Source organism: Lysobacter sp. GQ73 (assembly GCF_059758755.1).
The window spans coordinates 170,761-399,429 of the sequence record NZ_JCAXEE010000002.1 but is presented as its reverse complement, the minus strand read 5'-3'; the positions used below and the strand labels follow the sequence as shown (position 1 = coordinate 399,429).

The following is a 228,669-nucleotide window of genomic DNA, read 5'->3' as shown; positions in this document are numbered from 1 at the left end:
GTCGGTCGCGAACTCCACCACGACCGCGATCTGTACCGGCGCCTGTCGCCGCTCAATCACGCCGACAAGATCGAGGCGCCGGTATTGTTGCTGCAGGGCGCGAACGACGAACGCTGCCCGCTCGGGCAGGCCGAGGAGCTGTTCGCCCAGTTGATCCGCGTCGGCAAGGCGCAGGCGCGCCTGGTGGTGTTCCCCGGCGGCAGCCATCACCTGTCGTCGACCGGTCGCCCCAGCCACCGTGTCGCCTATTACCGGCAGCTCGTCGACTGGCTTCAGTCGCATCGACGGGAACTGCCCGAACGAATCGAGTCCGCCGTGTCCTTCCCGGGCGGACATCCCGCGCGAGAACAAGCCGCTACCGCTGCCGCTACGGAGGCGGACGAATCGCGCACGCGCCGGCAGCAGGCGGCGCAGTAAGCCGGCGGACCCCGGCTTACGTCCGCACCATTTTTCCCAGCAACGGAGCCCACTCATGGCCGATATCCTCAACGTCCTCAAAGCCGAACACAACCAACTGCGCAAGCTGTTCAAGGAACTCGACGCCACCACCGATCGTGCGGTCAAGAAGCGCAAGAAGCTGCTCGAAGAGATCGAACTCAATCTGCTGCCGCATGCCAAATGGGAAGAGACGGTGTTCTATCCGGCTTTCGCCGAGCGCGCCAGCCACGCCGGTCTGAAGACCCATGCCGAAGCGGTCGAGGAGCATCGCGTGGTCGAGCAGATGGTGATCCCCGACGTGAAGGGCGCCGAGCTGGATTCGCGCAAGTTCGCCGGCAATGCCAAAGTGTTCGCCGACTTGATCGACCACCATGCCAAGGAGGAGGAAACCACGATGTTCGCCGAGGCGCGCAAGCTGTTCAGCGCGCAAGAGCGCACCCAGCTCGCCGAGGCGTACGCCGAATGGAAGCAGTCGCCGATGGCGGCCGCGCTGATGGCGGGCGAAAAGCTCAAGAGCACGATCAAGAGCGCGGTGAGAGGCTGATGTCCCCGATCGAGGACGGCCGGCGCCGGTCACGCGGAGCCAGGCCGTAAGGACGATACCGATGAACCGATCCAGCCCCAACTTCTGGCAACGCAACGGGCTCAGCCTGGTGCTGACGGCGATCTTCCTGGCCTGCCTGGCGGGCCAGGTCGTCACCGGCCACGCCGTATGGAATGAGGAGCTGCTGCGCGAAGGCGCGGCCCCGGTGGGCTGGCTGGCCTATCTGGGCAGCGGCCACTTCGTTTCGGCCACCTTCGAGAACTGGGAAAGCGAATTCCTGCAGATGGGCATGTACGTGCTGTTGACCGTGTACCTGCGCCAACGCGGTTCGGCCGAATCGCGGCCGTTCCACGAGGACGAGGAAACCATCGAGCCCGGGCCGACGCCCTGGCCGGTGCGCAAGGGCGGTTGGTGGGCGAAGCTTTACGCGTATTCGTTGACGTTGGGATTCCTGTTGCTGTTCGCGGCGTCGTTCTATCTGCACGCCGCGGGCAGTTGGCGTCACGAACTCGACGAACTGCGCCTGGCCGGGCAGGCGCCCATCGGATGGGCCGAGCACTTGGCGAGTCCGACCTTCTGGTTCGAGTCCCTGCAGAACTGGCAGAGCGAATTTCTCGCGGTGTTGTCGATCGTGGTGCTGTCGATCTTCCTGCGCCAGGACAAGTCGCCCGAATCCAAGCCGGTGGCGGCGCCGCACGGGCAGACCGGTGCATGAAGCGCGCCATCCGCGCACTGACGCGCTCGTTCTTCGCCCGCGATGCGCGCCAGGTGGCGCCGGAGCTGCTGAATAAATTGCTGGGCAGCAGCGACGGCCGGGTCGGGCGCATCGTCGAGGTCGAAGCCTATTGCGGTGCGGAGGACCCGGCCGCGCATTCCTTTCGCGGCCCGACCCCGCGCACCGCGGTGATGTTCGGCCCGCCCGGGTACGCCTATGTGTACTTCGTGTACGGCATGCATTGGGCGCTGAATGTGGTCTGCGGCGGCGCGCCTGGGCATGCGGTGCTGCTGCGGGCGGTCGCGCCGCTGCACGGGCTGGAGCGGATGCGCGCGGCGCGCGGGACCGAACGCGACCGCGACCTGGCCCGCGGCCCCGGTCGCCTTGCGCAGGCATTCGGCGTCAGCGGCGTGCACAACGGTTGCGACCTGACCCGGCTCGACGGGCCGCTATGGATCGGCCGCGACGGCGAACCGCCGCCTCAGACGCCCACCGTCAGCGGGCGCATCGGCCTCAGCAAGGCAGTCGAGCAGCCTTGGCGCTGGGCCGTCCCCGGCGACCCGAATGTCTCCCCGCTGCGCGCCAGGGCCAGGAACTTGCAGTAACCAGCAAAGAGGAACCAGAAACTAGTTACTAAGTCCTGGTTCCTAGTTCCCATTTTTCCCGGCTCCGGTCAGACCAGCGGCGGATCGGTCTCGCGCTGCCAGTGCCGGTGCGCGGCGATCGCCTCGACGAAGCGCGCGATGGCTTCGCCGGGGCGGGCGCCCTCGCCCAGGATCACGCCCGGGTCCTCGCTGCCGTCCGGCAGACGGGTGAACGCACCGGCGCCTTCGATCAAGGCGCTCGACGCACCCAGTGCCAGGATCGTCTTGCAGTGGCGGTATTGGTCCTTGATGTATTCGGCCGTGCGGCCGTCGGCCGCCAGTCGCTTCACAGCGTCCTGGCCGTCGGGCAGCACCAGGGCGTCGAACAGCACCGAGGGCTCGTTCTCGAGCGAGGCCTCGGCCTCGAACACGCTGCCGTCGGCGGCAGTGAAGCGACCCACCCGCGGGCCCACCAGGCGCGGTACCGCGCCGGCGCTGACCAGGGCGTCGCGCACCGACTTCAGCGAAGCTGCGTCGATACCGTCGGCGACGACGAAGGCGACCTTGCGAGTCTGGATGCCGAGCTCGCCCGGACGCGCCAGCAGCGACAGCGGCGGCGACTGCTTGACCTCGGCGCGCGGCGTGCGCGCGAGCGCGCGCGGCATCGGTTCGGGCACCTCGATGCCCAGGCCGGCGGCGACCCCGGCGGCGAGTTCGGGCGAGACGTTGGCGAGCATCGACACCACCCGCGCGCGTATCGCCGGCACCATGACCTTGCTGAGTTCGAAGCGGAACGCGGCGATGATATGCGCCTGTTCGACCGGACTCTGGCTGTGGAAGAACAGGGTCGCCTGGTTGTAGTGCTCGGCGAATTTTTCCGGCTTGGCGCGGACCTCGTCGGCGCGCACCGGCTCGGGAAAGGACACGAAACCCATCGTGCCGGCCTGGAACGGACAGCCGCCGCCGAGGCTGTTGGGTTCGTAGGACACGCGGCCGCGGTGGATCGCCTGGCGGTGGTAGCCGTCGCGCTGGTTGTTGTGCACCGGCGCGATCGGCGCGTTGATCGGGATCTCGTGGAAGTTCGGCCCGCCCAGGCGGATCAGCTGGGTGTCGACGTAGGAATGGATGCGCCCGGCCAGCAGCGGATCGTTGCTGAAGTCGATGCCGGGAACGACGTGCGCGGTGCAGAACGCCACCTGCTCGGTCTCGGCGAAGAAATTGTCGGGGTTGCGGTTCAGCACCATGCGCCCGACCGGGGTCAACGGCACCAGTTCCTCGGGAACGATCTTGGTCGCGTCGAGCACGTCGAAGCTGAACTTCGCCGCCTGTTCTTCGCTGAAGACCTGCAGCGCCAGTTCGTACTCGGGATAGGCGCCGGACTCGATCGCTTCCCACAGGTCGCGGCGATGGTAGTCGGGATCGCAGCCGGAGATCTTGACCGCTTCGTCCCAGGTCAGCGAGTGCGTGCCGAGCTTGGGCGTCCAGTGGAACTTGCAGAACACCGACTCGCCCTCGTCGTTGACCAGGCGGAAGGTGTGTACGCCGAAGCCCTGCATCATCCGGTAGCTGCGCGGGATCGCCCGGTCGGACATGTGCCACAGCAGCATGTGGGTCGATTCGGGCATCAGCGAGACGAAGTCCCAGAACGTGTCGTGGGCCGACGCGGCCTGCGGCATCGCGTGGTGCGGCTCGGGCTTGACCGCATGGACCAGGTCGGGGAACTTCATCGCGTCCTGGATGAAGAACACCGGCATGTTGTTGCCGACCAGGTCCCAGTTGCCCTCGTCGGTGTAGAACTTGACCGCGAAGCCGCGCACGTCGCGTGCGGTGTCCTTGGAGCCGCGTTCGCCGGCGACGGTCGAGAAGCGCACGAACACCGGGGTGATCTTGCCGCTTTCGGCGAACGGCGCGGCGCGGGTGAGCCGGCTCAGCGATTCGTAGCATTCGAAGAAGCCGTGCGCGCCCGAGCCGCGGGCATGGACGACGCGCTCGGGAATGCGCTCGTGATCGAAGTGGGTGATCTTCTCGCGCAGGATGAAATCCTTCAACAGCGCGGGGCCGCGCACGCCGGCCTTGAGCGAGTTCTGATTGTCGGAAATCGGGACGCCCTGGTTGGTGGTCAGCCGCTGCCCGGTCGGGTCGGTGCGCACGCGGTCCAGGTCGCCGACCGTCGGGTTGCCGCCGGCCGCGGCGCGGGTGCCGAGCTTGTCGCTGTCGTTGTTCTCGCTGAGGGTGCTGGCGCCGGCGCGCTCGTCGTCGGCTTCGGCGGTCGCGCCGGGCGGCGGCGCCAGTGCGTGGTCGCGGCCGTACTCGGGCGCCTTGTTGGGGTTGTGCGGAAACTGGGCCGCCAGTGCGTCGGCGGCCTGCATCTGGCCGGCCAGCGGCGACATCGGTGCGACCGCATCCTTGGCGCCGCCGCGCCCGCTCTTGCCGGTTCGGGACCGGTCCGCTGCGGAGGAGGAGGGCGTGGTCTTCTTCGGAGTGCGGGCCATGGCGGTCTCGACTGTGGGTATGACCTTGGACTCCGCAAGATCCGTGCCTGATTCCGAGCCCAGGTGCAGCATGACTCTGCGAGCGCCCCGGCGCGCGCGGCCGCATCGGCGCAGGCAATTAGTGCTGCACCGTGCACAAGTTTCATCGCCATGGTTCAGCCCATGGCGCGCGCAACGGTTCAGCCGCGTTCGGCGGCCGGCGGCCGGCGGCTCGGCTGGCCGATGTCGTTAACGCCGACGCGGCGCGGCGTTCGCCGCGGATTAACCGCGACTGCCGACACAATCGGTCGACGGCAAGAGGCAAGACAGAGGACGACGGACATGAGCGAGACTGGCGGGGTCGGCGATGCGCGCGATGCGTGCGAGGCAGCGATCAAGATCACCCGTTTCCGTCGTTGCGAGGAGGCGCGCAGCACCGGCCTCGACGAGCTGGACGGCGAGATCGCCGACGATGAGCTGGTCTGGGTGGAGATCGGCGGCGATGACGCCTCGGCGATCCGCCACGTCTGCACCGCGGTCGGGCTGTCGGAGGTCCTGACCGAGCGCATGGCCAGGGACTGGCGCCATCCGTGGGTGGATGCCGACGGCGACCAGTTCGCCTTATGCGCCTTCGTGGTCCATCACGCCGGCGAGCTGGAATTCAACGGTCGCCGGCTGATCATCGGCGCCGGCCGCAACGTGGTGATCACCCTGCATCCGGAGTCGGTCGAGTTTCTCGACGAATTGCGCGAACGCGAGGGCCGGCGTTCGCGCGTCGGCACCCTGAGCGCCGAAAGCTTCGTCGCCTCGTTGCTGGGCTGGCAACTGCAGAGTTATTTCCAGGCCGCGGCCGATTTCGAACGCAGCGTCGAGCGGCTCGAAGAGGCCGTGCTGCGAAGCCGCGGCAGCCGCGAGATGGAGCACATGCGCAACCTGCGCAAGGGCGCCTCGCGCATGCGCCGGATGCTGGCGCCGCACCGCGCGATATTCGCCGCGATCGCCCGGCCCGATTTCCGTCCCGACGCGGACGAGAACACGCAACGCCATTTCAAATCGCTTTATGCGCATTTCGAGCGTGCGATGGATATCGTGGAGAACGCGCGCGAGCTGGTCATCGGCAGTTTCGAGCTGTTCTCGAACCAGATCGCCTTGCAGACCAACGAGACCATGCGCGCGCTGACCTTCCTGACCGTGGTGATCGGCCTGCAGACGGTGATCGCCGGGGTGCTCGGCATGAACTTCGATGCGCCGTTCTTCAAGACCGAGGCCGTTGGCTTCTGGATCGCGATCGGCAGCATGGTGCTGGTGGGCGTGGCGGCGGCGGTGCTCGGGCGCCGGCGCAAATGGTTTTGAGCCGTGGCCGGCTGCACGATGCGCGAGTGCAGGGTCGAGCCGCGGTCCCGCGATGCCGGCCCGGCGTCGACGCGCCGCTAGCGGATCGCGGCCTAGAGTGAATGCAGAACCGCCGCAGGAGCCAGCCGATGTGCAGCCACGAAGTGGACCTTCAGCTTTGCGCTTTCGAAGCGGCCTTTCCGTTTCTCAGGGCTTCGTTGGAAAGCGAAGCGCTCGAACGCGAGGTCGCCAGTTTCCGTGCCGACTTGATGTCGCTCAGCGCCGGTCCCGCGGAGCGGCGCGAGATAGAGCAGCGCCTGCTTGCGGCGATGCACTCGGCCCGAGGGGCGCAGCCGGATCGGACCTGAGTCGGCGCTTCGTCGCCGCAGCCTGCGCGCGTCGTCGCCGGTTTCGCGCGCCGCGCCGACGGCGAGACGACGGCGCCCCGGTGAACCCGGATTGCGCCAGGGCCTCGCCGTTCACCCCATGGGGCCCTACTTGGGCGGCGCGACCTCCTGGCGATAGGTGCCGATCAGTTCGCCCTTGGCGATGACGTGGCCGCGCATCGCGTCGAGCAAGCGCTCGCGGTCGCTGCCGGGGGCGATGTCGAGCATCGTGTCCAGCGCCAACACCTGGAAATGGTAGCGATGCGGCGGGTCGCCCGGCGGCGGCCGCGGCCCGTAGTAACCGACCGAGCCGCGGCTGGTCCGGCCCTGCAGCACGCCTTCCGGCTCGGTCAGCCGCAGCTGTTCCTGCAGGCCCTCGGGCAGACTGGTCGTCGTAGGCGGCAGGTTCCAGGCCAGCCAGTGCACGTAAGGCTTGATCAGCGTCGCATCCGGGTCCTCCACGATCAGCGCATACGACTTGGCCGCGGGCACCGGGTCCCAGCGCAGCGGCGGCGACACGCCATCGGCGTACTCGCTGAAGCGCGGGTCCAGGGCGCCGTTGTGCTCGAACGCGGTGGAGGCGACTTGCAGTCGGCTCTGGGCCCGGCCTTGCGTCTGGGTCTGTTTGCGGCTCAGGCTCAACGGCACGCCGATACCGGCCCGGCTTTGCGCGCGCATCGCATCCGCGGGCGCGCGCAGCGCCTTGGCGTCGCGGGCGGATTTTGCCGAGCCATTTCGATACGCGATCCGATAGATCGCCCCGTTCGCGTCGTCGGACAGCAATAGCGCACCGTCGCTGGCCTGGGCCAGGCCCACCGGCCTGGCGATGTGGGTCTGGCCGTCGGCGGCGAGAAAGCCGCCGAGGAAAGGCTCGAACGCGACCGGAGCGCCGCGCTCGAAGCGCACCCGCACCACCTCGTAGCCCGAAGCCGGGCGCCGGTTCCAGGAGCCGCGCATCGCCACGAACGCGTTGCCGCGATAGGCCGGCGGATACATCGCGCCGGTGTAGAACAGCATCTGCATCGGCGCGGCGTGGGCGGTATAGCCCAGCGCCATCGGCTGGCTCATCGACCGCCATTGGGCCTTGTCGATACCGCCGGGCGGGGTGCTCTGCGGGTTGAGCCCGTCCTTGCCGTACACGTGCGGCCAACCGTACTGGCCGCCCTTGACGATGCGGTTGAGTTCCTCGGGCTGGACGTCGTTGCCGAGGAAATCGATGCCATGGTCCATGCCCCACAACTCGCCGGTGCCCGGGTGCCAGTCGAAGCCGATGGTGTTGCGCAGGCCGCTGGCGAAGATCGTGCGCTGCTTGCCGTCCGGCGACAACTGCAGCAGCGTGGCGTGCTCGGGGTTGGTTTCGTTGCAGGCGTTGCAGGACGAGCCCACCGACACGTACAGCATGCCGTCGGGGCCGAACGCCAGGGTGCGATTGGGATGCTGGCCGCCATCGGGCAGGTCGCCGACGAGCATGCGCAAGGGGCCGGGCCGGCCGTCGGGTTGCAGCTCGGCGCGGAAGATCTCCTTCACGGTGGCCAGGTACAGGGCATTGTCGTGGATGGCGATGCCATGCGCGCCGGGGCGATGGATCACCGCGACCGGCTCGCCGTCGGCGCGTCCGTCGCGGTCGGCGTCGCGCAACATCAGCACGTCGCCCTGCTCGCGGCGGGTCACGTAGACGGTGCCGTCGGGCGCGACGGCGAGCATGCGCGGGTTTTTCAGCCCGCTGGCGAACACTCCGACCTCGAAGCCGTCGGCGACGCGCAGCGCCGCGATCCGTTCGGCGGTCGCATCCACTTTGGCCGGCTTGAAGACTTCGGCCTGGACCGAGACCTGGGTCCCGTCGCCTTGTTGCGCCACGGCGAGCGGGGAGATCAGCACCGTGGCGATTGCAGCCAGCGTGGTTCTCATGCGCAAAGCCCTCGTATGGGTCGTAACGAGCTTCGGCGAGTGCGCGTTCAACCGGTGCGAAGCCGGCGCATGCGAAAGCGTGATTGCTTGCGCAGTACGGGCCGGCGCCGATATCGATTCCGTCGCCTGCGGCAGGATCTGCACGCAGCAGGCGCCGGCGCGGAAACTATTGCCGGAGCGATGCCGCCGAGCCGCTGTCGTGCAGCGCGATAAGCGCAGCGCTCAGGTCATCGCCGACGGAGCCTGGTAATCCAGCTCCACTGCACCCGCGCTGGTCAGCGGTCCGCGCAAAACGGTCGTGCTCCGGCGGTTCGGCATCGACCAGCACCAGGATCCGGCCGGCGGCGATCTCGTCGTCGAAACGCTGCCGGACCGGATCGGGCAGCGCCGAACCCATCAAGGCCGACGACCAAGTGCCGACGAGGGCGCCGACCGCACCGACCACCGCCGCGCCGGCCAGGGTGATGCCGAGCGGCGCGATCACGGTGGCGGCGAGGCCCGCCAACAGGCCGGTGGCGCCACCGATGCCGGCTCCGCGCAACGCCGCCGGAATCAGGTCGGTATCGGCTTCCTTGTGCCGGTTCGGGATGCTTTGCAGTTCGATATCGGAACGTGCGACCAGCGAGATGCAATCGTCGGAAACGCCGAGCGAATGCAGGGTGTCCACCGCCGCTTGCGCTTGCGGGAGGTCGCAGGTCCGATAGACGCGCCGCTGTCTGATCATCGTGGAGTACCGGTGAGGTGGTGCCGCCACGCTGCACCGGCCGGCGTTATCGCTTCGCGAAGGACGGCATGGGAGCTACGGCGAACGCCGTGCTGCGACTGGTACGAAACGAGCGGGCTGAACGGCCTGCACTCACCGCTTGCGCATTGATGCCCCGCCGACACCGCTTTAGCGAAATCTCCAAATCCGTTCTACCCGCGATTAATGCGCGTGGCGCTAGGTTTGCCTCGCCGGGATCCGCTCGGATTTCAGTCGTTTGACTGTGCGCACTCCCAGGTCGAGCAGGATGAGGACCGACGTCGCTACCGTGGCGACGCCGACCGTGGTGGAATGCGCGACGAAGCCGAGCAGCCCGAAGGCGATGGCGCCGAGGAAGTTAACGGCGTGGTGTCGAAAGGCGCCCTGAACCGATTGTATTCGTCCAGCGTCATGCTCAAGGCCCCGGTCCTTCGCGGTTCGACGGCCGAAACGATAGCAGCGTCGGCGACTTCCGGTCGGCGATGAAGGCGCGGCGGCCGCATACTGCTCCGGTCCAGGCGGCGCCTCGCATTCCCGGTGGGGCGGGCGTCGCGGGCGACGGCCGACATCAATCCCGAGTATCCATCTCAAGGAAAGCCATGCGTAAGCTGATTTGTGCGGCAGTACTGGCCTTGTTGGCCGTTGGCGGTGCGCAGGCGGAGCCGGTCGCGACCGAGATCGTCGTCAGGGCGAAAGCGCGCGACGGCAAGTTCATCGGCTCGTCGATCGGAGGCGCCTGGGTCCGGATCAAGGACGCGGACAGCGACAAGGTGTTGGCGGAAGGCCTGACCGAAGGCGGCACCGGCGACACCGAAACCATCATGAGTACGCCCAGAACCCGTTACGGTTCGATAGCGGACAATGCCGCCGCCTTCAAGGCCAGGCTGATGCTCGAGCGGCCGGTGTTCGCGACGGTCGAGGTGCTCGCGCCCTACATCAAGAAGCAGGCCCGGAGCCTGTCGCAGACGCAACTGTGGCTGGTCCCCGGAAAGCCCGTCGGCGGCGACGGTCTGATCGTCGAAGTGCCCGGCATGATCGTCGACATCCTCAGCCCCGGCACTCACCTGTACGCCCCGCTCAGCCAGGCGCCCTACGAGATCAAGGCGAACGTGGTGATGATGTGCGGCTGCATCCTCACCGAAGGCGGCACCTGGGACGGCAATCGCATGGAAGTGGCTGCGATCGTCGAGAAAGACGGGCGCCCGTTCAAGACCATTCCGCTGCAGATGCGCGCGACGATGAACACCTTCCAGGCGCTGTTCAAACCGGAAGCCCCCGGCAACTACCACATCACCGTGTATGCCTACGACCCGAGGACCGGCAACACCGGCGTCGACCGGACCAGCTTCGTGGTGACGAAATAAGCGCACGCTCGCGCGGCCGATCGCCTTGCGCCGGCCGCTGAAGACGGTGTTCTCGGTGCCGACCGAATAAATGCGGCCGCCTTATCCTGTGCTACGCCGCCGGCCGGTATCGAACCGGTGCCGGCGGCGTCGCGAAACAGCGATGAAAGCGGACGCCACGAGGTCGGTCCGCTCCGCCTCACCTCAACCGCGTCGGGCCGCTTCGATCGTGGCGATATCGATCTTGGTCATGTCCATCATCGCGTCGAATGCGCGCTTGGCGGCGGCCGGGTCGGGATCGGTGATCGCCTCGGTCAGCGCGCGCGGCGTGATCTGCCACGACAGGCCCCACTTGTCCTTGCACCAACCGCAGGCGCTGGTCTGGCCGCCGTTGTCGACGATCGCGTTCCACAGGCGGTCGGTCTCGGCCTGATCCTCGGTGGCGACCTGAAACGAAAAGGCCTCGTTGTGCTTGAACGCCGGCCCGCCGTTCAAGCCGAGGCAGGGAATGCCCATCACCGTGAACTCGACGGTCAGGACATCGCCCTGCTTGCCCGAGGGGAAGTCGCCGGGCGCGCGATGCACCGCGCCGACCGCGCTGTCGGGGAAGGTCTGCGCGTAGAACTTCGCGGCGTCGAGCGCGGCGTTGTCGTACCACAGGCAAATCGTGTTCTTGCTGGCCATTGCGAATCTCCGGTTGCAGCGGCGCACGTCGGGCCGCGGGGAAGTCGAACTGCATAGAAGTCTTGCAAGCCAAGCCAAGCCGCGCGGTGCCGGTGCGCCGGGCTCGTCGGCGGGGCGCGTGTCAGGGAACCCGAAATGAGGTCCGGACTGAGGGCCGTCCGGGGATCCTACTCCGCCAAAGCTGCATCCGCTGCCGCGCGCGCTTTCGGTCGGCCTCTACCGGTGCGGGATACCCGTTGCGCTGCAACGCCGGCCGAGCAGGCAGGCGTGAACTGGGCGGGACTGGACTGGACTGGATCGGACCGGATCGGATCGGACCGGACCGGACCGGCGCGGCACCGACCCATGGCCTCGCTCGCCGACCTGTCCTTTACCCTGTCGCCCTTCAAGGAGGAATGCGATGAAGCTTTACCATCGGATCAGTCTCGTCATCAGTCTGCTGTGCCTGGGCGCCTGGGTTTACGCTCACCTGGGCTACCGCTCGCCCGGAGCTCACGACGGCCAGGGCCCCGATCCGCTCGGCGTGATACGGTATCTGGCGATGTGGCTGGTGGGCGGTTTGCTGCTGCAATCGACCCTGGTGTCGACTTGGTTGGCGACCGGCGCCATCCGGAGCGGGTGCGCGAAGGCGTCCGGGGTTTGTGGATCCACGCCGCGGGGTGGGTGGTGCTGGGGTTCTGCGTCTGGCCCCGGCTGTCGCTGTAAGTCCGGCAAGAGCCCGATCGTGCCCATCAAGACCGCCTTCTCCACGGCATTCGTCGCGACCCTGCTTACCGCAGCCCTGGCCAACGCGCTGCCCTATCTGCTGACGCGTCGGGCCTATCAACGCGACGGCCAGGAAGTGGCCGGCTTTCCGTTGCCGTTCCGCAAGCTCGGCGGGGATTGCGGCGTATCGGCCTGCGACAGCTACGGCTTCCATGCCGCCCACTTCGCCGTCGACTTGGTGCTCGCGCTGGCCTGCGCCGCGCTCGCCGGATACATTGCGCTGCAATGGGGCAGGCGCAAAGCCCTTGACGGAACTCGCATGGCACCAACGGTCGAACCAGGAAATATTCTGCGGTGGTCCGCAGCGATCGCCGCAGCACTGGCGATGGGGGGCATCCTGGTCATGCAAGACGCCGAGCTGCCACGGATCGCCCCCGAGCCGGCTTGCGTGACGTTGCCGTCCAACCTGCGCAAGCTAGGTCCGGCGTTGCCGCCGAAAGAGAACGCTCGTGTTCGCGCCGATGCGCAGTGGGAGGCGCTCAAAGCCGGGATGCGTCCTGGAGACACCGTTCACGAGTTCGAGACTCGAGGGACCGGCGGCGTGCTCATGTTGCGGGGCGGTTGCGTCTTTGGGCAGGCCGTGGACTGGATACGCTGAGCCACTCGGTGGTGGCCGTATTGCGCTAGGCTTGCGACGATTTCAGGTAGCCAGGAAAACGATGTCCCTGCCCAGAATTTACGCCGACTTCAACGGACTCGTAGCTGGCGTCGAGAATCGGGAGCGAACCGCTGTCCCGCTCGACACCTTCGGCTCTCTGCAGGACTTGGCCAATGCCGGCATCGTGCTGCATGAAGGACTGCCTCTGGTCGTGTTCGATCGGTCCGACGAGGAGGAGGACCTCGAAGGTCACGGGACGGCGCAGTACGATCATGCGCGAAATCGGTGGGTGGTGGAGTTCGATGAGCTGGGCGTGAGATATGTGCCCGCTGGCGACAGGCGCCCGGTGGATCGTTTCATGTGCGTCGTCTGCCGCGAGGATCTGCCGCATCGGAGCCCATGCGGGTTTTTCTCCACCGACGCGGCCTGTCCGGCCTGTGGTGCGAAGGTGATGCTTCCGTTGGCCCCGCCCGAAGCGCCGGCGGCAAGGTAACCAAGCGGTCGGGCGCTGCGGAATGCGCGGCTTCCCCAGCGCGCCGTGGCCTCCGCGTTTGATCGCCACGCCCGCCGTGGTTCGATGCGACGCCGCAGCGTCGCATCGAGGACCGATTCCTGACGCCTGGAGTGCGGTCAGGCGAGTTGGTTGATCGTCGTCAGCGACAGGCCCTGAGTAGGGCTCGGTGCCTGCGACATCGGCACGCCTTCGCAGCGCGATTCGGCCGTACGCTCGGCGGCGGCCTCCGCGGCGCTCGCCGATGCGGCGGCCGACACCGCCGCGTCCTGGGCGCCTTCGTAGGCGGACAGTTGGGCATCGCTGCTGATCACGCCGCCGATCGCGTCCATGACGGCCTCCGCGGCCCGCTGCGCATCTTGCGCGGCCTGTTGCGCGGTCTCGGCGGCCTCCTTGGCCTTGGCTGGATCGTTGCAAGCCGCGGCTGCCGCCGCCGCGGCGTCGGCGGCCTTCTGCGCGGCCGTCGCAGCCTCCTGCGCAAGCTCGCTTACCTGCGCGTCGGTCTGCGCCTGACTGGCGGCGTTGGCATTGCCGGCGGCGTCGGAACCGCCGACGCCGGAAGCGCCGGATGTGGAGTCGACCATGGCGTACTCTCCTTGTAGAGTCGGAAACGATAAGGGCGCGACGCGCGACGATGCGACGCTGTGAGTCAAACCTAACGTCCCCGCCCGGGCCTCGGCACCTGGGGATAGCCCTAGATCGGTTGACTCAATCTGGCGATTCGTCGCCACCCGTTCGCGCGTGACGTCGATGACGTCGAGGCTTCGCGATTTCTTTACGAATGCCACCGCCAGACCGGCCAGCGCCGACGACGGAGCGCGCTCCCATCCTGGTGGCCGGCTACGGCTGCGATGCTTCCGACACGCGGCTTCGGCTCACGAATTCGGCGATCAGCTTTGCGCATTCGCCGGCATGGGTTTCGAGCAGGAAATGCGGGCCGTCGAGCACGTGCGCCTGCATGCGCGGCAGGTCCTGCAGCCAGGACAGGACTTCGGCGAGGTCGAAGAAGCTGTCGTGCCGTCCCCACAGCATCAGTGCGGGCGGCTGGTGGTCGCGCAGGTAGTGGGCGATCTCGTCGAATCGCTCGGTGTAGCGGCCGTAGTCGGCGAGCAGGGCCCGCTGCAGCGCGAGGTGGCCGGGCCGGCTCATGACGCGCCAGTCTTCGACCCAGTTGTCGGCGCCGATGCGCGCGGCGATGTCGTCCGGTATTCCGCCGATGTATTGGTCGCGCGTGCCTTCGAAACTGAGGTGGGTCGTGGCGCGCCGCTGGTTGTCTTCGGTGGGCGCTTCCCAGAAGGCGAGGGTGTCCTTCCACGAGGGGCCGAAGCCGCTGCGATGCGCGTTGGCGTTCTGGACGATCAGCCCCAGCACGCGGCGCGGATCGCGCATCGCCAGGTCCAGGGCGACCGGCGCGCCGAAATCGTGCACGTACAGATAGCGGTCGGCGACGCCGAGCCGGCCGAGCAGGTCTTCGATCAGATCGGCGAAGCGCGGGAAGCTCGGGTCGGGTATCAGGCCCGACCCTCCGAACCCGGGCAGGTCGGGCGCGACGACGAAGCAAGTCTCCGACAGGCGCGGAACGATGTTCCTGAAGCTGCGCGACGAACTCGGAAACCCGTGCAACAGCAGGACCGCCGGCTGCCCGCGATGGCCGGCCACGGTCGCCGACAGACGACAGCCTGCGATATCGAACTCGAGCGTGTCCATGGGGATGGACGCCATGCCGCTACTCCTGTCCCGAGGCGATGGGAGCAGGAGTCTAGGCCGGGACTCGTGTGGCCAGCGTAAAGCCAGGCCGTAAGCGAGGCTGCGTTCGCCTGTTCACGAGTCGCTGCCCTCGGGCAGTTTCGCGACCACCTTGATCTCGAACTGGAACCCGTACAGCCAGGTCACGCCGACCCCGGTCAGCGTGGGATGGGGCGCATCGCCCCAGTGTTCCTGCACCACTTGCCAGGCCGTATCGAAGGTCGACTCCGGATCGACCAGGAACACGGTCACGTCGATCACATCCTCGAAGCTGCAGCCGGCGGCCTGCAAGACCGCATTGAGATTGGCGAAGGCCAGCCGCACCTGCGCCTGAAGTCCGGGCTCGGGCGAGCCGTCCTCGCGGCTGCCGACCTGGCCGGAAACGAACAGCAAGCCGTTGGAACGAATCGCCGGCGAATAGCGATTGCGCTGGTACAGCGCCTGGCGTCCGGGGGGAAAGACCACGTCGCGCTTGCTCATGGGAACTCCAGTCAGGGGCGACCGCAGCCGCGTTCAACGAATGAGCTCACTCTAGGCGGGCGCGCCGGACGGATAAACCGGCGAATCCGGGCAACACTATTTGTAGAATCCGAACAATCCCGGGCGTCGCTGGAGCACTGATGGACCGTATCGATGCCATGCAGGCCTTCGTTCGCGTGGTCGACACCGGCAGCTTCACCAAGGCGGCCGAATCGCTGCAGATGAGCAAGGCCAGCCTCACTCAGTTGGTGCAACAGCTGGAAGCGCGCCTGCGGGTGAAGCTGTTGAACCGCACCACGCGCAAGGTCGCGGCGACCGCCGACGGCGCGGCTTACTACGAACGCGTGGTGCGCTTGCTGGCCGACATCGACGACGCCGAGACCGGCCTGTCCAGCGCCAGCGCATCGCCCAAGGGCAGGCTGCGCGTGGACGTGCCGAGCCCGCTGGCCAGCCTGATCCTGGTGCCGGCGCTGCCGGCGTTCCACGCGCAATACCCCGACATCCAGCTCGATCTCGGGGTGAGCGATCGCAGGGTCGACCTGATCGGCGAGAGCGTGGACTGCGTCGTGCGCGGCGGCGAACTCACCGACCAATCGTTGATGGCGCGGCATATCGGCGATCTCGCACTCGGCGTCTATGCCGCGCCGGCCTATCTGCAGAACGCCGGCGCGCCCGCGCATCCCAGGGACCTGGAGGACAGCCATCACCGCATCGTCGGCTTTCGCTGGGCGCGCACGGGCAAGGTGTTCCCGTACGCCATGCGCCGCAACGCGGAGCGGGTGAACGTGCTCGGCCGCTACGTGGTCGCGGTCGACGACGGCAACGCCTACCTCGCGGCGGGGCTGGCCGGAATGGGCGTGCTCTGGCTGCCGGACTACATGGCCGCGGCGCCGAGGGCGCGCGGCGAACTGCTGCCCTTGTTCGAGGATTGGCGCCTCGATCCGATGCCGCTGTACCTGGCGTTTCCACCGAACCGTCATGTCAGCGCCAAGCTGCGCATCTTCATCGACTGGGTCGCCGCGCTGATGCAGCGACACGCGCCGGTCCTTCCTCCCGGGCGTTAGCGCGACGCGGCGGCAATCGCCCGCGGCGCCCTCAGTCTTCCTGCCTGCCCACCAGGTCGGCGATGTAGTCGTCCAGCGTGGTGCTGCCGCGCAACGGATCGTCGGACAGGTCGAAGCCGTCTTCGATGCTGACCGCGGTCATTCGCGCATACGACTCGGCGGCGGCTTCGGAAAAGCCCATGCCGAGGAAGGCCTGCTTCCATTGATCGCGCGGGGCGACCTTCACCTTCACCGGCTGGCCGAGCGCTTTCGCGAAGGCCTCGGCGACATCGTTCGAGGAGTACAGGCGCGGGCCTTCGACGTAGCGCACGCCGGTGTCGTCGAGCGAGGACACCAGTCTCGCCGCAGCCACTACGCCGAGGTCGCGCGGCGCGACCATCGGAATGGCGAGGTCGGCGGGGAACAGGGTGGACAGTTCGCCGGTGCTGCGGATGCGGTCGAGCTGGCCGTCCCAGTTGCTCATGTAGTAGGCGGCGCGGTTGATCGCGGCCGGGATCGGCCCCGTTTGCAGGCCTTGTTCGAGTTCCCACAGGACGTTGAGGTCGCCGATGCGCTCGCCCGGCTGCGCACCGCCGGTGGATTCGGCGACCACTTTCTCCAGATCGCAATCCTCAAGCGCAGCCAGGATCTTGGCGACAGTGCGCCGTTCGACCGCATCGGTATCGGTGGAGGTGTCGGCGGGCGGGTTGAGCAGAAAGGCGCGCCGGCCCAAGCGCAGCGCCGAACGCAGGGACGCGACATCCTCGACGTCCGCCTCGGCGATGTCGGCGCCCTTGCGGCGCCACTCGTCGGCACGCTCCGCGGAGCGGGTCACGATGGTGACCGCTTCCCCGCGTGCGAGCAGGCTGTCGGCGGTCGCCGAGCCTACATGTCCGGTACCGCCCATGATCACGTACACGCAGTGTTCCTCCCTGGCGCCCGTGTGCCGGTGAGTGCGGCGGCCTTGCGACGGTCGCCGGTTGAGATATCGGGACGCTGTCGACCTGGCGCAGCTCTCGCCGGCCTGCGGCCGCCAGCCGAAGCGGTCAGTGCTTCTTCGATTCCGCCGGGCTTTCGGTGTGCATCACGCAACGCCACTGGTCGCCGACCTTGACCCAGGTCGAGGTGTCGTAGACGTCCATTTCGGTGGTCTTGCCTTCCATCTCCACTTTCTGGAGCACGCGATAGCTGGCGACCGCCACATCGTCCGTCGGCAGCAGCACGTCCATCGCCGAGATCTTGTAATCGAGCAGCTTGACTCGATCGTCGTTCGCCATCTTGGTATAGGTGGCATGGTCGAACTTATGCGCGCCGTGTCCGCTGACCATGAGCGCGGGCTCGGTCAGCATCTCGGTGGCCACTTGCGGCGATCCGTCGAGGATCGACTGCCAGAACGCTTTCTCCAGTCGCTCGATCTCGCCCTTCTGCTTCGACGTGCTCATGGCATTGCTCCCTAGTCGGCCTGGGAAGGCACAGGGATAAGGGCGAGTGCGTTATCCGGTCGTGAGAAGGGCGCCGTCGCCGTATAACAATTCGTTCCAGGCGCATTGCCGCCTGCAGGCTACGGATCATGAACGCGCCGGTACGGCGCCGCCAATGCCGTACGTCGTCACGTTTGCGGTTGGCCGAAGGGTCGAACGCCGCGTGCCGCGAATGCCCCGATGTCGGGCGGAGCGACCGCTAAGCCACCAGTCATGCGCCATGCATGACGGATGGAACTGGTGCGGCGGCTCGCGCCCGCGGATCTTCCGACGATCCGGGCGGGCGACCGCCGCAACCTTCAATGTCCATCGCAGGAGATCTCATGAAAGCCGGCATCTTGTTCCTGGCCTTGACCGGCCTGTCGATCGGCGGCGCCGTCGCGGCGCCGCCGGCCGCGCAGCGCGAGGCAGAGTCGTTGCGCTCCCGCCTCGTCGGCACCTGGCAAGTCGTGGAGGTGGTCGATACCGACCCTGCCGGAAAAGTGCAGCATCCGTACGGCGAGCGCCCCAGCGGCTACATCGTGTACGACCCGACCGGCCATCTGCATGTGCAACTCATGCGCACGCCGGCGACGCCGCCGTTCGCCGAAGGCGATCAGAAAGGCAGCGACCGCGAAGTCAGGGCCGCGTACGACGGCTACGTGGCCTACTACGGTACCTATCGGGTCGACGAAGCGCAGAGCAAGGTGATCCACCAGGTGCAGGGCAGCCTGATGCCGAGCTATACCGGCACCGACCAGCCTCGCCCGTTCAAGCTGGTCGGCGACGAGCTGATCATCGAAGGGGACACCGACGAAGGTCATTTCTACCGCCGGTTCCGCAGGGTCGAGTAGTCGCCCGCCGGCTCTGGCCGCTCCGACCTGCAGCGAACGCCACAGCGTCGGGGCAAGCCGAGCGCATGGCGAATCGTGATTGCCCATGCGCTTTCCGAGGGCGAGTGCCCTGCCGAGTGCTTGCACGGGGTGGAGCGCGCGCGAACCCAGGGCATCGACGGCCGATCGAGCGAGCAGACCTGAGGGCCCGCTCCCCTGGCCTCCGCCGGATCAGGCATCGGTGGCGCGCGACGCTCCGCCAGGCCGTCGCCGCTCGCATGCCTTGACTACGCTTGCCCGCCGGCGTTTCCACACCGAGACTGGGGCCGCCTTTCGGCCGAACCGGCCTCATGCCTGTCAGCGGAGAACGACCGATGCCCTTCAAGATCCGCCGGGTCATTCTGTTCGGCGACTGCGACCCGGGCGGGGTCGTGTACACGCCGCGTATCGCCCACTTCGTCGTCGAGGCCGGGCTCGAGTTTCTGTCGCATGCGCTCGGCGGGCCCGCGGCGAGGCGTTTGTTCGCGATGGGCATCCTGCCGCCGGCGCGGGCGCTGTCGGTCGAGTTTCTGCAGCCGATGGCCTGGGACGACGCGATCGATATCGAGGTTTCGGTCGAGAAGCTCGGACAGCAGTCCTTCACTCTCCTGGTCGGCGCATTCGATGCCGCCGGCGCCCCCACCTTCCGCGCCACGCTCACCCAGGTGACCGTCTCGCCGGAAACGCGCCGGCCGGTGCCGCTGCCGGCCGAGCTGAGGGCCGCGCTCGATCGAACGCGAACCGTCTGATCCGAGCGGGCGCGACGCGATCAGGGCCGGTTGTACGCCACCCAGCCCTTGAAGGTGAAGGCGGCGTAGAACAGCTCGACATCGACGAAGCCGGCCTGCTGCAGCAAGTCCAGGTCGTGTTCGGGCGACAGCGCCGGCAGTCGGCTGCCCATCGCGGCGACGGCATTGCCCGCATCTGCCAACGGCACGCCGGAGGCCGCTGCGAACGCCGCATAGCGATTGAGCCAGCGTGCCTTTCCGGCTTCGTCCTGGGGAAAGCTGTGGTGCGCCACGACCAGCGGCGCGCCGGGTTTCAGCCTCCGCCGGAGTTCGATCAAGGTCAGCAGGCGCTGTTGCGCGGGCAGAAAGTGCAGGGTCAGCAGGCAGGCGGCGCCGTCGAAAGGCCCCTCGGGCGCAGTGTCGATATAGCCCTCGATCAGCTCGGCGCGCGAGGCGAGCGGGCCAAGGGTGACGAGCGCGAGCTTCAGCATCTCGGCCGACGGGTCGACGCCGACGAAGCGCCACTGCGGCTGCGCTTCGGCGAACACCTTCAACTCCAGGCCGCCGCCGGCGCCGAGCACGAGCACCCGGCCGTCGCCGGGAACGCGCTCGGCCAAGAGCAAGGCGGCCATTTGCTGCAAGGCATGGAAGCCCGGCACCTGCCTGACCGGGCCGAGCGCATAGCGGGCGACCGCTTGAGGATCGGAAAAGGACGACAAGACAGCGCTCCCGCATGAAGGATGGCGCCTCATGCTACTGCAGGCGTCATTCCAAACGGCGCGGATGCGGGCCGGCGGCTTCGATGGCACGCGTCCCTTCTGGTCGCGCTGCAAAGCCGTCATAGTACGCCTCGAGGCGCCGGCCGGCTGCCTCGAGGCGGCAGCGGACGCGTATGCGACCAGCGATCGCGCAGCCGCCACGCGTAGCCGCGCGACGAAAACCCTGGATTTCATTGGAGAGTTTATGCGATGGATCGTTGTCTTTACCGCCGCCGCCGTGTTCGGCGGCTGCGCGACGACCCGCCCGCCGGCCGGGCTCAGCAGCCAGGCTCTGGCAGGCACCTGGCGCTGCGGGCCGGTCGCGGTGCACGACCCGAATTACGACCTGGTCGTCACCACCGAGACGATCAATCAGGCCGATGGCCGCTACACCGGCCTGAGCACCTCGGTGATCACCCAGCCCGGCAAGGCGCCCGTCGTGATCCGGGACCGGGCCTCGGGCACGTGGGCGCTCGAGGGCGACATCCTCGTGTCAAAGATAGAGCAGGCGACGTTCCTGTCGGCGTCCGATCCGTGGATCAGCCAGGAGCGCGGACAAAAGGTGCAGGACGACATGCTCAAGAAGAAGTCGGTGTACCGCTCGCGCATATTGGAATTCACCGCACGGACGCTGCGCATCGTTCCGGTGGACCCGGCCTACAAAGCGGCCGAGGTCGAGTCGCTCTGCAAGCGTATCTGACGCCGCCTATCCCTGGTTCGGCCCACGCCGGGCTCCGCCCGGCCTGAGCGGCCTTCGACCTTTGGGCTAATCGAAATCGTCGGGCGTTGCGCGCACGATGTCGCCATGCATCGTCGCGTTCGACGGGTGCGGCCGGGCCGGATCATCGAGGTCCGCCGGCGTCGAAATCCAAGTTCATGAGCCGCGCGCGTTCCGGCTGGCGCGGTGTCGGCCGAGCGAGCTGCGTGCGATCGAGTTTGCGTTAACGCGCGATTGATTCTCGATCAAGCATCCGCGCAACCGCAGTCGGCCTGTCGGTGTGACAATTATCACGAAAGCAGGTTCGCCGCCGTTCGCTCGAACAACGCGGTGCTACTTTGATCCGGTGCGGCAAGTGCGGCGGGCCCTCGCGTTTTTTTGCAGGCCGGCCGGGAATTCCTTGGGGGGAACACGATGAACGCTCGCTCGATGGAGGCCGCGCGGCGGCTGCCCACGCTTGCGGTGGTGGAAGACGACCGAACATTCAGAGAGGACGTGTTGTTGCCGGTGCTGGCTCATTCCGGGTTTTCCGTTTTCGGGATGGCGGGCGCGCTGGACCTGTACCGGTCGATGACGCTGCGCTCCTACGACCTGGTCCTGCTCGATGTCGGCTTGCCCGACGAGGACGGGGTCAGCATCGCGGCGCATCTGCGCAAGCTGTCGCCGCGCGTCGGGATCGTCATGTTGACCGGATACGATTCCGGCCCGGACCGGTTGCGCGGTCTGCGCGCCGGTGCGGACGCGTATCTGCCCAAGCCGGTGGACATGGAAGAGGTAGTGACGACCTTGCAGAATCTGGCGCGATGGGTGGTGCCGGAGACGAACGCCGCCGATACGCGCAGCAAGTGGCGCCTGGACGAAAAAGGCTGGTGCATCCTCACGCCGGGCGGCGTCGAGATCGAAATGAATCTGGCCGAGCGCCAGGTCATGGCGATGCTCGCCGCTGTGGCCGGCATTCCGGTGCAGCGCGAGACCCTGATCGCGAGCCTGGTCAAGAACGCCTACGACTTCGATCCGCACCGTCTGGAGATGCTGGTGCATCGCCTGCGCAAGAAATGCCAGCAGTTGGCGGAAGAAGAGCTTCCGTTGCGCGCCGTGCGCGGTGTCGGCTATGTGCTCAACTGGTAGTCGATGGCGCCGGCGCCCGGCCGGCGATGGAGCAGGCGCGGTGTGAGCGGTTTCGGGGCCCAGATGCGGTGGGTGCTGCGATGGCTGTTGCGGTCGATCGGGTCGGCGCTTGCCTTGTCCGCCCTGTGCGGCGCCGTTTCGGCGTCGTCGCTGATGCAGCCGCGCTATCGGGTCGGCGTGCACGCGTTCACCGGCGACGACGGCTTGCCGCAGGGCGGGGTGAATGCCGTGCTGCAGACCCGCGACGGCTATCTGTGGATCGGCAGCTTCGGCGGGCTGGCGCGTTTCGACGGCCTGAGCTCGAAAGTCTTCCGCGCCGATCCCTCGCTGTATGCGCCGGTGCCGAGGCTCGGCGCGCAAGCCGGGCCGGCGAGCGATCGCATCCTGGCGCTGCACGAAGACGAGCGGGGGCAATTGTGGATCGGCACCCAGGATGCCGGTTTGAGCGTGTACTGGCAGGGCACGTTCCGCCACCTGCCGGTATGCGGAGGTACCTGCCAGATCAACGCGATCATGCAGACGCCCGACCGGACCTTGTGGGTGCTCAGCAATGTCGGCCTGTTCACCCTCGACCCGTTGCGCCGGCAGCCGACCTGGATCGATTCGGAGCGTACCGGCCATACCCAGGCAGTGCGCGACCGCCACGGGCGCATCTACGTCGGCGGTGGAGAAGGCCTGTTCGTGCTGGACGGCGGACGACTGCGCCGCTTGCCGTTGCCGCCCGCGGACGGGTGGGTGCAGGTGTTGAAGACCAACGGCGACGACCTGCTGGTCGGCACCAATCGTGCGCTGTACCGCTATCGCCCCGGAACCGGGCACTGGCAGCCGTTGCACGTAGCGGGCCCCACCGCGGCCCTGCAGGACGCCGATGGCCGATGGTGGGTGGCGACGGCCTCCGGGCGCGTGTTGAGGGAAAACGCCAGCGGCGGCTGGCAAGAGATTCCGGAACTGTTCGGCCTGGGCATCGCCAGCCTGGCGCGCGACGACGAAGGCAATCTGTGGATGGGCAGCGGCAGCAAGGGGCTGTTGCGCGTGCGCAAGCCGGTGTTCGGACTGCTGCCCGCGCCGCTCGGCGGCGTCAACATGGCCGGCCGCGCGATTCTCGCCGATGGGCACGGCGGCCTGTGGCTGGGCTCGGCCTGCGGCGGGTTGCGTCACTGGCGCGGCGACGGCCGCGTGCTGCGGCAGCCGGTCCTGCGCAGCGCGGGCGACGAATGCATCACCAGCCTGGCCCCGGATCGCGATGATGCGCTCTGGGCCGGCACCGCGGAGGGCCTGTTGGTCCGCATCGCCGACGGCCGGCCGACGATCGCGGGGCGTTGGCCCGGTGGCGGCGCGATCAACGTCTGGCGACGCGACGACGCGCATTTGCTGCTCAGCTCGGGCCGTTCCCTGTTCGAACTGCGGATCGATGCGCAACGGCGTATCTCCGGACAGCGCCGCATCGAGGCGCTGCGCGACATGAGCCTCAATGCCATCGTGCCGTCGGCGCGCGGCGGCGACTGGTTCGTCGGCGACCGCGGCGTATGGCGCCTGCTCGGCGAGCGGGTGGTCGAACGCTGGACGCCGCGCGAGGGGCTGTCCTCGCGCTTCGCGCGCGCCGTGTACGAGGACCGCGCCACCGGCACGCTGTGGGTGGGTACCTACGGCGGCGGTCTGAACCGGATCCGCAACGGGCAAGTGCAGCGTTACGACAGCCGCAACGGCCTGTTCGACGATACCGTGTCGTGCATCCTGCCCGACGACCGCGGACGGCTATGGCTCGGCGGCAATCGCGGCATCAGCGTGCTGCCGATGCCGCGCGAGGCCGGCGCCAAGATCGAATCGATCGGCTATGCCGCCGGCGACGGCCTGATTCCGGCCGAGATCAACGGCGGCCATTCGACCGCATGCCATCGCGACCGCCAGGGCCGGTTGTGGTTTTCGCTGGTCGAGGGCTTCGCCGTCGTCGACCCCGGCGAGGTCCCGCCGACCGCGGCGGTGCCGCTGCGGGCGCGCATCGAGGAGGTGGCGGTCGGCGGACGCACGCAGAAGATCGCCGGGGCGTCCTTGTTCCTGGAGCCGTTCGCGCCGAGCCTGGAAATCCATTACACCGCCATCAACCTGAGCCGGCCGCGGCAGACCTACTTCCGCTTTCGCCTGCTCGGCTTCGATCGCGATTGGGTCGATGCCGGGCAGAACCGCAGCATCCTGTATCCGCTGATCCCGTGGGGCGAGCATCTGTTCGAAGTGCAGGCGCGCACCCAGGGCGGCGCCTGGTCGCCGGTGTCGGCGCGGCTGAAGATTCTCAACCAGCAGCCATGGTATCTGCGGCCGTGGGCCTTGATCCTGGCCACCGCGCTGGGCTTGCTGGTGCTGGTCGCCGCCACCCACATCGGCACCAGCCAGGACCGCGCGCCCGATTGAGCGCAGGTGCGTTGGCGTTGGCGCGGCGCTGACGATCAGGCGCCGGCGGCGCGGCGCGGCAGGGCGGGTTCCGCGGTGGCGGCCGGCGAGATCTCGCGATGGCCGGTCCTGGACGCGGCCGGCGCCGGGTCGCGGCCGGCCGCATCGCCAGGGCCGTCGTCGGCCTCCGCCAGCGGCAGACGAATGCGGATGCGGGTGCCTTCGCCGGGCGCGCTGTCGGCCTCGATAGCGCCGCCGTGATCGGCGACGAACCGGTGCACGGTGGCCATGCCGATCCCGGTGCCGCGGTCCTTGGGCTTGGTGGTGAAGAACGGCTCGAACAGGCGCGCGAGCACCTCCGGCGCCATGCCGATGCCGGTGTCCTCCAGCCGGATGCAGGCGCGATCGCCGTCGGCCTCGACCGACAGGCTGAAACGGCCGCCCTGCGGCATCGCATCGCAGGCGTTGCTGGCGACGTTCAACAGCGCCAGGACCAGCTCGTCGCGGTCGGCCCTGACCCGCAGGCCCGCCGCCGAGGTGTCCAGCGAGACCTGGATCGCGCGCGGGAACATCGGCAGGATCAGCGGCCGCACTTCTTCGATCGCCTCGGCGAGATCGAAGGTCGACAACTGCCGGGTGTGGGTGCGGCTGAAGCTGAGCAGGCGGCGGGTCAGGGTCGCGCCGCTGCGCGCGGCCTGGCGGATGCCCGGCAGCACCGCGTCGATGTCGCCGCGCCGGCCGACCGAGGTCGCATGGCCGAGGATCACGCCGAGGATGGCGTTGAAGTCGTGGGCGATGCCGGTGGAAAGCCGGCCGATGGTTTCCATCTTCTGCGTCTGCAACAGGCGCTCGTAAGCGCGCTCCTTCTCCTCCACCTGGCGCTTGAGTTCCAGGCACAGCGTATTGAGTTCCTCGCTGCGGCTGATCGCGCGCTGCGAGGACAGGATCAGGCGGTCCAGGATCGTCACCAGGACCAGGAAATTCATCCCCGACAGCAGCAGGTTGGTCGAGGCTTGCGAGGCCTGCATCGAATCGGTCGCCAGGCGCAGGTCGGTGCGGGCTCCGATCGCGAGCGCGGCGGCGTAGCCCAGCGCGGTCCACCAGGCCGCGGTCCGGCCCAGGAACAGTCCCGCCAGCAACAGCGGCAGCAGGTGGGTGATCTGCACGCCCGACTGCGAGCGCAACCCGTAGGCGTGGTAGCTCACCGTCATCAGGATCAGCCCGCCGACCACGGTCAGGCCGGTCGACAAACGGAACCGGCCGTGGCGCAGCAGATACAGGCAGGCCCAGGTGTAGCCGCTGACGATCAGCATCAGCCAGTGTTCGGTGGAGTTCGCCGGGTCCGGCGCGGCGGCGCAGGACGCGATCGCCATCAACAACGTGACCACCGCGACCACCGCGAGTATCGCCTGCAACGCCAGCGCGTTGCGCAGGTCGCGTGCCGCCCGGATCGGCAAGCGCCGCATCCAGCCGGTGAAGCCATGCCAGAGGGACGGTGAGTGTTCGCGAGCGGTCATCGGTAGCTGGATGCGAGAAAGGTGGACGGCCCGGGCGCTCGAACGGTACGACGGGTGAGTCGGCAGCCGTCGAAACCTCGGTAGCGGCGCCTCGATACGCTGCGCCCGCCCGACGCGATCAGGGCGATGCGGCGGGAAGGGGCGCGCGCCCGGATGGCGACCGCGGCCAGCCTAGCATCGCGGTTCGGCACGACGCGCGGCGCGCCCGGTTCCAGCGAGGATCTGCGACTGACATCACCGTTCACGGTGCCTCGGCGTGTCGCTGTGGCGGCCGATTTCTCACCGTCGGTGAGCATCCGGAACCGCGCCGATGGATGCCGTGGCGTATGGTCTGCGGCGCGCATCGAAAACCTCGCCCTGCGCGCTCGGGCCGATCGCATGCGCCGACGAACCCGCGATCGCAGTCGCCGCCCGCCGCTTGCTATCCCGCGACGCCGGCTCGCGCGCGAAGCGCGACCGACCGGCGCGGCGTCTTGCTGCTACCCGGCGAAAGGCAGGGCCCGGTGGCGCGCCGGTCGCGGCGCGAGCGCGGCGCCCAGGCGAATCGGTCGGCTGCGTCGCATGAAAACCGGTCGGTCGATCCGGTGCGGACGCGACGGAGATCGCGCTATGGCGCTTCACCCAGCAAGAACCGGCTGAAATTTTTCGTGAAGACTCGTGCGTGTATTCGCAGGACCCGATCACTAGTGTTTGGCACGCGACACACCTCCGGGTAACGCGGGCAAGCAGGCTTCGAAACGCGGCCGGACCGCGGCCGGATCGGAGCGGCGCATGCATCGCGCCGGCGGCGCACAGGAGGCAGTACGCGGAGGGATCGGGCAGCGGCTTCATTCGTCGCCAGGCGCGCGGCCACCGCGATCTTCGTACGACGCGATCGTCGACAGGACTTCATCCGGAACCGAACGGCGCCGCGGCCGACCGCGCGCCGGCCCCGCGATGCCTGCCGACGACTGCGCAGGCAACACCGCATCGGCTTCATCCCACGACCCATCGGATCGGCTCGCAACCGGGGAACGAGTAATGAATAAAATCTACAGCGTGGTATGGAGCCGGTCGCTCAAGCGGCTGGTGGTCGCCTCCGAACTGGCCGCGCCGCGCGGCCAAGCCGCCGGCGGAGCGAAGTCCGCGTATGCCGCGGGCGCCGTTTCCGCGGCTGCGACGGGAAGCTTGTGCGCCGGAATACTGGCGGCGCTGGCCGCGGTCGGCGCGATGGGCTGGACGTCCACCGCGCAGGCGCAGGCGGTGGACTGCAGCGGGCCGCCGTACAACTTCTACAACGGCACCGCCTCGTGCATGGGCTTCAGCTCGCGCGCGTCCGGGACCGGCGCCACCGCGCTGGGCTCGCTCGCGAACGCCGAGGTGCTAGGCGGGGTCGCGGTCGGTTATACCGCGCGCACCACCGCGCTGAACTCGATTTCGGTCGGGTTCGGGGCCTATTCCACCGGCGCCAATTCCCTCTACCTCGGCGCGCGCACCGCAGCCGGGACCGGCGCGCTGGGCGGCGGCTCGATCGCCATCGGCACCGACGTGACCTCCAACGCCGACGGCTCGATCGCCATCGGCACCGTGTCGCGTGCGACCGGAGTGGTCGCCATGTCCTTCGGCGACAACTCGACCGCGGCCGGACTGCGCAGCGTCGCCATGGGCTACTTCGCGAACGCCGCGGTGCTGGACACCATCGCCCAAGGCACCGGCGCCTTCGCCGGCGGCCAGAACGCCGTCGCGATCGGCTTCCAGTCGATCGCCTCCAATCTCAACTCGCTGTACCTGGGCTCGCGCACCGTCGCGGGCACCGGATCCACCGGCTTCGGCGCCATCGCCATCGGCACCGACGTCACCGCCTCTCAGCAGTACGCCATCGCGATGGGACGGCTGAGCGCGGCCACCGGCGTCGACTCGGCCGCGATCGGGCCGAGCGCGCGCGCCACCGCACTGAGTTCGCTCGCATTCGGCGCGCAGGCCAACGCCTCGGCGCAGACCGCGATCGCGGTCGGCCTGAATGCGGCCGCGTCGGGCATGGGCTCGATGGCGCTGGGCGGCGGCACGGTCGCCAACAACATCAATGCCGTCGCGCTCGGCGCCAGCGCCAGCGCCACCGGAGCCGGCGCGAGCGCCCTGGGCAACTTGTCCAGCGCCACCGGCGGCAACGCCACCGCGGTCGGCGTCAGCGCCACCGCGGGCGGCAACTACGCCTTCGCCACCGGCTGGGGCGCCAACGCCAGCGCGGACAACGCCATCGCCGCCGGCCGCAGTGCGACCGCCAATTCGGCCGACGCGGTCGCGATCGGCACCAATTCGACCGCCACCGGCGGCCGCGCTGTCGCGATCGGCGCCGGCAACTTCGCCAGCGGCAACGGCGCGGTGGCGATCGGCGATCCGAACACCGCCACCGGCAACGGCGCGATCGCGCAAGGCCTGGACAACACCGCGACCGGCAACGGCACGGTGGCGATGGGCAACACCAACATGGTCGGCGGCGGCGGCCAGGCGGTGGGCGTGGCCGGCGTCGCCGCGCAGGGCGCGGTCGGCATCGGCTTCCAGAACACCGTGGTCGGCCAGGGCAGCGTCGCCATCGGCCACACCAGCCGCGCGCTGGCGGCCGGCGCGGTGGCCTTCGGCGACAGCGCGGTGGCCAACAACGCGCGCGACGTGGCGCTGGGCTCGGGTTCGACGACGGCAGTCGCGGTCGCGACCCCGAACGCAACGATCGATGGGGTGACCTACAACTTCGCTGGCGTGGCCCCGACCAGCACGGTCAGCGTCGGCACGGCCGGCAACGAACGCACCTTGACCCACCTTGCGGCGGGACGGATCTCCGGCGCCTCGACCGATGCGATCAACGGCTCGCAACTGTACGCGACCAACCAGGCGATCGAGGCGGTGGCGACCACCGCCGGCGCCGGCTGGAACCTCAGCGCGCAAGGCGCCAACGCCAGCAACGTGGCGCCGGGCGAAGCCGTCGACCTGCGCAACAGCGACGGCAACATCGTGGTCTCGAAGAGCGCGGCCGACGATAACGTCAATTTCGACCTCGCCGACAACATCACCGTCGACAGCGTCACCGCCGGCAACACGCTGCTCAACAGCAACGGCCTGACCATCACCGGCGGCCCCAGCATCACCAGCACCGGGATCGATGCCGGCGGCCTGATCATCGGCAACGTCGCCCCGGGCGTGGCCGGCACCGATGCGGTCAACGTCAGCCAGCTGACCGATGCGACCAGCGCCGTGCGCACGCACTACTACAGCGTCAACGACAACGGCGCGATCGGCGGCAATTACAACAACGACGGCGCCTCAGGCATCAATGCCCTGGCCGCGGGCGTCGGCGCGGTGGCCGGCGCCGATGCGGCCACCGCGGTGGGCTTCGGCGCGACCGCCGCCGCCCAGGCCGGCGACGTCGCCCTGGGCTCGGGCTCGGTCAGCGACACCGTGGTGGCGACCGCCGGCGACAACATCGATGGCGTCGCCTACAGCTACGCCGGCATCGCGCCGACCAGCACGGTCAGCGTCGGCGCGGCCGGCGCCGAGCGCACCATCACCCACGTCGCGGCCGGACGAGTGTCGTCGGGTTCCACCGATGCGATCAACGGCTCGCAGTTGTTCGCGACCAACCAGGCGGTGGGCGCGCTCGGCGGCAACCTCGACCAACTCGGCAACAGCACCGCGGCCTCGCTCGGCGGCAGCTCGGTCTACAACCCGGTCACCCACACCGTGACCGCCGGGCTCGCGGTGGGCGGCAATACCTACAACAACGTGCAGGACGCGCTGACCCAGATCAACGACAGCGCGAGCGCCGGCTGGAACATCGCCGCCGGCGGCAACGGCGGCAACATCGGCCCGGGCGAAACCCTGACCGTGGCCGCCGGCAGCAACGCGACGGTCGCCTACGACGACGGCACCGGCACCCTGACCGTCGGCGTGGTGCCGGACCCGAGCTTCAACAGCGTGGTGGTCGGCAACACCACGATCACCACCAACGGCCTGACCATCGCCGGCGGCCCCAGCATCACCAACGTCGGCATCAATGCCGGCGGCACCACCATCACCAACGTGGCGGCCGCCATCAACGGCGGCGATGCGGTGAACCTGGACCAGCTGAACCAGGCGATCACCGCCGGCGCCACCCATTACTACAGCGTCAACGACGGCGGCGTCGCCGGCGGCAACTACGCCAACAACGGCGCCACCGCGGCCGGCGCCATCGCCTCGGGCGTCAACGCCAGCGCCACCGCCACCAATGCGGTGGCGATGGGCACCGGCGCCACCGCCGGCGACGCCAACAGCGTCGCGCTCGGCGCGGGCTCGACCACCGCCGCGGCGGTCGGCACCGCCAGCGCCACCATCGCCGGCACGACCTACAACTTCGCCGGCGCCGCGCCGGTCGGTACGGTCAGCGTCGGCGGCGTCGGCGCCGAACGCACCCTCACCAACGTCGCCGCGGGACGACTGTCGGAGACCTCGACCGACGCGGTCAACGGCTCGCAGCTGCACGCGACCAATCAGGCGGTCAACGCGCTCGACGGCCGGGTCACCAATGTCGAGGGCGACATCGCCAATCTGAGCGGGACCGTCAACGGGTTCGACGGCCGCATCACCCAGGTCGAAGGCAACGTCGCCAACCTGACCAACACCGTCAACAGCTTCGACGGCCGCATCACCGGCGTGCAGAACGGCTCCGACGGCATGTTCCAGGTCAGCCAGGAGGATGCGGTGGTCAAGCCGCGGCCCACCGGCGCCAACTCGTCGGCTGGCGGCGACGGCGCGGTCGCGAGCGGCAACAATGCGCTCGCGGTCGGCAACCAGAGCACGGCCAGCGCCAGCGGCAGCACCGCGATCGGCACCGGCGCGACCGCGATCCACGCCAACAGCGTCGCGCTCGGCACCGGGTCGGCCACCACGGTCGGCGCGCAGCGCGGCTACAACGCCGCCTACGTGGGCAGCAGCAACTCCAGCGGCGAGGTCAACATGGGCGGACGCACCCTGACCGGCGTGGCGCCCGGCATCGCCGGCACCGATGCGGTCAACGTCAGCCAGCTCAACGCCGGCGTCAACCACGCCGTCGATCAGTCCAAGGCTTATACCGACGCGCGCTTCGAGCAGTTCGACAACGACGTGTGGGCGCTGCGCAAGGACTTCCGCGCCGGCACTTCCTCGGCGATGGCGATGGCGGGCTTGCCGCAGGCCTATCTGCCGGGCAAGAGCATGCTCGCGGTGGCGGCCGGCGGTTATCAGGGCGAATACGGCATGGCGGTCGGCCTGTCCGGCATCACCGAGAACGGCCGCTGGGTCTACAAGGCCCAGGCCAGCGGCAACACCGCGCGCGACTGGGGCTTCTCGGTCGGCGCCGGCATCCAGTGGTGAGGCCGTGCGCGCTCCGCTTCCGGGCGGGGCGCGCCATCCGTGGGGCGAGCGGCCGAACGCCGCTTCGCCGCTGATCCGAAACGAATCAGAACGCTGTCCGGCAGCGCGGACCGATCCGCGCCCGACGATGGCCATCCGTCAAAGCGAGGAATCACCTATGCAAGCCAAACGGTTCGCTGGCGTCGCGATCGTCTGCAGCGTCGCGATGGGACTGCTGTCCGCATGCGGCACCCGCCATGTCAGCCGCGACATTTCCGCCGAGGGCGTACCCGGCGAGGTGGTGTTCCCGGCGCTCGATCGCGCGGTCCTCAAGGAGGGCACGTTTCCGAATCTGGACGATCTGCGCCAGGTCGCGCCGGGCGTCAGCAAGGAGCAGCTCTATCACCTGCTGGGGCGTCCGCACTTTCGCGAAGGCTATGCCGGCGTGCGCGAGTGGGACTACCTGTTTCACTTCCGCCGCGACGGCGGCGTGACCACCTGCCAGTACAAGATCGTGTTCGACCAGGACTATCTGGCGCGCAGCTTCTACTGGCTGCCGGAAGGTTGCGGCGATGTGCTGCGCGAGCCGCCCGCGGCGGTCCCGGCGCCGACGGCCGCGGCCACGCCGCGCCGTTTCAGCCTGTCCGCCGATACCTTGTTCGCGTTCGGCCGCGCCGGGGCCGACGACGTGCAGCCGGACGGCCGCGCCGAACTGGCGCGCGTCGCCAAGACCCTGCGCGAGGCCAAGGACCTGAGCAAGGTGCGGGTGATCGGGCATACCGACCGCATCGGCAGCGACTCGGCCAACCGCGCGTTGTCGCGCCAACGCGCCGAAACGGTGCGCCGGCTGCTGATCGACGAAGGCGTGCCGGCGCAGCGTATCTCCGCGGAAGGCCGCGGCGAGTCGGAGCCGGTGATCGACCACTGCGACGAGGCGCAGGGCCGCGCCGCCCTGATCGCCTGCCTGCAACCCAACCGTCGCGTCGAGATTTCGGCCGACCTGGAGCAGTAAACGGACGCGGCGGCCAGCGCCGTCGCACCGTTGCCGCCTCCGACCTGACGCACCGCAAAGATCGAGATCGACCCATGAAACGCTATTTGTTGACGATGGCCGTCGGCCTGCACCTGCTGTCCACGACCGCGCTCGCCCAGGCCCCGGCGCAAGCGCAGCGGCCGGCGCCGGCCGCGCAGGCGGCCGCCGCGCGCGACATCGACCCGAACACCCTGGCCAATACCGCCCTGCAACTGCTGCAGGCGATCGACCGCGACCAGGCCGGCGCGCTCTGGGACGCCTCGTCGAACGTGACCAAGCGCTCGGCCAAGCGCGAGGACTTCGTCGGCTACGTCGGCAGGACCCGCAAGCCGCTCGGCGCCGCCGGTTCGCGTAGCTGGATCAGCGTGCGGCGCGAAGTGATCGGCGAAGGCGCCCAAATGCCGCCGGGGCTGTACGCCAGCATCGAGTTCTCCAGCCAGTTCCAGGGCAAGCGGACCGCGAAGGAACTGATCTCGCTGCGCCGGGACGAAGACGGCCTGTGGCGGTTCTCGGGCTATGTGATCCAGTGATGGAATCTTTCGGGGCGCTTAGCGGCTGGTCGTGCGCCCTATACTCTGCTTCGCTTGAAACATCGCTCTTCGAGCGGATCAAGGCGCTACAGAAGCAGGCGCGAGCGCCGATGACGACATGGCCACAAGAACGGAGGCTCTGCAACAAGTACGCAGCCTGCTCGAAGCAGTGCCGGGCATAGCAACATCGAGCAGCGCCTTGGATCGGGAATGCGCGCGCATCACGGTATCGGTGTCCGGCGCGGCGGCGGTCGACACGCTCCGAAGACGCGCCCTGTCGGCGATTGCTCGCGTTTCTCCCTGGATAGAGCGACCCGCTGATGACGATGAGCTGCAGCAGGTGATCGTAGCGAGTATGTCTGCGCGCGACGGCCTGATCTGTGGAGAGTTGCAGATGCTGGGCGTCCGCCTCGCCTGGCATCTCCATACGGCTGGAATACTCGACGACGACAGCGCGAATGCTTTGCTCCGGCGGTGGAACGTCGCGCCCGTCGGTGCCTGACGGCGACTCCGGCTGGTTGCGGCCGCCGGAAGCCGCTGGACCCGCATAACCGCCGACCGCCATGCCGGAGCGGCTCAACGCGCGGCAACGCACCCCCCCTGAACGCCTGTCCAGGCGACGGCACGCATCATCATGAACCGGCTGAATCAAGCGCCGGCGCGGCCTTCAGGGCTCCGGGCCTGCCATCCCTGGCGGCTTGTCAAGCGGTGGGGCGTTTCCAATTACGTGTAAAATGGCGATCTTTTAGCCAGTAGTAATGATGGAAGCACCCCGACGGGCGACGGTACGTGGCCCGACGTTCATCCGCTCGCTCGCTCGCCTGACGGCTGCAGACCTTCCCCAGCCCACGCGATCGTTGTCGGATCAACTGAGTCTTTGGATCGATTGGACTCACGCGGTGGCGTTGTCCACTGCGCTCGACCGCCAGCCCGCGGCGGGCGTTCTCGACGAACGGACCCTGAGCAGCCTCGACGAGCACGAGTGCGCGCGCGTGCGCGGCGCCTTGGCCGAGGCCATCGCCGGCGACCGTGCGTTCTCGGCCCGGCCGAGAGGGCCCGGGCTGTCCGCGGCCGAGCAGGCGTTCGCCGAGGAAAGCCTGGAGTACCCGTTCTATCGCCAGCGTTACCTGGCGATGCAGCAGGGAATCGAGGCCGGCGTCGGCCGCTTGCGCGAGCGTCTGCGCGCGAGGCTGGCGCTGCGCAACGACGGCCTGGAACGGCTCGCGGCGGTGGATACGGTAATGGAGCGGGCGCTGAGCCGGCGCGAGCGGACCTTGTGGTCGGCCGGGCCGGTCCTGCTTGGCCAGCACTTCGAGCGTCTGCGCGAAACGGCACGGCCCAGTGCCGACGTGTCCAACTGCGAGGGATCGGCGTCCGAGGGGCCTGCCCGCGCAGGGCCGATCTCCGAAAGGCCGGTCTTCGACAGGCCGATCTCCGATCGACCGACGGCGGTTTCCGATGCCTGGCTGGAAGTGTTCCGCAACGACATGCGCACGGTGCTGCTCGCCGAGCTGGATGTTCGCCTACAACCTGCGCAGGGCCTGCTGGCCGCCCTCAGTACCGTTCCACATGGATAACATGTTCAGAAATTCGCTCTATTTCGCTGTCTTTCTCGCCGGTTTGCTGGCCGTGGTCTGGGTCGGCGCCGGCTATGTCGGTTCGAATGCGCTGGCGCTGTCGGTCGCCTTGTTGATCGCCGCCTGCTATGTCGCCGGCGGTCTCGAGCTGTACCGCTATCGGCAGGCCACCGCCACGCTCGCACATGCGGTCGCCGGCCTGTCGGCGCCGCCGTCCAGCCTCGGCGGCTGGATCGCGCAGTTGCATCCTTCGCTGCGCAACGCCGCGCGCTTGCGCGTCGAGGGCGAGCGCGCGGCCCTGCCGGCGCCGGCGCTGACGCCGTATCTGGTCGGCCTGCTGGTGTTGCTGGGCATGCTGGGCACCTTGCTCGGCATGATGACGACCCTGCGCGGCACCGGCATGGCGCTGGAAAGCGCGACCGACCTGCAGGCGATCCGCGACTCGATCGCCGCGCCGGTCACCGGCCTGGCGTTCGCGTTCGGCACCTCGATCGCGGGTGTCGCCGCCTCGGCGATGCTCGGCCTGTTGTCGGCACTGTGCCGGCGCGAACGCAGCGAAGCGGTGCAAGGCCTGGACCTCGCCATCGCGACCACCTTGCGCAGTCATTCGCAGGTGCATCAGCGCGAGGAAGCCTTCAGGCTGCTGCAACGCCAGACCGAGACGATGCCGGCTCTGGTCGATCGCCTGCAGGCGATGACGGCGGCGATCGAGCAGCACAGTCTGCTCGCGCACGAGCGCCAGCTCGCCGGCCAGGAGGCGTTCCATGCCAAGACCGAAACCGCGTATGCCCGCCTGGCGACCTCGATGGAGCAGGCGTTGAAGCAGAGCATCGACCAAAGCCTGCGCGCCAACAGCGCGGCGCTGCAGCCGGTCGTCGACACCGCGCTGGCGGCGATCGCGCGCGAGACCGCAGCGATGGCGGCGATCGAGCAACAGAGCCTGAGCGCGCACGAGCGGCAGCTCGCAGCGCAGGACGCCTTCCACGCCCGGACCGAAGCGGCCTATGCGCGCCTGGCGGCGTCGGTGGAGCAGTCGCTGAAGAACAGCATCGACGAAAGCCTGCGCGCCACGAGCACCGCGCTGAAGCCGGTCGTGGAAACCACGATGGCGGCGATCGCGCGCGAGACCGGCGCGCTGCACCGAAGCTTGACCCGCGAGACCGGCCTGCTGCACGAAACCGTGACCCGCGAGACCGGCGCGTTGCGCGAGAGCGTCGGCGATGCCGTGCAGAAGCAGGTGGACGGGTTGTCGACAGGCTTCGCCGCGGCCGCCGCCGCGGCCGCAGCCAGCTGGAACCAGGCGCTGGCCGAACAACGGCAATCCAATGAGGCTTTGATCGAAGACCTCGGCACCACCCTGCAAGGCTTCGGCAGCCGCTTCGACGAAGGCGCCGCCGGCCTGCTGGAACGCCTGTCGGCGCGCTTCGACGCCAGCACCGGCCAGGCCGCGGACGCCTGGAAGCAGGCCTTGTCGCAGCAGCTCAGCGCCAACGACGAGATGGCCACGCGCAATCAGCAGGCGCTGGTCGCCGCCGCGTCGGCGTTCGAGGGCCATGCCGCCTCGCTGGTCGGTGGCTTGCAGGACTCGCATGTGCAGCTGCAGGCGGCGCTCGAATCGCGCGATCAGCAGCGCCTGGCGGCCTGGGCCGAGCACTTCGGTGCGATGACCGCCGCCCTAGACGAGCGTTGGCGGCACACCGGCGAGCAGGTCGCGAGCCGGCAGCAGGAAATCTGCGACACGCTGGCGCGCACCGCGCAGGAGATTTCGACGCGGACCCAGGCCCAGGCCCGGGACACGATCGCCGAGATCGCGCGCCTGGTCGACGCCGCCGCGGAAGCGCCGAAAGCCGCGGCCGAAGTCGTCGCCGAGCTGCGCCAGAAACTGTCCGACAGCATGGTCCGCGACACCGCCATGCTGGACGAGCGCAATCGTCTGCTGGCGACCCTGGAAACCCTGCTCGACGCGGTCAACCATGCCTCCACCGAGCAACGCACCGCGGTCGACGCGCTGGTGGCGACCTCGGCGGATCTGCTCGATCGGGTCGGCACCCGCTTCACCGACCACATCGAGGCCGAGACCGGCAAGCTCGGCTCGGTCGGCGCGCAGATCGCCGCGGGCGCGGTCGAGGTGGCCAGCCTCGGCGATGCCTTCGGCGCGGCCGTGCAGCAGTTCGGCGAATCCAACGAGAAACTCGCCGATCGCCTGCACGGCATCGAAACCGCGCTCGACAAGTCGCTCGCGCGCAGCGACGAGCAACTGGCCTATTACGTGGCCCAGGCCAAGGAAGTCGTCGACCTGAGTATGCTCGCGCAGAAGCAGATCATCGACGACCTGCAGCAGCTCGCCGAGCGCCGGGCTTCGGTCGGAGCGCAGGCGGCATGAGCGCGGAGATCGACGGCGACGCCGAATCCGGCGCGCCGATCTGGGCCGCGTTCGGCGACCTGATGTCGGTGCTGGTCGGTGTGTTCGTGCTGATCCTGGTCGGGGTGATCGGCGTGCAACTGCAGCTTTCCAGCCAACTCGGCGAGGAAGTGAAGCAGCGCCGGCTCGAGGCGCAGCGCCGCAAGACCCTGGAGCAGGCGCTGGCGGTCCCGCTGGCGGCTGGCCGGGTGACCTTGATCAACGGCCGCATCGGCATCAGCGGCAGCGTGCTGTTCGCGCTGAACTCCGAACACCTGCAGCCGGAAGGCCGCGAACTGTTGAAGACCCTCGCCGGCCCGCTGTCGGACTACCTGCGATCGCGCGACGAGATCCTGATGGTGAGCGGCTTCACCGACGACCGCCAGGTGCGCGACGGCAACCGCCAGTTCGCCGACAACTGGGAACTGTCGGCGCGTCGGGCGCTGACCGTCACCCGCACCCTGATCGCCGAGGGCGTGCCTGCCTCGTCGGTGTTCGCCGCCGCGTTCGGTTCCGAGCAGCCGGTCAGTTCGAACGCGCGGGAAGAGGGGCGCGCCAAGAACCGGCGCGTGGAGATCGCGCCGATCCCCAAGCCGTCCAAGGCCGGTTGAACCGACGTGAGCGGTAATCCGACCCAGGCCCGGGCCCTGCTCGATGCATGGCGCACCCAGGGCGCCGACCGCATGAGCCCGGTGCGTTTTCATCGCATCGACGCACTGGCGCGACGGGCCGCCGCCCACGAGGGCGAAGTGCGGCGCCTGCTCGACGGGCGGCTGGCCGAACTGATTGGCGGCTACGCCGGCGACCTCGAACGCGCTGCCTCCCAAAACGAAGTTGCCGCTGCCGGGCCGGCCGGTGCCGGTGCCGGTGTCGGGCTGGGCGGGCTGGTCGACTACATCGCCTCGCAGGCCGCGCAGCGCGACGCCGCCGCGGGCCGCTTGGCCGCGCCGGCCGCGTTTCCGGAACTGGTCGCGCTCGCCGAGTTTCGCGCGCTGTGGTCGAAGCTCCGCATGGAGAGCCAGTTGCGGCAGTCGCTGGAGCAATCGTCGGACGATGCCGGCCCGCTCAATTCCGGCCGGCTCGTGCAGCGCTCGCTGACCCTGATGAGCGAACTGTCGCCGGGGTATCTGCAGCAATTCCTGTCCTACGTCGATACGTTGGCCTGGATCGAGTCGATCAACGACGGCGGCCTGCTGGCGCTGGACGACAGCGCGCGCGCCAGCAGCCCCGGCAAGCGGACTCGCGAGAAGCCGCGCAAGCGTCGCGAGTAAGCGCGCTGGCATCGCGTCAGGCTTGCGCCGATGTGGCCCGCGGCCCGACAGGGCAACTCGCGGCGTGGGCCGAGGTCGTGGATGCGCTGACACACCAATACCGGTGTCGTCCATCGGAGCGGGGTGCTCTCGCAGGGTAGGAGCGGCGCAAGGCGCGACATCGCTGTGATGGTTTCGCTGCGCCTCTCAAGCAAGATCAGGATCAAGATCAAACCCAAAGCTTCCGGCACTGAAGCGGCGGGTTACTTTCTTTTGACTGAAGCAACAAAAGAAAGGTAACCAAAAAAGTTGCTTTTCTTTGAATCAAGGGCCGGCACGAACGGTGCCGACGCGGTGATTTTTCATACGGGACATCCCTGTCCCGATGAAAAACGGCGCGCATCCCTGCGCGCCGCCCTTCGGGTCTTCTAGGGCCTTCGCGAGTCTCAGGCGACGCAAAGCCAAGGCCACGAGCAGGTATCGGATAGCGGCGACGCCGTCCCTGTAGGAGCGGCGTGAGCCGCGACCATGGGACGCGCAGAGATAGCGAGGCCGTCGCCGTTCGCCGAAGCGGCGTGCTTACGCCCGGTAGGAGCGGCGCAAGCCGCGACATCGCTGCGGCAGCCTCGCGGCGCACGCTTCAGTAAGGAGCTGGATCAAGATCAAACCCAAAGCTTCCGCCACTGAAGCGGCGGGTTACTTTCTTTTGTCTAAAGCAACAAAAGAAAGGTAACCAAAGAAGTTGCTTTGTTTTGAATCACAGGCCCGCACGAGCGGTGCTTGCGCAGGCATTTTTCATGCGGGACCTCCCTGTCCCGATAAAAAACGGCGCGCATCCCTGCGCGCCGCCCTTCGGGTCTTCTAGGGCCTTCGCGAGTCTCAGGCGACGCAAAGCCAAGGCCACGAGCAGGAAATCGGATAGCGGCGACGCCATCCCTGTAGGAGCGGTGTGAGCCGCGACCATGGGACGCGCAGAGATAGCGAGGCCGTCGCCGTTCGCCGAAGCGGCGTGCTTACGCCGGGTAGGAGCGGCGCAAGCCGCGACCGCGAATCTGCGGTTGGCGGCGCAGGTAGTCGAGGTCGCGCGGTCGCGGCTTACGCCGCTCCTACAGGACTTTCGGTCGGCCTCGCCGCAAGAGTGGGCGTCGCGGTCGCGACTTGCGTCGCTCCTACCCAGAGCCCAGAGCCCCAGAGCCCAGAGCCCCAGAGCCCAGAGCCCCAGAGCCCCTAGCGAGAGCCGCGCGAACGTGTCAAATCCAAGTCGATGAAGACTCAGGCCAAACGCAGAGCATTTACAGCAACGACGGCCGCACGGCCGCCGACGGCATCAGCTCAAGGCTGGGCCAATTCCACGAACCCCAGCATTTCGCCGGCGCGCGGCTGCAGGCGCACGACGCGCAGCGAACCGCTGTCGAGGCTCAGCTCGCCATCGCGGGCGATCTCGTGGCGGTCGACCTTGGCGGTCTCGACCACGTCGCGCGGGTGCAGCTTCGGCCAGGTCTCAATGATGACGTTGTCGCGGTCGAGGGCGACGATCCGCAGGGCCTGTTCGCCGATGACCAGTTCGCCCCCTTCGACCAGGATCAGCGACTTGGCCGCCGGGGCATCGATGCCCGGGGCGCTGAACTCGACCAGCGAGACATTGTCGCGCTGACCGTCGTTGGCGACGTCCTGCACGCGCAGGAAACCGCCGGCCACCGGGAACACGTCCGAACGCTTCAACTTGAGCTTGCCGAGCCAGCGCTTGTCTTCGCTCCATACGTCCAAGCGCACGTCCTGGCGGTCGAAGACGTTGACCAGACCGAGTCGCGTGGTGCTGTGCTTGGCGGTGCGGCCCTGGATGATCTGGATGCTGTCGCTCATGCTGGCTCCTGCCTTCTTGGCGGCGTGTGGATGCTGGTGCGCGTCGACGCGGGATAACAGCGCCAGACCCAGGATCGCGGCCGTGGCGGCCAGGAAAAGTCTGTTGTTCATCTGCGTGATCGCCTGGATGGGAACGGCCCGGGCATGTAAGCACCTGGCCCAGGAACGCGCAAGCCGCACGGATGTGCGGCTTGCGTGGGGTTCAGCGGCGGACGCTTACTTGGTCGGCGTTGAATTCACTTCGTGGTACAGCTTCTGGTAATCGCTGTACGGCATGTCGACATCGCTGTGGCCCCAGGGGTTGTCGAGCTTGATCCGGGTATTGCCGTCGGCGTCGGTGTAGACGTCCTCGACCCGGTAAGCGTGACCGCCGACCGCGCCGTAGTCGGCGGCCAGTTTCTTCTGCTCGTCGTTCCAGCCGTCCGAGCCGGCGGTCCAGGCGACCACCGCCTCACCGTTCTTCAGCTTGTCGCTGAGCTCGCCGGAGTCGTATTCGGACGGGCTCTCGGTGCTCGAATCGCGGCCGAGGATGGCCTCCTGCACGTCGGCCGGGTTCTCGCCGTCGTCGTAGGTCTTGTAGCCGCCGTCGGCGTATTGCGCGTAGGCCTTCTCGATAATCGCCGGCCACACTTCGCCCTGACCGTCCTTGCCCATGTCGCCGATGTCGGCGGCGTCGCCGTCGAACGGACCGGCCACGGTCACTTCCTTCTTTTCCCAGCCCGAGCCGATGCCGAGGAAGCCGCCGTCGTACTCGTTGAAGGTGACGGTGTAGGTGCCGTCGCCGTTGTCGCGGATCATGTTCTTGAGCACGTCCGGGTTCTGCGCCGCGATCGACTTGATCGTCGAGAGCACCGCGCAACTGCCGTAGCCGTCCTGGTTGACGTCGTTGGGATCGATGGCGTTGCTGTCGCCTTCGCCCTGCACGAACGGCGTTTCGGTGGCGTTGGCCTTGGAGGCTTTCTCGTGATCGATCTCGGCCGGCAGGTTGACCGGCTGATAGGCGTAGAAGTTGGCGTTGCTCAGTTCCATGAGGCGGCTCCGGGGGAAGCTGGCGAGGATTCCGGCGCAGGCTACGCAATCGGGCGGGCCCGCAAAACTAGGGCCGACCCCAGTAGGGATCGCCCCAGGGTGGGCTCGATCCACGATGAATGGCCGGGGAAAAGTGCGCTGCCCGGTTCCGCCGGGAATCGTCGTCGACTCCGCCCGACACCGCGCATCGGGCCCGGCGTAGAGCTGCTTCGTTGAGGGCGGCAGTCACTCGATCGGACCCGATACGTCCCCGTTTCCGCGTTCACCTGTTCAGAGACAGCGCCCACTCGGCGCCTGCGCGCGCCTTGGCCGGCCCGCGCCCGATTTTGCGTAATTGAGATCGTTCAGCCGTGGCCGGGGCCTGACCCGGGTCGCGGCGCGGGTGCCGCGGCGCCCTCGACCAGGAGAAGCGAGATGGGCTTTCGACTAGAGCAGAAGACCTTGAGCAGCGGCGAAACGGTGACCTTGGTGCACTGGGAAAACGAGTCGCCGACCAAGCATGGGGACACCCTGCAGAACCGGGCCTGGAAGGACAACGACACGCGCTCCAGCCTGGGTTTCTACGACTCGACTTCGGAGTACATGCACAACGACTGGGCGCTGCAGCACATGGCGCCGCAGGGCGTAACCGTGCCCGACGCCGGTTCGCTGATGCTGTACCACCATGCCGAAACCGATACCTGGCACAGCGCCGACGCGCTGGATATCGATCATGTCGATCAGTGGAAGGATCATTTCGGCACCCTGAAGGTGGCCAGCCATGCCGACGCGCACATGGCCTACAACGACACCAGCAACCTGCGCCTGCTGCCAGCCCCGGTCAACCGCGCACGCGAAGCCGCATTCCGCATCCTCGAGGAGCACGGCCCCGATTCGCCGGAATGGCAGGGTTGGGTCGAGAAGCGCTTCGGTTTCGATGCCGGCGCCGACCGCCCCGGGTTCGATCCCGACATCGACGGCGCCAAGCGCAAGAGCACGACGATGGAGCAGTCGTGGTCGGCCGCGGACGGCCGCAAGGGCCTGAGTTTCGACGCGGCCGTGCTGGGCAAGTGGTACGAGTCCAAGCTGGAGCAGTCGCATGTCGATACGGTGACCTTGAAGAGCCCGACCAGCGGCAAGATGATCCCGGTGCCGCTGTTCTATTGCGCGGCCTCCGGCCAACTGTGCACGCGCGATGCGCTGGACATCGATCACGAAATACCGTTCGAGCTGCTCGCCAAGAAGATGGAGGAGCACGGCGGGCCCAACGGACTGAGCAAGGCCGACGCGCTGGACGGCTATAACGAGACCAGCAACCTGCGTCTGGTCGGCCGCAGCGTCAACAGCTCGCACGAATTCGAGATGGACGAGGAGGGCAATTACCGCGATCAGGAAGAGCCCGAGCAACCGGGCGAGTTCGACGGCTTAATCGCCAGCGACGACGAGGACGAGGAGTTGTCGCCCGAAACGATCCGCGAGCTGCGAACCCTGGGCCGCAGCTACCGGGTGCCGGAGACCCGGGTGGACCAGCCGGGCCATCGCGACAATCCTCTGTACCAGCAAGCCTTGGGCTGCCTGGCCAATTCGGACGTGGGCCGCGGGATGAGCGAGCCCGAGTGCAGGAACGCTGCCGGCGCGCTCACCCTGGCGGCGAAGAACCACAATCTCGCCTCCATCGACATGGTGGCCACCGATACCCAGGACAAATCCAAGCTGTTCGCGATTCAGGGCGATCCGCGCGACAGCAACTACGTGTGGATTCCGGTCGAGGGCGCGAAGCAGCAGAGCCTGGAGCAGAGCACCGTGGGCCTGAACCAGTTGGCCTACCAGCGCGAGCAGCAGGCCCAGCAACAGACCCAGCAGCGGCCCCAGAATGCGATGACGATGTAGGGCTGACACGCGAACACAGGAGAGGCGCAGGCGTCTGCTGTGCCGCATACCGAGTGCACCCGTCACCCGTCACCCGTCGCACCGGGCGGGGTGCCGTGCTCGCTGAGCTGGTAGATGTAGGTCTCCACCGGACTGCCGTCCCTGCGCCTGGCGGTGGTCGGCACGCGTTCGTAGCCCTCGCCCTCGAATGCGTCCAGGCGCGCCCAATGCTCGGGCAGGTGCTCGGACTCGAACAGCAGGCCTTCGACTTCGTCGCCGTCAGGGTCCAGCACGATGCCGGGGTAGCCGACGGCGGCGCCCCAGCCTTCCTGCAGCAAGTCGCCGGTGACGCTGGCCGGCTCCCATGTGCCGGGAACGTCGGCGAGGACGTGTTCGTTCGGCCGTCCCGGCGCGAGGGTTCCATAAACGAAGAGTCGATGGGCCATGGTTCGGTCGCGGAATGGGGAGCAGCAAGCTTCGCATGGCCGCCCCGTCCGGTCGCGTCGCGGCATGGGCTTCAGCGTTCCAACGTCCGCGGCGACGGCATGGAGTAGCCGGGTTTGAAGTTCGTTTCACATCGGCCGCCTAAGGTGCCGCGATGGCGATCACAGGCAGGCGACGATGCGCACCGGTTACTGGAAAAAATTGAAGGCCGCAGTGCTGGCGACGGTAAGTACGCTGTCGCTGCTGGCCCTGGCCGGCTACTGGTATGCGGCCGGGTTCCGTCTCGACGAGCAGCCGCCGGCCGATCCCGCCAGCCGCGCGGCCGATCTGGCGTTCGTCCGCAGCGGCGTCGGCGAACCGCGCGGCCGCGTACTGGCCGTGCTGACCAGTACCGCCACGATCGGCGCCTCGGGCAAGAAGGCCGGGTTCGAACTGACCGAGCTGTCGCGCGCCTATTACGTGTTCGTCGCGAACGGATTCGAGGTCGATATCGCCAGCCCGCTCGGTGGCAAGCCGCCGATGCGGCTCGACGACGAACTGGTCGCCGCCGATTACGCCTTCCTCAACGATGCGCAGGCCATCGCCAAGCTGGATCGTTCCCTGCCGTTGGCGCAGGTCGACGCCTCGCGTTACGCCGCGGTGTACTTCGTCGGCGGCAAAGGCGCGATGTTCGACTTCCCAGGCAATCCCGAGATACAGCGCATCGTCGCTGCGGTGCACGACCGCGGCGGTGTCGTCGGCGCGGTCTGTCACGGTCCCGCCGCCTTGCTCGAGGTGCGGCTCGGCAACGGCCGGCGCCTGATCGAGGGCAGGCGGATGACCGGCTTCAGCAACGATGAAGAACTGTTCCTGTTGAAGGATGCGCGCGGCCTGTTTCCGTTTCTGCTGCAGGATCGGATCGCTGCCCACGGCGCCCGCTTCGTCGAAGGCCCGATTTACCTCGACAACACCGTCGTCGATGATCGCCTGGTCACCGGGCAGAACCCGTGGTCGACCTGGTCGGTGGCCGAGGCGATGGTCGCCGCGCTGGGCCACCGGCCGGTGCCGCGCGAGCGCACCAGCGAGGAGTTCGGCGTACGAGTGCTGAGCGTGTACTACCGCGAAGGCCGGGACGCCGCCGAGCGCGCCAAGCTCCGGGCCGGGCAGGGTGCGCAGGCGGACCGCCGGATCATGCTGATGCATGCGCTGGTCGCGGCCATGCAGTACCGATGGCGCGATGCCTTTCATATCCAGCGCCTCGCACGGCCCTGAGGTTGGGTCCAACGCAACGGCTAAGGTTTGCGAACGACGCCGGCGGGCCCGCCACTCGTTCTGTGATGCAGTTCGTGATGCAGTTTGCGGATTGCAGTCGTTAGCCCTCCTCCATCTGCCTGCGATGGCCGTTGCGCTTACGCTGTTGCGTTGAAACAGGACTGCAATCGGACCCGCCGCCGAACCCCGGCCACGCAGGGCGCCGGCATGAGGGCGATGCAGATCGAACAGCGCAAAGGAGATCGAACACGTGAGCAAGAGTGCCCAACTGAAGATTCTGTTGGACGGGGCGAGTGGATTCTACTTCAGCGACAAGAAAGTGGTCGGCGACGTCCAAAATTATCTCAAGAAGAACGACCCCGATCTGCTCAGGCAACTGCTGCCGGACAAGGACAGGGAGCTGAAGATAGGCAAGAACTATCCTGCCGCCCTGTCCGACAGCGCCAGTGAAGAAGACCGCGATGCCAGGCAGGTCAAGCTGGCGAAGCTGTCCGAGCGCCTGACGGCCATGGTCGAAGCCAAGGCGCAAGGAGGCGAGGCGCTGGCCAGGAACCTCTTCGCCGCCGCTCGTTTCCCGGATGGCGACAGCCATGGCAAGCTCTCGCGCGCCCAGGTCGAGGCCAAGCTGTACGCGGCCTACGCGCCCGCTCACGAAAGGGACACCGATGCGGCCACCCTGGTGGGCAGTTCGATGCTAAAAGGGCATCCGGCATCGCTCGATCCCGGCTTCAAGAAGCTGGGCGCGCAGGAGCAGCTCACCGCGATTTCCGCGAAGAACCTGGAAGGGCTGACCTCGGAGATCGACAAGTACCAGAAGCTGTTCGCTGGCGACTCGAAGTTGAAAGCCTACGACGAGTTGGCCGTGGCCGCGTCGCAAGACGTCTGGAAGCGCTACGGCGGCGGACTGGCCACGCATGCGACCAACGGCGATATCTCCGGCCATATCCTGCCTACCGCCGATCGTCATGCGATCCAGAATTTCGCCAAGGACCTGACCGGCGATGCCAGCCGCGCGGCTAAGGTCACCCACACCTCCGACACCAATACCCAGCACCTGGCGACGCACGACTACGCGTTCTTCAACGTATATCCGCAAACCAACGACACCTTGAAGAGCGAAATGCTCGGCGCCACCCGTTACCTGCGCGAGACGCCGGAAGTGGCGTCTTCGGCGATGGCGCCCAAGGCGCAGTCGTTCACCTTCGGGCTGGGCGAGTTCACCGGGCCGGAACGGCTCAGCGTGATAACGCTGCGCGATCCGGTGTATCCCGCCGGCGGCACCACAGCTGCGGATGCGAGAAAGCGCATGGAAGGCGCCGATGGATTCGCCAGTTACGGCGGCGCCGAGCCGTCGGCGGGGCGCGCGAAGCGCCAATTCGGCACCGAGGTCGACGAGTACCACACCGCCAGCCGCTTGTTCACCGGGGAACATGCGCGCGAGGCATTGACCAAAAACGTGCACCTGGGGCTGTACAAGACCTTCTACGGTTTGCGCAAAGACGCAGAGGCCGATCCGTCCTCGTTGGAGAAGCAGGATAAAGAGCGCAGGTTCTTCGACCGGGTCAAGGACGCGGTCGAGGGACCGCGCGAGATAAGAGACAACAGCGGCTCGTCCAGGACGGAGAGCGCGAAGGAGTGCGCGGAGCGCCAAGACAAGGCGGCGCTGGCGTTGATCAAGCTCTATCAGTATCCGCAGTTGATGGTGTCCGGCCCGGTCGATATCAGCCGTGCGGAGAAGTTCACCCCGTCCCAGGGCCTGGAACGGGCCCCGACCGTCGCGCAAGTGATGCCGGCGGAAACGCAGACGAACCAGCTCGGCACCGAGCAAGCCCGGCGCGCGTTGACGCATTGAAGCGGCAGCGGCCGCGCTCCGGTCGGGGCGCGGCCGTTCGCGGTCGGCGCCGTACGGCCCGGTCGACCGCCGGCCCGCGCCGGCCTGGCCGTTGCCGCGGTTCGGCCTAAAGGGGCCGACGGTTCACTTCATGCGCCTTTACTTCAGAGCTCTCGTCTCGGGGCTCTCACTCACTTCAAGACTTGCTGCGCATCGACGATCTGCACGCCCTGCATTTGTCCCAGCAGGTCGTCGAACCAAGGCTTGTGAGTCCTGCCGACGATCGACAGCACGCGCGTGCCGGGGCGTTCGCGGAAGGCGGCGCGGATATTGGCGACCATGCGCAGGTTGCGGGTTTCCCAGCCGGCCACGTACAGCCGGCCGTAGTGTTCGGGCGACGGATCGCGCAACGCGGAACCGAAGTCGCCCTCGACCACGGTCTGCAGGACGTCGGAGCGGTTGATGTAACGATAGAGTTCCAGCATGTCGCCGCTCTTGGCCAAGGCTTCCTCGCGTTCGAGGATCCGGCCCACCGGTGCGGCGGCCGTCGCCCACGCCGCCTGGACCGCCTTTCCGTAAGCGGCCTCATCGGCGATGTCGACGTTGTCGCCGGTGTGGTCGTCGGCCGAGTGAACGCGCTGCAGACCCAGACGCGCGGCCAGGCGCGCGCCGATCTGCAGGCTTTCGTCGTTGTGCAGCATGGATTTTTCGAGCGATGCGACCAGGACATCGTCGAGGCCGTCGCCGCTGCGGCGCTCGGCCTGCGGCAGGTGCAGCCATTGCACCAGGGCCGAGGCCTCGTCGTTGGCGGCCAGGAACACCGCCGCGAGACGGCGGCGTCGCGCCGGCGAGGGCGCCGCCGGCCAGTTTTTCAAGGTCTGGTGCGCTTCGGCGATCGCCGCCGGCGCATCCAGCCCGGTCGCGGCCTTGGCCGCATCGGTCTTGCGGCAGTAGAGCGCCATGCCTTGCGCACCGTAGATCGCCGGATGGCGCGCGGCCAGGTCGCACTGCTCGCCGGAAATCGCTTCGATGGTGATGAGGTCCGGCTTGAATGCGGCCAGGCGATCGATCACCGGCGCCAGTGAGTCTGGCTTGAAATCCTTCGACATACCGCTCAGATGCACCGAACCCAGCACCAGTACCTGAGTCGAAGGGCCGGCCATGCGCCGGTCGAGGATGGACAGGTCGACCTGTGCGACCGCTTCGCCCCAACCGAGCAGGCCGATCAACAAACCGCAGACGGTGCGTGATATTTGCAAGGGTGACTCCTGAGGACGGGGCCGAAGCGGCGAGCGGCATGGTACTCAGGGGCGCAAGCAGCTGCCAGGGACCATCGGCACGATCGCGTGTGCACGATGATGCCGCGTAGTCCGCGCCGGGTCGGGCCGATTCTGCGGGACTGTTCCGGGGTGACCGGCGGGTTTCGTTCTGATCGCGCCCTCGCTTGCCACTGTCGCCGGCGTTCGTGTATCTATGCGCGTCGACTACATCAAGGACGGATGCGATGCGAATTTCAGGATGGGCGTTGGCGCTCGCCAGTGCACTGATCGTCGCCGGCTGCGGCCAGGACAGGGCTGCGGGCGGCGCACCGGCAGCGACGACGGGTCGGGCCGCATCGAGCGCCGCGCCTGCGGCCGACACCGCGGCCGACAGCGAAACCGCCGACGAGGCCGCCGCCGACCGCGCGGCGGCCGACGCGTTCCCGGCGATTCCGCTGATCGTGGTGCCGGAGATCGTCGGCGTGACTCCGGCGCAGCGCGCATTGGAGTCGTCGATGCAGGAGATCCTCGACCCGATCGCCGGGATCAGCGTGAGTCCGGCGCGCTGCGATGCCGGCGGCGGTCTGGTGCGCGACGCCGGCATCACCAGCGTCGACGCCCAGGGCAACCTCAGCCGCAACGGCGATGCCGGCGTTTTCCGCATCGCCGCCGACGGCAGCGGCAGCGCCAATTTCGAAGGCGGGTCGATCGTGGTCAACCGCGACGGCAGCGGCAGCATCAACGGCGGCGAAGACGGCGACGACGAGGCCGTCGTCCGGGTCGAGGCCGACGGTTCCGGCAGTTATAACGGCCCCGCCGGCATCATCACCCTGGATGCGAAAGGCGCCGGCAGCTGGAACAGCGAAGGCAGCCTGATCCGCAACAACGGCGACGGCAGCGGCACCTGGAACGGGCCCCTGGGCTTGGTCACCATCAACAACGACGGCTCTGGCACCTGGAACGGTCCGCAGGGGCTGGTCCGCAACCATGGCGACGGCACCGGCCAGGTCGGCACGCCGGCGCGCACCATCAAGATGCCGCCGCTGGCGAAGGTGCCGCCGGCCGGGCGCTTCCCGCCGATCAAGAAGTTCGCTCCGCCCGGCGCGCCCTGCGGCTATCTGATCACCCTTAGCGACCGGGTGCTGTTCGACTTCGACAAGTCCGACATCCGCGCCGATGCGGCCAAGGTGCTCGATGCCCTTGCGGGCGCGCTCAAGCAGATCGAGTCCGGCGGCGCGGAGGACGGCGGCATGCAGATTCGTGGCATGGAAATCCGAGGCCATACCGATGCCAAGGGCAGCGACGACTACAACCAGTCGCTGTCGTCGCGCCGCGCCGATGCTGTGGTCGAGGCCCTGCAGCAGCGCGGCGCAGCCGCCGAGGCGACCGCCAAGGGCTACGGCGAATCCCTGCCGGTGGCGCCGAACGAGATCGCAGGGCAGGACAACCCGGGCGGCCGCCAACTCAATCGCCGCGTCGAAATCTTCGTGCGCAGCTGAGACTGCCGAGCGTCGCGGGTCGCACTTCGATCCGAGCCGCCGTCCTGTCGTATCCTTCGCGCTTCTTCCAGCGGAGCCAGACAGTGGACTTTGAGACGATCGGAGAAGTGGTGCAGACCGACGAGTTGACGGACGTCAACCAGCGTTTGCAGGACGGTTGGGTGATTCTCGCGATCGCTACCGGACATCGCGCGGACGGCGAGCCGCGCTTCGCCTACTCGATGGGGCTGCCCTACGAGGACGACGAGGAAGAAGAAGACGAAGACGAGGAAGAAGAGGGCGACGAGTAAGCCGCGCTCTCGTATCGGCCCGCGCTGCGGAGGGCCATCGCCCTCCGCAGCCGCCGGACGTATCGACCCTGCGATCGGACGCAGCCACTCGGGCTCACTCGCCCAGGGTCAGGCTCAGCATCACCCTGCGTTCGGGCTCGTAGGTCTGGATGCCGCTGGTGCCCGCCGCCCAGGCGTAACGGTTACCGGCGTTGTAGACCCGCAGCCGCAGCGCGGCCGGCGTGCCGCGCCAATCGAAGCGATAGCGCGCGCCGAGGTTGACCAGCGTGTAACCGGGCGTGCGGAAACGGTTCAGCGCATCGGCCGGGCGCGGACCGTAGTAGTTGGCGTCGGCGTCGAACGACAGGCCCGGCAGGCCGGCCAGGCGATAGTTGAAACTGAGCAGCGCCTGCTCCGCGCTGCGCCCGACCGGGCGTCGGCCGATCTTCGCTGCATCGACGAGTTCGCCGCGCAGCCGCAAGCGCATGCGGGTGAGGCCGGCGACCAGGCTCAAGCGCTCGCTGAGCTGGCCGGCCAGCGACAGCTCGATGCCGCGATGCGAAACCTCGGTGAGGTAACGATAGGCCGACGCATCGTCGAAGCCGGCGGACGGTTTTTCGATCTCGAACGCCATCGCCAGCAGGCTCAGATCGGAACGCGCCTGCCAGCGCAGCCCCAGCTCGTTCTGGTGCGCCAGGATCGGCGCCAGCACCTCGTAGCGGTTGCTGGCGTTCTCCGGTGCGGTCATGCCTTCCTCGATGCCGCGGCTGGTCGCGACGAAAGCCGTCCATCGCGCGGCGAGCGGCGCCACCGCGGATGCGTTGTATAGCCAGGCCTGCGAGGACCGCGATGGGCTCGGGCCCGAAACCGGCCGTGCGATCTGGTCGATGGCGGCGCGGCGCACGCCGAGGTTCAAGGCGTAACCGCGGTGGTCCAGGGATTGCCAGCCCAGGCCGAGTTCGTACTGATCGACCGCCGCGCTCGATTGCGCAGTCGCCGCCGTTGCGTCGGGCAATACCACCGGCACGCGGCCATCGAGGATCGAGACCGGACCGATATCGAGATAGTCGACGCGCGGGTTGCGATAACTCGATCGGCGCAGGCGCGCGAGCAGAGTCAATTCGTGGCGGCGCCGCTCGCCGGTCCAGTCGCGGCTCGCCGTGGCTTCGTGGCCCCAGGCATCGATCCTGCGTCCGCGCGCGACGACGACGGCGGCGTCGGCGCGGCCCTGCGCGGTGACGGCATCGAACAGGTTCAAGTCCGAGCGAGGCCGGTCCACCCCGGAGAACAGGCTCGACACGCGGTAGTCCCAGGCGTTGCCGTGCGCGTCGGTCGCGGCGATCAGGCCATAGGTGCTGTTGCGGGTGTCGTAGCGCGACCACGGCTGGCCGAGATAACGCAGGCGGTCGGGCTGGGGCAAGGGCTGCCCGTCCGCGGGCGTGAAACCCACGTCGGCCTGATACTGATGCTGGAACCGCGTGAGCAGGCCGGTGATGCGCCAACGCGCGCCCAGTCGCAGCCGCGGCACCAGGCCCAGCCCGTAGTACTCGGCTTCGTTGCCGAAGATGTACCGCGCACTGTGGCTGCCGATGAAGCCGACGGCGAGCGAGGCATCGCGATCTTTCGATTGTCGCGCCGCATGCAGGCGCAGGTATGGCCGCGGGTTGCTGTCGCTCAGGTGTTGGAAGCCGAGCTCGAGCTTTGTCCGCTCGCGCTCGCCGGCTAGCAGGCGGTACTCGACCAGGCCCGAGGGCGCGGGAAAATCGAGGTCCAGGGCGTTCGGTCCGACCTTGACCTGCACGCTTTCGACCACCGCGTCGGAGGGATTGGCGGCGCGCACGAAGTACGCCCCGTCGAGGCGGTAATTGCCGGCTTCCTGCAGATTGAAGCCGCGCACCGAGGACTCGGAATACAGCCCGATGCTTTCCTGGCCGATGCGTTGGCCGAAAGCATCGCCGGCGTTGTGCGCGGCCGCCTGCTGCGCCTCGGCGGCGGCGCTGCAGACCAGCCCGGCGGACATCACCAAGGCGTGCGGCGAGCGCAGCCGCAGCCAGGCCTGCGGCAACCGGTAACACAGCGAAGGCATCGGGCGCATAACGGGAGGCGAGAGCGGGAAGGCCCCCATTGAAGCGACCCGGTGGTCGTTGACATAGCGCCGCGATCGGTGATGAGCTGTGCGCCGTATGCACAGCTCGAAATCGCTGCCGCCTCTCGACGGCCTGAATGCCGTGATCGCCGCGCGCGACACCGGCTCGTTCACCGCGGCCGCGGAACGGCTCGGCCTGACCCATGGCGCGGTCAGCCGGCGCGTACATGCGGTCGAACATTGGCTCGGCACCGAGGTGTTCGAGCGGCACGGGCGCGGGGTGCGGCCCACGCCGGCCGGGCAGCGCTTCATCGCTCAGGTCGAGCAGGCCCTGAGCGCGATCAGCGACTCCGCCGACCGCTGGCGCCCGCGGCGCGAACTGCCGGTGATCCGGCTCAGCGTGGTGCCGTCGTTCGCGCGCCTGTGGCTGTTGCCGCGGATGCGTCTGCTGCAGGACGTACCGGCGCAGCGCCGGGTCGAATTGATCGTCGAGCACCGCTTGGCCGACTTGGCCGGCGGCGAGGTCGACCTGGCCGTGCGCTACGGCAAGGGCCCGTGGCGTGACGCATCCGCACAGCTGCTGTTCAAGGAACGCCTGCTGCCGGTGGCCTCGCCGGAGCTCGCCGCCGAACTCGGCGGCCATCCGAGCGCGAGTCGCCTGTCCGACGCGCCGCTGTTGCACGATTCGGACGTCAGCCAATGGCGCGCCTGGCTGAAGGCGCAGGGCGCGGTCTATCGCAGCAAGGCCGCGGACCGGCGCTTCGAGGACTACGACCTGGTGTTGGCCGCGGCCAAGTCCGGTCTCGGCGTTGCGTTGCTGCGCGCGCCCCTGGCCGAGGAAGCGATCGCCTCGGGAGAGTTGGTGCGCGTGTCGAAAGCCTGGTTGGCCAATCCGCTCTCGCACTACCTGGTCGTGCGTACGGGCGAGAGCCGCGCCATGGTGTTGGAAGCGGCGGCGAAACTGCTGGCCTTGTCGGCCCCGATGCGGCGTTGAACCGGGCCGTGGTCACAGCAGCTTGGTCACCGCCAACACCACCGGGCCGCCGACCGATTCGACGCCGGTGCCCGCACAGGCGTCCAACTGGGTCTGCAGCAAGGTCACCGTGCGGACCGTGGCGGCGCCGAGGAAACGGCCGCTGACGATCTGCCCGGATTCGATCCGCACCACTTCGCCGACCGGCCGTTGCGTCACCACGGTGGCGGGCTGGATCACGCTGGTCGTGCCGTCGCTCCATTGCAGGGTCAGCGGCGGCGTCGGCGCGGCGCCGGAGAGAATCTCGCAGGAAAGATTGGCGACGCCCGAGGTGCCGTAGCTTGCGCCGGTCACGCCGAGCGGAACGCCGGTGCACGGCGCCAACAGGCCGTTAACCGAGAACGCGACCGGCTGCGGCGTGAAAGTCATGCCGGGGTTGTACTGCGCGGTTTCGGTGCCCAGGCAGGTCAGGGTGACGGTTTCCGCGAGCAGCGGACCGGGGAATGCGGCCGCCGAGACCAAGATCGATGCGGCCAGGACGGGCATGATGGGCTTGCGGCGGTTCATGGCGGCTCCTGGGGGCGTGCGCAGGTCCATGGCCCCATGCCACGGTACCCGGGCGACGGCGAACCGGTCGGTTCGTGAAGCGAATTCGAGAGCGAGGTTCGAAAGCGAGTTTCGAAAGCGTGGACGCAGCGGCGGTTTCGATGCCGGTGCGATGTCGAAACCGACCGCGCCCGCCCGGCGACACGGTGAATGTCCACCACGGCGGGCACGACGCCACTCACTCTCTTTCACACTGGGACCGCGATCGGAATCCGCGAGATCTCAACCGTTCGATCTCAACGAGCGATCTCAACCGTCGCCGTCACCGCGGACGTCGAACGCGAGGCGACGGCTCCGTATCGTCGACCGCCGCTAACCCGGTTTCGACTTCACGCCCGCCTCATCCAGCTGAAGCGTGTCCGCGCAGCGAGGACTTTCGTCACTCGGCGACGACCCGCGTCGGCCGAGCATCGAGCCACGTCGTCGGGTCCACGCGGGTCCGGCTTGGCTTGCACTCGATACCTGGAGGTCGCGATGCTTCGCTATACCGTCATTTTCTTCGTCATCGCCATCGTTGCCGCGGTGCTCGGCTTCTCCGGCATCGCCGGCGCGGCCAGCAACATCGCCTGGATCTTGTTCGTCGTCTTTCTCATTCTCGCGGTCGTTTCGTTCTTCCGCGGGCGCCGGGTCTGATCGTCCGTCCGGATGCAGGCGCAGCTTTATAGCGGACGAATGAGGATATTGCGGTAGGCGACTTCGTCGCCGTGATCCTGCAGGCCGATGACGCCGCTGCGCGTAGCGGCGAACTCGGGCCAATCCTTGAACTTGCTTTGCGCCAGGCGCGCTTTCCAGTCGGCCGAGCCGAGCCGGTAGGCGACCACCTTGACCCCGTTCAACCAGTGCTCGACGTCCGCGCCGCGCACGCGGATGCGGGCCTGGTTCCATTCGCCGGCCGGCCTGGCGACCAGCGCGCTCGGCGGATACAGGTCGTAGGCGGCCGCGGCCCAGCGCTTGCGCCCGTTGCCCGCATCCGGATGGCGCTGGTCGTCGAGTACCTGGTATTCGATCGCGCTGCGGTAGATCGGCGCCTGGGTTTCCGCGGCGCGATAGAAGATGCCGCTGTTGCCGCCGGGGGCGATCTTCCACTCGAGGCGCAGCTCGAAGTCGCCGTAGACGCGATCGCTGACCAGATCGCCGCCGGGCCCGCTGCGCACGATCGCACCGTCGACCACGCGCCAGCCGCGAATCGGCTGGCCGCGTTGGCCGTACGGATGCCAGCCGTCGAGGCTGCGGCCGTCGAACAAACGCACGAAGCCTGCGTCGTGTCCGGTCTTCCACGGAGTCTTAGCCGTCGCTGATGTTGCCTCGGGCGTGGCCGCCGACGCCGGCAGCGCCGGCCAAAGGACGAGGACCAGGGCGAGGGCGGTGGAAGGCAGTTTCGGCATGATGATCAGGTCCGGTCGTTGCAGGTCGCTGGCGCGCGGCAGTGTCGCTTATTCGCCGGCGTCGCCGCAGCTGCGCCGTCCACACCGGTGATCCGGGCTCAGGTTTCGAGGTTGGACATGCTCGTCTTCCATGCGCGCGGCGACAGCCCGGTCGAGGCCTTGAACGCGCGCGAGAGCGCGGCTTCGCTGCCGTAGCCGACGTCCATCGCGATGGTCTTCAACGCGCGGCCGCCGAGCAGGGCCTGCTGGGCCAGGCCGACCCGCCATTGCTGCAGATAGGTGCCGGGCGTGCAGCCGACGCTGTCGCGGAAGGCGTTGGCGAACACGCTGCGCGACATGCCGGCGCGCGCGGCCAGGCTGTCGAGAGTCCAGTCGTGCTCGGGCGCCTCATGAATCGCGACCACGGCGTGCCGCAGTTGCGGATGCGACAGCCCGGCCAACATGCCGACGCGGGTGCGGCCGCTCTCCATCAGATGACGCAGCACCTGGATCAGCACGACTTCGAACAAGCGGTTGACCAAGGCCAGGCGGCCGCAACGGCGTTCGAAGGCCTCCTCGAACAACAGGGCCAGCACCGTCTCGCTGCCGTCGAGTTCGTCGAGCCCGATGCAGACGAAGGCCGGCAGGGCGGTGGCGATCGGATTGGCCGCGCCGCCTTCGAACTGCAGGTTGGCGCAGGCCAGGTCGGCGCCGCGCTCGGCATCGGTGATGAAGCGATGCGCCAGCGGGCGAGGGTAGAGCAGCAGGCTCGGTCGTTCGATACGCAGCCCGGGCTCGCCCTCGTGGACGACTTCGATGGGGCCGCTGCGCACCAAGTGCAACTGGCCGGCGCCGTGCTCGGGGGTGAGGTCGTTGATGCCGCACAGGGCGCCGGCCTGGAACAGCCGGGCGGTGGCGGAGAAGCGTTCGAGCAGGGCCTCGAGGCGGTCGGTCATGAAAATACGATCGGTAAAGTTTTGCGGACTATACGTTACGTGGGGTCCCGCCTGGGCCGGCAAAGTATCTCCCACGGGCCAGACGCCCGCCACTCAACCGGAGACCGCCATGACCACCCTGCAACGTTCGTTCGCCCTGTCCCTGCTCAGCTTCGGCATCGCCGCCTCGGCCCAGGCCGCCGGCCCCGCCGTCGCCGCCGCCGCATCGACCCAATCGGCTGCCGCGCTGCGCCAGTCGTCCAACGTCATCGTCACCCAGGACGGCGTCCAGCTCTACTACAAGGATTGGGGCCCGAAGGACGGCAAGGTGGTCGCCTTCAGCCACGGCTGGCCGCTGAGCTCGGACAGTTGGGAATCGCAGATGCTGTTCCTGGCCGAGCACGGCTACCGGGTGATCGCCCACGACCGCCGCGGCCACGGCCGCTCCAGCCAGCCCTGGGACGGCAACGACATGGACCATTACGCCGCCGACCTCAAGGCGGTGCTCGACACCCTCGACGTCCGCGATGCGGTGCTGGTCGGCTTCTCCACCGGCGGCGGCGAAGTCGCCCGCTACCTCGGCCGCTACGGCAGCGAGCGGGTGCGCAAGGCGGTATTGGTCAGCGCGGTGCCGCCGCTGATGCTGAAAACCGCGGCCAACCCGGGCGGCCTGCCGATCGAAGTGTTCGACGGCCTGCGCAAGGCCTCGCGCGAGAACCGCGCGCAGCTGTACCTCGACATCGCTTCGGGCCCGTTCTACGGCTACAACCGCCCCGGCGCCAAGCCCTCGCCCGGCCTGATCGAATCGTTCCGCTCGCAGGGCATGCAGGCCGGCCACAAGAACACCTACGACTCGATCGCCGCGTTCTCGGCGACCGACTTCACCGAAGACCTCAAGCGCATCGACGTGCCGGTGCTGGTGATCCACGGCGACGACGACCAGATCGTGCCGATCGACGCCCCGGCGCACGCCGCGGCGCGGCTGATCAAGAACGCCAAATTGATCGTCTACCCGGGGGCGCCGCACGGTCTGCCGGATTCGCACAAGGACCGGCTCGACCGCGACCTGCTGGAGTTCGTCGGCAAGTGATCGACGGCGCTCGCCGATAGTCGTCGGCGAGCGGCAGCAGCACAAGGCCCCGGGTCGAACCCGGGGCCTTGTGTGTTTCGCGGAAGCGAAACCGCAGCGGGGAAGGCGGTCCGCAAGCGGCTGGCGTCCGTAGGCGGAACACGCGCCGCGACCATGGCCGATCTGTGTTTTTTGTCGGTTCTGTTCGCTGACGAATCGCAGAAAAATTCGGGGAACTTCTCGTTGGCAAAGAGACGCGGAACGAGTGCCGAGGTGGACCGGCCGCCTTTCTCGGTTTGGCAGCGGCAGCCGCCGGCGGCGCATGGCGACGCGTCGCCTTGTGCATGGTGCTGCGTTGCGCGAGGGCCGCCGCCCGGTACGTCGTCGTAGCGAGTCGTCGTCGATCGCGGTCGCCGGGCGCTGCCGCATCGCTCGTGCGTTGCCGCTTCGCGGCTCGGTGCATCGCCGGCCTCGGAGCCGCTTCGTCGGCCGAAACCGTGACGCGACTCGCCAAGCCGGAAATCCGCGTCCGGGAATTTTTCGAAACTGGAGGATGCCCGGCGCGTTTCCGGATTTTTCCATTGGGCGCACGCCGTGGACGGCGGCACCCTGATGCCGCGATTACCGCACCAGGGAGAGAACATGAAACAAGCATCCATCGCCCCGCGCAGCGGCCAGCCGAGTCTGCGGCTGCTGCTGACGCGCGCCGTCTTATTGGCCGGCGGCTCGCTCGCCCTGGCCGGTTGTCCGCAGCAACAGGCCGCCGCGCCCGAGGCCGCGGTCCCAGTGGAAAGTGTTGCGCCCGCCGCCGCACTGGCGGTCGGTTCAGCGCCGCTCGCGTCGCCGCAGGCCGCCGCAAGCGTCGGTCCGGGTTCGACGGTCGCAGCGACGGCGACCGGCGCGCTGGTCGCGTCGTGCACGCAGGTGCAGCAGTACGAAGTCACCTTCGTGCTGGACCGCGCCTATCCCTGCGGTCAGTTCGCCAACGGCGACTACTGGGTCGCGCCGACCGCCGACAGCCTCGGCAAGGTCAAGGTGCTGTCGATCTCGCCGGCCTTCTCGGGCGGCCGCAACGGCTTCGAGGTCAACCCGACCCAGGTCGAGCGCCAGGGCTTCGACTCGCGCGCCAGCAACTACCTCCGCACCCTCGTGCCGGTGTTGCCGTACTCGGCCTCGCCGAACCAATCCATCGTCAAGGCGAAATCGCTCGCCACCTTCAACAAGACCGCGCTCGATACCGCGGTAGTGCTGACGGTGTTGGCCGCGCCTCCGGCCGATGGCGGCAGCACTTCGTTCCGTCCGCCGTACTTCGGCCGCAACAAGCCGCTGTACTCGACCAACCGCTTGCGCCTGGACCGCCTGCCCTCGCTCGCGCCGCTGGCGTCGGCGCCGGCCCTGAGCGCGCTGGCGGCGAAATACCAGCGCGTGCAGTTGGATCATCAGCTGCACTGGAGCGCCGACGAGATCCATCCGCTCAAGAACATGCCGGACTACGGCGCCTCGATCGCGATCAACTTCGCCGAGGCCTCGCTGCGCCTGATGGTCGACGGCGATGCGGCCGAACGCCGCAGGCTGGCGATTGTGATGGTGCAGTACGGCATCGACCTCGATGCCGCGATGCAGGGCGGGCTGCATTTCAATGCCGACGGCGGCCACCGCCACGGCCGCAAATTGGTGTTGGCGCTGTCGGCGCTGCTGCTCGACGACCCGGCGATGGCGGCGCGCGTGCGCGACTTCCAGCAAGGCACCTTCCAGGAAGACGGCCAGCTGTATGTCGGTGCCGGCTCCGGGCAGGTGCTGTTCGGCGGCTTGTGCTCGGCCGAGGATTACTGGGACAACCAGATCACCGGCGGCAACTCGCGCGATTGCCGCGACCCTTACGGCTACATCGACGGTGGCCAGGAACCCGGCGCCTACTATCAGATGTGCTGCACGGCCAAGGGCTTCAAGGCGGCCGCGTTGGCGTTGCGGTTGATGCCGTCGCTGCGCTGCATCTGGACCGACGACCGCATCCTGCGCTACGCCGACCGCTGGGTCGCGCACGGCGCCTGGACCCAGCCCGACCCCTACCGGCCGCGCGGCAGCGGTGCGCTCGACACCGACCCGAGCGACGGCATCGGTCGCTGGCCGGCCCTGCACGGCGCCGCCCGCGACGCCGGCTATTACGGCAGCGCCTTCGCCGACGCGATGTGGACCGCCTACCGCGCCCAGGCCAGCGATAGCTATAGCTGCCCGTGATCCGTAGGTCCGCTCGCTGCGATAACAGCAAAGGCCCGCCATGCGGGCCTTTGCTTTGGACGGCAATGATGCGAGATCACTCGCTCGGCGAGGCATATCCGTCGAGATTGCTGACGATGTTCATGCACTTGCCGGTCGCGTCGCAGGCGGCGTGGGCGATGTTCTTGTCGTTGCAGTTGCCGTAAGTCCTGGTGGTCTGGCTGGTCGCCGGCAGGTTGCCGTTGGCCACCGGCAGATAGAACACCGAGGATTGCGCGCCGATCACGTTGCACGAGGGCAACTGGTTCGCGCCCTGGCTGTATTCCTCGACGAAACTGACGGTCTGGCTCTTGAAGCCGCTCCAGGTGGCGGGGATATGGATGGTGGCGACGGTGATGCTCTCGCCGGTCATCAGGTCGGTGACCACGCCGGTGACTTTGGTCGAGGCGCGGATCACGTCGACCTTGTACTTGTGGCCGGGTTTCCAGTTCCACTTGATCTGGCACTGCACGCCGCTGCCTTCGTGGGAGAAGTGGCCGCAGCTGGCGCGGCTCGAGGCGTCCCAACCGCTCGCCAGCCAGATCGAGAAGTTGAGCCAGCGTTGGCCGCTGCGGTTCTGCAGGCCGATGTAGCCGCCGTCGCCGCCGTGGAACCAGAACTGGTTGGCCCAGTAATAGTTCGAACGCGAACCGCCGTCGTGGTTGACCTGATCGTAGAAGGTCAACTGGTGGTAGCCGGCGGTGGTCGCCGGCCAGTGCGCGTCGGTGCTGACGATCCCACCCACGACCACGGCTTGCGCGGTCGGCCCGATCAACATGCCTGCGGCGATCAGCCCGGTCAGAGCTAGCTTCTTCATTGCGGTTCCTCTTGCGGATGGGGCCGATCCGCGATTGCGGACCGGCGCACGGCCTGTCGGGTGCAGCGCGAACCTAGTCCCGGACGCGGCGAAGCGAAACATCCGATATCGTTGTCATCGGCGACTGCGACGGTCGCCGATCACGCTATCGACGATTGCTTCGCGATCCGCGCCGCAAGCGATGACGAGCGCATCGCGAACCGAGCGCGACGACGGCGGATCTCGGCGTCGTCGTCCTGTTGGCGCGGCGTTGTGCCGGCAGGCGGCCCCGTCGTTGAAAGACAACGGTGTCTTGAGTGGCGATGGCCGCCGAATCGGCATCGCCATGCCTCGGCCGGCGTGGCGACAGCCGCCGACCGGTACCTGGCGACGCCCTGTGGCAGCGCGGACTGCACCGTCGGCACCGATGCAGCCGCTGCGCGCGGACAAGGGCCTGCCGCGAGCCGGCCCGGCCGATTCGGTACAGCCGCGCGCTCCCCAGTCCGGGCCCGAGCGGGTATCTTCACCGCCCTGCTTCGTTCCCGATGCTCCAATCCGTGCCTATGGCCAAGAAACAGCTCCGCCGCGACGCCGGCTTCGACGCTTTCGTCCGTGTCCGCGGCGCGCGCGAGCACAACCTCAAGGACATCGACGTCGACATCCCGCGCGATGCGCTGGTGGTGTTTTCCGGCGTGTCGGGTTCGGGCAAGTCCTCGCTCGCCTTCGGCACCCTGTATGCCGAAGCGCAGCGGCGTTACCTGGAATCGCTGTCGCCGTATGCGCGGCGCCTGATCGACCAGGTCGGCGTGCCCGACGTCGACGCGATCGAAGGCCTGCCGCCGGCGGTGGCCCTGCAGCAGCAACGCGGCAGCCCGAACGTACGCTCGACGGTCGGCAGCGTGACCACCTTGTCGAGCCTATTGCGCATGCTGTATTCGCGCGCCGGCAGTTATCCGGCGAAGCAGCCGATGCTGTACGCCGAGGATTTCTCGCCGAACACCCCGCAGGGCGCCTGCCCGAACTGCCACGGCTTGGGCTATGTCTATGAAGTGACCGAGCAATCGATGGTGCCGGACCCCTCGCTGAGCATCCGCGAGCGCGCGATCGCGTCGTGGCCGCCGGCCTGGCACGGCCAGAACCTGCGCGACATCCTGGTCACCCTGGGCTACGACATCGACAAGCCCTGGCGCGAGCTGCCGAAGAAGGATCGCGAATGGATCCTGTTCACCGAAGAGCAGCCCTCGGTGCCGGTGTACGCCGGCTTCAGCGTCGCCGAAACCCGCGCCGCGCTGCGCCGCAAGACCGAGCCCAGCTACATGGGCACCTACATGGGCGCACGCAAATACGTGCTGCACACCTTCGCCACCACCCAGAGCGCGCTGATGAAGAAGCGCGTGTCGCGCTACATGATCGGCGCGCAGTGCCCGCTCTGCGACGGCCGGCGTCTGAAACGCGAAGCCCTGTCGGTGAGCTTCGCGGGGTTGGACATCGGCAGCCTGTCGCAGCTGTCTCTGGATCGGATCGCCGAGGTGCTGCGGCCCGCGGCGGAAGGCCGCTTCCAGGCGCCGGCCGGCGGCGCCACCCGTAGCCGCGCCGCCGGCCGCAGCGCCGAGGCCAAGCGCATCGCCGCCGGCGGGCTGGCGCACGCCGGCAGTTCCGATGTACGGCGCACGCCGAACCTGTCCGAGGAAAAACGCATCGCCGCGCAGCGCATCGCCCATGACCTGGTCGAGCGCATCGGCACCTTGCAGGCGCTCGGGCTCGGCTATCTGGCGATGGACCGGGCGACGCCGAGCCTGTCGCCGGGCGAACTGCAGCGCCTGCGCCTGGCCACCCAGATCCGATCCAATCTGTTCGGCGTGGTCTACGTGCTCGACGAGCCTTCGGCGGGCCTGCATCCGGCCGACAGCGAAGCTTTGCACCGAGCGCTGGACCAACTCAAGGCCGCCGGCAACACGGTGTTCGTGGTCGAGCACGACCTGGACACCCTGCGCCGCGCCGACTGGCTGGTCGACGTCGGCCCGGGCGCCGGGCAGCACGGCGGACGCATCCTCTACAGCGGCCCGCCGGAAGGATTGCGCGCGGTAGAAGCCTCGCGCACCCGGCCGTACCTGTTCGATCTCGTCGCCGCCGCGCCGCGCCCGCCGCGAAAACCCTCGGGCTGGCTCGAACTGCGCGGCCTGCATCGCAACAACCTGCACGGCCTCGATGCGCGCTTTCCGCTGGGTGCGTTCACTGCGGTCACCGGCGTGTCGGGTTCGGGCAAGTCGAGCCTGGTCAGCCAGGCCCTCGTCGAACTGGTCGGCGAACACCTCGGCCACGAACCGGTGGTCGAAGAGAGCGACAGCGATGCACCGCAGCCCGGCCCGATCGCGCGCGCCTCCGGGCGCCTGCAAGCCGGCGCCGATGCGATCAAGCGCCTGGTCAACGTCGACCAGAAGCCGATCGGCCGCACCCCGCGTTCGAACCTGGCCACCTACACCGGCCTGTTCGACCACGTGCGCAAGCTGTTCGCCGCGACCGCGATGGCGAAGACGCGCCGCTATAACGCCGGGCGGTTCTCCTTCAACGTCGCCCAGGGCCGCTGCGACACCTGCGAGGGCGAAGGCTTCGTCCAGGTCGAACTGTTGTTCATGCCGACCGTATACGCACCGTGCCCGACCTGCCACGGCAGTCGCTACAACGCCAAGACCCTCGAAGTCGTATGGAACGGCCGCAACATCGCCGAAGTGCTGGCGATGACGGTCGACGAAGCGCTCGCATTTTTCGACGGCGAAGCGGCGATACGCCGCTCGCTGAGCCTGCTCAGCGAGATCGGCCTGGGCTACCTGCGCCTGGGCCAGCCGGCGACCGAACTGTCCGGCGGCGAAGCCCAGCGCATCAAACTGGCGACCGAGCTGCAGCGTAGCCAGCACGGCGACACCTTGTACGTACTCGACGAGCCGACCACCGGCCTGCATGCGGCCGATGTCGACAAACTGATGGCGCAATTGCACGGCCTGGTCGAGGCCGGCAACACGGTGGTGGTGGTCGAACACGAAATGCGCGTCGTGGCCGGTGCCGACTGGGTGATCGACATCGGACCCGGCGCGGGCGAGCAGGGTGGGCAGATCGTCGCCAGCGGCACGCCGCAGCAGGTGGCGCGCGCGAAGAATAGCCGCACTGCGCCGTATTTGCGGGGGGTGTTGGGGTGATTGACGGTCGGGGCGTTCGCACCCGGCTTGTGTAGGAGCGGCGTGAGCCGCGACCGCGAAACTCCGAATGCCCCGCGCCCCCTGCCGCAGATTCGCGGTCGCGGTTTGCGCCGCTCCTACCCCGGCGATAGCGCACCACTTCGATGGATGGCATAGGCATTGATGTCTCTGCGCGTTCCGCGGTCGCGACTCACGTCGCTCCTACAGGGATGGTGACGTCGCACGAGCCAGTTGTTTGCGATTGCGCCTTTGCTTTGGCTGTGCGCCGCCTCGCACTCGCGAAGCCCATCGAAGACCCGGAGGGCGGCCCGCAGGGATGCGGGCCGTTTTTCATCGGGACAGGGAGGTAGCGTATGTAGATCCCCGCGGATGCACCGCTCGCGCGGGCCCTTGATTCAAAGAAAAGCGACTTCTTCGGTTACTTTTCTTTTGTTGCTTTAGACAAAAGAAAAGTAACCCGCCGCTTTAGTGGCGGAAGTTTTGGGTTTGATCTTGATCTGAATCTTTCTGGATCCATACGCCGCAGGACCGTAACGGCGCGGTCGCGGCTTGCGCCGCTCCTGCCCCGGCGGAAGCACACAGCTTCGATGGGCGACACAAGCATTGAAGTGTCGGCGCGTCCCGCGGTCGCGACTCACGTGGCCCCTACAAAGAGCCCCGACGGCGAGGCGAGATCGAATCATGACGGTCGCGGCTTGCGCCGCTCCTACCCTGGCTGAGGGCACGCCGCTTCCGCGAACGACTATGGCCCCGTCATCTCTGCGTCCGGTGGTCGCGACTCATGTCGCTCCTATGGGGGGGAGACGCTGGCCTAACCACTAGACGACCGGTCTAATTGCAGTTATCGTGCCGTCCATGAACGCTGCCTCAGCCTCCATCGACGTCCGACGGCACATCCTCGAGGTGGCCCATCCGCTGTTCCTGCGCAAGGGCTTCACCGCGGTCGGGCTGTCGGAGGTGCTGGCCGCGGCGCAGGTGCCGAAGGGCTCGTTCTATCACTACTTCGGGTCCAAGGAGGCTTTCGGCGAGGCCGTGCTCGAGGTCTATTTCGCCGAATACCTGGGGCGGATGGACGCTCTGCTGGCCCAGCCGGGCACCGGAGCGCAGCGGGTGATCGCTTTCTTCGAGGACTGGCTCGACTCGCAGACCGGAGAGGAAAGCCAAAGCCGCTGCCCGGTGGTCAAGCTCGGCGCCGAGGTCTGCGACCTGTCGGAAAGCATGCGCGCGGCGCTGGCGCGGGGCACGCGCGGAGTCGTCGATCGCCTGGCCCAGTGCATCGAAGCCGGGCGCCTGGACGGCTCGCTCTCCCGCCTCGCGGACACATCGGACTCGCAGGCGACCGCGGTCGCGCTCTACCAGAACTGGCTCGGCGCCAGCCTGCTGGCCAAGATCGCCCGCGACCGCAGCAGTCTCGACATGGCCATGGCCGGCACGCGAGAGCGGCTGGGCCTGGCCGAAGTCGCCTGAGGGACACCTGGGGCGGGAACGCGCCTGCGTTCCCGCCTTTGTTTTGCCTGTTTTATAGACGACCGGTCTATTTGCCTGTAGGTCTGGCCCGCCTTCCACACCGGCGCGGCACCGCCGGTGCCGCGATCCAACTCAACCGCTCGAGGAATGCCCTCATGCCGCAACGCGATACCGTCAACCGCCGCATCGTTCTGGTGAACCGCCCGGGCGGCCTGCCGACGCCGCAGGACGTCCGCCTCGAAGAGACCGCCGTGCCGGTGCCCGACGAAGGCCAGGTGCTGCTGCGCACCCTGTACCTGTCGCTCGACCCCTACATGCGCAACCTGATGGACGAGGCCGGGACCAGTTACGCGCCGCCGGTGGCGCTGGGTGCGCCGATGGTGGGCGGCACGGTCAGCCGCGTCGCCGCGTCGCGCCATCCGCAGTTCCGGGTCGGCGAGGTGGTGCTCGGCAATGCCGGCTGGCAGGACTACGCCTTGTCCGACGGCAAGGACCTGCAGGCGCTCGGCGAAATGGCGCAGCCGTCGCTCGCCCTCGGCGGACTCGGCATGCCGGCCTTCACCGCATACGTCGGCCTGCTCGACATCGGCCAGCCGCAAGCCGGCGAAACCGTGGTCGTGGCCGCGGCGACCGGCGCGGTCGGTTCGGTGGTCGGGCAGATCGCCAAGCTCAAGGGCGCGCGCGTGGTCGGCATCGCCGGCGGCGCCGACAAATGCCGCCACGCGGTCGAGGAACTCGGCTTCGACGTCTGTCTGGACCGCCACGACCCGCAGTTGGCCGAGCGGCTCGCCGCGGCCTGCCCGGACGGGATCGACGTGTACTTCGAGAACGTCGGCGGTGCGGTGTTCGATGCGGTGCTGCCGCTGCTCAACATCGGCGCGCGCGTGCCGGTCTGCGGCGTGATCGCGCACTACAACGGCGGCGTGCACGCACACGGCCCCGACCGGCTGGCGCAGACGATGACCGCGGTGCTGCAAAGGCGCATCCGCATGCAGGGCTTCATCATCCTCGACCACTACGGCGAGCGCTTCGAGACCTTCAGTCGCGAGATGGGCCAGTGGGTCGCCGAGGGCCGGGTGAAGTTGCACGAAGACGTGGTCGACGGCCTGGAGAACGCGCCGACGGCGTTCATCGGCTTGCTCGAAGGGCAGAACCTCGGCAAGCGCGTGGTGCGCGTCGCCGCAGCCTGAAACCAGGCCCGGCCCGGACCGCGATGGCCCGGGCCGGGCATGGATGTCAATCGGCGCCGGGCCGTTGCGCGATCGCGTACACCGCCTGCACCACTTTCGCCATGCGCGCGTAGTCGAGCTTGTCGTAGGTGTCGCTGGCCTGGTGGTAAGTGTCGCTGCGCAGGAAGGCGGTGTCGCTGACCATGAAGGCCGGATAGCCCTCGTGCCAATAGCTCATGTGATCGGAGAAGTCGATGCCCTGCAGCAGCGGCGGGGCATTGATCGAATGCACCGGCAGGTCGCTGGCGCCGGCCATGATCGCCTTGAGCCGGCGCAAGGCGCCGAAGTCGCTCAGCCTGCCGACCAGGATCACGAAGTCGCCGCGGTCCGGATACAGGTGCCCCATGCCGAGCAGCGGATAGCGCTGGCTGCCGGGGCGGTCGCTGAAGCGGCCGATCATTTCCAGCGACAGCATGAATTCCACCTCGCGGCCGCCGGCCTTGAGCGCGCGCGCATGCCAGGCGCTGCCCATGTGCCCGGTGCGGAAGTGCGGCGGTTCTTCCAGCGTATAGGCGACCAGCTCGACCGCGTGCGCGGGCGGCTTGCGGCCGAGCAGGCGCGCCAGCTCGAGCAGGCCGGCGACGCCGCTGGCGTTGTCGTCGGCGCCCGGGGTGTGGGTGCGCGGCGAATAGCCGCGCGCGTCGTCGGTGTCGATGCCGACGTCGGCGAAGGAGTCGTAGTGCGCGCCGATCACCCGCACCGGTCCGGTGTCGGGGCCGAAACGCACGATCACGTTGCGGTAGCGGCTCTCTTCCACCGCCACGTCCTGGTAGGACACCCGGCCGCCGCTGCGGGCGAATTCGTCGTGGATGAAGCGCGCGGCGCGCTCGATGTTGTCGAACTGGTCGTAGCTGCGCGGGTACAGATCCACCGACAGATGTCTGACGTCGGCCTTCAGCCGGGCCGCGTCGACGGCGACGGGCGGCGAGGGCAGGGGACTGACGAAGGGTTGCACCACGGCGGCGACGGTGGCGACGGCGATCGAGGCGAGCACCGCGAGGAGCAGGAGAAAACGACGCAACAGCATGGGGCGACGACCTTGTCTGCGGGACGGCCAGGACGCGGCCGGAGGCGCAGATATACCAGCGAATGCGCTTGCATGGCGAAGCGGGGCCGCTTCGCCTGCGTAGCCGGTGCGCCGAGCAGGCGGCCCCGGCCGCGCGGAGCCGGGGCCGCGGTGTCGGCTCAGCCAGGGAAATCCGCGAGCGGCTGCCACACGTCCGGCTTCACCCCGATGCGCAGATCGATCAGGTTCACGCCGACCGGCGACATCACCAGCAGCTCCTTGGGCCGCGCGGACCAGATCACCGCGATCTTGGTGGCCGTGCCGAGGTCGTTGCTGTTGAGGTACAGCTTCATCTTCGCCACGTTGTCCTTGCCGAGCACCGTCCACGGCTGCTGGACCAGGCCGTCGGTATTGATGCGATAGAAGAACTGGTAGGTGTCGTAGGCGGTTTCCTCGTCCAGCCCGGTGCTGAAGAACCAACCGTTCTCGCGGTTCTTTTCCATGCACCAGAGTTCGGCTTGCGCCGCCAGAGTGCCGTTGTTCACCAACTGCCTGAGGTTGGCGCGGCTGCTCTCGATATTGTCCGATCTCCATGGCCTGAAGCCGCCGGATCGTTTGACCTCGCCCGGGGTGCGCCCGGGTTTGCCGCCGCTGGGGCCGTCTTCGCCGCGATAGGCATACGTCGTCATTGCAGTCTCCGTTTCGATGAGGGAGGGCGATCGCGCGCCGCATGCGCAGCCGCGGTCGACCACGGGCGCGGCGCTGGCCGTACCCGCATCGGAAACGAACGTCATCGGGGGTGCGAACGTGAAAGGCCGATCGGCAGGCGCGGGCAACGCGCCGCGGGCGCATGTCCGCTCATGCGCCGGCTGGCGACGTCGCGCTATCAAGCTGCGCTACGCAGTTACCTCGACCCGATCTCCACCTCGATGGGCGGCTCGCGCGGCCGCGACCATCGCGCCGACTCAACTTCCGTTGTAGTCCTTGAGGGGCTGCCATACATCCGGGTTCTTGCCGGTGCGCAGGTCGATCAGGTCGACGCCGACCGGCGACATGACCAGCAACTGCCTCGGACTGGCCATCCAGATCACCGCGATCTTGGTCGCCGCATCGAGGTCGTCGCTGTCGAGGTACAGATTCATCTCCGGCGCGCCGATATCGCCGAGCACCGTCCATGCCCGCCGGCTCAAACCGGTGATGTCGAAGCGGTAGAAATAGGGAGACGCGTGATAGTCGCTCGGTTCGTCGAGGTCCGAGTTGAAGAACCAGCCGTCCTGGCGGTTCTTGTCGCTGCACCAGCGCGCCGCCTCGAGGGCCAGAGTGCCGTTGTTCACCAGCCTCCTCAGGTTGGCGCGGCTGATCGCGAGGCTGTCCGACCCCCAGGGCTTGAAACCGCCGGCCAGCTTGACCTCGGACGGGGTCGATCCGAAAGCGCTCTGGCCGGAGCCATCCGCGCCGAGATAGGCATGAATCATTGCAAGTCTCCCTTTCGGTTGGGGCGTGTTCGGTTGGGGGCGCGTCGGCCGGGGGCGTGTTCGGCCGGGATCGTGGCCGATGCCGCTTTTGGCGTTTCGGGCTAAGTCGTCGCCGGCAGCGGCGCCCGCGCGCCGGACTCGGCGCCGAGCCGGCTTGCGATGCGCTTGCCCATGCGGATGCCCGGCTCTTCGACGTAGCGATAGCCGAGCAGAGCGCTCGCGCACAGCAGCAAGGCGCAGCCCAGGTAGACCAGACAGAAGGCCGGGCCGCTGCCGGCGGCATAGGCGCCGACGCCGGGGATCGCGAACACCGCGACCAGGATCAGTCCTTGCGAGAGGTAGATGCCGTAGCTGAGGTTGCTCAACCGGCGCGAGGCCGGCCACGCCAACACGCCGAACAGGCGGTTGCCGGAGCAGACGATGAAGAAGAACGTGCCGGCCAACGGGCACAGCAAGAACAACTGCGCCAGTCCGATGCGCGGGGCGCCCGCAATCATGATGGCGAACAGGGCGGCCAGGCAGAGCAGGGCGACGACACTCCACACCGGTCGCAGCCAGCGCCGGCGCGCGCCGAAGCCGGCGTGCAGCAGCGAGGCGACGAACATGCCGGTGCCGAGCATCAACGCCAGCTCGGCCAATACCGCCAGCAACAGGACCGGTCGCGGCTCGACCCCGGGCTCGAAGCCGCCGTTCCAACTCGCCGCGGCGATCGTCGACAGGCACAGGGCGACCAATCCGCTGGTGAAGGCCAAGTGGCGGCCGCGGCGCACGAACCAGGCCGAGATCGGCAAGGAGAAGTAAAACAGCCACTCGAAGAACAAGGTCCAGGTCACCCCGGCCAGGATCGTGCCGGTGTCGGCATACCCGTTGAGGGTCGGCGGTGGCGGCACGATGCCGAGCGCCAGCCAGCCCAGGGCCGAGGCGACCGCTTGCGCCGGCGGCACCCGCCATTCGAAACCGGTTCGATAGGCGACGATCGCGATCATCGTCAGCACCGCGACCAGGTACATCGGCCCGAGCCGGAACACGCGGCCGACATACAACGCTTTCCAGCCCGGGCGGCCGCCGGCCCTGAGCAGTTTGTTCCAGAACAGAAAGCCGGTGATCATGAAGAACAGGCAGATCCCGAGCAGGCCGGCGGTGTTGTAGAACGCCGACGGCGAGGGTTTCCACACGCCGGTGCGCAGGTATTCGTGATGCACGATCACGTGGCTGGCGAACACGCTCAGGGCGAGAAAACCGCGTAGCCCGTCGAGGGTATCGCTGCCTTGGCCGGCGCGCGGCGGCGTCCGCTCGGCACCGCGGAACCAGGGCAGAGCGGCGAAGGCCAGCGCCGATGCCAGCATCGCGAAGTACGGCCATGCCTGATGGATATCGACCATGACGGTTCCGATGCGGGCGGGATGTCCGCCGAGACTAGCCGCGCCGCCGCCAGGCTTCCGGTGGCTGGATCACGCTTCCTCATGCGCCGCGCGACGAATGTCGGGACTCGGAACACAGTTGCGGTTCGAACGGGCATCGGTCGCATGCGCGCCGCTCAGGCGCAGGCATCGGCCGAGCGCGTGATCCGCTACGCCCGGCCCGCGATGTCGTGGCGCTTGCATCGACCGGCGGCCTGCGGCAGCTTCCTGTCGCATGACGGATGATTCGACGACGGTCCTGGACGCACCACACGCAGCGCCCCCGGCGGCATTCGCCGCGAAGTCGCTCTGGCTGCGCGGGTTACTGCTGGCGCCGGCGATCGTGCTGAGCGCCGCCTGGGGCGGCCTGGCCTTGTGGTATCGGCTGCCCCTGGCGCCGACGTTCAAAGGCGCGATCGTCGCGGCGTTCGTGTTGACCGCATTGAGCGCATTGGCCGCATCGGCTGGCGTAGGTCGGCTCGGCAAGCCGGCCTGGTGGCTGTATCTGCTGGCCCTGGCCGGCGTGCTGCTGTGGTGGAGTACCTTGCGGCCGTCGCAGGACCGGGCCTGGGCCGACGATGTGTCCCGCCAGTTGCATGCGCAGGTCGACGGCGACCGGGTGCGGCTCGACAACGTGCGCAATTTCGACTGGCGCAGCGACAGCGACTACACGCCGCGTTGGGAACGCCGCGATTACGACTTGTCCCGGCTGGAGTCGGCGGACCTGGTGCTGTCCTACTGGATGGGGCCGGCGATCGCCCACACCCTGGTCTCGTTCGGTTTCGACGACGGCCGCAAGCTGGTGTTCTCGGTCGAGATCCGCAAGGAACGCGGCGAAGCGTTCTCGGCCGTCGGCGGTTTCTTCCGCGAGTTCGAAACCGCCCTGGTCGCGGCTGACGAGCGCGACATCCTGCGGGTGCGCAGCAACGTGCGCAACGAAGACGTGTACCTGTACCGGCTGCGGCTGCCGAAGGCGGCGCTGCGTTCGTTGTTCCTGGGCTATCTGGCCCAGGCGCGCGAACTGGAGAGGCAGCCGAGCTTCTACAACACCCTGACCAGCAACTGCACCACCATCGTGTTCGACCTGATGCGGCAGATCGCCCCGGGCTTGCCGCTGGATTACCGCTTGCTGCTGTCGGGCTACCTGGCCGAGTACGCCTACGACCAGGGCGGCCTGATGCCGGGCTACGACTACCGCAGCCTGCACGAGCGCGGGCGCGTGACCGATCGCGCCCGCGCAGCGGGCGACTCGGCGGCGTTTTCGGAACTCATTCGCGAAGGCGTGCCGGGCGCGGCGTCCGAACCGGTTCGCGCGCGCTGAGGCCTCGTCGGGTCGCGTCGTGGCCGGCGCTCACTCGACGCGCGACAGGCCGAAGCCCTGCAGGTATTCGTCGGTGACCTCGGGCATGCCCGGGCCGCTCCAGACGAACGAGAAGATCGCATCCTCGCGGACGATGTCGGTGATCTTCGGCGCGTTGACGCCGGGCACGCCGTCCAGGGCGGCCACGCCCAGGTCGGACAAGGGGACGGGCGACAGCTTCGGATTGCCGTTGCGCCGCAATCGGATCGATAGGCGCATGTCTTTCCCCTAAGTGATGCACGCTGTGTGCGATGTACCCTAAGCCCCGGGCCGTGACTGCTCCGTCAGTTCTCCCGGGCTGCGGGCATAAGTCGCATGCCTCGGGATGCGGCAATGCAGATCGGCCCAGCAGCGCATGAGCCCGAAGTCGGCGAGATAGCGGTCGTCGAGATCCGGCTTGGCGCGCCGCCGCCATGCGAAAGACACGCACACGCAGGCCGGCGTCTGCCACCCGATCTCGGGGGCCGCCGAGCCGGGCATTGCGTTGATGGCCTGCAGGGCGAGCTCCGGCAGCGGCGTGGCCAGGAATCGCGGGTCCAGCGTCCGCCTCAATGCCGCGACCCGGCGCGATCCCACTTGCCGGTCGGTCGCGGTGCGGTAAGCGCCGAACTCCTGCGCGCGCTGGTCGTCCGGGTGGACGCGGCCGCGCTCGTTCGCGCCGCCCATGACGTGCCCGGCCGCCGGGTATGCAGTGAGGTCGCGGTTGCTTGGCCTTTCTGTCGGTAGCTGCATGGGTCGTCCCCTGGCGGAAGTGTGCCTTCCGTAGCCAGCATGGACGCCCCGGGTGACTGGCTCCTAACCCCGGCGGCGCCGGTTCAGTCCGAGCGCTCGCGTCCGTGCATCGCGTTCGGCCCGGACGACGATGGCCGCTGCCCCGGCACGCCGCTCATTCGGCGGTGGACTCCAGCATCGTCAGCAGCTCCGACAGTGTGTCGTCGAGCGCGGCCAGGCGGGCCGGCGCCAGCGGCGCCATGATCCGGCGCTCGTTCTGGATATGCGCCTCGACCGCGCGGTCGATCAACGCCAGACCGGCCGGCGTCAGCCGCACCAGCAGGCTGCGCGCGTCGGCGGGGTTGGCCTGGCGTTCGATCCAGCCGGCCGCCTCCAGCCGTTGCAGGCGGTGGGTCATGGTGCCGGAGGTGATCATCAGCGCCGAAAACAGCGCGGTCGGCGCCAGGCAATAGGGCGCGCCGGAACGCCGCAGGGTGGCCAGCACGTCGAACTCCCAACTGGTCATGCCGAATTCGGCGAAGGTCCGGTCCAGGCGGCGCTGCAGCAGCGCCGCGCAGCGTTTGGCCCGGCCGATCGCGCCCATCGGGCTGGCATCGAGGTCGGGCCGTTCGCGGCGCCATTGCTCGAGGATGGCGTCGACCGAATCGGGCGGGCGTAGGGTCTTGGCCATGCGGTCTCCGGGATTTGTCTTGACTTCAAGACAAATGATCGTCAGGCTGGGTTCTTGTCTTGAGTTGAAGATAGTTCCATGAGCTCTGCTTCGCAACGGCCAGTCTCGCAACGCCCGGCCTCGCAACGTCCGGTCTGGATCGACATTCTGCTGACCGCCCTGGCCCCGGCCATCTGGGGCTCGACCTACATCGTCGCGTCCGAGCTGTTGCCGCCGGACCGGCCGTACACCGCGGCGCTGATCCGTACCCTGCCGGCCGGCCTGCTGCTGGTCGCTTTCATGCGCCGTTGGCCGGCGCGCGGCGAATGGCTGCGCCTGCTGGTCTTGGCCGGCTTGAATATCGCCTTGTTCCAGGGCCTGTTGTTCATCGCTGCCTACCGCCTGCCGGGCGGCCTCGCCGCGGTGGTCGGCGCGATCCAACCCCTGCTGGTGATCGGCCTGACCTGGGCCATCGACCAGCGCCGGCCGGTGCAACTCGTGGTCTGGGCCAGCGTGCTGGGCGTGGTGGGCATGGCCGTGCTGCTGCTGTCGCCCAGTACGCACTGGGAGCCGGTCGGCATCGCCGCGGCCCTGGGCGGCGCGGCCTGCATGGCGGTCGGCAATTATCTGACCCGGCGTTGGCGCAGCGACCTGCCGGTGTTCGCCCTGACCGGTTGGCAGTTGTTGCTCGGCGGGCTGATGTTGGCGCCGGTCGCGCTCGCCGTCGATGCGCCGCTGCCGCATCTGAGCACGGTGCAGGTCTCCGCCTATGCCTATCTGTCGATCGCCGGTGCGTTGATCTCCTACGCCTTATGGTTCCGCGGCCTGGCGCGTTTGCCGCAGGTCGCGGTGTCCTCGCTCGGGCTGCTGAGCCCGCTGACCGCAGTGATCCTCGGCTGGGCCCTGCTCGGCCAGTCGCTCACCGGCCTGTCCTTGCTCGGTCTGCTGATCGTGCTCGGCAGCGTGCTGGCGGTGCAATGGGGCAGCAGCCGGCCGGCTCGACCCTGCGACCGCTGCGCCGGCGGCGGGGTCGCCCAGGCGAGCCACGAGGAGGCGCGGCGATCGCCTGCGCCCGAGCGGGCGGATTCGCTCAGGGCTTGGGATGGGCGAGAAAGAAATCCCAGCTGAGGTGGCCGGCATCGGGGCCGGAGGGATCGCCGTACAGACTGCAGGGGCAGCCGCCCGGGTAGGCATGGCCGGCGCCGTCGATCAGATAGGACTCGATCAGGGACGGGCCGCCGGCCGCGGCGCGATGGACCGTGTGGGTATAGCTGCGCCCGCCCGGTACCTGGCCATGCACGACCTGGTCGGCGACCTCGTCGATGCCGGCGACGGTCGCCCACTGGCCGACGATGCGTTCGGCGGTCGACGGCGCCACGACCGGATCGGCGCTGCCCTGGAAAATCAGGATCGGTACCGCGCGGCGGCGGCTGCCCATCTCGGCGATGGCTTTCTGGCCGGACACCTGCGGGGACTGCAGCTGCAGGATGTCGCAGTCGTACTCGCAGCCGGCGAGGATGCTGGCCGCGGCGTAGAGGTCGGGATAGGCGACCGCCATGATGTTGGCCATGACCCCGCCGGCGGACACGCCGGTGACGTAGATCCGCCGCGGATCGACGCTGTAGCGAGAGCGCAGCTTGTTGGTGATGCCGGCGATGATCGAGGGCTCGCCGAGGCCGCGATGCTGGTTGCTTTCCAGGTACCAGTTCCAGCAGCCGAGCGGATTGGCGAGGTTGCTCTGGTCGGGAAACACCACGATGAAACCGCGTTGTTCGGCGAATCGAGTCCAACCGGAGAGCAATTCGAAACCCACGTCGTTCTCGGTGCAGCCGTGCAAGGCCACCAGCATCGGCATCGGCACGCCGGGGCGGTAACTGCTCGGCACGTAGCCGTGGTAGTCGCGGGCGCCGGCCAGGCTGACGTAGAGGTCGCGGAAATAGCCGGCGGCATACGCGGGGGCCGGGATCGACAATACGAACAGCAAGGCGGCGAGTGCACCGAGGAAGCGTCGGCGCAGGGTGGACGATTGCGACATGGCGGTGTCTCCTGGCGGCCGGAAGACCGCGCGGTCCTCGCGTTGTAGCCGCTCGGCCCATGCCCGGTTTCACCGCAGGCGCACCGTACTTTGACCGCAGCAGATCGGCTGCGCGAAGTGCCGGGCGCGGTCGCGGTTCGGACCAGACGTTGCGGGCAGGGCGCTCCGTCGGGTACCTGCCCCGCGCTAAGCTGGGCCGCAATCCGCACGAGCCCCGGAGTCCGCATGAGCCCGCGCTACACCTTCGACACGCTCGGCGATCACGTCGGCCACGAACTCGGCGTGTCCGATTGGCTGACCGTCGGCCAGAGCATGATCGACCGCTTCGCCGAAACCACCGGCGACCGTCAGTGGATCCACGTCGATGTCGACCGTTGCCGCAGGGAGAGCCCGTTCGGCGGCACCATCGCCCACGGATTTTTGCTGCTGTCCTTGCTCGCGCCGTTGCAGATGCAGCTCGGCCTGCTGCCCGGGGACATCGTGCGCACGATCAATGCCGGCCTGAGCGAGGTGCGGTTTCAGGCACCGGTGCCGGCCGGCGGGCGCGTGCGGCTGCGGGTGAGCCTGGCCGCGGTCGAAGCGAAGGGTGAGGGCCGGCTGCTGATGGTCACCCGCAACGTGCTGGAGATCGACGGCCACGACAAGCCGGCGCTGGTCGCCGAGATGGCGGCGTTGCTCTACCGCTAGCCGGGCGGACCATGCCCCAGAGCATTCAGGGGCTGCGCAGCTCGCTCGGCGCAACCCCGAAGTGTTGGCGGAACACGCGACAGAAATTCGACTGCGAACGAAAGCCGTTGCGATAGGCGATCTCGGAGATCGGCAGTTTCGCCAAGGCCGCATTGCTGAGCATGTCGTGGGCCTTGCCCAGGCGCAGCGCGCGCAGCCGCTCCATCACCGATTGCCCGCTGTCGCGGAACAAACGGTGCAGGTAACCCTCGGAAATGCCGCAACGCCGGGCGATCCTTTCTGCCGACAAGTCCTCGTCCGGGTAATGCGCCTCGATGAAGTCCAGCGCGCGCTGCTTGTGCGCGGCGGCCAGCGAGCGATCATCGCAGAAGCTGCGGGTATCGCCGCGCAGCATCAGCGCGACCAGGTCGCACAACTGGGCGGTCAGTACCTGCGCTTCGCCTTCGCCGAGTTGCTTGGCCAGGCGATCGATCTGCCGCGCATAAGCGCCGAGCATTTCCGCGCGTGGGTCGGTGCCATCTAGCGGCGCCGAGAACACGGTCGGCAGATGCGACACGCGTTGCTGCAGCAGATGCGTCGGGATCAGGGTGTTGAAGCTTTTGTAGCAGCCTTCCGGCTGCACCTCGCCGACCACCGCGGCCGAGATCAGATAGATGCGGTCCGGGACCAGGATCACTTCGTGGCCGCCGACGCGGTTGCGCGAGCTGCCGGCGGCGGGCAGGGCGAGCACGTAGTTGTGCGCCAGTCCCGACAGATGCTGCGGAGTGCGGCGCATGTGCAGGCCGCTGAGGGCGATGTGGTTGAGCTGCAGCGCGCCGACCGACTGGCTCGCCAACCAGCCCATGCGGCCTTCGGGCCGGGTCAGTTGAATGTCGGCGCTGCCGAAGCCCGGCGAATGCACGGTCGACCAGCCGCCCATCGCGATCCGTGGACTCGCCGCGCTCTTGGCTGGGAACGCAGTCGGCGCTGCAACCTCGGTTGCGAACATGGCGATCCTTCGGTGACCAGTCGAGCGGCATCTTAGGAGCGTTGCGGCTCGCGCTGCATGTTGCGACGCAGCACCCGTGTGCACTCAGGGTCAAGCCGCTGTGCTCCCGCTGTGGAACCGCGGCGAGGCCTCGCCGCTATGTTGCGGTCACAGGGTGGGCGGCGATGCGACGCCCCGGGGACAGGGACCAAAGATGAAGCACAGGCTTTTGAGCGTGGTGATCGGCGCGGCGGTGTGGGCCCAATGGCCTGCCGCGCAGGCGCAGCAAGCACAGGCGAGCGACGCCGGCGGCGAGACCGCGTCGGCCGAGTCGGACAAGAAACCGACTCAGTTGGAATCGCTCACGGTGACCGCGCGCAAACGCGAGGAAACCCTGCAGGACGTGCCGGTCGCGGTCAGCGCCTTCACCGCCGCGGCCTTGTTCAAGCAGAACGTGCAGACGCTCGCCGACCTGCAGGGCAAGGTACCGTCGCTGCAGGTGTATGCCGCACGCGGCTCCAACACCACCCTCACCGCCTACATCCGCGGCATCGGCCAGTCCGATCCGACCTGGGGCTTCGACCCGGCGGTAGGCGTCTACCTCGACGACGTCTACCTGGCGCGACCGCAAGGCGCCCTGCTCGACGTGTTCGACGTCAGCCGCATCGAAGTCTTGCGCGGCCCGCAGGGCAGTCTGTACGGCAAGAACACCATCGGCGGCGCGATCAAATACGTGTCGAGCCCGCTGCCCCAGCGCACTCAGGGCTCTATCGAGGCCACCGTCGGCACGCACGGCGAGCGCGGCGCCAAGGCCAGCCTCGGCGGCGCCAGCGACGACGGCGTCTGGCGCGCCCGCGTCGCGGTCGCCAGCATGCACAACGACGGTTACGGCCGGAACTTGGTCCAGGACAGCCGCAACGGCAACAAGAACACCAATGCCGCGCGCGCCACCCTCGGTTACTTCCCGTCCGACGGTTTCAACCTCGAGCTCGCGCTCGACGGCATGCGCGACAACTCCAACCCGCGCGGCGCCAAGATGCTGAAGGCGAACAAGTACTATCCGGCCTACCGGCCGCTCGCCAGCGACTTCGACACCCGCAGCGCGATGGCGCAGATCAACCGCAGCGAACTGGAAGGCGCGGCGCTGACCGCGAAGTGGATCGCCAACGCCGACTGGGCGTTCAAGTCGATCACCGCTTACCGCAGCTCGTCGACCCAGAGCAATATCGATTTCGACACCTTGCCGGAAAGGATCGGCGAGGCGGCGGGCGGCTACAGCGACCATCAGTTCAGCCAGGAGCTGCAGGCGAACTACGATGCAGGCGGCCAGCTCCACGGCGTGTTCGGCGTGTTCTACTTCAAGGGCGCGGCCGGCGGCATCAACCGCAGCACCTTCCTGGGCTCGCCGCCGTACACCGCGCTGCGATTGTCGCAGTATGCGGTCGGCAGCGGGCGCATCGGCACCCGCAGCATCGCTGCCTACGGCGATTTCACCTGGGACCTGGACCCGCAGTGGAGCCTCGACCTGGGGCTGCGCCTGACCGAAGAAACCAAGGATGCGCTGATCCAGAACTACGCCTATGCCGACGGCGCCTTCCAGGTGCCGATCGCCGAGCTGGCCGACTTCACCGGCTCGAATACTTCGCGCAATGTTTCGCCGAAGCTGTCGCTGGCCTGGCGCGCCAGCGATCGCGTCAATCTGTACGCCAGCTACAACGCCGGCTTTCATTCCGGCGGCTACAACATCCGCGCCAACTGCGCGGTGATCCCGGCCTCGTGCCGGCCGATCGACGACGAGAAGGTCCAGTCGTACGAGCTGGGCAGCAAGATGACCTTCTTCGACGACCGCCTGATGATCAACACCTCGTTGTTCCGCAACGACTACAGCAACATCCAACTGTCGGTGTTCACCTCCTACACCTTGCCGAACGGCAGCCCGGGCTTTTTCGGCGACTTCACCAACGCCGGCAAGGGCACGATCCGGGGGCTGGAGCAGGAGTTCGCCTGGAAGCCGTCCGAGCATTGGACGCTCAGCGGCAACTTCGCCTATCTGCACAGCCGGTACGACGAGTACCGCAGCGGCGGCGTCGACATCGCCGACAGCCAGCGCTTCACCAACGCGCCGAAATGGTCGGGCGGGCTGAGCCTGGACGCGTCGTATCCGCTCGCCGACGGCGGCACCCTGAGTGGGCGCATCCACTACAGCTACCAGAGCAAGACCTATCCGGAGACGACCCTGTCGCCGCTGATCGCGCAGCCGGCCTACGGGTTGTGGAGCGCGGGCCTGGTCTGGCAGATCAACGAGCCGTGGACCTTGAGCCTGCAGGGCAGCAATCTGGCCGACAAGTCCTATCGCAGCACCGGCTACCACATCGCCGCGCTCGACATCGTCACCGGCTTCTACGGCGCGCCGCGCACGGTGAGCCTGTCGGCGCGCTACGAGTTCTGAGCGCAAGTCCCTCCGACGCTCGCCGCGAACGGCGCAGCGGGCGTTTCGATCGGCCCTCGATCGGCATATGCCCGGGGGCCGACCACACTTTCGTTGGCACAGGAATTCCCACCCACCATGTCGGCCGAACCTTACGACGCGTTGCATTGGCATAGCCGCGATGGACTGCGGTTGTACGCCCGCGATTATCCGGCGGCGGTCTACGCCGACGCTAGGCCGCGCTGCCCGGTGATCTGCATACCCGGACTGACCCGCAACTCGGCCGATTTCGGCGAGATCGCCACGGTGCTCGCCGCGGCCGGGCGGCGCGTACTGGCGTTGGACCTGCGCGGCCGCGGCCGCTCGCAGTACGCCGACGACCCGTCCAGCTACAGCGCCGACCGCTATGCGTTGGATATTCTCGACTTGATGGCCGCGCAATCGATCCCGCGTGCGGTCTTCATCGGCACCTCGCTAGGCGTGTGGGTGACCATGACCGTGGCGGTGAAGCGGCCGTCGGCGGTGGCGGCGGCGGTGCTCAACGACGCCGGCCCGCAGGCGCCGAAGTCGGCGCTGGACCGGATCGCCCGCTACGCCGGCGTGCCGGTACCGCCGATGACGCGCGAGGACGCGGCCGCCTATATCGAACGCATCGGCCGCGCCGCCTATCCGAAGTACACGCGCGCCGACTGGGCGCGGACGATCGAGCGCATGTTCCGGGTCCGCGACGACGGCCTGCTGGTGCTCGACTACGACCCGAAGATCATCCGCACGGTCAGCCCGACCAGGCTGTGGTTGCTGCGCCCGCTGATGTGGCGCCTCTACCGCAAGCTCGCCGCCGGCCGGCCGATCCTGCTGCTGCGCGGCGCCTTGTCCGACATCCTCGAAGCCAAGACCGCCCGGCGCATGGCCGCGGTGTCGCCGCTGGTGCGCCTGGTCGAGGTGCCCGATGTCGGCCATGCGCCGTCGCTGTCGGAACCGGAGGCCCGGATCGGCATAGAACGTTTGCTCGACCTTGCGGATTGAGACCGCGGCCCTGTCCGCGGGCGCCGATGCCATCACTCTATAGCGGCCGCGCACATCGCGCGCCTGCGCCACCGAGATACGTACCACCACAATACGTACCTCGTACCGCGAAGACACGGAGAACCCCGATGCTGGACGCGCCGCAACCGCTGCTGCCCGAGATCTTCGCCCTGCACGGCCGCTGGCGCGCGCGTTCGCCGGCGATCGTCGCACCGCACCGGAGCCTGGACTGGCAAAGCCTGGACCGCAGTACCAACCGTATCGCCAATGCCCTGATCGGCGCCGGGGCGCGCCACGGCGACCGCGTCGCGCTGCTGATGTCCAACTGCATCGAGATGGCCGAACTGATCGTCGGCATCATGAAGGCCGGCTGCGTCGCGGTGCCGCTCAACACCGCGATCAGCGCCGACAGCGCGGCGGCGATGCTCGCCGATGCGGGCGCGGCCTTCGTGTTCGCGACCCGCGATCATGCCGCCCGGGTCGGCGCGATCCCCGGGCCGGCTCGCATCGAAGTCGTCGCCGACGCAGCGCAGGCCACGGCCGGTTGGCGGGCCTATCCGGACTGGCTCGGCACTACCGGCGAGCATCCGCCCGGAGTGCCGGTGGCGGCGTCCGACCTGTGCAACATCATCTACTCCTCCGGCACCACCGGCGAGCCGAAGGGCATCGTCCACACGCACGGCACGCGGGTGGCCTGGGCCTACGACGCGGCGCTGGCGCTGCGCTATCACGCCGGCGCCCGCACCCTGCTGGTCACCGGCCTGTACTCGAACATCACCTGGGCGGCCTTGCTCGGCACTTGGCTCAGCGGCGGCACGGTGGTGTTGCGCCACGTGTTCGAGGTCGCCGACACCCTGGCGACGATCGCGCGCGAACGCATCACCCACACCGCGATGGTGCCGGTGCAGTACCAGCGCCTGCTCGATCACCCGCAGTTCGCGGCGACCGACCGTTCCTCACTGCAGGCGATCATGAGCGTGGGCTCGTCCCTGCCGCTGGCGACCAAGGCCGGCCTGATCGAGACCTGCCGCTGCGATGTGATCGAGGTCTACGGCACCACCGAAGGCATCATCACCGCGCTCGACCCGGAGCACGCCGAGGGCCACCTGGCGTCGGTCGGCAAGCCTTTGCCCGGCGTCGACCTGCGCATCCTCGACGAGCACGACCGCCCGCTCGCCGCCGGCGAGGCCGGCGAGATCGTCGGCCGCAGCCGTTTCGCGATGTCGGGCTATTGGCGACGGCCCGAGGCGACCGCGCAGGCCGTGTGGATCGACGAGGACGGGCGCTGCTGGCTGCGCACCGGCGACATCGGCCGCCTCGACGAGGACGGTTATCTCTACATCCTCGACCGCAAGAAGGACCTGATCATCTCCGGCGGCCAGAACATCTATCCGGCCGACATCGAGGCGGTGCTGATGCAGCACGAGGGAATCGCCGAGTGCGCGGTGATCGGCGTGCCGAGCCCGATCTGGGGCGAATCGCCGCTGGCCCTGGTGATCGTCAAGGACGTGCGGGCCGGCGACGGCGAAGCGATCAAGCACTGGCTCAATGAGCGGGTCGGCAAGCAGCAACGGGTGGCCGGGGTCGAGATTCGCGATCATCTGCCGCGCAACCCGACCGGCAAACTGCTCAAGCGCGAACTGCGCGCGCCATACTGGCCGGGCGGGTGAACCTCCACGAGCTCAGTCAGGCCGACGATGAAACTCAGGCATCTGTATCTGCTGCTATGCGTGCCCGGCGCGCTGTTGCCGTATGCGCAGTTTCTGCCGTGGCTGGCCGAGCACGGCCCGGATCTGCCGCGTTTGTTCGCCGAGCTGTTTTCCACCCGCATCGGCGGCTTCTTCGGCCTGGACGTGCTGGTCTCGGCCGTGGTGCTGTTGGTATTCGTCGCAAGCGAAGGCCGCCGCTTGCGCATACGCCGCCTGTGGGCGCCGGTCGCGGCGACCGTGCTGGTGGGCGTCTCGCTGGGCCTGCCGTTGTTCCTGTATCAGCGGCAGGCGACACTCGATGCCGACGCGAGCCGTTGACCGCTCCGCCCGGTCCAGTGCAGGAGGCACCATGAACCCACATCCGTCCGATGAGACCTGTCCTTGCTGCGGCCTGGCCATCGCGGTGGCGCCGAAGCTGCTGTTGATCGACGAGGCCTGGGTGGCCGCACCGGGCAAGGACCCCCGGATGGCGTATGCGGCCGATCTTCGCGTCGACGACGTCCTGCCCTCGCAGGTACGCATGGCGCCGTTGCAACAGTTCGTCGAGGGGTACTACTGCCGAAGCTGCGGCAAGGGCTTCGTATCCGAGCAGACCCTCAAGGCCGGGCGCCGCCGCTACAAATGACGCGAACAAGTGGCGCGGCCTGCGGGCCGGTCCGGGCTCCGCTCCCGGCCGGGAGCGGAGGGGCGCCGGGAGCGGCGCCGGTGCAGCGCGATCGAGCGCCGCGGCCTCAGAGCTCGATGCAGTCGAATTTCACGTCCGGGTCGACTTCGGCGTCGTAGTCGACGTCGCTGCGCTCGAAGCCGAACAACTTGAGGAACTCGTGCTTGTAGGCGGCGTAGTCGGTGAGCTCGAACAGGTTCTCGGTGGTCACCTGCGGCCACAGCGCCTTGCACGCGTCCTGGACGTCGTCGCGCAGTTCCCAGTCGTCCAGGCGCAGGCGATGTTCCTCGTCGGTCTCCGGCGCCTGGCCGTCTTCGCGGTAGAGGCGCTCGCGGAACAGGCGGTTGAGCTGGTCGACGGTGCCCTCGTGCAGGCCCTTTTCCTTCATCACCTTGAACACCAGCGAGATGTACAGCGGCATCACCGGGATGGCCGCGCTGGCCTGGGTCACCACCGACTTCAGCACCGCCACGTTGGCGCCGCCGCCGATCCTGCGCAGGCGCGCATCCAGGCGCTGGGCGGTGCGGTCGAGGTCGACCTTGGCCTTGCCCAGCGCGCCGTGCCAGTAGATCGGCCAGGTGATCTCGGTGCCGATGTAGCTGAAGGCGACGGTGCGCGCGCCCGGCGCGAGCACGCCGGCGCGTTCGAGCGCGTCGATCCACAGCTCCCAGTCCTGGCCGCCCATCACCGTGACGGTGTCTTCGATCTCCTGCTCGGTGGCGGGCTCGACCGTGGCCTGGATGATGGTGTCCTTGTTGGTGTCGATCGCGGTCGAAACGTAGGGCTCGCCGATGGTCTTCAGCGCCGAGCGCTTGAGCTCGCCGGTGTCGGGCAGCTTGCGCACCGGCGAGGCCAGCGAGTACACGATCAGGTCGATCTGGCCGCCCATCTCGCTCTTGATCAGCTCGATCGCGGTGTCGCGCGCTTCGTTGGAGAAGGCATCGCCGTTGATCGACTTGCTGTACAGGCCCTCGGCCTTGGCGAACTTGTCGAACGCGGCCGAGTTGTACCAGCCGGCGGTGCCGGCCTTCTTGTCGCTGCCGGGCTTCTCGAAGAACACGCCGAGGGTATCGGCGCCGAAGCCGAACGCGGCGGCGATGCGCGCGGCCAGGCCGTAGCCGCTCGACGCGCCGATCACCAGCACCTTCTTCGGACCATCCTGGCGCACGCCGCGCGCGCGCGTGGCTTCGATCTGCTCGCGTACGTTGAGCTCGCAGCCGAGCGGGTGCGTGGTGGTGCAGATGAAGCCGCGAACCTTGGGGTGGATGATCAACTGGTCTACCTCGTCGTCGATGGGGCGTCCGCGGCGGGGCGATGCGCGCCGCGGGCTGGAGTGCTGCTGTCGCGGTCGAAGGCGAGCCGTGGCGCGTCCGTCGCGAGCGGCCGTGCGGCCGCGGCCGGGCCTGCGACATGGCCCGGAAGGGGCCGGGGACGGCGCGTTGCCGTCGACCGGCGAGGCGAAAAGTATGCCTTGAACGGCTGCGCTCGCCCAGCCGAGCCGGGCGCGGTTTCCGAACGGTGGCGTATTGCGCATCATGGGCGAGGCGGCGCACCTGCTACGGCACGCTAATGACGGCAGGCGTGGCGGCAGGCCTCCGACATTCATCGGACATCGGCGATGCCAGCATGGGCCGATGGCGTGGCCGGCGGCGGTGCCGGGCGTGCCGAGCGGGCTCGGTACAATGCCGACGCTTCGCGTGGCCGGCATTCGCGGCGGCCGCCGCCTTGCGCCTCACGCTTCGAGACCCACGCCATCACCGATCACGCGATGACCACGACCCTGCACAATGCCGCGCCGCATCGCCTCGCCCGACGCAACCAGACCGCGCTGTTCTGGCTGCTCGCGGTGCTGGTGCTCGGAGTCGGGCTGGGCCTGCGCGATCCCTGGCCGGCCGACGAGCCCCGTTTCGCTCTCGTCGCCAAGCAGATGATCGAGAGCGGCGACTGGCTGTTCCCGCACCGCGGCCACGAACTGTATTCGGACAAGCCGCCGTTGTTCATGTGGCTGCAGGCCGCTGCCTACCGGCTGTTCGGCGAATGGCGCATCGCCTTCCTGCTGCCGTCGCTGCTGGCCTCGCTGGGCACGCTGTGGTGCGTGGTCGATCTCGGCCGCCGCTTGTGGACGCGACGGGTCGGCCTGTACGCCGGCTACGCCTTGTTGTTCGCGCTGCAGTTCACCTGGCAGGCGAAGAAGGCCCAGATCGACCCGCTGGTGGTGTTCTGGATCACCCTGGCCAACTACGGCCTGTTGTGCCACGTCTTGCTGAGCGCGCGCAAACGCGGGCCTGACTGGCCGATGTGGATGCTCGGCTGGGCGGCGGCGGGGCTGGGTACGATCAGCAAGGGCGTCGGGGCGATCGCCTTGTTGATGCTGATCCCGGCCGGCATCGCCTCGCTGCGCGGCTGGGGGACGAAGCTGCATGTCCGCAGCGCGAAGTTCTGGCTGGGGCCTATCGCCTTCGTCGCCGCCACCGGCATCTGGCTGGTGCCGCTGGCGATCGCCGCGCTCGGCCCGGACGGCGGCCAATACACGGCCTATCTCAACGACATCCTGGTGCGCCAGACCGCCAAGCGTTACGGCGCGTCCTGGGACCACGGCCAGCCGGCCTGGTACTTCCTGGAAGTGATGGCGACCATGTGGTTGCCGACCATGCTGGCCCTGCCGTGGGCGCTGCCGGCCTGGCGCCGTCGCCTGCGCCGCCGCGATGCGCGCTATCTGTTGCCGTTGGCGTGGTGGTTGCTGGTGCTGGTGTTCTTCAGCATTCCCGGCGGCAAGCGCGACATGTACATCCTGCCGGCGCTGCCGATGGTCGCCCTGGCGCTGGCGCCGTTGCTGCCGGGGCTGCTGCGCAAGGCCTCGGCGCAGCGCGTCGCGCTGGGTTTCACCGCGGTGTTGTCCGCGGCGTTGCTGCTCGGCGGCCTGGCGATGTGGTTCGGCGATCCCGGGTTCGAACGCCGCTTCGTCGCCGAGCGCTCGCTCGAGGACGTGTCCTCTGCGCTGGCCGCCAGCGTCGCTGCGGTCGGCGGCTGGGGCCTGGCCTGCCTGCTGTGGAGCGGGCGTCGCCGCGCCTTCGCCGGCATGGCGGCGATGCTGACCGGCTTGTGGGTCGCCTTCGGCCTGGTGATGGTGCCGTTGCTCAACGACTCTTCCTCCGCGCGCGGCCTGATGACCGAAGTAGGCAAGCGCATCGGCCCGACCGCCGAATTGGGCCTGGTGGCCTGGCGCGAGCAGAACCTGTTGATGGCCGACCGGCCGGTCGCCGAGTTCGGCTTCAAGGCCGTGTTCCCGGTGCAGATGCGGCGAGGCCTGGAATGGCAGCGACAGTCGCCGCACACGCGCTGGCTGTTGGTGCAGGACATCGCCCTGGCCGCCTGCATCGACACCGCGCGCAGCCAGCACCTGGGTCATGCGAACCGGCGCGGCTGGACCCTGGTGCCGGGCAGCGCCGCCCTCGGCTGCACCTGGAGCCAGGCCGAGCATGCCTTGAGCATGGACTGGGACGTCTGTCTCGCGCCGGTGGCGGCCGACGCTTGCAGCCTGCGCGAACTCGTCGCCGCGTCGAATGCGCACTCCGGTCTCGGCCGCGAGCTGGGCCGCTGTGCGCGCGCGGCGGCGGTCGAGACGCTGTAGCGGCTCGACGTTATAACGGGTCGGCGTTTTTTAACGGCTCGTCGTCATAGCGGCCCGACATCCGCGCCGCAGTCGGCGCGGCAAGCGTGCGCTGGGTGGCGGAACCGCACTCTGCGGCGGTTTTCGCCGAGATCGATGCACGAAACTGTGAGGCGCTTGGAAGCGCTCGAGCGGCCTGCAGGTCACCTTCTGCCTCATCGGCGCGCGCAGTCCGCGCCGCCGGACATCTGCAGGAGGACGCATGCATCGATATTCCATGGCCGCCGCGGCGGCTCGTCGGCAACGCCCGCGCGGTTTCGTCGCCGGTGTCGTCGCCCTGTGCTTCGCCGCGCTGGCCCCGAGTGCGGCGAGCGCGGCCAATCAGAACAGCGGCTTCTATGTCGACCCGAATTCGAACCCGGCGATCTGGGTGCGCGACCACGCCGGCGATCCGCGCGCGACCCGCATCGGCAGCGCGATCGCGACCAAGCCGATGGCGCGCTGGTTCGGCAACTGGAGCGGCACCATCGACACCGCGGTGGCGAGTTTCGTCGGTGCGGCGCAGGCCGCCGACAAGCTGCCGGTCCTGGTCGCCTACAACATCCCCGGCCGCGATTGCGGCAGCCACTCCGGCGGCGGCGCCGGCAGCCCCGAGGCTTATCGCGCCTGGATCTCCGGTTTCGCCGCGGGCATCGGCAACCGCCGCGCGGTGGTGGTGGTCGAACCCGACGCGCTGGCCCAACTGGACTGCCTGCCCGCCGATCAGCGCGGCGTCCGCACCGGCCTGCTGCAGTACGCCGCCAGCGAGTTCAAGCTGCGCGCGCCGAATGCGCTGGTCTACCACGACGGCGGCAACGCCCAGTGGATCGGCGCCGACGAAATGGCGCGGCGGCTCAACGCGGCCGGCGTCAAGGGTATCCGCGGCTTCGCCCTGAACGTGTCCAACTACTACACCACCGCCGATTCCAACCGCTATGGCACCGCGGTCGCCGGCGCCCTGCAGCGCCAGTTCGGCTACGCCAAGCCGTTCGTAGTCGACACCAGCCGCAACGGCAACGGTTCCAACGGCGAGTGGTGCAACCCGCCCGGCCGCAAGCTCGGCGCGGTCTCGCAGAACAGCGGCAGTGGCGCGGAAATGCTGCTGTGGGTCAAGGTGCCGGGCGACTCCGACGGCAACTGCGGCATCGCACCGGGCATTCCGGCCGGACAGTTCTCGCCCGACATCGCGATACGCCTGATCGACGGGCTGTGAGCGCGTAACGCTGTACAGGTTAGGAGCGGCGCAAGCCGCGGCGGCGAACTTCGACATGCATCGCCAGGGTTCGTAGGCGACGGTGGTCGCGATCGGGCGACTTCCGGTTCGATAACGTTGCGACGGCTTCCAGCACTTCGCAGTCGCGGCTCGCGCCGCTCCTACCCTGGGGATGCGGGGTGCTGATTCGTGCGGAACCGGCTCGGCGTGGCGCCGGTGGCCTTGCGCATCAGCCGCCGCAATGCGGTCGCGTCTGCGTAGCCGACCTGCGCGGCGACCTGTTCGATGCTCATGCGGCTGGTTTCGATCAGCCGCCGGGCACGGTTCAGGCGCACGCTCTGGATCAGGGCCAGCGCGGTCCGTCCGGTGGCCGCGCGCACGTGCCGGGACAGGGTTCTCGGCGACATCGCGAATTGCGCGGCGAGTTCGGGCAGGCTCGGCGGGTGCGGCAGGCAGGCTTCGATACGGTGGGTCAGCCGCGTCATCAGTTCGTCGCCGCCGGCCAGCATCGACGGAATCACGAACGGCGACTGCGCCTGGCGGCCGTCGAGCAACAGCATCTTGGCGACGACCTCGGCCAGTTCGCCGCCGAAACGCCGGCGCAGCAACTGCAGCATCAGGTCGGATTGGGCGAACGCGGCGCCGGCGGTGCTGACCGGGCCGTCGCTGCAGACCATGCGGTCGGCCTCCACCCTGCAGTCGGGCGCGATGCGTTGCAGTTGCGCCGCCAACCACCACGAGGTGGTGACCCGGCGTCCGTGCAACAGGCCGGCCGCCTGCAGCAGGAACACCGCCGAGCAGGAAGCGGCGACGTGGCCGCCGTGCGCGGCATGCCGGCGCAGCGCGGCGATCGCGCGCTGTGCATCGGCGCGAGTCAGCCGAGCGGCCAGCGGCGCAGCCTGGTCCACGCCCAGGCCCGGCACCACCCAGGTCGAGGCATCGTCGCGCGTTCGCGCGGGGATCGCGCGGGTGTCGATCTGCAGGCCGTTGCCGAGCAACACGCTGCCGCCGTCCGGCGACAGCAGCCGCCAGCTCGGTCGCGGCATTTTCAGTCGCGGCGCGAGCGCGGCCGCGGCGCCGAGCAGGTCGAGGGTGACGGCGACGCTGCTGGCGTAGGCGCCGGGCAGGATCAGGACGGTGAAATCGCGCATGGCCGGAAACGCCCGAAACATGTCCAAGCGGACACTCGCAGTCTAGCCCGCGGCGGGTTGCAATGCGGCCGAGCCGATGCCGCGCCGCCTGCGCGGCGCTCCGCCACGGGACACCGCGATGCCGTCCGATCCGAGCAGCCACGCCGATCTCAATCCACCCGACCCGCTCGACGATTTCGAGCCGCGCACGATCGCCGTCGACGGGGTCGGCAAGCGCGTGCACGTCGCCGGCGCCGGGCCGGCGGTCATCGTGATGACCGAGATGCCGGGGATCAGCCCGCAGGTGGCGCGTTTCGCCCGTTGGGTCCGCGATGCGGGCTTCACCGTCTACATGCCGTCCTTGTTCGGCCGCGACGGCGCCGTGCCCGGGGTCGAAGAGAGCAAGGCGACCTTCCAGCGCGCCTGCGTCAGCGCCGAGTTCCGCGCATTCGCCGGCCAGGGCTCGAGCCCGGTCACCCGATGGCTGCGAGGGTTGGCGCGCTACGCGCACGGCGAATGCGGCGGCCCCGGCATCGGCGCGATCGGCATGTGCTTCACCGGCAACTTCGCCCTGAGCATGATGCTGGAGCCGGCGATGTTGGCGCCGGTGCTGGCGCAGCCGTCGCTGCCGCTGGACGATCCGGCCGGGCTGGAGAGTGAGCCCGAGGAGCTGGCCGCGGTGCGGCAACGGCTGGAGCGCGAGGACCTGACCGTAATGGCCTATCGTTTCGACGGCGACCGCTTCTGCCGGGCGCAGCGTTTCGCCGCCTATGCGCAAGCGCTCGGCGAGCGTTTCGTCGCGCGGGTGCTGCCCGACAGCGCCGCCAATCGCGAGGGCCTGGCGCCGTTCTTCGAGCACGTCGTGGCCGGCCCGCATAGCGTGGTGACCGCGCATCTGATCGACGAAGCCGGCCAACCGACCATCGCCGCGCGCGACGAAATCCTGGCGTTTTTCAAGCGCCGGCTGGCGCCGAGGGACTGACGCGTGGGAGCCGGCGACAGCAATGCGGCCGCAACGAATCCACCGCAACGACTCGAAGCCGGCGGCGGCCGCCTGCGCGAATCCGGATGCAGGCGGCCGCCGTAACCTGGGACGTGCGCGCGGCGCGGAAAACCGGCGGCGTCAGCGCCAGCACACCAGCGGATAGCGCTGGCCGTTCCAGGTCGTCCACCCCTTGCTGCGGTTGCCGGTCGGCGTGGGCAGATACCAGCGATTGCCGTCGGCATGGTTGAAGAACAGGCCGCCGTTGTTGCCGCGGCGCGGGTTGTTCAAGGCCACCCAACGCGAGCCGTTGTCGGAGAAGCGCCCCTGCCAGCGCGCGCCGAACGTGCGTGTGCATTCGTCGCCGTCGCAGCTCGTCTGGCTGTCGTCGACCGGGCTCCATTTCATCCTGGCCGGGCGGCCGTCGATGGCGCAGGTCCAGTTGCCGCCCCACCAGCCGCTGACCTGGCTGGCCGCGACCGGGCTGCAGCCTGCGGCCGCGGCGGCGAGGGCGAGAGAAATCCAAAGTACGGTGTGCAACACGGTGTTCATGATCGGCTACTCCTGTGGCCTTGAGTCCGGTTACGACCAAGCCAACGCCAGCGCCCGGGCGGACAGGCCAGCCAGCGAGGCGTCAGGAATGCAACGCGGAGTGAATCGGCGGCCATTGCGCCGGCACGGCGCCGGCGGATGGACGGATCGGCGCGCGGCTTGCGTTATGCGCTCGCAAGCGGAGCCTCATCCGCGCGGGTTCGCCGAGCGGACGGTCCTCGTCGATTTCTTCGCCGACTTCTTCGCCGACGGCGCGGCCGCCGCGTCGACGGCCTCGCGGAACCGCGGCGCCTGTTCGCCGAGGTAAGCCCATAGTCGGTTCGCGACCGGGCCTTGCGCGCGGTCGCCGCGCCGCGCCGCGACCAGTTCCTCGACGCTGCCGGGCAGGTAGCGGCCGGCGATCGAGTGCAGGCGACCTTCGCGCAATTCCTGTTCGACCAGGAAGCGCGGCACGTGGCCCCAGCCCATGCCCTGCAGGATGATGTCCTTCTTCATCAGCTGGTCGGCGACCGTGCACTGGTGCGCGCCCTCGATCATGAAGTAGTCGCGCGGCGGCGAATGCGCGCGCTGTCGCGCATCACGCACTGGGTAAACCCGCGCATCCGCTCGGGCCGGATCGCGCGCGAGACCGGGAACGGCAGGAAGCCCGCTGCGACCACCGGCACGAACGGCACCGGGCACAGGTCCAGCCATTCGATGCGCGGATCGCGTTTGTCGATGCGATGCAGGATCAGATCGGCGTCGCCGTCGAGCAGGCGCTCCAGCGGGCCGCCCACCGCCTCGAAATGCAGGTGCAGGCGGGTGCCGGGACAGTCGGCGAAGAAGCGGCCCAGCAAGGCCAGCATCTGCGGCCGGGGGCAGAGATCGCCGATCACCACCCGCAGTTCGCTTTCCTCGCCCATCGCCAGTTGCGCGGCATGGGTGCGCAGCGCCTCCATCTCGCGCAGCAGGGCCTGGGCGCGGCGATGGAACGATCGGCCGGCGTCGGTCGGGCGCACCCGATAACCGCTGCGGTCGAGCAGATCGAAACCGAGCTGGCGCTCGAGCTTGGCGACCGCGGCGAACACCGCCGGATGCGAGCGATGCAGGCTCGCCGCCGCGGCCTGGAAACCGCCGGCGCGGATCACCGCATCGAAGCATTGCAGGTCGTGCAGGGTGAAGGCGCTCATGTCGGAGATAGCTACAAAGATTGTGGATACTTTGTAATATCCGCCGCGATCGGCCGCAACTAGGATTCGCTCCACGGCCTGCGCCGTTGCAAGAGCCGGGCCGGCCGAACCACGGCCCGCCGCGCTCCCAAGCGACTTGTCCCGAACGGAGCGACGCCATGAACCCGCTGTCCTACCTCACCGCCAGCGATGGCGCACGCATCGCCTACCGGCTCGATGGCGTTGCCGGCCGACCTTTGCTGGTGCTGTCCAACTCGATCGGCACCGACCTGCACATGTGGGATGCGCAAGTGCCGGAGCTGGCGCGGCATTTCCACGTATTGCGTTACGACGCCCGCGGCCACGGCGCTTCCGACGCTCCGACGGGCGAGTACACGCTGGAGCGGCTCGGCCGCGACGTGATCGAACTGCTCGACGCCCTGCGCGTCGAACGCGCGCACTTTCTCGGCCTGTCGCTCGGCGGCATGGTCGGGCAGTGGCTCGGCGTGCATGCCGGCGAACGCATCGATCGCCTGGTCCTGAGCAATACCTCGGCTTACCTCGGCCCGGCCGAACAATGGGCGGAGCGGATCGCCTCGGTGCTCGGCGTCGAGGACATGGCCGACACTGCCGAGATGTTCCTCGGCAACTGGTTCCCGGCAGCGATGCGCGAGGCGGACGGGCCGCAGATCCAGGCCTTCCGCGGCATGTTGCTGTCCACCGACCCGCGCGGCCTGGCCGGCAACTATGCCGCGGTGCGCGATCTCGACCTGCGCGAAGCCCTGGCCGCAGTGTCGCGTCCGACCCTGGTGATCGCCGGCCGCTACGACACGGTGACCCTGGCCAGCCATGGCGAGGAGATCGCCGCGCGCGTGCCCGGCGCGCACCTGCTGGTGCTGCCGGCGGTGCACCTGTCGAACGTCGAATACCCGGACGAGTTCATCGGCGCGGTGCTCGGCTTCCTGCTCGGGCGTACGAGTCCCGCCTGATGCACGAGCCCCCTGGAGGCATCAGAACGCCGGCAACACCGCACCGCGGTACTTCTTCTCGATGAAGTCCTTGACCTGCGGGCCGGTCAACGCCGCCGCGAGTTTCTTGACCCGCGGGTCGGCGAGATTGTCCGGACGGCCGACCAGGAAATTGACGTAGGGCGAGTCGCGGCCTTCGATGGCGAGCGCGTCCTTGGTCGGGTCGAGGCCGGCGTCGAGCGCGTAGTTGGTGTTGATCAGGGCCAGGTCGACCTGGTCGAGGATGCGCGGCAGCATCGCCGCGTCGAGTTCGCGGAACTTGAGCTGCTTGGGGTTGGCGGTGATGTCGCGCAGGGTCGCCAGCGCGTCGCTCGGGTCGCGCAGCCTGATCAGCCCCGACTTGTGCAGCAGGATCAGCGCGCGGCTGTTGTTGCTGGGGTCGTTCGGGATGACCACGTCGGCCCCCTGCGGCAGCGCGTCGAGCGACTTGAACTTGCGCGAATAGGCGCCGAACGGCTCGATGTGCACGCCGACGATGGTGGTCAGTTCCGTGCCGCGGCTGCGGTTGTAGGCGTCCAGATAAGGCTCGGTCTCGAAATAGCTGACGTCGAGCAGCTTCTGCGCGACCTGGTCGTTGGGCTGCACGTAGTCGTTGAACACGCGCACGTCGAGTTCGACGCCCTGCTTGGCCAGCAAGGGCTTCACCACTTCGAGGATTTCCGCATGCGGCACCGCGGTGGCGGCGACGGTGAGCTTCTGCGATGCGGGGTCGCCGCCGCCGCAGGCGCTCAGGCCGGCGACCGTCAATGCCAGGATGGCGATCAGCTTCTTCATCTTGCGTCCTCGATCGTTCGATAGCTTGGAGCGGCGGCTCAGCGTCGGCTGAAGCGCGCCACGAGTTTGTCGCCGAGCGTCTGCAGCGCCTGCACCAGCAGCAGCAACAGCAGCACCGTCACCACCGCCACGTCGGTGTGCGAGCGCAGATAGCCGTCGCGGTAGGCGAGGTCGCCGAGGCCGCCGGAGCCGATCGCGCCGCCCATCGCGGTATAGCCGATCAGGGCCACGGTGGTCACGGTGGCGCCGGCGATCAGGCCGGGCAGGGCCTCGGGCAGCAGCGCGCGCAGCACGATCTGCCGGGTCGTCGCGCCCATCGCCTGGCAGGCCTCGATGATGCCGCGGTCGACTTCGCGCAGCGAGGTTTCCACCAATCGCGCGTAGAACGGCGCCGCGCCGACCACCAACGGCAGGATCGCGCCGCGCACGCCGAGCGAGGTGCCCATCGCCGCGAGAGTCAGCGGAATCATCACGATCATCAGGATGATGAAGGGCACCGAGCGCAGGATGTTGATGAGCAGCGACAGCACGCCGTACAGACGCGGCTGCGCGCGCAATTGGCGCGGGCCGGTCAGGAACAGGGCGATGCCGAGCGGCAGCCCGATCAGCAGGGTCAGCGGCAGCGCGCCGGCCAGCATCAGCAAGGTATCGAGCGTGGCCTGGCCGATCTCGGCCCACTTGCCGGCGTCGAGGTGTTGGAACCAGCCTGGGTTCGGGCTCATCGCGCGATCTCCTCGACGTGCACGCCGGCCTGGCCGAGCGCGGCGACGGCGGACTCGCTGTCGCCGCCGACCAGGGCGATGGTGAGCTGGCCGTAGGGCGTGTCCTTGATCCGGTCGATGCGGCCGGCCAGGATGTTGTAGTCGACGCCGGTCTCGCGCGCGACCCGGCCGAGCAGGGGCTCGTAGGTGTGCTCGCCGATGAAGGTCAGCCGCAGCAGGCGCCCGGACACCGCGGCGAAATCGCGGTGCAGGCCGCCTTCGTCGACGTGCTCGGCCTCGGAGACGAAGCGGCGCGTGGTCGGATGGCGCGGGTGCAGGAATACCTCGGCGACCGGGCCGCTTTCGACCAGGCGGCCGGCGTCGAGCACGGCGACGCGGTCGCAGACGCGGCGGATCACTTCCATCTCGTGGGTGATCAGCACGATGGTCAGGCCGAGCTCGCGGTTGATCTCGGCCAACAGCGCCAGCACCGAGGCGGTGGTCTGCGGGTCGAGCGCACTGGTGGCCTCGTCGCACAGCAGGATGCGCGGCCGGCAGGCCAGAGCGCGGGCGATGCCGACCCGCTGCTTCTGTCCGCCCGACAACTGCGCTGGGTATTTGTCGGCGTGCGCGCTCAGGCCGACCCGGGCGAGCAGTTCGGCGACGCGGGCGGCGATCTCGGTGCGCGGCGTGCCGGCCAGTTCCAGCGGAAACGCGACGTTGGCCGCGACCGTGCGCGAGGACAGCAGGTTGAAGTGCTGGAAGATCATGCCGATGCGCTGGCGCAGCGCGCGCAGGCTGGCGCCGTCGAGCACGCTGGCGTCTTCGCCGTCGACCAGCACCCGGCCGCCGCTGGGACGTTCGAGGCCGTTGATCAGCCGGATCAGGGTGGATTTGCCGGCACCGGAGTGGCCGATGATGCCGAACACTTCGCCTTCGACGATGTCGAGATCGAGCGGCAACAAGGCCGGCACCTCGTGACCGCCGGCGCGGAACGATTTATGGACCTGCTGGAATTGGATCATGGACCGTCGTGGGCGTGGCTGTGCGGGAGAGGCGAGGCCGTGCGGCGCGGCACGGCGCCACTCCGAGGCCGGGCGTCGGACCGCCACACTATCATCCGGCAAAGCGTGAAGCGGCCGGCATTGTAAGACGGCCGCGCGGCGGGGACCGGCCGCCGCGGTTATGTGGATATGCCCGATCGCGTTGAGCGTCCGGCGAGCGACTGCGCCAACGTCGGTGAAGGCGGACGGCGCGTGTCAAAATGTGACGTGATAAGCAGTTTGTCGCCCGCGCCGACTAGTGTGCTTTGTATCCCGGTGCGCGCCGTAGCTGGCTCTCGCGCGGCTTCGGCGTTGGCACGATTCGTGTGCATTCCCACATGCAGGTATCGGCATGGCAGGAGCCAGCGGCATGAGCGGTGAACATGAGCGGTAAACCGGACAGGCAACTTACGCACGAGGAACGCGAACGCGAGCGCGGACCGTCAGCCTCGCTGGTGGCCGCCTTGACGGTCGCCTCGATCCTGGCGGTGATCGCCGCCCTCATCGCCAGCCTGGCCCGCACCTAGCGCCAACCCGGGCGCAGGCCGTGCACGCACCTGCAACCGTCTGCGTCACCGAGGTTGTTCATGCGTCTGACCCCGCCCAGTTTCCCCATCTTCTTCATTTCCGCGCTGGCCGGCGGCGCCGGCATCGCCGCGCGCCTGGGCTATCTGCCCTTCCTCGCCGGCTTCGCGTTCTGGCTGGTGGCGCTGGGCTTCGTCCTGCTGCTGATCGGTTCGCTGTTCCGCAACCTTTGATCGACCTCGTTGATTGAACCCGGCCGCGCACGGCCTGCAGCGGCCCGCTTCGCCGAGCCGGTTCATCAGCCCGCTTCCGAGCCCGGTCGTCGAACCCGGTTTTGGAATCAGCCTAGGCCTTCGACGGCACCGCCGAGCTGCTGCGCTCGAAGCGCGGCAGTGCGTCGTCGACCTCGAACCAGGGCAACTGCGAACCGGTCCAGACGTGGTCGTCGATGCGCACGCGCTCGGGGTGGTCGAGGCTGCCGACGCAGACCTGCACCCGATCGGCCAATACGCTTTCGCGCATGCCGAGGGTGCTGCCGCAGTTCGCGCAGAAGCCGCGTTCGGCGTAGTCGGAAGAGCGGTACCACGCCGGCGGCGAGGCGAGCCAGGCGAAGGCCCCGGCCGGAAAATGCACGAAGCCCAGCGCCGGCGCGCCGGAATGGCGGCGGCACAGGCCGCAGTGGCAGATCACTCCGCGCAACGGCGCCGCGGTCGCGCGGTAGCGGATCGCGCCGCACAGACAGCCGCCTTCGAAAATCGTATCGGTCATCGCAAGTCTCCGGTTCGGCGCCGGCGACGGGCCTGCCGTCGCGCGCCATGCGCTTTCGCAGCGCCACAGTACGCCAGAACTCCAACCGCGGCGCCGACCTGCGCTAGGCTGGAGGCCCGCCGCTCCGCCGTGGATGCCATGCCGCAACGTTCGTCCCCGGCCGACGCCGGCCGCGGTCCCGGCGCCGACCTGCGCGGCATCGGCCGCCTGACCGTCGAAGCGATCGCCGGCGTGGTCGATCTGGTCGAATCCGTCCACGCCACCATCGTCGCTCTGCCGGGCCCGCTCGGCGCACCGGTGCTGAACCCCACTCGCGGCATCAGCGGACTGGTCTATCGCAGCGTGCGCGGCATCGCGCGCTTCGTCGGCGACGGGCTCGACCTGGCGTTGGCGCAATTCGCGCCGTTGCTGGACCGGATCGAGTCTCCACCGCAGCGCGATGGCCTGGTGTCCGCGCTCAACGGCGTGCTCGGCGATCATCTGGCCGCGACCGCCAATCCGCTCGCGATCCGCATGCGCCTGCGCCACGACGGCAAGCCCTTGCGACTGGGTCGCAAGGGCTTGGCCGCGGCGTATCCGCAAGCCACCGGCAAGTTGGTGGTGATGGCGCACGGGCTGTGCATGAACGATCTGCAATGGCAATGGAGCGGGCACGATCACGGCGCCGCGCTGGCGCGCGATGCCGGCTGGACGCCGGTGTATCTGCACTACAACAGCGGCCGCCATATCTCCAGCAACGGCCGCGAGTTCTCCGCCTGCCTGGAGCGGCTGCTGCGCGAGTGGCCGGTGCCGGTGGAGCGCTTCGCCATCGTCGGCCACAGCATGGGCGGTCTGGTCGCGCGCAGCGCCTGCCACGCCGCCGCACGCGCGGGACAAGGCTGGCTGGCGCGGCTCGACAGCCTGGTCTTCCTCGGCACCCCGCACCACGGCGCGCCGCTCGAACGCGCCGGCAGCTGGTTCGACATGTTGGTCGGCCGCAGCCCGTACACCGCGCCGTTCGCGCGCCTGGGCAAGATCCGCAGCGCCGGCATCCAGGACCTGCGCCACGGCAACCTGCTCGATTCGGACTGGCGCAAGCCCGGGCACGCCGGCGACGGCCGCCACGACACGCGTACACCGGTGCCGCTGCCGGCGCGGGTGCGCAGTTATGCGGTGGCGGTGTCGACCGAGCAGCGCGCTGCAGCGAAAGGCGGGGATCGCTCCACGCTCGGCGGCGACGGCCTCGTCCCGATCGCCAGCGCGCTGGGGCAGCATGCCGATCCGGCCTTCGATCTGCGCCTGCCCGAGGAGCGGCAATGGGTCGGGCACGGCCTGCATCATCTCGACCTGCTCGGCGATCCGCGGGTATACGAGCGCATCCGGCGTTGGCTGGAGTGAGCTGCGTCGCATCGCGGCGTAGGGGGCTCACGCCGAAGCCAGGAGCGTACCCATCCATCGACAGGCCGGCAGCGGCCGCCGGAGGTTGCAGTGGTGGACATCTCGCGGGAAACGATCGAACAGACCGAGGCGCGCTTGCTGGCGGTGACCAAGCAGGCGCGCCTGCTGGCGTATCCGGGCACCTATGCCTTTGTCGAATTTCCTTTGGCGGCTTTCCCCGCCGCGGTGCGCGCCGATGCCCTGGCCCTGGTCCGCGACGACGCGGTCTGGAGTCAGCTGGTGCCTTGCGAGGACCCGAGCGAAGCGCTGTTCGCCTTGTTCCGTTTCCATTTTCCGGGCCGCGCCGACAACAGCGGCTTCGTCGGCTGGTTGGCCTCGCGGCTCAAGCGCAAGTTCGGCACCGGCGTGTTCGTGACCTGCGGGCAGAACCGCCGCGACGGCGGCATCTTCGACTACTGGGGCGTGCCGGCGGCGCTCGCCGCGGAGATCGCCGCTGAACTCGATGCGCTGGTCTCGCCGGAACAGATGACGCTGGCGCCATAGCCGATCGCACCGGCGCGCCGGCAGTCGCCCGATCGCGTGCCGGCCGCGCCCGCCGCGATTGGCTATCCTGGCGGCCCTCTCAAGTTTCAGGATCGTCATGGCACAGGGTCGTGCAAGTTTTCTCAAAATCCTTCCGTTGATCATCGTCGGCGCCATCCTGGGCCGGATCATGGCCTCGATGGCGAGCGGGTCGAGCGTCTTCAACTGGCTGATCGGCCTGCTCGTCGTCGGATTCGGCGCTTACCTGGTCTGGCTCTTCGCGTTCAAGAACCAGGCCACCCGCAAGGCGACGCCGGCGCAGACCGCGGCGGCCCTGGACTTCCAGCCTGAGCCCGGCCGGAGCGTGATCTATCTCTACCGCAAGCAGTTCGTCGCGGTCCTGGTCGGCATGGACGTGGTCCTGGACGGCGATCTGATCGGGCAGACCCGCGGCTTCTGTTTCTATCGCCTGGTGGTCGAACCAGGCCGGCACGTGCTCGGCGGCGACGGCAAGTGCAAGGATCCCTTGAGCTTCGAGGTGGCGGCCGGCGAGGTGGCCTACATCGAGAAGGAAATCCTGATGGGCGCGTTCAAGGGCGGCTATCACTACCGGCGCATCGACGATGCCGCCGCGGCGCAGGCCACGATCCGCAGCTGCAAGTTGCTGTTGCCCAAAGGCTGATCTTTCGTTGGCGATCCGGCGATTCGCACGGGTCGGGCGGCGCAGTCGTCGAGCCATCGCCGCCGCGGACACCGCAGCGGCGATGGTCTGGTGCCGATCAGTCCTGGGTGGCCTGCGACTCGCCCAGATGGCGGCCCAGGAAGCTGCGGATGCGCAGGGCGATCGGTTGCGCGTCTTCTTCGAGCGCGAAGTGCCCGGTATCGAACAGGTGCACCTCGGCCTTGGGCAGATCGCGCTGATAAGCGTAGGCGCCGGCGCTGAGGAAGATCGGATCGTTCTTGCCCCACAACACCAGCATCGGCGGCTGGCGTTCGCGGAAATAGGCCTGCCATTGCGGGTACTTGCCGGGATTGGAGCCGTAGTCGTAGAGCAGGCGCAGCTGTATCTCCTGCACGCCGGGCCGGTCGAGCAAGGCCTGGTCGAGCAACCAGTTTTCCGGCGCGATCGCCGACGGGTCGCGCACGCCTTCGAGGTAATGCCATTTCGTCGAGGCCGGACTCAGCAGCTTGTCCGCGAGCAAGCTCGAGCGTTGCGGGGTCGGCTCCTTCCAATAAGCGCGCAACGGGTCCCACAAGGCGCCCATGCCTTCGTCGTAGGCATTGCCGTTCTGCACGATCAGCGTCTGGATGCGTTCCGGGTGCTCGACGGCCAGGCGAAAGCCGACCGGCGCACCGTAGTCGAAGAGGTAGAGGCTGTAGCGCTCGACCTTGAGTGCCTGCAGCAATCGGTCGACGCTCTGCGCGAGCCGGTCGAAGCTGTAGTCGTACTCGGCCGGCGAGGGCATGGCGCTGGCGCCGAAGCCGGGGTAGTCGGGCGCGATGACCCGATAACGGTCGGCGAGCAGCGGCATCAGCTCGCGGAACATGTGCGAGGAACTCGGCAGGCCGTGCAGCAGCACGACGACCGGCGCGTCCTTGGGGCCGGCCTCGCGATAGAACAGTTCGGTGCCGTCGACGGCGATACGGTGATGGGCGGTCATGGGGCGTTCGGTGGTGGGCGGCGGAGTCTGCGCAATGGCGGAAGCCCCGGCCGAGAGCGGGAAGCACAGAAGTGCGGCGCTGGCGAGCGCTGCGCTTAGCAGAGCTGCGCTTAACAGAGCTGCGGGCAATCGAGGCATGACGGTTCTCGGGAGAGTGGGGGAGATCGCTGCGGTCGCGGGGGCCGGCGGATCGAAACGAAGCTGGGTGCGGCGACGCGCTAGAGATCCAGCGCCAGATGTTCGGAATGCGCCCGCGACACGCAAATGCACATCAAGGCGGCGCGTTCCTTCTCGGCGGCGCTGAGGGCGTTGTCGCGATGGTCGGGTGCGCCGTCGAGTACCTTGACCGCGCAGGTGCCGCAGTTGCCCGCCCTGCAATCCGATGGCGCGGCCACCCCGGCCGACAGCAGCGCGTCCAGGATCGTTTGCGTGCCGGCGACGCGGATCCGCCGCTCGGAACGGCGCAACTCGACTTCGATGGCGCGGTCGTCGGGCCGGGTGGCCGCATCGAAGCGTTCGATCCGGACCCGCTCGCCGATCCCCAGGCTCGCCGCGACGGTGTTGAGCTCATCGATCAGACGAGCGGGGCCGCAGGCATAGATCTGCGTATCCGTCGCCAGGTTCGACAACAGCCGGCGCAGGTCCAGGCGCACGCCCTGATCGGCCGGATACAGGCTGAGCCGTTCGCCGAACTGCGTCTGCAGGGCCTGCAGGAACGGCAGTTCGCGCAGGCCGCGGCCGGCATAGTGGATCTGGAACGGCTGTCCGCGCCGCGCCAGCGTGTGCGCCATGGCCTTGATCGGGGTGATGCCGATGCCGCCGGCGATCAGGACCACCGGACGCGTGTCTTCGCCCAGCGCGAAATCGTTGCGCGGCAGTTCGCAACGCAGGCGCAGCCCCAGCTCGAACCCCGCATGCACGGCCTTCGAGGCGCCGCGTCCGGACTCCTCGCGCAGCACCGCGATTTCATAGGCGTCGCGTCGCGCCGGGTCCGAACTGATCGAGTAGTGGCGCAGTTCGATCTTGGCGCCCAGCCGCACCGGCACGCGCAGATGCGCGCCGGCAGCCACCGCCGGCAAGGTCTCGCCTTGAGGATGGCGCAGTTCGTAAGCTCTGACCCGCGCGGTGAGCTGGCGAACACCGGCGACCACCAGCTCCAGCGGACCCTCGCCCCACACCGCGGCTTCGGCGTCGGCCGCGCGCGGGGCTTCCTCGGCCGGCGGCGGCCGTGTCGGCGCGATGCGTTCGATCTCGGCCTCGGTGTAGCGAGGAGTGATGTGTTGCGGGCAGTTCCAGTCGCAGGCCTCGACCTCGATGACGATGCCGCGTTCGACACGGGCGCGGTACTCGGGCACTTCCAGGCGCGCGATCAGAGCGGCGTCCTCGCTTTCGTGGACGATGCGCGCGCGGCCCCAGATCTTCAGCCGGCGCCGGTTCGGGTAGTCCATCAGGATCAGCGAAATGCGCCCGTCGGCGGCGAGATTGCCGACGCTGAGGTATTGGCGATTGCCGCGGAAATCGGCGAAACCAATCGTTTTCGCGTCGAGCACCTTGAGGAAACCAGCCGGGCCGCCGCGATGCTGCACATAGGGCCAGCCCGATTCGGACACGGTCGCCTGGTAGAAGCTGTCGCGTTCGGCGATGAATTCGGCCTCGCGTTCGCCGATCGAGTCGCGCGCGTCCTCGGCCAGTTCGAAGGCACGATTGGCCTCGCGGCTGCCGTGGCGTTGTTGCGCCTCTCTGACGCTGGGGGTGAATGCGATATCGGCGAATGCGCGGCTCATGCGGTGCTCCGGCCGGCGGCGGCGTCGCGCCGCCGGACTGGGTTCGGGAAGCGATCGTCCTGGCGACTCAGGCCGCCTGCGACAACGCCACCTTCGGGAAGTCGATCTCGACGCGGCTGGCCTTGCCGAGGATGTTGGTCAGCAGGTTCATGCCGACGTGGGTGATGATCTCGACGATGTCGGCGTCGCTGAAGCCGGCCTCGCGCACCTCGGCGATCTCGGCGCTGGTGACTTCGCCCTGATGTTCGACCAGGGAGCGGGCGAACTTCACCGCGATCGCGGCCTTGGCGTCCTGGCTGCCGCCGGCGCGGTTGGCGGCGATCTCGTCGCCGTTCAAGCCGGCGTTGCGGCCCAGGGCGGTATGCGCGGACAGGCAGTACTCGCAGGCGTTCTGCTGGGCCAGGGCCAGGGCGATGCGCTCGCGGGTCTGCAGGTCCAGGCTGCCTTCCTTGGCGATGCCGTGCAGGCCGAGGAAGGCGCGCAGGGCGGCCGGCGAATTGGCGAAGACCTTGAGGAAGTTCGGCACCGAGCCGAGCTCGCGCTGGATCGCGTCCAGCAGTTGCTGTTGTTCGGTGTCGGCGGTGGGGCGGTCGATGACGGCGATGCGGCTCATGGGAAAGCTCCGAGGGGAAGAGGGCGGGTCCGAGGCCGGCGTCGTTGGGCGTGCGGCTTCGGCGTGGCGTCACTGTCTGCCATTTCGCTTGCCATAAGAATCATCGAATCGCAAAATTCATTATTACGTTAGAAGGAATAATCCGGATGGACCGACTGCACCTGATGACGGTCTTCGTCGCGGTCGCCGAAGAGGAGAGCTTCGCCCGCGCCGCGCGCAAGCTGCGCCTGTCGCCGCCGGCGGTGACGCGGGCCATCGCCGGCCTGGAAGAACGCCTGGCGGTCAAGCTGCTCGACCGCACCACCCGCTTCGTCCGCGCCACCGAGGCCGGGCAGCGCTATCTCGAGGATGCGCGGCGGATCCTGGCCGAGATCGACGAAGCCGACGAAGCCGCGGCCGGCATCAACGCCGAACCGCGCGGACACCTGGCGGTGACCGCGCCGGTGCAGTTCGGCAGGCTGTTCGTGTTGCCGGTCGTCGTCGACTACCTGCAACGCTATCCCGGGACCCAGGTGTCGGCGCTGTTTCTCGACCGGGTGGCGAACCTGATCGAAGAGGGGCTCGACGTCGGCGTGCGCATCGGCGAGCTGCCCGACTCGAACATGCAGGCGATCCGCGTGGCCCGGGTGCGCAGGCTGCTTTGCGCCTCGCCGGAGTATCTGCGCCGGCATGGATTGCCGAAGACGCCGGCGGACCTGGCCCAGCACGACATCGTCTCCGCGCTCGGCGTCAACCCCACGACCGAATGGAAATTCGGCGACGGCCGCAAGGCGCAGTCGGTGCGGGTGCACCCTCGCCTCAGCGTGACCACCAACGATGCGGCGATCGAAGCGGCGGTGCAGGGTTTCGGCATCACCCGCCTGTTGTCCTACCAGATCGCGCCGCACCTCGCCGCCGGCCAGTTGCAGATCGTCCTGGGCGAGTACGAATCCGCATCCCTGCCCGTGCACGTGCTGCACCGCGAAGGCCGCTATGCCTCGGCGAAGGTCCGCACCTTCGTCGATCTGGTGGTCGCGCGATTGCGCGGGAACAGCGCGTTGAATTGAGCTCGCCGCGACCTGCCCGCAAATCCCCCGGCGCAGTTGCCACTCGCCTGGCCCCACGGCGCAGGCGCCAGTCCGCTTTGCAGAGCGGGCGAATTGCACGGGCGCCCGATGATGGCGATCTGCCGGGTGCCCGCGCAGAGCTGCGCCGGCCGAACCCGGCGCTCAGAACCGTTCGCCGACCGGCAGGTAGCGCCACTCGCCGACCGGCATCTTGCTCAGCGAGATACGGCCGATGCGCAGGCGGCGGATCGAGACCACCTCGAACCCGACCTGGCGGCACATGTCGCGCAACTGCCCGGGCTGTACGTCCTTGATCGCGAAGCGCAGGCGGGTTTCGTTCTGCCAGCTGACCTTGCACGGGCGCAGCGCGCGGCCCTGGTAGCTCAGGCCGTGGGCGAGCTTCTGCATGCCGTAGGGCAACAGGTCGCCGGACACCTCCACGACGAATTCCTGTTCGAGCTGGGCGTAGTCCTCGGTCAGGCGGCGCCAGACGCGGCCGTCCTGGGTCAGCACCACCAGTCCGCTGGCCTCGCGGTCGAGCGGCACCAGCGGGGTCAGGCGGTGGAAATGACGCTTGAGCAGGCGCACCTCGGACAGGTCGCCGGGCGCGCGGGCGGACGGCGCGACGAGGCCGGCGATGTCCTTGAACTCCAGGCCGGCCGGTTTGTGCAGCAGCATCGTCGCCGGCTCGATCGGTTCCAGGCGGGCGTCCGCGGCCAGCTCGACGGTCTGGGTCGTGACCAGAGTTTGCGGCTCCTCGACGATTTCGCCGTCCACCGACACCCAGCCGCCCTCGATGTATTGCTGGGCGTCCGTGCGCGAACAGGGCAGCTGTTCGGCGAGGCGTTTGTCGAGGCGGACGGGTTCGGACATGACGGAATTCGATACTGGGGTCGCCAAGTGTAAAGATATACGCCTGTTACGCCGGGATTCCCCCTCAGCCGGCGCCGTTTCCCCCACAGGACTACATGAAGACTCCACCCGGATTGCAGGCGCTGATCGACGACGGCGTGATCGACGAGGTCATGCGCCCGCTCAAGAGCGGCAAGGAGGCCGCGGTCTACGTGGTGCGTACCGGCGATGAGGTGCGCTGCGCCAAGGTCTACAAGGACATGGCGCAACGCAGCTTCCAGCAGCGCGTGCAGTACCAGGAAGGGCGCAAGGTGCGCGGCAGCCGCGAGGCGCGCGCGATCGGCAAGGCCACCAAGTACGGGCGCAAGCAGCAGGAAACCGCCTGGAAGAACACCGAGGTCGAGGCGCTGTACCAGTTGCGCGATGCCGGCGTGCGCGTGCCCGAACCGTACGGTTATTACCACGGGGTACTGGTGATGGAACTGGTCACCGACGCCGACGGCCATTCCGCGCCGCGCCTGGGCGAGGTCGAGCTGGCGCCGGAGCAGGCCCGCGGTTTCCACCGTTTCCTGGTGCGGCAGGTGGTCAAGATGCTCTGCGTCGGCCTGATCCACGGCGACTTGTCCGAGTACAACGTGCTGGTCGCCCCGGACGGTCCGGTCATCATCGATTTCCCGCAGGTGGTCAGCGCAGCCGGCAACAACGCCGCGCGCAAGATGCTGCTGCGCGACGTCAACAACCTCACCGCCAGCCTCGGCGCCTGGGCGCCGGAGCTGCTGGATACCTGGTACGCCGAGGAAATGTGGGCCCTTTTCGAGGCCGGCGAGCTGCGTCCGGACAGCGAACTGACCGGTGTGTTCGCGCACGACGAGTCGGCGGTCGACCTCGACAGTGTCCGCCATGCCATCAACGACGCCCGCGAAGAAGCCCTGATCCGCCAGCAGGGCCGCGAAGCCGCGGCCGAAATGGACTGAGCCGGCGGTAAAGGATCGGCCGGGCGCACCGATCCGGCTTCGCCACCGCACCGTCCGCCGTGCGCGCGTCTTGGGACCGCTGTTCCGGTCGTCGCGACCGCCCGACCGGGTTCGCCCGATCGGATCAGTACGATCGGATCGGTACGATCCGGGGCCCGGCGCGGAACGGTTCGGCGTCGCCGCTGGACGGACGCAGAGTGAGACGGCGTCGGCTTTTCACGGCGACGCGGGCGCGGGAACGCTATAACCCGAGGGCGCTGCGAGCGACGCTGGCCGGTGCAGCCAGCTACATTGAACGGAGCCGGGGCGGGCGGAAGCGGTGGGCAGGACGCAGACGCATGCCTACACTGGGCTTCGTCCGCGACAGGCGGTCGCGATAATCACTGCCCAGATAGGTAATGCTTCATGGCATATGCGGGGATCGGTCATGAATAACATCACGATTCGGCAGCGGATCATCCTGAGCTTCGCCGTGATCATCGTGGCGATGGTGGTGATGGGCGGCATCGCCCTGCAGCGGCTGTTCCACATCCAGGCCGAGGAAAGCCGCCTGCGCGAGGATTCCATCCCCGGGCTGTACGCCGCCGGGCAGATGGAAACCGAGTGGCACGCTTATTACACCGCGCTCAACGGTCTGTCGTCCGCCGATGCCGCCCAGCGCGCGCGCGCGCAGGAGCGGCTGCGCGCACGCCGGGCCGCGTTCGAGCAGGCGCTGGGACGTTACCGCACCACCGCCCTTCTAGCCGAGGACCGTCGCAATATCGAGGCTCTGGCCGGTCTGGTCGCCTCGCTGTTCGCGCTGCAGCCGGACTTGGCCCGGGCCGGCGAAGCCGGCTCGGCGGCCCTGCAGGAGGCGATGCGCACGCGCGCCGAGCCGATCTTCGCCAAATCGATCGAGGTCATCGCCGCCATCATCCAGTACAACTACGCCGAGGCAGTGGAGTCCGGCGACCGCATCGACACCGCGGTGAAATCGGCCGAACTCGGCATCGGCCTGACCTTCGCCGGCGCGGTGTTGCTGGCTGGGCTGGCCGGGTTCTTCCTGTTGAAGGCGATCACCCGGCCGCTGCACCGGCTCGCGCGCGCCGCCGACATCATGGCCAAGGGCGATTTCAGCCAGCGCCTGAATTTCTCGCGCAGCGACGAATTCGGCGCCGTGGGTCACGGCTACGACCGCATGAGCGGCGAGTTGGCCGAACTGGTCGGGCAGATCCAGACCTCGGGCATCCAGGTCAACTCCTCGATCAACGAAATCACCGCGACCTTGCGCGAACAGCAGGCCACCGCCGCGCAGATCGCCGCGACCACCACCGAGATCGGCGCCACCTCGCGCGAGATCGCCGCGACCTCGAAGGAGCTGGCGCGCACCATGGGCACGGTCGCCGGCAGCGCCGAGCAGACCGCCTCGCTCGCCGGCCACGGCCAGGAGGGCGTGGCGCAGATGGAGCAGACGATGGGCCGGATGATCGACGCCACCGCGGCGATCAGCGCCAAGCTCGCAGTGCTGGCCGAGAAGGCCAGCAACATCAGTCAGGTCGTCACCACCATCACCAAGGTCGCCGACCAGACCAACCTGCTCTCGCTCAACGCCGCCATCGAGGCGGAAAAGGCCGGCGAGTACGGCCGCGGTTTCTCGGTGGTGGCGGTCGAGATCCGCCGCCTGGCCGACCAGACCGCGGTGGCGACGCTCGACATCGAACAGATGGTGCGCGAGATCCAGTCGGCGGTGTCGGCCGGCGTGATGGGCATGGACAAGTTCTCCGAGGAGGTCCGCCGCGGCACCAGCGACGTGCAGCAGGTCGGCGGCCAGTTGTCGCAGGTGATCGAGCACGTGCAGGCGATGGTGCCGCGCTTCGAGGTGGTCAACGAAGGCGTGCAGGCGCAGGCGGCCGGCGCCGAACAGATCAACCTGGCGCTGGGCCAGCTGAGCGAAGCCGCGCAGCAGACCGTCGATGCCCTGAAGCAGTCCAACCAGGCGATCGACGAACTGCACCAGGTCAGCGCCGGGCTGCGCGACGGGGTGACCAAGTTCAAGCTGCTGGGCTGAGCGCGACGCCTTCGGGCCGCGGACGCAACGGGAGGACGATGCCGTGCTTTTCCTTGTCTTCCAACTGGATCGCGACCGCTACGCCATCGATGCGGCGCAGGTCGTGTCGGTGCTGAATCTGGTCGAGCCGAAAGCCATACCGCAGGCGCCCGCGGCGGTGGCCGGCGCCTTCGACTACCGCGGCGAGCCGGTGCCGTTGATCGACTTGTGCCAGGTGGCGCTCGGACGGCCGGCGCGCGCGCGGCTGAGCACGCGGGTGATCGTGGTCGACTATCCGGCCGGCGACGGCGGTTCGCGCAAGCTCGGCCTGATCGCCGAGCAGGTGCTGGAAACGGTGCGGCGCGAGGCCGCCGAGTTCGCGCCGGCCGGCGTCGATGCGAGCCACGCGCCGTATCTTGGCCCGGTCGCCTCCGATGCGCAGGGCCTGCTGCAGTGGGTGCGGATCGAGCGATTGTTGCCCGATCCGGTGCGCGCGCTGTTGTTTCAAACCTCGGTGGAGAGCGCATGAAGCCCGGGGGCTTCCAGCAATGGCTCAAGGACACCATGGGGCTGGACGCCAGCACCATCGGCCCGACCGTGGTCGAGCGCGCGGTCGCCAGCCGCATGGCGGCCTGCGAGTGCGGGCAGCTCTCCGAGTACTGGCAGAAGCTGCGCGCTTCACCGTTGGAGCAACAGGAGCTGATCGAAGCGGTGGTGGTGCCGGAGACCTGGTTCTTTCGCGACGCCCAGGCGTTCAGCGCCTTGTCGGCGAGCTACGGCCTGGAATGGGCGGCGACCCATCCCGGCGAGCGCCTGCGCTTGCTGAGCCTGCCGTGTTCGACCGGCGAAGAGCCGTACACGATGGCGATGTGCCTGCAGGACGCCGGGTTCCCGCTCGAACGCCTGCGCATCGATGCGGTCGACATCAGCGAGCGCGCGTTGGCGAAAGCGCGCCGCGGGCTGTACGGCGGCAACTCGTTCCGCGGCCGCGAGCTGCAGTTCCGAGAGCGCCATTTCGCCGCGATCGCGGGCGGTTGGCAGGTGCCGGAGGCGGTGCGCTCGCGGGTGAATTTCATCCAGGGCAACGTGCTCGATGTCGCCTTCCTGCCGGGCGAGGCCGTATACGACGCGATCTTCTGCCGAAACCTGCTGATCTATTTCGATGCCGACACCCAGGTCCGCACGGTCGGCATCCTTAAGCGTCTGCTGCGTCCGCAAGGTCTGTTGTTCGTCGGCCCGGCCGAGGCCGGGCTGATCCTGTCCCAGGGCTTCGCCTCGGCGCAGTTGCCGATGGCGTTCGCGTTCCGCCCGCCGCAAGCCGGCCGCGCCGGCGCGGTGTCGGCGGCGTCGTTGGCGACGACGGCCTCGGCGCTGGCCGGCGCCGCGGCCAAGGCGGCGACGGTGAAGGCCATCGCCAGGGCGCAGCCGGCGGCGCGGCAGCGGCCGGCGCCGGTCGGCAGTCCCGCGCCGGCCGCTGCCGAGCGCGCCGAGGTCCTGCTCGACGAGGCCCTGCTCGACGAGGCTCAGCGCCAGGCCGACAACGGCGACTTCGATCGGGCGGCGGCCTCCTGTCAGGCGTATCTGCAGGCGCAGGGCCCATCGGCGCGCGCGCTGTACCTGCTCGGCCTGATCGAAGGCGCCAAAGGCCGCGACGCAGCCGCCGAAGATTATTTCCGCAAGGCCCTGTACCTGCAGCCCCAACACGAGGAGGCCCTGATGCACCTGGCGTTGTTGCTCGAAACCCGCGGCGACGCCGCCGGCGGGCGGGTGCTGCGCCTGCGCGCGCAACGTTCGCGCAGGACGGCCGGCTGATGCGCGCCGATAAGGACCGCGCAGGATGAGCGCCCGGCAACCGCCGCCCGGATCGATCGGCGCGGTCGCGCGCCTGCTCGACCGCGCGCCCGAGCCGCAGGCGCTGCGCGAGGCCACCCGCCATGTCGCCGCCAAGGCCGAAGACCTCAGGTCGCTGACCGCGTCGCTGTTCGTATTCCGCCTCGGCGCGGAATGGCTGGGCCTGACCGGCTCGGTCGTCGACGAAGTCATCGAGCCGCGCCCGGTCCACACCCTGCCGCACCGCCGCGAAGGCGTGGTGCGCGGGCTGGTCAACGTGCGCGGGCAACTCACCGTGTGCGTGGCGCTCGAGTCGTTGTTCCATCTGGAACCGGGCCCGGCCGATGCCGCGCGCAGTCTGTTGAGCCGGCGCCTGGTGGTACTGGCCTGGCAGGACCAGCGCCTGGCCTTCGAGGCCGACGAAGTGCACGGCTCGCATCGCTACGACCCGGCCGCGATCGGCAACGTCCCGGCGACGGTCGCGCATTCGGTCTCGCCGTTCAGTACCGGCATCCTGGCGATGGGCCGGCGCAACGTCGGCGTGCTCGACGACGCGCTGGTGCTCGGCGCCCTCAATCGGCGGCTCGGATGAGCACGGGCAATCTCCAGGATTATTCGCTGCACGACTTGTTCCGCATGGAGGTCGAGGGGCAGGCGCAGGTGCTCACCGAGGGCTTGCTGATTCTCGAAAGCCACCCGGCCTCGGCGCCGGAACTCGAAGCCTGCATGCGCGCGGCGCATTCGGTGAAGGGTGCCGCGCGCATCCTGGGCCTCTCGGCCGCGGTGACGGTCGCGCATGCGATGGAAGACTGCCTGGTCGAGGCGCAACAGGGCCGGCTGATCCTCGGCAACCTGGTCATCGATGCCTTGCTCGGCGGCGTCGACCTGCTTGCCCGCATTGCCGCGACGCCGGCGGCCGAGACCGCGCCGTGGATGCGCGACGACGCACCGGACGCCGAGCGTTTCCGCGCCGCCCTGGCCGCGGCGCTGGCCGCCGATCCGGCGCCGGCCGCAGTGCCGCGGGCGCTGCCGACGCAGACCGAGGCCGAACCCGCCGTGCCGGCCGAAACCGCCCAGGCCGACTCCGAAAGCGAAGAGCGCGTGTTGCGCATCACCGCGCGCAGCCTCAATCGCCTGCTCGGCTTGGCCGGCGAGTCGCTGGTGGTGTCGCGCTGGCTCGACCCCTATATCCGCTCGCTGAGCCGGCTCAAGCGACTGCAGCAGGACAGCGCGCTGGCGCTGGACCGGTTGGCCGACGTGTCGCCGGGCATGTCGCGCGATCCGCATGCGAACGCGCTGCTGATGGAAGCGCGCTCGGCGATCGCCGAGTCGCAGCGGCAGCTCGCCGACCGCATCGCGCAACTGGATCTGTTCGAACGCCGCATCGCCAGCGTCGCCCACCGGCTCTACGACGAGGCCTTGTCGAGCCATATGCGGCCGTTCGCCGACGGTACCCGGGGGTTCAAGCGGATGGTCCGCGACCTGGCACGCGAACTCGGCAAGGAGGCGCGGCTGGAAATCGTCGGCGCCAAGACCCAGGTCGACCGCGACGTGCTCGCCAAGCTCGAGGCGCCGCTCGGCCATCTGCTGCGCAATGCGGTCGACCATGGCATCGAATCGCCCGAGCAGCGCCGCACCGGCGACAAGCCCGCCGGCGGCCTGGTGCGGCTGGAGGCGCACCACGTCTCCGGTTTGCTCGAAATCACCATCGAGGACGACGGCCGCGGCATCGATCTGGAACGGGTGCGCAGCACCGTCGTCTCCCGGCGCCTGGCCGACGAGGACACCGCATCGCGCTTGAGCGAGGCGGAACTGCTGGAATTCCTGTTCTTGCCCGGCTTCACCCTGCGCGAGGTGGTCACCGAGATCTCCGGGCGCGGGGTCGGCCTCGACGCCGTGCAGAACATGGTCAAGCAACTGCGCGGCACGGTCCGGCTGTCCTCGCAGGCCGGCGGCGGCACCCGCTTCCAGTTGCTGCTGCCGCTGACGACTTCGGTGCTGCGCGCGCTGGTGGTCGAGATCGGCGCGGAAGCCTATGCCTTTCCGCTGACCCAGATCGTCTGCACCGCGATGGTCGCGCGCGACGACGTGCACTGGCTGGAGGGGCGACAGCATTTCCAGTTGAACGGCCGGCGCATCGGCCTGGTTTCGGCGCAGCAGGTGCTCGGCGGCGCAGAGGCCAAGGCCGCGCCGGAACAACTGCACGTGATTGTGCTCGGCGCGCCCGGCGGCGGTCACGAATACGGCCTGGCGGTGGAGCGTTTCCGCGGCGTCAGCGAGCTGGTGGTGCAGTCGTTGCCGAGCCAGTTGGGCAAGGTCAAGGACATCAGCGCCGGCGCCTTGCTCGACGACGGCACCCCGGTGCTGATCGTCGACGTCGAGGACCTGCTGCGTTCGGTCGAACGGCTGGTCTCGACCGGGCGGCTGACCCAGCTGCGTTACGACGACAGCGCTCAGACCGCGACCCGCAAGCGGGTGCTGGTGGTCGACGATTCGCTCACCGTGCGCGAGCTGGAACGCAAACTGATCGAAAGCGGAGGTTATGTGGTCGAAGTGGCGGTGGACGGAATGGACGGTTGGAACGCGGTGCGCGCGGGTCATTTCGACCTGGTCGTCACCGACATCGACATGCCGCGGATGGACGGCATCGAGCTGGTCGGCCTGATCAAGAAAGACCCGCGCCTGCGCAGCGTGCCGGTCATGATCGTGTCGTACAAGGACCGCGAGGAAGACCGCCGGCGCGGCCTCGATGCCGGTGCCGATTTCTATCTGACCAAGGGCGGTTTCCATGAGGAAGCGTTGTTGCAGGCGGTGGTCGACCTGATCGGCGAGGCCGCCGCATGAGGATCGGCATCGTCAACGACCTGGCGCTGGCGGTGGAAGCGCTGCGCCGCGCGATCGGCCGGCGCAGCGAACACCGCATCGCCTGGACCGCGGCCAGCGGCGAGGAGGCGGTGGAGCGCTGCGCCCAGGACACGCCCGACCTGGTGCTGATGGACCTGCTGATGCCCGGCATGGGCGGGGTCGAAGCGACGCGCCGGATCATGGCGCGCAGCCCCTGCGCGATCCTGGTGGTGACCGCCAGCGTCGGCGGCAACGCTTCGCTGGTGTTCGAGGCGATGGGCCACGGCGCCATCGATGCCACCGACGTGCCGACCCTCGGCATCGACGACCATGCCGGCGCGAAGGAGTTGCTGGCCAAGATCGACCTGATCGGACGCCTGATCGGCGATGCGCCGTCGCGGCAGGCCAAGCCGCCGCCGCCGCGCCGCACCCGCGCCAAGCGCCTGGTCGCGATCGGCGCCTCCGCCGGCGGCCCGGCGGCGCTGGCCGAGTTGCTCGGCGGCTTGCCGGCCGGTTTCCCGGCCGCGATCGTCGTGGTCCAGCACATCGACGAGAAATTCGCCGCCAGCATGGCCGACTGGCTCAACCGCTTCTCCGCCAACCCGGTGCGCCTGGCGCGGCCGGGCGACCGGCCGAGCGCCGGCAGCGTGCTGCTGGCCGGCACCAACGAGCATCTCGTGCTCGAACCCGACGGCGCGCTGGCCTATACGCCCGAGCCGGTGGAACAGCCGTACCGGCCTTCGGTCGACGTGTTCTTCGAAAGCATCAACAAGGACTGGCCCGGCGAGATCGTCGGCGTGCTGCTGACCGGGATGGGACGCGACGGCGCCAGCGGCCTGCATGCGCTGCGCCTGCGCGGCCATCACACCATCGCCCAGGACCAGGCCAGCAGCGCCGTCTACGGCATGCCCAAGGCGGCCGCCGATCGCGGCGCCGCCGTCGACATTCTTCCCCTCGATCGAATCGCAGCGAAACTGCGGTCGCTGTTCGGGGACACCAGGAACGAAGCCCCATGACCGAGCATTCTTCGAGCGTTACCTCGACCGCGCCGCGCCAGCGCCGCTTCGTCGTTTTGCTGGTCGACGACCAGCCGATCATCGGCGAGGCGGTGCGACGGGCGATCGCCGGCGAGCAGGACATCGAGTTCCACTACTGCAGTTCGGCCAGCGACGCGGTCACGACCGCCGAGACCCTGCAGCCGACGGTGATCATGCAGGACCTGGTGATGCCCGGCGTCGACGGCATGACCCTGGTGCATCTGTATCGGATGCACGCGAGCCTGCGCAACGTGCCGATCGTGGTGCTGTCGAGCAAGGAGGACGCGGCGGTGAAAAGCCAGGCCTTCGCCACCGGCGCCGCCGATTACCTGGTCAAGCTGCCCGACCCGATCGAGCTGATCGCGCGCATCCGCCACCACTCGCAGGCCTATCTCAACCAGATCGAACGCGATGCAGCCTATCGCGCGCTCAGCGAGAACCAGCAAAAGCTGCTGGAAATGAACGAAGTGCTGCGCCGGCTCAGCGACGTCGACGGCCTCACCGGGCTCAACAACCGCCGCTACCTCGACAGCTACCTCGACACCGAATGGCGCCGCGCGGTGCGCGAGCAGGACGATTTCTCGATCCTGATGGTCGATGTCGACAACTTCAAGGTCTACAACGACGCCTACGGCCACTTGCTCGGCGACGAAGCGCTCAAGGCGGTGGCCGGTGCGGTGCAACGTTGCGCGCAGCGCCCGGCCGACGTCGCCGCGCGCTTCGGCGGCGAAGAGTTCGCCCTGGTGCTGCCGTCGACGCCGGCCGAAGGCGCGCGCCGCGTGGCCGAGCAGATCTGCGCCAGCGTGTACGAACTCGCGATCCCGAACACCGGAGCCGAGATCGGCCGCGTCACCGCCAGCGTCGGCGGCGCGACCTACTCGCCGTGCAGCGGCGGGTCCTACGAGCCCTTGCTCGAAGCGGCCGATTTTGCCCTCTACGAGGCCAAGCGCGCCGGCAAGAACCGGGCGGTCCATCGCGAGCTGCCCTGAGCCGTCGCCGCAGCCGGCCCTGCGGTTCCGCAGGCAAGCCCCGGCGGCGCGGCAATGGGCGACCGGGTCGGCGGACCAGGCTGTCGAGCGCGCGCACGGCCCGGCCGTCGTAGCACCGGCTTGCTCATTCAACCCCGTGGATACGTCCCGCGAATCGTTTGCGTGCCGCGACGACAACTCGCACCGGGACCTGGCGCGTCGTTCCCGGGCGCGCGTATCGCTGCAGGCGATCGGCTCCGGGAAGCGACCGACGATCGCGCCGCAGAAGGTCGCGTGCGGCGCGGCTTCGCCGGGCCTCGTCGCTTAGCGACCGCTTGTCGGGACTCACACAAGTTCACCCGAATCGAGCCGTTCGTCTCCCCCGCGGCCATATGTGCCTAATTACCATCAAGCCTGTCGCACAAGGGGGTGGGGCGTGGGGACACCAGGTCGTTCGGGCAGAGGACAATGCGCGCTCGCCGGTATCCGGCGGGAAGCTGAACCGATATCGGAACGGATTGCGGTAGCGCCGAAACGGCGCGCGGCAAAAGCGTTCGCGCTGTCGGCGTTGCTGCTCGGCGGCCTCGCGGCCGCTCCGGCCCAGGCACAGTTCAAGGTCGCTCAGGCGTTCACCAACAGCACCGCGCCGGGTTGGACGATCCTGGGCACCAACAATGCCCTGACCAATAACGACAGCGGCATCCTCACCGGCGGCTACGGCCTGATCGCCGACGGCAACAACACCAACGACGCCAACGGCAACGGCTGGTTGCGCCTGACCACGGACCAGGGCACGCAGGTCGGCAATGCCTTGTTCACCGGCGGCACCTTGCCGTCGAGCAACGGCGTGATCGTCGAATTCGATTATGTAATCTGGGGCGGCAACGGCGCCGACGGCATCAGCTTCTTCCTGTACGACGCGGCCCAGAACATGGCCGGGGCGCTGCCCGGCGCCGGCCTGGGCTATTGCGACGGCCTCGGCGGTTATCTGGGCATCGGCCTGGACGAATTCGGCAACTTCTCCGGGCAAGCCCCGGGCGTCGCCGGCGGTTGCTCGCCGTTGAGCGGCAGCCCGGGCGGTGCCGGCGGCGACAACGTCGTGGTCCGCGGCCCCTTGAGCGACAACAATCGCTTCATCTCGCGCACCTTGCTCAGCGGCGGCATCGACGTGCCGACGGTCACCGTGCGGCCTGCAGCCGACCGCGCCCGTATCGTACTGATGCCGAACGGATCGGGCGGCTATCGCGTCTCGGTCGGCGTCGGCCAGAACGGCGGCGCCGTCACTACCGTGCTGTCGGAACTCAACTTTCCTTACACCGCGCCCAGCAGCCTGCGCATGGGTTTCGGCGGCGCGACCGGCGGGCTCAACAACATCCATGAGGTGCGCGAGTTGACCGCTGCGGCGCCGGCCGACATCGCGGTGACCAAGACCGTATCGGCGACGCCGCTGTTCCGCGGCCAGCCGATGAGCTATACGGTCACCATCGCCAACACCGACATCAACGTCACCGACCCGGGCAATCAGGCGCCTTCGATCGACGCCGCCAACGCGCCGGATATCACCGACACCCTGCCGGCCGCTGTGACCGGCGCGACCTGGACCTGCAGCGCCACCGCCGGTTCGACCTGCCCGGCCGCCAGCGGCTCGGGCAACCTGGCCTTTACCGGCGGCTATCAGCTCGCGCCAGGCGGAATCCTGACTTTCACCATCAGCGGCACCGTCGCGGCCGGGGCTACCTGCGGCGCCAGCGTTCCCAATACCGCCAGCGCCAACTTTTCGGCGACCGACGGATTCTCCGACATCGACCCGGCCGACAACGCGGCGACCGCGAACTTCACCGTCGCTTGCGCCGACCTGGCGATCACCAAGACCAACAACCAGACGATCTATGGCGCAGGCCAGTCGTTCAACTACGTTCTGGTGGCCAGCAATGCCGGCCCCGCGGCGGTGACCAACGCGGTGTTCACCGATCCGGCCATCGCGAATTTCACCGTAACCGGCGTGACCTGCACCAGCCCGGCGGGTGGCGCGGTCTGCCCCAGCGTCGGGGCCGCGCCCGGGCAATTATCGGTCGCGAACATGCAGGCCGGTGGAGTGAACATACCGACTCTGCCGTCGGGAGGCAGCGTTACCTTCACCGTCTCCGGCACCGTGGCCGCCAACGCGACCGGCAACCTGACCAATACCGCGCAGATCGCGCTGCCGAACGGCGGGGTCGACACCGCGCCGGCCAACAACACCGCGTCCGACACCGACACCCCGCAACCCAATTTCGGCGTCTGCGATGCGCGGCTATGGCTGGAGCAATCGCCGGGCGCGCCCACGCCGACCACGCTGTACCAGATCGGCACCGGCACCAATCCGTTGACCTTCAATCCCGTCGGCACGACCAACCTGCTGTACAACGCGGTCGGCTACAACCCCAGCGACAACTACCAGTACGGCCTGGTGACGAGCAACACCAATACCCTGGTCAGGATCGGCGCCGACGGCACCACCGTCAGCCTCGGCGCGGTCAGCGGGCTGCCGGTCGCCACCTACATCAGCGGCGCCTTCGGTACCGCCGGCAACATCCTGTACGTCAAGGACAACGTCGGCGCCGGCACCACGATGTACGCGATCAACGTGAGCACCTTGACCGCCACCCCGGTCGCCCTGAGCGCGGCGATCAACATCGCCGACTGGGCCTGGGTCGGCGGCCTGCTGTACGGCGTCACCAACGGCGGCCAGTTGGTGTCGGTCAACCCGACCACCGGCGCGGTCACCGGCATCGGTGCCCCCAACGGCCTGCCGGCCGGCTTCTTCGGCGCCATGTACGGTGCGCCGAACGGGTTGTTCGGTTCCGGCAACAACCCGCCAAGCGGTTTCTACCAGTTCGATCTGACGACCGGCGCGGCGACCCTGATTTCCGGCGCGCCGGGGTCGAGCTCGAACGACGGTTCCAATTGCGCGACCGCCAACATCAGCTTCGGCGCCGACCTGGCGATCACCAAGACCAACACGCCCGGGGTCAACGGCAACGTCGACCAGGCCAACGACACCTACACGCCGGGCACGAACGTCGTCTACACCATCGTGGTCAGCAACAGCGGCCCGTTCGGCGCGCAGAACGCGACCGTCAGCGACCCCTTGCCCGTCGGCATCGCCACTGCGAGCTGGACCTGCAGCGGCAGCGCCGGCGGCGTGTGCGCGGCGAGCGGCAGCGGCGCGATCAACGACGCGACCGTCGACCTCCCGGTCGGCGGTTCGGTGACTTACTTGCTGACCGTGACGGTGCCGGCGAACTTCACCGGCGCCTTGAGCAACACCGCCACCGTCACTGCCGGCGCCGGCACCAGCGAGACCAATACCGCCAACAACCAGGCCACCGATTCGGACACCTCGGTATCGCGCCTGACGATCAGCAAGATCAGCCTCGGCGGCGTCGGCGCCTTCAACTTCACCGGCAGCAACGGCGTGGCCGCGCAGACCTTGACCACGACCGTGGCCGGCACGCCGGTCAGCGGCGCCGTGCAGACGCTGACGAGCGTCGGGGTGGCGACGACGGTCGCCGAAGCGGCGCTCGCGGGCTATGCGGTCACCGACATCGCCTGCACTGGCCTGGCCAGCGGCGGTACCGCGACGCCGGACCTCGCCAATCGCAGCGTGGTGCTCGATGCCGCAGCGACCGCGGCCGGGGCCAACATCGTGTGCACCTTCACCAACAGCCGGCAGCCGATCCTGCGCTTGCAGAAGGCCTTGCCGCTCGGGCGCTTCGTCGCGACCGATCAGTTCGTGCTCACCGTCAGCGGGCCGGGCGGACCGAGCACGGTCACCACCACCGGCAGCAGCAATGCGCCGAGCGAAGTCGCGATCGTCAACCCGGGATCGAGCGGCGGCGCCTACACCCTGACCGAGGCCGGCGCAGCCGGCACCAACCTGGCGAGCTATACGACGACCTACGCCTGCACCAATGCACTGGCCGGCGGACAGACCCCGAGCGGCAGCGGCATCAGTTTCAATGTCACCGCCGCGGACGGCGACGACTTGACCTGCACCTTCAGCAATACGCGCGCGCCGATCGCCGACCTGTCGATCACCAAGACCAACACCCCGGGCGTGAACGGCGACATCGACCAGGCCGGCGACACCTTGGTGAGTGGCGCGACCACGACCTACACCATCGTGGTCAGCAACGCCGGCCCGGATGCGGTGACCGGCGCGGTATTGCGCGACCCCGCCGCCGGTCGCAGCAATCTCACTTGCACGGCGCCGGCGACCTGCACCGGCGCGGCCTGTCCGAGCGCGTCGTTGAGCCTGGCGGCGCTGGATGCCGGCGTAGTACTCGGCAACCTGGTCAACGGCGGCACCGTCACCGTCGCCCTGAGCTGCGTGGTCGATTGAGCCCAGGCGCCTGAGTCGACTGCGGGGCGCGAGAGCGATCAGCGGGGCTGGAGCGCACGCCTGCGCCTGGAAGCGACAGCCGGCGATCAGGCCGTTTTTCGGTCGCCAGCCGCGGCCTACGATCGGGCCGCGCCGGTCTCCTGGCAGCGGGCTCGGATCAGGCCGCTGCGGTCCGTGCTGCAGTTTTCGCTCAGGCCGCGGCAGCCTGCAGCAGCGCGAGTTGCTCGCGCAGCGATTCGTTTTCGGCGGTCAGCTCGGCCACGCGTTGGCGCAGCGCCAGCACCTGGTCGGCGAGCGCGGCGTCCAGCGCCGAGGTCTCGCCCTCATCGCCTTCGCGCGGTTCGCGCGGCTTGCGCCGCGATTCGCGCACGCGCTTGGCCGCTTCCTTGAGTTCGCTCTTGCCGGCCAGGGCGGCGGCGCGCTGTTCGTCTTCCGGCAAGGTCGCGACCGCGGCGGCGGCATTGAGCGAAAGCGTGCCGGACTTGACCGCGGCGACGACTTCCGGCGCCGCCTGCTTGTGGATGGTTTCGATCAGGCCGACCTGGGCGGTGCTCAGGCGCGCTTCGCGGGCGATCTCGCCGCGTTGCTTGCGCGCGCCCGGCGCCGGCTTGGCCGCGGCGGCCGCTGCGGGTTGCGGCGCATCGGCGCCCGGTTCGGGCGCCGAGGTGTCCCAGGGCGCGTCGTCGTTGCCGGTGTCGGCGGTGGCCGGCGCGGCTGCAGCGGCGGCGCGCTCGGCCAGGATCTCGCGCTTGCGCAGGGCCAGCACGCCGCGCTGGAAGTCCGACACGCTGCGGCGGCCTAGGTGCTGGTCGATCATCCACAGGTAGACGTCGTCGATCGACCGGAAGCGCGGGTTCTGCACGGTCTGGAACGGCAGGCCGTGCTTGCGGCAGATGCCGTAGCGGTTGTGGCCGTCGACCAGCACGTCGCCCCACAGCACCAGCGCGTCGCGGCACCCCTCGGCGAGAATGCTGCGCTCGAGCGCTTCGTGCTCCTCCTCGGTCAGCGGATCGATGTAGGCCTTGAGCTCTTCGTTGACGACGATTTCCATGACGGGCACTGCAACTTCGGGCGCGGCATTGTAGGCAGATGCGGCGCGCCGGTCAGCCCTGTGCCCATCCTGGCCGGCGGCGGTGCCGGTGGGGTCGCGTCGACGCGATTCGGCCGAGGCGCCGGGGCGGCTGCAGCGGCGAGGGCTCAGTGCGGGCGCATCGGCATCGGATGGGCCCGGTCGTGGGTGTCGGGCGCGGCGGCTGGCTTGGACGCCTGGGCGTTCAGCGCGGCGAGTTCGCGCATCGACTCGGCGACCGGTGTCTTAGCCGCCTCGGCGGCCGGCATCTGCGCGCGAAGATGGGCCGGATCGCGCGGATCGCCCTGGACCACGAACAACTGCTCCGGCTGGCCCGGGGCGTGGCCGGCGACGACCTGGTCGACGCGGCTCAAACCGCTGCGCTTGGCCAGCACCAGCAGACTCGCGGCGGTGCGTTCGCCGTCCGCGCCGCGCACCAGGCCCTGGCCCTGCTGGATCGCCGCGATGCCGGCGCGGACCTGACCGTACAAGCGGTGGTCCGGATGCCCGGCCAGGCGCGGGTCGGACGGCTGCGCGGCCGGCGGCGACGGACGCCGCGTGGCTTCGTCGAACGGATTATGCGGGCGGTCGGGCAGGTGGCGCAGGATCTCGCCGGCCACGCCTCGCGCGCCTTGCGCGAGCGCCGCGCCGATCGATGCGCCCTCGCGGGTCAGCAGCATGTCGCTGCGGTACTTGTCGAACATCGGCCGATGCTGCTGCGCCAGCCGCTGCGCCTGCGGGTCGTCGAGCACCGAGCGGTCGCGGCGCCCCGCGCCGTCGAGCGGAAGGAAGTGATGCATGCGATGCGACTCCCAGCCGGCCGCGGCCGCGGGCAGGGCGTAGCGGATATCGAGGCGGTCGCCGTTGTCGGCATAGCGGCCGACCCGGATCAGCGTATCCACCTCTTGGTCGACCGCGTACATGCGGACCCGGCCGAAATGGCGGCCGGCGGCGCTGACGAGATCGCCCGCCATGACGTGGTTGAGCACTTGCGTACCGCCTTCCGGGATGCGCTCGCGTAGGCTCGCCGCACCATAGGGATTGAAGGTCTCGCCGTTGAGGCCGTAGCGGTAGGCGCTGATCTGCGCCAGGCAGCCGCCTAGGGAATGGCCGGTGACCGTCACCGGCACCTCATGGCCGAGTTCGTGCTTCAGCTCTCGCGCGTATTCCACCGCGCTGCGGGTCAGGCTTAGCGCGTCGTCGGCCTGGCGATTGACGCGCGCGGCGACCATGCCGCCGTCGGCGAGCAGCCCGTCCTTGACGAATTCGCGACCGAACTCGGTGCCGCGGTGCGCGACCACGAGCGCGCCGGTGTCGAGACGCTGATAGATCGTGCCCTGATAACCGGACGGCCGGTCGACATGTTCGATGATCTTGTAGGTCACCTCGTCGATGCGCACCTTGTCCTCGCGGCCTCGGGCGCGGCGCCCCGGCGCGTACGGGCTGTAGGCGTCGCTGGCGAGGTTGGCGTAGTGTTGGCTGCTGTTGCTCATGGCGTGCCCGCTCTCGAAATGCCCGCCCTCGGAATGAAGGTGACGGAAAAGACGTCGGGACGTATCGCTTCGCGGTAAGTGCGCGGGCCTTGGTAATCCAGGGCGACCGCGTCCTGCGGATTGACCCGTGGACGCCCGTCTCGCCAGAAATGCAGAGTGCTGCCGCGCCCGGACAGCAGGGCCTCGCCGGGCAGGGTCGGATCGACGACGATGTCGCGATGTTGCCGGTCGGCGAGATGCAGGCCGACATGCAGGGCGGCGAGCCTCCAGCGGCAGACGCCGAGGCCGTGGTAGTCCTCGTCGCGCATCGCATCGGCGTATACGGCGATGAGATAGCGCTGAGGCTCGGTGCGGACGTAGGTCGCCGGCAGGCTGTGCCGCGGCACCGGCCGGACCCCGGTCCCGGGCACCTCGGGCACGCACGACAGGTCCGCCACTTCGTACTGGACCGTGGCCTGCAAGGTCAGCACCGGCCCTGGCGCGTCGTCGAGACGCAGGGCGACCTCGTAACGCTGCTGCGGATGCGGGTTGAGTCGGTAGGGCGGCATGGTCGGCTCGGAAAGATCGGCGCAGGCGCCGAGGGCCAGGACGAAGGCGATGCCCAGGACGGGCGCGCCGGGAGCGGCAGGAGTGGAGCGCATGCGAGTTCGTGGCGGCAGTGGGGCCGCGGCGCTGCGACGATCGCCGGGCCGTGCGGCCGGCGTCGACGATGCGGCGGCCGGTCGCGCCGCGTGCGGTGCCGCGCGATCAGGCCAGGCCATGTTCGACCGCGAGGTAGACCAGGGAGGCGTCGCCGCGGACGTCGAGCTTGTCGAACACCCGCGAGCGAATCGTGCGCACGGTCGACTCGGTGACCCGCAGCGAATCGGCGATGCGGCGAATGCTCTCGCCCTTGACCATCAACATCGCGACCTCGAGTTCGCGCGGGCTGAGCTGGTCGAACGGCGAGGAATCGAACAGCACCTGGCAGGCCAGGGCGTTGTCGAGGAAGCGGCGGCCGGCGGCGACCTCGCGCACCGCGCGCAACACCACCAGCGGATCGCTGGTCTTGCTGACGTAGCCCAGCGCGCCTGCCGCAAGCAATCGCCGCGGAATCGGGCTGCGTTCGAGCATCGACACGATCAGGACCTTGCGGTCCGGGTCCTGGCGCAGCAGGCGGCGGGTCAGGTCCAGGCCGTCGGTATCGGGCAGGTCGAAATCGCACACCACCAGGTCGAGGGCGACGGTCGGAATCGAGGCCAGCGCATCGCGACCGTTGGCGGCCTCGCCGACCACTTCGATGTCGCCCGCTTCTTCCAGTACCCAGCGCATTCCGGTGCGCATGAGGGGGTGGTCGTCGATCATGAAGACGCGGATCATTACGAACTCTCTTGCCAAGTCAGATCCATCTGGATGACACCTAATCTCAACAAAACTCCAGAGTTGGCAAGCATCGCTTCTTGAATTTGCTTTGTGTCCACAAGAACGTAGACATTTGTCTACACGGCGTGGCCAAACGCGCACGACGAATCAGAGTTTTCCTACAACGCGTTGCGGATTTCCGGTGCTAGCCTCACTCCCGGATTCGGCAACGCCGCGACGCATCCGCAACGACGAGGCAGCGCGCCGCCACTCGCGACGGCTCGCGAACGGCGAGGGAACGCACACGTCGCGGTCTACACAACCGATATCCGCTGTGCGGCACGCGTCGTCGGTGGGCGATTCGTCCGGCTGCACGTCTCGCATCGCACGGGTCGAGTCGTGCGGGCGGGAATGCGCTCCAGAAAAACGCTCATCAAAAACACGATCAGAAAATGGTTGGAAACGATCGAGAAAGCGATCCAGGAAACACGGCTACGAGGCACGGCCCGACGAACATCCTCCAAGAGCGCGTTCCAGGCACATTCCACGAGCACATTCCAAGAGCAGTTTGCAGAGCACGTTCCAAGAGCACGTTCAAAGAGAACGTTCAAAGAGCACGTTCCAAGAGCGCGCTCGAAGAAGGCGCGAAACGGAAACGCAGGCCGGAAAACTTTCCCGGAAAGCACGAGCCGGGAGACGGCATACGGTCCGAGTAGCGCGTATCCCGCCAGATGCCGAGTCGCCGCTAGCCGCCGCCCAGCGCCGCAGGCACCACCTTGCCGGATGACGCGGTGGACGCGCCGTCGGGCGGCGGAGGAGACGTAGGTCCGTGTGTGCGGCTGCAGTTCGTAAGGTTTTTCCAGGGACGGAGGCGAAGCCTCCGGGCGGCGGTGGAGAGTGCGCTGGCGGAAGTCGCGTGGCGCAGGCGTCGGTCATCGGGCCGCCTCATCGGCGGCCCGGACTGCAAAAAAAAGGGGGACGGGCATGGCCGGGATGGACCGCGTGGCGAACGGGCTGCATGAGGCGTATCTCGCCGGCATCCAGTCGGGCCTGGGCGACTTCGCCTTCTACAAACTGATCGACGCCTACTTCAGCCAGGAAATCGACGCCTTCGGCCTGCAGCTGATGGGGCGGATGATGGCCTGGGCCAGCGGCATCGCCCTGACTCTGGTGACCCTGTGGGTGTTGCTGGCGGGCTATCGCATCGTCACTGGGCAGTCGCGCGAGCCGATGATGGCCTTGGTGGTCAATACGATGCGGGTCGGCGTCATCGTCGCCATCGCCACCGGCATGTCGATGTTCGGGGGCAGCCTGCATGGCGTGTTCACCGACAGCCTCGACCGCGAAATCCACCAGGTCTTCACCGGCATCGAGGGCCGCACCGCCGCCGACAGCATCGACCAGAACCTGGCCTATACCCAACTCGCCCTGGCCGCGATCGATGCGGTGCAGGTGGTCGATGGCGACGATGCGATGCGCGAGGAGAAAGCGCGCGCGCTGCTGTTCGCCGGGTTCGGTTCGGCCAGCCCGGCGATGACCGCCGGCGCGATGCTGCTGTTGTACAAGTTCGGCATCGCCGTGTTCATCGGTCTCGGCCCCTTGTTCATCCTGTGCCTGATCTTCGAACAGACCAAGGAACTGTTCCGCAAGTGGCTGCTGTACGGCCTGGGCACCTTGTTTTCGATGGCGACCTTGAGCGTGGTCACGGCGATGGCGATGAAGCTGTTGGCGAAGGTTGCGATGGCGTTCTGGGTGTCGAAAGCGTTCAACGGCATCGTCGGCCTCGATGCCGAAGGCATGACCAGCCTGGCGATGCAGCAGGGCGGCATCGGCCTGATCCTGACCACCTTCATCGTCGTCGCGCCGCCGGTGGCGGCGGTGTTCTTCAACGGCACCATGGGCAACTTCGTGCATTACTCGGCCTTCGGCGGCAGCGCCGGCACGGCACCCGCGGTCTCGGCTCAAGCCGCGACCGCGTCGTACCTGGCCGCACCGCACGGCGGCGAACAGCGCGCCGCCACACCGGCCTTGACGACCGGGGCGATGCACGAGTCGGGTCGCCCGCCGATGCGCGAGCCGCGCGGCGAAGATGCGGTACGCAGGAGCTGATGGCGATGGGCGAGCCTCTATCGATGCGCCGCAAACGCGCGTTCTGTGCGGCCTTGTTGGCGTGGTCGGCCGTCTCGGCGGGAGCCGCGCAGGCCGAAGGCGGCTGCCCGCCGGGCATGGTTCCGTATAGCGCGGCCTCGCCGAACGCCTGCGCGCCGATGCCGAGCGGTCCCGCCCCGCGCGGCGCGGCGGGATCGCGCTGGGCCAGCCAGTGGGGCGCGCTCGCCTTCGATGGGGCCGCCGGCATCATGGGCGCGGCCAGCAACAGCCGCAGCAAGCGCGACGCCCGGCGCATCGCCCTGGAGGACTGCCGCGCGCGCGGCGGCCGGGCCTGCAAGGTCGAGTTCAGCTACCGCGACAGTTGCGTGGTGGTGGTCGCCGGCGATCGCCAATCGGATACCTCCACTGCGAGCAGCGCCGAGCGCGCCGCCGAAATCGGCCTGGGCGCGTGCGAGGCGCGCAGGGACAGGCGTTGCGAGTTGTATTACGCGGAGTGCAGTTTTCCGGTGCGGGAGCGTTAGGGAACGCATCGCCTGGGGGTCGTGGCGGCTGCGATGTTGGTTTTTGGCGGTGGGGGGCTTCTGCTTATTGGGCTGATGTGCGGCGAAGTCGTCAGGACGCGGTCGCGACTTGCGTCGCTGCCGCCCCTGAGCTATTGCATCAGCGTCATCGCGGCTCTCCCCTGGAGAGCAACGTAAGTCGCGACCGCGGAACGCACTGACACATCGATGCCTGCAACACCCATCGAAGCGGCGTGCATTCGCCTGGGTAGGGGCGGCGCGAGCCGCGACCGCGCCGCCTCATGTTCGCGTCGTTACTCCCCAAGCCCCCTGTAGGAGCGACGTGAGTCGCGACCGCGGGACGCACTGACACATCGATGCCTGCAACACCCATCGAAGCGGCGTGCATTCGCCTGGGTAGGGGCGGCGCGAACCTCGACCGCGCCGCCTCATGTTCGCGTCGTTACTCGCCAGGCCCCCTGTAGGAGCGACGTAAGTCGCGACCGCGGGACGCACTGATACATCGATGCCTGCATCACCCATCGAAACGGCGTGCGTTCGCCTGGGTAGGGGCGGCGCGAACCTCGACCGCGCCGCCTCATGTTCGCGTCGTCACTCGCCAAGCCCCCTGTAGGAGCGACGTAAGTCGCGACCGCGGGACACACTGACGCATCAATGCCTGCATCACCCATCGAAACGGCATGCATTCGCTTGGGTAGGAGCGGCGCGAACCTCGACCGCGCCGCCTCATGTTCACGTCGTTACTCGCCAAGTTCCCTGTAGGAGCGACGTAAGTCGCGACCGCGGGACGCACTGATACATCGATGCCTGCATCACCCATCGAAACGGCATGCTTTCGCCTGGGTAGGAGCGGCGCAAGCCGCGACATCGCTGCGACGGTCTCGCGGCGCATTCCTTCTTGAGGTGAGGATCAAGGTCAAGATCAAACCCAAAGCTTCCGCCACTAAAGCGGCGGGTTACTTTCTTTTGTCTAAAGCAAAAAAAGAAAGGTAACCAAAAAAATGCTTCTGTTTTGAATCACAGGCCTGCACGAGCGGTGCTTCCGCGGGGCTCTACATACGGGACCTCCCTGTCCCGATGAAAAACGGCGCGCATCCCTGCGCGCCGCCCTCCGGGGCTTCTTTGGTCTTCGCTAGTGCGAGGCTGCGCACGGCAACAGCAACAGCAACAGCAACAGCAATGGCAATAGCAACAGTCACCCGGAATGGGCGGGGCGGTACAAATCCACCGACGATTCCGCCCCTGAGCGAACGCGGCTCCCGCTATTTGCCGCGTGGCGCGGGACGGTCGCGCTGGGTCTGGCGGTGATGGCGCTCGGCGCAGGCCGGGCCGCAATAGAGGCGTTGCGGGTCGTCGTCGAACGGTTCCAGGCAGGCGTGGTTCAAGCAGTAGCCGGCGGCCAGGGGCCGGGTCGCGGCTTCGGCGGCGAGTTGCTGGGCCTGCAGCGATTGGGCGAGGTTGATCTCCTCGAAGCGTTGGGCCTGATCGATGATGTCGCTCATGGGTGAATCGAGTCCTTGCGAAAGTGGCGACGGTGCGAGGCCGTCGTGGGAAGTCGGATGGCGCGCCGACCTAGGCCGGCGACGGCCGTGTCGGTGTGCGCATCAGCCTTCCATCGCCGCGTCCCACCGGCTGACACGCGGCCGCCGATTTCGCTCGCGGGTGGGATCGGTAGCTCGATATGTGCCGTGGTTCACGCCGCTGTGCGAACGGACTGAACCGTTTGTTACGGCATGGCGTCGTGACATGACGTGGGTCTGAACGCCGCCGCAAAAATGCGTTGCCGGTATCCCGGGGTGAGACGTCGGCTCGCTAAGGTGTCGTCATCGGCCATCGCGCGGCCGAGTGGAGTGCGCCATGACGCTCGAGACCCGACCCGATCGCGGCCCGGAACCCGGTCGCGCCATGCAGGCCCTGTACGACGCGACCTGGTTCGCGTTGTGCGAAGGCGACCGTTATGCGGCGATGGGCCGGCGTGCGGTGGCCAATTCCTTCTACAAGCTGCTGCCGATCCTGGCCGAAGCGCGCAAGGCGATGGCGCTGGAAGCCGCGGGCGCCCAGGGAGCCGGCAGTGGCGCCGCGCTGGCGAGCGAGCCTGCGCTGTGCATGGTGCCCTCGGCCGCCATCGAAACCATCGACGCGGCTTCGGCGCCGCCGGCGCAGGACAGGTGATGCGGCGCCGGCCCTGCCGCCGATGCTCGGCAGCCGGCGCGAGCCTCGCTGACATCGCGTCGGCGCCGGCCGCGCTCGGTTCGCCGTATCGCTCGACCCGGCTCGACCCGGCTCGGGCCGCTCGGCTGCGTCCGCCTGGAACCGGCGAGATATGGCGGGTCCGGCTCGATCCCAGGCCCGCGGTTCTCCTGCGTTCCAGTGCCGCCGCCACGGGCGCGAGAAGCCGGACAGGCGACGCAGCAGCCGGCTCCGGCTATGATCCGCGGACCGACACAAGGGAAGTGGATCGATGATCAAGTTGGCTTGGGTACTCGGCTTCACCGCAATGCTCGCGATACCCACCGGGATCGCTTCCGCCGCCGAACCCAATGCGCCCGCCGCGCCGGTTGCCGCGCCGGCCGCCCCGGCCGGCGATGTCAGTGCCGCCGACAAGGCATTGCACGACACCATCGCAGGGCTCGATACGCAGGTGTTCGACGCGTTCAACCGCTGCACCGACCCGAAGCAGCTCAAGCGTTATTCGGATTATTTTTCCTCCGACGTCGAGTTCTACCACGACGTCGGCGGCGTTTCGTGGACCCGCGAATCGATGATCGCCCAGACCCGCGCAGGCGTCTGCGGCAAAATCCGCCGCGAGTTGATCCCGGGCACGATCAAGGTCCGGCCGATCAAGAGCTACGGCGCGCTCGAAACCGGCCAGCACCGTTTTTGCCAGGTCAAGACCGGCCAGTGCGACGGCGTCAGCGATTTCCTGCTGATCTGGCGCCAGCAGGCCGATCATTGGGAGGTCGGCCGGGTGATCAGCTACGGCCACGGCGACAACAAGCCCTGAGTGGCTTGGCGGCCCAGACCCTGGCGCCTTGACTGGCTGCGCGGTCCCGGCCGCGGCCGCCCGGGCCTGGGGCCCGCAGCGGCGCGCTCCTGAGGCCCGCAACGGCGCGATCCATTGCGATCGCATGACGCCTCTTCGATAGCGAACGGCCTCCCCGTGCCCGGCACGGAGAGGCGTGTTCGGCTCTATGGATAGCGGCCGCGTTCGCAGCCCGCCTGCTCGCCTCTGCCCCGCGACAGCCGGTGACCCATTCGTGTCGCGACGTCCGGGCCAGCCCAAGGCGGCATGGGCTTCGCTACCCGTGTTCCAGCTTCGGCCCAGCGCAGTACCGCAGCGGGCGACTCAAGATTTCTTCGGCGGCGGCAGGGCCTTGGCGCGAACCTTGTTGCCTTCGCTCAGCAAGGCGTTCGGCGCCAGCACGATGGTTTCGCCGGCGCGGATGCCGCTGAGGATCTCGATCTCGTTGCCGAGGTTGCGGCCCAGAGTGACCTCGCGATAGGCGATGGTCGAATCGGGGTTGAGGGCGACGATCTGGGCGCCGGCGGCGCGCTGGATCACCGTCGACACGGGCAGCACCACCGCGGCGGCCGCGCGCGGCAGGTGCAGGCGCACGGTGCCGACCATGCCGGCCGGGATGCGGCTGTCGGGGTTCGGCAGGCGCAGCTCGGTGCGCATCACCCCGGACTCGCGCGAGAGGGTGCGCGCGCTGCGAGCGACCTGGGCCTTGAACACCTGCCCAGGCAATTCGGGAAAGCTGACTTCGGCTTCGAGGCCCGGCTGGATCTGCAGGGCGACGTTCTGCGGCACGTCGATGACCACGCGCAGCGGGTCGAGCACGTTGACCTCGAACATCGGCGCGCTGGCCGAGGCGGAATCGCCGACCACGCGGTCGCCGCGCTCGATGTTGCGCGCCACCACCACGCCGGCGAACGGCGCGCGCACCGCCTGGAAGGACTGCCGTTCCAGCGCTGCGGTCAGCCGCGCCTGGGCGGCGTTGCGCGCCGCCGCCGCGACGTCGAAGTTGCCCTTGCGGTCGCTGAAGTATTCCTTGGAGATCGCGCCCGAACCGATCAGCGCCTGGGCGCGGTCGTAATTGATCCGGGCCAGTTCCTGGTCGGCGGCGGCCTGGGCGAGCACCGCGCGCGCCTCGCGCACCGACTGGTCGATCTCCGGCGCCGAGATCGTCGCCAGCACCTGGCCGGCTTCGACGCGGTCGCCGAGTTCGACCTTGCGCTCGCTGACGAAGCCGGTCGCGCGCGCGTACAGCTGCGCCGACTCGCCGGCTTGCGCGCGCGCGGGCAAGGCCAGTTCGGTGATCGGGTCGGCCGCCTTGGCCTGTACCGTGAGCACTTCCGGCAGGGCATTGGCCGGCGTGGGCTCGGCGTCGCTACGGCTGCAGCCCGCCAGCGCGGCGAGCAGGGCAGCCGCCAGGACGGCGCGCAAGCGCGTGGCCGGCGACAGCGGGGCCGTGGAGAGCCGGCCGTTGAGGACGATGTTCATGGAGCGACTCCTGCGGGGAGGGCGGCGTCGGCCGGTTCGGCCTGCGCCTGCGGTTTCCGGCGGCGGCCGAGCACGGCCAGGATGGAAGGAACCAGGATCAGGGTGGCCGGCGTGCCGAACAGCAGGCCGCCGATCACCGCGCGGCCGAGCGGTGCGTTCTGCTCGCCGCCGTCGCCCAGGCCGATCGCCATCGGGATGATGCCGAGCACCATCGCGCAGGCGGTCATCAGCACCGGGCGCAGACGCACCGCGGCGGATTCGTAGGCGGCCAGTTCCGGATCGTGGCCGTCGGCGATCAGGCCGCGCGCGAAGCTGGTCACCAGCACGCTGTTGGCGGTCGACACGCCGATCACCATCATCACGCCCATCAACGCCGGCACGCTCAGCGGCGTGCCGGTGACGAACAGGCCGATCGCGGCGCCGGCGATCGCCACCGGCAGGCCCGACATCGCCACCAACGGCTGGATCCACGACTGGAAGTTCACCACCAGCACCAGGAACACCAGGATCGCCGACATCAACAGGCCGGCGGCGAGTTCGCCGTACGCGCTCTGCATCTCGCCGGCCTGGCCGACGATCTCGATGCGGTTGCCGGGCTTGAGCTTGCCGCCGAGCTCGCCGGTGATCGCGGTCAACTCGTCGTAGACCGAGCCCAGGTCGGTGCCCTGCACGTTGGCGACCACGCTGATGGTCGGCGCCAGGGTGGTGCGGGCGATGCTGGCCGGGACGTTGCGCGGGGCGACCGTGGCGATGTTGCGCAACAACACCGCCTGGCCGTCGCTGCCGATCCGCAGCGGCGCGTTGAGCAGGGCGTCGATGTTCTGCACGTTGTTGATCGGCGCCTGCACCTGCACGGTGTAGGCGATGGCGTTGACGGTGTCGGTCCAGTACACCGGCGAGACGGTGCCGGCCGAACCGAGCACCGCGAGCACGGCGCGGCTGGCCTGTTGCGCGTCGAGGCCGAGCTGGGCAGCGCGGGTGCGGTCGATCTTGACCTGGTACTCGGGCAGGTCGAGCACCTGGCGCAAGGCGATGTCGACCGCGCCCGGCACCTGGTGCAGACGCTGCTCGATCTGGCGCGCGGCGGCGAGGTTGCCGGGCACGTCGCGGCCGATCAGGCGCACCTCGAAGGCGGCCGCGGCGGAACCGGCGAGGGTGCGGCTGGTCGCGTCCGGCGGACGCTCGAACAGCTTCACGTCGGGGAAGCGCTCGGCGACGCGCTGGCGGATCTTGACCAGGTAATCGTGGCTGTTGGCGTGCGGCGAGCGCAGTTGCAGCATGATCTCGGCCTCGAACGAACCGACCACGGTGCTGTCGACCAGCGACAGGTTGATCGCGTCGGGCACGCCGATCTGTTCGTACACGGTCTGCAATTCGGCCGGCGGGATGATGCTGCGGATCTCGCGCTGGATTTCGCTGAGCCGCGCTGCGGTCTCTTCCAGGCGGGTGCCGGTCGGCAGGCGCACCTGCAGGCGCAACTGGCCGGCGTCGACCTGCGGGAAGTATTCGCGGCCCAGCGACGTCGCCGCGAGCGCGCCGGCGCCGAACACCAGCAGCGCGACCAGGCCGAGCACGACGCCGTGGCGGCCGAGCCGGATCAGCAGCGCATGATGTTTGTCGCGCAGCCGGTCGAGGACGTGCTCGACCTTGTGGCTGACCTTCAGCAGCAGCTTTTCCGGCGCCCAGCGCGGGTTGGCGCGGCTGGCGATGTCGGCCGGCAACAGCAGGTAGCACAGCACCGGGATCAGGGTGCGCGAAAGCAGGAACGAGGCCAGCATGGCGAAGATCACCGCCAGTGCGAGCGGGGTGAACACCCAGGCCGACAAGCCGGTCATCAGCAGGATCGGGGTCAGCACGATGCAGATCGCGATGGTCGAGACCATCTCCGGGAACACCACTTCCTTTGCGCTGTCGAGGATCGCGGTGCGCACGTCCTTGCCCAGGGCGATGTTGCGGTTGGTGTTCTCGACGTCGACCACGGCGTTGTCGACGAGGATGCCGATCGCCAGCGCCAGGCCGCCCAGGGTCATCACGTTGAAGGTGTAGCCGAGCAGATGCAGCATCGCCACCGAAGCGAGCAGGGCCAGCGGAATCGCCGACAGCACGATCATGCTCGAACGCCAGGAACCGATGAACACCAGCACCACCAGCGCGACCAGCAGGCCCACCAGCACCGCTTCGTGTTCGATCGAAGCGATCGCGTTGTCGACGAACACCGACTGGTCGAAGATCGGCTGGATGCGCGTGCCCGGCGGCGCCGAGGCTTCGATTTCGGGCAGGCGCTCGCGGATCGCGCGCACGATTTCGACCGCGGACGCGCCGCCGAGCTTGATCAACGCCACCGACACCGCGCTGGAGCCGTCCATGCGCGCGATGTTGGTCTGCAGCGCGCCGCCGTCGCGCACCGAGGCCACGTCGCGCACGTAGATCACCACGCCGTTGCGCGCGGCCACCGGGATCTCCAGGAACTCGGCCGCGGTGGCCGGACTGGTGTCGATCGAGATCTGCATCTCGCGGCGGCCTTCGCGGATCGAACCCGAGGGCAGGGTCGGGCTGCCGCGTTCGAGGGCGCCGGTGACGTCGGCCGGGGTCAGGCCATAGGTCTGCAGCTTGGCCGGGTCCAGGTCGACCATGATCTGCCGCGGCGCGCCGCCGTAGGGCAGGGTCATGCGGATGCCGGGGATGGTCTGGATCTGCGAACGCAGTTGCAGGCGGGCGTAGTCGTAGAGCTGGGCTTCGGTCAGCGAATCAGAGGACAGCACCAGCTGCAGCACCGGCGTGCTGGATACGTTGTTGCGCACCACCAGAGGCGGCGAGGTGCCCGGCGGCATGCGCCGCAGGATCGTCTGCGAGACCGCGGTGATCTGCACCAGGGCGCGGTCGAGGCTGACCGTGGGCTGGAAGTCGATGCGCACGATGCTGGCGCCGTTGAGCGTTTCCGAACGAACTTCCTTGAGGTCGTCGACGGTGTTGAGGATCGCCGCCTCCGAGAACGAGGTCATCTTCGCGGCGACGTCGGCCGCGGGCAGGCCGCTGTAGGTCCAGACCAGGTTGACCGAGGGGATGCCGACCTCGGGCAGGATGTCGGTCGGCATCTTGCGCGCCGACAGCACGCCGAACAGCAGGATCAGGATCGCCAGCACGCCGATGGTGTAACGGCGGCTCAGGGCGTATTGGACTATCCACATCGCGAGGGGGTTCCGACGGCTGGATGGGTGAAGCGAGCGACCATGCGCGCGGCCGGAGCGTCGGCGGCACGGCGTGGCAATGAGCAGGCGCCGGCCGCGGCGGTCGGGCGGGCGCCCGATCTCGCGGCATCCGCCCGGTGGCGGTCGGCCTCCGGCCTGCTGGGACGAACCCGCTTGGCGCCTGCTGCGCCGGTCCGCACGGCCCGCTCCCGAGCCGGCGCCCGCGGTGCCGGCCGCCGCCCTGTTCAGGACGGCAGGGTCGAACGCGGACTGGCCGTCCGCCGGAGTTTGGCCGTGGCCACCGGCGGGCGATTGGGCATAACTTAGTCGCTGGGTCGCCGGCGCGTTAGTACATTACTGTCGCATCATTGCCCAATCCTGCAATTCGGCCGAAGCGGCACAGTCTGCGGCCAGATTCGTGCCGATAATCGCCGCAACCCGATAGTCGACGGGAAGCCATGAACGCCAATACTTCCGCAGAATCGATCGCCCAACGCGGGAGCTGCGCGGCGCTGGCCGAACTGGTCGGCCGGATTGCCCGATTAACGCACGGCGATGGAGTGCACCCGACCGGGGTCGAGGCCCTGCAGTTGATCCGGATGAGCGCGCCGACCGAATGCTCGCCCTCGGTGTACGAGCCGCGCCTGTGCATCGTCGCCCAGGGCCGCAAGGTGGTGACCCTGTCGGACCGCACCTACCACTACGACCCGCTCAACTACCTGGTGGTGTCGGTGACCCTGCCGATGATCGGCCAGGTGGTCGAGGCCACTCCCGACAAGCCCTATCTGTGCCTGCGCATCGACATCGACCCGGCCGAGATCGCCCGCCTGCTGGTCGACGCCGGGCAACCGCTGGCCGAGCGCGGCCACGGCAGCCACCAGTCGGCCGACCTGGGCCTGTACGCGGCCCGGGTCAACACGACCCTGATGGACGCGGTGCTGCGCCTGATGCGGCTGCTGGACACGCCGCAGGACCTGGCGGTGCTGGCGCCGCTGGCGCTGCGCGAGATCTTCTACCGGGTGCTGATGGGCGACCTGGGCCACCGCCTGCGCGCGCTGACCGTCAGCGACAGCCGCTCCAACCGGATCGCCAAGGCGGTCGCGGTGCTGCGCCAGTGCTATCTGCAACCGTTGAGCATCGAGGCCCTGGCCGAGCAGGTGCACATGAGCACTTCGTCCTTGCATCACCAGTTCAAGGCCGTGACCACGATGTCGCCCCTGCAGTTCCAGAAGCAGTTGCGCCTGCACGAAGCGCGGCGGTTGATGATGGTCAACGGGGTCGAGGCGGTGGTCGCCGCGCACCGCGTGGGCTACGAGAGCCCCTCGCAGTTCAGTCGCGAGTACAAGCGCTTGTTCGGCGCGCCGCCGCGCGCGGAAGTGGTGCAGGCGCGCAGCGCGCCGCAGAGCTGAGCGGTCGGATCGATTCGTCGCGGCGCGGGTGCCTGCGAGCGCATGAGCCGAGGCCGACGCGCCCGGCGTGCCGCGATGCTGGATCGTTGCGATTCGCCTGTCGCAACGATGCCGAGCGCCGGCACTGCCACGCAGGCGTTCCTCGCGCACTCACCTTCGCTCACCCTGGTTCGCGTTCGCCAACTCGCACGCACCCAAAGCGTGCGCTGTATGCGGTAACGCAAACGAAGCGCCGCGCAGGACAGCATCGTCGGCGCGAAGGCAAATAAACCGCGGATATTTTTCTTTTGCCGGGCGCGTCGCATTTTTGCCCGCGAGGCACCGGTAGCGTCTGCGCTCGACGCGAGTGGAGCCAGCGATTGCGATCGCCAGCCAAGCCGGATTCGTCGGCATGGAATCGCAATACATCGACACAGGGACGCTGCCTGCACCGCGACGAAGCGAAAGCCTTCGCTTCGTTCGACCAAGGAGCAGGGGCCAGGCCATGACATACCGATACCGCCGCCGTCTGATGCTGACGGCGTCCGCAGCACTGATCGCCTTGGGCGGTTGCGCCGACAGCGGCGTGAAGCCCGAACCGCACGACAAGCTGACGCGCGAGGACATCCGCTCCCAGGCCGCCTTGCCGCCGCTGAGCTGGCAGATCCCGCTCGACGTCGACGTGCCCCAGAGCGACCCGAATCTGCAGGACCTGCAGGGCGATTTCGACCTGCTGTCGTGGCAGACCTTCGTCGCGGTGAACTGGCCCGCCGACGCCAACGGCAACCCGAACACGAGCACCACGATCGGTGCGAACCTGCCGACGGTGTGGGAGAACTGGAAGGAAAGCCGCGAGGTCTTCCTGCCCGGCGGCGCCGCGCCGCCGGCGTGGGGCACCGACTCGCCGCCACCCGAAGTGTGCAAGGGCGTGGGGAGCGGCACCCTCAACCTGACCCAGGTCGGCAAGACCCCGGACGTACTCGACGAAAGCGCCGAGCCGTTCGAGACCGGCCCGCTGATCGACCAGAACGGCCAGTACGTGCGCTTTGCGATCATGATGAACCGGGACATGTTCGACCGCATCGTCAAGGACGGGCTGTACAGCAAGGCCGGCCAGGCCGCTTTCAACAAGCCGGCCGATTTCGCCCAGCCGCAGACGCCGAGCAACGTCGGCGCGATCATGATCAAGTCATCGTGGAAGGTGATGGGCCGCAACGACGATACGAACCGCTTCCACACCATCAAGGCCCTGGTCTATACCAACCCGGGCGAGCACGAAGGCGTGTCGGCTTCGTGCAAGTTGCAGACGATGGGGCTGGTCGGCCTGCACATCGTGCACAAGACCAAGAACGCGCCGCAGTGGGTGTGGTCGACCTTCGAGCACGTCGACAACGCGCCGAGCCTGGGCGAGCCGCAGTCGAAGCCGAGTTACAACTTCTTCGACAAGAGCTGCACCGCCTGCCTCGCCAACGAGCCGCCGCCGCGTCCGTGGAACCCGAACGCGAGCTACACCCAGCCGACCCAGGTGGTGCGCGAGATTCCGCTGACCGATGCGACCCAAAAGCTCAACGCCCAGTACCAGTCCTTGCTGCGCAGCGTCAATGCGAACTCGGTGTGGGCCAACTACCAGCTGATCAGCACGCAGTGGCCGACCAAGGCGAACAACCCGATCGACCCCAGCGGCACGCCGGCGCCGGTCTTCCTCGCCAACGCGACCCTGGAGACCTACATCCAGGGCAAGACGCCGCAGGGCTCGTCGAGCTGCATGGGCTGCCACAACAACGCCACCATGACCAACGGCATGGCTTCGGACTTCACCTATCTGCTGCAGCGCGCGCAATAAGGAGCCTCTCGATGGACCCCATGGACACCTTCATCAGCCTCAGCGTCGGCCTGACCGGATTCAAGCGCGAAGCGCTGGCGCCGGACGACAGCACCAACATGACGCCGGTCTATCTGGCGACCTTCCGCGATCGCGTAAGTAAGGGAGAGGCCGACAGCATCCTGGCGTGGTACCAAAGCATCGACAACAAGCTCACGGGCAATCCGCCCAATCGCGAGGAGCGCGTGGTGGAGCTGCTGTTCGCGAACAAGCCCGAGTTCGAATTTCCGTGCCGGCAGTTGCTGTTCCTGTGGTATGCCGGCGCCTGGCCGACGGTGATCGACACCCCCGCATCCACCCATGGCCAGACTTTCAGCGAGGTGATCTCGGCCGACAGCTACATCCAGGGCCTGGTGTGGCGGGTGATGCAATCGCATCCGATGGGCAGCACCACCTACCACTACGGTTACTGGGCCAACCCGCCGCCGCCGCTGAGCGCCTACCTGGAGAACCCGGTATGAGCATCGTCACGCCTCCCGGCGGCTTCGACGTGGTGATCGTCGGCTCCGGCATCGCCGGTTCGATCGTCGCCTACCAGCTCGGCAAGGCCGGAAAGCAGGTCTTGATCCTCGAAGGCGGGCCACCGGTGCCCAAGAGCCGCGAGGAGTACCTGCAGACTTTCTTCACCTCCAACGCCAAGACCCCCGAGTCGCCGTACCCGCCGACCATCCAGGGCGCCGTCGCCGCCACCGCCGACAACCCGCTCGGCCAACCCGATCCGTCCAGCCTCAACACGCCGCGCTACACGGTGCTGCAGATCAATGCCTGGCAGGACCCGAGCATCAGTTACTTCGTCTACGACGCTCCGAAGCCAGGCTTGGCGCCCGACAGCCCGGAACTGACTTTCGCTTTCGGCAGTTCCTATGAGCGGGTTGCCGGCGGCACCACCTGGCACTGGCTGGGTACTTCGCTCAATAACCTGCCGAACGACTTCCGGCTCAAAACCCGGTACGGCCAGGGCGTCGACTGGCCCGGCGGATCGCAGTTCTTCTACAGACTGCTGCCGTACTACCGCAAGGCCACCGAGGTGATCGGCGTATCCGCCGACAAGCAGGCGATGGTGGATCTGTACAAGACCTTCGACGTCGAGCCCAGCGGCGTGTACGGCGACAACTACGATTTCCCGATGCCGGGCATCGTGCAGTCGATGAACGACGGGCTGTACGCGCAGACGGTCACCACACTCAAGGTCGACGGCATTCCGCTGTTCGTCACGCCGACGCCGCAGGGCCGCAACTCCCGGCCAGGCAACCGCCGCCAGTGCGCCGGCAATACCAACTGCATTCCCATCTGCCCGATCCAGGCCAAATACGACGGTTCGGTGACCCTGGCCCAGGCCTTGCAGACCGGCAACGTGCAGATCCAATACAAGTCCGTGGCGAGCAATATTCGCCTCGACGGCAACCAGGTCAGCGGTATCGACTACATCACCTACGACAGCCAGACCGGGCCGTCCACCGGCACCGGCACGGCGACGGCCAAGCGCTACGTGTTGGCCGCGCACGCGATCGAGACGCCGAAGCTGTTGCTGATGTCGAAAAACAATCCGGGCTGGACCAACGGCGTCGCCAACAGTTCCGACCAGGTCGGCCGCAACCTCATGGACCATGTCATGTACCTGGCCTGGGGCCTGGCCAAGGATCCGGTCTATGCCTTCCGCGGGCCCCTGTCGACTTCGGGCATCGAGGCGGCGCGCGACGGCGCGTTCCGCAGCCAGCGCGCGGCCTATCGCATCGAGATCGGCAACGAGGGCTGGAACTGGGCGACCAACGATCCCAATACCACCCTGGCCGATTTCATCTTCGGTCAGAACAACACCCAGTTGAACGGCAACTCGCTCAACCAGCAGAGCGAACCCTTGCGTTTCAATCCGAACCTGCCGCCCTTCAGCAGATTGTTCGGCACCCAACTGGTGAACACGCTCAACGCGATCTACGTGCGGCAGTTGCGCCTGGGCTATCTGATCGAGCAACTGCCCGATCCGGACAACCGGGTGCAGTTGTCGGAACTGCGCGACCATCTCGGCCTGCCGCGACCGGCGGTGACCTACCGCATCCGCGACGACTACGTGCGCAACGCTTTCGTTTCGGCCAAGCAAGTCTCGACGTTGATCTTCAATGCCCTCGGCGCCAAGGAATACACCCAGCCGCCGCCGGCGGCGCAAACCAGCGGCCCCGCAGCGACGGCCAGCACTTTCGAGTACAAGGGCGACCGTTTCACCTTCTACGGCGCCGGCCACATCATCGGCACCTATCGGATGGGCACCGCCCCGCGCGATTCGGTGCTCAATCCGCGGCAACAGTCCTGGGATCATCCGAATCTGTACATGGTCGGCAGCGGCGTGTTCCCGAGCACCGCCACCGCCAATCCGACCCTGACCATCGCCGCGCTGGCGCTGCAGGCGGCGGACAATATCCTGCACGACCTCGGTTGACCCCACGGGCCGCGCGGATACTGCAGGCAGGGCAGAGGAGGCCGCGTCCGGGAGGGGCGCGGCCTCGTTGCGTGGCGCGCCGGCATCGTCGTTGCTACAACGACCGTCCAGGGCCGTTCGGCCGCGCGAATCGGCGCGTCCATCGAACGTCGGGGATTCGGTTTCGATCGGAACATAAACGCCGGACAACGCTGTCACGGATGAACGATCGCGTTCGATCGTGTGCCACATCGCGTCCCGACGCCCGTGCGCGAATCAACGCAAGTTCGCGCCAATCCCCCATGCGGGACGTCATTGCGATTCGTTCTATGAAAACTTCGACGTCGCGGTAGGGGAATGAATCGCGCGCGGCGTTTGATCTGGTGAGCCGGTTCGAAGCGCCTTGCGCATACGCGGCTCGCATCGAGGTTTCCATTCGCCGGAACCAGGTCTTCGCCTTGGTCGGCCGCGGGTCTGCGCCCGTCGGCGACGGTGTTCCGTGCTTGCAATCACACGAACAGGAAAACAAAGAATGAAGCAGCTCCCCTCCAGCAAGACCTTCGCGGTGCTCGGTCTCGCGGCGGCTTGTGCGACCGTGTTGATGTGGTCGCGCCACGATGCGCGACAGCCGGCGCTCGGTGCGCCCGGCGATGCGTTCGCCGCATCGTCGAGGGCCCCGGGTTCTTTCGTCGGCGCCAGCCTGCGCAATGTCGCCTACGCCGCGCCCACGCCGCGCAACGATGCGCAGGCCAAGCTCGGCGGCGGTCAATTGCTGGAAGCGGTGCAGTGGCTCGCGCAGACCCAGGCCGGCAGCACCGTGCCGTCGGCCTCTGCCCGTGGCGCCGCGCCTGCGGGTAGCGCGGGCAGCGCTCCCGGTGTCGCGAAGCCGGCCGTCAGTGCCGCCGCGCAGATCGCCGCGCTCGATCGCGCCGGCATCCCGTTGCGGCTGCGCGACGGCGAAAAGGTCAAGGTGACTCTCGGTCTGGCGCTGAGCTTCGAGGAGGTGCAGAACCCGAGCCTGCTCGACCGCGCCACCTCGACCTTGCGCGAGACCCTGCTCGCCGCCGGCATGCAGGCGACCGCGGTCAACGGCTCGCCGGTACTCGAGGCGCTGGTGCCGTTGGCGAAGCTGGAATGGGTCGCCGGCCTGCAATCGGTGGCCCAGGTGTCGTTGATGAAGATGTCGCAGACGGCCGTGTTCAGCGACGGCGTCGCCGCCAGCAATCTCGATCACCTGCGCACGCTCGGCCAGTACGCCGGAATCGCCGAGAATCTGCGCCGGGACTTGCGCGGCGAAGGCCTGAACATCGCCGTCATCGACCACTTCGGCAACCTCGACGGCGAGGTGGCGGCGCTGCAGGCGGCCGGCGAGTGGCCGAGGAACACCGCCGCGGAGCCCAACAAGATCACCCTGCGCGCATTGCCGGGCCAGGCGTTCGGCCACCGCGGCACGGCGCACGGCAATGCGGTCACCGAGATCGTCTACGACATCGCGCCCGCGGCCTCGTTCCGCGTCTACGACAGCTCCGGCGCGGCCGACTGGGTCAGCGCGGTCCAGGACGCTGCGAACCTCAGCGCCCAGAACGTCGCCCAGGGCGTTCGCAGGTCATCACCGCATCGCTGGGCTTCGATCTGTACGGGCCCGGCGACGGCACCGGCACCGGCAGCCCGCTCAAGGGCCTGTACGACGCCATCGAGGCCGCCACGCGCAACGGCGTGCTGGTGCTCAACGCCGCAGGTAACGAAGCGCAGGTGCATTGGGATGGCGCCAGCACCGCCGGCGCGGTCGCCAACGTGCGGCAGGATTTCGACCTCAGCGCGGCCGGCGTCGACACCGTCAATCGCCTGAGCCTGGGGGCCGACTATGGCGGCTGCATTCCGGTCGGTGCCTTCAGCGCGCAGGACCAGGGCGATTTCGAAGTCAGCGCGACTTTGGGCTGGAACGATTGGGCCAACGCCGACAACACCGCCGACACCGACTATCGGCTGGAACTGGTGCGCTGGGCCGATGCGGTCCGCCGCAACGGCCGCGTGATCGTTCCGGCCGGCTGGGTCGTGGCGACCCAGTCGGACGACCTCCAGAACGGCGGTGCCGGCCAGACGCCGCTGGAGTACGTGTCCTTCGTGCCGTCCGCCGCCACCCGCACCGCAGAGTGCAACGGCGTATTCAACGCCAACCGATTCGCCGGCGGCGGCAAGTTCGGCCTGCGCATCGTCCGCAAGACCGCCGCGGCGAACAACTTCCTGCGCCTGATGACCGGCGGCTACTACAAGCCGCAATACGCGCAGGCCGAGCGTTCGCTGATCCACCCGGCCGACTCGGCCAGCGTGATCACGGTGGCGGCGCTGGACGCGGCGACCTCGAGCCTGGAGGGCTACAGCTCGCGCGGCCCGGTGCTGGCCGCCGGCGGCGCGCGCCCGAACGGACAGGCAATGGGCAACGCCAAGCCCGACCTGGCGAATTTCGCCAACGTCGATACGGTGTCCTTCGGCGACAACGGGTTCAACGGCACCTCCTCGGCGACGCCGCACGTGGCCGCACTGGCCTTGCTCGGCCTGCAACATCAGCGCCAGCTGACCGATGCGACGGTGCCGGTGTTGCCGGCCAATCCGACCGTGCGGCAGCGTGCCGACCACGCCCTGGCGCTGCGCCAGCGCAACCTCGCCCTGGCCGGCTCGGTGCAGGACTCGCTGACCTATGTGGCCGGCACCGGCGGCAACGACCTCGGCGTTGCCGGCTTCGACAGCAGCTACGGCACCGGCCGCTTGAAGTTCCACGCGCAGTCGCAGGCCTGCTTCCTGTCGGCGCTGTACGACCCGGCCTACCGCGGCCTGTTGCCGGCGCAGGCCAGTCCGTTGCCGGCGGGCCAGAAGAGCTACGACGTGTTGCACGGCGAAAACGATACGGCCTGCTCGAATGCGGTCGCGCAGTAAGGCGGCCCCGCGGTAAAGCGGCATCGGACCGCATCGCTTCGCGCGGCGCGGGCCGTATCCAGGCGATTGTCCGAGGCCCGCCGCACGGCGGGCCTCTTTTGCGTACCGCGTTGCGCCTCAGCCCAGTGCGCGCAGCAGGCGCTCGGCCACCGCGCGCAACTGCGGCAGGCGTTCGCCGGCGTCGACCAGTTCGAATTCGACCCCGGTCAGCGCCAGCAGCGCGAGCAATTCTTCCGAGGTCTCCGCGCGCACGTGCAACAGACTGCTGTGCTCGTCGATGTGTTCGAGCACGCCGCACCATGGCGGCAGGGTCGGCGCCAGGGCTTCGGCCGAGCCGCGCAGGCGGGCGTGCACGACCTCGCCCTGCATGCCCTGGCTGAGGCTGCGCTGGACGTAGCCGGCGACGTCTTCGGGAAAATCGCGCGGGGGGAAGCCGGCGCCGCAGCGGGCACTGCGGATGCGGTCGGCGCGGAACAGGCGCCAGTCGTCGCGGCTGCGGTCCCAGGCCAGCAGATACCAGCGCCGCCCGCTGCTGACCAACCGCAGCGGTTCGATCGTGCGCTTGCTGGGGCGGCCGCCGCGATCCTGGTATTCGAGTTCGATCAGCAGGCGGTCGCGGCAGGCGCCGGCCAGTTCGGTCAGGGTGTCGACGTCGGGCGTGGCGGCGTCGTGGCGCAACGACACGGTCACCGAATACAGCGCGCTGATCCGCCGGCGCAGGCGCGCCGGCATCAACTGGTCGAGCTTGCCGAGCAGGCCGAGCGCGGTGTCCTCCATGCGCGAGACGCTGCCGGTGGCGCTGCGCAGGGCCACCGCGACCGCGACCGCCTCGTCGTCGTCGAGCAGCAGCGGCGGCAGCGAGGTGCCGGCGGACAATTGGTAGCCGCCGCCGACGCCGGCCGAGGCCTGGATCGGGTACCCCAGTTCGCGCAGGCGTTCGACGTCGCGGCGGACCGTGCGCGCCTCCACTTCGAGGCGGTCGCACAGTTCCGCGCCGGTCCAGTGGCGCCGTTGCTGCAGCAACGACAGCAGGCGCAACAATCGGGTCGAGGTCTTGAGCATGGTCTCAGTCTAGCGACTATTTAGGACATATCCTGTCCGCTATTCGTCGTATCCTGAGCCTGTCCCGCGGTACGCCCGCTCCGTCCACCAGGAATGCCCTCATGACCGTACAGACCTACCAGTTGAGCTGCCACTGCGGCGCCGTGCGTTGCGAAGCCGATGTCGACCTGGCCGAAGGCAGCGGGCGCTGCAATTGTTCGATCTGCGCCAAGCTGCGCAAGTGGGGCGCGGTGATCCGGCCGAGCGCCTTCCGCCTGCTGGCCGGGGAGGACGCGATCAGCAATTACCAGTTCGGCGGCTTCGTCGCCCACCACCAGTTCTGCAAGCACTGCGGCGTGCACGTGTTCGGCAAGGGCTATGTCGAGGAGATCGGCGGCGACTACTACTCGGTCAACGTGGCCTGCATCGACAACATCGAACACGCCGAGCTCGCCGAGCTGCCGGTGGTCTATTTCGACGGCCGCCACAACAACTGGTTCGAAGTGCCCGCGGTGACGCGCCACCTTTGAACCGGGGGCGGCGAGCGCTGCGGCGCGGCTGTGCGAGGATGCACGGCCCGACCGCAGCCAGGCCGACGCGATGGATACCGAACGACTCAAGCGATGGTGCCGCGCCTACCCGGGCGCGGACGAGGTCTTGCACCCGGCGCCGTCGAATATCCTGGTCTACAGCGTCGGCAAGAAATTCTTCGCCTACTTCAAGACCAGCGAGCCCGAACGCTGGCGCTTCAGCCTCAAGGTCACGTCCGACCGTTTCGTCGAACTGACCGACATGCCCGGGGCCAAGCCGGCGCGCTTCATGGGCCGCTACCACTGGGTCACCATCGTCGATGTGCGCCGCCTGCCCGACGACTACCTGCGCGAGCTGGTCGACTGGTCGTACCGCAAGGCGCTCGGCGGGCTCAGCCGCAAGCGCCAGGCCGAAGCCTTGGCCGACGCCGACGAGGCGCAGCGGCTCAGGCTGGCGCCGATCGCGCCGACGAAAGCTCGCCCAAAACTCGTAACGCTGCCGCGACGCGGGCATCGAGCGGATGGCCGTAGTTGAGCCTCAGGCAGTGGCCGTGGCCGCGATGCGCCGAGAAGATCGGCCCCGGCGCGATGCTGATGCCGCGGCGCGCCGCTTCGCGCTGCACGGCCAGGGCATCGCGGTCCTCGGGTAGTTCGATCCAGAGGAAATAGCCGCCCTCGGGCCGGGTGACGCGCGTGCCCTGCGGGAAGTGCTCGGCGACCGCGGTCAGGTAGGCGCTCTGCTGCGCGGCGAGGGTGGTGCGCAGCCGGCGCAGATGGCGCTCGTAGCTGCCGCGCTGCAGATAACGCGCGATCGCCAGTTGCGCCGGAACGCAGGTCGCCAGGGTGTTGGTCAGCTTGAGCCGCGCCGCCCGCTGGGTATAACGGCCGGCCGCGGCCCAGCCGATGCGGTAGCCCGGCGCGAGGGTCTTGGAGAACGACGAGCAATGCAGCACCAGCCCGCGCCGGTCGTAGGCCTTGGCCGGCGCCGGCCGATGGCTGCCGAAGTGCAGCTCGCCGTAGACGTCGTCTTCGATCAAGGGCAGCTCATGGCGCGCCAACAATTCGACCAGCTCGCGTTTGTTCTCGTCCGGCATCGTGCTGCCGAGCGGGTTCTGGAAATTGGTCATCAGCCAGCAGGCCTTCGGCGCGTGGCGTTCGATCGCGCTCGCCAGCGCGCCGAGCTCGACGCCATCGCGCGGATGGGTCGGCACTTCGATCGCATGCAGGCCGTGGCGTTCGAGCACCTGCAGGGCGGCGTAGAAACACGGCGACTCGACCAGCACCGCATCGCCGGGCCGGGTCACCGCGGCGATGCACAGGTTCAAGGCCTCGATCGCGCCGTTGCACACGACCAGATCGTTGGCGCCGAGCTCGACTCCGCCGATGCGATAGCGCAGGGCGATGTGGCGGCGCAGTTCGGCATTGCCCGGGGTCAGGTCGTCGACCGTGCTGCGCGGGTCCAGATGCACCGCCTCGTGCGCCATCGCCCGCCCCAGCCTGGCGAGCGGGAACAGTGCCGGGCTCATGAAGGCCGAGCCCAGCGGCACGATGTCGTGCGCCATCGCCGACTCCAGCACCTCGAACACCAGTTCGCTGACATCGACCGGCCGCGACTCGCCGTCCGGCTGCGAGGCCGCGTCGGGTTCCGGCGGCAAGGCCCGCGCCTGTTCGCTGACGTAATAGCCCGAACGCGCCCGCGACTCCACCAGCCCCTGCGCTTCGAGCAGGTAATAGGCCTGGAACACGGTGGACGGACTGAGCTGCCGCGCCGCACTGGTCTGGCGCACCGAGGGCAAGCGCTGCCCCGGCGACAGCAGCCCCTGGCGGATCGAGCGGGCGATGTCGTCGGCGAGAGCCTGGTAGCGCTTCATGTGGGGGTCCGTGTGGCGGCTTCGTTCTCGAAGCGGAGGGGCGTGCTCTATCCCTTCTTCCGCGGCCCGCGACGGTTCCGGGTCGCCGCAACTGATATGTATTTTTATCCGAGATCTGATTCTACGTCTTCTGATCCGGTCCCGGCAGAATGGCTCCCGTAGCAAGAGCCCCTCTCCGGACCCCCGCCGCCATGAACCCGCAAGTCGAACTCAACCTGGCCCTGATCCTGTTCGTGCCCTGGTTTTCGATCCTGGCCTGGCTGTTCTGGGCCTACCCGCGCCAGCCGCGCGGCGGCGCCCGCACCGCCTTCGACAGCGCCAGCCTGGTCCTGGCGACCCTGCTGGCCGGCTGGGGCATGCACTGGAGCATGCACAACGCCGACCCCAACGCCGGCGCGATCTGGAAACAAGTGCTGGCCAGCTCGGTCGCCTACGGCCTGTTCCTGCTGGTCATGACCCTGGCCATCGTCGTGCGTTGGCGCTGGCTGCGCGCTCGCGCCGCGAGCGCCGCCGCCGCATCGGCCGACCCTCACCGAAACAGCACCCGCCCGCTCGTGGGCAAGGTCGAATCATGAAGATCCTGTTCGTCGCCGCCTTCCTCGGGGTGATCCTCTACAACCTCGGCGCCGGCCTGTACTACATGCTGGTCGACCAGGGCAGCAGCAAGCGCACGGTCAACGCTCTCACGCGCCGCATCGTCTTCTCGATCGTATTGATCGGCCTGGTCGTGGCCGGCATCGCCACCGGCGTGGTCGAACCGCACGGCGTCGGCGCTTAAGCTCTTCGCCGGCGCAGGCTAAGCTGGCGGCATCACGCCGCCGCAGCCCGCGCAATGACCCAGCCCCGCATCGTCCGCAACGCCGACACCGCCGAGTACTACTTCGAAGAACGCTGCCACATCATCGAGTGGTGGAATTCCGGCGACGACCCGCAGGCTTCGATCGCGCGCGCCCGCGTCGAGCCCGGCGTTACCACCCGCCTGCATCGCCTGCGCGGCACCAGCGAGCGCTACCTCGTGCTCGAAGGCCAGGGCCGGGTCGAAGTCGGCGACCTGCCGCCGAGCCTCGTCGGCCCCGGCGACGTGGTGGTGATTCCGCCCGGTGTGGCGCAACGCATCGCCAACCTCGGCGACGGCGACCTGCTGTTCCTGGCGATCTGCACGCCGCGCTTCGACCCTTCGAACTACGAAGACATCGATCCGGAGGCCGCATGAGCGCGGCCGCCGCGATCGGATCGCGCGAGCGCTACCTGGGCTGCTTGTTGGGCCTGGCCTGCGGCGACGCGGTCGGTACCACCGTCGAGTTCAGCGCGCGCGGCAGCTTCGCGCCGTTGACCGACATGGTCGGCGGTGGGCCGTTCGGCCTGCGCGCCGGGCAATGGACCGACGACACCTCGATGGCGCTGTGCCTGGCCGCGAGCCTGATCTACCGGCGCGGCTTCGACGCACGCGACCAGATGAGCCGGTACTGCAACTGGCGCGAAGTCGGCTACATGAGCAGCAACGGCGAGTGCTTCGACATCGGCATGACCGTGACTGCGGCGCTGACGCGCTATCTCGGCAGCGGCGATCCCTTCGCCGGCGACACCGGCCCGCGCGCGGCCGGCAACGGCGCGCTGATGCGGCTGGCGCCGGTGCCGATGCTGTGGCGCCGGCATGCCCAGGCGACGCAGCACTACGCGGCCGAATCCACCCGTACCACCCACGGCGCCGACGAGGCGCTGGACTGCTCGCGCCTGTTCGCGATGCAGTTGCGCGCCGCGCTCATGGGCGCCGGCAAGGAGGCGGTGCTGACCCCGGCGATGCCGGCGCCGGCGAGCCCCAAGGTCGCCGCGATCCACGCCCGCGACTACGCCGGCAAACGCGAGGACGCGATCGTCGGTTCCGGCTACAGCGTCGAGTCGCTGGAAGCCGCGCTGTGGTGTTTCCTGCACAGCGACGACTACGAGAGCGCGGTGCTGCGCGCGGCCAACCTCGGCGACGACGCCGACACCACCGCGGCGATCTGCGGCCAACTGGCCGGCGCCTACTACGGCGTCGACGAAATCCCGCCGCGCTGGCTGGATCGCCTGAGCATGCGCGAAGAGATCGCGGCGATGGCGGAGGCCTTGCTGGCGTTGTCGGAGAGCGATGAGGTGGTGGAGGTCGCGGAAGCGATGGAAGGGCAAGCAGGAGCAAATCCCCCCTAGCCCTGCCTTTGCCAACGGCAGCGGGGGGATTGCTTTTCGCTCCCCGCACGCCGCCGAGCCTGCGTAAGCCCTACTTCCCCCGCGGCTTCAACGCATCCGGCGCGGTCTCGTAGACCGGATCGGTCAGGCCCTGCAGGCTGCGCGCGCCGCCGCCTTCGACATCGAGCACGACCACTTCGTTGCGGCCCTTGCGCAGCCACGGCGCGGGCACGAACAGGGTCTGCTGCGGGCCGATCTTCCAGTAGCGGCCGAGGTGACGGCCGTTGATCCAGACATGGCCCTTGCCCCAGCCGCGGGTGTCGAGGAAGGTGCTGCCGACACGGTCGAGTTCGAAGCCGCCGCGCCAGAATGCCGGACCGGCCGGCGCGCTCTTGCTGGAGTAGCGCAGGCCACTCAGATCGCTCAGCGGCAGCGGGTGCATGGTCCAGTCGAACAGTTCCTGCTTGCCAACCGTCACCGAGCGGGTGATGCCCTTGCGCTCTTCATCCAGGCGTGTGCCGAAGTTGATCCGGCCCATGTTCTCGACCAGCAGGTCGAGCCGCTCGCCCGGCTTCAAAGCGGTCGCCAATTCGCGTTCGCCGAAGCGCCGGTCCAGGGTGCCGAGCGGCTTGCCGTCGGCCAGCACCACCGCGTAGTCGCGCACCTCGTCGACGACCAGCTTGCCGCTGGCGCCCTGCGGCACGGTGTTGCGATAGAGCACGAAGCCGTAGTTCTGGGCGAGCGCTTCCATGGTCCGCGGCAGCTGCGCGCGCACCGGACGGCTCAACGCCGGCAAGGCGTCGAGCACGCTTACCGATTCGCGCAGCACGAACGGCGCGATCGCGATGGTCGGCGTGGCAGGCTCTGGAATCGGCGGCAGACTTTCGCCGGCTTCGAGATGACGCCCGATGACCTCGCGCAGAGCGCGGTACTTCGGCGTGATCCGGCCGGCTTCGTCGACCGGCGCGTCGTAGTCGTAGCTGGTGGTGTCGGGCTGGTAGGGCATGTCGCGGCTGTAGTTCGCGCCCGCCATCCAGCCGAAGCTGGTGCCGCCATGGAACATGTACAGGTTGAACGAGATGCCCTGACCGAGGAACCAATCGACCGTGCTCGCCGCTCGCTCGGGCGGCGTGGTGTGGTGCTGCTCGCCCCAATGGTCGAACCAGCCGGCCCAGTATTCGCCGACCATGCGCGGCCCCTGCGGGCGGAAGGCCTTGAGGTGCTCGAACGAGGCCTTGGCGTCGGCGACATCGCCGTCGAAATTGATCACCGCGGTCACGCCCGGCAGCGGGCCGCCCTCGAAATAATGCGGGCCGGCGCCGTCGGAGGTGAACAAGGGCAGGTCGAAGCCGGCCGCGATCATCTGCCGCTTGATCGTTTCCATGTAGTCGCGGTCGCGACCGTACGAGCCGTACTCGTTCTCGACCTGCATCATCAGGATCGGCCCGCCGCGCGTGCTCAGCAGCGGCGCCAGTTCCTGGTGGGTGCGGCGCAGGTAGCGTTCGACCGCGCTCAGGAAGCGCGGGTCCATGCTGCGCACGCGCAGGCCCGGCGTGCGCAGCAGCCAGGCCGGAAAGCCGCCGAACTCCAGCTCGGTGCAGATGTAAGGGCCGGGACGCACGATCACGTCGAGGCCTTCTTCCTTTGCGGTGCGGATGAAGGCGGCGAGGTCGAGGTTGCCGCTGAAATCGAAGCGGCCCGGCTCGGGTTCGTGCAGATTCCAGAACACGTAGGTGGTGACCGTGTTGAGGCCCATCGCACGCGCCTGGCGCAGGCGTTCGCGCCAGAACTCGCGCGGAATGCGCGGGTAATGCATTTCGCCGGAGCGGATCAGGTGCGGCTTGCCGTCGAGCAGGAAACGCTCGCCTTCGATGGCGAAACGCGGTGCGGCGAAACTGCCCGGCGAGGCGAAGGCGAGGCCCAGCCCGAGCAGGGCGGCGGCGATGCGGTGACGACGTGCGCGTTGGATCATGATCGGACTCGGTCGTTTAAAGGAAGCGGGCGCGGCTTACGAACGCGCGGCGTACAGCGGCGGCAGCGAGTCGAGCCACGCTTCGTTGAAGGCCTGAGCGGTCGAGGCGACCTGGGCGGCGGTGGCGCCGGGCTTGTACAAGGTGCCGCCGATGCCGAAGCCGGCCGCGCCGGCCTTGTGCCAGGTCGCGAGCAGGTCGGTGTGGATGCCGCCGACCGGCAGCACCGCGGTGCCGGCGGGCAGCACCGCGCGCAACGCGCCCAGCATCGCCGGTCCGAGCGCATCGGCCGGAAACAGCTTCAGTCCGTCGGCGCCGGCGTCGAGTGCGGCCAGGCATTCGCTCGGCGTGGCCGCGCCGGGCAGGCTGAGCAGGCCGCAGGCCTTGGCGTAGCCGATCAGGGCCGGGTCGGTGTGCGGGCAAACCATCAGGCGCGCGCCGATCCGGGTCAGGCGGTCGACTTCGTCGGCGCGGCGGACGGTGCCGGCGCCGAGCAGGATCGTGTCGCCGAAACGCCGCTGCAGGCGGGCGATGCTTTCGAACGCGTCGGGCGAGTTCAGCGGCACCTCGATGATCCGCCAGCCCGCGCTCCACAGCGCCTCGCCGACCGGCAAGGCTTCGTCCGGGGTGATGCCGCGCAGGATCGCGACGAACGGCGACTGGACCAGCCAGGCCGGCAGCGTGGTCGGCGGCGACGCGGAGGTGGACGGGGCGAGGGTCATACGAATCGGGCCGCCTTTGCGATGCGCCACAAACCGCGGCAGAACGCGGTATCGCCTTCGATGATGTAGTGGGGGACGCCGTAGCGGCGCAGCGCCAGGGCGTAGGTGGCGGCGAGCTTGGCGCCGCCGATCACCGCGACTTCGCCGTCGTCGCCGGGCTGGCGGTTCGCGGCCAGGCATTCGTAGCCGATCAACAGGCCGGACAGGAACGCCGGCAGTTCCTCGACCGGTGCCGCGTCGCGGACGTTGCGCGCGCGCACGCCGAACAACTGGTGCAGCCAGTCCGGGCGTTCGCGTGCGGTGTCGAGGCCCTTGACGAAGCCGCGCTCCGACCAGGCCTCGGCCGGCAGGCCGCGCCCGAGCAGGCTGTGATGGAGCAGCAGCGAATACAGCTCGCCGGTCGGATAGGTCGAGAAGCCGACCACGCCGCCGCCGTCCACGCCGCCGCCGTCTAGGGTCAGCCATTTGCTGTGGGTGCCCGGCGCGGCGACACGGCGGGTGCCGGGCGGCACGCCGAGCGCCTGGGTCTCCTCGCCGCGCATGACGTCGTCGAAACCGTCGCTGGCGCCGCTGACCCCCGGCACGATCGCGGCGCGGCGCTGCCTGAACTTCAGCGGCTGCAACGCCGCGGCCAGGGCCTCGGCGTGCGCGGGCAGCGGCGCATACGGCGCTTCCTGCCAGCCGCTGCGTGCGCCGACCATGCCGGCGAGCAGGATCGGCGCATCGCCGTCATCGAGGTCGACGCTGAGCAGGTCGTCGAGCGCGGCGGCGAAGGCTTCGGGCGAATGCAGCGAGGCCATGCCGCGCGCGCTCTGGCGGGTGGCGACGATGCCGCCGAGCGCATCGAAGGCGTGCACGCGCAGATGGGTGGAGCCCCAGTCGACCCCGATCAGGGCGATCGCGGTGCCGGTGTGGGCGGTGTGGCGATGCAGCGGCTCATCGAGCATGGCGTTCCTCCTCGCGGCGCAGGACGCGGCCGCGCCGTTCGCCGGTGGCGTGACCATCGCGCAAGGCGCAGGCGCCGCCGACCCAGACCGCGCGGATGCCCGCGGCGGCTTGTCTGGGGTCGGCGAAGGTGGCGCGATCGGCGATGGTGGCGGGGTCGAACAGGACCAGGTCGGCGGCGAGTCCCGGCGCGATCCGGCCGCGCCGTTTCAGGCCGAACGTATCGGCCGACAGCGCGGTCATGCGCCGGATCGCCTCGGGCAGATGGAACAGGCCCTGGTCGCGGCAGTAGTGGCCGAGCACGCGCGGGAACGCGCCCCACAGGCGCGGATGCGGATGCGCGTCGTGCGGCAGGCCGTCCGAACCGATCATGGTGCGTTCGTGGCTGAGCACCCGGCGCACGTCGTCCTCGCGCATCTGGAAATAGACCGCGCCGGCCGGGTGCAGGCGGCGCGCGGCTTCCTTCTGCCCGACCCGCCATTCGGTGGCGATGTCGGCGAGGTCGCGGCCGGCCTGTTCGGGGTGCGGCGTCGACCAGCTCACCAGGATCCGGATCGCGCCGTCGACGTAGTCCGGATCGAGCACGGTCGAACCGGCGGTGTAGGGATAGGCGTCGAGGCCGACCCAGTGCCGGCGCCGGCGTTCGTCGATGCGCGCCAGGGTCTCGACGGTGCGGCCCCAGTTGGCCGGACCGGCGCATTTGTGATGCGACAGCACCACCGGGGTGTGCGCGGCCTCGCCGGCGTCGATCGCCTCGTCGATCGCTGCGAGCACGCCGTCGTATTCGTCGCGCACATGCGAGGTGTAGAGGCCGCCGTACGCGCCGCTTTCGCGCACCAGCTCGATCACTTCGCTGTTCGGCGCGGCCCGGCTGGGCCGGTAGAACAGGCCGCTGGAAAAACCGAACGCGCCGGACTGCATCGCCTCGCGCAGGCGCGCGCGCATGCGCTCGAGTTCGCCCGCATCGGCGGCGCGCTCGAGGTCGGCCACCTCGGCGATGCGCAGGGTCGAATGGCCGACCAGCGCGGCGACGTTGACCGCCGGGCGCGCCGCGTCGACCGCATCGAGATACTCGCCGAAGCGCTCGAAACGGAAGTCGGCCTGGCGGCCGATCAGCGACAGCGGCGCCGGCGGCTCGCGGTCGGCGCGCCACGGCGCCAGGCTGACCCCGCAGTTGCCGGTGATCACCGTGGTCACGCCTTGGCTGAGCTTGTTGAACACGCCCGGGTCGTCGAGTACGGCGCGATCGTCGTGGGTGTGCACGTCGATGAAGCCCGGCGCCAGGGCCAGTCCGTTCGCGTCTTCGCGCTGTCGGCCTTGCAGGCGGCCGGGCGCGCCGATCGCGGCGATGCGCTCGCCGTCGACGGCGACATCGGCGCGATAGCCGGGGCCGCCGCTGCCGTCGAGCACCCAGGCGTCGGCGATGACCAGATCGTGGGCGAGCGTCGCGGCTGCGGGGATCGCGCTCACGAGCGCCCCGGGGCCTGTGCGCGCTCCACTTCGGCCTTGGCCCGGCGCGCCTTCTCCAGCACGCCCGGGTCCTGGCGCAGCGCGACCGCGATCGCGAGCATGTCGATCACCGCCAGCTGCATCAACCGCGACACGCCGGGCGAGTACGGCGTCGCCGCGCTCGACGGCGGCAGCAGCAGCGGCACGTCGGCGTCCCAGCCCAGCGGCGTGCCGGCCTGGGTCAGGGCGATGATGCGTGCGCCGCGCTGCCTGGCGATGCGCACGCTGTCGTTGACCTCGGGGCTGCGGCCGGACAGGGAAATCGCGAACAGCACGTCGCTGGCGTCGAGCATGCCCGAAGCCAGCCGCTGCAGATGGCCGTCGCTGTGCGCGGAAGCGGCGATGTCCAGGCGCAGGAAACGCAGGAAAGCGTCCTGCGCGACCACGCCCGAGCCCGAACCGACGCCGATGCAGCACACCCGGCGCGCGCCGGCGATCAGCGCCGCGGCGGCATCGAGCGCGGCCGGGTCGGTGCGTTCGCGCACATCGTGCAAGGCCGCCGAGATGCTGTCGCAGACCTTGTGCACCAGGGTCGCGGCATCGTCGTCCTTGTCGATGGTGACGGCCTGGTACGGCACGCCGACGGCTAGGCTATGGGCGAGCAGGACCTTGAACTGGCGCAGGCCTTCGCAGCCGATCGCGCGGCAGAAGCGGGTCACGCTGGGCTCGGACACGTTGGCGCGGATCGCCAGCGCGCCGATGCTGGCGTGGATCGCGAAGTCCAGGTCGGCCAGCACGGTCTCGCCGACCTTGCGCTCGGCGGGGCGCAAGCGGTCGAGCGCGGCGCGGATCTTGGGAATGAGGTTGTCGGACACGATGGCTTCGTTCCTCGGGTGAAGTCGGTTGCGTGGTCGGCGCGGCGAATGCAGTCCGGTCGCCGGCGCGGTCAGAAGAAAGTGTTGATCGCGCCGGTGACGCGGTAGCCGTCGTCGACCGTCAGCAGCAACTGCCATTTGTCGAAGGTGGTGCAGGGGTGGGAGATGCCGGTCGCGACCAGGTCGCCGACCTGCAGCGGATGATCGTGCGGCAGCTCCAGGTACGCGTGCTGGTCGTTCATCTTGGCGATGCGCGCATCGCGCATCGGCCGCGGCGCCGGTTCGCCGGGGCGATGCCAGCACAGCGGCTTGGGCAGGTCGATGTCGTAGGACGCATCGCGCTTGCCGACAGTCAGCAGCGCCAGCCCCGGCTCCGGACGCGACTGCACCGCCGCCCACACTTCCAGCGCCGGCTGCAGGCCATGGCGGAAGCTGGCGTCGTGGCGGGTGCGCATCTCCTGCTGCAGGCCGTGATAGAAGCCGTGGTCGGAGGTGAGGTAGCACCCCGAGCGCAGCACCCGCCGCAGCGGAAGCGAGGTGTGGCCGACCATGGCGAAGGCATCGGCGACGAAGTCGAAATAAGCCGAGCCGCCGGCGCTGATCAGGATCTCCTCGCCATCGAACAACCCTTCGCCGTCGCAACGGCGGGTCAGTTCGACCAGTTCGGCGAGCAGGCCGCGCACGCGCGCCAGGTCGGCATCGCGATCGGCGCCGACCCACAGGCCTTCATAGCCTTCGATGCCGGCCAGGCGCAGCCCCGGGCCCACGGCGACTTCGCGCGCGAGTGCGAGCGCGGCGTCGAGCCCGCGCACGCCGGTGCGGCCGCCGTCGGCGCCGAGTTCGACCAGCACCGGCAAGCGGCGCTGCGGCGCGAGCCGTTGCATGACCGCGGCGAGGCGCTGCGCGCCGGCCGGGGAATCCACCAGCACCCAGGCCTCGAAGCCGGGGTCGTCGTGCAGCAGCGCGGCCAGGCTTTCGATGTCGGCGATCGCGACCGGTTGGTTCGCCAACAGCACCCGGCGCACGCCGAAACGATGGGCGATGCGCAATTGCGGGATCGTCGCCAGGGTAATCGCCCAGGCGCCGGCCTCGAGCTGGGCCTGGAACAACTGCGGACTCATCGTGGTCTTGCCGTGCGGCGCCAGCAGCGCGCCGGCGCGTTCGACGAAATCGCGCATCCAGGCGATGTTGTGGGCGAGGGTGGACTCGCGCAGCACCGCGACCGGGTACGAGAGGCGGCCGTCGAGGACATTCAGGCCGAGCCCGCCGATCGCGTCCTGGCGGATGGGCAGTCGCGAGGGCAGGCCCTTGACCCCGGGCAACAACACTTGGTGCCCGAGTTGGCGCAGCGCCTCGTTCATCAGTACGGCTCCAGAGTGAGTTCCGAAGCCATCACCCGATTGCCGGCCATCAGCCCGCCGTCGACCGGCAGTACCGCGCCGCTGATCATGCGCGCCTGCGGCGAGGCCAGGAACCAGGCGGCCTCGGCGATGTCCTCGGGCGTGGCGAAGTCGCCGAGCGGGTACCATTTCTTCAGGTCTTCGAACACTTGCGGATGCTTGTCGGCGCGCGCCTGCCAGGCCTGGGTCTTGACCGTGCCGGGGCAGATCACGTTGGCGCGCAGGCCGAGCCGGCCGTACTCGATCGCGATCGATTTGGCGTAGCTGATCAGGCCGGCCTTGGCCGCGCTGTAGGCCGGGTGGCCGAGTGCGGCGAGGCCGTTGACCGAACCGATGAAGACGATGTTGCCGCGGGTTTGCTTGAGCCCGTCGAGCGCGGCTTCGACCGTGCAGTAACCGGCATTCAAATTGACATCGACATCGCGCTGCCAGGCGCCCGGCGTGGTGCCGGCGAGGCTGAGGCTTTCGGCGCTGCCGGCATTGGCGACGACCGCGCCGATCGGGCCGTGCGCCTGGGTCAGCGGCGCGAGCGCGGCGCGCAGCGCGTCGAGATCGGACAGCTCCGACGCCGCGGTCAGCACCTGGCCGGGCGCGAAGTCCGCCGCCAGCGCCGCGAGCGCATCGGCATCGCGATCGTGGGCGAGCACGCGGTCGCCGCCGGCGACGAAGCGGGCGAGCAATCCTCGCCCGATGCCGCCCGCGGCTCCGGTGATCAAGGTCAAGCGGCTGTGGCTCATGGGCTCTGCTTCATGGACGGATCATTCCTTCAGGGGGAGCGCCCGCCGTGTCGGACCGAGTGTTGCGAGGCGACCGCGACGGCGGGGGGCGGTAGTCCGGAATATCGCCGATGGCGGGGGCTTCGGCAGCGCCGTGCGCGCGACCCTCGCCGCGGTCGGGCTGGCGCGGTCCGTGTGCTGGCCCGTTGATATCCTGTAAATTTCAAACATAAGCGTCATGATCCTGGCCTGGAATGTAGCAGAGGCCTTGAAAGGCAGCCATTGTGCGCTGCAAAATGCATCGTGAAAATTTGTAAGATATTTTCAAGGCGCGGCGGGCAGGCCTCGCGGCGTGCTATCGAACCCAGCCTCGGCGCCGCGTGTCCGCTGTCCAAGGGACGGGACGTCGCGGCCGGCGGAGTGCGCCGCCGGCGCGGCTCGGGTCTACCCGTTCTTCCCTTGCAGAGAGTCCCCTCCATGAGCGATTCCACTTCCATCGTCCGCTACGGCCTGGAGCCCAGCGGCGCCGGCGGCCAGCCACTGCCGTTCTCGCCGGCGGTGCGCGCCGGCGACTTCGTCTACATCTCCGGTCAGGTCGCCATGAACGAACGCGGCGAGATCGAACAGGGCGGGATCGAGGCGCAGACGCGCCGCACCATGGACAACGTCAGGAAAGTGCTCGGCCTGGCCGGCTGCGACCTGAGTCACGTGGTCAAGATCACCGTCTGGCTCGACGACACCCGCGACTTCTGGACTTTCAACCGCATCTACCGCGAGTACTTCGGCGAGCATCCGCCGGCGCGTTCGTGCGTGCGCTCGCAAATGATGGTCGATTGCAAGATCGAGATCGAGGCCATTGCGTACTCGCCGCTCGGCGAGGCGTAGGAGTGAGAAGTGAGTTGTGAGTAGTGAGCAGTGAAGCGGCGGCGGGCGACATCGTCGTTGTCTCAGTGCTCTCGACTCGTTCCTAGTTCCTAGGTCCTAGTTGCTGGCTCCTCACTCCTCACTTCTCACTCCTCACTTCTCACTTCTCCCCCCCTTACCCGAGACCTCCCCGCATGAACCGACGCGACTTCCTCGCCACCTCCGCGACCGCCGGCACCGTACTGGCCAGCAGCGCGTTCACGCCGGCGTTTGCGCGCAAACGCTCGAAGCTGCGCCTGGGCCTGATCGGCACCGGCATGCGCGGCCAGGTGCTGCTGAAGGAACTGGTGCGCCGCGACGATGTCGAGGTGGTCGCGCTGTGCGACATCGAACCGATCATGCTGGGCCGCGCGCTGAAGATGATCGAGAAGGCCGGGCGGCCGAAGCCGGCGACTTACGGCGAAGGCGGCGACAACGACGCCTATCGCAAGATGCTGGAGAAGGGCGGCCTCGACGGCGTGGTCATCGCCACGCCCTGGGAACTGCACGCGCCGATGGCGATCGCGGCGATGCAGGCGCGCATCGCGGTGGCCTGCGAAGTGGTCGCCGGCATTACCCTCGACGACCATTGGCAGGTGCTGCGCACCCAGCAGAAGACCGGCACGCCCTACATGCTGCTGGAGAACGTGTGCTATCGCCGCGATGTGCTGGCGGTGCTGAACATGGTCCGGCAGGGGCTGTTCGGCGAGATCGTGCACCTGCAGGGCGGCTACCAGCACGACCTGCGCGCGGTGAAGTTCAACAGCGGCAACCCCGAGCGCGCCACCGGCGGCGGCGTCGAGTTCGGCGCCAAGGGCTGGTCGGAAGCGCGCTGGCGCACCGAACACTCGGTGCAGCGCGACGGCGAGCTGTACCCGAGCCACGGCATCGGTCCCTGCGCGATGATCGCCAACATCCACCGCGGCAATCGCTTCACCTACCTCAGCTCGTTCTCGAGCAAGGCGCGCGGCCTGCACGACTACATCGTCAAGCAGGCCGGCCCGGACCACCCGAACGCTAAGGTCAAGTTCAAGCTCGGCGACCTCGTCACCACCCAGATCGCCTGCGAGAACGGCGAAACCATCCTGCTCCAGCACGATACCTCGCTGCCGCGCCCGTACTCGCTCGGCTTCCGCGTGCAGGGCACCGACGGCCTGTGGATGGACATCAACGACTCGATCCACATCGAAGGCAAGAGCAAGCCGCACGAGTGGGACAAGGCCGACGCCTGGCTTGAGAAATACGACCACCCGCTGTGGCGGCGATTCGCCGACACCGCGGCCGGCGCCGGCCACGGCGGCATGGATTACTTCGTCGTTCACGCCTTCGTCGAAGCGCTCAAGGCCGATGCGCCGATGCCGATCGACATCTACGACGCGGTCGCCTGGAGTGCGATCACGCCGCTGTCGGAGCAGTCCATCGCCGAGTACAAGACCCTGGAGTTCCCCGACTTCACCGAAGGCAAGTGGAAGAACCGCAAGCCGATCTTCGCCCTGAACGATCGCTACTGAGGCCTGAGACCGCCATGCGATAGCCGCTTGCCAATCATCCGGCGGGTGGCTTAGCGATGCACGACCTCGTTACCTTCGCGCCGTCCCCAGGGGGCCGGCGTCGAGGTAGGAACGGCGCGAGCCGCGACCGCGCACTCACCTGTCGCGTAGCGTGTGCCGCGACCACGCCGCCACCCGCCGGGGTTCCGGAGCGCTGCCCTCGGGCAGCGCTCCGCGGCAACGGACCCGGGACGGGCGCCGCCGAAGCGGCCGCCGGCTACAGGCGCGTGATCCGGAGCCAGTTGATGTTCCAGCCGCCCTGCGCCGCATAGACGCCGAGGTTGTAGGTGCCCGCGCCGACGTTCACGGTGTGCGAGACCGTGGTCCAGTTCTGCCAGCCGCCCGTCGCGGGCACCTGAACGGTGCCGAGCACGATGCCGCCCGCATTGAGGTCGAGCGACAGTGCGCCGCCGCCGGGGCTCGCCACCCGGTACTCGACGCGATAGGTGCCGGTGGCGGGGAAGGTGATGCCGTTGTGAGCCATCCAGTCGCCCTGGTCGATCCAGCTGACGTTCTGGCCGCCTTCCGAGCATGCCTCGGTCTGCACGCCCTGCTGCGCGCCGAAGCTCTCCGCCTCGAGGGTCAGCGACCAGGCTTGCGAGAACCGCGCCACCACCAACGACGAGGCGCGATCGTTGAAGCCATCGCTGGCCAGGCAGGCAGCGTCCGCGCTCTTGGTCAGGCTCGCGCCTGCGAAGTTGTCGTCCTGATACAGCGTGACCTGGTAGCCCGGGCTGGCGCGCAGCGAAGAGATCTGGTCGTTGCCGACGCCGCGGGCCTGCAATTGCGCGGCGGTGTAACGGCCTTCGGGCAGCGCCACGGCCCAGCCGCCGAAGTCGCAATGCTGGTACACCGATGCGACGCCGGGATTCGCGCCGTCGGCCGAGTACACGCGGACGTAATCGACCTGCATCTTCGCCGGCAGGCGCGTCTCGTCGACGGTGAAGCCCGGCCAGTTGCCGCCGATGGCGAAGTTCAGCAGCAGGAAGAAGTCCTTGTGGAACTCCTCGGTCCCGTTGACGCCGCCCTGGATGTTGGCCTCGTGGAATTTGTTGCCGTCGACGTACCAGCGGATCGCGTTGGCGTCCCACTCGACGGCATAGACGTGCCAGTCCTGCACGGTCATGGCGGTGTTGCCGCCGTACTGCGCGTAGGTGCCGTTGTGGTCGCTCCAGTGGATGGTGCCGTAGGTTTTGTTCTCGTCGTTGACGTGCTCCATCACGTCGATCTCGCCGGACGCCGGCCACCCGGCCTGCGGCAGGTTGGCGCCCAGCATCCAGAACGCCGGCCAGGCGCCCTTGAAGGAGGGCAGCTTCATGCGTGCCTCGATGCGGCCGTACTTGAATGTGCGGCGGTCTTGGGTTTTCATGCGCGCCGAGGTATAGCGATAGCCGCCGAAGTCCTCGCGCTTGGCAGTGATCGTCAGGGCGTTGTTCTCGATCGTCGCGTTCTCGCGCCGGTAATACTCCAGTTCGTTGTTTCCCCAGCCGTTGCTGCCGTTGCCGGTTTCGAACACCCAGTCGGGCCCGATGGTCCCGTTGAACTCGTCGCTCCACACCAGCCGCCAGTTCTGCGCGAAGGCGCTGCCGGAAAGCAGGAAAATCATCAGCAATGCGATGCATTGGGTCGCGGATCTCATGAGCTGTCCTCTCGTGATGGATTGAAGCGCGGCGCACGCGGCCGTTCCACTCGCAAGCGCGGGCGTCGGTACAGGCGTGGACCACGCGTGATGGCTCTGTCGCCGTGGGCGATGCGTTGCGGGCGTGCGCACGGCGGCCGCCTTCCGGCTTGCGGTCGGTAGGTCGGCATTGATTCAAGGGATGGGCTGCGGGTCGACTGCCTCCGTTGCGAAGTGATGCCGGTCCGCTCCGTGCGGAGCGAAACCTGGTCCCCCTCTTGAATGGGTCAAGCCTGGCGCGGGAGGGTGGTCCCTCCTCGTTACCCTCTGCCGCCTGCCGTTCATTCGGCGGGCAACGGGGCCGCTATGGGTCCTCAGCCTGCGCCGATTGACAGCGCTGTCAAGCGACCGGACAAGGGCGTCGTTGTGGTGGCGAAGTGCCGCAAACGACGACGAACTTCGATGCCGATTTGCTGCGCTGCACCCCAGGAGCGCAGCTCGGTCGCGGCGGAGAAGAGACCGCCGTCACGCATGAGATATACGGCGGAGTGAGACGGCGGCTGCAGATTGCGGCTTCGCTCGAGCGCCGGTCTGCTCGGTGAGCAGAAAGCACATTTGCGCCGGCACTTTGGCCGTCACGAACGCCGACGTCGCCGCGAACCGGACGGCGCGCTCGCTGGTCTCGCGGCAACGCGGTCGCCGCCCGCGGCACGCCCTGTCGGGAGCGATGAGTCGCAGCGCCAAGGCCATCGCCATGAAGCGCGTCGCGGCACCGTTCGTCCGTAACCGATAAAACAATGTTGACAGGTTGTGGAGGACGAGCCTAACCTCTAAAAACATATTTGGAGGTTATGTGCATGCGTCTCGCGATCGGTCGTGCCTTGCTCGGCGCCGCGATGCTGTCGTGGATTCCAGCCTGCGCAGGGCCGCCCGCCGCGACGCCCGCCACCGTCATGCCTAACCCCGCCGTCCCCGCCGCTCTCGTCGTGATCGATGCGCCCAGCAACCTGGGCCTGCGCCCTCCGGCGCCGGGGGTCGAACCGGGCGTGCGCAAGCTGCCCGACGCCCTGCGCGCGACCGGGCTGCTGCAGCGCCTGCGCGCCCACGACGGCGGCCGCGTCGACGCGCCGCCTTATTCGTCCGCGCCCGATCTTGCGATCGGCTTTCGCAACGGCGCCGCCCTGCGCGACTACAGCCAGAGCCTGGCCGACCGGCTGACGCCGCTGCTCGCGCAGGACCGGTTCGCGCTGGTGCTCGGCGGCGATTGCAGCGTCCTGCTCGGCGCCGGCCTGGCCCTGAAGCAACGCGGGCGCTACGGCCTGGCCTTCGTCGACGGCCACGACGACTTTTCCTTCATCCGCGACCGTCGCCGTTATCGCGGGCTGCTGACCGCGGCCGGGCTCGACCTCGGCCTGGCGACCGGACACGGCCCGGCGGCGCTGTCCGACCTGCGCGGACAGTCGCCGTACTTTCGGACCGACGACGTCGTCCACCTCGGCCTGGTGGTCGCCGACCAGGATCGCGTGGATTACGAGGTCGAAAGCTTCGAGCGGTCCGGCATCCACGCCATCGACGCCGAAGCGATCCGCCGCCTCGGCGCCGGCCGCGCCGGCCGGGAGGCGCGCGCACGGCTGGAGGCGAGGCCGGTCGAGGGTTACTGGATTCACGTCGATGCCGACGTGCTCGCCGCGGAGGTGATGCCGGCGGTCGACTCGCCGAACCCCGATGGCCTCGACTTCGCGCAACTGCGCGCCTTGCTCGCGCCGCTGCTCGCCAGCCCGGACGCGGTCGGCATGGAACTGACGATCTTCGACCCCGACCTCGACCCCGACGGCCGCCTGGCCTCGCGTCTGGCCGATGCCGTCGTCGGCGCCTTCGAAGACAGCGGCCGCTGGCCGCGGCAAGGCGATGCGGCCGCGACATCGCCGGCACCGGGGCGCTGACCGATGCAACGCCGCGGCTTCCTGCTCGGCAGCGCGGCGGCGGTGGCCTTGCTGTCGGGCCCTGCCGCAGCGAAGTCCAGGCGCGGCACCGCCGCCGACGACCCGGCCGGTTCGTCGACTGCGCCGGGCGCCGAATCCGCCGCGGCCTCGGCTGCGCATACGCTGACCACGGGGACGCGGCTGCTGTTCGTCAGCGGCCAGATCCCGGTCGACGCGCAGGGCGAAGCGCCGCGAGATTTTTCTGCGCAGTGCGGCTTGGCCTGGGCCAACCTGGAAACGCAGCTGCGCGCGGCCGACATGGACCTGCGCCACCTGGCGAAGCTGACCGTATTCCTCGCCCGCGCCGGCGACCGCAAGCGCGAACGCGAGATTCGCCGGCGCCGGCTCGCCGGCCGCGCCGATCCGGTGGTCAGCGTGGTCGTGACCGGCATCTACGACGAAGCCTGGCGCATCGAGATCGAAGCGATCGCGCTGGCCTGAGCGCGCGCCGGGGTCGATCGTGTCCCCGTCAGGCCTCTTCGCCGCCGGCGCTCCAACGGCCGCTGCGCTGCAGGGCGCGATACTCGCGCGGCGCCATACCCACGGTCGCCTTGAACTGGCGCGCGAACGCGCTTTGATCGGAGAAGCCGCAGGACTGGCCGACCTCGGCGATGCTGGCGTCGTCGCGCAGCAGTCGCATCGCCGCTTCGATGCGAATCTTGGTCAGGGCCTGCTGCGGAGTCAGCTGGAACACGCGCTGGAAATGGCGCTCGAGTTGCGCGACCGACAGCTTGGCCAGTTCGGCCAAGGCGGTCACGCGTAGCGCGCCGGCGAAGTTCGCCTGCATGTGTTCGGTGACCCGGCGCAGGCGTTCGTAGGTCGGGTGATGACCGTCGGGAGCGCCGAGATCGCGCGACAGGCCGACCAGGCCGATATGGCCGTCGGCGAGCGGCAGCGGGCGTTTGCCGGTCAGGCACCAGCCCGGTTGCCGGTTGGGGAACAAATGCACTTCGAGCTGGTTCTCGATGGTCTCGCCGTCGAGCACGCGCCGGTCCTGGATCGCATAGCGTCCGCCGAGGCGGGCCGGGAACAGCTCGGTGACGTCGCGGCCGATCACGTCCTCGCGCCGCTTCAGACCGAGCCGGCGCACCAGCGTCAGGTTGGCGTGGCTGTAGCGGCCGGAAGCGTCCTTGGCGAAGAACACCACGTCCGGCAGAGCGTCGCACAACGTCTGCATGAGGTCGGCGGGAATCTGTACGGGCATGACGGGGCCGATCGGGGACGGTCCGGCAACGATAGCCCGATTATGCCGAATTCCGCATCCATGCCCGGCAAGGATTCCTAGACGCGCCGGGCTGCCGACGCGAGCATGGCGGCATGCACAGCCTAGACATCATCGACTCGCACACCGGCGGCGAACCGACCCGCGTCGTGGTCGCCGGCTTCCCCGATCTGGGGGCCGGCAGCCTGGCCGAGCGGCGCGAGCGCTTCCGTGCCGAATTCGACCATTGGCGCCAGGCCATCGCCTGCGAGCCGCGCGGTTCCGACACGGTGGTCGGCGCGCTGCTGTTGCCGGCGAGCGAGCCGGACGCTTGCGCCGGGGTGATCTTCTTCAACAACGTCGGCTATCTCGGCATGTGCGGCCACGGCACCATCGGCCTGGTGCGCACTCTGCAGCACCTGGGCCGGCTGCAGCCGGGCCGGCACCGCATCGAAACCCCGGTCGGCACGGTCGGCGCGGAGCTGCACGAGGATGGCCGGGTCTCGGTCGACAACGTCGAAAGCTGGCGCCATCTGGCCGGCGTGCGCGTGCAGGTTCCGGGCCACGGCGAAATCGTCGGCGACGTCGCCTGGGGCGGCAATTGGTTCTTCATCGCCCGTGTCGCGCGGGTGATCTCGCTGGTGCACCGGCGCGAACTCAGCGATTTCGCCGAAGCGATCCGGCATGCGCTGGAGGCGGCCGGCATCAGCGGCGCCGACGGTGCGCCGATCGATCACATCGAGCTGGAAACGCCGTCGGCCACGCCCGGCGTCGACGCGCGCAACTTCGTTCTGTGCCCGGGTCTGGCCTACGACCGTTCCCCCTGCGGCACCGGCACCAGCGCCAAGCTCGCCTGCCTCGCCGCCGACGGCAAGCTCGCCGCGGACGCCGTGTGGCGCCAGGAGAGCGTGCTCGGCAGCGTGTTCGAAGGCCGCTATCGCCCGGGCCCGCGCGGCGTCCTGCCGACCATTACCGGCAGCGCCCACATCACCGCGCGCGCGCAGTTGCTGATCGACGAAACCGACCCCTTCGCCTGGGGCGTCGCGGCGAAGTGACCGGCATGAGCGCCACCCCCGGCCACAGCTACGATCTGATCGTGATCGGCGCCGGCATCGTCGGCAGCGCCTGCGCCGAGCGTGCCGCGCACGAGGGGCTGCGGGTCGCGGTGGTCGAGCCCGGCCCGGTCGGCGGCGGCGCGACGGCGGCGGCGATGGGGCATCTGGTGGCGATGGACGACGACCCGGCCGAACTGGCCTTGTCGCGCTATTCGCTGGCCTTGTGGGAGCGCTTCGCCGATTTGCCCGCGGCCGAATTCAGCCGCTGCGGCACCTTGTGGGTGGCCCGCGAAGCGGGCGAATTCGACGGCGTCGCCGCTAAGATCGCGCGTCTGGCCGCGGCCGGCGTCGGCGCGCGGCGGATCGGCGCGGACGAGCTGTATCGGCTCGAACCCGGCCTGGCACCGGGCCTGTGCGGCGGGATGTTGGTCGCCGACGAGGCGGTGGTGTATCCGCCGCGCGTCGCCCAGCACCTGTTCGAGCGCGCGCTGCAGGCCGGCGCGGCGAGTTTCCTGGGGCGCCGCGTGGTGGCGCTGAGCGCCAAGGGTGCGCGCCTCGACGACGGCAGCGAACTGACCGGCCCGGTCCTGGTCGCGACGGGTTGCGCCGTGCCCGAGTTGTTGCCGCAGTTGCCGATGCGCGCGCGCAAGGGCCACCTGGTCATCACCGAGCGTTATCCGGGGCGGGTGAATCATCAATTGCTCGAACTCGGCTATGCCGACAGCGCCCATGGCGATGCCGACAGCAGCGTCGCCTTCAACGTGCAGCCGCGCCCGACCGGGCAGATCCTGATCGGTTCCTCGCGCGAGTTCGGCGTCGACGATCGCGCGGTGTCGATGCCGATGCTGCGGCGCATGCTCGAACGCGCCTTCGCCTTCCTGCCGATGCTGCGCGAGTTGCAGGCGCTGCGGGTATGGACCGGGTTCCGGCCGACCACGCCCGACGGACGCCCCTACATCGGCGCCGTCGCCGACCGGCCGCGCACCTGGGTCGCGGCCGGTCACGAGGGCCTGGGCGTCACCACCGCGCTGGGCACGGCGCAGTTGTTGCTCGATCAGATGCTCGACCGCGCGCCGGCGATCGATCCCGCGCCCTTCTCGCCGGAGCGTGCGCTGCGATGAAACGTGCGAACGTGCAGTTGTCGGTCGACGGCATCGCGGTAGAAGTGCCGGCCGGAGCCAACGTCGCCGCGGCCGTCGCCCAGCTCGGCCTGCGATTTCGCCGCTCGCGCAGCGGCGAGGCGCGCGCGCCGCTGTGCGGCATGGGCCTGTGTTTCGAATGCCGGGTCAGTATCGACGGGATCGCCCATCAGCGCGCTTGCGTGGTGGTGGCGCGCGACGGCATGCAGGTGCAGCGCGATGACTGAGCCCTGCGGCGTGCTGGCAGACGTGCTGGTGATCGGTGCCGGCCCGGCCGGGCTGGCGGCGGCGCGCGCCGCGGCGAGCCACGGCGTCAACGTCGTGCTGGTCGATTTGCAGGCGAACCCGGGCGGGCAGGTCTGGCGCCACGACGTGCGCAACCCCGCAGCGGCCGCCGCGCGCCTCGCAGTGGCGGAGATGCGCGCGCGCGGCAACCTGCACTGGCTGCCGCAAGCGCAGGTCGTCGCGACCGCGCCGGGCCGGGTGCTGATCGAACAGGCCGGAATGGCCCGTGAGATCGAATACGGCGCGCTGGTGCTTGCGACCGGCGCGCGCGAGCTGTTGTTGCCGTTCCCGGGCTGGACCCTGCCCGGGGTCAGCGGCGCCGGCGCGGTGCAGGCGTTGGTCAAGCAAGGCTGGCCGATCGCAGGCAAGCGCGTGCTCATCGCCGGCAGCGGTCCGCTGTTGTTGGCGTCGGCGGCGACCCTGCGCCGGCACGGCGCGAAGGTGTTGGCGATCTGCGAACAGGCGCCGGATGCGGCGCTGACCGCGTTCGCCGCGCAACTGTGGCGCTGGCCCGGCAAGTTGCTGCAGGCCGCCGCGCTACGGACACGATTGGCCGGCGTCGCTTATCGCCGCGCGAGCTGGGTGCGCGCGGTCCATGGCGACGGGCAGGTGCGCGAGGTCGAGGTCGAAAGCGCGCGCGGCGTCGAACGCTTCGCCTGCGACCAGGTCGCCGTGGGCTACGGCCTGGTGCCGAACACCGAACTCGCCGCGCAACTGGGCTGTGCGCTCGAGATCGACGGGCGCCATCCGCGGGTACGCGTCGACGAGCGGCTGATGACCAGCGTCGAGCGCGTGTACGCGGCGGGCGAAGCCTGCGGCATCGGCGGCGTCGATGTGGCGCGCGCCGAAGGCGCGATGGCCGGCCACGCCGCCGCCGGCGCCGACGACGCTGCGCGCGCGTTGCTGCCGCGCCGTCGTCATGCGCGCGCCTTCGCCGCACTGTTGCCGCGCTACTTCGATCTGCGCGACGAGGTGCGCAACCTCGCCGAGCCGGCCACCATGGTGTGTCGCTGCGAGGATGTGCCGCTGGCGCAACTGCAAGGGTATTCCGACGCGCGTGCGGCCAAGCTCGCCACGCGCTGCGGCATGGGCAGTTGCCAGGGCCGCATCTGCGGCACGGCGCTGGCCGAATTGGGTCTGCTGGTACCGGCGACGCGCGCGAATGCCGCGCGGCCGCCGGTTTTTCCCACCCGGCTGGCCAGCTTGGCCGCAGCCGGTTCTTGTTCCGATCGTACTTTCCTTACCGAATCCAAAGGGTCTGTCCAATGAGCAATGCTTCGTTCTGGCGTGGCGTCATCCCCGCGATCACCACCCCGTTCCATGCCGACGGCGCGATCGATCACGCCTTCCTCGCCGAACACGCGCGCACCTTGATCGATGCCGGCTGCGTCGGCATCGTGCCGCTGGGCTCGCTCGGCGAAGCGGCGACGCTGAGCTTCGAGGACAAGCTGGCGATCCTGCGCACCCTGGTCAAGGCGCTCGACGGCCGCGCGCCGGTGATCCCCGGCATCGCCGCGTTGTCGACCGACGAAGCCGTGCGCCTGGCGCGCGAGGCCGAAGCGATCGGCTGCGCCGGCCTGATGGTGCTGCCGCCGTACGTGTATTCGAGCGACTGGCGCGAAATGAAGGCGCATGTGCGCGCGGTGATCGAAGCGACCGGGCTGCCGTGCATGCTCTACAACAACCCGATCGCCTACAAGACCGATTTCGTCCCCGAGCAGATCGCCGAACTCGCCGCCGAACTGCCGAACCTGCAGGCGGTCAAGGAATCGTCCACCGACGTGCGCCGCTTCGCCGCGATCCGCTCGCTGCTCGGCGAGCGCCTCGACCTGTTGGTCGGCATGGACGACGCGGTGGTCGAGGGCGTGACGATGGGCGCGACCGGCTGGATCGCCGGCCTGGTCAACGCCTATCCGAAGGAATCGGTGCAGTTGTTCGAGCTCGCCCGCGACGGCGGTGCCCGCGCCGCGGCCGACCTGTACGCCTGGTTCCTGCCGCTGCTGCGCCTGGACACCGTGCCCAAGTTCGTCCAGCTGATCAAGCTGGTGCAGCAGCGCGTCGGTCTGGGCAGCGAACACGTGCGCGCGCCGCGACTGGTCCTGGTCGGCGCCGAGCGCGAGGCCGCGCTGGCGGTAATCGATCGCGCGATCGCCGCGCATCCGGGTCGCTGAGATGGGCGCGCGCGAACCGGTACTGATCGAAGGACGCTGGCAGGCCTCGCGCGATGCCGGCGGCGACTTCCGCGCCTTCGATCCGACCCGCGGCACGCCGTTCGGCCCGGCGTTCCCGGTGTCCGGCGCGGCCGACGCCGAGGCCGCGCTGGCTTCGGCCTGCGCGGTCGCCGCCGAACTGGCCGCGGCCGATCCCGAGCGCATCGCCGAGTTTCTCGAGGCGTATGCGCTCGGCATCGAGCACGACGGGCCGGACCTGGTCGCGCTCGCGCATCTGGAAACTGCGTTGCCGATCGAGCCGCGTCTGGCCAAGGTCGAGCTGCCGCGCACCACCGGGCAGTTGCGCCAGGCCGCCCGCGCGGTGCGCGAGCGCTCGTGGACCCAGCCGGTCATCGACACCGCGGCCGGTCTGCGCAGCCATCTCGCGCCCTTGCACAAGCCGGTGCTGATCTTCGGGCCGAACAATTTTCCGTTCGCGTTCAACGCGGTGGCCGGCAGCGATTTCGCTTCGGCCATCGCCGCGCGCAACCCGGTCGTCGCCAAGGTGCACCCCTCGCACCCGGCCACCAGCCAGCGTCTGGCCGAGCTGGCTCATCGCGCCCTGGTCGAGGCCGGCCTGCCGGCCGCGGCCTTGCAGGTGCTGTATCACCTCGATCCCGCACAGGGGCTGGCCCTGGCCGGCGATGCGCGGCTCGGCGCGCTCGCCTTCACCGGCAGCCGCAATGCCGGGCTGGCGCTGAAAGCGCGGGCCGACGCGGCCGGCGTGCCGGCGTATCTGGAACTGTCGAGCGTCAATCCGGTGTTCCTGCTCGCAGGCGCACTGGCAGAGCGCGGCGAAGCCCTGGCGCAGGAATTCTTCGCCTCGTGCACGATGGGCGTCGGCCAGTTCTGCACCCATCCGGGCATCGTGGTGGTGCCGCGCGGCGCCGACGGCGATGCCTTCGTCGCCGCGGCCGCGGCCGCGTTCGCGCAGGCGCCGTCCGGGGTGATGTTCTCGCGCGGCGTACTCGACCATCTGCAGCAGGGCGTCGCGGCGTGGCGCGACGCCGGCGCCAAACTGGTCGCTGGCGGTGCCGCCGCGGAGGGCGAAGGCTATCGCGTGCAACCGGCGCTGCTCAGCGTCGACGCCGATGCCTTTCTCGCCGACCGCCGCCTGCAGAGCGAGGCGTTCGGCCCGGCCAGCCTGCTCGTGCGCGTCGACGGCATCGAACAGGCGCTGGCGATCGCGCAAGGGCTCGAAGGCAACCTCACCGGCACGATCTACGCCGGCGAACGCGATGCCGCCGACGAAGCCCGCCTCGCCGCCAGCCTGCGCCCGCGCGTCGGCCGCCTGATCGGCGCGCGCATGCCGACCGGCGTCGCGGTCAGCCCGGCCATGCACCATGGCGGTCCTTATCCGAGCACCGGCCACCCCGGCTTCACCGCGGTCGGGCTGCCGGCGGCGATCCGCCGCTTCGCCGCCCTGCATTGCTACGACCACGTTCGCGACGACTTGTTGCCGGCCGAATTGCGCGACCGCAATCCCGGCGGTATCGCGCGCCAGGTCGACGGCCGCTGGACCTGCGACGACATCGGAGCTGCGTCATGACTCAAATCGGCAGCAACCAAATCGGCAGCAATCAGATCGGCGGCCTGACCCTGGAGCGGGCGCGGGCCGCCCTGCAACCCTGGCCGCAGCGCGCGCCGGCGATCGGCGCCGACGAGTACGCGCAACGTATCGAGCGAGCGCGTTCACTGATGCGACGCGGGCGCTGCGAGGCCCTGCTGATCACCGCCGGCACTTCGTTGCGCTATTTCACCGGCGTGCCCTGGGGCGCGAGCGAGCGGCTGGTGGCGATGCTGCTGACCCTCGACGGCGACCCGGCGATGATCTGTCCGGGCTTCGAGTCCGGGTCCTTGTCGCATGTCTTGAAGATCCCGGGCGAACTGCGCCTGTGGGAGGAACACGAAGACCCTTGCGCGCTCGTTCTCGACACCATGCGCGCGCGCGGCGCCACTCGGCTCGCGCTCGATCCGGCCGCGCCGTATGCCGTCTTCAGCGCGTTGCGTGCGTTGGCGCCGACGCTCGACGTCGTCGATGCGAGCGCCGTCGTCGACGGCTGCCGTACGCGCAAGACCGAGGCCGAACTGGCGCTGATGAAGCAGGCCACGGCGATGACCCTGCAGGCGCACCGGCTCGCCGCCGGCCTGGCCGAAGAGGGCGTGAGCACCGCGACCTTGCGCCGTTTCATCGACGAGGCGCATCGCGCCTTCGGCGCCGACAACGGTTCGACCTTCTGCATCGTCCAGTTCGGCGAAGCGACCGCGTACCCTCACGGCATTCCCGGCGAGCAGACCCTGCGCGAAGGCGAACTGGTGTTGATCGATACCGGTTGCGCGGTGCAGGGCTATCAGTCCGACATCACCCGCACCTACATCTGCGGCCGCGCCGGTGCGCAGCAGACGCGGATCTGGGAACTCGAGCGCGCCGCGCAGCTGGCTGCGTTCGATGCGGTACGGCCCGGCGTCAGCGGCGAAGCGGTCGACCAGGCCGCGCGCGTCGTGCTCGAGCGCGGCGGCCTGGGCCCGGACTATCGGCTGCCCGGCCTGCCGCACCGCACCGGCCACGGCTGCGGCATGAGCGTGCACGAGGCGCCGTACCTGGTGCGCGGCAATCGGGTCGGGCTGGAGCCCGGCAACTGCTGTTCGAACGAGCCGATGATCGTGGTGCCCGGGCAGTTCGGCGTGCGCCTGGAGGATCACTTCTACGTGACCGAGAACGGCGCGGCCTGGTTCACCCCGCCGTCGCCGGCGATCGACCGGCCGTTCGCCGACTGAGTCGCCTGGCGGACCTCGCATGGGCGGCCGGCGCGCGGCATCGACGCGTCCCCGGCCACCCGTTCCGAAGGTTTCGCCGCGCGGCAGACACTTCAGGCACATCCGGGCGCGCGCGGTTTGCCGCATGATGGCCCGCATCCGTCCGTACCCCGAACGAGTCCCGCGATGATTTCGACCCGATCCGTTTCGCTGCGCGCGCCTCTGGCCGCGCTGACCGCTGCCGTGTTGCTCGGCCTCAGTCTGGCCCCGGCCTTCGCCGCCGAGCCCGCCACCGCGACGCCGCCCGCCACCGCGGCCGCCGCGACTGCGCGCGACAGCGAGGCCGGCGCGCGTTTCAAGGCGCTGTACACGCGCGAATGGAAGTGGCGGCAGGCGCAGTTCGCCGGCGGCGACGATGAAGACGTGCAGGGCCAGGCGTCGAGCCGCCTGCCGAAAGTCGACCTCGCCACCCAGGTCGAGCGCGAGCGCTATTGGGCGCAGGTACTGAAGGAGCTCGACGCGATCGACAAGGCCCAGCTGCGCGGCGAAGACCCGGTCAACTACGAGGTGTTCCGCCAGCAGATCCAGAGCCTGCTCGCCAACCAGCGCCTGCGCGGTTGGGAAATGCCGTTCAACAGCGACAGCGCGTTCTGGACCAACCTGGGCTTCACCGCGCGCCGCCCGATCCGCGACGCCGAGGGCTACCGGCGCTACCTCGGCCAGTTGCGCGACATCCCGCGTTATTTCGACGAACAGATCGACAACATGCGCGCCGGCCTGGCGCGCGGCTACAGCGTGCCGCGGGTGACCCTGACCGGCCGCGACGCCTCGATCAAGGAAGTGGTCGACGCCAAGCTCGAAGACAACCTGCTCTACACCCCGTTCAAACAGATGCCGGCCAACATGCCGGCGGCCGAACAGACGCGCCTGCGCGCCGAGGCGGCCAAGGCGATCGACGAGCAGGTGCTGCCGGCGTACCGCAAGCTGCTGGCGTTCATGCAGGACGAATACATGAAGCAGGCCCGCACCACCCTGGCGGCCGAGGCCATGCCCGACGGCGAGGCGCTGTACCGGGCCAAGATCCGCGAATACACCACGCTCGATCTGCCGCCGGCGCAGATCCACAAGATCGGCCTGGAGGAAGTGGCGAAAATCCGCGCGCAGATGGATCAGACCATCGCCAAGACCGACTTCAAGGGCAGCTTCCCCGAATTCCTGCATTACCTGCGCACCGATCCGAAGTTCTATCCCAAGACCGGCGACGAGCTGTTGATGCGCGCCTCGTGGCTGGCCAAGCGCGTCGACGGCCAGATCGGCAACTACATCGGCCTGCTGCCGCGCCAGCGCTTCGCGATCCGGCCGGTGCCGCCGGACCTGGCGCCGTTCTACACCGCCGGCCGCGGCGGCCGCGACGTCTACCTGGTCAACACCTACGACCTGCCGTCGCGCCCGCTGTTCAACCTGGCCGCGCTGACCCTGCACGAATCCGCGCCGGGCCATTCCCTGCAGACCTCGCTCGCGGCCGAGCACGAAGGCCTGCCGGATTTCCGCCGCTACACCTACATCTCCGCCTACGGCGAAGGCTGGGCCCTGTACTCGGAGAAGCTCGGCATCGAGATGGGCCTGTACGACACGCCATACGACTACTTCGGTTACCTGACCTACCAGATGTGGCGGGCCAGCCGGCTGGTGGTCGACACCGGCATCCATCACCTGGGCTGGAGCCGCGAACGGGCCCAGGCCTTCCTGCGCGACAACACTGCGCTGAGCGAGCACGAGATCCAGACCGAAGTCGACCGCTACATCGGTTGGCCGGGCCAGGCGCTGTCCTACTACCTCGGCCAGATGAGCATCGAGCGTGCGCGCGCGAAGGCCGAGCAGGCGCTGGGCCAGGACTTCGACATTCGTGCCTTCCACGATGCGATTCTCGCCCTCGGGTCGGTGCCGTTGCCGGTGCTGAAGCAGCGTGCGGATCGGTTCATCGAGGAGAGTCGCGCCAAGGCCGCGGCGCAGCGGGCGAAGACCGCCGCTGCGGCGCCGGGCGCGGCGGCGAAGCCCTGAGCGGTTCGCTGGAGTCTGCTGTTGGATTCGGCTACGTCGCTCCTCCTGTTGGAGCGACGTGAGTCGCGACCACGGGACGCGCAGAGAACGCGCGGCCGTCGCCATCGAACAAGGCGGCGAGCCATCGCCGGGTAGGAGCGGCGCAAGCCACATCAAAAGCAAAGCTTCCGCCCCCTAAAGGGTGCGGGTAACTTTCTCGTCCAAACAACAAAAGAAAGTCACCAAAGAAAAGTGCTTCTTCTTGCAAGGGCACAAGCCCGCACGATCGAAGCCGACGCAGGGATGCTCCAGACAGGCCATCCATGGCCTGCTTGCGCACGGCCCGCATCCCTGCGGGCCGCCCTCCGGGTCTTCATTTGACCGGCAAAGCGAAAGGGCGACGGCACGACGGATGCGTCGCATCTGCTCTTGGGGTAGGAGCGACGCAAGTCGCGACCGCGCAGCCCCGACCGCCCGCGCCGCCAGCCGCAGGTTCGCGGTCGCGGCTTGCGCCGCTCCTACCCTGCGACAGCACGCCGTTTCGATGGGTGGCATAGGCATTGGTGTGTCAGCGCGTCCCTTGGTCGCGGCTTACGCCGCTCCTACAGGGGGCGGCTGCGCCGCGTTCTGATGCTGGCTTTGGCCGTGCGCGGTATCGCATTTGCGAAGGCAACGGAAAACCCGGAGGGCGGCGCGCAGGGATGCGCGCCGTTTTTCATCGGGACAGGGATGTCCCGTATGAAAAATCCCTGCGGAAGCACCGCTCGCGCGGGCCTGTGATTCAAAACAAAGCATTTTTCTTTGGTTACCTTTCTTTTGTTGCTTTTGACAAAAGAAAGTAACCCGCCGCTTTAGTGGCGGAAGCTTTGGATTTGATCTTGATCTATTGAACGAGAGAAGCGCCGCGAGACCGTCGCAGCGATGTCGCGGCTTGCGCCGCTCCTACCCCTGGCCAGGCTGCGGCAGGCATACGTGCGAGATCGGGAGGTTGCGGTCGCGGCTTGCGCCGCTCCTGCCCTGGCGAAAGCACGCCGCTTCGATGATATGACAAAAGCCACGTTATCTCTGCGCGTCCCGTGGTCGCGACTCACGTCGCTCCTACAGGATGGCGACGCTGCCCCCCGGGATTCAGGCGCAACCTTCGTAGGAGCGGCGTGAGCCGCGACCGCGCAGGAATGGCGGCGTCACTCCCGTACTAAGGTGCAGCTTGCTAGCCGCGACCGTGCAGTGACGATCCGGCGGCGTTGCGCTCAACGCCCCGCCGGCTCAGGCAACCCCCACCCACGCCAATGCCGCGCGTATTGCGCCTGCGGCAGCAGGACGAACACCGGCTGCGCTTCGGGCTTCAGCCAGGCGAGCAGGCGGTGCATCTCGCCGTCGTCCATGGCGGTGCAGCCGGCGGTGGCTTCGCCGGGGGCTTTCCACAGGTGGGCGAAGATGCAGCTGCCGGCGCCGGCAATGCGCTCGGGGTTGTGTTCGATCACGAAACCCTGGCGGTAGCGTTGGTCGCCGCCGGCGTGGAGATCGCGGCGCATCGGTTCGGTGGAGCCGGCAACGGCGGCCTCGCCGACGGTCCTGGCATCGACGATGCGGTTGTACAAGGGCGAGTCGGCGACATCGATGCAGTAGTCCGACACGGTCATCGCGCTGTAGGGCAGGGCGGTCGCGACCCGGTCGGCGTAGCCGAAGGCGGTGCCGATGCGGAACAGGCCGGCCGGGGCGCGGCCGTCGCCTTCGCGCTTGATCGGGCCGTCCTGCTGCGCCGGATGCAGGCCGAGACCCCAAGCCGAACCGGCGCGGCCGATCGTCACTTCGGCTGGGTCGCCGACCGGGCGCCACTGTTGGCCATCACGCTCGAAGCGCTGCAGGCGGCCCTGGTCGGCATCCCAGCCGGCCGTGGTCACGACCACCAATTGCCTGGCCTGACTGGTTTCGCCGCCGTAGCGGTCGCTGCCGGTCGAGGCGCAGCCAGCGAGCATCAGGGCCAGTCCCGCGGCGATGAGGCCGGCGAACCAGCGCGGCCCCGAAGCGGACTCGAGCCCGGCCCTGGGCCTGGCTGGGGATTCGCACACGGGCGAAGGCAAACCGAAGGACCGGAGCATGGGCATTCCTCGCAGCGCATCGCGCGGCATCAGGTGTCGAGCATGTCCTGGATGCGCTCGGCGTTGCTGTCGAGCTGGCTGAGCCGGCCCTGGCCGCGTTCGCACAGCAGGATGAAGATCAGGTCGAGCAGGTGCTGCAGCGCCGACTGGTACAGCAGCGGCTCGACATGGGCGCGCTCGTCGTGGGCCGACACCAGTAGGGAGAAATCGGCGTGGGCGCGCAGCGGGTTGGGGGTGTGGCGGGTCACCGAGACGACCTTGCCGCCGGCTTCGCCGAAGGTGCGCGCCAGGTGGCACAGCGCGGTCTGCTTGCCCAGTTCGGAGAACACCAGCAGCAGGTCGTTCTGGTTTGCGGTGGCGGTGCTCGCGGTCATCAGCACCGGGTCGAAATGGTGGACGCTGAGGATGCCGATCATCGCCAGCTTCATCGCCAGGGCGCGGGCCGGGATGCCGTCCTCGCCCAGGCCGATGATGAATACCCGGCGCGCGTCCTGGACCAGCTCGGCGATCGCGTCGATGCGCTCGGCCGGGTTGATCAGCCGGGTTTCCTCCTCGGCGCGGGCCTTGCCGTGCCACAGGCGCTCGGCCAGGGCCGCGTGCGGGTCGGCATGGACCGACTCGACCGCGTGAGCGTCGTCGTGGCCGTCGCCGCGCGCGACCGCCTCGCCGATCGAGTACTTCAGGTCCGGATAGCCCTTGAAACCGAGCTTCTGGCTGAACTTGACCACGCTGGACTGGCTGATGCCGAGCGCGTTGGCCAGCTGCTGCGAGGAATAGTCGCGCAGCAGGTGCGCGTTCTCGAGCAAGTAATCGGCGATCCGGCGTTCGATCGCCGACATCTGGTCGCGTTCGGAGCGGATCTTGAGCAAGGGCGACATCGGCGGGTCCAGTCCTGTACGGCTAATCCTGTGGCGAAACCGGAGCGGCTCAGACGTCGAGCGGTTCCAGGCCGCGGATCTCGCGGATGCCCAGGCCCGGCGCGTCGGTCACCGTGATCTCCGATTCGTTGAAGATAACTCCCCCGTCGACCGGATTGAACGCGCACAGCGAGGGACCGTCCAGATCCACCTTGGTGATCACATTCGACTTGGCCACCGCCAGGTGGACCGCGGCGGCGACGCTGATGCTGGTCTCGATCATGCAGCCGATCATGCATTCGACCCCGTACATGGCGGCGATGTCGGCGATCTGGATGGCCTTGGACAGGCCGCCGGTCTTCATCAGCTTGATGTTGATGATGTCGGCCGCGCGCATCCGGATCAGGTCGATGACTTCGGCCGGGCCGAACACGCTCTCGTCGGCCATGATCGGGGTGTGGACCCGATCGGTGACGTATTTCATGCCGTCCAGGTCCTGCGCCTTGACCGGCTGCTCGACCAGTTCCAGGCGCACGCCGGCGTCTTCGAGGGTCTGCAGGGCGTAGACCGCCTGCTTGGCGGTCCAGCCCTGGTTGGCGTCCAGGCGCAGCAGGGCGCGGCCCTCGACCGCGGCGTAGATCGCCTTGACCCGCTCGATGTCGACGCCGATGTCCTTGCCGACCTTGATCTTCAACGACTCGAAGCCGCGGTCGACCGCGGCGATCGAGTCGGCGACCATCTTCTCGATGTAGTCGACGCTGATGGTGATGTCGGTGGTGATGACCGGGTCGCCGCCGCCGAGCATCTTGTACAGCGGGGCGCCGTAAAGCTGGCCCCACAGGTCGTAGACCGCGATCTCGACCGCGGCCTTGGCGCTGGAATTCTTCTCCAGCGCGCCCTGGATCAGGCCGGTGATGCGGTTGAGGTTGGCGATCTCCTCGCCGATCAGGCGCGGCGAGATGAACTTGCGGATCGCCTCGACGATCGAGCCGTGGGTGTCGCCGGTGATCACCGCCGTCGCCGGCGCTTCGCCGTAGCCGACGTGGCCGGTGTCGGTGTGGACGGTGACGACGATGTCCTCGACCACGTCGACCGTGCGCAGTGCGGTCTTGAACGGAGTCTTGAGGGGTACCCGCAGCATGCCGAATCGGATGTCGGTGATCTTCATGTGGTCGGTAGGGTCTGGGTTCGTTCGGCGTGTTCGGTGGTTGGGAGAGGCGGCGCCCGGCGACGCTACTTCGAAAGGTGTCGACGGCGATGTGAAGCCGTCGGCCCGGACGGGGGAGAGCAGGGCTCTCCGCCGGAAGCGGGCCGGCTCATGGACGTATACGTTGAATGCTGGTGATCCGGTCCACGGTCGGCTGCTCGCGGTTGAACAGCAGCGGCACCAACGGCGTCACCGAGACGCCGTTGAGGTGCACGCGCGCCAGCTCGCCGGTGCGGTCGCGGAAGGTGATGCCGGTGGTGTCGTGGATCACGTAGGGCCAGCCGTCCTCGTGGCCGACCACCATCATCACGTGGCCGGGGATGTAGATCAGGTCGCCGACCTCCAGGGTCTTGACGATCTTCAGGCGTTCCTCGTGGCCGAGATCCTCGGCCAGTTCGATGCGGTTGTAAGCCGGGCTGACCGCCTGGTCGCGGGTATTGCGCGGCAACTGCACGCCGAAGCTGCGGTAGATCTCGGACACGAAGCCGCTGCAGTCGCGAGTGTTGTAGGAGTGGCCCCAGCCGTAGCGTTCGCCGAGGAACTTGAAGCCCTGGCGAACCAGGTTGGCCTGGGTCAGCGGCAGATAGTCCGCCGAAACATCGGCGATGCGCGGCAGCAGCGCCGGGGAAAACCGCAGCCGTCCGGCTTCGTCGCGATACGGCAGCTCGATCACATGCGAGGCGTAATGGTGTTGGCCGTTGACCGGGCGCTCGGCCGGCCAGTCGGCGAGCAGCGGCACGCGCACGCCCATCTCCAACTGCACGTCGGACACGCCGGGCTGTTCGGGCGTGTGTACGGTGCGTGCGCTCGCGCCGGTCACCACCAGGTAGGGGGTCTTGCGGGTGTAGGCGAAGATCGGCTTGGCCTCGCCCTCGGCGATGCGCTCTTTCTCGACCCAGGCCGCGTACAGCTCGCTGACCACGAACCAGTACTTGCGGTCGCGGCTCTCGTGCACGATCGCCACCGGCGTGCCCGGGAACAGCGCGCTCTCCTGGTAGCGGTCGATGTCGGTGTCGCCGCGCGAGGTGAACACGCGCAAGCGGGTCGGGAAGGTGCGCAGGTCGGCGCGGCGCACCACCATTCCGTAGCGGGTGTCCTGCTCGTCCGGGATCGCATCGAGGGCCAGGGCCTCGCCGAGCTGCTGCAGGGTCTGCGCAGGCACCGTCTCGCCGCGTTCGTCGTACAGGGTTTCCTCGCGCGCCTGCGACAGCGGTGCGATCCATGCGTGGACCTGCGCACGGCGCAGTTTCGCCGGCAGATGTTCGATATCGTGCACCGACGGGTCGAGCCGGTGCAGGCGCCGGTTCTGCGCGGCGATCGCGGCGCGGTCGAGTATCGTCGCGTCGGGCCGGGCCTGCTGGCGTATCCAGTAGTCCGCGTTCAATTGCCCCTCCTCGATCCCTATGACGCCGGTTGCGTTCGCCTCGGCGGCCGGCGCACGCGGCGCCTCGCGTGCGAGCGCCGGCGCCGTGCCCCATGGCGCGGCGGCGAGCCAGGCCGCGAGCAACAGCGCGGCGCGGCGGCGGGAAGGCTGCGGGTGGCGAATGTCGTCAGGCATCGCTTCAAGCTCCGGGCGCGCTGGGCCGATCCCGCGCGCCGTCACAGGCCCGATGCCGGTCGTCCGGCACCCACCCGGCTTCGACGAACGCGCGACGTCGGGTCGGTCCGCAGAATACATACTTCCTACAAAAAATAGATAGAGAATAATTTATTGACCAGGTACGCCCTTCATGTTACACAGCCATGAATCGATGGCCCCCGCGTGGGTGACACCAGGTATGGATCCCGTGAACGACCTGCTGTTTATCGCTCCCCGCGCGAGGGCCATCGTCTCGTTCGCCAGGAGTTGGCGGGCGGCCGTGCTGGCCGCGGCGCTGGCCGTGGCCGCACCGGCCTGGGCCGAGATTGCGCCCGCGGACGATGCCGGCGAACGCCTCGCCGCCATCGTGGCCCTGGTCGACAGCGGTCGTTTCGAAGGCGCCCGCGCCCGCATCGACGAGGCCCTGGCCCGTCCCGGGTTGACCGCACCGCAGCGCCAGGCGGTGGAGTTCGAGCGCGAACGCATGCGCCGCATCCGCCTGGACTTCACCCTCGACGAAGCCCAGGCCCAGGCCAGGCTGCGCGAACAGATCCCCGACCTGCGCGCCGACGAGTTCGCCGCCTGGGACCGCGCCGGCCTGCTCGAATACCTGATCATCGACGGCGACAAGCGCTACTTCCAGCGCGCGCCGTCGAACCTGTTCCGGCTCAGCGCGCAAGCGCTGGCGCGGCGCAAGCCAGGCGCCAGGCCGTTGAGCCATGGGCCGATGGAAGTGCTCAACGCCCATCACGCCGAAGTGCGCGACGCCGCCCTCGCCAGCGGGCTCGGTCATGTCGCGCCGCGGCGCGTGAGGGTCACCCAGTCGCTGACCGTCGACGCCGATGCGGTGCCGGCCGGCAAGACCGTGCGCGCGTGGCTGCCGTACCCGCGCGCCCTGCCGCGCCAGCAGGAAGGCATCCGTTATCTGGCCAGCACCCCGGCGCGCCATCGCATTGCGCCGGAGTCGGCCCCGCAGCGCACGGTCTATCTGGAACAAACCGCGCAAGCCGGCCGGCCGACAAGGTTCGAGGTGCAGTACGAGCTGACCGTTTACGGCCAGTACCGCGCGATCGACCCGGACCAGGTGGTGCCGGCGCCGCTGAACCAGGACACCCGGCCGCATCTGGGCGAACGCGCGCCGCACATGGTCTATACCGAGGCGCTGCGCAAGTTCTCGCGCGAGGTAGTGGGCGAGGACACCAATCCCTATCGCATCGCCAGGAAGCTGTACGCCGCGGTCGACCGCATCCCGTGGGCCGGTGCGCGCGAGTACTCGACGATTTCCAACATCAGCGACTACGCTCTGCACGCCGGCCACGCCGACTGCGGCCAGCAGACCCTGCTGTTGATGACCCTGCTGCGCCTCAACGGCATTCCCGCGCGTTGGCAATCGGGCTGGGTCTACGGCGACGACGGATACACCAACATGCACGACTGGGCCTGGATGTATCTGGCGCCCTACGGCTGGATGCCGGTCGATGTCACGACCGGCCGCTTCGATTCGTCCGACGCGCAACTCGCCGACTTCTATTTCGGCGGCTTCGATGCCTATCGCATCGCGTACAACGACGACTACGGCCGCGACTTCGTTCCGGCCAAGACGCACGAACGCTCCGACACCGTGGATTCGCAACGGGGCGAGGTCGAGTGGGAAGGGGGAAATCTTTACTTCGACCAATGGGACTACGACTACGAGGCACACGTGCTGCCCGCCAAGGCCTGAGCCGGCGGAGCGGCGTCCATCATTCTGGGGAGGAAGTGCGGTATGAACGGCAAGACCTTGCGTAAGTCCGGGCTGTGCATGGCGATGGGGATCTGCCTTGCTTCGATGGCGCTGCAGCCGGCGCTGGCGGCCAACACCGACGGCTCGCTCGCCGGGCGGGCGACCGCCGGCGCCGAGGTCACGGTGCGCAGCACCGAGACCGGCTTCACCCGCACCGTGAAGGCCGACGAGAGCGGCAACTACCGCTTCCCGTTCCTGCCGATCGGCACCTATCAACTGCAGGCCAGCAAGGACGGCGCCGCGGTCGGCGAGCCGATCGAGGTGGTGGTGAGCCTGGGCAACGAGGCCAACATCAATCTCGGCGACGCGACCAATCTCGGGGCGGTGCAGGTGATCGGCTCGCGGGTGATCTCGCCGGTCGACGTGCGTTCGACCGAGTCGGCGACCAACGTTACTAAGGCCGAACTCGAACGCGTGCCGGTCGGCCGCGATGCGCAGTCGGTGGCCCTGCTCGCGCCCGGCGTGATCCAGGGGCAGTACGGCGGCGCCTCGTTCGGCGGCTCGTCGGTGTCGGAAAACGCGGTCTACATCAACGGCCTCAACGTCACCGACTTCTACAAGCGGGTCGGCTTCTCCTCGGTGCCGTTCGGCTTCTTCAAGGAGTTCCAGGTCAAGACCGGCGGCTACTCGGTCGAGTACGGCCGCACCACCGGCGGCGTGATCAACGCGGTCACCCAGTCGGGCACCAACGAGTTCCACTACGGCGCCGAGCTGGTATGGGAGCCGGCCTCGCTGCAGTCCAAGGGCAAGAACCACTACGACGCCGACGGCAACCCGTTCCGCATCGCCAGCAAGGACCAGTACGACCGGACCAATCTCAACGTCCACGCCTCCGGCCCGATCGTCAGGGACAAGCTGTTCTTCTATGCGATGTACGAGTTCCGCGACTACCAGCCGGAGAGCACCAACGACGCCGGCAGCACCTTCTTCAAGGGCAAGTCCGACAAGGGCTTCTGGGGCGCCAAGCTCGACTGGCAGATCAGCGACAAGCACCTGCTCGAATTCCTGGCTTTCTCGGATAAGAACGAGACCACCACCGACAACTATCTGTACGACTTCGACGCCGGCCAGCGCGGCAACCGCTCCAACACCCAGTTCAACGAGGCCGGCGGCACCAATTGGGCGCTGACCTACACCGGTTACCTCACCGAGAACTTCTCGATGAAGGCCCTGTACGGCGAGAACAAGCGCGACCGCATTCAGAGCAGTCTCAACGACATCGCCTGCGATGCGGTGCAGGACCGCCGCGTCGCCGGCCTGCCGCAGATCGGCTGCGTGTCCTCGGCGCAGATCGAGGTCGGCCTGGACAAGCGCGAGGCGGCGCGGCTGGACTTCGAGTGGCAGCTCGGCAACCACCTGCTGCGCTTCGGCCTGGACCGCGAGGTCAACACCTCCGACAACGAGAGCTTCTACCCGGGGCCGTCGCGCAAGTTCTTCCAGATCTACCCGACCCGCCCGGGCACCACCCTGGAGAACGGCGGCGTCGTGCCGGCCGGCGTCACCGCCTACGTGCGCGCGCGCCAGCAGGAAGTGCGCGGCAACTTCGAGTCGATCAATTCGGCCTACTACCTCGAAGACAACTGGCAGATCACCCCGGACTTCATGCTCAACGCCGGCGTGCGCATCGAGGGCTTCGACAACAAGAACGGCGAGGGCGACACCTACATCAAGATCGACGACATGGTCGCGCCGCGCCTGGGCTTCTCCTGGGACTTCAAGGGCGACGGCCGCTCCAAGGTGTTCGGCAACGTCGGCCGCTACTTCCTGCCGATCGTCAACCAGATCAACGTCAAGCAGGCCGGCGCCTTCCTCGACGAGCGCACTTTCTACGTGTTCAACGGCCTGGAGCCGTTCCAGTACAACGGCTCGACCTACTACCGCCCGATCCTGGGCACGCAGATCGGCGCGGTCGACAACAGCCAGGGCGACGGCACCGTCGGCGACCTGCGCAGCGAGGTCGACGCCGATATCGACCCGGTCTACCAGGACGAGGCCATCCTCGGCTTCCAGTCGATGATCGACGACACCTGGTCGTGGGGCGTGCGCGGCATCTACCGTCGCCTGCACAACGCCATCGACGACATGGAGATCACCTCCAACGGCATCCTGTGCGGTGGCGAGCCCGGCAGCATCGGCTACGTCATGGCCAACCCCGGCAAGGACGTGACCCTCTACACCGACACCAACTGCGACGGCACCAACGACGGGTTCGTCACCATCGACACCTCGCGCGCCGGCTGGGCCTTGTACGACGACGACGGCAACTACGTCGGCGAACGCGGCTGGGTCAAGCCCAAGCGCACCTACCGCGCGCTGGAGTTCATGATCGACCGCGCCTGGGACGACAAGTGGGCGTTCAACGCCTCCTATACCTGGTCCAAGAGCGAGGGCAATGCGGAAGGACCGTCGAACTCGGACTTCGGTTTCGACAATACCGGGCGCACCGAGTCCTTCGACGACCCGTTCGTGAACTTGAACGGCAACGGCCCCCTGCCGAACGACCGCCGCCACCAGATCAAGCTGCGCGGCGCCTACGCGTTCGACGATCATTGGTCGGTCGGCGCGACCTTGAACGCGCAGTCGGGCCGGCCGATCAACGCCTTCGGCAAGGGCAATCCGTTCGACGACACCAGCTACCACAGCTTCTACGTCTGCGTGTCCAACTGCACCGCGGACGCCTCGCAGCGCGTGTACGAACTGCGCCGGCGCGGCTCCGGCGGGCATCTGCCGTGGACCTTCGACATCGGCGCCAGCCTGACCTACCAGCGTTCGATCGGCGAAGCCGACCTGCGGGTCAAGCTGGCGGTGTACAACCTGCTCAACAATCAGCGCAAGCTCGAAGTCGACGACGAGTTCGAGACAGGCATCGGCGTGCCGAACGAGTTCTACCGCTATGGCACCGGCTACCAGAGCCCGCGCTACGCCCAGCTGACCGTGTCCGTGGATTTTTGATGCGCCACCCCTTGGCGGCCCGGGGACGGGGCCGCCATTCTTTCCCGCAGGGCCGCCCGATGCGACACAGACCCCGTTGGCCGGCCCTGATTTTTATTCTCGCTTCGCTCGCGGCGCCGTCGACCGGCGCCGCGGCGGAAGGCGTCGATAGACCGGATGCCTCTGAGCCGGAACGGCGCGCGCTGGACCGCATCTTCGACGACGCGATGGCGCGCTATCGCTTGCCGGGGCTGGCGATCGGCGTCGTCGAAGACGGTGTGGTGACCTATCAGCGCACCGCCGGCGAACGGGTCGCCGGCGAGGGCGCGCCGATCACGCCGGATACGGTGTTCAAGATCGCCTCGAACACCAAGTCGATGACCACTGCCTTGCTGGCCCGCCTGGTCGACGCCGGCAAGCTGCGCTGGGACGACCCGGTCACCCGGCATCTGCCGGACTTCCGCATGCACGAGGACTGGGTCACCCGCGAGATGCAGGTGCGCGACCTGCTGATCCACAACAGCGGCCTGCGCGCCGGCGCCGGCGACCTGATGCTGTGGCCGGAGCCGAACGATTTCACCCGCGCCGACATCCTGCACGGGCTGCGCTATCTCAAGCCGCTGCACAGCTTCCGTTCTCGCTACGACTACGACAACCTGCTCTACATCGTCGCTGGCGAAGTCGCCGCCGCGGCCGGCGGCGCGCCGTACGAAACCTTGCTGCAGCGCGAAGTGTTCGCGCCGCTGGGCCTGTCGCGCTGCCGAGTCGGCGCCTGGAGCCGCGACGCGCTCGGCGATGTCGCCCAGCCGCACGTGCGGCGCGACGGCCGCAACGTCGTGGTGCGCCGCGACGGCGCGCAGATCGCGGCGACCACGATGGACCCGGCCGGCGGCGTGCGCTGCAGCCTGCGCGACATGACCGCCTGGATCGGGGCCTGGCTCGACCCCGAGCGCGGGCAGAGCGAGGGCCGGTCGTGGCTGTCGCCCGCGCAACGCGAGGCGGTGTGGCGGCCGCAGATGGCGATGACGGTGTCGAAGCGGCAGCGCGAATGGAGCCGCACACATTTCGCCGCCTACGGTTACGGCTGGCGGCTCAGCGACGCCGATGGCTTGCTGAAGGTCTCGCACACCGGCACCCTGATGGGCATGTACTCGCTGGTGACGATGCTGCCCGAGCGCCGCAGCGGCTTCGTGGTACTGATCAACGGCGAGGCCGGCGAGGCGCGCAGCGTACTCGATCAGGTCCTGAGCGAGCGCTACACCGCGCCGGCCCGGACGCATTCGGTCGCCTTTTACGCCGATGCGCTGGAGCGCGAAGCGCAGGCGCCGGCGGCGAAGCGCGCGCCGGACACCTCGAAGCGCACGGCGATAGCGCCTGCCGCGCTGCGCGGTCGCCTGGGTCTGTATCGCGACCCGTGGTTCGGCGAGGCTACGGTCTGTGCGCGCGACGGGCAGGTCGAGTTCGCCGCCCGCAAGTCGCCCTTGCTCGCGGGTAAGATCATGAGCGTCGGCAAGCGCCTGCTGGTCGACTGGAGCGCGGACGAAGTTGACGCCGAGGCCTGGCTCGACTTCGCGGCTGCGGCCGACGGCGCCGTCACCCTGACACTGGCCAAGGTCGATCCCGATGCCGATTTCAGCTACGACTATGAAGACCTGGCGTTCGTGCGGGTCGGCGATTGCCCCGGGGGCGAGAGCCGCCCTTGAGTTGGCCCTCGTCCTGGCGTTGAGCGCCTGCGCCGCCGGGCCCGCGCCGAAACCGCACGGTGTCGCCCCGCAGCTGTCGCCGGCGACCGATGCCGCCGCCGCGGGCATGGTCGAGATCCGCTCGCTGGTCCCGGACATATCGCTGGACATCCGTTACGCCGGCCGCGACAACTTCATCGGCCGTCCGGTCGAGGGCTACCAGGCGCCGGGCTGCTATCTGCACGAACCCGTCGCCCAGGCCCTGGCCCGGGTCGAACGCAGCCTGCGGCCGCAGGGCTTGAGGCTGCGGATCTACGACTGCTACCGGCCGGTGCGCGCGGTCCGGGACTTCGTCGCCTGGGCCGGCGACCTCGACGACCAGCGCAGCAAGCCGCAGTACTACCCGAACCTCGACAAGCGCGTGCTGCTCGGCGACTACATCTCGCCGACCTCGGGCCACAGCCGCGGCGCCACCTTGGACCTGACGTTGCTGGAGCTGCGCGACGACCGCTTCGAACCGATGGACATGGGCACGCCGTTCGACTTCTTCGACGAGACTGCGAACACCGCCTCGCCGAACGTCGATGCGCGGCAGCGATCGAACCGCGAACGGCTGCGCGAGGCGATGCGCCGCGAGGGTTTCGAGAACTATCCGCTGGAGTGGTGGCATTACACCTATAAGCCGGAGCCGACGCCGCAGACGGCGTTCGACTTTCCGGTGAAGTGAGGGGGACGAGCTGCTGGGTCTCTGCTGTTTACGGGACGAGGCGAGGTGAGCCGACGGCTTCTGTCCACCTTCCACAATCGGGAGAGGGCCACGACGAAGGCCATCGCGCAACCTCGACCGACGATGTCCTCAGCGATCGGGCTTCGCATCCGGCAGATACAGTTCGGCGATCCGCAGCGCCAATCGATACGGCTCGGGGTCGTTGCGATTGCTCAACAGCACGACGCTCAGGCGCCGCTGCGGGTAGCGCACGATCACGTTGCGAAAGCCGATGCTCTCGCCGGAGTGCCACACGGTCTCGCCGGTGATGCGCCAGCCGTAGCCGTAGGCGACCTCGGCCAGGTCGGTCGGGATGTGCGCGCTGAAGGCCAGGTGCCGCGATGCGTCGCTGAGCAAACGATCGTCGTACCAGGCCGCATCCCAGCGGGCCAGGTCGTCGATGGACGAATAGATGCCGCCGTCGCCGAGCACGGCGCTGGTCGGGCTCTGGTCGGTGCGGGTCCAGCGGCCTGACTCGAAACTGTAGCCATAGGCGCGGTGTGCGACCTCGGACACGCCGCGTTCGTAGGCGACGGTGTCGCGCATGCCCAGCGGCAGGAAGATGCGCTCGCGCAGGAAACCGGCGAAGCTTCGCCCAGAGGACTTTTCGACCGTCAGGGCGAGCAGGGCATAACCGCTGTTGCTGTAGCGATAGGCCTGGCCGGGGGCGAAGTAAGTGCGGTCCTGGCCTTCGAGGACGCGCAGCACGTCGCGATCGTGCATCTGCCGGTCGCGGTCGTCGAACTCCGGCGGCATGACGTCCTCGTAGTCGATCAGGCCCGAGGTATGGCTGAGGAGCTGGCGGATCGTGATCGCATCGGCGGCCTTCGGCAAGGAGGGCAGCCAACGCTTGATCGGATCGTCGAGCCCGAGCTTGCCGTCTTCGGCGAGCAGCAGCACTGCGGCGGCGGTGAACTGCTTGCTGACCGAGGCCAGGCGGTAGTTGGTTTGAGGCGTCGCCGCAGTGCCGTCCTCGACCACCGCACGCCCGTAGCCGCGCCGCACCACCGGCCGGCCGTCGCGCAAGACCAGCAGGGAGGCGCCGGGGCCGTCGCCCGTGTAGTCGCGCATCAAGGCGTCGACGCGTTCGGACCGGGCGAGGTCACGGTCGGAGACCGACGGTGCGCCGGCGCAACCGGCGAGCAGGGCGGACAGCCCCAGGGTCAGGGTGATCGTTCGCATCGGCCGATAGTGCGACAGGGCGTGCGCGGCGGGAAGTGTCTTGTCGCGATGCAAGACTGCGTTACTAACATCCTGCCGCCGTTCCCGCCAAGGCGGGCTCCGCTTATTCGGCGGAGCCGAACGCCCAGGGCTTATTGGGGCACGGCTATGTCTCTGGATCTTCGCCTCCGAGGATGACGCGTGAGGGCGCTGTAGCCCTGCCAGGCGCGCACCGCGCAGGATTCACCCCGCCACCGGAACAGTCCAGACCCGATACGGTACCTATCAATGCTTGCTATTAAATAGCGCGCTATGTAAATTGACGGACATGAAGAAGCCCACCGCCCGCGCCAGACCGCCGCAGCCGAGCCTGCTGCTCGACGAGCAGCTGTGCTTCGCCCTGTATTCGACCAGCCTCGCGCTCAACAAGGTCTATCGCAAACTGCTCGGCCAGCTCGGCCTGACTTATCCGCAGTACCTGGTGATGATGGTGCTGTGGGAGCGCGACGAGCTGACGGTGTCGGAGATCGGCGAACGCCTGTTCCTCGATTCGGCCACCTTGACGCCGTTGCTCAAGCGGCTCGAAGCCGCCGGCCTGGTCACGCGCACTCGCGCCGCCAGCGACGAGCGACAGGTCATCATCGAACTGAGCAGGGCCGGGCGCGCGCTGAAAACCAAGGCCCAGAGCGTTCCGCAAGGAGTGTCGTGCGCGGTCGAGGGATGCTCCTACGAGCAACTGGCGCTGATCAAGCAACAACTCGAAAGCCTGCGCGAGAGTCTGATCAGAAACAGCTGAGCGATACCGGGTCGAACGATGCGGACGCGCAAGCCAGCCGCATCGCCCGCACCCGCAAACAGTAAGAAATCCGTAGTTGTCCACATGTTCCAGGCGGGCCTGCCGCCCGCCGCCGCCCACCCAACCCCCACCGGAGTTCCATCATGTCGATCGAAAAAGTCCTCTACACCGCCCACGCTCACGTCACCGGCGGCCGCGACGGCCGCGCCGTCTCCTCCGACAATGCGCTAGACGCCAAGCTGACCACGCCGCGCGAACTCGGCGGTGCCGGCGGCGACGGCACCAACCCGGAGCAACTGTTCGCCGCCGGTTACTCGGCCTGCTTCATGGGCGCGCTGAAGTTCGTCGCCGGGAGCGAGAAGATCGCGCTGCCCGCCGACGCAGCGATCGACGGCAGCGTCGGCATCGGCCAGATCCCGACCGGCTTCGGCATCGAAGTCGAGCTGAAGATTTCACTGCCGGGCCTGCCGCGCGAACAGGCGCAGGCGCTGGTCGACAAGGCCCATGTGGTCTGCCCGTACTCCAACGCCACCCGCGGCAACATCGACGTGACCTTGACCCTGGTCTGACCGATCACGGCGATCCCGTGCCGGCCGCGATGCGTCCGGTACCCCCCAGCGACGACAACGGCCCGGCTGCGCGCAGTCGGGCCGCTTTCGTCGTCGGCTTGCCTCGATGACGACGCATCCATCCGTGCGCCTGCCACGGTGAGTTTCGGTGAGCTACATACATCTGTCTGAATACGGGTGAGCGAAGGTGAGTTCACAACGCAGGCCGATCCATAAACTGCTACGCGATCGCACAGATTCGACCAGCCGTTTCGTTTTCTGCTGTCGCGAATCGACTTCCCCTGCACGCTGTCGATTACCGCTGCGGTTCGCAGCTGTCGAAACAGGATCTCGTCGTTGTCGGATGGCCGGGTCGACGCCCGGCCGCGTCGTCGGCACGGGCGTGACGCCGTAGTAATCGAAGGTCCTCGTCCTTCGATCGTCCCCGTCGTGACGGCTTTGGCTAACGGAGGAACGGTCATGCCCGCAGTTCTGCGTCGTCGTCTTCGCCTTCATCCCCTCAGCCGCGGCATCGCCCAGGCGATCCCGCTGCTGGTCGCCCTGCAGATGTTCGTCGGCCAGGCCCGGGCCGCGTGCACGCCGGCCGCGCCGACCGACGGCGCCACGGTCAGTTGCACCGGCGTGCCGATCCTGCTGCCGCCGAATCCGAACAGCTTCCTCAGCAACGCCAACAACCTCGGCGTCACCGTCCAGGCCGGGGCGATCATGAGCACCCTGCCGGGCGGCACCGCGATGACTTTCGGCGGTACCGGCCTGACCCTCAACAACCTCGGCGCGATCGACGCCAATGCGGCCGGCTCGCTGGTGCTGGCGCGCGCGCTCGCGGTCGGCAACCTGATCGCGCCGACCAGCGGCAACGTCGTCATCAGCAACCAGGGCTCGATCGAAGGCACCTTCGACGGCACCTTCGGCCTCGGCGGCTCGGCCATGGTCGTGGCCAATACCGGTACCACCACCATCACGAACAGCGGCACCATCGGCATGAGCGCGCTGGGCCTGTTCGACCCGGTCAATTCGGTCGCGGTCGCCATCTACGGCGGAGGCAACGTCAACTTCACCAACACCGGCACGATCACCGGCCGGGTCGCCTTCGCCAGCCCGGGCAGCGGCGGCAACGTCTTCGTCAACGCCGGCACGATCAATGGCAGCGTCTCGCTCGGCACCGCGCTCAGCAACGACACCTTCGTCGCGGTCACCGGCTCCTCGGTCGGCAACCCGCTGATTCCGTTGCCGCCGGTGACGATACCCACGCCGACGCTTCCGCCCGGACTGCTGACCTTCGCCGCGACCGGCACGGTCGACGCCGGGATCGGCGGCCTGGACACCCTGGTGCTGCAGAACACCGTCGCCGGCCCGGGCTCGGGCACCGGCGGCACCGGTTCGATCTCTGCCTTGCAATACCTCAACTTCGAAAACCTGACCGTCAACAGCGGCACCTGGACCTTGAGCGGCGCGGTGGTCAGCGGCAGCGCGACGCTCAACGGCGGCCTGTCGTTGTTCGACAACGCGCTGTCGTTCGGCACCGGCACCTTGACCGGTAACGGCGGTGCGATCGAAGCCTCGTTGCCGGGTCTGACCCTGGCGCAGAACGTCGAGCTCAGCGGCGGCTTGGTCGTGCAGGGCGGCAACAGCCTGACCCTCGGCGGCAGCGTCGGCGGCGCCGGCGGCTTGATCAAGAACGGCACCGGCACTCTGACCCTGGCCGGCAGCAACAATTTCAGCGGCGGCCTCGCGCTCAACGCCGGCGGCCTGACTCTCGGCAGCGCCGGCTCGCTCGGCACCGGCCTGTTCCTGGTCGGCGGGCCGGCGACGCTCAACACCGCCTTCACCGGCAGCCTGGCCAACCAGGTGCAGCTCAACGGCGCGTTGACGCTCAACGGCGCCGGCGCGCTGACCCTCGGCGGCAACATCAACGGCGCCGGCAGCCTGACTCTGGGCAGCGGCGCGCTGGCCCTGACCGGCAGCAACAACTACAGCGGCGGCACCGTACTGCAGGCCGGCTCGATCGACCTCGGCAACAACAGCGCGCTCGGCACCGGCAGCCTGACCGTCAACGGCGCCGGCTCGCTGACCGGCGCGGCCGGGGTGACCCTGAGCAACAACGTCGTGCTCAACAACACTCTCAACTTCGGCGCCGGTGGCGGGGGCGGCGCGTTAACGCTCAACGGCACGGTCTCCGGTGCCGGCGGCATCAGCCTGGCCGGCGCGCCGGGCCTCACCCTCAACGGCGCGAACAGTTTCGGCGGCGGCTTCAACCTCGGCGGCGGGGCGCTCACGGTCGGCAACAGCACCGCCCTCGGCAGCGGCGCGCTGACCGTCAGCGGCGCCGGCTCGCTCGATGCGAATACCGGCGTCGGACTGAGCAACGCCATCAACCTCAATGCCGGCCTGAGCGTGCTCGGCAGCAACGACCTCGCCCTCAACGGCAGCATCGGCGGACTCGGCGGTCTGAGCAAGAGCGGTACGGCGACCTTGAGCCTCGGCAACGCCAACACCTTCGCCGGCGGCCTCGATCTGCAAAGCGGCGGGCTTAGCGTAGGCACCGGTACTTCGCTCGGCCTGGGCGCTCTGACCGTCAACGGCGCGGCGAACTTCAGCTCCACCGCGGCGGTCAGCCTCGGCAACGCGGTGGTGCTGAATGCCGACCTCGGCATCGGCGGCGCCAACGACATCGGCTTAGGCGGGCCGATTTCCGGTGCCGGCGGCTTGAACTACGCCGGCAGCGCCACCTTGAGCCTTAACGGCGCCAACACCTTCGGCGGCGGTGTCGGCCTGGCCAGCGGCAGCCTCAGCGTCGGCAACCACCTCGCGCTCGGCACCGGCTCGCTCGACGTCAGTGGCGATGCCGGCCTTAGCGCCGGCGTGCCCGGTATCGCGCTGGCCAACGCGGTCAATCTCGCCGCCGGCACCACGCTCGCCCTGAGCGGCGCCAACGCGCTCGCACTCAACGGCAACATCGCCGGCGACGGCGGTCTGTCGATCGGCGGCAGCGGTGCCTTCACGCTCGGCGGCAGCAACACCTTCGGCGGCGGCGTCGCGCTCGCGTCCGGCGATCTGTTGCTCGGCGGCAGCGCGTCGCTCGGCACCGGCGCGCTCGCGGTCAGCGGCAACGCCAGCCTCGCGAGTACCGGCGCGGCGCTGGACCTCGGCAATGCGATCACCCTCGGCGCCGGCGCCGGGCTGACCCTCGGCGGCGCCGCCGATCTCAGTCTCGACGGCAGCATCGGCGGCGCCGGTTCACTGATTAAGACCGGCACCGGCGCGGTGTCGCTCAACGGCGCCAACAGCTTCGGCGGCGGCTTCGACCTGCAGGCCGGCACGCTCAACCTCGGCACCGACGCCGCGCTCGGCGGCGGCGCGCTATCGGTCAACGGCGCGGCCACGCTCAATGCCAGCACCGCGTTGAACGTGGGCAATGCGATCGACCTCAACGCCGGGCTGACGATCGGCGGTGCCAACGACCTCGCCCTCGGCGGCACAATCGCAGGCAGCGGCGGCCTGAGTTTCAACGGCCCGGCCACGCTCACGCTGAGCGGCAGCAACGCTTTCGCCGGCGGAGTCGCCCTCGGCGGCGGCACCCTCGCGGTCGGCGCGGATCTCGCACTCGGCACCGGCGCCCTCAACGTCGGCGGCAACGCCGGCCTGAGCGCAAGCGCGCCCGACATCGCCCTGGCCAATGCGATCAATCTCGGCGCCGGCGTTTCGCTCGACATCGGCGGCGCCAACGACCTGGCGCTGGCCGGCGACATCGCCGGCGCCGGCGGCCTGGTCATGAGCGGCAGCGGCCTGCTCGAGCTGAGCGGCGCCAACGTGTTCGGCGGCGGCGTCAGCCTCAACGCCGGCACCTTGGGCGTCGGCAGCGATCTGGCCCTCGGCAGCGGCACGCTCGCGGTCGCCGGCGATGCCGGACTCGCCGCGACCGCGCCGGCCATCGCGCTCGGCAATGCGATCACCCTGGCCAGCGGCGCGCAGCTGGGCATCGGCGGCAGCAACGACCTCGCGCTCAACGGCAGCATCGGCGGCACCGGCGGCCTGGCCTTCGACGGCAGCGGCACCCTGACGCTCGGCGCCGCCAACACCTTCGGCGGCGGTTTCGAACTCGATGCCGGCACGCTCGCGCTCGGCAATTCCGCCGCGCTCGGCAGCGGCGCGCTGAGCATCGGCGGCAACGCCAACCTCAGCGCCGCGGTCGCCGGCATCGACCTGGCCAACGCGGTCGAGGTCGACGCCGGCACCGCGCTCAGCGTGATCGGCGCCAATGCGCTGACCCTGAGCGGCTCGCTGATGGGCGGCGGCACCCTGATCAAGGCCGGCAGCGCCGCGCTGACTCTCAACGGCAATGTCTCCGGTTTCGCCGGCGGGCTGTCGGTGCAGGGCGGCACCCTCAACGTCGGCAATCCGATCACCGCCGGCTTCGCTTCCGCCGCCGGCACCAGCGCCAACTTCAGCGGCGGTGCCGACCAACTCAGCGCGACCGGCGCGATCGCCGGCGCGGTGGATCTCGGCGGCGGCGACGACCGTTTCTACAGCAGCCTGGCGAACCTGGCCGGCATCACCGGCGCGATCAACGCCGGCGCCGGCAGCGATACCTTCGCGGTCGGCGGCAGCGGCGAGGGCAGCCTGCCCTGGGCCTCGCTGACCGGCTTCGAACAGCTCAACCTCGCCGCCGGCGGCAGCCTGATCCTGCCCGCCGGCGCCACCGCCAACTTCGCCGACAGCGCCGTCGCGGGCAACCTGATACTCAACGGGACGCTCGCGGGCAATGCCACGGTCGCCGCGGGCGGCGCACTGATTGGGGACGGCGCGTTGACCGGCGCGTTGACGCTCGGCGGTACTCTCGCGCCGTCCGGACTGGCCGGGGCGACGGGTGCGGCCGGCGGCAGCGGGTCGGTCGGCGCGTCGCTCAATGTCGCCAGCTTGAGCTTCACTCCGGGCGGTACCCTGCAGGTACGCCAGACCGGCGCCGGCGTCACCGACAGCGTGGTGGTCGCAGGCACGGCGAGCTTGAACGGCGGCCAGGTGGTTGCGATTCCGCAGGCCGGCAGCTACGCGCCGGTCACCGACTACCGCATCGTCGATGCCGGTGCGCTCAGCGGCGCCTTCACCGGCGTGTCGCAGACCGCCTTGCCGTTCCTCGATGCGACCCTGGTGACGATCGGCAACGACGTGTTCCTGCGCCTGAGCGAACACGACGCCGGCGGCACCGGCATCCGCTTCAACCAGTTCCCCGGCCTGAGCGGCAACCAACAGGCGGTGGCCAATGCCTTGCAGACCATCGCCGACGCCGACAGCGGCCAGTTGCCGACCCTGATCGCGGCCGCACGCGGCCTCGCCGCGGCGCAGGCGCCGCGCGCCTTCGACACCCTCAGCGGCGAAACCTACGCGTCGATCGTCAGCGCCCAGCGCTATAACGCCGAGCAACTGCAGCGCAGCGTCGCGCGCCAGCTGGATCGGGTGCGCGATGCCGGGGTCGAGGACGAGGCCACCCTCGGCACTCTGTGGGCGACCGCATACGGTGGCCGCGCCGAGTTCGACGGCGAAGGCCTGGCCGGCATCGACAACTCGCTGGCCGGTTTCGCGATGGGCCTTGAAGGTTCGCCCGGCGCGAACTTCCGCTTCGGCGGCCACGTCGGCCTCGCCCACTCGAAGATGGAAACCGACCGCCGCGACGATCAGGTCGAAGCCGATCTGTTCAACGTAGGCATCCAATGGCTGTATGCGCCGGGCGGGTTCTGGACCCAGGGCGCGGTCGGCTACAGCTACGCCAGCTACGACGCCGAGCGCGAGGTCGCGGTCGGCACCTTCAACACCCGCACCGATGCGCATTTCAGCGGCGACGGCGTGTACGGCATGCTGGAAGCCGGCTGGCGCTGGGATCGCGCGAGCCTGCGCGTCGAGCCCTTGCTCGGCGTGTACTACAGCAAGCTCGAAGCGATCCGTTTCAGCGAGCGCGGCGGCGGCGACGCCAACCTCGCGGTGAGCAGCGACAGTTTCGACGCCACCACCGCCGGCATCGGCGTGCGCCTCTCCGGGTTGCCCGGGCAGACCGAGCGCAAGTGGCGGCCGACCGCCGACCTGCGCTATCTGCACGATCTGCAGGACGATCGGCCGTTCGCGCGCAACGCCTTCGCCGGCGCGACCGTGCCCGACTTCGGCGTCAACGGTTTCGCCGCCGAGCGCAATCGCTGGAACGTCGGCCTGGGCTTGTCCTACCGGCTCAGCCCGGTCAGCAGCGGCTTCATTGAATACCGCGGCGACATCGGCAGCGACGACCGTGCGCATTCGCTCAACCTGGGCCTGCGCCTGGGCTGGGGCGGCACGCCCGCGGTCGCGGCGGCGCGCGCGGCGCCGTGGGCCGGTGCCCAGGCCGATGCGCGCGGCGACGATCCGGCCGCTGCGGCTACGGCGAGGCCGGCTACGAAGACGGCCTCGCCGGCACCGGCGGTCGCAGCGGCTGCGGTCGCCAGCGCCGCGGCGGCGGACGCACCGGCGAGCCCGGCTGCCGTCGCGCAATCGGCTACGCCGGTGAGCGACGGCTATTGCGCGATCAAGCCCGCGAAGGCGTCCAAGGCCGCCGGTTCGGTGGCCAAGGCCAAGCCGCGCGCGTCGCGGCCGATATCAAAGAGCAAGCGTGTCGCTTCGCGCGGCACCGGCCTCATGGCGAAGCCGCGTCGCGCAGCGACGCGGGTCGCGGCCCAGACACCGCCTCCCGCCCCTCCGTCGGGTGCGGTGGCCCTGCCGTCGCACTGGTGCGACGAGGCTTCGGCCCGGGTCGACTAGACCGGGCCGATGCATCAGCGTCCCCGGCAGGGGGCGCTACCGGCCCCGGTACGCTGGACCGGGGCCGGTAGTCGCTTTTCGAGATGGCTCCATCGCGATGCTTTCCCGCGCGGCGTCAGCGCAGCGCGGCCTGCAGACGCGGCAGGCGCGCGATCAGCCAGCGGTCGAGTGCGAACACGAGCAGCAAGCAGGCGCCGAGCAAGGGAAACAGCAGGCCACAGCCGACCGCGATGGCGACGACGGTCTTCGCCCGGGCCGGAGTCGCCGTGCGCGGCGCGCCGAGGCGGCCGCGCGGGCGCCGTCGCCACCACATCCACGCCCCGCTGAGGCACAGGCCGATCACGCCCAGGCACGGCAGCAACATCAGCCACTGATTGGCGCGACCGAAGTAATTGCCCATGTGCAATTGCACGCCGAGCTCGACCGCCTGCGCCGCCCAACCGTAGTCGGCGAAGCCGGTGTCGCCGGCGACCGTGCCGCGATAGCGGTCGATCTGCACGCTGCGCTGGCCTTGCGGCCGATCCGGATACACCACCGCGGTGTAGACGCCGTCGGCGCTTTGCGGCAAGGACAAACGATAGTCGGCGTGCAGGCCCCGCGCGGCGAGTGCGCGGACCGCGGCGTCGATGCCGATGTCGGTCGCCGGCGCAGGCGATACGCCGTGATGCGTGGCGTGATGCGCATGCGCGGACCGCGGCATCGGCGCGTCGCGCAGGGTCCACGGGGTTTCGCCGATCGCCTGCGCCATGGTCGGTGCGGCAGCGGCCCCGGCGGGGCTGTGGTGGCGCTGCTGCTCGGGGTAGCCGATGCCCAGCGACTGGGTGCCGCCGCGCAACAGATCGCCCCAGACCCCGGCCCAGGGCAGGCCGGTCAGTATCAGGAACACGATCAGCGCCGAGGTCCACATCCCGACCGCACCATGCAGACTGCGCCAGAATCCGCGTCCGCGCGCGCGCAGGTCGGGCCACAGGGCGCGATACCGACCCGGGCCGGACGGCCACCACAGGTACAGGCCGGTCGCGATCAACAACAGCGCCCAGCACGCAGCCAATTCGACGACGGCATCGCCGAAACGGCCGAGCAGCAGCGAGCCGTGCACGGTGTCGGCGAAACCGACCAGGGTGCGGGTGTAGACGAAGGCACCGTGGACCCGGGCGGTGCCGGGGTCGACGAACACCCGCAGCGGCTCGCCCCGCGCCGGCGTCACGAACACTTGCGCGGTGCGCCGCGGCTGCGAGGGCAGGTCGATGCGCGTCACCGTGCCCGGATACGCGGATTGCGCCGCGGCGATCAGGCGCGACGGCGGCAGCGCGGCGCGGCGTTCGGGGGCGAAGCGCAGGGCCGGATGGACCGCATCCTCGATCTCGTCGTTGAACAGATAAATCGAGCCGGTGATCGCGAGGATCAGCAGCACAGGCGCGACGAACAGGCCGGCATAGAAATGCCAGCGCCAGACCGCGCGATAAAGATCATGAGCGGCCGCGGCCATGTCAGAACGAGCGCGAATAGGTCAGTTCGAGCGTGCGTGGCGCGCCGAGGTAGACCTGGGTCGCGCTATAGCCCGACCACTGGGCGTAGAACGCATTGCCGAGATTGCGCAGGCGCAGGCTGTAGCGGCTGGCCGGCGAGGGTTCCCAGGCGACCGAGGCGTCGGCGAGGGTATGCGAGCGGACCCGATAGGCGTTGGTGTTATCGGTGTAGAAGTCGCCGACGTGGCGCAGGCCGAGGCCGAAGCTCAAGGGCAAGCCCGCAAGGCGATACCAGGCATCGAGGTTGGCGCTGCGCTCGGGCACGTTGGCCGGGCGGTTGCCGCTGCGGTCGGCGCCGCCGCTCTCGAGCAGGCGGTCGAAGCGCGCCGACAGCAGCGCGGCGCTGGCGTCGATGCGCAGGCGCGGCGTCAACTGCCCGCTCAGCGAGAACTCGATCCCGCGCGCGGACTGCCGGCCGTTCTGCACGGTCAGCGCCGGCTGCAGCGGGTCGCGGGTCAGGATGTCGTCCTGGCGCAGGCGGTAAGCGGCCGCGGTCGCTTGCAGGCGGTCGTCGAACCATCGGCTGCGCAGGCCGATCTCGATCGAATCGCCTTCGCTGAGCTCGAAGGCGTTGTTGCGTTGCTGGAGGGTGAGGAACGAACTCACCGGCAGCACCGCATTGCTGTACTGCGCATACAATTGGGTGCCGGGGCGCAGATCGAACACGCTGCCGAGCCGCCACGAGGTCGGGCTGAAGCGACGGCGGAACCCGCTGCGCAGGCCGGTGTCGAGATCGAGACCGCGTCGCGCGAGCGAGATGCGCTCGTGGCGCAAGCCGCCGACCAGCAGCCAGCGCGGGCTGAGGTTGATCGCGTCCTCCACGAACACCGCGGCGACGTCGACGCGGGTGCCGAAATCGGTGCGGCCGTCGCGAAAATTGGCGACGGTGTCGGCCGGAAAACGGCCGCGGTCCTGCGCCTGCAGGTCGACCGGCGCGGCGCGGCCGAAGCGGCGCAGGTTGAAGAAATCGGTATCGCTGTAGTCCAACCCGGCCGCGAACAGGTGCCGGCGCCCGACGAGGCGGCCGTCGCGGCGCAGGCTCAGGCGCTGGTTCCAGACCCGCTGCTCGTGGTGGATGCGCGCGCTGCTGCGGTCGAGCAGGCCGCTGGCGAGGTGGTAGCTGAAGTCCTCGGTGTTGTCCCAGCGACGCCGCGCATCGTAGACGCTGAGCTCGTTGCTGAGCGACCAGGCCTCGTCGATGCGATAGTCCAGGCGCGAGCGCAGCCAGGTCGAATGTGCGTCCATGCGGCCATCGGCGACGTTGTAGTTGCGTTCGCGCGCGGCGCGGTCGATGGTCAGGCCGTAGGCGTTGTCGACCAGTCCGCTCGGCGTGCTGGCCGCCGCGCGCGGCACCAGCGGCGTGCCGAAATAGGCGGTATCGAAATCGTCGCGCTGATGATCGAGCGCGAGCGAGGCCGACAGGCGTTCGTTCGGGCGCCACAGGAGCGAGCCGCTGAACGCCAGCGCCGCCGACTCGGTGTCGTCGACGTGGCCGTCGGCGCGGTTAGCGCTGAGCACGCCGCGGACCGCCAGGCGCTCGTTGAGCGGCAGGTTGCCGTCGAGGCCGAGGCGGGTGCTGCCGTGGCTGCCGTAACCGAGCAGCAGTTCGCCGCTGGGCCCGTCGAGCTGCGCGCTCTTGGGCACATAGTTGATCGCCCCGGCGAGCACGCCCTCGCCGTACAACACCGAGGCCGGCCCCTTCAGCACTTCGATGCGTTCGAAATTGAAGCTGTCCCAGTTGCGCGAGGAAAAGCCCGAGCTGGTCAGCCGCACGCCGTCGAACAGATAGGACACCGCGCCGCTGGCGAAGCCGCGCATCGAGGCTACCCCGGGCTGGCCCGGCAGATTGCCGGCCATGACTCCGGGCATCGCGCGCAGCGCCTCGACGCTGTCGCGCAGGCCGCGCGCCCGGATTTCGCGCTGGTCCAGCACGTCGAGGGTCGCCGGGAGTTCCTCCGGATCGAGACCGAGCCGGCTGGCGGTGGCGACCGAGCGCGCCGGAGCCGGCGCGGCGACCACGCGCACTGCGTCGAGGTCCACCGCCATGCCGTCGGCATGGGCGAGCTGCGGCAGCAGGACCGCGGCAAGAGAGGCGAGGGTGAGGCTGGAGCGGCGGTGGTGCATCGGCGAGATCGGGACTCGGAACGGCGGCCGCACGGCCAGGCGGCGGACACGGGACGCGGTGGAGAGGAGAAAGGCGCGGCGCTTGCAGCGGCCGGGCGCGCAGATGCTAGGCGAGGCGGTGCCGCGGGCGGCTGCGGCAAGTTGCCGCAGTGCGCGTTTCTAGCTGCGCTCGTCGCGTTCGCAGCCGCTGCGACGGGTTCCGGCCCATGCTGGCGGCGCGCACTTCTATCGCTTCGAGTACGCGCTGCCCGAAGCGAGCTGAGCGCCTGTGAATCGGGCGTCGCGCACCGAGGGCGCGATCTGGCCGAGCGGATGGCCGAGCTCGCCGCCGGTCCGGCCGGCACACCGGGCAAAGACGCCGGCCGGCGTCTCAAGCACCATCGACGGGACAATCCATCACGGTTCTGCGAGCGCCGCGGCGCGGCGTCCGTGCGAACGTGTGCGCCGATCCTCGACCGCCACGCCGCCTGCAGGCCGCGCGCCGCGATGTCTGATCGGCGCTTGCATGCGCGTCGCACGACCTCGCCGCGGAGCACCGGGCGAGGCCGTTCCGTCCGGTTCGTTCGTCTCGATTAATTCCCCATGCGCCAGACCGCTGTCCTGCTTTTCGCTCTTGTGTTCGCGCCCGGCACGCACGCCGCCGGGCGCGAGGCCTGCACCAACGGCCACACCCGCCTGCCGCCCACGGTCAATCTGCGCCTCGACAACGATTTGTTCGGCGGCCAGGACCAGGGCTACAGCAACGGCATCCAGCTGACCCTGGTCTCGCCGAACCTGGCCGACTACACCGACGACCCCTGCATTCCGCGCCTGGCGCGCTGGGTCAACCGCCATCTCGATGCGCTCCAGCCCGAGGGCTTCGAGCAGCGCAACATGATCGCGACCTTCGCCCAGGGCATCTTCACCCCGACCGACTACGCCCGCCGCGACCTGATCGAAGACGACCGGCCATACGCAGCGGCGCTGCTGGTCGGCCTGGGCTATAACGCCCGCAACGGCGACTACCTGCAGACCACGCAACTGCAGTTCGGCCTGGTCGGGCCGTCCGCGCTGGGCAAGCAAGTGCAGAACGAAGTGCACAAGATGCTCGGCGACGAGACTTTCCGCGGTTGGGATCATCAATTGCGCGACGAGCCGGTGTTCCGCATCGTCCACGAGCGCATGCATCGCTACTCGGCCGGCGACGCCCACAACGGCCGTTGGGGCTGGGATGCGATCTCGCACTACGGCGGCAGCTTCGGCAACCTGGCGACCTACGCCAACGCCGGCGCGGAACTGCGCTTCGGCCTGCGCCTGCCCGACGACTTCGGCAGCACCCCGTTGCGTCCGGCCGGCGAGAACACCGCGCCGACCCAGCATTACAACACCGGCGACCGCCGCTTCGGCGCGCACATGTTCGTGACCTTCGATGCGCGCTGGGTGTTGCGCGACATCACCCTGGACGGCAACACCTTCCGCGACAGCCACAGCGTCGACAAGCGGCCGCTGGTGGCCGATGTCGGCTATGGCCTGGCGCTGATGCGAGGGCGTTGGAAGTTCGCCCTGGCGCGGTATCACCGCACCCGGGAGTTCGAAGGCCAGACGCAGACCCCGGTGTTCGGTAGCTTTACCGTGAGCCGGGCGTTCTGAGGGACGAGTCCGGGACCGTATCGGCTCGCCTCCGTGTAGACGCGGCGCGAGCCGCGACCGCGAGGCCTCGATCTCGCGGCGTTACTTCGCGTGCTCCCCCGGTGGTCCGCGCTGGCGGCCGCAGGTTCGCGGTCGCGGCTCGCGCCGCTCCTGCCCCGGCGAATGTGCGTCGCTTCGATGGATGACATCGGTATGGAGATGCCTGCGCGTCCCGTGGTCGCGGCTTACGCCGCTTCTACAGGGGATGGGGCCGCGCCCTCGGATTTCTATTGCTGGCTGTGGCTTTGGCTGTGCGGTCTTGCACTCGCGAAGGCCATCGAAGACCCGGAGGGCGGCGCGCAGGGATGCGCGCCGTTTTTCATCGGGACAGGGATGTCCCGTATGAAAAATCACCGCGTATGCATCGATCGTGCGGGCCTGTGATTCAAAACAAAGCACTTTTCTTTGGTTGCCTTTCTTTTGTTGCTTTAGACAAAAGAAAGTAACCCGCCGCTTTAGTGGCGGAAGCTTTGGGTTTGACCTTGACCTTGACCTTGACCTTGACCTTGACCTTGATCTTGATCTTGATCTTGATCTTGATCTTCCACGAAGTATGCGCCGCGAGCCCGCAACGGCGCGGTCGCGGCTTGCGCCGCTCCTACCCCAGCGAGAGCAAGCCGCTTCGACGAATGGCGAAGGCCTTGTTGCCTCTGCGCATCCCGTGATCGCGGCTCACCCCGCTCCTACAGGGGACCCCCACTCGCGCCGCAAGGGGCTTGCGCCGCTCCTACCCCTTAAGGCACACCGAAGCGACAAGACGCGCCGAGCGACCGCGCACAGTCGCCGTCACTCCAGGGTAATCCCCGCCGCCGCCGGACTGCGATCCTTCAGGGTCTCGCTGGCCTGCGCCCACCACTCGCGATGCTCCTCGCTGGCGCAATACTCGGCATAGGACAGCTTGGCGATGGTCGCCAGCGAATAATCCGGACGGCCCTCGGCCAGCATCGCGCTCATCGCCCGCAACAGCGGCAGCGAAGGCAGCAGGTCCTCGATGAACAGGAATTGGCCGGCCTGGTTCACTTCGAGGAAATGCGCATCGCCGTTGCCGTCGATGGCCAGGTCGATGCAGCCGAACACCAGACCGAGCTCGCGCATCAGGGCGGCGAGCTTGGCCTGGTCGGCCGACGAAAGTTCGCCGACCTCGGCGCGCAGGCCCTGGGCGTTCTGGGGCACGCGCCAGTCGACGAACCCGTCGTCGTGCTGGGCGTACAGACGGGCGGCGAAGTAACGGTCGCCGATCGCGGTCACCCGCAGGTCGTGGCGTTTGTCGACGTAGACCTGGTAGATGCCGGGGCAGTGCAGCAGGCTCTGGTCGTCTTCGAGCATCGCCGGTTCGACGATGCGCGCGTAGGTGCTGAACATGCGGCCGCTTTCGGCGTCCTTCCAGGTATGGGTCAGGAAGGGCTTGTAGACCACGCGGCCGTGGCGCTGGACGAAACGGCGGATCTCGGCCGGGTCGTGCGAGACCAGGGTCGGCGGGAAGCGCAGGCCGCAGTGATGGGCGGCGCGCAGTTGCACCAGTTTGTTCTCGGCCATCGCCGCGGCGGCGGGACGGTTGACCCATAGCCGATCGGCGCCCTGATCGGTCAGGGCGTACACGTTCTTGAGGAAGCGTCCCCATTCGCCGCGCAGGAACGGCTGGTCGCCGGCGTGCGCGCGCGGGAAGGATTCGGGGTTGCGCGGGCGCCGGTACCAGACCGTGCCGACGTGCGCGTCGTCGAGCGGGCCGCTCATGCGCAGGCCGAGGTCGGGATCGCAGTGCAGGGACATCGCGCCGAGTTCGGCTTCGGCCAACGAGCTCAGCCAGGTCGCGTCGAGGCCGCTGGCGCGCAAGGCCCAGCGCGCGGCGGAAGCGTGGATGTCGTGGGCCAGCGAAGACAGGATCAGCGGACGGCGAGGAGCGGGCATGGAGGCGTTTCGCATCGAATCATCGAAAACGGCACGCCCCGTCGGACGGGGCGTGCCGGATCATGCGCTGGGCGAGGATTTACGCGTACGTCGCTCGCGCGCGAGTCCACCCTGGCTTGTCGCATGGACTGCATCCGATCCTGCGATCGGCGTTAACGGTGCTGCGGCGGGCGATTACAGGAAATCGGGATCGCCCGGGTCGTCGCCGTTCGGACCGGTGGCGTGGGTGGTGTCGCCCTTGCCGCCGGAGATCGCTGCGATCTCGTCCAGCGAAAGTTCGCGCGCCGCGATGCGGGCGAGCGGGCGGGCGGCTTCGTCCTGAGGCAGAGCGTTGTTGCTGTCTTGCTTACTCATGGAGCGTTCTCCTAAACCGTAGAGTGCCAGGATGAGTTGATAGGCCGTCCCGGCGTCGGCACGAGCATCGATGCTAGCAACTATGAAAGTCATGGTTTGCTAATCGCGATCTCACTTTCGCGCTGAATGCGCGAAGCGATGGGGATTGCAAACTCGGACGTTGTGATCTGTTCACTGACGCCGTTGCGCAGGGCGACGACGCGGTCGGCGCTGCGGATCGTGTCGGGCCGGTGGGCGATGACGATGCGGGTCATGCGCAGGGCGGAAATCTCGCGATTGATCTCGTGCTCGCGGGCGACGTCGAGGTGGCTGGTGGCCTCGTCTAGCAACAGGATCGCCGGCGCCCGATACAGGGCACGCGCCAGCAGCACGCGTTGTTTCTGGCCGCCCGACAGCGACGAGCCCAGGTCACCGACCAGCGACTCGTAGCCCATCGCCATCGCCGCGATGTCCTCGTGGATGCGCGCCGCGCGCGCCGCCGCTTCGATGCGCGCAGGGTCGGCGGCATGGTCGAAGGAGGCGATGTTCTCGCCGATCGAGCCGGCGAACAGCACGTCCTCCTGCATCACCGCGCCGAACAACTCGCGGTAGGCGGCCAGGCCGTAGTCGTGGATGTCGACTCCGCCGATGCGGATCGTGCCCGAGCTCGGCCGCAGCAGGCCGAGGATCAGCTTGGCCAGGGTGGTCTTGCCGCAGCCCGAGGCGCCGACGATCGCGACCGATTCGCCGGCTTCGATGCTGAAGCTGCAATCGCGCAGGATCCACGGTTCGTCGTCGGCATAGCGGAAGCTGAGACGGTCGATCTCGATGCGCGGCGCCGGCACCGGCCCGGCGTAGTCAGTGTGCACATGCGCTTCGGGCGGCTCGAAGGCGATGTCGGCGATGCGTTGCCCGTGCAGGCCGAGCAGGCGCAGGTCGACGAGCTTGTCGATCAGGCTGCCGGTGCGGGTGGCGAACAGGTCGGCGTAGGCGACGAACACCACCATCATGCCGGCGCTGAAGCGGCCCTGCAGGGTCAGCCAGGCGCACAGCCAGATCAGCAGCACGCGCTGGGCGCCGAACACCAGCTTCGACAACGCCGAGAACACTGCGGTGGTGCGGCTGATCGCGGCTTCGCGGTTGGCGACCTCGACGCTGGCATTGACGATGCGCCCGCGGCGGTCGTCCTGCTGGTTGCCGAGCTTGATCGTCTGCACGCCCTGGATCGACTCGATCAACAGGCTCTGCTGCTTGGCGACCTGGATCAGCTGTTCTTCTTTGAGCCGCCACAGCCGCCGGTACGCCGCCCAGCGCAGCGCGGCGTATACGGCGAATGCGGCCAGGACCACGGCGGTCAACGGCGGGCTGTAGAACAGCAGCAGCGCCAGCACCAGGGTCACGGTGAGGCCGTCGAGCAGGCTCTCGATGAAACTGCCGGTCAGGGTCTGCTGGATCGCCTGCACCGAGACGAATCGCGACATCACCCCGCCGACGTGCCGCTTCTCGAAAAAATCCAGCGGCAGCCGCATCAAGTGGCCGAACAGGTTGGCCAGCCATTGCGAATTCAGGGCCGCGCCGAGGTCGGCGACCAGCCAGCCGCGCATCGCCGTCAGCGTCGCCTGGAACACCACCACCACCAGGAAACCGATGCCGAGCAGGTTCAACAGACCGATGTCGGCGGCGACCAGCACCCGGTCGATCACCCACTGCATCGCCAGCGGCAGCAGCAGGGTGAACACCTCCAGGCTCAGCGCCAGGATCAGAATCTGCGCGCCGGCCCGGCGCAGGCCGACGATATGGCCGGCGAGCCCGCGCAGGCTCAGGCGCTGGCGTTCGCGCATCGGCACGAAGTCGGTCTTCGGCGACAGCTCCAGGGCGATGCCGGTGTAGTGGCGGCCGAACTCGGCCAGCGGCAGGCTGACCGCGCCGCGCGCCGGGTCGTGCAGTTCGGCGCGGCCGCGGGCGATGCGCTTGAGCACGACGAAATGGTTGAGGTCCCAATGCAGCACGCAGGGCAGGCGCAGATCGGCGAGATGCTCGATCTCGGCGCGCAAGGGCCGGCTGTCGAAGCCGAGCGCGCCGGCGATCTTGATCAGGCGCGCCAGCGTGGCGCCGCGCGGCGACACCGGGAAGCGCCGGCGCAAGCTGCTCAGGTCGAGGTCGTGGCCGTGGTGGACCGCGATCATCGCCAGGCAGGCCAGGCCGCATTCGGCCAATTCGTTCTGCTGGATCACCGGCAAGGGGCGGGTGCTCACGGCCGCGGCTCCGGCGAGGAGACACGGTCCTTCGACAGCGGCGCCAGCACGAATTCATAGAGGCGTCGCTGCTCGAGTTGCAACTCGGCATCGACGCGCATGCCCGCCTGCAGGGCGCGGGTGCCGATGCGCTGGCGCTCCAGCTCGACCCGCACCGGCCAGGCCGGCGCGTCCAGGCGCAGGCCGCTGCGTCGTTGAACCTCCTCGGGCGAGACCGCTTCGGCGGCGATCGCGACCACGCGGCCGCGCTGCACACCGTAGCGCTGATACGGGAAGGCGCGGTAGCGCAGCACCGCCGGCGTGCCGGGGCGGATCGCGGCCATCGCGCGGTCGGGCACCCACAGCTGCGCCTGCAAGGTCGAGGCGCCGCCCGATGCGGCCTGCGGCGCGGTTACCAACATGCCGTCGACGCGCTCGCCGCGGGTGTAACGGCCGAAGGCGAGCAGGGCCAGCAGCGCGAGCAGGCCGAGCACGGCGAGCGCGGCCATCGGCCAGCCCAGGCGCGAGATCGGCAGGCGGATGCTGCCGAGCCAGCGTTGTTTCCTGGCGTCGAGCATTTCGCGCCTGAACAGGTCTTCGTGCACGCGAGCCTCAGACGCGCGGCGCGGATCGGAGGGCGCAACCCGGCGAACCCATGGCGATCATGCGGCGTCTGTCGTCTCCTGCTGATACGGCTCGGTCGCTGAGTGTCGTACAAGGCCGAAGGCGTTTCCAGGTCGTCATTGTCGAACGCCGTCACGGTTCGCAGGGATCGCCACGGATCGTTCAGGCCCGTCGCGACGCGACGACGACCCATGCCTTCAATCCGCTTCGCGCGCGGACCTGCGCCAGCGCGGCCAGGCGCCGAGGGTGATCGCGCGCAACAGCCATTCGGCCGGCCCGAAGCCGTGGCGCTGCATCCACCACGCACTGAAACGCAATTGCAGGCCGAACAGTACGAGGGCGAACGCCAGCACCGCGAGCGGCGAGAGCCGGCCCATCAGGCCGAGGCCGTAGCCGGTGAACACCCACGCAGCGGCGGCCGATTGCAGCAGATAGTTCGACAGGGCCATGCGTCCGGCCGGAGCCAGCCACCGCGCCAGGCCCGCGCCGGCGCGGCCGCTGAAGCCCTCGATGGCCAGCGCGACATAGGCGCCGGTCAGCAGCGGCGCGGTCAGCAGACTCAGGGCCAATGCCGCCAGTTCCAGCGCGCCGCCGGGTTCGAGAGTGGAGACACCGGCGTACAGCGCCGCCGCCGGCAGGCCGATGCTCAACCCGTAAAGACGCAGCCGGCGCGACAGCGGCCGATAAGCCTCCGGTCGCGCGAGCACCTGGCGGCGGCCGGCGACCAGCCCGATCAAGAACATCGCCAGTGCGCACGGCGCCTGCATGAAGACCAGCACGAAGCCGGTCGAGGTCAATTCGCGCATCCGCTGGACGACGACCGCACCGGGACTGCCGGTGAAACCGTCCAGGACCGCCTGCGCTTGCAGCGCGGCGGCGCGGGCGTCGACCGCGACGGTTTCGCCGTCGATCCGAGCCAGCGAGACCAGCAAGGCCAGCCCGGCCCAGGCGACGGCGGTCGCGACGATCAGGGCCAGCGCGCAGCCCAGCGCCGCGCGCTCGGACAGCGCGCGCATCGCCAGCAGGACCAGGCCCATCGCCGCATAGGTGCCGAGGATGTCGCCATGGAACAACAGCAGCGCATGGACCAGGCCGATCGACCACAGCCCGAGCAGGCGCCGCAGCATGCGCGGCACGAAAGCCTCGCCGGCGCGCTGCGCCGAGTCGAGCTGCAGGCTGAAGCTGTAGCCGAACATGAAGGAGAACAGCAGGTAGAACTTCATTTCGAACACGCCGGCGACGAGCAGGCGTACGGCGCGGTCGAGCACGCCGTCGTGGACCGGGTCGGGCAGGCCCAGGCCGTAATAGGGCGAGGCGAACACGCCGAGATTGACGACCAGGATGCCGAACAGAGCGAAACCGCGCAGGGCGTCGAGCCGGTCGATGCGCGTGGGTGCGGTGCGGGACGGAGCGGTCATGAGTGCGGCGCGAACCAGGGAAGACGGATGCTGCGCGTCGCCGCCGCAGGCCCGCATCCGGCCCGCGACGGGAGCGATCCAGGACGTTTGGCGGATTCGCCGCGCGCGGAAACTGGAATACTGGCGGCATGAGCGAAACCCCCGCCGCACGCCCGGTGCCGGCCGCGCGCGCGCCGGCGCGCCGCTGGTGGAGCGGGCTGTTCTGGAAATGCCTGCTGTCGATGCTGATCGCTTCGTGGATCAGCACCGCTTTGCTGTCCGGCCTGGACCTGTACCTGTCGCGCAGCGAAGTGCGCGAGGCGATGGCGCCGCCGGTGCTGCAGGGCGCGATGCAGCGCGAGCTGCAGCAGTTCGGCGCGCTGCCCGACCTGGCGATGACCTCGCGCGCGCAGTGCGAAGCGATACTGCAGGCCTTGCTGGTGCGCATCGTCGGCATGGACTCGCAGGAGTGGATGAGCTCGCACAGCTTCGCCGGCAGCACCCACGACGGCCGGTTGTCGATCCGCTATCGCGACCGCGACGGCCGCGTCTGCCGCTATCCCGCGCAGGCCAGCCCGCCGCTGGCGCAGACGCTGGAAAATCTCGAGCGCGAAGCGGTGTCCTCGCATGCGCCGGTGCCGCGCCGGCACGAGCGCGACGGCGACTGGATCAGCGCGGTGGCCTTGCCGCTGGCCCGTACGCCGGGCGCGACCCTCAGCGTCGGCCAGCACGCCGGCGGCTCGCTGGCGACCTTCATGTACATGGATTCGGGCGACATCGAAAGCCTGGCGATCTATCTGGTGCTGATCAGCGCGATGTCGGCGATCGCGGTGGCGACCCTGCTGACGCGCCGGATCGGCCACGCCGAACGCGCCGCCGATGCGTGGGCCGCGGGCCAACTCGACGCGCGCATCCACGATGCCGGCCGCGACGAGTTCGGGCGCCTGTCGCAGCGTTTCGACCGCATGGCCGACGCGCTCGGCGAAGTGATCCAGGTGCGCCAGGCGCTGGCGGTATCGGAAGAGCGCAACCGGCTCGCCCGCGACCTGCACGATACCGCCAAGCAGCGCAGCTTCGCCCTCGGCCTGCAGCTCAGCGTGCTCGATCACCTCAGCCAGCGCGAGGGCGGCGAGACGGACCCGCGCCAGACCACCCTGATCAAGGCCGCGCTCGGCCTGACCGGACAGTTGCAGCGCGATCTGGCCGACGTGATCCAACGCTTCTCGGCGCCGACCGTGGCCGAGCAAGGACTGCGCAAGGCGATCGAGGATACCTGCTCGCACCTGCTCGCCGGCAGCGACATCGAATGGCGGCTGTTGCTCGACGAGGCCGCCGAGCGCGGTCTCGGCCCCTGGCCGCAGCATGCCGGGCAGTTGCTGCTGATCGCTACCGAGGCGGTCAGCAACAGCCTTCGCCATAGCGGCGCGCGCCGCATCGAAGTCGTCCTCAACAACTCCGGCAACCGTTACGGCTGGACCATCCAGGACGACGGCTGCGGCTTCGTCCCCAACGAACACGAGGTCACCGGCATGGGCCTGGCGAACATGCGGCTGCGCGCGCGTACCCTGCCGGGCGGACGGTTCCGCCTCGCCAGTTCGCCCAGCGGCACGGTGGTGACCGTGTCGTTCACCTTGGAACCGCAGGGAATTCAGGCATGAGCACGTCGGTATTGCTGGTCGACGACCACGAAGTGGTGCGCAAGGGCATCCGCAGCCTGCTGATGCTGACCGACGACTTCGAGGTCGTCGGCGAGGCCGGCGGCGGCGCCGAGGCGATTGAGCTCGCGCGCGAACTCGCCCCGGACCTGATCGTGATCGACCTGATGATGCCCGACGTCGACGGGGTCGAAGCGATCCGCGAGATCAAGGGCCTGAGCCCGCGCAGCGCCATCGCGGTGCTGACCTCGACCGACCAGGACGATCTGGCCTTCGCCGCGATCGAGGCCGGCGCCCAGTCGCTGTTGTTCAAGAGCATGCTCGGCGACGAGTTGCTCGCGACCCTGCGGCGCATCGCCGGCGGCGAAGCGGTGATCCACCCCTTCGTCGCCCAGCGCATCCTCAAGGCGGTGCGGCGCAAGCGCGAACCGCGCGAGGACCCCTTCGCCTGCCTGACCGAGCGCGAGCTCGACGTACTGCGCAAGCTCGCCGAGGGCGGCAGCAACGCGCGCATCGCCGCGGCCTTGAACATCGGCGAGAAGACGGTCAAGTCGCATCTGGGCAACGTCCTGGCCAAGCTGCACCTGGCCGACCGCACCGAAGCGGTCGCCTTCGCCTGGCGTCGCGGCCTGATGTCGGCCGAGTCGGAGCAGGGGGGGTGAAGGCTTGAGAGCCATGCTTCGGTGAAACCCTGGCTGTCCGGCTCCACCGAACTGAAGCGCAGGCCGTCTGCGCGGGAACGACGATAGGTCGGTAATACGAAAACGACGATAGGTCGGTAATACGAAGCTCTCCAGGCCGAGTAAGGCGCGCCTCTCCCAGGCATCAATGCATTTTTGCCTGGCCCTCGACGCCAGACTCGGCAAAGTCGAGCCGATCGCTGCGTCGCCCGCTTTGCGCGCAAGCCTCGTTAGTCATGGCCGGCTGATGCGACGCGTGGGTAGGGAGGCGCACGTGTCCCTGCGTTTGTGATCACTCAGGTCGCACGAAGCTCGACCGAACACGATGCCGGCACCGGCGTCGAACGCTGCTACAAGCGCCGCTACGCCGCGCTTTCGACACGATAAGGGACTACTGACCGATGCAAGGCAATACCCGCACCACGCGTAATAGCGTTACCCGACGGATGCATGCCCGTTCTGTGCTGTCGCTCGCCATCGTCGGCGGCCTGCTCGCCGTTTCGGCGTCGGCCTCGGCGCAGAGCGCGAGCCCGATGGGCCAGCTCGGCAATCCCGACAGCTGGCGCAGCGACGAATTCAACGCCGATTGGGGCCTGGCCACGATCAACGCCCAGTACGCCTATGCGCGCGGCCTGACCGGCAAGGGCATCCGCCTGGGCGTGTACGACAGCGGCACGGTGTTCGGCCATCCCGAGTTCGCCGGCAAGGACCACCGCGCCGTGCACATGGCCGACGTGCTCGCCGACGGCAGCGTCTGCACCAACACCTCGATCATCAGCGGCGCCGGCGCCTGCTTCACCTCGCGCGGCGACCAGGCGCAGATCCGTTACGTCGGCTTCAACGCCAACGTGCCCGAGAACATCCGCCGGATCATCCAGTCCGGCCCCTACGTGCAGCCGGGCTGGGAGTTCAACACCCACGGCACCCACGTCGGCGGCACCATCGCCGCCAACCGCGACGGCAGCGGCATGCACGGCGTCGCTTTCGGCGCGGACCTGACCGCGGCCAAGTGGTCGTTCAACAGCGTGCGCGAGTGGGCGCGCACCGCCACCGGCTACAGCGTGGTTAGCATCGGCGGCGTGGGCCCGGAAGACGCCACCGTCGCCGGCATGTACGCGCAGATGAACGAGCAGGGCGTGCGCGCGGTCAATCACAGCTGGGGCCTGGCCACCGAGCCGAACACCTTGGCCCAGCTCGACGGTTATCTGTTCGACCCCGACAACGCCGCCTATTTCGACACCTTCGCCAAGGGCTCGCTCGACAAGGGCATGCTGCAGGTGTGGGCGGCGGGCAATCACAACGTCGCCGGCACGACCCCGCAGACCGCGCCGCAGGCCGGCCTGTACGCGAGCCTGCCGCGCGGACGTGCGGAGCTCGAGCCGTATTGGCTGACCGTGGTCAACGTCAATCAGAACCTGGTGCTCAGCGCGTCCTCGATGCGTTGCGCGCAGACCGCCAACTGGTGCGTCGCCGCCCCGGGTTCGACGATCAACTCGACCGTGCTCGGCGGCGAGGAATCGCTGCAGGGCGGGCTGGTGCGTAATCCCGACGGCACGATTTCCTTCGACATCAACGCCGGCGCGCCGACGTTCGAATACGGCAACCTCAGCGGCACCTCGATGGCGACGCCGCATGCGGTCGGTTCGCTCGGCCTGTTGATGGAGCGCTTCCCCTATCTCGCCAACACCCAGGTCCGCGACATCCTGCTGACCACCGCGACCGATCTCGGCGCGCCCGGCGTCGACGAGGTTTATGGCTGGGGCCTGATCGACCTGCGCAAGGCCATCGACGGCCCGGGCCGGATCCGCGTCGACACCGACGTGGTCATGGACCGTCCGGGGGGCGGCGCCAAGGTGTGGGACGGCAAGGCCTGGGACGACTGGCGCAACGACATCGGCGGCCCCGGCGTGCTGAGCAAGTCCGGCCTCGGCTGGTTGCGCCTGAGCGGCAACAACAGCTTCGGCGGCCTCAAGGTCAAGGACGGCGTGCTCGAGCTGACCGGCACCAACACCTATGCCGCGCAGGTCGAAGGCGGCACCCTGGTCGTCAACGGCACCCTGACCACCGCGTCGTTGCCGGTGCTCGCCGGCGGCGCCCTCGGCGGCAGCGGCCGCATCGTCGGCGACGTGCGCATCGAAGGCGCGGTCTCGCCGGGCAATTCGATCGGCACCCTGAACGTGCAGGGCAATTACCTGCAGGCCGCAGGGTCGACCTATGTCGCCGAACTGTCGGCCGGCGGCGCCTCCGACCGTATCGACGTGAGCGGCCAGGCCCGTCTCGAAGGCGGCAAGCTGGTCGTGCTGCATGCGCCGGGCCAGTACATGCTCGGCCAGTCGTTCAACCTGATCAGCGCGGCCGGCGGCGTCAGCGGCCAGTTCGCCTCGCTCGACCAGACCGCGTTCTCGCCGTTCCTCAAGTTCGGCCTGATCTACGCGGCCAACCAGGTCGGCATCGACGTGACCCGCGGCGCGACGCTGGCGGCGAGCGCGCAGACCGACAACCAGCGTGCCGCGGCAGTGGCCGCCGACCGCCTCGCGACCGGCCAGGGCATTCCCCAGCCGCTGACCCAGTTGTTCCCGGAACAGGCGCTGGCCGCGCTCGACGCGCTCAGCGGCGAAGCCCATGCCAGCCTGCGTTCGGTCATGGTCGACGACCAGCGCCACGTGCGCGACGCGGCTTTGAGCCGCGCGCGCGCCGGTCGCGGCGATTTCGCCGCCGACAGCGCCGGCGAGTCCTCGCAGGGCGCCTGGGTGCAGTTGCTGAAGTCCGGCGGCACCCTCGACGGCGACGGCAATGCGGCGCGCAACCGGTACAACGGCTCGGCGACCTTGCTCGGTTACGACTATCGCTTCGACGGCGGCTGGCGGATCGGCGTGCTCGGCGGCAGCGGCCGCAGCGACAGCGACGATGCCCGCAACGACAAGGGCCGGATCAAGACCCGCCACCTGGGCGTGTACGCCGGCCAGAACTGGGGCGGTTTCGGCCTCAGCGCCGGCCTGAGCTTCGCTCGTCACGATGTCGACCTGGATCGCGACATTGCCTTCAACGGCTTCAACGATCGCACCCGTTCCAACTACGACGCCGACAGCAAGCAGGGCTTCGTCGAAGGCGTCTATCGCTTCGACACCGGCGCCTGGGCGTTCGAGCCGTATGCGCAGTTCGCCCAGGTGCGGGTGCACAGCGACGGCTTCCAGGAAAGCGGCGGCGCCGCGGCCTTGACCGGCCGCAGCGCCGACAGCCGGGTCAACCTGTCGACCCTGGGCCTGCGTTTCAACGTCGACCTGAAGGGTTCGCTGCAGGAGCAGAGCTGGCTGAGCCTGCGCGGCGGTCTCGGCCGTCGCCATGCCAGCGGCGACCTCAGCCCGGCGACCTCGGTGGCCTGGCGCGGCGGCGAAGCTTTCCAGGTCCACGGCGCGCCGCTGGCCGACGACGCCACCCTGCTCGAAGCCGGCATCGCCGCGCGCCTGAGCGCGAACGGTTTGCTGGAACTCAACTACAGCGGTCAACTCGCCGACGAGGCGCACGACCACGGAGTCAACGCGCGGTATTCACTGCGCTTCTAACCCCCCGCCCGAAGGGGGAGCCCCCGAAGCCGCAGCGATCCAGGTCGTTGCGGCTTCTTTTTTTGCCGATCGAGGATGGGGAAGGCAAAGCAAACAAAGCCAAGCCGTTGCGCCAACGCCGACGAACCCATTCCCGCGCCTACGTCCAACCCCCCACCCCAGCATTGCCATCCATCGCCCCCCAGCGTTGCGCCGCGACGGCTTATGCCGGCGGCCGGGCTCGGCGATGATGAGGCTCCGCCGCCCTCGCCCCATGCGTTGCGCCGGCGCCCCACGACTCCGGAGACGCGCATGTTCGAGCTGTCGGCATTGTTGGCCTTCGCCGGCCTGGCCCTGGTCATGGTCCTGACCCCGGGACCGAACATGATCTATCTGGTCTCGCGTTCGATCTGCCAGGGCCGCAAGGCCGGGCTGATTTCGCTGGCCGGGGTCGGCGTCGGCTTCTTCTTCTATCTGTTCGCCGCCGCCTTCGGCATCACCGCGCTGTTGTTCGCGGTGCCGTACGCCTACGACGCGCTGCGCATCGGCGGCGCGGTCTACCTGCTGTGGATGGCCTGGCAGGCGGTGCGGCCCGGCGGGCGTTCGCCGTTCCAGGTCCGCGACCTCGCCGCCGACAGCCCGCGCCGCTTGTTCACCATGGGCCTGCTGACCAGCCTGTTGAACCCCAAGGTGGCGATGTTCTACCTGGCCCTGCTGCCGCAGTTCATCGACCCTCAGCGCAGCGTGATGCTGCAGTCGCTGCTGCTCGGCAGCCTGCAGATCGCGATCAGCGTCGGCGTCAACGCCCTGATCGTCGCCGGTGCCGGCGGCATCGCCAACTTCCTGGCCGGCCGTCCGCGCTGGGTGACCGCGCAGCGCTGGGTCATGGGCGGAGTGTTGTCGGGGCTGGCGCTGCGGATGGCGGTCGACGCCCGCCGCTGAGGCTCAAGGCGCGCGGCCGGCGGCCTGGTCGCGCGCGCGCTGGATGATCGCGCGCACCTGGGCGCGGTCGCGATGGCGCGAAATCGCCACCGCGCCGAGCGCGATCGCGCGTTCGCGCATCTGCGCGGTGACGTCGTAGTGGCAGCCGCTGGCCTTGTTCTGGAACGATTCGCGGCGTTTGCCGAGCAGCGCCGCGAACGCGTGCAGCTCGTCGAGGCGGTCGGCCATCAGATGCGCCCAGCGCTCGCCGCGCCAGGGCCATACCGCATCGTCGACGTAAACGGTCACCGCATCTCTCCGGAATGAATCAAGGCCGCGTCGCCGACGATTCTGTCACGGCCGGCTGGGCGAGGGCAGGCGCGGCCCGGCGCCGGCTGCGAGCCGGAGCGACGCAGGCGACAGGACGCGGCCAGTATCCGACAATCGCGAGGTCGCGGGCGTTTCCCCATTGTCCGCAGGAGCCCTCATGCGGATCTCGGCCATCCACCACGTCGCGATCATCTGTTCCGACTACCCGCGCTCGAAACGCTTCTATACGCAGGTACTGGGGCTGCGCGCGCTCGCCGAGGTCCATCGCGAGGCGCGGCGTTCGTACAAGCTCGACCTGGCCCTGCCCGACGGTGGCCAGGTCGAACTGTTCTCCTTCCCCGATCCGCCGCCGCGGCCGTCCTATCCCGAAGCCTGCGGGCTGCGCCATCTCGCCTTCGCGGTCGACGACATCGACGCCTGCGTCGCCGAACTTCAGGCGCAGGCCATCGCGGTCGAGGCGGTGCGCATCGACGAGTACACCGGGCGTCGCTACACCTTCTGCGCCGACCCCGACGGCTTGCCGATCGAGTTCTACGAACGCGGCTGAGGCGCCGCGCCGCCGGGCTCAAGCATGGGCGACGAGATGGCCGTGTTCGCGCCAGGCCTCGAAGCCGCCGGCCAGCGGACGCACGCGCTTGAAGCCGCGCCGGCGCAGCTCGCGCGCCAGGGTCGCGGCCGAGGCCTCGTTCGGGCAATCGCAGTAGACGACGACCTCCTCGCGTCGCTCCGGCGGGACGTCGGCGAAGGGCACGTCGGCCAGCGAGGCCACGAACACCGCACCGGGAATCCAGCCCGAGGCGTCGCGCTGCGGACGCGGCCGCACGTCGAGGACCATCGGGCCGCTGCCGTCTTCGAGCAGCCGATACAGCTCGGGCACGGTGATCCGCGCCATCCGCAGTTCGCGCAGGAACAGGCGGCGCTTGAGCAGTTTGTAGCCGACGAAGGCGGCGATCGCCGCGGCCACCAGCAGCAGGCCGTAGCGGCCGAGCGTTTCCAGGCGGTCGAGCACGTCGTTGACCGCCTCATGGAACACCGCGCCGACCGCGACCGCGAGGCCGGCCCAGAGCAGGGCGCCGAGGCCGTCGTAGAAGGCGAAGCGGCGGGCGCTGGTGCCGGTCTCGCCGGCCAGGGTGGTGGCGACCGCGGCGAAACCGGGCACGAACTTGGCCACCACCAGCGACGGCGCGCCCCAGCGCGCATAGACGCCGCGGGTCGTCAGCACGCACGAGTCCGGGGACAGCGAGACCTTGCACATCAGCCGCAGCAAGGCCGCGCCGATCCGGCGCCCGCCGAGGTACCACAGGCTGTCGGCCAGCAAGGCGGCGAGCGCGGCGATCAACAGGATCGGCCACAGGCTCTGCTGCTGGTCGACGGCGATCGCCGCGGTGACGATGATCGGCGGATAAGCCGGCACCGGCAGGCCGCCCTGGTCGAGGAACACGCTGACGAAGACCACGAGCAGGCCGTAGGTCTGGATCAGATGCAGCAGCGCGTCCATCAGCGATCCTTGAGACCGTATAGCGCGGTCGGGACAGGGGGCCGCGTGGCGCAGCCGGAAAAACCACCGGCAGTCTCCGCCCGCGCGGCATCCGGCGCAATCGCGTGGCGGCGACGCAGCGTTGCGGGCGTGGCATCGGCGTCGCGTCGCGCTCGCCGGCCCGCCGCATCCGGGCCGGCCGCGCGTCGGGACGGCGACCGCCGTAGCCTCGGGCGTCACATCGGCGGCCGCACAATGGCGCTCGCCGGCCCGCTGCGCCGGCCGTCGCCGGAGGATTCGATGCGCCTGGAAGGCAGTCAGGAAACCTTGCTGATCACCCTCTACGCCAAGGCGATGGACAACCGCGCCACACCGTCGATTTTGCGCGACGCTCTGGCCGACGACCTGGTCCGCCACATCGACTACGACTTCGAGCGATTCGGCCTGAGCGCGTCGGACATCCGCGGCTTGGCGCTGCGTTCGCGGATCATCGACGGCTGGACCCGCGCCGCGCTGCAATCGCGCGCCGACACCCTGGTGCTGCACCTGGCCTGCGGCCTGGACTCGCGGGTGTTCCGGGTCGACCCGCCGCTGGAAGTGGACTGGATCGACCTCGATTTCCCCGAGGTGATCCGTCTGCGCGAGGAACTGCTGCCGCAGCGCGCCGGGCGTTACCGCACCTTGCCGAGCAACGTCATGGAGCCGGACTGGATCGAGCGCCTCGACAACGATCGGCCGGTGCTGGTGATCGCCGAAGGCCTGTTTCCCTATCTCGACGAACACCGCGCCCGCGAACTGGTGCGGCGCCTGATCGAGCGCTTCCCGCAGGGCGGGCAGCTGCTGTGCGATCTGTACAGCCCGCTCGCGCTGCGCCTGCTGCGCCACGCCAGCATGATCCGCGCGACCCGGGCGCGGATCGGCGATTGGACCCGCGGCGGCCCGCGCGGCCTGGAGGCCTGGCATCCGCGCCTGCAATTCGTCGACGAGCCGCGCCTGAGCGAAGTCGCCGAGGTGACCGAATTGCCGCGCGCGCAGCGCTGGCTGTTCAAGCTCTACGACCGCTCCGAATGGCTGCGCAACCTGGGGCGGGTGGCGCGCTTTCGTTTCTGAGGCGCCGGGCGCTCACTCCGCCAGGGCCGGGTCCGGCTTGCGGAACGCGATCGCCAGCCGGTTCCAGGCGTTCATCGATATCGCCGCATAGGTCAGTGCGACCAGGTCGTGGTCGCTGAACTGCGCGCGGACCCCGGCATACACCGCATCCGACACCGGCGCCTGGTTGACCGCAGTGATGGCTTCGGCCCAGGCCAGGGCGGCGCGTTCGCGCGCGTTGAACGGGCCCTCGGCCCAGACCCGCAGCAGGTGCAGGCGGCGGTGGCTCCCGCCGCGCGCGACCGCCTCTTCGGTGTGCACGCGCAGGCAATAGGCGCAGCCGTTGATCTGCGAGATGCGCACGTTGACCAGGTCGATCAATGCGCGTTCCAGGCCGCTGTGGTCGACATAGTTCTGCAGGCCGGCGAGGGCGCGAGTGCCGTGCGGATCGACGGCGTTGTAATCCAGGCGGGCGGACATGGCGGTCTCCATCGGATGAGCGTCTGCGACGCGATGACGCCACGTTAGGATGTCCGTTCCTGAAAGGCATTCCGCCACGGATGCAAGCCGAGATTGCATGAACGAACAATCGTTGGGCTGGGACGACTACCGCTTCATCCTCGCGATCGGCCGCGCCGGCTCCCTGAACGGCGCGGCCAAGCGCCTGGCGGTCAGTCACCCGACCGTGTTCCGACGCATCAATGCGATCGAGCGCGCGCTCGGAGCGCGCCTGTTCGAACGCGCTCGCGACGGCTACACGGCGACCCCGACCGGCGAGGAAGTGATCGCGGTCGCCGCCGAGATCGAAACGCGGATCGCCGCGACCGAGCGGCGCCTGGCCGGCCTGGACGCGCGCCTCAGCGGCCGCATCCGCGTGACCACGGTCGAGCCGGTGCTGTACGGCCTGTTGCCGCCGCTGCTGGCGCGGTTCCGCCGCGAGCACCCGGGCATCGTCCTCGAACTGGTCGCCGACAATGCCGTGCGCGACCTCAGCCGGCGCGAGGCCGATATCGCCCTGCGCCCGGGCGGCAAGCCGCCGGAGGGCCTGATCGGACGCAAGGTCGCGCGCTTGGCCGCGGCGGTGTACCGGCCGCGCGCGCTGCGGCTGCCGCGCGGCGCCGGCCCCGAGACCCTGGCCGACTGCGACTGGGTGGTGCCCGACGACAGCCTGGCGCATATCGGCATGGCGCAATGGCTGCATCGCCAGCGCTACGACGAACGTGCGGTGCTGCGCGCCAACAGCCTGCTGGCCTTGCGCGACGCGGCCGCGAACGGCATCGGCCTGGCGGTCTTGCCCTGTTTCCTCGGCGATGCCGACCGCCGCCTGGCGAGGGTCGGCGAGCCGCTGGAGGGGCTGGCAGCGGATCTTTGGCTGTTGAGCCACCCCGACCTGCGCCGCACCGAGCGCATCCGGGTGTTCAGCGAGGCCATGCGCGAGGGATTGGCCCGGCTGCAGCCGATGCTGGATGGCCGGCGCGCGGCCGCCCAGGCCGTAGAAGGCCGGTAGGGCGTCCGCACCTGCATCCGTGAAGCCGGTCCGTCCCGATCGTCCGATACAAAAAGTCCACAGTTACTTTTGAAACCTGTGACTCAACGCACATCACATTAGGAAAAATCCTACACGCTTAGGGGTGTTCCGACGACGGTTTACTGTTCACGCAAGACGCATCTTTTGATTGCTCCGACGGCATCCGGATACAGATTCGCCCTGAGGCGAACTTCCCCCCACCGCGCCGGCTGAACTTTTACAAGGATGAATCATGTTTCGCGTCGAACTGAAGCAGCGTGATGGCAGCGACGACAGTGCGCTGGCGGTAGCGATTGCCGAGATCGCGCAGGAATACCGCAGCGCCGAAGCGGCGTTGCGCGCAGTACTGCCGCAGGCCAGGCGATACGCCGCGCACGCCCCGAAAGGGTTGTGGCTGCGTATCTACGATGCCGATTCGCAGCCCGTGTTTGGCACGTTGGTTCCCTAGGGCCGACGTGCGGTTTGCGCCGCCCGGCTGACAGGAGTCTGGCCGGGCGGCGCGGGCCTCCTTGCGTCCGCGCCGCGGGCGCCGAGCGCGCCGGTCTGCCGCTGGCCCAAGGCGGCGTTCTCGATACGGCCCGAAAGCCGGCTGCCGCTTTGTCGGCCGCTTCCAGAAGGGCGCGGTTCTTTCGACTGTAGGAGCGGGCGCAAGCCGCGACCTCATTCTGGCCGGTCGCCGTGCCTGGGATTCGCGGTCGCAGCTCACGCAGCTCCTACAGGGGTTCCGGAAAGAATCGCTGGGGCTCTCGGCTCCAGAAGGCGTCGTCGCTGCTCTGGGTAGGGGCGGCGCAAGACGCGACCGCGTTCTGGCCGGTCGCGCCGTAGCTGGGGATTCGCGGTCGCAGCTCACGCAGCTCCTACAGGGGCTCTAGAAAGAATCGCTGGGGCTCTTGGCTCCAGACGGCGTCGACGCTGCTCTTGGGTAGGAGCAGCACGAGCCGCGACCGCGTTCTGTCGACGACGCAGGCGGTGCGATGGCTGCGCGTCCCTTGGTCCGGTCGCGCCGTAGCTGGGGATTCGCGGTCGCAGCTTGCGCAGTTCTTACAGGGGCTCCAGGAAGAATCGCCAGCGCTCGTGGCTCCAGACGGCGTCGTCGCTGCTCTTGGGTAGGAGCGGCGCAAGCCGCGACCGCGTTCTGGCCGGTCGCGCCGTAGCTGGGGATTCGCGGTCGCAGCTTGCGCAGCTCCTACAGGGACTCCAGAAAGAATCGCCGGGGCTCTTGGCTCCAGACGGCGTCGTCGCTGCTCTTGGGTAGGAGCGGCGCGAGCCGCGACCGCGTTCTGTCCGGTGGCGCCGTAGCTGCGGTTCCGCGGTCGCAGCTCACGCAGCTCCTACAGCGATCTCGGAAAGATCCGCGTACTCCATAAGTGCGGTAGCCAGCCCCGGCGTCTGCGTTTCCTACGCTTCGTCGATCCAGCCTCGCGCCCTCGCCACGATCAGGTCGGCCGGGGTGTCCAGGTCGTAGTGCAGCTCCGCGGCGTGCAGCCGCCAGACTGTCTCGGCGGGCAGGCGCTTGAGAGCGGCGCCGAAGCCGCGGTCGCCGCGCAGATGCCCGGCCTCGCGCCAGACGGCCGCGGCGATTACCGCCGGTATCCCGAGCGCATCGCCATGTTCGGTCGCGGCGCAACCGGACGCGGCCGATGCGGCGCCGTCGAGCAAGGCCTGCAGGTGCCCCGCATCCAGCGCCGGCTGATCGCAACCGAGCACCAGCACCGGGCCTTCGAAACCGCCCAGCGCGCGCGCCGCCACGCGCAGGCTGCTGGCGAGGCCTTCCTCCCAGCCGTCGTTGCCGAGGCATTCGACCGGCAGGTCGGCGACGGACGCGGCCATCGCATCGCTGTGCGCGCCGAGCACCACCAGGACCCGTCGTGCAGCGGTCGCGGTAGCCAGCCGCGCGGCGCGGTGGAGCAGGCTTTCGCCGTCGCGACGCAGCGCTTGCTTGGGCTGTCCGAGGCGGCGGCTCGCGCCGGCGGCCAGTACCACCGCGACATGCACCATCGCTCAGGGCTCGCCGTGACGATGGGTCTGCAGTTGCGCGGCGATGCTCAGGGCGATCGCTTCCGGGCCTTCGCCGCCGAGCTTAAGGCCGATCGGCGAATGCAGGCGCGGTGCCAGCGAGGCCTGCGCCGAGGCCGGCAGCACGCGGAACAAGTCTTCGCGCCGCCGCACCGGGCCGAGCAGGCCGACGAAACCGATCTGCTGGCCGTTGGCGCTTTCGGCCAGATGCTCGAGCGCTTCGCGATCCAGATCGAAGTGGTGGTGCATCACCAGCGCGGCGTCGTGCGGCCGCGCGGTCGCCAGGGCCTGCGCCGGGCTGCGTTCGATCGCGTGATCGGCGAGGGCGCCAGCGGCGCTCCATCGCGAGCGCCGTTCGACCAGGGTGACGACCCAGCCCAGAGTGCGCAGCAGCGGCAGCAGGGTCGGGGTTTCCGGGCCGGCGCCGAACACCAGCACCGACGGCGGCGCCGGAACCTCGAGCTTCCACTGCGCCGTCTCGGCCGAAGCCCACGGCGGGGTGTTGACCGCGAGGGTCCAGCGCATGCGTTCGTCGCCGACGGTGGCGGCCAGGGCGCCGTGGCTGCGCAGGTCGAGTTGCAGGTCGCCATGGCCGCGCCGCCATTCGTCGATCAAGGCAGGCCATTCGCGCAGCGCCGTCAGCGGCAGCAGGGCCAGGCGCAGGCGGCCGCGGCAACCGACCGCGGACCCGGCGAACATGTCCTCGTCGCTGCGGGTGTCGATGTCCATCCATTCGATGCCCTGCGATTGCGCCGCGTCCTGGGCGCGCAGTTCGATGTCGGGTTCGATGCAACCGCCGCTGAGCCAGCCGACCTGGCCGTCGCGCGCGCCGAACAGGGCCATCGCGCCGGGCCGCACGTAGGTCGAGCCTTCGGTTTCGAGCACGATCGCCAGGCTGGCCGGGTCGCCGCGCGCGGCCGCGGCGGCGCTGGCCTCGAGCACTGCGCGCGGACCGCCCGGCGCGCTGCGCTTCGCAAGTGCGGGGTCCGGCGAGTCGGCCATGCGTGCGCCCAGGGGCGGAGGAGCTTCGAGTCTAGAACGTTCGCGGCGCCGATGGCGTTGCGTTGCATCACGCCGGCCGGCGCCGGCCGGCGCCGGCAGTTTTAGGCAAGCCGCCGACACGGCCCGCATGCGAAACGCCTCGGGCGTGCCGCAAGGCTCGCGAACGAGCCGCCGAACTGCGTCGCAGAACCGGCGCGGACGCTCGGAGAATCCGGCAAGCGCCGCGTTGTCTCGCTCCATTCCGGCATCGCCGGCGATCTGGCGGCGGTCAATTTTGAGGAGTAGGCTCGGACGACCCCAGCCGCCGCGAGGGAATCATGAAGCTTCTTGTCAACGGCACCGAACACGAGGTCGCCGCGCCACCGGACATGCCCCTGCTGTGGGTCCTGCGCGACCTGATGCACCTGACCGGTACCAAGTTCGGCTGCGGCATCGCCCAATGCGGTGCCTGCACGGTGCATGTCGACGGCGCGCCGCGACGCGCGTGCGTCACCCCGGTCGCCAGCGTCGAAGGCAAACAGATCACCACCATCGAAGGCCTGTCGCCGGACGGCAGCCATCCGGTGCAGCGCGCCTGGGCCGAGATCGACGTGGTCCAGTGCGGTTATTGCCAGTCCGGCCAGATCATGTCGGCGGCGGCCTTGCTGACCCAGATCCCCAAGCCGACCGATACCGACATCGACCAGGCCCTGTCCGGAAACATCTGCCGCTGCGGCACCTACCCGCGCATCCGCGCGGCGGTGAAGCGCGCGGCCGAAATCGGCAAGGCCTGATCGCCTCACCCCCCACGACGTCATGCTCGCAGCGCCGGCGGTCCGGGCGCTTTAGGAGGTCGATGTGAATACCGTACCGGCGCCGTCGCGGCGCCAGTTCCTCAAGGCCGGCGCCTTGATCGGCGGCGGCCTGGTGGTCGGCTTCGTCGTGCCCGGCGCCAAGCGCTTCGCCCACGCCGACCCGGCCGCGGCCGCGGCGGTGTCGAGCGGCTTCGTGCCCAATGCCTTCCTGCGCATCGGCGACGACGACACCGTCACCGTGCTGATCTCGCATTCGGAGATGGGCCAGGGCGTGTGGACCGGCCTGGCGATGTTGATCGCCGAAGAACTCGACGCCGACTGGTCGAAGATCAAGGTCGAACACGCGCCGGCCGCGCCGGCGTATGCGCATACCGCCTTCGGCATGCAGATGACCGGCGGCTCGACCAGCACCTGGTCGGAGTTCGACCGCTATCGCCAGGCCGGCGCGACCGCGCGCGCCTTGTTGGTGGCGGCCGCGGCGCAACGCTTCGGCGTACCGGCCGAGCAGGTCCGCACCGAAAACGGCGTGGCCATCGCCGGCGACAAGCGCGCGCGTTACGGCGAGCTCGCCGCCGAAGCGGCCAAGCTGCCGGCGCCGAGCGCGCCGCAGACGCTCAAGGAAGCCAAGGACTGGAAGATCATCGGCAAGCCGACCAAGCGCCTGGACTCGCCGGAGAAGATCACCGGCAAGGCCAAGTTCGGCATGGACGTGCAGTTCGACGGGCTGCTGACCGCGGTGGTGGCGCGCGCGCCGGTGTTCGGCGGCACGGTCAAGTCGTTCGACGCGGCGCCGGCCAAGGCCGTGCCCGGGGTGCGCGACGTGCTGCAGGTGCCGAGCGGCGTGGCGGTGATCGCCGATCACTACTGGGCGGCGAAACAAGGCCGCGACGCCTTGGTGATCGATTGGGACCTCGGCCCGAACGCCGGCCTGGACAGCGCGAAACTGCGCGAAGAATTCCGCAAGCTCGCCGCCACCGAGGGCGACATCGCCGCCCAGGCCGGCGACGTCAAGGGCGGGCTGGCGAAAGCCGCCAAGACCATCGAGGCCGAGTACAACGTGCCCTACCTGGCGCATGCGCCGATGGAGCCGCTGAACTGCACGGTCAAGATCGAGGCCGACCGCTGCGAGATCTGGACCGGCACCCAGTTCCAGACCGTCGACCAGCAGGTCGCGGCCAAGATCACCGGGCTCAAGCCCGATCAAGTGCAGATCCATACCATGTTCCTCGGCGGCGGCTTCGGCCGCCGCGCCACCCCGACCGCGGACTTCGTCACCGAGGCCGTGCACGTGGCCAAGGCCGCGGGCAAGCCGGTCAAGACCGTGTGGTCGCGCGAGGACGACGTGCGCGGCGGCTATTACCGGCCGATGTACCTGCAGCGCGCGCGCATCGGCCTGGATGCGCAGGGCGTCCCGGTGGCGTGGGAACACGTGCTGGTCGGGCAGTCGATCATCGCCGGCACGCCGTTCGCCGGGGCGATGATCAAGAACGGCATCGACGCGACCTCGGTCGAGGGCGTCGCCGACTCGCCGTATCTAAAGGAAATCGCCGACTACCGCGTCGACCTGCATTCGCCGAGCACCGGCGTGCCGGTGCTGTGGTGGCGTTCGGTCGGGCACAGCTACAACGCCTTCGTCATGGAAAGCCTGATCGACGAGTTGGCCCATGCCGCCGGCAAGGATCCGGTCGAATACCGCCGCTCGCTGCTCAAGCAGCATCCGCGCCATCTGGCGGCGCTGGACCTGGTCGCCGACAAGGCCAGCTGGGGCACGGCCCTGCCGGCAGGTCGCGCGCGCGGCGTCGCGGTGCACGAATCCTTCGGCAGCTTCATCGCCCAGGTCGCCGAAGTCTCGGTGGAGCCCAAGCCCGGCGGGGGCCACGGCATCCGCGTGCACCGTTTCGTCTGCGCGATCGACTGCGGCCTGGCGGTCAATCCCGATGGCGTGCGCGCACAGATGGAATCGGGCATCAACTTCGGCCTCGGCGCGGCGCTGTACAGCCAGCTGACCTTCAAGGACGGGCGGGTGCAGGAGTCGAACTATCACGACTACCGCGTGCTGCGCCTGGACGAGGCGCCGCAAATCGAAGTGCACATCGTGCCGAGCACCGAGAAGATGGGCGGCGCCGGCGAACCCGGCACCGCGCCGGTCGCGGCGGCGGTAGCCAATGCGGTGTTCGCGCTCAATCAACAGCGGCTGCGCGAATTGCCGCTGCAGTTGCCGGCCTGAGGAGACGACGATGCGTGCAGTGATCCTCGCCATCGCGGCGCTCGCCGCGACCGCCTGCGGACCGAAGGTGAGCCCCGAGCAACGCGAACAGGCAGTCGCCGCGTTCGCGACCGTGCAGCAGGTGTTCCAGCACCCGCGCTGCCAGAACTGCCATATCCCCGGCGACCAGCCGCTGCAATTCGACGCCGGCCTGCCGCATGCGATGGGCGTGGTGCGCGGCCCCGAAGGCAAGGGCGCGGCCGGCCTGCCGTGCTCGACCTGCCACGGCGAAGCCAATCTGCCGGCCAGCTACGGCCCGAACGCGCCGCCGGGCGCGCCGCATTGGCAGTTGCCGCCGCCGGATCACAAGATGGCCTGGATCGGCCTGCCGGCGCCCAAGCTGTGCGAGATGATCAAGGACCAGAAGAGCAACGGCGGCCGCGATTTCGCCGCGCTGCTCAAGCACGTCAGCGAAGACAAGCTGGTGCTGTGGGGCTGGGCGCCGGGCGGCGAACGCAAGCCGGTGTCGGTGCCGCACCCGGAATTCGTCGCCAAGTTCAAGACCTGGGCCGACGCGGGCGGGCCATGTCCGGCGTCGTAGCCGAGTGCATCGCCCGATGCGGTCGATCTGAAGGGCAGGAGCGACGCGAGCCGCGGCCGCGACCTCTCGGCTGACGCAAGCCCGGTTCCCGGTCGCGGCTTTGCGCCGCGCCTACCCCTTGATGCGCGCCTCAGTGACCGGGCGTAGCGCCGCAAGCCCCGCTCTCGATCTGCAGGGTGCAGTGCCCGATGCCGAAGCGCTCGTCGAGCTGTCGCACCAACTCGCCGCGCAAGCCGTCGGCATCGACACCCGCATCGACGATCAGGTGCGCAGTCATCGCCGCGGTGCTCGAGCCCAGCGACCACACGTGCAGGTCGTGCACGTCGATGACGCCCGATGCCTCCCGCAGCAGCGCACGCACCGCGGTGAGGTCGATGCCGTCCGGCACGCCTTCCATCAGCACGTTGCCGGCCTCGCGCAGCAGGGCCCAGGTGCGCGGCAGCACCCACAGACCGATCAGTACGGCGAGGATCGGATCGACCACGGTCCAGCCGGTGAAACGGATGATCAGGGCGCCGGCGATCACCGCGACCGAGCCGAGCATGTCGCTCCACACTTCGAGGTAGGCCCCTTTCATGTTGAGGCTTTCGCCGCTGCCGGCCTTGAGCAGGCGCATCGCCACCAGGTTGACGACCAGGCCGAGCGCGGCGATCGCCAACATGCCGGTAGTCGCGATCTGCGGCGGCTCGCTGAAGCGGCCGACGGCTTCCCACAGGATGTAGGCGGCGACCGCGAACAGCATCAGGCCGTTCGCCATCGCCCCCATCGCTTCCATGCGTGCGTAGCCGTAACTGCGCCTGGCGTCGGCCGGTTTGCGGCTCAGCCGCACCGCGGTCAGCGCGATCATCAGCGCCAGGGTGTCGGTGCCCATGTGCGCGGCATCCGACAACAGCGCCAGGCTGTTGGTCAGGAAGGCGCCGGCGACTTCGGCGACGAGAAAACCGCCGGTCAAGCCGAGCGCCCACCACAGGGGGCGCTCGTGGCGGATCGCGGTGGTGTCGTGGTCGTGTCCGCTGCCCATCTCGTTGCTCCTTGGTCTTGGACCGGCCGCGCCCGGCGACCGGCCTGGATCGGGGCGGGCCGCGCCTGCGGCCCGCCGGGGCGCCGCCTCAGCGGGCGGGCGAGGGTTCCGCCGCGGCCGGCGCCGGTCGCGGATCGAGCTTGCGCTCGCCGGCGTCGTTGCGGTGCAGCCAGCGGTACAGCACCGGCAGCACCAGCAGGGTCAGCAGGGTCGAGGAGACGATGCCGCCGATCACCACCGTCGCCAGCGGCCTCTGCACTTCCGAGCCGGCGCCGACGTTGAAGGCCATCGGGATGAAGCCCAGCGAAGCCACCAACGCAGTCATCAGTACCGGCCGCAAACGGCCCAGGGCGCCGTCGACGATGGCGTTGTCGAGTGGGTCGCCCTGTTCGCGCAGTTTGCGGATGAAGGCGATCATCACCAGGCCGTTGAGCACCGCCACGCCGGACAGGGCGATGAAGCCGACCCCGGCCGAGATCGACAAGGGAATACCGCGCAACGCCAATGCGATCACGCCGCCGGTCAAGGCCAGCGGCACGCCGCTGAAGACGATGGCGGCGTCCTTGGCCGAGCCGAAGGCCATGAACAACAGGGCGAAGATCAGCACCAGGGTCACCGGCACCACCACCGCCAGGCGCCGGCTGGCCGAGATCAATTGCTCGAAGGTGCCGCCGTAGCCGATCCAGTAGCCTTCCGGCACCTTCACCTGGGCATCGAGTTTCTGCCGCAGTTCGGCGACGAAGCCGCCGAGATCGCGATCGCGCACGTTGGCGGTCACCACGATGCGGCGTTTGCCGTTCTCGCGGTTGATCTGGTTCGGGCCGAGAATCGAGTTGAGCTTGGCCACTTCGCGCAACGGCACGGTACGCGGCGCGCCCGAGCTCCAGGTCGCGTCGCGGCTGGACTCGTCGCGATCGCCTTCGCTGCGCGCCGGCAAGGGCACCGGCAGGTCGGCCAGCGCCGCGGTGTCCTGGCGCAGGCGTTCGGGCAGGCGCACCACCAGGTCGAAGCGGCGGTCGCCTTCGAACAACTGCCCGGCGACTTCGCCGCCGACCGCGGTCGCCACGGTGTCCTGCACCGCGGCCGGGTTGAGCCCGTACACCGCCAGCGAGCGGCGGTCCGGCTCGACGCTGAGCATCGGCAGGCCGGTGACCTGCTCGGCCTTGACGTCGGCCGCGCCGGGCACCTGCCTGGCGACCGTTTCGATCTGCCGAGCGATCTTGAGCAACTGCTGCAGGTCGTCGCCGTACACCTTGATCGCGACGTCGGCGCGTACGCCGGAGATCAACTCGTTCATGCGCATCTGGATCGGCTGGGTGAACTCGAAGTTGTTGCCGGGCAGGGTGCGCGCGACCGTTTCGATTTCTTCCATCAGCCGGGCCTTGGTCTTGCCCGGGTCGGGCCAGCGCTCGCGCGGCTTGAGCATCAGGAAGGTGTCGGCGACCGAAGGCGGCATCGGGTCGCTGGCGACCTCGGCGGTGCCGATCTTGCTGAACACCCGCTCGACCTCCGGCATCGCCAGAAACGCCTGTTCCATGGTCTTCTGCATGGTCACCGACTGGCTCAGGCTGGTGCCGGGAATGCGCATGGCCTGCACCGCGACATCGCCTTCGTCGAGGCTCGGCACGAACTCGCTGCCCATGCGCGTCGCCAGCACGCCGCTGAAGATCACCAGCGCCGCGGTGCCGGCCATCACCGCGGTGCGGCTGCGCAGCGCCCAGGCCAGCACCGGCTCGTAGCGGCGGCGCAGCCAGGCCATGGCGCGATTTTCCTTTTCGTCGACCTTGCCGCCGAGGAAGGTCGCGACCGCGGCCGGAACGAAGGTCAACGACAGCAGCATCGCGCCGGTCAGCGCCAGCACCACGGTGATCGCCATCGGGTGGAACATTTTTCCCTCGATGCCGCTGAGGGCGAAGATCGGCAGGTACACCGCGGCGATGATGCCCAGGCCGAACAGGCTCGGGCGGATCACCTCGGCGGTGGCCGAGGCGGTGAGGTCGTGGCGCTCGTCGGCGCTCATCTCGCGGCCGAGCGCATGCTGGGCTTCGCCGAACCGGCGCAGGCAGTTCTCGATGATGATCACCGCGCCGTCGACGATCAGGCCGAAGTCGAGCGCGCCCAGGCTCATCAGATTGCCGGATACGCCGCCGCGGACCATGCCGGTGATGGTGAACAGCATCGCCAGCGGAATCACCAACGCGGTGATCAGCGCCGCGCGGAAATTGCCGAGCAGCAGGAACAGCACCACCACGACCAGCAACGCGCCTTCGACCAGGTTCCTGGAGACCGTGGCGATGGTGCGGTCGACCAGCGAGGTGCGGTCGTAGACCGGATTGGCGCTGACGCCCTTCGGCAGGCTCGCGTTGGCCTGCTGCAGTTTCGCCGCGGCCGCCTGCGAGACGTCGCGGCTGTTGGAGCCGACCAGCATGAACACCGTGCCGAGCACGACCTCGTGACCGTTCTGGGTCGCCGCGCCGCTGCGCAGTTCGGGCCCTTCGCCGACCGCGGCGACATCGCGCACCCGAATCGGCACGCCGTCGCGGCGGTCGAGGACGATGTCGCCGATCGCTTCGATGCCGACGATCTGCCCCGGCACGCGCACCAGGAACTGCTCGCCGTTGCGTTCGATGTAGCCGGCGCCGACGTTCTGGTTGTTGGCGGCGAGCGCGGCGACCACGTCGCGCTGGGTCAGGTTCAGCGCCACCAGCCGCGCCGGGTCCGGAGTGATGTGGATCTGCCGCGCATAACCGCCGATGGTGTTGACCTCGGTGACGCCGGGCGTATTGCGCAACTGCGGGCGGATCACCCAGTCCTGCAGGGTGCGCAGGTCGGTGGCGTTGTACGGCGTGCCGTCGGCCTTGCGCGCCTTCGGCTCGGCGTCGACGGTGTACATGAAGATCTCGCCCAGGCCGGTCGCGGTCGGGCCGAGCTCGGGTTCCAGGCCGGCCGGGATCTGCGACTTCACTTGCTGCAGGCGTTCGGCGACCTGTTGCCGGGCGAAGTACAGGTCGGTGCCGTCCTTGAACACCACCGTCACCTGCGACAGGCCGTAGCGCGACAGGGAGCGGGTGTAGTCGAGTTTCGGCAGGCCGGCGAGCGCGGTCTCGATCGGAAAGGTCACTCGCTGCTCGGATTCCAGCGGCGAATAGCCCGGTGCCTGGGTGTTGATCTGCACCTGCACGTTGGTGATGTCGGGGGTCGCGTCGATCGGCAGTTGCCGGAAGCTCCACACGCCGATCGCGATCAGCGCGCCGGTCAGCGCCAGCATCAGCCAGCGGTGGCCGATCGCGAAACGCAGGATGCGTTCGAGCAGGCCGGAAGGTGACTGATGGCGCGCCGGGTCCGGCCGGGGGTTCGTGTCAATGCTCATGCGAGGCCCCCGATTTCTCGATATCGGCCTTGATCAGGAAGCTCTGCTCGACCACCACCTGTTCGCCGGCGCGCAGGCCGGACAGCACCTCCACGCGGCGCGCATCGCGGCGGCCGACCCGGACCGGCCTGGCGACGTAACGTTCGCCTTCGCGCACGAACACCACGTCGCGTTCGTCCATGCGTTGCAGCGCGGTCAGCGGCACCGCCAGCGACACCGGTTGCTGTTCGACGGTGACCCGCGCGCGCACCGCCGAACCGGGCCGCCACAGGCCGTCGGCGTTGGCGATCGAAGCGCGCGCGACGGTGCTCTGGCTCGCGGTCGCGGTGCCCGGCAGGATCCGGTCGAGCGTGGTTTCTACGCCCTGTTCCTCGCCCATGCGCATCACCGTGACCGGCACGCCGGGACGCAGGTGCGAGGCGTCGGCGCCGAACACGTGCAGGTCGACCCACAAGGTCGACAGGTCGGCGACCTCGAACAGGGTGGTGCCTTCGATCGCGACTTCGCCGACCGAGGCGTTGCGCGCCAGCACCACGCCGGTGATCGGCGAGGCGATGGCGTAGGTGGTCAGGCTGAGGTTGCTGTCGACCGTGGCCAGGGTCTGGCCGGCGCGGACGCGGTCGCCGACGTTGGCCCGCAGCGAGCGCACCGGGCCGGGATAGCGCGCGGTGATGTTGGCGATGCGGCCTTCCAGCGGCGTGACCAGGCCCTGCACTTCGTGTTCGTCGGCGATGATGCCGGGCCCGGCCGCGGCGACGACGATGCCGGAGCGCTGAGCGATCGCGGCCGGGATCGTCGTGCTTTCGGCTGCCTCCGCCGCCTCGGCGTTCTCGCCGTGGCCGGCTTCGCCTTCGCCGTGGCGGTGCGTGTCGCCTGCTGCGTCGGTGTGCGCGGTTTCGGCGCTAGAAGTGCCGGCTTTGCCGGCATCGGGACTTTTGGAGCCGCCGCAGGCGCTCAGGGTCAGCGCCAACAGGGCCGCGGCGATCGACAGTTCGGGCTTCATCGGGCGGCTCCTGCGGGGTCGATTGATGCGACGAAGGACTCGCCGGTCAGGCGCTGGATCTCGATCAGCGCCAGTTGCGCGTCGAGCGCGGTATCCAGGCGCTGTCTGCGCACGGCCACGCTATCGGCCTGCAGCAGCGCGAGCTCCAGGTAGCTGATCGCGCCGGCGCGGTAGGCGTACTCGGCGGCGTTCTCGGCGCGGCTCATGCGCGGCAGCACCTCGTCCCTGAGCCGTGCGACCTCGAGCGCGCCGACCCGATAACGGCCGTGCGCTTCGACCAGGGTCGAGTACAGCGACAGGCCCTTGGCCTCGCGCTCGGTTTCGAGCAGCGCCAGCTCGGCCTCGGCGCCGCGGATGCTGGGCTCGGCGCGGCTGCGCGCGCCGAGCGGCATCGACACGCTGCCGATCAGCGCGGTGTCGCCGCCGTCCTGCAGGCGCCGCACGCCGACCTGCCAATCGATGTCGGCCGTCGCCCGGCTCTGCGCCAGACGCACGCGCGCCTCGCCGATCCGGCGCGCGTCGACGAACCGGGTCAGCTCCGGGCTGCGCTCGAGCAAACCCGCCAGGGCGGTAGCGTCCTCGATCTTCGGCAAGGCGTACGGATCGCCGGCGACGCCGGCGAAACCCGGGTCGCGTTCGCCCCACAGCGCGGCCAGATGCTGGCGCGCGGCGAGCAGGCTCTGCTCGCTGCGCGCGCGGTCGAGTTCGGCGCGCGCCAACGCCGCCTGCGCGGTCAGCAGACCCGACTCCGGCGAGGCGCCGGCGACCAGGCGCTGGCGCGCGGCGGCGACGGTGCGCTGGCGCTGGCCGATGTCGAATTCGGCGAGCTCGATCCGGCGCTGCGCGGCGACGATGCCGAGGTAACGCCGTGCGGTTTCGGCGAGCAGGTCGAGCCGGCGGCTTTCGCGATCGACCGCGAGCGCATCGATCCGGGTCTGGGCGAAGGCGCGGCGCGCGTCGAGCTTGCCGCCGCGTTCGAACACCGAGGCCAGGCTGAGGGTGAGCTCGGCGCCTTTGACCCCGCTGACCGCGCCGCTGCCGAACACGTTGTCGAGCGCGGCGCCGGCGACCCAGGCCGGACGCTGCGCGGCGAGGTCGCGCTCGGCTTCGAGCACCGAACGCTGGCGACCGAACAGGCGCAGGTCGGGATGGGCCTCGCCGATGCGCGCGAAGGCATCGTCCAGGGTGAATACCGAGGCCGCGCGCGCGAGGCCGGCGGGGTTGGGAGGGGGCGGATTGGAAGCGGACGGGCTCGAAGCGGATTGACTCGAAACCGCGGCCACGGGAGGCCGCGCCTGTGCAGAAAAGCA

General features: G+C 68.9%; 189 protein-coding genes and 3 pseudogenes (2 of these 192 cut by a window edge). 111 read left to right on the top strand and 81 right to left on the bottom strand.

Annotated features, from left to right (window positions below; all coding sequences use genetic code 11):
- From AC6CH2_RS06645 to AC6CH2_RS06630, 4 genes are all read left to right on the top strand, one after another.
- A protein-coding gene (locus tag AC6CH2_RS06645) for a prolyl oligopeptidase family serine peptidase (protein ID WP_498268521.1) crosses the window boundary here: on the top strand, positions 1-417 show its final stretch. Its footprint begins 1,587 nt before the window's first position; only the last 417 of its 2,004 coding nucleotides appear in the window; its start codon lies off the left edge, out of view; it ends in the stop codon at positions 415-417.
- 55 nt (positions 418-472) lie between these two features.
- Entirely contained in the window at positions 473-982 is a 510-nt protein-coding gene (locus AC6CH2_RS06640) for a hemerythrin domain-containing protein (RefSeq protein ID WP_498268520.1), read from the top strand.
- 61 nt (positions 983-1,043) lie between these two features.
- Positions 1,044-1,697, top strand: coding sequence for a DUF6766 family protein (locus AC6CH2_RS06635; protein ID WP_498268519.1), 654 nt, complete (start codon positions 1,044-1,046; stop codon positions 1,695-1,697).
- A 17-nt stretch (positions 1,698-1,714) separates the two neighbouring features.
- Positions 1,715-2,302, top strand: a complete 588-nt coding sequence (locus AC6CH2_RS06630) for a DNA-3-methyladenine glycosylase (protein ID WP_498269094.1) — start codon at positions 1,715-1,717, stop codon at positions 2,300-2,302.
- Positions 2,303-2,370: 68 nt separating this feature from the next.
- Here the strand turns inward: AC6CH2_RS06630 and AC6CH2_RS06625 are convergent, their stop codons facing one another.
- Complete coding sequence (locus AC6CH2_RS06625; protein ID WP_498268518.1) at positions 2,371-4,773, bottom strand: catalase; 2,403 nt, start codon at positions 4,771-4,773, stop codon at positions 2,371-2,373.
- A 321-nt stretch (positions 4,774-5,094) separates the two neighbouring features.
- Here AC6CH2_RS06625 and AC6CH2_RS06620 point away from each other — a divergent pair, with 321 nt between their 5' ends.
- On the top strand, positions 5,095-6,105 hold the full coding sequence (locus AC6CH2_RS06620) for a magnesium transporter CorA family protein (protein WP_498268517.1): 1,011 nt from the start codon (positions 5,095-5,097) through the stop codon (positions 6,103-6,105).
- A 128-nt stretch (positions 6,106-6,233) separates the two neighbouring features.
- On the top strand, positions 6,234-6,452 hold the full coding sequence (locus AC6CH2_RS06615) for a hypothetical protein (protein WP_498268516.1): 219 nt from the start codon (positions 6,234-6,236) through the stop codon (positions 6,450-6,452).
- Between the two features lie 126 nt (positions 6,453-6,578).
- Here AC6CH2_RS06615 and AC6CH2_RS06610 read toward each other — a convergent pair whose 3' ends face one another.
- Both AC6CH2_RS06610 and AC6CH2_RS06605 read right to left on the bottom strand, forming a co-directional pair.
- Positions 6,579-8,378 (bottom strand): YbhB/YbcL family Raf kinase inhibitor-like protein, encoded by a 1,800-nt coding sequence (locus AC6CH2_RS06610; RefSeq protein WP_498268515.1) that lies wholly within the window; start codon positions 8,376-8,378, stop codon positions 6,579-6,581.
- Between the two features lie 222 nt (positions 8,379-8,600).
- Positions 8,601-9,099, bottom strand: a pseudogene (locus AC6CH2_RS06605) (hypothetical protein).
- Between the two features lie 503 nt (positions 9,100-9,602).
- Here AC6CH2_RS06605 and AC6CH2_RS06600 point away from each other — a divergent pair.
- The gene (locus AC6CH2_RS06600; RefSeq protein ID WP_498268514.1) at positions 9,603-10,484 is read left to right on the top strand and encodes a hypothetical protein; all 882 of its coding nucleotides are present in this window, start codon (positions 9,603-9,605) and stop codon (positions 10,482-10,484) included.
- Between the two features lie 183 nt (positions 10,485-10,667).
- Here AC6CH2_RS06600 and AC6CH2_RS06595 read toward each other — a convergent pair whose 3' ends face one another.
- Positions 10,668-11,147, bottom strand: coding sequence for a VOC family protein (locus AC6CH2_RS06595; RefSeq protein ID WP_498268513.1), 480 nt, complete (start codon positions 11,145-11,147; stop codon positions 10,668-10,670).
- A gap of 400 nt (positions 11,148-11,547) precedes the next feature.
- On the opposite strand from AC6CH2_RS06595, the gene AC6CH2_RS06590 reads away from it, so the two are divergent.
- Both AC6CH2_RS06590 and AC6CH2_RS06585 read left to right on the top strand, forming a co-directional pair.
- The gene (locus AC6CH2_RS06590) at positions 11,548-12,510 is read left to right on the top strand and encodes a hypothetical protein (RefSeq protein WP_498268512.1); all 963 of its coding nucleotides are present in this window, start codon (positions 11,548-11,550) and stop codon (positions 12,508-12,510) included.
- Positions 12,511-12,571: 61 nt separating this feature from the next.
- Positions 12,572-13,003 carry a hypothetical protein gene (locus AC6CH2_RS06585; RefSeq protein ID WP_498268511.1) on the top strand — a complete coding sequence of 144 codons (432 nt, stop codon included), beginning with the start codon at positions 12,572-12,574 and terminating at the stop codon, positions 13,001-13,003.
- Between the two features lie 137 nt (positions 13,004-13,140).
- Here AC6CH2_RS06585 and AC6CH2_RS06580 read toward each other — a convergent pair whose 3' ends face one another.
- The 3 genes from AC6CH2_RS06580 to AC6CH2_RS06570 form a co-directional block, all read right to left on the bottom strand.
- Positions 13,141-13,809: a hypothetical protein gene (locus AC6CH2_RS06580; RefSeq protein WP_498268510.1), complete on the bottom strand. Its 669-nt coding sequence runs from the start codon at positions 13,807-13,809 to the stop codon at positions 13,141-13,143.
- Between the two features lie 52 nt (positions 13,810-13,861).
- Positions 13,862-14,743, bottom strand: a complete 882-nt coding sequence (locus tag AC6CH2_RS06575) for an alpha/beta fold hydrolase (protein ID WP_498268509.1) — start codon at positions 14,741-14,743, stop codon at positions 13,862-13,864.
- Positions 14,744-14,842: 99 nt separating this feature from the next.
- A complete protein-coding gene (locus AC6CH2_RS06570) occupies positions 14,843-15,247 on the bottom strand; it encodes a RidA family protein (protein WP_498268508.1) in 405 nt (134 codons plus the stop codon).
- Positions 15,248-15,387: 140 nt separating this feature from the next.
- Between AC6CH2_RS06570 and AC6CH2_RS06565 the strand changes: the two genes are divergently transcribed.
- The gene (locus AC6CH2_RS06565; protein ID WP_498268507.1) at positions 15,388-16,311 is read left to right on the top strand and encodes a LysR family transcriptional regulator; all 924 of its coding nucleotides are present in this window, start codon (positions 15,388-15,390) and stop codon (positions 16,309-16,311) included.
- A gap of 31 nt (positions 16,312-16,342) precedes the next feature.
- Here the strand turns inward: AC6CH2_RS06565 and AC6CH2_RS06560 are convergent, their stop codons facing one another.
- Entirely contained in the window at positions 16,343-17,209 is an 867-nt protein-coding gene (locus tag AC6CH2_RS06560) for an NmrA family NAD(P)-binding protein (protein ID WP_498268506.1), read from the bottom strand.
- A gap of 127 nt (positions 17,210-17,336) precedes the next feature.
- On the bottom strand, positions 17,337-17,732 hold the full coding sequence (locus AC6CH2_RS06555; RefSeq protein ID WP_498268505.1) for a nuclear transport factor 2 family protein: 396 nt from the start codon (positions 17,730-17,732) through the stop codon (positions 17,337-17,339).
- Positions 17,733-18,094: 362 nt separating this feature from the next.
- On the opposite strand from AC6CH2_RS06555, the gene AC6CH2_RS06550 reads away from it, so the two are divergent.
- Positions 18,095-18,604: a lipocalin-like domain-containing protein gene (locus tag AC6CH2_RS06550; protein WP_498268504.1), complete on the top strand. Its 510-nt coding sequence runs from the start codon at positions 18,095-18,097 to the stop codon at positions 18,602-18,604.
- A 353-nt stretch (positions 18,605-18,957) separates the two neighbouring features.
- Positions 18,958-19,371 (top strand): acyl-CoA thioesterase, encoded by a 414-nt coding sequence (locus AC6CH2_RS06545; protein WP_498268503.1) that lies wholly within the window; start codon positions 18,958-18,960, stop codon positions 19,369-19,371.
- Between the two features lie 20 nt (positions 19,372-19,391).
- On the opposite strand, the gene AC6CH2_RS06540 is transcribed toward AC6CH2_RS06545, so the two are convergent.
- A complete protein-coding gene (locus AC6CH2_RS06540) occupies positions 19,392-20,069 on the bottom strand; it encodes a class I SAM-dependent methyltransferase (RefSeq protein ID WP_498268502.1) in 678 nt (225 codons plus the stop codon).
- A 31-nt stretch (positions 20,070-20,100) separates the two neighbouring features.
- Here AC6CH2_RS06540 and AC6CH2_RS06535 point away from each other — a divergent pair, with 31 nt between their 5' ends.
- The 3 genes from AC6CH2_RS06535 (at position 20,101) to AC6CH2_RS06525 (ending at position 24,360) form a co-directional block, all read left to right on the top strand.
- Complete coding sequence (locus AC6CH2_RS06535; RefSeq protein WP_498268501.1) at positions 20,101-20,808, top strand: hypothetical protein; 708 nt, start codon at positions 20,101-20,103, stop codon at positions 20,806-20,808.
- A gap of 432 nt (positions 20,809-21,240) precedes the next feature.
- Positions 21,241-21,954: a response regulator transcription factor gene (locus tag AC6CH2_RS06530; protein ID WP_498268500.1), complete on the top strand. Its 714-nt coding sequence runs from the start codon at positions 21,241-21,243 to the stop codon at positions 21,952-21,954.
- A gap of 114 nt (positions 21,955-22,068) precedes the next feature.
- On the top strand, positions 22,069-24,360 hold the full coding sequence (locus AC6CH2_RS06525; protein WP_498268499.1) for a ligand-binding sensor domain-containing protein: 2,292 nt from the start codon (positions 22,069-22,071) through the stop codon (positions 24,358-24,360).
- A 35-nt stretch (positions 24,361-24,395) separates the two neighbouring features.
- Here the strand turns inward: AC6CH2_RS06525 and AC6CH2_RS06520 are convergent, their stop codons facing one another.
- Entirely contained in the window at positions 24,396-25,856 is a 1,461-nt protein-coding gene (locus AC6CH2_RS06520; protein ID WP_498268498.1) for a sensor histidine kinase, read from the bottom strand.
- A gap of 1,020 nt (positions 25,857-26,876) precedes the next feature.
- On the opposite strand from AC6CH2_RS06520, the gene AC6CH2_RS06515 reads away from it, so the two are divergent.
- From AC6CH2_RS06515 to AC6CH2_RS06480, 8 genes are all read left to right on the top strand, one after another.
- Positions 26,877-31,220 carry a YadA-like family protein gene (locus AC6CH2_RS06515; RefSeq protein ID WP_498268497.1) on the top strand — a complete coding sequence of 1,448 codons (4,344 nt, stop codon included), beginning with the start codon at positions 26,877-26,879 and terminating at the stop codon, positions 31,218-31,220.
- A 157-nt stretch (positions 31,221-31,377) separates the two neighbouring features.
- Positions 31,378-32,211 carry an outer membrane protein assembly factor BamE gene (locus AC6CH2_RS06510; protein WP_498268496.1) on the top strand — a complete coding sequence of 278 codons (834 nt, stop codon included), beginning with the start codon at positions 31,378-31,380 and terminating at the stop codon, positions 32,209-32,211.
- Positions 32,212-32,285: 74 nt separating this feature from the next.
- Positions 32,286-32,762, top strand: coding sequence for a DUF4019 domain-containing protein (locus AC6CH2_RS06505; protein WP_498268495.1), 477 nt, complete (start codon positions 32,286-32,288; stop codon positions 32,760-32,762).
- Between the two features lie 118 nt (positions 32,763-32,880).
- Positions 32,881-33,264, top strand: coding sequence for a hypothetical protein (locus AC6CH2_RS06500; RefSeq protein WP_498268494.1), 384 nt, complete (start codon positions 32,881-32,883; stop codon positions 33,262-33,264).
- A gap of 256 nt (positions 33,265-33,520) precedes the next feature.
- The gene (locus AC6CH2_RS06495) at positions 33,521-34,339 is read left to right on the top strand and encodes a DUF3348 domain-containing protein (RefSeq protein WP_498268493.1); all 819 of its coding nucleotides are present in this window, start codon (positions 33,521-33,523) and stop codon (positions 34,337-34,339) included.
- Position 34,340: 1 nt separating this feature from the next.
- Entirely contained in the window at positions 34,341-36,722 is a 2,382-nt protein-coding gene (locus AC6CH2_RS06490) for a DUF802 domain-containing protein (RefSeq protein WP_498268492.1), read from the top strand.
- On the top strand, positions 36,719-37,351 hold the full coding sequence (locus AC6CH2_RS06485) for an OmpA family protein (protein WP_498268491.1): 633 nt from the start codon (positions 36,719-36,721) through the stop codon (positions 37,349-37,351). Before AC6CH2_RS06490 ends, AC6CH2_RS06485 begins: the two co-directional genes overlap by 4 nt.
- 6 nt (positions 37,352-37,357) lie before the next feature.
- Positions 37,358-38,011 carry a DUF2894 domain-containing protein gene (locus tag AC6CH2_RS06480; RefSeq protein WP_498268490.1) on the top strand — a complete coding sequence of 218 codons (654 nt, stop codon included), beginning with the start codon at positions 37,358-37,360 and terminating at the stop codon, positions 38,009-38,011.
- A gap of 1,311 nt (positions 38,012-39,322) precedes the next feature.
- Here the strand turns inward: AC6CH2_RS06480 and AC6CH2_RS06475 are convergent.
- Both AC6CH2_RS06475 and AC6CH2_RS06470 read right to left on the bottom strand, forming a co-directional pair.
- Positions 39,323-39,964: a hypothetical protein gene (locus AC6CH2_RS06475; protein ID WP_498268489.1), complete on the bottom strand. Its 642-nt coding sequence runs from the start codon at positions 39,962-39,964 to the stop codon at positions 39,323-39,325.
- A 105-nt stretch (positions 39,965-40,069) separates the two neighbouring features.
- Positions 40,070-40,882, bottom strand: a complete 813-nt coding sequence (locus AC6CH2_RS06470; RefSeq protein ID WP_498268488.1) for a C2 family cysteine protease — start codon at positions 40,880-40,882, stop codon at positions 40,070-40,072.
- A 414-nt stretch (positions 40,883-41,296) separates the two neighbouring features.
- Between AC6CH2_RS06470 and AC6CH2_RS06465 the strand changes: the two genes are divergently transcribed.
- On the top strand, positions 41,297-42,751 hold the full coding sequence (locus AC6CH2_RS06465) for an XVIPCD domain-containing protein (protein ID WP_498268487.1): 1,455 nt from the start codon (positions 41,297-41,299) through the stop codon (positions 42,749-42,751).
- Positions 42,752-42,813: 62 nt separating this feature from the next.
- Here the strand turns inward: AC6CH2_RS06465 and AC6CH2_RS06460 are convergent, their stop codons facing one another.
- Positions 42,814-43,176 carry a gamma-glutamylcyclotransferase family protein gene (locus AC6CH2_RS06460; RefSeq protein WP_498268486.1) on the bottom strand — a complete coding sequence of 121 codons (363 nt, stop codon included), beginning with the start codon at positions 43,174-43,176 and terminating at the stop codon, positions 42,814-42,816.
- Positions 43,177-43,351: 175 nt separating this feature from the next.
- On the opposite strand from AC6CH2_RS06460, the gene AC6CH2_RS06455 reads away from it, so the two are divergent.
- Both AC6CH2_RS06455 and AC6CH2_RS06450 read left to right on the top strand, forming a co-directional pair.
- Positions 43,352-44,425, top strand: a complete 1,074-nt coding sequence (locus AC6CH2_RS06455; RefSeq protein WP_498268485.1) for a type 1 glutamine amidotransferase domain-containing protein — start codon at positions 43,352-43,354, stop codon at positions 44,423-44,425.
- 250 nt (positions 44,426-44,675) lie between these two features.
- Entirely contained in the window at positions 44,676-46,277 is a 1,602-nt protein-coding gene (locus AC6CH2_RS06450) for a hypothetical protein (RefSeq protein ID WP_498268484.1), read from the top strand.
- 170 nt (positions 46,278-46,447) lie between these two features.
- Here AC6CH2_RS06450 and AC6CH2_RS06445 read toward each other — a convergent pair whose 3' ends face one another.
- On the bottom strand, positions 46,448-47,515 hold the full coding sequence (locus tag AC6CH2_RS06445) for a DUF5694 domain-containing protein (protein ID WP_498268483.1): 1,068 nt from the start codon (positions 47,513-47,515) through the stop codon (positions 46,448-46,450).
- 245 nt (positions 47,516-47,760) lie between these two features.
- Between AC6CH2_RS06445 and AC6CH2_RS06440 the strand changes: the two genes are divergently transcribed.
- Positions 47,761-49,014: an OmpA family protein gene (locus AC6CH2_RS06440; protein ID WP_498268482.1), complete on the top strand. Its 1,254-nt coding sequence runs from the start codon at positions 47,761-47,763 to the stop codon at positions 49,012-49,014.
- 107 nt (positions 49,015-49,121) lie between these two features.
- Positions 49,122-49,304, top strand: a complete 183-nt coding sequence (locus tag AC6CH2_RS06435) for a hypothetical protein (RefSeq protein ID WP_498268481.1) — start codon at positions 49,122-49,124, stop codon at positions 49,302-49,304.
- A 94-nt stretch (positions 49,305-49,398) separates the two neighbouring features.
- Here AC6CH2_RS06435 and AC6CH2_RS06430 read toward each other — a convergent pair whose 3' ends face one another.
- Positions 49,399-51,369: a TonB-dependent siderophore receptor gene (locus AC6CH2_RS06430; protein ID WP_498268480.1), complete on the bottom strand. Its 1,971-nt coding sequence runs from the start codon at positions 51,367-51,369 to the stop codon at positions 49,399-49,401.
- Positions 51,370-51,466: 97 nt separating this feature from the next.
- On the opposite strand from AC6CH2_RS06430, the gene AC6CH2_RS06425 reads away from it, so the two are divergent.
- Positions 51,467-52,363 carry a LysR substrate-binding domain-containing protein gene (locus AC6CH2_RS06425; protein WP_498268479.1) on the top strand — a complete coding sequence of 299 codons (897 nt, stop codon included), beginning with the start codon at positions 51,467-51,469 and terminating at the stop codon, positions 52,361-52,363.
- A gap of 12 nt (positions 52,364-52,375) precedes the next feature.
- Here AC6CH2_RS06425 and AC6CH2_RS06420 read toward each other — a convergent pair whose 3' ends face one another.
- Positions 52,376-52,909 carry a hypothetical protein gene (locus AC6CH2_RS06420; RefSeq protein WP_498268478.1) on the bottom strand — a complete coding sequence of 178 codons (534 nt, stop codon included), beginning with the start codon at positions 52,907-52,909 and terminating at the stop codon, positions 52,376-52,378.
- Between the two features lie 513 nt (positions 52,910-53,422).
- Between AC6CH2_RS06420 and AC6CH2_RS06415 the strand changes: the two genes are divergently transcribed.
- Complete coding sequence (locus AC6CH2_RS06415) at positions 53,423-53,581, top strand: DUF1328 domain-containing protein (protein ID WP_498268477.1); 159 nt, start codon at positions 53,423-53,425, stop codon at positions 53,579-53,581.
- Positions 53,582-53,607: 26 nt separating this feature from the next.
- Here the strand turns inward: AC6CH2_RS06415 and AC6CH2_RS06410 are convergent, their stop codons facing one another.
- Both AC6CH2_RS06410 and AC6CH2_RS06405 read right to left on the bottom strand, forming a co-directional pair.
- Positions 53,608-54,333 (bottom strand): 3-keto-disaccharide hydrolase, encoded by a 726-nt coding sequence (locus AC6CH2_RS06410; RefSeq protein WP_498268476.1) that lies wholly within the window; start codon positions 54,331-54,333, stop codon positions 53,608-53,610.
- Between the two features lie 98 nt (positions 54,334-54,431).
- Complete coding sequence (locus AC6CH2_RS06405; protein WP_498268475.1) at positions 54,432-55,268, bottom strand: cupin domain-containing protein; 837 nt, start codon at positions 55,266-55,268, stop codon at positions 54,432-54,434.
- Between the two features lie 109 nt (positions 55,269-55,377).
- Between AC6CH2_RS06405 and AC6CH2_RS06400 the strand changes: the two genes are divergently transcribed.
- Both AC6CH2_RS06400 and AC6CH2_RS06395 read left to right on the top strand, forming a co-directional pair.
- Positions 55,378-56,337 carry an alpha/beta fold hydrolase gene (locus AC6CH2_RS06400; protein ID WP_498268474.1) on the top strand — a complete coding sequence of 320 codons (960 nt, stop codon included), beginning with the start codon at positions 55,378-55,380 and terminating at the stop codon, positions 56,335-56,337.
- Between the two features lie 621 nt (positions 56,338-56,958).
- Positions 56,959-58,554, top strand: coding sequence for a hypothetical protein (locus AC6CH2_RS06395; RefSeq protein WP_498268473.1), 1,596 nt, complete (start codon positions 56,959-56,961; stop codon positions 58,552-58,554).
- A gap of 76 nt (positions 58,555-58,630) precedes the next feature.
- Here the strand turns inward: AC6CH2_RS06395 and AC6CH2_RS06390 are convergent, their stop codons facing one another.
- Entirely contained in the window at positions 58,631-59,389 is a 759-nt protein-coding gene (locus tag AC6CH2_RS06390) for a DUF3472 domain-containing protein (protein ID WP_498268472.1), read from the bottom strand.
- 542 nt (positions 59,390-59,931) lie between these two features.
- Here AC6CH2_RS06390 and AC6CH2_RS06385 point away from each other — a divergent pair.
- The 3 genes from AC6CH2_RS06385 to curA all read left to right on the top strand — a co-directional run bounded on the left by AC6CH2_RS06385 (position 59,932) and on the right by curA (position 65,219).
- A complete protein-coding gene (locus AC6CH2_RS06385; RefSeq protein WP_498268471.1) occupies positions 59,932-62,562 on the top strand; it encodes an excinuclease ABC subunit UvrA in 2,631 nt (876 codons plus the stop codon).
- 855 nt (positions 62,563-63,417) lie between these two features.
- Positions 63,418-64,029 (top strand): TetR/AcrR family transcriptional regulator, encoded by a 612-nt coding sequence (locus AC6CH2_RS06380; RefSeq protein WP_498268470.1) that lies wholly within the window; start codon positions 63,418-63,420, stop codon positions 64,027-64,029.
- Between the two features lie 155 nt (positions 64,030-64,184).
- Positions 64,185-65,219, top strand: a complete 1,035-nt coding sequence (gene curA, locus AC6CH2_RS06375; RefSeq protein ID WP_498268469.1) for an NADPH-dependent curcumin/dihydrocurcumin reductase — start codon at positions 64,185-64,187, stop codon at positions 65,217-65,219.
- Positions 65,220-65,265: 46 nt separating this feature from the next.
- Here the strand turns inward: curA and AC6CH2_RS06370 are convergent, their stop codons facing one another.
- From AC6CH2_RS06370 to AC6CH2_RS06355, 4 genes are all read right to left on the bottom strand, one after another.
- Complete coding sequence (locus AC6CH2_RS06370; protein WP_498268468.1) at positions 65,266-66,285, bottom strand: M28 family peptidase; 1,020 nt, start codon at positions 66,283-66,285, stop codon at positions 65,266-65,268.
- Between the two features lie 158 nt (positions 66,286-66,443).
- Positions 66,444-66,953: a hypothetical protein gene (locus tag AC6CH2_RS06365; protein ID WP_498268467.1), complete on the bottom strand. Its 510-nt coding sequence runs from the start codon at positions 66,951-66,953 to the stop codon at positions 66,444-66,446.
- Positions 66,954-67,229: 276 nt separating this feature from the next.
- Positions 67,230-67,739, bottom strand: coding sequence for a hypothetical protein (locus tag AC6CH2_RS06360; protein ID WP_498268466.1), 510 nt, complete (start codon positions 67,737-67,739; stop codon positions 67,230-67,232).
- 101 nt (positions 67,740-67,840) lie between these two features.
- The gene (locus tag AC6CH2_RS06355) at positions 67,841-69,121 is read right to left on the bottom strand and encodes an acyltransferase family protein (protein WP_498268465.1); all 1,281 of its coding nucleotides are present in this window, start codon (positions 69,119-69,121) and stop codon (positions 67,841-67,843) included.
- Here AC6CH2_RS06355 and AC6CH2_RS06350 point away from each other — a divergent pair.
- Complete coding sequence (locus AC6CH2_RS06350; RefSeq protein ID WP_498268464.1) at positions 69,107-69,385, top strand: hypothetical protein; 279 nt, start codon at positions 69,107-69,109, stop codon at positions 69,383-69,385. The two genes, AC6CH2_RS06355 and AC6CH2_RS06350, sit on opposite strands and share 15 nt — an antisense overlap.
- The gene (locus AC6CH2_RS06345; RefSeq protein ID WP_498268463.1) at positions 69,375-70,460 is read left to right on the top strand and encodes an Lnb N-terminal periplasmic domain-containing protein; all 1,086 of its coding nucleotides are present in this window, start codon (positions 69,375-69,377) and stop codon (positions 70,458-70,460) included. The genes AC6CH2_RS06350 and AC6CH2_RS06345 overlap by 11 nt, the downstream gene beginning before the upstream one ends.
- Positions 70,461-70,490: 30 nt before the next feature.
- Here AC6CH2_RS06345 and AC6CH2_RS06340 read toward each other — a convergent pair whose 3' ends face one another.
- The 3 genes from AC6CH2_RS06340 to AC6CH2_RS06330 form a co-directional block, all read right to left on the bottom strand.
- A complete protein-coding gene (locus tag AC6CH2_RS06340) occupies positions 70,491-70,718 on the bottom strand; it encodes a hypothetical protein (RefSeq protein ID WP_498268462.1) in 228 nt (75 codons plus the stop codon).
- Between the two features lie 39 nt (positions 70,719-70,757).
- Positions 70,758-71,231 (bottom strand): hypothetical protein, encoded by a 474-nt coding sequence (locus AC6CH2_RS06335; protein WP_498268461.1) that lies wholly within the window; start codon positions 71,229-71,231, stop codon positions 70,758-70,760.
- 154 nt (positions 71,232-71,385) lie between these two features.
- Complete coding sequence (locus tag AC6CH2_RS06330; protein ID WP_498268460.1) at positions 71,386-71,901, bottom strand: MarR family winged helix-turn-helix transcriptional regulator; 516 nt, start codon at positions 71,899-71,901, stop codon at positions 71,386-71,388.
- A 78-nt stretch (positions 71,902-71,979) separates the two neighbouring features.
- On the opposite strand from AC6CH2_RS06330, the gene AC6CH2_RS06325 reads away from it, so the two are divergent.
- A complete protein-coding gene (locus tag AC6CH2_RS06325) occupies positions 71,980-73,008 on the top strand; it encodes an EamA family transporter (RefSeq protein ID WP_498268459.1) in 1,029 nt (342 codons plus the stop codon).
- On the opposite strand, the gene AC6CH2_RS06320 is transcribed toward AC6CH2_RS06325, so the two are convergent.
- Positions 72,971-73,915: an extracellular catalytic domain type 1 short-chain-length polyhydroxyalkanoate depolymerase gene (locus tag AC6CH2_RS06320; RefSeq protein WP_498268458.1), complete on the bottom strand. Its 945-nt coding sequence runs from the start codon at positions 73,913-73,915 to the stop codon at positions 72,971-72,973. The genes AC6CH2_RS06325 and AC6CH2_RS06320 overlap by 38 nt on opposite strands.
- A gap of 225 nt (positions 73,916-74,140) precedes the next feature.
- On the opposite strand from AC6CH2_RS06320, the gene AC6CH2_RS06315 reads away from it, so the two are divergent.
- A complete protein-coding gene (locus AC6CH2_RS06315) occupies positions 74,141-74,602 on the top strand; it encodes a MaoC family dehydratase (RefSeq protein WP_498268457.1) in 462 nt (153 codons plus the stop codon).
- Between the two features lie 25 nt (positions 74,603-74,627).
- On the opposite strand, the gene AC6CH2_RS06310 is transcribed toward AC6CH2_RS06315, so the two are convergent.
- Positions 74,628-75,590 (bottom strand): helix-turn-helix domain-containing protein, encoded by a 963-nt coding sequence (locus AC6CH2_RS06310; RefSeq protein ID WP_498268456.1) that lies wholly within the window; start codon positions 75,588-75,590, stop codon positions 74,628-74,630.
- A 193-nt stretch (positions 75,591-75,783) separates the two neighbouring features.
- Between AC6CH2_RS06310 and AC6CH2_RS06305 the strand changes: the two genes are divergently transcribed.
- The 5 genes from AC6CH2_RS06305 (at position 75,784) to AC6CH2_RS06285 (ending at position 81,357) form a co-directional block, all read left to right on the top strand.
- Positions 75,784-78,018 carry a TonB-dependent receptor gene (locus tag AC6CH2_RS06305; RefSeq protein ID WP_498268455.1) on the top strand — a complete coding sequence of 745 codons (2,235 nt, stop codon included), beginning with the start codon at positions 75,784-75,786 and terminating at the stop codon, positions 78,016-78,018.
- A 117-nt stretch (positions 78,019-78,135) separates the two neighbouring features.
- Positions 78,136-79,023 (top strand): alpha/beta fold hydrolase, encoded by an 888-nt coding sequence (locus AC6CH2_RS06300; RefSeq protein ID WP_498268454.1) that lies wholly within the window; start codon positions 78,136-78,138, stop codon positions 79,021-79,023.
- A gap of 128 nt (positions 79,024-79,151) precedes the next feature.
- Positions 79,152-80,693, top strand: coding sequence for a class I adenylate-forming enzyme family protein (locus AC6CH2_RS06295; protein ID WP_498268453.1), 1,542 nt, complete (start codon positions 79,152-79,154; stop codon positions 80,691-80,693).
- A 27-nt stretch (positions 80,694-80,720) separates the two neighbouring features.
- Complete coding sequence (locus AC6CH2_RS06290; protein WP_498268452.1) at positions 80,721-81,050, top strand: DUF2834 domain-containing protein; 330 nt, start codon at positions 80,721-80,723, stop codon at positions 81,048-81,050.
- Between the two features lie 31 nt (positions 81,051-81,081).
- On the top strand, positions 81,082-81,357 hold the full coding sequence (locus tag AC6CH2_RS06285) for a hypothetical protein (RefSeq protein ID WP_498268451.1): 276 nt from the start codon (positions 81,082-81,084) through the stop codon (positions 81,355-81,357).
- Positions 81,358-81,463: 106 nt separating this feature from the next.
- Here AC6CH2_RS06285 and fabV read toward each other — a convergent pair whose 3' ends face one another.
- Positions 81,464-82,669 (bottom strand): enoyl-ACP reductase FabV, encoded by a 1,206-nt coding sequence (gene fabV, locus AC6CH2_RS06280; RefSeq protein ID WP_498268450.1) that lies wholly within the window; start codon positions 82,667-82,669, stop codon positions 81,464-81,466.
- 495 nt (positions 82,670-83,164) lie between these two features.
- Here fabV and AC6CH2_RS06275 point away from each other — a divergent pair.
- Positions 83,165-84,883, top strand: a pseudogene (locus AC6CH2_RS06275) (ArnT family glycosyltransferase); the annotation flags it as partial.
- 385 nt (positions 84,884-85,268) lie between these two features.
- Positions 85,269-86,258, top strand: coding sequence for a glycoside hydrolase family 6 protein (locus AC6CH2_RS06270; RefSeq protein ID WP_498268449.1), 990 nt, complete (start codon positions 85,269-85,271; stop codon positions 86,256-86,258).
- A 161-nt stretch (positions 86,259-86,419) separates the two neighbouring features.
- Here AC6CH2_RS06270 and AC6CH2_RS06265 read toward each other — a convergent pair whose 3' ends face one another.
- Positions 86,420-87,409: a GlxA family transcriptional regulator gene (locus AC6CH2_RS06265; RefSeq protein WP_498268448.1), complete on the bottom strand. Its 990-nt coding sequence runs from the start codon at positions 87,407-87,409 to the stop codon at positions 86,420-86,422.
- 118 nt (positions 87,410-87,527) lie between these two features.
- On the opposite strand from AC6CH2_RS06265, the gene AC6CH2_RS06260 reads away from it, so the two are divergent.
- Positions 87,528-88,370 (top strand): dienelactone hydrolase family protein, encoded by an 843-nt coding sequence (locus tag AC6CH2_RS06260; protein ID WP_498268447.1) that lies wholly within the window; start codon positions 87,528-87,530, stop codon positions 88,368-88,370.
- Between the two features lie 141 nt (positions 88,371-88,511).
- On the opposite strand, the gene AC6CH2_RS06255 is transcribed toward AC6CH2_RS06260, so the two are convergent.
- From AC6CH2_RS06255 to AC6CH2_RS06245, 3 genes are all read right to left on the bottom strand, one after another.
- Positions 88,512-88,922, bottom strand: a complete 411-nt coding sequence (locus AC6CH2_RS06255; protein ID WP_498268446.1) for a DUF6006 family protein — start codon at positions 88,920-88,922, stop codon at positions 88,512-88,514.
- Between the two features lie 186 nt (positions 88,923-89,108).
- Positions 89,109-89,459, bottom strand: a complete 351-nt coding sequence (locus tag AC6CH2_RS06250) for a LysR substrate-binding domain-containing protein (protein ID WP_498268445.1) — start codon at positions 89,457-89,459, stop codon at positions 89,109-89,111.
- Positions 89,456-90,091 carry a LysR family transcriptional regulator gene (locus tag AC6CH2_RS06245; RefSeq protein ID WP_498268444.1) on the bottom strand — a complete coding sequence of 212 codons (636 nt, stop codon included), beginning with the start codon at positions 90,089-90,091 and terminating at the stop codon, positions 89,456-89,458. Before AC6CH2_RS06245 ends, AC6CH2_RS06250 begins: the two co-directional genes overlap by 4 nt.
- A 158-nt stretch (positions 90,092-90,249) precedes the next feature.
- On the opposite strand from AC6CH2_RS06245, the gene pcaD reads away from it, so the two are divergent.
- A complete protein-coding gene (pcaD, locus tag AC6CH2_RS06240) occupies positions 90,250-91,059 on the top strand; it encodes a 3-oxoadipate enol-lactonase (RefSeq protein WP_498268443.1) in 810 nt (269 codons plus the stop codon).
- Positions 91,060-91,080: 21 nt separating this feature from the next.
- On the opposite strand, the gene AC6CH2_RS06235 is transcribed toward pcaD, so the two are convergent.
- From AC6CH2_RS06235 to AC6CH2_RS06225, 3 genes are read right to left on the bottom strand one after another with little or no spacing between them, the layout of a single operon-like run.
- A complete protein-coding gene (locus tag AC6CH2_RS06235; RefSeq protein ID WP_498268442.1) occupies positions 91,081-91,872 on the bottom strand; it encodes a MetQ/NlpA family ABC transporter substrate-binding protein in 792 nt (263 codons plus the stop codon).
- A gap of 38 nt (positions 91,873-91,910) precedes the next feature.
- Entirely contained in the window at positions 91,911-92,594 is a 684-nt protein-coding gene (locus tag AC6CH2_RS06230) for a methionine ABC transporter permease (protein WP_435395493.1), read from the bottom strand.
- Positions 92,591-93,598, bottom strand: coding sequence for a methionine ABC transporter ATP-binding protein (locus AC6CH2_RS06225; protein ID WP_498268441.1), 1,008 nt, complete (start codon positions 93,596-93,598; stop codon positions 92,591-92,593). The genes AC6CH2_RS06230 and AC6CH2_RS06225 overlap by 4 nt, the downstream gene beginning before the upstream one ends.
- Before the next feature lie 401 nt (positions 93,599-93,999).
- On the opposite strand from AC6CH2_RS06225, the gene AC6CH2_RS06220 reads away from it, so the two are divergent.
- Positions 94,000-94,143, top strand: a complete 144-nt coding sequence (locus AC6CH2_RS06220) for a hypothetical protein (RefSeq protein ID WP_498268440.1) — start codon at positions 94,000-94,002, stop codon at positions 94,141-94,143.
- 60 nt (positions 94,144-94,203) lie between these two features.
- Entirely contained in the window at positions 94,204-94,374 is a 171-nt protein-coding gene (locus tag AC6CH2_RS06215; RefSeq protein ID WP_498268439.1) for a hypothetical protein, read from the top strand.
- 112 nt (positions 94,375-94,486) lie between these two features.
- On the opposite strand, the gene AC6CH2_RS06210 is transcribed toward AC6CH2_RS06215, so the two are convergent.
- Positions 94,487-94,909: a GFA family protein gene (locus AC6CH2_RS06210; RefSeq protein ID WP_498268438.1), complete on the bottom strand. Its 423-nt coding sequence runs from the start codon at positions 94,907-94,909 to the stop codon at positions 94,487-94,489.
- A 138-nt stretch (positions 94,910-95,047) separates the two neighbouring features.
- On the opposite strand from AC6CH2_RS06210, the gene AC6CH2_RS06205 reads away from it, so the two are divergent.
- From AC6CH2_RS06205 to AC6CH2_RS06195, 3 genes are all read left to right on the top strand, one after another.
- Complete coding sequence (locus tag AC6CH2_RS06205) at positions 95,048-96,286, top strand: esterase/lipase family protein (RefSeq protein ID WP_498268437.1); 1,239 nt, start codon at positions 95,048-95,050, stop codon at positions 96,284-96,286.
- A gap of 90 nt (positions 96,287-96,376) precedes the next feature.
- Entirely contained in the window at positions 96,377-96,829 is a 453-nt protein-coding gene (locus AC6CH2_RS06200) for a DUF6196 family protein (RefSeq protein ID WP_498268436.1), read from the top strand.
- 97 nt (positions 96,830-96,926) lie between these two features.
- On the top strand, positions 96,927-97,490 hold the full coding sequence (locus tag AC6CH2_RS06195) for a hypothetical protein (protein ID WP_498268435.1): 564 nt from the start codon (positions 96,927-96,929) through the stop codon (positions 97,488-97,490).
- 97 nt (positions 97,491-97,587) lie between these two features.
- Here AC6CH2_RS06195 and AC6CH2_RS06190 read toward each other — a convergent pair whose 3' ends face one another.
- The 3 genes from AC6CH2_RS06190 to AC6CH2_RS06180 all read right to left on the bottom strand — a co-directional run bounded on the left by AC6CH2_RS06190 (position 97,588) and on the right by AC6CH2_RS06180 (position 100,866).
- A complete protein-coding gene (locus AC6CH2_RS06190; RefSeq protein WP_498268434.1) occupies positions 97,588-98,469 on the bottom strand; it encodes an alpha/beta fold hydrolase in 882 nt (293 codons plus the stop codon).
- A 218-nt stretch (positions 98,470-98,687) separates the two neighbouring features.
- Positions 98,688-100,253, bottom strand: coding sequence for a 2Fe-2S iron-sulfur cluster-binding protein (locus tag AC6CH2_RS06185; RefSeq protein WP_498268433.1), 1,566 nt, complete (start codon positions 100,251-100,253; stop codon positions 98,688-98,690).
- A 67-nt stretch (positions 100,254-100,320) separates the two neighbouring features.
- The gene (locus tag AC6CH2_RS06180) at positions 100,321-100,866 is read right to left on the bottom strand and encodes a carboxymuconolactone decarboxylase family protein (RefSeq protein WP_498268432.1); all 546 of its coding nucleotides are present in this window, start codon (positions 100,864-100,866) and stop codon (positions 100,321-100,323) included.
- Positions 100,867-101,012: 146 nt separating this feature from the next.
- On the opposite strand from AC6CH2_RS06180, the gene AC6CH2_RS06175 reads away from it, so the two are divergent.
- Complete coding sequence (locus AC6CH2_RS06175) at positions 101,013-101,912, top strand: LysR family transcriptional regulator (protein ID WP_498268431.1); 900 nt, start codon at positions 101,013-101,015, stop codon at positions 101,910-101,912.
- 162 nt (positions 101,913-102,074) lie between these two features.
- Here AC6CH2_RS06175 and AC6CH2_RS06170 read toward each other — a convergent pair whose 3' ends face one another.
- Positions 102,075-102,785: an rRNA pseudouridine synthase gene (locus AC6CH2_RS06170; protein ID WP_498268430.1), complete on the bottom strand. Its 711-nt coding sequence runs from the start codon at positions 102,783-102,785 to the stop codon at positions 102,075-102,077.
- Between the two features lie 95 nt (positions 102,786-102,880).
- Between AC6CH2_RS06170 and AC6CH2_RS06165 the strand changes: the two genes are divergently transcribed.
- The 9 genes from AC6CH2_RS06165 (at position 102,881) to AC6CH2_RS06125 (ending at position 116,827) form a co-directional block, all read left to right on the top strand.
- Positions 102,881-103,738, top strand: coding sequence for a PA4780 family RIO1-like protein kinase (locus AC6CH2_RS06165; RefSeq protein WP_498268429.1), 858 nt, complete (start codon positions 102,881-102,883; stop codon positions 103,736-103,738).
- A 427-nt stretch (positions 103,739-104,165) separates the two neighbouring features.
- Positions 104,166-105,785, top strand: a complete 1,620-nt coding sequence (locus AC6CH2_RS06160; RefSeq protein ID WP_498268428.1) for a methyl-accepting chemotaxis protein — start codon at positions 104,166-104,168, stop codon at positions 105,783-105,785.
- Between the two features lie 43 nt (positions 105,786-105,828).
- Positions 105,829-106,293 (top strand): chemotaxis protein CheW, encoded by a 465-nt coding sequence (locus AC6CH2_RS06155; protein WP_498268427.1) that lies wholly within the window; start codon positions 105,829-105,831, stop codon positions 106,291-106,293.
- On the top strand, positions 106,290-107,576 hold the full coding sequence (locus AC6CH2_RS06150; protein ID WP_498268426.1) for a CheR family methyltransferase: 1,287 nt from the start codon (positions 106,290-106,292) through the stop codon (positions 107,574-107,576). Before AC6CH2_RS06155 ends, AC6CH2_RS06150 begins: the two co-directional genes overlap by 4 nt.
- Before the next feature lie 25 nt (positions 107,577-107,601).
- A complete protein-coding gene (locus tag AC6CH2_RS06145) occupies positions 107,602-108,186 on the top strand; it encodes a chemotaxis protein CheW (RefSeq protein ID WP_498268425.1) in 585 nt (194 codons plus the stop codon).
- A complete protein-coding gene (locus AC6CH2_RS06140; RefSeq protein ID WP_498268424.1) occupies positions 108,183-110,438 on the top strand; it encodes a hybrid sensor histidine kinase/response regulator in 2,256 nt (751 codons plus the stop codon). The genes AC6CH2_RS06145 and AC6CH2_RS06140 overlap by 4 nt, the downstream gene beginning before the upstream one ends.
- The gene (locus AC6CH2_RS06135; protein WP_498268423.1) at positions 110,435-111,454 is read left to right on the top strand and encodes a chemotaxis response regulator protein-glutamate methylesterase; all 1,020 of its coding nucleotides are present in this window, start codon (positions 110,435-110,437) and stop codon (positions 111,452-111,454) included. The genes AC6CH2_RS06140 and AC6CH2_RS06135 overlap by 4 nt, the downstream gene beginning before the upstream one ends.
- Entirely contained in the window at positions 111,451-112,464 is a 1,014-nt protein-coding gene (locus AC6CH2_RS06130) for a GGDEF domain-containing response regulator (RefSeq protein WP_498268422.1), read from the top strand. Before AC6CH2_RS06135 ends, AC6CH2_RS06130 begins: the two co-directional genes overlap by 4 nt.
- A gap of 547 nt (positions 112,465-113,011) precedes the next feature.
- Positions 113,012-116,827 (top strand): beta strand repeat-containing protein, encoded by a 3,816-nt coding sequence (locus AC6CH2_RS06125; protein WP_498268421.1) that lies wholly within the window; start codon positions 113,012-113,014, stop codon positions 116,825-116,827.
- Positions 116,828-117,017: 190 nt separating this feature from the next.
- Here the strand turns inward: AC6CH2_RS06125 and AC6CH2_RS06120 are convergent, their stop codons facing one another.
- The 4 genes from AC6CH2_RS06120 to AC6CH2_RS06105 all read right to left on the bottom strand — a co-directional run bounded on the left by AC6CH2_RS06120 (position 117,018) and on the right by AC6CH2_RS06105 (position 120,748).
- Complete coding sequence (locus AC6CH2_RS06120; RefSeq protein ID WP_498268420.1) at positions 117,018-117,878, bottom strand: ParB N-terminal domain-containing protein; 861 nt, start codon at positions 117,876-117,878, stop codon at positions 117,018-117,020.
- Positions 117,879-118,024: 146 nt separating this feature from the next.
- Positions 118,025-119,389 carry an XVIPCD domain-containing protein gene (locus AC6CH2_RS06115; RefSeq protein WP_498268419.1) on the bottom strand — a complete coding sequence of 455 codons (1,365 nt, stop codon included), beginning with the start codon at positions 119,387-119,389 and terminating at the stop codon, positions 118,025-118,027.
- The gene (locus AC6CH2_RS06110; protein WP_498268418.1) at positions 119,386-120,030 is read right to left on the bottom strand and encodes a hypothetical protein; all 645 of its coding nucleotides are present in this window, start codon (positions 120,028-120,030) and stop codon (positions 119,386-119,388) included. Before AC6CH2_RS06110 ends, AC6CH2_RS06115 begins: the two co-directional genes overlap by 4 nt.
- Before the next feature lie 106 nt (positions 120,031-120,136).
- Positions 120,137-120,748 (bottom strand): response regulator, encoded by a 612-nt coding sequence (locus AC6CH2_RS06105; protein WP_498268417.1) that lies wholly within the window; start codon positions 120,746-120,748, stop codon positions 120,137-120,139.
- 966 nt (positions 120,749-121,714) lie between these two features.
- Here AC6CH2_RS06105 and AC6CH2_RS06100 point away from each other — a divergent pair.
- The gene (locus AC6CH2_RS06100; protein ID WP_498268416.1) at positions 121,715-122,839 is read left to right on the top strand and encodes a TrbL/VirB6 family protein; all 1,125 of its coding nucleotides are present in this window, start codon (positions 121,715-121,717) and stop codon (positions 122,837-122,839) included.
- Between the two features lie 5 nt (positions 122,840-122,844).
- Positions 122,845-123,360 (top strand): DUF4189 domain-containing protein, encoded by a 516-nt coding sequence (locus tag AC6CH2_RS06095; protein ID WP_498268415.1) that lies wholly within the window; start codon positions 122,845-122,847, stop codon positions 123,358-123,360.
- 1,262 nt (positions 123,361-124,622) lie between these two features.
- On the opposite strand, the gene AC6CH2_RS06090 is transcribed toward AC6CH2_RS06095, so the two are convergent.
- On the bottom strand, positions 124,623-124,862 hold the full coding sequence (locus AC6CH2_RS06090; RefSeq protein WP_498268414.1) for a hypothetical protein: 240 nt from the start codon (positions 124,860-124,862) through the stop codon (positions 124,623-124,625).
- Positions 124,863-125,217: 355 nt separating this feature from the next.
- Between AC6CH2_RS06090 and AC6CH2_RS06085 the strand changes: the two genes are divergently transcribed.
- Positions 125,218-125,532 carry a hypothetical protein gene (locus AC6CH2_RS06085; protein WP_498268413.1) on the top strand — a complete coding sequence of 105 codons (315 nt, stop codon included), beginning with the start codon at positions 125,218-125,220 and terminating at the stop codon, positions 125,530-125,532.
- A gap of 289 nt (positions 125,533-125,821) precedes the next feature.
- Entirely contained in the window at positions 125,822-126,364 is a 543-nt protein-coding gene (locus AC6CH2_RS06080) for a nuclear transport factor 2 family protein (RefSeq protein ID WP_498268412.1), read from the top strand.
- Positions 126,365-126,706: 342 nt separating this feature from the next.
- Here AC6CH2_RS06080 and AC6CH2_RS06075 read toward each other — a convergent pair whose 3' ends face one another.
- Together AC6CH2_RS06075 and AC6CH2_RS06070 are read right to left on the bottom strand one after the other, a co-directional pair.
- The gene (locus AC6CH2_RS06075) at positions 126,707-127,864 is read right to left on the bottom strand and encodes an efflux RND transporter periplasmic adaptor subunit (RefSeq protein WP_498268411.1); all 1,158 of its coding nucleotides are present in this window, start codon (positions 127,862-127,864) and stop codon (positions 126,707-126,709) included.
- On the bottom strand, positions 127,861-131,052 hold the full coding sequence (locus tag AC6CH2_RS06070; protein WP_498268410.1) for an efflux RND transporter permease subunit: 3,192 nt from the start codon (positions 131,050-131,052) through the stop codon (positions 127,861-127,863). Before AC6CH2_RS06070 ends, AC6CH2_RS06075 begins: the two co-directional genes overlap by 4 nt.
- Before the next feature lie 458 nt (positions 131,053-131,510).
- Between AC6CH2_RS06070 and AC6CH2_RS06065 the strand changes: the two genes are divergently transcribed.
- The 6 genes from AC6CH2_RS06065 (at position 131,511) to AC6CH2_RS06040 (ending at position 139,669) form a co-directional block, all read left to right on the top strand.
- Positions 131,511-132,461 (top strand): AraC family transcriptional regulator, encoded by a 951-nt coding sequence (locus AC6CH2_RS06065; RefSeq protein ID WP_498268409.1) that lies wholly within the window; start codon positions 131,511-131,513, stop codon positions 132,459-132,461.
- Between the two features lie 484 nt (positions 132,462-132,945).
- Complete coding sequence (locus tag AC6CH2_RS06060) at positions 132,946-134,283, top strand: hypothetical protein (RefSeq protein ID WP_498268408.1); 1,338 nt, start codon at positions 132,946-132,948, stop codon at positions 134,281-134,283.
- A gap of 11 nt (positions 134,284-134,294) precedes the next feature.
- Positions 134,295-134,783 carry a hypothetical protein gene (locus tag AC6CH2_RS06055; RefSeq protein ID WP_498268407.1) on the top strand — a complete coding sequence of 163 codons (489 nt, stop codon included), beginning with the start codon at positions 134,295-134,297 and terminating at the stop codon, positions 134,781-134,783.
- Positions 134,780-136,756 carry a GMC family oxidoreductase gene (locus AC6CH2_RS06050; protein WP_498268406.1) on the top strand — a complete coding sequence of 659 codons (1,977 nt, stop codon included), beginning with the start codon at positions 134,780-134,782 and terminating at the stop codon, positions 136,754-136,756. Before AC6CH2_RS06055 ends, AC6CH2_RS06050 begins: the two co-directional genes overlap by 4 nt.
- A gap of 511 nt (positions 136,757-137,267) precedes the next feature.
- A complete protein-coding gene (locus tag AC6CH2_RS06045; RefSeq protein WP_498268405.1) occupies positions 137,268-138,584 on the top strand; it encodes a hypothetical protein in 1,317 nt (438 codons plus the stop codon).
- A complete protein-coding gene (locus AC6CH2_RS06040; protein ID WP_498268404.1) occupies positions 138,488-139,669 on the top strand; it encodes a S8 family serine peptidase in 1,182 nt (393 codons plus the stop codon). Before AC6CH2_RS06045 ends, AC6CH2_RS06040 begins: the two co-directional genes overlap by 97 nt.
- 117 nt (positions 139,670-139,786) lie before the next feature.
- On the opposite strand, the gene AC6CH2_RS06035 is transcribed toward AC6CH2_RS06040, so the two are convergent.
- Positions 139,787-140,731, bottom strand: coding sequence for a helix-turn-helix transcriptional regulator (locus tag AC6CH2_RS06035; RefSeq protein WP_498268403.1), 945 nt, complete (start codon positions 140,729-140,731; stop codon positions 139,787-139,789).
- 101 nt (positions 140,732-140,832) lie between these two features.
- Between AC6CH2_RS06035 and AC6CH2_RS06030 the strand changes: the two genes are divergently transcribed.
- Together AC6CH2_RS06030 and AC6CH2_RS06025 are read left to right on the top strand one after the other, a co-directional pair.
- The gene (locus AC6CH2_RS06030) at positions 140,833-141,240 is read left to right on the top strand and encodes a GFA family protein (protein ID WP_435396817.1); all 408 of its coding nucleotides are present in this window, start codon (positions 140,833-140,835) and stop codon (positions 141,238-141,240) included.
- Between the two features lie 70 nt (positions 141,241-141,310).
- Positions 141,311-141,775 carry an MmcQ/YjbR family DNA-binding protein gene (locus AC6CH2_RS06025; protein ID WP_498268402.1) on the top strand — a complete coding sequence of 155 codons (465 nt, stop codon included), beginning with the start codon at positions 141,311-141,313 and terminating at the stop codon, positions 141,773-141,775.
- On the opposite strand, the gene AC6CH2_RS06020 is transcribed toward AC6CH2_RS06025, so the two are convergent.
- Positions 141,687-143,111 (bottom strand): aminotransferase-like domain-containing protein, encoded by a 1,425-nt coding sequence (locus AC6CH2_RS06020; protein ID WP_498268401.1) that lies wholly within the window; start codon positions 143,109-143,111, stop codon positions 141,687-141,689. The two genes, AC6CH2_RS06025 and AC6CH2_RS06020, sit on opposite strands and share 89 nt — an antisense overlap.
- Positions 143,112-143,302: 191 nt before the next feature.
- Here AC6CH2_RS06020 and AC6CH2_RS06015 point away from each other — a divergent pair, with 191 nt between their 5' ends.
- The 4 genes from AC6CH2_RS06015 to AC6CH2_RS06000 are packed head-to-tail and all read left to right on the top strand — an operon-like array spanning position 143,303 to position 145,298.
- Complete coding sequence (locus AC6CH2_RS06015; protein ID WP_498268400.1) at positions 143,303-143,686, top strand: hypothetical protein; 384 nt, start codon at positions 143,303-143,305, stop codon at positions 143,684-143,686.
- Entirely contained in the window at positions 143,683-143,889 is a 207-nt protein-coding gene (locus tag AC6CH2_RS06010; protein ID WP_498268399.1) for a twin transmembrane helix small protein, read from the top strand. Before AC6CH2_RS06015 ends, AC6CH2_RS06010 begins: the two co-directional genes overlap by 4 nt.
- A 54-nt stretch (positions 143,890-143,943) precedes the next feature.
- The gene (locus AC6CH2_RS06005; protein WP_498268398.1) at positions 143,944-144,324 is read left to right on the top strand and encodes a cupin domain-containing protein; all 381 of its coding nucleotides are present in this window, start codon (positions 143,944-143,946) and stop codon (positions 144,322-144,324) included.
- Positions 144,321-145,298: an ADP-ribosylglycohydrolase family protein gene (locus tag AC6CH2_RS06000; RefSeq protein ID WP_498268397.1), complete on the top strand. Its 978-nt coding sequence runs from the start codon at positions 144,321-144,323 to the stop codon at positions 145,296-145,298. The genes AC6CH2_RS06005 and AC6CH2_RS06000 overlap by 4 nt, the downstream gene beginning before the upstream one ends.
- A 70-nt stretch (positions 145,299-145,368) precedes the next feature.
- On the opposite strand, the gene AC6CH2_RS05995 is transcribed toward AC6CH2_RS06000, so the two are convergent.
- From AC6CH2_RS05995 to AC6CH2_RS05965, 7 genes are all read right to left on the bottom strand, one after another.
- Complete coding sequence (locus AC6CH2_RS05995) at positions 145,369-147,249, bottom strand: glycoside hydrolase family 35 protein (protein WP_498268396.1); 1,881 nt, start codon at positions 147,247-147,249, stop codon at positions 145,369-145,371.
- Between the two features lie 36 nt (positions 147,250-147,285).
- Positions 147,286-147,969 carry a 2-dehydro-3-deoxy-6-phosphogalactonate aldolase gene (locus AC6CH2_RS05990; RefSeq protein WP_498268395.1) on the bottom strand — a complete coding sequence of 228 codons (684 nt, stop codon included), beginning with the start codon at positions 147,967-147,969 and terminating at the stop codon, positions 147,286-147,288.
- Positions 147,966-148,916 carry a 2-dehydro-3-deoxygalactonokinase gene (locus AC6CH2_RS05985; protein ID WP_498268394.1) on the bottom strand — a complete coding sequence of 317 codons (951 nt, stop codon included), beginning with the start codon at positions 148,914-148,916 and terminating at the stop codon, positions 147,966-147,968. Before AC6CH2_RS05985 ends, AC6CH2_RS05990 begins: the two co-directional genes overlap by 4 nt.
- Entirely contained in the window at positions 148,906-150,384 is a 1,479-nt protein-coding gene (locus tag AC6CH2_RS05980) for an N-acyl-D-amino-acid deacylase family protein (protein WP_498268393.1), read from the bottom strand. The genes AC6CH2_RS05985 and AC6CH2_RS05980 overlap by 11 nt, the downstream gene beginning before the upstream one ends.
- The gene (locus AC6CH2_RS05975; RefSeq protein ID WP_498268392.1) at positions 150,381-151,238 is read right to left on the bottom strand and encodes a MurR/RpiR family transcriptional regulator; all 858 of its coding nucleotides are present in this window, start codon (positions 151,236-151,238) and stop codon (positions 150,381-150,383) included. The genes AC6CH2_RS05980 and AC6CH2_RS05975 overlap by 4 nt, the downstream gene beginning before the upstream one ends.
- 71 nt (positions 151,239-151,309) lie before the next feature.
- Positions 151,310-152,599, bottom strand: coding sequence for an amino acid deaminase (locus AC6CH2_RS05970; RefSeq protein ID WP_498268391.1), 1,290 nt, complete (start codon positions 152,597-152,599; stop codon positions 151,310-151,312).
- On the bottom strand, positions 152,599-153,375 hold the full coding sequence (locus AC6CH2_RS05965; protein ID WP_498268390.1) for an SDR family oxidoreductase: 777 nt from the start codon (positions 153,373-153,375) through the stop codon (positions 152,599-152,601). Before AC6CH2_RS05965 ends, AC6CH2_RS05970 begins: the two co-directional genes overlap by 1 nt.
- A 456-nt stretch (positions 153,376-153,831) precedes the next feature.
- Between AC6CH2_RS05965 and AC6CH2_RS05960 the strand changes: the two genes are divergently transcribed.
- Both AC6CH2_RS05960 and AC6CH2_RS05955 read left to right on the top strand, forming a co-directional pair.
- Positions 153,832-154,239 carry a RidA family protein gene (locus AC6CH2_RS05960; RefSeq protein ID WP_498268389.1) on the top strand — a complete coding sequence of 136 codons (408 nt, stop codon included), beginning with the start codon at positions 153,832-153,834 and terminating at the stop codon, positions 154,237-154,239.
- A 173-nt stretch (positions 154,240-154,412) separates the two neighbouring features.
- The gene (locus AC6CH2_RS05955) at positions 154,413-155,768 is read left to right on the top strand and encodes a Gfo/Idh/MocA family protein (RefSeq protein ID WP_498268388.1); all 1,356 of its coding nucleotides are present in this window, start codon (positions 154,413-154,415) and stop codon (positions 155,766-155,768) included.
- A gap of 256 nt (positions 155,769-156,024) precedes the next feature.
- Here AC6CH2_RS05955 and AC6CH2_RS05950 read toward each other — a convergent pair whose 3' ends face one another.
- Positions 156,025-157,446, bottom strand: coding sequence for a carbohydrate-binding protein (locus AC6CH2_RS05950; RefSeq protein WP_498268387.1), 1,422 nt, complete (start codon positions 157,444-157,446; stop codon positions 156,025-156,027).
- An 836-nt stretch (positions 157,447-158,282) separates the two neighbouring features.
- Here AC6CH2_RS05950 and AC6CH2_RS05945 point away from each other — a divergent pair.
- Together AC6CH2_RS05945 and AC6CH2_RS05940 are read left to right on the top strand one after the other, a co-directional pair.
- The gene (locus AC6CH2_RS05945; protein ID WP_498268386.1) at positions 158,283-159,368 is read left to right on the top strand and encodes an arginase family protein; all 1,086 of its coding nucleotides are present in this window, start codon (positions 158,283-158,285) and stop codon (positions 159,366-159,368) included.
- 3 nt (positions 159,369-159,371) lie between these two features.
- The gene (locus AC6CH2_RS05940; protein ID WP_498268385.1) at positions 159,372-159,848 is read left to right on the top strand and encodes a RidA family protein; all 477 of its coding nucleotides are present in this window, start codon (positions 159,372-159,374) and stop codon (positions 159,846-159,848) included.
- 28 nt (positions 159,849-159,876) lie between these two features.
- On the opposite strand, the gene AC6CH2_RS05935 is transcribed toward AC6CH2_RS05940, so the two are convergent.
- Entirely contained in the window at positions 159,877-160,611 is a 735-nt protein-coding gene (locus tag AC6CH2_RS05935; RefSeq protein ID WP_498268384.1) for an AraC family transcriptional regulator, read from the bottom strand.
- 113 nt (positions 160,612-160,724) lie between these two features.
- On the opposite strand from AC6CH2_RS05935, the gene AC6CH2_RS05930 reads away from it, so the two are divergent.
- The 8 genes from AC6CH2_RS05930 (at position 160,725) to AC6CH2_RS05895 (ending at position 170,115) form a co-directional block, all read left to right on the top strand.
- On the top strand, positions 160,725-161,663 hold the full coding sequence (locus AC6CH2_RS05930) for a 4-hydroxyproline epimerase (RefSeq protein ID WP_498268383.1): 939 nt from the start codon (positions 160,725-160,727) through the stop codon (positions 161,661-161,663).
- A 5-nt stretch (positions 161,664-161,668) separates the two neighbouring features.
- Positions 161,669-162,784, top strand: coding sequence for an NAD(P)/FAD-dependent oxidoreductase (locus tag AC6CH2_RS05925; RefSeq protein WP_498268382.1), 1,116 nt, complete (start codon positions 161,669-161,671; stop codon positions 162,782-162,784).
- Complete coding sequence (locus AC6CH2_RS05920; protein ID WP_435396040.1) at positions 162,781-163,029, top strand: 2Fe-2S iron-sulfur cluster-binding protein; 249 nt, start codon at positions 162,781-162,783, stop codon at positions 163,027-163,029. Before AC6CH2_RS05925 ends, AC6CH2_RS05920 begins: the two co-directional genes overlap by 4 nt.
- Positions 163,022-164,356, top strand: a complete 1,335-nt coding sequence (locus AC6CH2_RS05915) for an FAD-dependent oxidoreductase (protein ID WP_498268381.1) — start codon at positions 163,022-163,024, stop codon at positions 164,354-164,356. Before AC6CH2_RS05920 ends, AC6CH2_RS05915 begins: the two co-directional genes overlap by 8 nt.
- Positions 164,353-165,258: a dihydrodipicolinate synthase family protein gene (locus AC6CH2_RS05910; protein WP_498268380.1), complete on the top strand. Its 906-nt coding sequence runs from the start codon at positions 164,353-164,355 to the stop codon at positions 165,256-165,258. The genes AC6CH2_RS05915 and AC6CH2_RS05910 overlap by 4 nt, the downstream gene beginning before the upstream one ends.
- 1 nt (position 165,259) lies before the next feature.
- Positions 165,260-166,846: an aldehyde dehydrogenase family protein gene (locus tag AC6CH2_RS05905; RefSeq protein WP_498268379.1), complete on the top strand. Its 1,587-nt coding sequence runs from the start codon at positions 165,260-165,262 to the stop codon at positions 166,844-166,846.
- Entirely contained in the window at positions 166,843-168,075 is a 1,233-nt protein-coding gene (locus AC6CH2_RS05900) for a M24 family metallopeptidase (RefSeq protein ID WP_498268378.1), read from the top strand. The genes AC6CH2_RS05905 and AC6CH2_RS05900 overlap by 4 nt, the downstream gene beginning before the upstream one ends.
- A 165-nt stretch (positions 168,076-168,240) precedes the next feature.
- Entirely contained in the window at positions 168,241-170,115 is a 1,875-nt protein-coding gene (locus AC6CH2_RS05895; RefSeq protein WP_498268377.1) for a DUF885 domain-containing protein, read from the top strand.
- Between the two features lie 1,229 nt (positions 170,116-171,344).
- Here the strand turns inward: AC6CH2_RS05895 and AC6CH2_RS05890 are convergent.
- From AC6CH2_RS05890 to AC6CH2_RS05875, 4 genes are all read right to left on the bottom strand, one after another.
- Entirely contained in the window at positions 171,345-172,073 is a 729-nt protein-coding gene (locus AC6CH2_RS05890) for a L,D-transpeptidase family protein (protein ID WP_498268376.1), read from the bottom strand.
- A gap of 152 nt (positions 172,074-172,225) precedes the next feature.
- Entirely contained in the window at positions 172,226-173,074 is an 849-nt protein-coding gene (locus AC6CH2_RS05885) for a MurR/RpiR family transcriptional regulator (protein WP_435396035.1), read from the bottom strand.
- Positions 173,075-173,123: 49 nt separating this feature from the next.
- A complete protein-coding gene (locus tag AC6CH2_RS05880; RefSeq protein WP_435396034.1) occupies positions 173,124-174,221 on the bottom strand; it encodes a dipeptide epimerase in 1,098 nt (365 codons plus the stop codon).
- Positions 174,222-174,369: 148 nt separating this feature from the next.
- On the bottom strand, positions 174,370-175,818 hold the full coding sequence (locus tag AC6CH2_RS05875) for an SH3 domain-containing protein (RefSeq protein ID WP_498268375.1): 1,449 nt from the start codon (positions 175,816-175,818) through the stop codon (positions 174,370-174,372).
- Between the two features lie 229 nt (positions 175,819-176,047).
- On the opposite strand from AC6CH2_RS05875, the gene AC6CH2_RS05870 reads away from it, so the two are divergent.
- The 4 genes from AC6CH2_RS05870 to AC6CH2_RS05855 are packed head-to-tail and all read left to right on the top strand — an operon-like array spanning position 176,048 to position 182,962.
- The gene (locus tag AC6CH2_RS05870) at positions 176,048-177,562 is read left to right on the top strand and encodes a transglutaminase-like domain-containing protein (RefSeq protein ID WP_498268374.1); all 1,515 of its coding nucleotides are present in this window, start codon (positions 176,048-176,050) and stop codon (positions 177,560-177,562) included.
- A 42-nt stretch (positions 177,563-177,604) separates the two neighbouring features.
- The gene (locus tag AC6CH2_RS05865) at positions 177,605-180,574 is read left to right on the top strand and encodes a TonB-dependent receptor (RefSeq protein WP_498268373.1); all 2,970 of its coding nucleotides are present in this window, start codon (positions 177,605-177,607) and stop codon (positions 180,572-180,574) included.
- A 59-nt stretch (positions 180,575-180,633) separates the two neighbouring features.
- A complete protein-coding gene (locus AC6CH2_RS05860) occupies positions 180,634-182,256 on the top strand; it encodes a serine hydrolase (protein WP_498268372.1) in 1,623 nt (540 codons plus the stop codon).
- Positions 182,177-182,962 carry a M15 family metallopeptidase gene (locus tag AC6CH2_RS05855; protein WP_498268371.1) on the top strand — a complete coding sequence of 262 codons (786 nt, stop codon included), beginning with the start codon at positions 182,177-182,179 and terminating at the stop codon, positions 182,960-182,962. The genes AC6CH2_RS05860 and AC6CH2_RS05855 overlap by 80 nt, the downstream gene beginning before the upstream one ends.
- A 129-nt stretch (positions 182,963-183,091) precedes the next feature.
- Here the strand turns inward: AC6CH2_RS05855 and AC6CH2_RS05850 are convergent, their stop codons facing one another.
- Positions 183,092-184,183 carry a serine hydrolase domain-containing protein gene (locus tag AC6CH2_RS05850; RefSeq protein WP_498268370.1) on the bottom strand — a complete coding sequence of 364 codons (1,092 nt, stop codon included), beginning with the start codon at positions 184,181-184,183 and terminating at the stop codon, positions 183,092-183,094.
- A gap of 307 nt (positions 184,184-184,490) precedes the next feature.
- Here AC6CH2_RS05850 and AC6CH2_RS05845 point away from each other — a divergent pair, with 307 nt between their 5' ends.
- The 3 genes from AC6CH2_RS05845 to AC6CH2_RS05835 all read left to right on the top strand — a co-directional run bounded on the left by AC6CH2_RS05845 (position 184,491) and on the right by AC6CH2_RS05835 (position 192,307).
- On the top strand, positions 184,491-184,958 hold the full coding sequence (locus AC6CH2_RS05845) for a MarR family winged helix-turn-helix transcriptional regulator (protein WP_498268369.1): 468 nt from the start codon (positions 184,491-184,493) through the stop codon (positions 184,956-184,958).
- A 143-nt stretch (positions 184,959-185,101) separates the two neighbouring features.
- Positions 185,102-185,527 carry an organic hydroperoxide resistance protein gene (locus tag AC6CH2_RS05840; protein ID WP_498268368.1) on the top strand — a complete coding sequence of 142 codons (426 nt, stop codon included), beginning with the start codon at positions 185,102-185,104 and terminating at the stop codon, positions 185,525-185,527.
- 459 nt (positions 185,528-185,986) lie between these two features.
- Complete coding sequence (locus AC6CH2_RS05835) at positions 185,987-192,307, top strand: autotransporter domain-containing protein (RefSeq protein ID WP_498268367.1); 6,321 nt, start codon at positions 185,987-185,989, stop codon at positions 192,305-192,307.
- A 115-nt stretch (positions 192,308-192,422) separates the two neighbouring features.
- On the opposite strand, the gene AC6CH2_RS05830 is transcribed toward AC6CH2_RS05835, so the two are convergent.
- Together AC6CH2_RS05830 and AC6CH2_RS05825 are read right to left on the bottom strand one after the other, a co-directional pair.
- Positions 192,423-193,796, bottom strand: coding sequence for a PepSY-associated TM helix domain-containing protein (locus tag AC6CH2_RS05830; protein ID WP_498268366.1), 1,374 nt, complete (start codon positions 193,794-193,796; stop codon positions 192,423-192,425).
- A gap of 1 nt (position 193,797) precedes the next feature.
- Positions 193,798-195,960 carry a TonB-dependent receptor gene (locus tag AC6CH2_RS05825; RefSeq protein ID WP_498268365.1) on the bottom strand — a complete coding sequence of 721 codons (2,163 nt, stop codon included), beginning with the start codon at positions 195,958-195,960 and terminating at the stop codon, positions 193,798-193,800.
- A gap of 582 nt (positions 195,961-196,542) precedes the next feature.
- On the opposite strand from AC6CH2_RS05825, the gene AC6CH2_RS05820 reads away from it, so the two are divergent.
- Complete coding sequence (locus tag AC6CH2_RS05820) at positions 196,543-197,589, top strand: lipid A deacylase LpxR family protein (RefSeq protein WP_498268364.1); 1,047 nt, start codon at positions 196,543-196,545, stop codon at positions 197,587-197,589.
- 177 nt (positions 197,590-197,766) lie between these two features.
- Complete coding sequence (locus AC6CH2_RS05815; RefSeq protein ID WP_498268363.1) at positions 197,767-198,012, top strand: hypothetical protein; 246 nt, start codon at positions 197,767-197,769, stop codon at positions 198,010-198,012.
- A 402-nt stretch (positions 198,013-198,414) separates the two neighbouring features.
- On the opposite strand, the gene AC6CH2_RS05810 is transcribed toward AC6CH2_RS05815, so the two are convergent.
- From AC6CH2_RS05810 to AC6CH2_RS05790, 5 genes are all read right to left on the bottom strand, one after another.
- Positions 198,415-199,536, bottom strand: a complete 1,122-nt coding sequence (locus AC6CH2_RS05810; RefSeq protein WP_498268362.1) for an MvdC/MvdD family ATP grasp protein — start codon at positions 199,534-199,536, stop codon at positions 198,415-198,417.
- A gap of 174 nt (positions 199,537-199,710) precedes the next feature.
- Positions 199,711-199,890, bottom strand: coding sequence for a hypothetical protein (locus AC6CH2_RS05805; RefSeq protein ID WP_498268361.1), 180 nt, complete (start codon positions 199,888-199,890; stop codon positions 199,711-199,713).
- Between the two features lie 89 nt (positions 199,891-199,979).
- A complete protein-coding gene (locus AC6CH2_RS05800; RefSeq protein WP_498268360.1) occupies positions 199,980-202,124 on the bottom strand; it encodes a peptidase domain-containing ABC transporter in 2,145 nt (714 codons plus the stop codon).
- A complete protein-coding gene (locus tag AC6CH2_RS05795; RefSeq protein ID WP_498268359.1) occupies positions 202,121-202,708 on the bottom strand; it encodes a beta-barrel domain-containing protein in 588 nt (195 codons plus the stop codon). The genes AC6CH2_RS05800 and AC6CH2_RS05795 overlap by 4 nt, the downstream gene beginning before the upstream one ends.
- A gap of 216 nt (positions 202,709-202,924) precedes the next feature.
- Positions 202,925-204,145 carry a DUF418 domain-containing protein gene (locus AC6CH2_RS05790; protein WP_498268358.1) on the bottom strand — a complete coding sequence of 407 codons (1,221 nt, stop codon included), beginning with the start codon at positions 204,143-204,145 and terminating at the stop codon, positions 202,925-202,927.
- Between the two features lie 128 nt (positions 204,146-204,273).
- Here AC6CH2_RS05790 and AC6CH2_RS05785 point away from each other — a divergent pair, with 128 nt between their 5' ends.
- The 4 genes from AC6CH2_RS05785 (at position 204,274) to AC6CH2_RS05770 (ending at position 210,943) form a co-directional block, all read left to right on the top strand.
- On the top strand, positions 204,274-205,782 hold the full coding sequence (locus tag AC6CH2_RS05785) for a sensor histidine kinase (protein ID WP_498268357.1): 1,509 nt from the start codon (positions 204,274-204,276) through the stop codon (positions 205,780-205,782).
- Complete coding sequence (locus AC6CH2_RS05780; RefSeq protein ID WP_498268356.1) at positions 205,779-206,441, top strand: response regulator; 663 nt, start codon at positions 205,779-205,781, stop codon at positions 206,439-206,441. Before AC6CH2_RS05785 ends, AC6CH2_RS05780 begins: the two co-directional genes overlap by 4 nt.
- Positions 206,442-206,905: 464 nt before the next feature.
- On the top strand, positions 206,906-210,022 hold the full coding sequence (locus tag AC6CH2_RS05775; protein WP_498268355.1) for an autotransporter outer membrane beta-barrel domain-containing protein: 3,117 nt from the start codon (positions 206,906-206,908) through the stop codon (positions 210,020-210,022).
- Between the two features lie 291 nt (positions 210,023-210,313).
- Positions 210,314-210,943, top strand: a complete 630-nt coding sequence (locus tag AC6CH2_RS05770) for a LysE family translocator (protein WP_498268354.1) — start codon at positions 210,314-210,316, stop codon at positions 210,941-210,943.
- Between the two features lie 3 nt (positions 210,944-210,946).
- Here AC6CH2_RS05770 and AC6CH2_RS05765 read toward each other — a convergent pair whose 3' ends face one another.
- Positions 210,947-211,231: a DUF4031 domain-containing protein gene (locus tag AC6CH2_RS05765; RefSeq protein WP_435396481.1), complete on the bottom strand. Its 285-nt coding sequence runs from the start codon at positions 211,229-211,231 to the stop codon at positions 210,947-210,949.
- Between the two features lie 178 nt (positions 211,232-211,409).
- Here AC6CH2_RS05765 and gloA2 point away from each other — a divergent pair, with 178 nt between their 5' ends.
- Positions 211,410-211,799 (top strand): SMU1112c/YaeR family gloxylase I-like metalloprotein, encoded by a 390-nt coding sequence (gloA2, locus tag AC6CH2_RS05760; RefSeq protein ID WP_498268353.1) that lies wholly within the window; start codon positions 211,410-211,412, stop codon positions 211,797-211,799.
- Positions 211,800-211,817: 18 nt separating this feature from the next.
- Here the strand turns inward: gloA2 and AC6CH2_RS05755 are convergent, their stop codons facing one another.
- Entirely contained in the window at positions 211,818-212,750 is a 933-nt protein-coding gene (locus AC6CH2_RS05755) for a rhodanese-like domain-containing protein (RefSeq protein WP_498268352.1), read from the bottom strand.
- 234 nt (positions 212,751-212,984) lie between these two features.
- Between AC6CH2_RS05755 and AC6CH2_RS05750 the strand changes: the two genes are divergently transcribed.
- Complete coding sequence (locus AC6CH2_RS05750; protein WP_498268351.1) at positions 212,985-213,839, top strand: class I SAM-dependent methyltransferase; 855 nt, start codon at positions 212,985-212,987, stop codon at positions 213,837-213,839.
- Positions 213,840-213,851: 12 nt separating this feature from the next.
- On the opposite strand, the gene AC6CH2_RS05745 is transcribed toward AC6CH2_RS05750, so the two are convergent.
- Positions 213,852-214,298: a carboxymuconolactone decarboxylase family protein gene (locus tag AC6CH2_RS05745; protein WP_498268350.1), complete on the bottom strand. Its 447-nt coding sequence runs from the start codon at positions 214,296-214,298 to the stop codon at positions 213,852-213,854.
- A gap of 97 nt (positions 214,299-214,395) precedes the next feature.
- On the opposite strand from AC6CH2_RS05745, the gene AC6CH2_RS05740 reads away from it, so the two are divergent.
- Both AC6CH2_RS05740 and AC6CH2_RS05735 read left to right on the top strand, forming a co-directional pair.
- Positions 214,396-215,325 (top strand): LysR family transcriptional regulator, encoded by a 930-nt coding sequence (locus AC6CH2_RS05740; protein WP_498268349.1) that lies wholly within the window; start codon positions 214,396-214,398, stop codon positions 215,323-215,325.
- Positions 215,326-215,578: 253 nt separating this feature from the next.
- Positions 215,579-215,794, top strand: coding sequence for a hypothetical protein (locus tag AC6CH2_RS05735; RefSeq protein WP_031372547.1), 216 nt, complete (start codon positions 215,579-215,581; stop codon positions 215,792-215,794).
- A 950-nt stretch (positions 215,795-216,744) separates the two neighbouring features.
- Here the strand turns inward: AC6CH2_RS05735 and AC6CH2_RS05730 are convergent.
- Entirely contained in the window at positions 216,745-217,344 is a 600-nt protein-coding gene (locus AC6CH2_RS05730) for a nucleotidyltransferase family protein (protein WP_498268348.1), read from the bottom strand.
- Between the two features lie 3 nt (positions 217,345-217,347).
- Positions 217,348-218,364, bottom strand: coding sequence for an XdhC family protein (locus AC6CH2_RS05725; protein WP_498268347.1), 1,017 nt, complete (start codon positions 218,362-218,364; stop codon positions 217,348-217,350).
- 317 nt (positions 218,365-218,681) lie between these two features.
- On the opposite strand from AC6CH2_RS05725, the gene AC6CH2_RS05720 reads away from it, so the two are divergent.
- The 3 genes from AC6CH2_RS05720 to AC6CH2_RS05710 all read left to right on the top strand — a co-directional run bounded on the left by AC6CH2_RS05720 (position 218,682) and on the right by AC6CH2_RS05710 (position 221,965).
- Positions 218,682-219,137, top strand: coding sequence for a (2Fe-2S)-binding protein (locus tag AC6CH2_RS05720; RefSeq protein ID WP_435397063.1), 456 nt, complete (start codon positions 218,682-218,684; stop codon positions 219,135-219,137).
- Between the two features lie 64 nt (positions 219,138-219,201).
- Entirely contained in the window at positions 219,202-221,385 is a 2,184-nt protein-coding gene (locus tag AC6CH2_RS05715; RefSeq protein WP_498268346.1) for a xanthine dehydrogenase family protein molybdopterin-binding subunit, read from the top strand.
- A gap of 10 nt (positions 221,386-221,395) precedes the next feature.
- Positions 221,396-221,965, top strand: a complete 570-nt coding sequence (locus tag AC6CH2_RS05710; RefSeq protein WP_498268345.1) for a hypothetical protein — start codon at positions 221,396-221,398, stop codon at positions 221,963-221,965.
- Between the two features lie 139 nt (positions 221,966-222,104).
- On the opposite strand, the pseudogene AC6CH2_RS05705 reads toward AC6CH2_RS05710, so the two are convergent.
- The 4 genes and pseudogenes from AC6CH2_RS05705 to AC6CH2_RS05690 form a co-directional block, all read right to left on the bottom strand.
- A pseudogene (locus AC6CH2_RS05705) lies at positions 222,105-222,986 on the bottom strand (cation diffusion facilitator family transporter); the annotation flags it as partial.
- An 88-nt stretch (positions 222,987-223,074) separates the two neighbouring features.
- Positions 223,075-226,299: an efflux RND transporter permease subunit gene (locus tag AC6CH2_RS05700; protein ID WP_498269093.1), complete on the bottom strand. Its 3,225-nt coding sequence runs from the start codon at positions 226,297-226,299 to the stop codon at positions 223,075-223,077.
- Between the two features lie 46 nt (positions 226,300-226,345).
- Positions 226,346-227,359: an efflux RND transporter periplasmic adaptor subunit gene (locus tag AC6CH2_RS05695; RefSeq protein WP_498268344.1), complete on the bottom strand. Its 1,014-nt coding sequence runs from the start codon at positions 227,357-227,359 to the stop codon at positions 226,346-226,348.
- On the bottom strand, positions 227,356-228,669 hold the 3' portion of the coding sequence (locus AC6CH2_RS05690; protein WP_498268343.1) for a TolC family protein. It continues 45 nt past the right edge of the window; the window shows 1,314 of its 1,359 coding nt (coding positions 46-1,359); its start codon lies beyond the right edge, outside the window; its stop codon occupies positions 227,356-227,358. The genes AC6CH2_RS05695 and AC6CH2_RS05690 overlap by 4 nt, the downstream gene beginning before the upstream one ends.

Coding starts and splice junctions, on each gene's coding strand:
- AC6CH2_RS05950 (WP_498268387.1), bottom strand. CDS start 157,446: ATGAGATCCGCGACCCAATGCATCGCATTGCTGATGATTTTCCTGCTT.
- AC6CH2_RS06010 (WP_498268399.1), top strand. CDS start 143,683: ATGAAGATCCTGTTCGTCGCCGCCTTCCTCGGGGTGATCCTCTACAAC.
- AC6CH2_RS06535 (WP_498268501.1), top strand. CDS start 20,101: ATGCTACTGCAGGCGTCATTCCAAACGGCGCGGATGCGGGCCGGCGGC.
- AC6CH2_RS05840 (WP_498268368.1), top strand. CDS start 185,102: ATGTCGATCGAAAAAGTCCTCTACACCGCCCACGCTCACGTCACCGGC.
- AC6CH2_RS06455 (WP_498268485.1), top strand. CDS start 43,352: ATGCGCACCGGTTACTGGAAAAAATTGAAGGCCGCAGTGCTGGCGACG.
- AC6CH2_RS06345 (WP_498268463.1), top strand. CDS start 69,375: ATGACGGATGATTCGACGACGGTCCTGGACGCACCACACGCAGCGCCC.
- AC6CH2_RS06170 (WP_498268430.1), bottom strand. CDS start 102,785: ATGTCCGAACCCGTCCGCCTCGACAAACGCCTCGCCGAACAGCTGCCC.
- AC6CH2_RS06050 (WP_498268406.1), top strand. CDS start 134,780: ATGAGCATCGTCACGCCTCCCGGCGGCTTCGACGTGGTGATCGTCGGC.
- gloA2 (WP_498268353.1), top strand. CDS start 211,410: ATGCGGATCTCGGCCATCCACCACGTCGCGATCATCTGTTCCGACTAC.
- AC6CH2_RS06270 (WP_498268449.1), top strand. CDS start 85,269: ATGCATCGATATTCCATGGCCGCCGCGGCGGCTCGTCGGCAACGCCCG.
- AC6CH2_RS05905 (WP_498268379.1), top strand. CDS start 165,260: ATGGGCGCGCGCGAACCGGTACTGATCGAAGGACGCTGGCAGGCCTCG.
- AC6CH2_RS05755 (WP_498268352.1), bottom strand. CDS start 212,750: ATGGACGCGCTGCTGCATCTGATCCAGACCTACGGCCTGCTCGTGGTC.
- AC6CH2_RS05945 (WP_498268386.1), top strand. CDS start 158,283: ATGCGTCTCGCGATCGGTCGTGCCTTGCTCGGCGCCGCGATGCTGTCG.
- AC6CH2_RS06370 (WP_498268468.1), bottom strand. CDS start 66,285: ATGCTGTTGCGTCGTTTTCTCCTGCTCCTCGCGGTGCTCGCCTCGATC.
- AC6CH2_RS06430 (WP_498268480.1), bottom strand. CDS start 51,369: ATGCCTTCGCTGTGTTACCGGTTGCCGCAGGCCTGGCTGCGGCTGCGC.
- AC6CH2_RS06565 (WP_498268507.1), top strand. CDS start 15,388: ATGGACCGTATCGATGCCATGCAGGCCTTCGTTCGCGTGGTCGACACC.
- AC6CH2_RS05855 (WP_498268371.1), top strand. CDS start 182,177: ATGCCGATTTCAGCTACGACTATGAAGACCTGGCGTTCGTGCGGGTCG.
- AC6CH2_RS06190 (WP_498268434.1), bottom strand. CDS start 98,469: ATGACCGCCCATCACCGTATCGCCGTCGACGGCACCGAACTGTTCTAT.
- AC6CH2_RS06585 (WP_498268511.1), top strand. CDS start 12,572: ATGTCCCTGCCCAGAATTTACGCCGACTTCAACGGACTCGTAGCTGGC.
- AC6CH2_RS05845 (WP_498268369.1), top strand. CDS start 184,491: ATGAAGAAGCCCACCGCCCGCGCCAGACCGCCGCAGCCGAGCCTGCTG.
- AC6CH2_RS06405 (WP_498268475.1), bottom strand. CDS start 55,268: ATGACCGACCGCCTCGAGGCCCTGCTCGAACGCTTCTCCGCCACCGCC.
- AC6CH2_RS06615 (WP_498268516.1), top strand. CDS start 6,234: ATGTGCAGCCACGAAGTGGACCTTCAGCTTTGCGCTTTCGAAGCGGCC.
- AC6CH2_RS05930 (WP_498268383.1), top strand. CDS start 160,725: ATGCACAGCCTAGACATCATCGACTCGCACACCGGCGGCGAACCGACC.
- AC6CH2_RS06340 (WP_498268462.1), bottom strand. CDS start 70,718: ATGCGCCTATCGATCCGATTGCGGCGCAACGGCAATCCGAAGCTGTCG.
- AC6CH2_RS06570 (WP_498268508.1), bottom strand. CDS start 15,247: ATGAGCAAGCGCGACGTGGTCTTTCCCCCCGGACGCCAGGCGCTGTAC.
- AC6CH2_RS06300 (WP_498268454.1), top strand. CDS start 78,136: ATGTCGGCCGAACCTTACGACGCGTTGCATTGGCATAGCCGCGATGGA.
- AC6CH2_RS06425 (WP_498268479.1), top strand. CDS start 51,467: ATGCACAGCTCGAAATCGCTGCCGCCTCTCGACGGCCTGAATGCCGTG.
- AC6CH2_RS05810 (WP_498268362.1), bottom strand. CDS start 199,536: ATGCCCGCTCCTCGCCGTCCGCTGATCCTGTCTTCGCTGGCCCACGAC.
- AC6CH2_RS05890 (WP_498268376.1), bottom strand. CDS start 172,073: ATGCTCGCTGGCTGCGCCTCGACCGGCAGCGACCGCTACGGCGGCGAA.
- AC6CH2_RS06495 (WP_498268493.1), top strand. CDS start 33,521: ATGATGGAAGCACCCCGACGGGCGACGGTACGTGGCCCGACGTTCATC.
- AC6CH2_RS05965 (WP_498268390.1), bottom strand. CDS start 153,375: ATGAGCCACAGCCGCTTGACCTTGATCACCGGAGCCGCGGGCGGCATC.
- AC6CH2_RS05900 (WP_498268378.1), top strand. CDS start 166,843: ATGACTCAAATCGGCAGCAACCAAATCGGCAGCAATCAGATCGGCGGC.
- AC6CH2_RS06120 (WP_498268420.1), bottom strand. CDS start 117,878: ATGGAAATCGTCGTCAACGAAGAGCTCAAGGCCTACATCGATCCGCTG.
- AC6CH2_RS06015 (WP_498268400.1), top strand. CDS start 143,303: ATGAACCCGCAAGTCGAACTCAACCTGGCCCTGATCCTGTTCGTGCCC.
- AC6CH2_RS06380 (WP_498268470.1), top strand. CDS start 63,418: ATGAACGCTGCCTCAGCCTCCATCGACGTCCGACGGCACATCCTCGAG.
- AC6CH2_RS06210 (WP_498268438.1), bottom strand. CDS start 94,909: ATGACCGATACGATTTTCGAAGGCGGCTGTCTGTGCGGCGCGATCCGC.
- AC6CH2_RS06030 (WP_435396817.1), top strand. CDS start 140,833: ATGACCGTACAGACCTACCAGTTGAGCTGCCACTGCGGCGCCGTGCGT.
- AC6CH2_RS05960 (WP_498268389.1), top strand. CDS start 153,832: ATGAGCGATTCCACTTCCATCGTCCGCTACGGCCTGGAGCCCAGCGGC.
- AC6CH2_RS06165 (WP_498268429.1), top strand. CDS start 102,881: ATGAAGACTCCACCCGGATTGCAGGCGCTGATCGACGACGGCGTGATC.
- AC6CH2_RS06590 (WP_498268512.1), top strand. CDS start 11,548: ATGAAGCTTTACCATCGGATCAGTCTCGTCATCAGTCTGCTGTGCCTG.
- AC6CH2_RS06185 (WP_498268433.1), bottom strand. CDS start 100,253: ATGAGCCGCGCATTCGCCGATATCGCATTCACCCCCAGCGTCAGAGAG.
- AC6CH2_RS05995 (WP_498268396.1), bottom strand. CDS start 147,249: ATGATCCAACGCGCACGTCGTCACCGCATCGCCGCCGCCCTGCTCGGG.
- AC6CH2_RS05850 (WP_498268370.1), bottom strand. CDS start 184,183: ATGCGAACGATCACCCTGACCCTGGGGCTGTCCGCCCTGCTCGCCGGT.
- AC6CH2_RS06205 (WP_498268437.1), top strand. CDS start 95,048: ATGCCGCAACGTTCGTCCCCGGCCGACGCCGGCCGCGGTCCCGGCGCC.
- AC6CH2_RS06080 (WP_498268412.1), top strand. CDS start 125,822: ATGATCAAGTTGGCTTGGGTACTCGGCTTCACCGCAATGCTCGCGATA.
- pcaD (WP_498268443.1), top strand. CDS start 90,250: ATGAACCCGCTGTCCTACCTCACCGCCAGCGATGGCGCACGCATCGCC.
- AC6CH2_RS06335 (WP_498268461.1), bottom strand. CDS start 71,231: ATGCAGCTACCGACAGAAAGGCCAAGCAACCGCGACCTCACTGCATAC.
- AC6CH2_RS05880 (WP_435396034.1), bottom strand. CDS start 174,221: ATGAAGATCACCGACATCCGATTCGGCATGCTGCGGGTACCCCTCAAG.
- AC6CH2_RS06250 (WP_498268445.1), bottom strand. CDS start 89,459: ATGATCGAGGGCGCGCACCAGTGCACGGTCGCCGACCAGCTGATGAAG.
- AC6CH2_RS05915 (WP_498268381.1), top strand. CDS start 163,022: ATGACTGAGCCCTGCGGCGTGCTGGCAGACGTGCTGGTGATCGGTGCC.
- AC6CH2_RS06415 (WP_498268477.1), top strand. CDS start 53,423: ATGCTTCGCTATACCGTCATTTTCTTCGTCATCGCCATCGTTGCCGCG.
- AC6CH2_RS06135 (WP_498268423.1), top strand. CDS start 110,435: ATGAGGATCGGCATCGTCAACGACCTGGCGCTGGCGGTGGAAGCGCTG.
- AC6CH2_RS05720 (WP_435397063.1), top strand. CDS start 218,682: ATGAAGCTTCTTGTCAACGGCACCGAACACGAGGTCGCCGCGCCACCG.
- AC6CH2_RS06180 (WP_498268432.1), bottom strand. CDS start 100,866: ATGAGCCGCATCGCCGTCATCGACCGCCCCACCGCCGACACCGAACAA.
- AC6CH2_RS05920 (WP_435396040.1), top strand. CDS start 162,781: ATGAAACGTGCGAACGTGCAGTTGTCGGTCGACGGCATCGCGGTAGAA.
- AC6CH2_RS05735 (WP_031372547.1), top strand. CDS start 215,579: ATGTTTCGCGTCGAACTGAAGCAGCGTGATGGCAGCGACGACAGTGCG.
- AC6CH2_RS06075 (WP_498268411.1), bottom strand. CDS start 127,864: ATGAACATCGTCCTCAACGGCCGGCTCTCCACGGCCCCGCTGTCGCCG.
- AC6CH2_RS05815 (WP_498268363.1), top strand. CDS start 197,767: ATGGATGACATCGGTATGGAGATGCCTGCGCGTCCCGTGGTCGCGGCT.
- AC6CH2_RS06490 (WP_498268492.1), top strand. CDS start 34,341: ATGTTCAGAAATTCGCTCTATTTCGCTGTCTTTCTCGCCGGTTTGCTG.
- AC6CH2_RS05770 (WP_498268354.1), top strand. CDS start 210,314: ATGTTCGAGCTGTCGGCATTGTTGGCCTTCGCCGGCCTGGCCCTGGTC.
- AC6CH2_RS05970 (WP_498268391.1), bottom strand. CDS start 152,599: ATGAACGAGGCGCTGCGCCAACTCGGGCACCAAGTGTTGTTGCCCGGG.
- AC6CH2_RS06610 (WP_498268515.1), bottom strand. CDS start 8,378: ATGAGAACCACGCTGGCTGCAATCGCCACGGTGCTGATCTCCCCGCTC.
- AC6CH2_RS06500 (WP_498268494.1), top strand. CDS start 32,881: ATGGCCACAAGAACGGAGGCTCTGCAACAAGTACGCAGCCTGCTCGAA.
- AC6CH2_RS06410 (WP_498268476.1), bottom strand. CDS start 54,333: ATGCCGAAACTGCCTTCCACCGCCCTCGCCCTGGTCCTCGTCCTTTGG.
- AC6CH2_RS06465 (WP_498268487.1), top strand. CDS start 41,297: ATGGGCTTTCGACTAGAGCAGAAGACCTTGAGCAGCGGCGAAACGGTG.
- AC6CH2_RS06285 (WP_498268451.1), top strand. CDS start 81,082: ATGAACCCACATCCGTCCGATGAGACCTGTCCTTGCTGCGGCCTGGCC.
- AC6CH2_RS06005 (WP_498268398.1), top strand. CDS start 143,944: ATGACCCAGCCCCGCATCGTCCGCAACGCCGACACCGCCGAGTACTAC.
- AC6CH2_RS06385 (WP_498268471.1), top strand. CDS start 59,932: ATGGCCAAGAAACAGCTCCGCCGCGACGCCGGCTTCGACGCTTTCGTC.
- AC6CH2_RS06440 (WP_498268482.1), top strand. CDS start 47,761: ATGCGAATTTCAGGATGGGCGTTGGCGCTCGCCAGTGCACTGATCGTC.
- AC6CH2_RS05730 (WP_498268348.1), bottom strand. CDS start 217,344: ATGGTGCATGTCGCGGTGGTACTGGCCGCCGGCGCGAGCCGCCGCCTC.
- AC6CH2_RS06060 (WP_498268408.1), top strand. CDS start 132,946: ATGACATACCGATACCGCCGCCGTCTGATGCTGACGGCGTCCGCAGCA.
- AC6CH2_RS06055 (WP_498268407.1), top strand. CDS start 134,295: ATGGACCCCATGGACACCTTCATCAGCCTCAGCGTCGGCCTGACCGGA.
- AC6CH2_RS06145 (WP_498268425.1), top strand. CDS start 107,602: ATGAGCGCCCGGCAACCGCCGCCCGGATCGATCGGCGCGGTCGCGCGC.
- AC6CH2_RS05860 (WP_498268372.1), top strand. CDS start 180,634: ATGCGACACAGACCCCGTTGGCCGGCCCTGATTTTTATTCTCGCTTCG.
- AC6CH2_RS06265 (WP_498268448.1), bottom strand. CDS start 87,409: ATGCGCGATTTCACCGTCCTGATCCTGCCCGGCGCCTACGCCAGCAGC.
- AC6CH2_RS06110 (WP_498268418.1), bottom strand. CDS start 120,030: ATGCGCTCCACTCCTGCCGCTCCCGGCGCGCCCGTCCTGGGCATCGCC.
- AC6CH2_RS06400 (WP_498268474.1), top strand. CDS start 55,378: ATGACCACCCTGCAACGTTCGTTCGCCCTGTCCCTGCTCAGCTTCGGC.
- AC6CH2_RS06235 (WP_498268442.1), bottom strand. CDS start 91,872: ATGAAGAAGCTGATCGCCATCCTGGCATTGACGGTCGCCGGCCTGAGC.
- AC6CH2_RS05830 (WP_498268366.1), bottom strand. CDS start 193,796: ATGGCCGCGGCCGCTCATGATCTTTATCGCGCGGTCTGGCGCTGGCAT.
- AC6CH2_RS05725 (WP_498268347.1), bottom strand. CDS start 218,364: ATGGCCGACTCGCCGGACCCCGCACTTGCGAAGCGCAGCGCGCCGGGC.
- AC6CH2_RS06555 (WP_498268505.1), bottom strand. CDS start 17,732: ATGAGCACGTCGAAGCAGAAGGGCGAGATCGAGCGACTGGAGAAAGCG.
- curA (WP_498268469.1), top strand. CDS start 64,185: ATGCCGCAACGCGATACCGTCAACCGCCGCATCGTTCTGGTGAACCGC.
- AC6CH2_RS06350 (WP_498268464.1), top strand. CDS start 69,107: ATGGATATCGACCATGACGGTTCCGATGCGGGCGGGATGTCCGCCGAG.
- AC6CH2_RS06365 (WP_498268467.1), bottom strand. CDS start 66,953: ATGACGACGTATGCCTATCGCGGCGAAGACGGCCCCAGCGGCGGCAAA.
- AC6CH2_RS05835 (WP_498268367.1), top strand. CDS start 185,987: ATGCCCGCAGTTCTGCGTCGTCGTCTTCGCCTTCATCCCCTCAGCCGC.
- AC6CH2_RS06290 (WP_498268452.1), top strand. CDS start 80,721: ATGAAACTCAGGCATCTGTATCTGCTGCTATGCGTGCCCGGCGCGCTG.
- AC6CH2_RS05785 (WP_498268357.1), top strand. CDS start 204,274: ATGAGCGAAACCCCCGCCGCACGCCCGGTGCCGGCCGCGCGCGCGCCG.
- AC6CH2_RS06035 (WP_498268403.1), bottom strand. CDS start 140,731: ATGCTCAAGACCTCGACCCGATTGTTGCGCCTGCTGTCGTTGCTGCAG.
- AC6CH2_RS06150 (WP_498268426.1), top strand. CDS start 106,290: ATGAAGCCCGGGGGCTTCCAGCAATGGCTCAAGGACACCATGGGGCTG.
- AC6CH2_RS05790 (WP_498268358.1), bottom strand. CDS start 204,145: ATGACCGCTCCGTCCCGCACCGCACCCACGCGCATCGACCGGCTCGAC.
- AC6CH2_RS06140 (WP_498268424.1), top strand. CDS start 108,183: ATGAGCACGGGCAATCTCCAGGATTATTCGCTGCACGACTTGTTCCGC.
- AC6CH2_RS06020 (WP_498268401.1), bottom strand. CDS start 143,111: ATGAAGCGCTACCAGGCTCTCGCCGACGACATCGCCCGCTCGATCCGC.
- AC6CH2_RS06390 (WP_498268472.1), bottom strand. CDS start 59,389: ATGAAGAAGCTAGCTCTGACCGGGCTGATCGCCGCAGGCATGTTGATC.
- AC6CH2_RS06000 (WP_498268397.1), top strand. CDS start 144,321: ATGAGCGCGGCCGCCGCGATCGGATCGCGCGAGCGCTACCTGGGCTGC.
- AC6CH2_RS06065 (WP_498268409.1), top strand. CDS start 131,511: ATGAACGCCAATACTTCCGCAGAATCGATCGCCCAACGCGGGAGCTGC.
- AC6CH2_RS05780 (WP_498268356.1), top strand. CDS start 205,779: ATGAGCACGTCGGTATTGCTGGTCGACGACCACGAAGTGGTGCGCAAG.
- AC6CH2_RS06470 (WP_498268488.1), bottom strand. CDS start 40,882: ATGGAACTGAGCAACGCCAACTTCTACGCCTATCAGCCGGTCAACCTG.
- AC6CH2_RS06195 (WP_498268435.1), top strand. CDS start 96,927: ATGGCACAGGGTCGTGCAAGTTTTCTCAAAATCCTTCCGTTGATCATC.
- AC6CH2_RS06625 (WP_498268518.1), bottom strand. CDS start 4,773: ATGGCCCGCACTCCGAAGAAGACCACGCCCTCCTCCTCCGCAGCGGAC.
- AC6CH2_RS06355 (WP_498268465.1), bottom strand. CDS start 69,121: ATGGTCGATATCCATCAGGCATGGCCGTACTTCGCGATGCTGGCATCG.
- AC6CH2_RS06130 (WP_498268422.1), top strand. CDS start 111,451: ATGACCGAGCATTCTTCGAGCGTTACCTCGACCGCGCCGCGCCAGCGC.
- AC6CH2_RS06225 (WP_498268441.1), bottom strand. CDS start 93,598: ATGATCCAATTCCAGCAGGTCCATAAATCGTTCCGCGCCGGCGGTCAC.
- AC6CH2_RS05910 (WP_498268380.1), top strand. CDS start 164,353: ATGAGCAATGCTTCGTTCTGGCGTGGCGTCATCCCCGCGATCACCACC.
- AC6CH2_RS06295 (WP_498268453.1), top strand. CDS start 79,152: ATGCTGGACGCGCCGCAACCGCTGCTGCCCGAGATCTTCGCCCTGCAC.
- AC6CH2_RS06330 (WP_498268460.1), bottom strand. CDS start 71,901: ATGGCCAAGACCCTACGCCCGCCCGATTCGGTCGACGCCATCCTCGAG.
- AC6CH2_RS06115 (WP_498268419.1), bottom strand. CDS start 119,389: ATGAGCAACAGCAGCCAACACTACGCCAACCTCGCCAGCGACGCCTAC.
- AC6CH2_RS06090 (WP_498268414.1), bottom strand. CDS start 124,862: ATGAGCGACATCATCGATCAGGCCCAACGCTTCGAGGAGATCAACCTC.
- AC6CH2_RS06085 (WP_498268413.1), top strand. CDS start 125,218: ATGACGCTCGAGACCCGACCCGATCGCGGCCCGGAACCCGGTCGCGCC.
- AC6CH2_RS06600 (WP_498268514.1), top strand. CDS start 9,603: ATGAAGGCGCGGCGGCCGCATACTGCTCCGGTCCAGGCGGCGCCTCGC.
- AC6CH2_RS05895 (WP_498268377.1), top strand. CDS start 168,241: ATGATTTCGACCCGATCCGTTTCGCTGCGCGCGCCTCTGGCCGCGCTG.
- AC6CH2_RS06545 (WP_498268503.1), top strand. CDS start 18,958: ATGCCCTTCAAGATCCGCCGGGTCATTCTGTTCGGCGACTGCGACCCG.
- AC6CH2_RS06070 (WP_498268410.1), bottom strand. CDS start 131,052: ATGTGGATAGTCCAATACGCCCTGAGCCGCCGTTACACCATCGGCGTG.
- AC6CH2_RS06255 (WP_498268446.1), bottom strand. CDS start 88,922: ATGAACACCGTGTTGCACACCGTACTTTGGATTTCTCTCGCCCTCGCC.
- AC6CH2_RS05825 (WP_498268365.1), bottom strand. CDS start 195,960: ATGCACCACCGCCGCTCCAGCCTCACCCTCGCCTCTCTTGCCGCGGTC.
- AC6CH2_RS05955 (WP_498268388.1), top strand. CDS start 154,413: ATGAACCGACGCGACTTCCTCGCCACCTCCGCGACCGCCGGCACCGTA.
- AC6CH2_RS05695 (WP_498268344.1), bottom strand. CDS start 227,359: ATGAAGCCCGAACTGTCGATCGCCGCGGCCCTGTTGGCGCTGACCCTG.
- AC6CH2_RS06485 (WP_498268491.1), top strand. CDS start 36,719: ATGAGCGCGGAGATCGACGGCGACGCCGAATCCGGCGCGCCGATCTGG.
- AC6CH2_RS06395 (WP_498268473.1), top strand. CDS start 56,959: ATGAAACAAGCATCCATCGCCCCGCGCAGCGGCCAGCCGAGTCTGCGG.
- AC6CH2_RS06520 (WP_498268498.1), bottom strand. CDS start 25,856: ATGACCGCTCGCGAACACTCACCGTCCCTCTGGCATGGCTTCACCGGC.
- AC6CH2_RS06175 (WP_498268431.1), top strand. CDS start 101,013: ATGGACCGACTGCACCTGATGACGGTCTTCGTCGCGGTCGCCGAAGAG.
- AC6CH2_RS06635 (WP_498268519.1), top strand. CDS start 1,044: ATGAACCGATCCAGCCCCAACTTCTGGCAACGCAACGGGCTCAGCCTG.
- AC6CH2_RS06305 (WP_498268455.1), top strand. CDS start 75,784: ATGAAGCACAGGCTTTTGAGCGTGGTGATCGGCGCGGCGGTGTGGGCC.
- AC6CH2_RS06530 (WP_498268500.1), top strand. CDS start 21,241: ATGAACGCTCGCTCGATGGAGGCCGCGCGGCGGCTGCCCACGCTTGCG.
- AC6CH2_RS06515 (WP_498268497.1), top strand. CDS start 26,877: ATGAATAAAATCTACAGCGTGGTATGGAGCCGGTCGCTCAAGCGGCTG.
- AC6CH2_RS06025 (WP_498268402.1), top strand. CDS start 141,311: ATGGATACCGAACGACTCAAGCGATGGTGCCGCGCCTACCCGGGCGCG.
- AC6CH2_RS05805 (WP_498268361.1), bottom strand. CDS start 199,890: ATGAGTAAGCAAGACAGCAACAACGCTCTGCCTCAGGACGAAGCCGCC.
- AC6CH2_RS06360 (WP_498268466.1), bottom strand. CDS start 67,739: ATGATTCATGCCTATCTCGGCGCGGATGGCTCCGGCCAGAGCGCTTTC.
- AC6CH2_RS06640 (WP_498268520.1), top strand. CDS start 473: ATGGCCGATATCCTCAACGTCCTCAAAGCCGAACACAACCAACTGCGC.
- AC6CH2_RS05935 (WP_498268384.1), bottom strand. CDS start 160,611: ATGCCCGTACAGATTCCCGCCGACCTCATGCAGACGTTGTGCGACGCT.
- AC6CH2_RS05925 (WP_498268382.1), top strand. CDS start 161,669: ATGAGCGCCACCCCCGGCCACAGCTACGATCTGATCGTGATCGGCGCC.
- AC6CH2_RS06095 (WP_498268415.1), top strand. CDS start 122,845: ATGGGCGAGCCTCTATCGATGCGCCGCAAACGCGCGTTCTGTGCGGCC.
- AC6CH2_RS05865 (WP_498268373.1), top strand. CDS start 177,605: ATGAACGGCAAGACCTTGCGTAAGTCCGGGCTGTGCATGGCGATGGGG.
- AC6CH2_RS06310 (WP_498268456.1), bottom strand. CDS start 75,590: ATGTTCGCAACCGAGGTTGCAGCGCCGACTGCGTTCCCAGCCAAGAGC.
- AC6CH2_RS05745 (WP_498268350.1), bottom strand. CDS start 214,298: ATGTCCGCCCGCCTGGATTACAACGCCGTCGATCCGCACGGCACTCGC.
- AC6CH2_RS06620 (WP_498268517.1), top strand. CDS start 5,095: ATGAGCGAGACTGGCGGGGTCGGCGATGCGCGCGATGCGTGCGAGGCA.
- AC6CH2_RS06505 (WP_498268495.1), top strand. CDS start 32,286: ATGAAACGCTATTTGTTGACGATGGCCGTCGGCCTGCACCTGCTGTCC.
- AC6CH2_RS06510 (WP_498268496.1), top strand. CDS start 31,378: ATGCAAGCCAAACGGTTCGCTGGCGTCGCGATCGTCTGCAGCGTCGCG.
- AC6CH2_RS05710 (WP_498268345.1), top strand. CDS start 221,396: ATGCGTGCAGTGATCCTCGCCATCGCGGCGCTCGCCGCGACCGCCTGC.
- AC6CH2_RS06320 (WP_498268458.1), bottom strand. CDS start 73,915: ATGTCGCAATCGTCCACCCTGCGCCGACGCTTCCTCGGTGCACTCGCC.
- AC6CH2_RS05940 (WP_498268385.1), top strand. CDS start 159,372: ATGCAACGCCGCGGCTTCCTGCTCGGCAGCGCGGCGGCGGTGGCCTTG.
- AC6CH2_RS05775 (WP_498268355.1), top strand. CDS start 206,906: ATGCATGCCCGTTCTGTGCTGTCGCTCGCCATCGTCGGCGGCCTGCTC.
- AC6CH2_RS06475 (WP_498268489.1), bottom strand. CDS start 39,964: ATGAACAACAGACTTTTCCTGGCCGCCACGGCCGCGATCCTGGGTCTG.
- AC6CH2_RS05820 (WP_498268364.1), top strand. CDS start 196,543: ATGCGCCAGACCGCTGTCCTGCTTTTCGCTCTTGTGTTCGCGCCCGGC.
- AC6CH2_RS05885 (WP_435396035.1), bottom strand. CDS start 173,074: ATGTCGCCCTTGCTCAAGATCCGCTCCGAACGCGACCAGATGTCGGCG.
- AC6CH2_RS06230 (WP_435395493.1), bottom strand. CDS start 92,594: ATGAGCCCGAACCCAGGCTGGTTCCAACACCTCGACGCCGGCAAGTGG.
- AC6CH2_RS06160 (WP_498268428.1), top strand. CDS start 104,166: ATGAATAACATCACGATTCGGCAGCGGATCATCCTGAGCTTCGCCGTG.
- AC6CH2_RS06245 (WP_498268444.1), bottom strand. CDS start 90,091: ATGAGCGCCTTCACCCTGCACGACCTGCAATGCTTCGATGCGGTGATC.
- AC6CH2_RS06575 (WP_498268509.1), bottom strand. CDS start 14,743: ATGGCGTCCATCCCCATGGACACGCTCGAGTTCGATATCGCAGGCTGT.
- AC6CH2_RS06215 (WP_498268439.1), top strand. CDS start 94,204: ATGCGTCTGACCCCGCCCAGTTTCCCCATCTTCTTCATTTCCGCGCTG.
- AC6CH2_RS06100 (WP_498268416.1), top strand. CDS start 121,715: ATGGCCGGGATGGACCGCGTGGCGAACGGGCTGCATGAGGCGTATCTC.
- AC6CH2_RS05875 (WP_498268375.1), bottom strand. CDS start 175,818: ATGCCTGACGACATTCGCCACCCGCAGCCTTCCCGCCGCCGCGCCGCG.
- AC6CH2_RS05740 (WP_498268349.1), top strand. CDS start 214,396: ATGAACGAACAATCGTTGGGCTGGGACGACTACCGCTTCATCCTCGCG.
- AC6CH2_RS06595 (WP_498268513.1), bottom strand. CDS start 11,147: ATGGCCAGCAAGAACACGATTTGCCTGTGGTACGACAACGCCGCGCTC.
- AC6CH2_RS05990 (WP_498268395.1), bottom strand. CDS start 147,969: ATGACCCTCGCCCCGTCCACCTCCGCGTCGCCGCCGACCACGCTGCCG.
- AC6CH2_RS05750 (WP_498268351.1), top strand. CDS start 212,985: ATGGCGCTCGCCGGCCCGCTGCGCCGGCCGTCGCCGGAGGATTCGATG.
- AC6CH2_RS06045 (WP_498268405.1), top strand. CDS start 137,268: ATGAAGCAGCTCCCCTCCAGCAAGACCTTCGCGGTGCTCGGTCTCGCG.
- AC6CH2_RS05985 (WP_498268394.1), bottom strand. CDS start 148,916: ATGCTCGATGAGCCGCTGCATCGCCACACCGCCCACACCGGCACCGCG.
- AC6CH2_RS06420 (WP_498268478.1), bottom strand. CDS start 52,909: ATGAACCGCCGCAAGCCCATCATGCCCGTCCTGGCCGCATCGATCTTG.
- AC6CH2_RS06260 (WP_498268447.1), top strand. CDS start 87,528: ATGCCGTCCGATCCGAGCAGCCACGCCGATCTCAATCCACCCGACCCG.
- AC6CH2_RS06315 (WP_498268457.1), top strand. CDS start 74,141: ATGAGCCCGCGCTACACCTTCGACACGCTCGGCGATCACGTCGGCCAC.
- AC6CH2_RS06460 (WP_498268486.1), bottom strand. CDS start 43,176: ATGGCCCATCGACTCTTCGTTTATGGAACCCTCGCGCCGGGACGGCCG.
- AC6CH2_RS06220 (WP_498268440.1), top strand. CDS start 94,000: ATGAGCGGTAAACCGGACAGGCAACTTACGCACGAGGAACGCGAACGC.
- AC6CH2_RS06325 (WP_498268459.1), top strand. CDS start 71,980: ATGAGCTCTGCTTCGCAACGGCCAGTCTCGCAACGCCCGGCCTCGCAA.
- AC6CH2_RS06105 (WP_498268417.1), bottom strand. CDS start 120,748: ATGATCCGCGTCTTCATGATCGACGACCACCCCCTCATGCGCACCGGA.
- AC6CH2_RS06550 (WP_498268504.1), top strand. CDS start 18,095: ATGAAAGCCGGCATCTTGTTCCTGGCCTTGACCGGCCTGTCGATCGGC.